Annotated in this window: 186 protein-coding genes, 2 tRNA genes and 4 pseudogenes; 113 read left to right on the top strand and 79 right to left on the bottom strand. The window is 67.3% G+C overall.

Translation table 11 applies throughout. The annotated features are described in order from the left end of the window. The 3 genes from ML01_RS04215 to ML01_RS04205 all read right to left on the bottom strand — a co-directional run. Positions 1–408, bottom strand: a 408-nt coding sequence (locus ML01_RS04215; RefSeq protein ID WP_058554144.1) for a hypothetical protein, incomplete at its 3' end; no start/stop codon positions are given. 170 nt (positions 409–578) lie between these two features. Continuing rightward, positions 579–2,402, bottom strand: a complete 1,824-nt coding sequence (locus tag ML01_RS04210; protein WP_058554143.1) for an IS1634 family transposase — start codon at positions 2,400–2,402, stop codon at positions 579–581. 127 nt (positions 2,403–2,529) lie between these two features. Continuing rightward, positions 2,530–3,192 carry a hypothetical protein gene (locus ML01_RS04205; RefSeq protein ID WP_058554142.1) on the bottom strand — a complete coding sequence of 221 codons (663 nt, stop codon included), beginning with the start codon at positions 3,190–3,192 and terminating at the stop codon, positions 2,530–2,532. A gap of 91 nt (positions 3,193–3,283) precedes the next feature. Between ML01_RS04205 and ML01_RS04200 the strand changes: the two genes are divergently transcribed. After that, complete coding sequence (locus tag ML01_RS04200) at positions 3,284–4,735, top strand: peptidoglycan-binding domain-containing protein (RefSeq protein WP_058554141.1); 1,452 nt, start codon at positions 3,284–3,286, stop codon at positions 4,733–4,735. A gap of 35 nt (positions 4,736–4,770) precedes the next feature. Here ML01_RS04200 and ML01_RS04195 read toward each other — a convergent pair whose 3' ends face one another. The 4 genes from ML01_RS04195 to pstS (ML01_RS04180) all read right to left on the bottom strand — a co-directional run bounded on the left by ML01_RS04195 (position 4,771) and on the right by pstS (ML01_RS04180) (position 10,222). Next, positions 4,771–5,262 carry a hypothetical protein gene (locus tag ML01_RS04195; protein WP_058554140.1) on the bottom strand — a complete coding sequence of 164 codons (492 nt, stop codon included), beginning with the start codon at positions 5,260–5,262 and terminating at the stop codon, positions 4,771–4,773. Next, positions 5,259–5,525, bottom strand: coding sequence for a hypothetical protein (locus ML01_RS04190; protein ID WP_058554139.1), 267 nt, complete (start codon positions 5,523–5,525; stop codon positions 5,259–5,261). Before ML01_RS04190 ends, ML01_RS04195 begins: the two co-directional genes overlap by 4 nt. Positions 5,526–5,615: 90 nt before the next feature. Continuing rightward, a complete protein-coding gene (gene mfd / locus ML01_RS04185) occupies positions 5,616–9,131 on the bottom strand; it encodes a transcription-repair coupling factor (RefSeq protein WP_254045131.1) in 3,516 nt (1,171 codons plus the stop codon). Continuing rightward, a complete protein-coding gene (pstS, locus tag ML01_RS04180) occupies positions 9,128–10,222 on the bottom strand; it encodes a phosphate ABC transporter substrate-binding protein PstS (RefSeq protein WP_216819102.1) in 1,095 nt (364 codons plus the stop codon). Before pstS (ML01_RS04180) ends, mfd begins: the two co-directional genes overlap by 4 nt. Before the next feature lie 274 nt (positions 10,223–10,496). On the opposite strand from pstS (ML01_RS04180), the gene ML01_RS30980 reads away from it, so the two are divergent. The 7 genes from ML01_RS30980 (at position 10,497) to ML01_RS04150 (ending at position 17,456) form a co-directional block, all read left to right on the top strand. Continuing rightward, positions 10,497–10,628, top strand: coding sequence for a hypothetical protein (locus tag ML01_RS30980; protein WP_256363613.1), 132 nt, complete (start codon positions 10,497–10,499; stop codon positions 10,626–10,628). 553 nt (positions 10,629–11,181) lie between these two features. Further along, a complete protein-coding gene (gene pstS, locus ML01_RS04175) occupies positions 11,182–12,276 on the top strand; it encodes a phosphate ABC transporter substrate-binding protein PstS (RefSeq protein WP_058554136.1) in 1,095 nt (364 codons plus the stop codon). Positions 12,277–12,612: 336 nt separating this feature from the next. After that, on the top strand, positions 12,613–13,590 hold the full coding sequence (gene pstC / locus ML01_RS04170; protein WP_058554135.1) for a phosphate ABC transporter permease subunit PstC: 978 nt from the start codon (positions 12,613–12,615) through the stop codon (positions 13,588–13,590). Continuing rightward, entirely contained in the window at positions 13,587–14,501 is a 915-nt protein-coding gene (gene pstA, locus ML01_RS04165) for a phosphate ABC transporter permease PstA (RefSeq protein ID WP_058554134.1), read from the top strand. Before pstC ends, pstA begins: the two co-directional genes overlap by 4 nt. Before the next feature lie 44 nt (positions 14,502–14,545). After that, the gene (pstB, locus tag ML01_RS04160) at positions 14,546–15,364 is read left to right on the top strand and encodes a phosphate ABC transporter ATP-binding protein PstB (protein ID WP_216819105.1); all 819 of its coding nucleotides are present in this window, start codon (positions 14,546–14,548) and stop codon (positions 15,362–15,364) included. 87 nt (positions 15,365–15,451) lie between these two features. Continuing rightward, positions 15,452–16,534, top strand: a complete 1,083-nt coding sequence (gene pstS, locus ML01_RS04155) for a phosphate ABC transporter substrate-binding protein PstS (protein WP_058554133.1) — start codon at positions 15,452–15,454, stop codon at positions 16,532–16,534. Positions 16,535–16,796: 262 nt separating this feature from the next. Then, the gene (locus ML01_RS04150) at positions 16,797–17,456 is read left to right on the top strand and encodes a hypothetical protein (RefSeq protein ID WP_058554132.1); all 660 of its coding nucleotides are present in this window, start codon (positions 16,797–16,799) and stop codon (positions 17,454–17,456) included. A gap of 361 nt (positions 17,457–17,817) precedes the next feature. Here ML01_RS04150 and ML01_RS04145 read toward each other — a convergent pair whose 3' ends face one another. From ML01_RS04145 to dksA, 5 genes are all read right to left on the bottom strand, one after another. Then, a complete protein-coding gene (locus tag ML01_RS04145; protein WP_058554131.1) occupies positions 17,818–18,258 on the bottom strand; it encodes a hypothetical protein in 441 nt (146 codons plus the stop codon). 208 nt (positions 18,259–18,466) lie between these two features. After that, complete coding sequence (locus tag ML01_RS04140; RefSeq protein WP_058554159.1) at positions 18,467–20,968, bottom strand: glycogen/starch/alpha-glucan phosphorylase; 2,502 nt, start codon at positions 20,966–20,968, stop codon at positions 18,467–18,469. 123 nt (positions 20,969–21,091) lie between these two features. After that, the gene (locus ML01_RS04135) at positions 21,092–23,467 is read right to left on the bottom strand and encodes a phosphoketolase (RefSeq protein ID WP_058554130.1); all 2,376 of its coding nucleotides are present in this window, start codon (positions 23,465–23,467) and stop codon (positions 21,092–21,094) included. 166 nt (positions 23,468–23,633) lie between these two features. After that, positions 23,634–24,548: a tRNA glutamyl-Q(34) synthetase GluQRS gene (gene gluQRS, locus ML01_RS04130; RefSeq protein ID WP_173865154.1), complete on the bottom strand. Its 915-nt coding sequence runs from the start codon at positions 24,546–24,548 to the stop codon at positions 23,634–23,636. Positions 24,549–24,593: 45 nt separating this feature from the next. Next, positions 24,594–25,028, bottom strand: a complete 435-nt coding sequence (dksA, locus tag ML01_RS04125; protein WP_058554128.1) for an RNA polymerase-binding protein DksA — start codon at positions 25,026–25,028, stop codon at positions 24,594–24,596. An 826-nt stretch (positions 25,029–25,854) separates the two neighbouring features. On the opposite strand from dksA, the gene ML01_RS04120 reads away from it, so the two are divergent. The 18 genes from ML01_RS04120 to ML01_RS04035 all read left to right on the top strand — a co-directional run bounded on the left by ML01_RS04120 (position 25,855) and on the right by ML01_RS04035 (position 51,143). Then, positions 25,855–26,670, top strand: coding sequence for an HAD-IA family hydrolase (locus ML01_RS04120; protein WP_058554127.1), 816 nt, complete (start codon positions 25,855–25,857; stop codon positions 26,668–26,670). Between the two features lie 7 nt (positions 26,671–26,677). After that, positions 26,678–27,859 (top strand): aminotransferase class I/II-fold pyridoxal phosphate-dependent enzyme, encoded by a 1,182-nt coding sequence (locus ML01_RS04115; RefSeq protein ID WP_058554126.1) that lies wholly within the window; start codon positions 26,678–26,680, stop codon positions 27,857–27,859. A 236-nt stretch (positions 27,860–28,095) separates the two neighbouring features. After that, the gene (locus ML01_RS04110; RefSeq protein WP_058554125.1) at positions 28,096–28,710 is read left to right on the top strand and encodes an XrtA/PEP-CTERM system exopolysaccharide export protein; all 615 of its coding nucleotides are present in this window, start codon (positions 28,096–28,098) and stop codon (positions 28,708–28,710) included. Between the two features lie 49 nt (positions 28,711–28,759). Beyond that, positions 28,760–30,349: an XrtA system polysaccharide chain length determinant gene (locus ML01_RS04105; protein ID WP_058554124.1), complete on the top strand. Its 1,590-nt coding sequence runs from the start codon at positions 28,760–28,762 to the stop codon at positions 30,347–30,349. 349 nt (positions 30,350–30,698) lie between these two features. After that, on the top strand, positions 30,699–31,658 hold the full coding sequence (locus ML01_RS04100; protein WP_082673941.1) for an XrtA-associated tyrosine autokinase: 960 nt from the start codon (positions 30,699–30,701) through the stop codon (positions 31,656–31,658). 69 nt (positions 31,659–31,727) lie between these two features. Continuing rightward, on the top strand, positions 31,728–33,131 hold the full coding sequence (locus tag ML01_RS04095) for a TIGR03016 family PEP-CTERM system-associated outer membrane protein (RefSeq protein WP_254045132.1): 1,404 nt from the start codon (positions 31,728–31,730) through the stop codon (positions 33,129–33,131). Between the two features lie 98 nt (positions 33,132–33,229). Next, a complete protein-coding gene (gene wecB, locus ML01_RS04090) occupies positions 33,230–34,387 on the top strand; it encodes a non-hydrolyzing UDP-N-acetylglucosamine 2-epimerase (protein ID WP_082673944.1) in 1,158 nt (385 codons plus the stop codon). Between the two features lie 110 nt (positions 34,388–34,497). After that, positions 34,498–35,319 carry an XrtA system polysaccharide deacetylase gene (locus ML01_RS04085; protein WP_058554121.1) on the top strand — a complete coding sequence of 274 codons (822 nt, stop codon included), beginning with the start codon at positions 34,498–34,500 and terminating at the stop codon, positions 35,317–35,319. Positions 35,320–35,339: 20 nt separating this feature from the next. After that, on the top strand, positions 35,340–36,398 hold the full coding sequence (locus tag ML01_RS04080) for a FemAB family XrtA/PEP-CTERM system-associated protein (protein WP_058554120.1): 1,059 nt from the start codon (positions 35,340–35,342) through the stop codon (positions 36,396–36,398). An 11-nt stretch (positions 36,399–36,409) separates the two neighbouring features. Next, on the top strand, positions 36,410–37,681 hold the full coding sequence (locus ML01_RS04075; RefSeq protein WP_082673939.1) for a TIGR03087 family PEP-CTERM/XrtA system glycosyltransferase: 1,272 nt from the start codon (positions 36,410–36,412) through the stop codon (positions 37,679–37,681). Continuing rightward, positions 37,678–39,270 carry an exosortase A gene (xrtA, locus tag ML01_RS04070; protein ID WP_082673938.1) on the top strand — a complete coding sequence of 531 codons (1,593 nt, stop codon included), beginning with the start codon at positions 37,678–37,680 and terminating at the stop codon, positions 39,268–39,270. Before ML01_RS04075 ends, xrtA begins: the two co-directional genes overlap by 4 nt. A 58-nt stretch (positions 39,271–39,328) precedes the next feature. Next, positions 39,329–41,260, top strand: a complete 1,932-nt coding sequence (locus ML01_RS04065; protein ID WP_058554118.1) for an XrtA/PEP-CTERM system amidotransferase — start codon at positions 39,329–39,331, stop codon at positions 41,258–41,260. Beyond that, a complete protein-coding gene (locus ML01_RS04060; protein ID WP_058554117.1) occupies positions 41,261–42,508 on the top strand; it encodes a TIGR04063 family PEP-CTERM/XrtA system glycosyltransferase in 1,248 nt (415 codons plus the stop codon). It begins immediately after the preceding gene. Continuing rightward, on the top strand, positions 42,508–43,899 hold the full coding sequence (locus ML01_RS04055; protein ID WP_058554116.1) for a phenylacetate--CoA ligase family protein: 1,392 nt from the start codon (positions 42,508–42,510) through the stop codon (positions 43,897–43,899). The genes ML01_RS04060 and ML01_RS04055 overlap by 1 nt, the downstream gene beginning before the upstream one ends. A gap of 3 nt (positions 43,900–43,902) precedes the next feature. Further along, complete coding sequence (locus ML01_RS04050) at positions 43,903–45,360, top strand: putative O-glycosylation ligase, exosortase A system-associated (protein ID WP_058554115.1); 1,458 nt, start codon at positions 43,903–43,905, stop codon at positions 45,358–45,360. Positions 45,361–45,541: 181 nt separating this feature from the next. Further along, positions 45,542–47,302: a glycosyltransferase family 39 protein gene (locus ML01_RS04045; protein ID WP_162267960.1), complete on the top strand. Its 1,761-nt coding sequence runs from the start codon at positions 45,542–45,544 to the stop codon at positions 47,300–47,302. Continuing rightward, a complete protein-coding gene (locus tag ML01_RS04040) occupies positions 47,302–50,022 on the top strand; it encodes a hypothetical protein (protein ID WP_058554113.1) in 2,721 nt (906 codons plus the stop codon). Before ML01_RS04045 ends, ML01_RS04040 begins: the two co-directional genes overlap by 1 nt. After that, a complete protein-coding gene (locus ML01_RS04035; RefSeq protein ID WP_058554112.1) occupies positions 50,019–51,143 on the top strand; it encodes a glycosyltransferase family 2 protein in 1,125 nt (374 codons plus the stop codon). The genes ML01_RS04040 and ML01_RS04035 overlap by 4 nt, the downstream gene beginning before the upstream one ends. A gap of 17 nt (positions 51,144–51,160) precedes the next feature. On the opposite strand, the gene ML01_RS04030 is transcribed toward ML01_RS04035, so the two are convergent. Together ML01_RS04030 and ML01_RS04025 are read right to left on the bottom strand one after the other, a co-directional pair. Beyond that, entirely contained in the window at positions 51,161–52,060 is a 900-nt protein-coding gene (locus ML01_RS04030) for an HAD family hydrolase (protein ID WP_082673936.1), read from the bottom strand. 4 nt (positions 52,061–52,064) lie between these two features. Beyond that, on the bottom strand, positions 52,065–53,588 hold the full coding sequence (locus ML01_RS04025; RefSeq protein WP_058554110.1) for a glycosyltransferase: 1,524 nt from the start codon (positions 53,586–53,588) through the stop codon (positions 52,065–52,067). A gap of 214 nt (positions 53,589–53,802) precedes the next feature. Between ML01_RS04025 and ML01_RS04020 the strand changes: the two genes are divergently transcribed. From ML01_RS04020 to ML01_RS04010, 3 genes are all read left to right on the top strand, one after another. After that, on the top strand, positions 53,803–55,071 hold the full coding sequence (locus ML01_RS04020; RefSeq protein ID WP_058554109.1) for a glycosyltransferase family 4 protein: 1,269 nt from the start codon (positions 53,803–53,805) through the stop codon (positions 55,069–55,071). A gap of 3 nt (positions 55,072–55,074) precedes the next feature. Then, positions 55,075–56,835, top strand: a complete 1,761-nt coding sequence (locus ML01_RS04015; protein WP_058554108.1) for a sugar phosphorylase — start codon at positions 55,075–55,077, stop codon at positions 56,833–56,835. 223 nt (positions 56,836–57,058) lie between these two features. After that, positions 57,059–57,898, top strand: a complete 840-nt coding sequence (locus tag ML01_RS04010; RefSeq protein ID WP_058554107.1) for a class I SAM-dependent methyltransferase — start codon at positions 57,059–57,061, stop codon at positions 57,896–57,898. A 200-nt stretch (positions 57,899–58,098) separates the two neighbouring features. On the opposite strand, the gene ML01_RS28350 is transcribed toward ML01_RS04010, so the two are convergent. After that, on the bottom strand, positions 58,099–58,359 hold the full coding sequence (locus ML01_RS28350) for a hypothetical protein (protein WP_156427543.1): 261 nt from the start codon (positions 58,357–58,359) through the stop codon (positions 58,099–58,101). 342 nt (positions 58,360–58,701) lie between these two features. On the opposite strand from ML01_RS28350, the gene ML01_RS04005 reads away from it, so the two are divergent. Then, entirely contained in the window at positions 58,702–60,168 is a 1,467-nt protein-coding gene (locus ML01_RS04005; RefSeq protein WP_058554106.1) for a hypothetical protein, read from the top strand. A 168-nt stretch (positions 60,169–60,336) separates the two neighbouring features. Here the strand turns inward: ML01_RS04005 and ML01_RS04000 are convergent, their stop codons facing one another. From ML01_RS04000 to ML01_RS03990, 3 genes are all read right to left on the bottom strand, one after another. Continuing rightward, on the bottom strand, positions 60,337–60,777 hold the full coding sequence (locus ML01_RS04000; protein ID WP_058554105.1) for a GtrA family protein: 441 nt from the start codon (positions 60,775–60,777) through the stop codon (positions 60,337–60,339). Beyond that, complete coding sequence (locus ML01_RS03995) at positions 60,774–61,490, bottom strand: bifunctional 2-polyprenyl-6-hydroxyphenol methylase/3-demethylubiquinol 3-O-methyltransferase UbiG (protein WP_058554104.1); 717 nt, start codon at positions 61,488–61,490, stop codon at positions 60,774–60,776. The genes ML01_RS04000 and ML01_RS03995 overlap by 4 nt, the downstream gene beginning before the upstream one ends. A gap of 283 nt (positions 61,491–61,773) precedes the next feature. Continuing rightward, positions 61,774–62,787 carry a glycosyltransferase family 2 protein gene (locus tag ML01_RS03990; RefSeq protein WP_082673934.1) on the bottom strand — a complete coding sequence of 338 codons (1,014 nt, stop codon included), beginning with the start codon at positions 62,785–62,787 and terminating at the stop codon, positions 61,774–61,776. Between the two features lie 454 nt (positions 62,788–63,241). Here ML01_RS03990 and ML01_RS03985 point away from each other — a divergent pair, with 454 nt between their 5' ends. The 7 genes from ML01_RS03985 to ML01_RS03955 all read left to right on the top strand — a co-directional run bounded on the left by ML01_RS03985 (position 63,242) and on the right by ML01_RS03955 (position 69,488). Further along, complete coding sequence (locus ML01_RS03985; protein ID WP_156427542.1) at positions 63,242–63,898, top strand: hypothetical protein; 657 nt, start codon at positions 63,242–63,244, stop codon at positions 63,896–63,898. Between the two features lie 45 nt (positions 63,899–63,943). Next, the gene (locus ML01_RS03980) at positions 63,944–64,246 is read left to right on the top strand and encodes a BPTI/Kunitz domain-containing protein (RefSeq protein ID WP_058554101.1); all 303 of its coding nucleotides are present in this window, start codon (positions 63,944–63,946) and stop codon (positions 64,244–64,246) included. A gap of 254 nt (positions 64,247–64,500) precedes the next feature. After that, positions 64,501–65,265, top strand: a complete 765-nt coding sequence (locus ML01_RS03975) for a hypothetical protein (protein ID WP_156427541.1) — start codon at positions 64,501–64,503, stop codon at positions 65,263–65,265. 22 nt (positions 65,266–65,287) lie between these two features. Next, positions 65,288–66,784 (top strand): AAA family ATPase, encoded by a 1,497-nt coding sequence (locus ML01_RS03970; protein ID WP_058554099.1) that lies wholly within the window; start codon positions 65,288–65,290, stop codon positions 66,782–66,784. Between the two features lie 192 nt (positions 66,785–66,976). After that, on the top strand, positions 66,977–67,954 hold the full coding sequence (locus ML01_RS03965) for a right-handed parallel beta-helix repeat-containing protein (protein WP_058554098.1): 978 nt from the start codon (positions 66,977–66,979) through the stop codon (positions 67,952–67,954). Between the two features lie 190 nt (positions 67,955–68,144). Beyond that, positions 68,145–69,143: a DnaJ C-terminal domain-containing protein gene (locus ML01_RS03960; protein ID WP_058554097.1), complete on the top strand. Its 999-nt coding sequence runs from the start codon at positions 68,145–68,147 to the stop codon at positions 69,141–69,143. A 3-nt stretch (positions 69,144–69,146) separates the two neighbouring features. Further along, positions 69,147–69,488, top strand: coding sequence for a chaperone modulator CbpM (locus tag ML01_RS03955; protein WP_058554096.1), 342 nt, complete (start codon positions 69,147–69,149; stop codon positions 69,486–69,488). A gap of 190 nt (positions 69,489–69,678) precedes the next feature. On the opposite strand, the gene ML01_RS03950 is transcribed toward ML01_RS03955, so the two are convergent. After that, positions 69,679–70,887 carry an AI-2E family transporter gene (locus tag ML01_RS03950; protein WP_058554095.1) on the bottom strand — a complete coding sequence of 403 codons (1,209 nt, stop codon included), beginning with the start codon at positions 70,885–70,887 and terminating at the stop codon, positions 69,679–69,681. Between the two features lie 219 nt (positions 70,888–71,106). Here ML01_RS03950 and ML01_RS03945 point away from each other — a divergent pair, with 219 nt between their 5' ends. Next, positions 71,107–71,544, top strand: coding sequence for a hypothetical protein (locus ML01_RS03945; RefSeq protein ID WP_058554094.1), 438 nt, complete (start codon positions 71,107–71,109; stop codon positions 71,542–71,544). A gap of 443 nt (positions 71,545–71,987) precedes the next feature. Next, entirely contained in the window at positions 71,988–72,947 is a 960-nt protein-coding gene (locus ML01_RS03940; protein WP_058554093.1) for a hypothetical protein, read from the top strand. Between the two features lie 143 nt (positions 72,948–73,090). On the opposite strand, the gene asd is transcribed toward ML01_RS03940, so the two are convergent. From asd to ML01_RS03925, 3 genes are read right to left on the bottom strand one after another with little or no spacing between them, the layout of a single operon-like run. Further along, a complete protein-coding gene (asd, locus tag ML01_RS03935) occupies positions 73,091–73,990 on the bottom strand; it encodes an archaetidylserine decarboxylase (protein WP_058554092.1) in 900 nt (299 codons plus the stop codon). Then, on the bottom strand, positions 73,983–74,660 hold the full coding sequence (locus tag ML01_RS03930) for a hypothetical protein (RefSeq protein WP_058554091.1): 678 nt from the start codon (positions 74,658–74,660) through the stop codon (positions 73,983–73,985). The genes asd and ML01_RS03930 overlap by 8 nt, the downstream gene beginning before the upstream one ends. 11 nt (positions 74,661–74,671) lie before the next feature. Further along, positions 74,672–75,865: an alanine--glyoxylate aminotransferase family protein gene (locus ML01_RS03925; RefSeq protein WP_058554090.1), complete on the bottom strand. Its 1,194-nt coding sequence runs from the start codon at positions 75,863–75,865 to the stop codon at positions 74,672–74,674. Positions 75,866–76,008: 143 nt separating this feature from the next. Here ML01_RS03925 and msrB point away from each other — a divergent pair, with 143 nt between their 5' ends. The 3 genes and pseudogenes from msrB to ML01_RS26850 form a co-directional block, all read left to right on the top strand. After that, positions 76,009–76,407 (top strand): peptide-methionine (R)-S-oxide reductase MsrB, encoded by a 399-nt coding sequence (msrB, locus tag ML01_RS03920; RefSeq protein WP_058554089.1) that lies wholly within the window; start codon positions 76,009–76,011, stop codon positions 76,405–76,407. Between the two features lie 245 nt (positions 76,408–76,652). Continuing rightward, positions 76,653–78,194, top strand: coding sequence for a hypothetical protein (locus tag ML01_RS03915; protein ID WP_058554088.1), 1,542 nt, complete (start codon positions 76,653–76,655; stop codon positions 78,192–78,194). A gap of 492 nt (positions 78,195–78,686) precedes the next feature. Beyond that, positions 78,687–79,130: pseudogene (locus ML01_RS26850) on the top strand (dihydroxy-acid dehydratase); the annotation flags it as partial. A gap of 64 nt (positions 79,131–79,194) precedes the next feature. Here ML01_RS26850 and ML01_RS03905 read toward each other — a convergent pair. Both ML01_RS03905 and ML01_RS03900 read right to left on the bottom strand, forming a co-directional pair. Further along, positions 79,195–79,752, bottom strand: a complete 558-nt coding sequence (locus ML01_RS03905; protein WP_058554086.1) for a hypothetical protein — start codon at positions 79,750–79,752, stop codon at positions 79,195–79,197. Beyond that, positions 79,749–80,102 carry a nucleotidyltransferase domain-containing protein gene (locus ML01_RS03900; protein ID WP_254045129.1) on the bottom strand — a complete coding sequence of 118 codons (354 nt, stop codon included), beginning with the start codon at positions 80,100–80,102 and terminating at the stop codon, positions 79,749–79,751. Before ML01_RS03900 ends, ML01_RS03905 begins: the two co-directional genes overlap by 4 nt. 645 nt (positions 80,103–80,747) lie before the next feature. On the opposite strand from ML01_RS03900, the gene lipA reads away from it, so the two are divergent. From lipA to ML01_RS03875, 5 genes are all read left to right on the top strand, one after another. After that, positions 80,748–81,728: a lipoyl synthase gene (gene lipA / locus ML01_RS03895; protein ID WP_058554155.1), complete on the top strand. Its 981-nt coding sequence runs from the start codon at positions 80,748–80,750 to the stop codon at positions 81,726–81,728. A gap of 34 nt (positions 81,729–81,762) precedes the next feature. Then, on the top strand, positions 81,763–82,212 hold the full coding sequence (locus ML01_RS03890; protein WP_058554085.1) for a hypothetical protein: 450 nt from the start codon (positions 81,763–81,765) through the stop codon (positions 82,210–82,212). A 351-nt stretch (positions 82,213–82,563) separates the two neighbouring features. After that, the gene (locus ML01_RS03885; protein WP_058554084.1) at positions 82,564–82,815 is read left to right on the top strand and encodes a hypothetical protein; all 252 of its coding nucleotides are present in this window, start codon (positions 82,564–82,566) and stop codon (positions 82,813–82,815) included. 57 nt (positions 82,816–82,872) lie between these two features. Then, entirely contained in the window at positions 82,873–87,519 is a 4,647-nt protein-coding gene (locus ML01_RS03880) for a PAS domain S-box protein (RefSeq protein WP_058554083.1), read from the top strand. Beyond that, the gene (locus tag ML01_RS03875; RefSeq protein ID WP_082673933.1) at positions 87,516–89,426 is read left to right on the top strand and encodes a diguanylate cyclase domain-containing protein; all 1,911 of its coding nucleotides are present in this window, start codon (positions 87,516–87,518) and stop codon (positions 89,424–89,426) included. The genes ML01_RS03880 and ML01_RS03875 overlap by 4 nt, the downstream gene beginning before the upstream one ends. A 193-nt stretch (positions 89,427–89,619) precedes the next feature. On the opposite strand, the gene ML01_RS03870 is transcribed toward ML01_RS03875, so the two are convergent. Continuing rightward, positions 89,620–90,525, bottom strand: a complete 906-nt coding sequence (locus tag ML01_RS03870) for an alpha/beta fold hydrolase (RefSeq protein WP_058554081.1) — start codon at positions 90,523–90,525, stop codon at positions 89,620–89,622. A gap of 664 nt (positions 90,526–91,189) precedes the next feature. Then, a pseudogene (locus tag ML01_RS31255) lies at positions 91,190–91,381 on the bottom strand (hypothetical protein); the annotation flags it as partial. A gap of 76 nt (positions 91,382–91,457) precedes the next feature. On the opposite strand from ML01_RS31255, the pseudogene ML01_RS26840 reads away from it, so the two are divergent. The 5 genes and pseudogenes from ML01_RS26840 to ML01_RS03855 all read left to right on the top strand — a co-directional run. Then, positions 91,458–91,631: pseudogene (locus tag ML01_RS26840) on the top strand (dihydroxy-acid dehydratase); the annotation flags it as partial. 252 nt (positions 91,632–91,883) lie between these two features. After that, on the top strand, positions 91,884–92,156 hold the full coding sequence (locus ML01_RS29495) for a hypothetical protein (RefSeq protein ID WP_162267953.1): 273 nt from the start codon (positions 91,884–91,886) through the stop codon (positions 92,154–92,156). A 127-nt stretch (positions 92,157–92,283) separates the two neighbouring features. Beyond that, positions 92,284–92,529 (top strand): annotated as a pseudogene (locus ML01_RS28345) (lipoyl synthase); the annotation flags it as partial. Further along, complete coding sequence (locus ML01_RS03860; RefSeq protein ID WP_058554079.1) at positions 92,526–92,990, top strand: hypothetical protein; 465 nt, start codon at positions 92,526–92,528, stop codon at positions 92,988–92,990. The pseudogene ML01_RS28345 and the gene ML01_RS03860, both read left to right, overlap by 4 nt. Before the next feature lie 319 nt (positions 92,991–93,309). Then, positions 93,310–94,113, top strand: coding sequence for a YdcF family protein (locus ML01_RS03855; RefSeq protein ID WP_058554078.1), 804 nt, complete (start codon positions 93,310–93,312; stop codon positions 94,111–94,113). 437 nt (positions 94,114–94,550) lie between these two features. On the opposite strand, the gene ML01_RS03850 is transcribed toward ML01_RS03855, so the two are convergent. From ML01_RS03850 to ML01_RS03825, 6 genes are all read right to left on the bottom strand, one after another. Then, complete coding sequence (locus tag ML01_RS03850) at positions 94,551–95,252, bottom strand: rhodanese-like domain-containing protein (protein WP_082673931.1); 702 nt, start codon at positions 95,250–95,252, stop codon at positions 94,551–94,553. Between the two features lie 59 nt (positions 95,253–95,311). Continuing rightward, on the bottom strand, positions 95,312–95,869 hold the full coding sequence (locus ML01_RS03845) for a hypothetical protein (protein ID WP_058554077.1): 558 nt from the start codon (positions 95,867–95,869) through the stop codon (positions 95,312–95,314). Positions 95,870–95,980: 111 nt separating this feature from the next. Continuing rightward, positions 95,981–96,817, bottom strand: a complete 837-nt coding sequence (gene soxA / locus ML01_RS03840) for a sulfur oxidation c-type cytochrome SoxA (RefSeq protein WP_058554076.1) — start codon at positions 96,815–96,817, stop codon at positions 95,981–95,983. Positions 96,818–97,016: 199 nt separating this feature from the next. Continuing rightward, positions 97,017–97,391, bottom strand: a complete 375-nt coding sequence (gene soxX, locus ML01_RS03835) for a sulfur oxidation c-type cytochrome SoxX (RefSeq protein WP_058554075.1) — start codon at positions 97,389–97,391, stop codon at positions 97,017–97,019. Between the two features lie 455 nt (positions 97,392–97,846). Then, complete coding sequence (locus ML01_RS03830) at positions 97,847–98,482, bottom strand: response regulator transcription factor (RefSeq protein ID WP_058554074.1); 636 nt, start codon at positions 98,480–98,482, stop codon at positions 97,847–97,849. Then, positions 98,479–100,764 carry a PhnD/SsuA/transferrin family substrate-binding protein gene (locus ML01_RS03825; RefSeq protein ID WP_216819100.1) on the bottom strand — a complete coding sequence of 762 codons (2,286 nt, stop codon included), beginning with the start codon at positions 100,762–100,764 and terminating at the stop codon, positions 98,479–98,481. Before ML01_RS03825 ends, ML01_RS03830 begins: the two co-directional genes overlap by 4 nt. A gap of 227 nt (positions 100,765–100,991) precedes the next feature. Between ML01_RS03825 and soxB the strand changes: the two genes are divergently transcribed. From soxB to ML01_RS03810, 3 genes are all read left to right on the top strand, one after another. Then, positions 100,992–102,779, top strand: a complete 1,788-nt coding sequence (soxB, locus tag ML01_RS03820; RefSeq protein WP_058554073.1) for a thiosulfohydrolase SoxB — start codon at positions 100,992–100,994, stop codon at positions 102,777–102,779. 82 nt (positions 102,780–102,861) lie between these two features. Then, a complete protein-coding gene (locus ML01_RS03815; protein WP_058554072.1) occupies positions 102,862–103,332 on the top strand; it encodes a protein YgfX in 471 nt (156 codons plus the stop codon). Between the two features lie 153 nt (positions 103,333–103,485). Then, positions 103,486–103,923, top strand: coding sequence for a GNAT family N-acetyltransferase (locus tag ML01_RS03810; RefSeq protein WP_156427539.1), 438 nt, complete (start codon positions 103,486–103,488; stop codon positions 103,921–103,923). A 219-nt stretch (positions 103,924–104,142) separates the two neighbouring features. Here the strand turns inward: ML01_RS03810 and odhB are convergent, their stop codons facing one another. Beyond that, on the bottom strand, positions 104,143–105,429 hold the full coding sequence (gene odhB / locus ML01_RS03805; RefSeq protein ID WP_058554070.1) for a 2-oxoglutarate dehydrogenase complex dihydrolipoyllysine-residue succinyltransferase: 1,287 nt from the start codon (positions 105,427–105,429) through the stop codon (positions 104,143–104,145). 85 nt (positions 105,430–105,514) lie between these two features. Beyond that, on the bottom strand, positions 105,515–108,403 hold the full coding sequence (locus ML01_RS03800) for a 2-oxoglutarate dehydrogenase E1 component (RefSeq protein WP_058554153.1): 2,889 nt from the start codon (positions 108,401–108,403) through the stop codon (positions 105,515–105,517). A 420-nt stretch (positions 108,404–108,823) separates the two neighbouring features. Between ML01_RS03800 and ML01_RS03795 the strand changes: the two genes are divergently transcribed. The 5 genes from ML01_RS03795 to ML01_RS03775 all read left to right on the top strand — a co-directional run bounded on the left by ML01_RS03795 (position 108,824) and on the right by ML01_RS03775 (position 112,048). Next, positions 108,824–109,039: a hypothetical protein gene (locus ML01_RS03795; RefSeq protein ID WP_058554069.1), complete on the top strand. Its 216-nt coding sequence runs from the start codon at positions 108,824–108,826 to the stop codon at positions 109,037–109,039. 72 nt (positions 109,040–109,111) lie between these two features. Next, a tRNA-Arg gene (locus ML01_RS03790) sits at positions 109,112–109,188 on the top strand. 37 nt (positions 109,189–109,225) lie between these two features. After that, on the top strand, positions 109,226–110,557 hold the full coding sequence (locus ML01_RS03785; RefSeq protein WP_058554068.1) for a tetratricopeptide repeat protein: 1,332 nt from the start codon (positions 109,226–109,228) through the stop codon (positions 110,555–110,557). Positions 110,558–110,795: 238 nt separating this feature from the next. After that, the gene (locus ML01_RS03780) at positions 110,796–111,443 is read left to right on the top strand and encodes a 4-fold beta flower protein (RefSeq protein WP_058554067.1); all 648 of its coding nucleotides are present in this window, start codon (positions 110,796–110,798) and stop codon (positions 111,441–111,443) included. Positions 111,444–111,610: 167 nt separating this feature from the next. Beyond that, on the top strand, positions 111,611–112,048 hold the full coding sequence (locus ML01_RS03775; RefSeq protein ID WP_058554066.1) for a VOC family protein: 438 nt from the start codon (positions 111,611–111,613) through the stop codon (positions 112,046–112,048). Positions 112,049–112,071: 23 nt separating this feature from the next. Here the strand turns inward: ML01_RS03775 and ML01_RS03770 are convergent, their stop codons facing one another. The 5 genes from ML01_RS03770 to ML01_RS03750 all read right to left on the bottom strand — a co-directional run bounded on the left by ML01_RS03770 (position 112,072) and on the right by ML01_RS03750 (position 115,252). Next, complete coding sequence (locus tag ML01_RS03770) at positions 112,072–112,467, bottom strand: PQQ-binding-like beta-propeller repeat protein (protein ID WP_162267958.1); 396 nt, start codon at positions 112,465–112,467, stop codon at positions 112,072–112,074. Between the two features lie 113 nt (positions 112,468–112,580). Continuing rightward, positions 112,581–113,021 carry a M35 family metallo-endopeptidase gene (locus ML01_RS26835; RefSeq protein ID WP_058554064.1) on the bottom strand — a complete coding sequence of 147 codons (441 nt, stop codon included), beginning with the start codon at positions 113,019–113,021 and terminating at the stop codon, positions 112,581–112,583. A gap of 163 nt (positions 113,022–113,184) precedes the next feature. Beyond that, on the bottom strand, positions 113,185–113,991 hold the full coding sequence (locus ML01_RS03760) for a Uma2 family endonuclease (RefSeq protein ID WP_058554063.1): 807 nt from the start codon (positions 113,989–113,991) through the stop codon (positions 113,185–113,187). Positions 113,992–114,797: 806 nt separating this feature from the next. Further along, positions 114,798–115,058 carry a type II toxin-antitoxin system RelE/ParE family toxin gene (locus ML01_RS03755; protein WP_058554062.1) on the bottom strand — a complete coding sequence of 87 codons (261 nt, stop codon included), beginning with the start codon at positions 115,056–115,058 and terminating at the stop codon, positions 114,798–114,800. Continuing rightward, entirely contained in the window at positions 115,055–115,252 is a 198-nt protein-coding gene (locus tag ML01_RS03750; RefSeq protein ID WP_058554061.1) for a hypothetical protein, read from the bottom strand. Before ML01_RS03750 ends, ML01_RS03755 begins: the two co-directional genes overlap by 4 nt. Positions 115,253–115,525: 273 nt before the next feature. Between ML01_RS03750 and ML01_RS03745 the strand changes: the two genes are divergently transcribed. Further along, positions 115,526–116,953, top strand: coding sequence for an integron integrase (locus ML01_RS03745; protein WP_254045128.1), 1,428 nt, complete (start codon positions 115,526–115,528; stop codon positions 116,951–116,953). A 24-nt stretch (positions 116,954–116,977) separates the two neighbouring features. On the opposite strand, the gene ML01_RS03740 is transcribed toward ML01_RS03745, so the two are convergent. The 5 genes from ML01_RS03740 to tssF form a co-directional block, all read right to left on the bottom strand. Continuing rightward, on the bottom strand, positions 116,978–117,394 hold the full coding sequence (locus ML01_RS03740; RefSeq protein WP_058554060.1) for a type II toxin-antitoxin system VapC family toxin: 417 nt from the start codon (positions 117,392–117,394) through the stop codon (positions 116,978–116,980). Next, entirely contained in the window at positions 117,394–117,663 is a 270-nt protein-coding gene (locus ML01_RS03735) for an antitoxin family protein (RefSeq protein ID WP_058554059.1), read from the bottom strand. Before ML01_RS03735 ends, ML01_RS03740 begins: the two co-directional genes overlap by 1 nt. A 93-nt stretch (positions 117,664–117,756) precedes the next feature. Further along, entirely contained in the window at positions 117,757–120,507 is a 2,751-nt protein-coding gene (gene tssH / locus ML01_RS03730) for a type VI secretion system ATPase TssH (RefSeq protein ID WP_058554058.1), read from the bottom strand. 231 nt (positions 120,508–120,738) lie between these two features. After that, a complete protein-coding gene (gene tssG / locus ML01_RS03725; RefSeq protein WP_058554057.1) occupies positions 120,739–121,788 on the bottom strand; it encodes a type VI secretion system baseplate subunit TssG in 1,050 nt (349 codons plus the stop codon). Then, positions 121,752–123,626, bottom strand: coding sequence for a type VI secretion system baseplate subunit TssF (tssF, locus tag ML01_RS03720; RefSeq protein WP_058554056.1), 1,875 nt, complete (start codon positions 123,624–123,626; stop codon positions 121,752–121,754). The genes tssG and tssF overlap by 37 nt, the downstream gene beginning before the upstream one ends. Before the next feature lie 417 nt (positions 123,627–124,043). Between tssF and ML01_RS03715 the strand changes: the two genes are divergently transcribed. Continuing rightward, positions 124,044–125,384, top strand: a complete 1,341-nt coding sequence (locus ML01_RS03715) for a methyltransferase domain-containing protein (RefSeq protein WP_156427536.1) — start codon at positions 124,044–124,046, stop codon at positions 125,382–125,384. Between the two features lie 58 nt (positions 125,385–125,442). On the opposite strand, the gene tssE is transcribed toward ML01_RS03715, so the two are convergent. From tssE to tssA, 6 genes are all read right to left on the bottom strand, one after another. Next, the gene (gene tssE / locus ML01_RS03710) at positions 125,443–125,946 is read right to left on the bottom strand and encodes a type VI secretion system baseplate subunit TssE (RefSeq protein ID WP_058554054.1); all 504 of its coding nucleotides are present in this window, start codon (positions 125,944–125,946) and stop codon (positions 125,443–125,445) included. After that, on the bottom strand, positions 125,939–126,763 hold the full coding sequence (locus ML01_RS03705; protein WP_058554053.1) for a type VI secretion system accessory protein TagJ: 825 nt from the start codon (positions 126,761–126,763) through the stop codon (positions 125,939–125,941). The genes tssE and ML01_RS03705 overlap by 8 nt, the downstream gene beginning before the upstream one ends. A gap of 141 nt (positions 126,764–126,904) precedes the next feature. Then, positions 126,905–127,429 carry a type VI secretion system tube protein Hcp gene (locus ML01_RS03700; RefSeq protein WP_305825867.1) on the bottom strand — a complete coding sequence of 175 codons (525 nt, stop codon included), beginning with the start codon at positions 127,427–127,429 and terminating at the stop codon, positions 126,905–126,907. A 75-nt stretch (positions 127,430–127,504) separates the two neighbouring features. Beyond that, entirely contained in the window at positions 127,505–129,001 is a 1,497-nt protein-coding gene (tssC, locus tag ML01_RS03695) for a type VI secretion system contractile sheath large subunit (RefSeq protein WP_058554051.1), read from the bottom strand. A gap of 3 nt (positions 129,002–129,004) precedes the next feature. Continuing rightward, positions 129,005–129,535: a type VI secretion system contractile sheath small subunit gene (gene tssB / locus ML01_RS03690; RefSeq protein WP_058554050.1), complete on the bottom strand. Its 531-nt coding sequence runs from the start codon at positions 129,533–129,535 to the stop codon at positions 129,005–129,007. Between the two features lie 237 nt (positions 129,536–129,772). After that, positions 129,773–130,858 carry a type VI secretion system protein TssA gene (gene tssA, locus ML01_RS03685; RefSeq protein WP_162267957.1) on the bottom strand — a complete coding sequence of 362 codons (1,086 nt, stop codon included), beginning with the start codon at positions 130,856–130,858 and terminating at the stop codon, positions 129,773–129,775. 366 nt (positions 130,859–131,224) lie between these two features. On the opposite strand from tssA, the gene ML01_RS03680 reads away from it, so the two are divergent. The 5 genes from ML01_RS03680 to ML01_RS03660 all read left to right on the top strand — a co-directional run bounded on the left by ML01_RS03680 (position 131,225) and on the right by ML01_RS03660 (position 139,287). Further along, the gene (locus ML01_RS03680; protein ID WP_082673926.1) at positions 131,225–133,264 is read left to right on the top strand and encodes a type VI secretion system Vgr family protein; all 2,040 of its coding nucleotides are present in this window, start codon (positions 131,225–131,227) and stop codon (positions 133,262–133,264) included. Between the two features lie 97 nt (positions 133,265–133,361). Next, positions 133,362–133,994, top strand: coding sequence for a hypothetical protein (locus ML01_RS03675; RefSeq protein ID WP_058554048.1), 633 nt, complete (start codon positions 133,362–133,364; stop codon positions 133,992–133,994). 587 nt (positions 133,995–134,581) lie between these two features. After that, positions 134,582–135,925, top strand: a complete 1,344-nt coding sequence (locus tag ML01_RS03670; RefSeq protein WP_162267956.1) for an autotransporter outer membrane beta-barrel domain-containing protein — start codon at positions 134,582–134,584, stop codon at positions 135,923–135,925. A gap of 165 nt (positions 135,926–136,090) precedes the next feature. After that, positions 136,091–138,304: an SUMF1/EgtB/PvdO family nonheme iron enzyme gene (locus tag ML01_RS03665; protein ID WP_058554046.1), complete on the top strand. Its 2,214-nt coding sequence runs from the start codon at positions 136,091–136,093 to the stop codon at positions 138,302–138,304. Positions 138,305–138,321: 17 nt separating this feature from the next. Next, positions 138,322–139,287, top strand: a complete 966-nt coding sequence (locus ML01_RS03660; protein ID WP_058554045.1) for a tetratricopeptide repeat protein — start codon at positions 138,322–138,324, stop codon at positions 139,285–139,287. A 641-nt stretch (positions 139,288–139,928) separates the two neighbouring features. Here the strand turns inward: ML01_RS03660 and ML01_RS03655 are convergent. The 5 genes from ML01_RS03655 to ML01_RS03635 all read right to left on the bottom strand — a co-directional run bounded on the left by ML01_RS03655 (position 139,929) and on the right by ML01_RS03635 (position 143,671). Next, positions 139,929–140,390, bottom strand: coding sequence for a DUF29 domain-containing protein (locus ML01_RS03655; RefSeq protein WP_058554044.1), 462 nt, complete (start codon positions 140,388–140,390; stop codon positions 139,929–139,931). A gap of 170 nt (positions 140,391–140,560) precedes the next feature. Beyond that, on the bottom strand, positions 140,561–141,256 hold the full coding sequence (gene rpe / locus ML01_RS03650) for a ribulose-phosphate 3-epimerase (RefSeq protein ID WP_058554043.1): 696 nt from the start codon (positions 141,254–141,256) through the stop codon (positions 140,561–140,563). Between the two features lie 149 nt (positions 141,257–141,405). Beyond that, positions 141,406–142,017, bottom strand: a complete 612-nt coding sequence (locus tag ML01_RS03645) for a hypothetical protein (protein ID WP_058554042.1) — start codon at positions 142,015–142,017, stop codon at positions 141,406–141,408. Then, a complete protein-coding gene (tsaA, locus tag ML01_RS03640) occupies positions 142,014–142,748 on the bottom strand; it encodes a tRNA (N6-threonylcarbamoyladenosine(37)-N6)-methyltransferase TrmO (protein ID WP_058554151.1) in 735 nt (244 codons plus the stop codon). The genes ML01_RS03645 and tsaA overlap by 4 nt, the downstream gene beginning before the upstream one ends. Next, complete coding sequence (locus ML01_RS03635) at positions 142,748–143,671, bottom strand: methyltransferase domain-containing protein (RefSeq protein WP_058554041.1); 924 nt, start codon at positions 143,669–143,671, stop codon at positions 142,748–142,750. Before ML01_RS03635 ends, tsaA begins: the two co-directional genes overlap by 1 nt. A 344-nt stretch (positions 143,672–144,015) precedes the next feature. Here ML01_RS03635 and ML01_RS03630 point away from each other — a divergent pair, with 344 nt between their 5' ends. Both ML01_RS03630 and ML01_RS03625 read left to right on the top strand, forming a co-directional pair. Further along, positions 144,016–144,567, top strand: a complete 552-nt coding sequence (locus ML01_RS03630; RefSeq protein WP_058554040.1) for a cytochrome b — start codon at positions 144,016–144,018, stop codon at positions 144,565–144,567. Then, a complete protein-coding gene (locus ML01_RS03625) occupies positions 144,564–145,598 on the top strand; it encodes an endonuclease/exonuclease/phosphatase family protein (RefSeq protein WP_058554039.1) in 1,035 nt (344 codons plus the stop codon). The genes ML01_RS03630 and ML01_RS03625 overlap by 4 nt, the downstream gene beginning before the upstream one ends. Positions 145,599–145,649: 51 nt before the next feature. Here ML01_RS03625 and ML01_RS03620 read toward each other — a convergent pair whose 3' ends face one another. From ML01_RS03620 to ML01_RS03605, 4 genes are all read right to left on the bottom strand, one after another. Beyond that, positions 145,650–146,897: a potassium/proton antiporter gene (locus tag ML01_RS03620; RefSeq protein WP_058554038.1), complete on the bottom strand. Its 1,248-nt coding sequence runs from the start codon at positions 146,895–146,897 to the stop codon at positions 145,650–145,652. 87 nt (positions 146,898–146,984) lie between these two features. Further along, positions 146,985–147,866, bottom strand: coding sequence for a phosphonate ABC transporter ATP-binding protein (gene phnC / locus ML01_RS03615; RefSeq protein WP_254045127.1), 882 nt, complete (start codon positions 147,864–147,866; stop codon positions 146,985–146,987). Continuing rightward, the gene (gene phnD, locus ML01_RS03610; protein WP_058554037.1) at positions 147,844–148,824 is read right to left on the bottom strand and encodes a phosphate/phosphite/phosphonate ABC transporter substrate-binding protein; all 981 of its coding nucleotides are present in this window, start codon (positions 148,822–148,824) and stop codon (positions 147,844–147,846) included. The genes phnC and phnD overlap by 23 nt, the downstream gene beginning before the upstream one ends. Before the next feature lie 171 nt (positions 148,825–148,995). Beyond that, positions 148,996–149,787: a TIR domain-containing protein gene (locus ML01_RS03605; protein ID WP_058554036.1), complete on the bottom strand. Its 792-nt coding sequence runs from the start codon at positions 149,785–149,787 to the stop codon at positions 148,996–148,998. Between the two features lie 132 nt (positions 149,788–149,919). Here ML01_RS03605 and galE point away from each other — a divergent pair, with 132 nt between their 5' ends. The 7 genes from galE (at position 149,920) to ML01_RS03570 (ending at position 156,184) form a co-directional block, all read left to right on the top strand. Further along, positions 149,920–150,930, top strand: a complete 1,011-nt coding sequence (gene galE, locus ML01_RS03600; protein ID WP_058554035.1) for a UDP-glucose 4-epimerase GalE — start codon at positions 149,920–149,922, stop codon at positions 150,928–150,930. Then, positions 150,927–152,102, top strand: a complete 1,176-nt coding sequence (locus ML01_RS03595) for a glycosyltransferase (protein WP_058554034.1) — start codon at positions 150,927–150,929, stop codon at positions 152,100–152,102. The genes galE and ML01_RS03595 overlap by 4 nt, the downstream gene beginning before the upstream one ends. Next, positions 152,099–153,220 (top strand): glycosyltransferase family 4 protein, encoded by a 1,122-nt coding sequence (locus tag ML01_RS03590; RefSeq protein ID WP_058554033.1) that lies wholly within the window; start codon positions 152,099–152,101, stop codon positions 153,218–153,220. The genes ML01_RS03595 and ML01_RS03590 overlap by 4 nt, the downstream gene beginning before the upstream one ends. Before the next feature lie 84 nt (positions 153,221–153,304). Then, positions 153,305–154,264: a protein-methionine-sulfoxide reductase catalytic subunit MsrP gene (gene msrP, locus ML01_RS03585; RefSeq protein WP_058554032.1), complete on the top strand. Its 960-nt coding sequence runs from the start codon at positions 153,305–153,307 to the stop codon at positions 154,262–154,264. 298 nt (positions 154,265–154,562) lie between these two features. Then, a complete protein-coding gene (locus ML01_RS03580; protein WP_254045126.1) occupies positions 154,563–155,162 on the top strand; it encodes a sulfite oxidase heme-binding subunit YedZ in 600 nt (199 codons plus the stop codon). Positions 155,163–155,553: 391 nt separating this feature from the next. Continuing rightward, the gene (locus ML01_RS03575; protein WP_058554031.1) at positions 155,554–155,787 is read left to right on the top strand and encodes a hypothetical protein; all 234 of its coding nucleotides are present in this window, start codon (positions 155,554–155,556) and stop codon (positions 155,785–155,787) included. Next, positions 155,780–156,184 (top strand): type II toxin-antitoxin system VapC family toxin, encoded by a 405-nt coding sequence (locus ML01_RS03570; protein WP_058554030.1) that lies wholly within the window; start codon positions 155,780–155,782, stop codon positions 156,182–156,184. The genes ML01_RS03575 and ML01_RS03570 overlap by 8 nt, the downstream gene beginning before the upstream one ends. A 141-nt stretch (positions 156,185–156,325) precedes the next feature. Here the strand turns inward: ML01_RS03570 and ML01_RS03565 are convergent, their stop codons facing one another. From ML01_RS03565 to ML01_RS03555, 3 genes are all read right to left on the bottom strand, one after another. Then, a complete protein-coding gene (locus ML01_RS03565; RefSeq protein ID WP_058554029.1) occupies positions 156,326–156,649 on the bottom strand; it encodes a DNA-binding transcriptional regulator in 324 nt (107 codons plus the stop codon). 103 nt (positions 156,650–156,752) lie between these two features. Beyond that, the gene (locus tag ML01_RS31250) at positions 156,753–156,944 is read right to left on the bottom strand and encodes a hypothetical protein (protein ID WP_371258180.1); all 192 of its coding nucleotides are present in this window, start codon (positions 156,942–156,944) and stop codon (positions 156,753–156,755) included. 366 nt (positions 156,945–157,310) lie between these two features. Next, positions 157,311–157,838, bottom strand: a complete 528-nt coding sequence (locus tag ML01_RS03555; protein WP_371258179.1) for a molybdenum cofactor biosynthesis protein MoaE — start codon at positions 157,836–157,838, stop codon at positions 157,311–157,313. 157 nt (positions 157,839–157,995) lie between these two features. Between ML01_RS03555 and ML01_RS03550 the strand changes: the two genes are divergently transcribed. The 9 genes from ML01_RS03550 (at position 157,996) to hisA (ending at position 169,873) form a co-directional block, all read left to right on the top strand. Then, positions 157,996–158,247 carry a hypothetical protein gene (locus ML01_RS03550; protein WP_058554028.1) on the top strand — a complete coding sequence of 84 codons (252 nt, stop codon included), beginning with the start codon at positions 157,996–157,998 and terminating at the stop codon, positions 158,245–158,247. Beyond that, positions 158,244–159,644, top strand: a complete 1,401-nt coding sequence (locus ML01_RS03545; RefSeq protein ID WP_082673921.1) for an APC family permease — start codon at positions 158,244–158,246, stop codon at positions 159,642–159,644. The genes ML01_RS03550 and ML01_RS03545 overlap by 4 nt, the downstream gene beginning before the upstream one ends. Positions 159,645–159,929: 285 nt before the next feature. Further along, entirely contained in the window at positions 159,930–161,852 is a 1,923-nt protein-coding gene (locus tag ML01_RS03540) for a PrkA family serine protein kinase (RefSeq protein ID WP_058554026.1), read from the top strand. Positions 161,853–161,997: 145 nt separating this feature from the next. Continuing rightward, positions 161,998–163,269, top strand: coding sequence for a YeaH/YhbH family protein (locus ML01_RS03535; RefSeq protein ID WP_058554025.1), 1,272 nt, complete (start codon positions 161,998–162,000; stop codon positions 163,267–163,269). A gap of 110 nt (positions 163,270–163,379) precedes the next feature. Further along, positions 163,380–164,873, top strand: coding sequence for a SpoVR family protein (locus ML01_RS03530; protein ID WP_058554024.1), 1,494 nt, complete (start codon positions 163,380–163,382; stop codon positions 164,871–164,873). Positions 164,874–165,258: 385 nt separating this feature from the next. Next, the gene (locus ML01_RS03525; protein WP_162267955.1) at positions 165,259–167,679 is read left to right on the top strand and encodes a murein L,D-transpeptidase; all 2,421 of its coding nucleotides are present in this window, start codon (positions 165,259–165,261) and stop codon (positions 167,677–167,679) included. Positions 167,680–167,902: 223 nt separating this feature from the next. Then, positions 167,903–168,139, top strand: coding sequence for a hypothetical protein (locus tag ML01_RS03520; protein WP_058554022.1), 237 nt, complete (start codon positions 167,903–167,905; stop codon positions 168,137–168,139). A 214-nt stretch (positions 168,140–168,353) separates the two neighbouring features. Continuing rightward, complete coding sequence (gene hisB / locus ML01_RS03515; RefSeq protein WP_058554021.1) at positions 168,354–168,971, top strand: imidazoleglycerol-phosphate dehydratase HisB; 618 nt, start codon at positions 168,354–168,356, stop codon at positions 168,969–168,971. A 149-nt stretch (positions 168,972–169,120) separates the two neighbouring features. Continuing rightward, positions 169,121–169,873, top strand: a complete 753-nt coding sequence (gene hisA, locus ML01_RS03510) for a 1-(5-phosphoribosyl)-5-[(5-phosphoribosylamino)methylideneamino]imidazole-4-carboxamide isomerase (RefSeq protein ID WP_058554020.1) — start codon at positions 169,121–169,123, stop codon at positions 169,871–169,873. 101 nt (positions 169,874–169,974) lie between these two features. On the opposite strand, the gene ML01_RS03505 is transcribed toward hisA, so the two are convergent. The 4 genes from ML01_RS03505 to metK form a co-directional block, all read right to left on the bottom strand. Next, positions 169,975–170,211, bottom strand: a complete 237-nt coding sequence (locus ML01_RS03505) for a hypothetical protein (protein WP_058554019.1) — start codon at positions 170,209–170,211, stop codon at positions 169,975–169,977. Between the two features lie 485 nt (positions 170,212–170,696). Beyond that, positions 170,697–171,899, bottom strand: coding sequence for a formate-dependent phosphoribosylglycinamide formyltransferase (gene purT, locus ML01_RS03500; RefSeq protein WP_216819104.1), 1,203 nt, complete (start codon positions 171,897–171,899; stop codon positions 170,697–170,699). Between the two features lie 10 nt (positions 171,900–171,909). Continuing rightward, on the bottom strand, positions 171,910–172,815 hold the full coding sequence (locus ML01_RS03495; protein WP_058554017.1) for a Uma2 family endonuclease: 906 nt from the start codon (positions 172,813–172,815) through the stop codon (positions 171,910–171,912). A gap of 438 nt (positions 172,816–173,253) precedes the next feature. Further along, entirely contained in the window at positions 173,254–174,423 is a 1,170-nt protein-coding gene (gene metK / locus ML01_RS03490; protein WP_058554016.1) for a methionine adenosyltransferase, read from the bottom strand. A gap of 199 nt (positions 174,424–174,622) precedes the next feature. On the opposite strand from metK, the gene ML01_RS03485 reads away from it, so the two are divergent. From ML01_RS03485 to ML01_RS03455, 7 genes are all read left to right on the top strand, one after another. Continuing rightward, positions 174,623–175,180, top strand: coding sequence for a thioredoxin family protein (locus ML01_RS03485; RefSeq protein WP_058554015.1), 558 nt, complete (start codon positions 174,623–174,625; stop codon positions 175,178–175,180). 417 nt (positions 175,181–175,597) lie between these two features. Continuing rightward, positions 175,598–177,610 (top strand): transketolase, encoded by a 2,013-nt coding sequence (gene tkt / locus ML01_RS03480; RefSeq protein WP_058554014.1) that lies wholly within the window; start codon positions 175,598–175,600, stop codon positions 177,608–177,610. A gap of 127 nt (positions 177,611–177,737) precedes the next feature. Further along, positions 177,738–178,739, top strand: coding sequence for a type I glyceraldehyde-3-phosphate dehydrogenase (gap, locus tag ML01_RS03475; protein ID WP_058554013.1), 1,002 nt, complete (start codon positions 177,738–177,740; stop codon positions 178,737–178,739). 160 nt (positions 178,740–178,899) lie between these two features. Further along, positions 178,900–180,075 carry a phosphoglycerate kinase gene (locus ML01_RS03470; protein WP_058554012.1) on the top strand — a complete coding sequence of 392 codons (1,176 nt, stop codon included), beginning with the start codon at positions 178,900–178,902 and terminating at the stop codon, positions 180,073–180,075. 133 nt (positions 180,076–180,208) lie between these two features. Further along, positions 180,209–181,651, top strand: a complete 1,443-nt coding sequence (gene pyk, locus ML01_RS03465; protein ID WP_058554011.1) for a pyruvate kinase — start codon at positions 180,209–180,211, stop codon at positions 181,649–181,651. A 60-nt stretch (positions 181,652–181,711) separates the two neighbouring features. Beyond that, positions 181,712–182,776, top strand: a complete 1,065-nt coding sequence (gene fba / locus ML01_RS03460) for a class II fructose-bisphosphate aldolase (protein WP_058554010.1) — start codon at positions 181,712–181,714, stop codon at positions 182,774–182,776. A gap of 533 nt (positions 182,777–183,309) precedes the next feature. Then, positions 183,310–184,611 carry a saccharopine dehydrogenase gene (locus tag ML01_RS03455; RefSeq protein WP_082673919.1) on the top strand — a complete coding sequence of 434 codons (1,302 nt, stop codon included), beginning with the start codon at positions 183,310–183,312 and terminating at the stop codon, positions 184,609–184,611. 94 nt (positions 184,612–184,705) lie between these two features. Here the strand turns inward: ML01_RS03455 and ML01_RS03450 are convergent, their stop codons facing one another. From ML01_RS03450 to ML01_RS03430, 5 genes are all read right to left on the bottom strand, one after another. Continuing rightward, the gene (locus tag ML01_RS03450) at positions 184,706–185,542 is read right to left on the bottom strand and encodes a hypothetical protein (RefSeq protein ID WP_058554008.1); all 837 of its coding nucleotides are present in this window, start codon (positions 185,540–185,542) and stop codon (positions 184,706–184,708) included. 6 nt (positions 185,543–185,548) lie between these two features. Continuing rightward, on the bottom strand, positions 185,549–186,817 hold the full coding sequence (locus tag ML01_RS03445; RefSeq protein ID WP_058554007.1) for an AAA family ATPase: 1,269 nt from the start codon (positions 186,815–186,817) through the stop codon (positions 185,549–185,551). Between the two features lie 321 nt (positions 186,818–187,138). Further along, positions 187,139–188,230: an iron-sulfur cluster carrier protein ApbC gene (gene apbC / locus ML01_RS03440; protein WP_058554006.1), complete on the bottom strand. Its 1,092-nt coding sequence runs from the start codon at positions 188,228–188,230 to the stop codon at positions 187,139–187,141. 207 nt (positions 188,231–188,437) lie between these two features. Continuing rightward, positions 188,438–189,418, bottom strand: a complete 981-nt coding sequence (locus ML01_RS03435; RefSeq protein ID WP_058554005.1) for a GGDEF domain-containing protein — start codon at positions 189,416–189,418, stop codon at positions 188,438–188,440. A 48-nt stretch (positions 189,419–189,466) separates the two neighbouring features. After that, complete coding sequence (locus tag ML01_RS03430; protein ID WP_082673918.1) at positions 189,467–190,543, bottom strand: B12-binding domain-containing protein; 1,077 nt, start codon at positions 190,541–190,543, stop codon at positions 189,467–189,469. A gap of 369 nt (positions 190,544–190,912) precedes the next feature. Between ML01_RS03430 and ML01_RS03425 the strand changes: the two genes are divergently transcribed. Both ML01_RS03425 and ML01_RS03420 read left to right on the top strand, forming a co-directional pair. After that, positions 190,913–192,256: a TAXI family TRAP transporter solute-binding subunit gene (locus ML01_RS03425; protein ID WP_058554003.1), complete on the top strand. Its 1,344-nt coding sequence runs from the start codon at positions 190,913–190,915 to the stop codon at positions 192,254–192,256. Then, positions 192,253–192,894 (top strand): BMC domain-containing protein, encoded by a 642-nt coding sequence (locus ML01_RS03420; RefSeq protein ID WP_058554002.1) that lies wholly within the window; start codon positions 192,253–192,255, stop codon positions 192,892–192,894. Before ML01_RS03425 ends, ML01_RS03420 begins: the two co-directional genes overlap by 4 nt. Positions 192,895–193,007: 113 nt before the next feature. Here the strand turns inward: ML01_RS03420 and ML01_RS03415 are convergent, their stop codons facing one another. From ML01_RS03415 to ML01_RS03400, 4 genes are all read right to left on the bottom strand, one after another. Beyond that, positions 193,008–193,931, bottom strand: a complete 924-nt coding sequence (locus ML01_RS03415; RefSeq protein ID WP_058554001.1) for a sulfurtransferase — start codon at positions 193,929–193,931, stop codon at positions 193,008–193,010. A gap of 263 nt (positions 193,932–194,194) precedes the next feature. Then, positions 194,195–194,782, bottom strand: coding sequence for a class I SAM-dependent methyltransferase (locus ML01_RS03410; protein ID WP_058554000.1), 588 nt, complete (start codon positions 194,780–194,782; stop codon positions 194,195–194,197). A 173-nt stretch (positions 194,783–194,955) separates the two neighbouring features. Continuing rightward, positions 194,956–195,225 carry a DUF6489 family protein gene (locus tag ML01_RS03405; RefSeq protein WP_058553999.1) on the bottom strand — a complete coding sequence of 90 codons (270 nt, stop codon included), beginning with the start codon at positions 195,223–195,225 and terminating at the stop codon, positions 194,956–194,958. 35 nt (positions 195,226–195,260) lie between these two features. Next, entirely contained in the window at positions 195,261–195,737 is a 477-nt protein-coding gene (locus ML01_RS03400; RefSeq protein WP_058553998.1) for a hypothetical protein, read from the bottom strand. Between the two features lie 622 nt (positions 195,738–196,359). Between ML01_RS03400 and ML01_RS03395 the strand changes: the two genes are divergently transcribed. Further along, entirely contained in the window at positions 196,360–197,193 is an 834-nt protein-coding gene (locus ML01_RS03395; RefSeq protein WP_058553997.1) for a metallophosphoesterase, read from the top strand. Between the two features lie 244 nt (positions 197,194–197,437). Further along, entirely contained in the window at positions 197,438–198,298 is an 861-nt protein-coding gene (locus ML01_RS03390; protein ID WP_058553996.1) for a DUF2887 domain-containing protein, read from the top strand. Positions 198,299–198,364: 66 nt separating this feature from the next. On the opposite strand, the gene ML01_RS03385 is transcribed toward ML01_RS03390, so the two are convergent. Further along, complete coding sequence (locus ML01_RS03385) at positions 198,365–198,811, bottom strand: hypothetical protein (protein WP_058553995.1); 447 nt, start codon at positions 198,809–198,811, stop codon at positions 198,365–198,367. Positions 198,812–199,101: 290 nt separating this feature from the next. Between ML01_RS03385 and cfa the strand changes: the two genes are divergently transcribed. From cfa to trpC, 7 genes are all read left to right on the top strand, one after another. Further along, positions 199,102–200,298 carry a cyclopropane fatty acyl phospholipid synthase gene (gene cfa / locus ML01_RS03380; RefSeq protein WP_058553994.1) on the top strand — a complete coding sequence of 399 codons (1,197 nt, stop codon included), beginning with the start codon at positions 199,102–199,104 and terminating at the stop codon, positions 200,296–200,298. Between the two features lie 21 nt (positions 200,299–200,319). Further along, positions 200,320–201,198, top strand: coding sequence for an Hsp33 family molecular chaperone HslO (hslO, locus tag ML01_RS03375; RefSeq protein ID WP_058553993.1), 879 nt, complete (start codon positions 200,320–200,322; stop codon positions 201,196–201,198). Positions 201,199–201,357: 159 nt separating this feature from the next. After that, positions 201,358–201,960 (top strand): NAD(P)H:quinone oxidoreductase, encoded by a 603-nt coding sequence (gene wrbA / locus ML01_RS03370; protein ID WP_058553992.1) that lies wholly within the window; start codon positions 201,358–201,360, stop codon positions 201,958–201,960. Positions 201,961–202,001: 41 nt separating this feature from the next. Next, entirely contained in the window at positions 202,002–202,736 is a 735-nt protein-coding gene (gene hda / locus ML01_RS03365; RefSeq protein WP_058553991.1) for a DnaA regulatory inactivator Hda, read from the top strand. 119 nt (positions 202,737–202,855) lie between these two features. Continuing rightward, positions 202,856–203,440: an aminodeoxychorismate/anthranilate synthase component II gene (locus ML01_RS03360; RefSeq protein WP_058553990.1), complete on the top strand. Its 585-nt coding sequence runs from the start codon at positions 202,856–202,858 to the stop codon at positions 203,438–203,440. Between the two features lie 105 nt (positions 203,441–203,545). Continuing rightward, on the top strand, positions 203,546–204,568 hold the full coding sequence (gene trpD / locus ML01_RS03355) for an anthranilate phosphoribosyltransferase (protein WP_058554147.1): 1,023 nt from the start codon (positions 203,546–203,548) through the stop codon (positions 204,566–204,568). Next, positions 204,565–205,371, top strand: a complete 807-nt coding sequence (gene trpC, locus ML01_RS03350) for an indole-3-glycerol phosphate synthase TrpC (protein ID WP_058553989.1) — start codon at positions 204,565–204,567, stop codon at positions 205,369–205,371. Before trpD ends, trpC begins: the two co-directional genes overlap by 4 nt. A 624-nt stretch (positions 205,372–205,995) precedes the next feature. Here the strand turns inward: trpC and crp are convergent. After that, positions 205,996–206,646 (bottom strand): cAMP-activated global transcriptional regulator CRP, encoded by a 651-nt coding sequence (gene crp / locus ML01_RS03345; protein WP_058553988.1) that lies wholly within the window; start codon positions 206,644–206,646, stop codon positions 205,996–205,998. Positions 206,647–206,895: 249 nt separating this feature from the next. On the opposite strand from crp, the gene ML01_RS03340 reads away from it, so the two are divergent. The 3 genes from ML01_RS03340 (at position 206,896) to speD (ending at position 209,863) form a co-directional block, all read left to right on the top strand. Continuing rightward, entirely contained in the window at positions 206,896–207,312 is a 417-nt protein-coding gene (locus ML01_RS03340) for an OsmC family protein (RefSeq protein ID WP_058553987.1), read from the top strand. Then, positions 207,305–208,879 carry a hypothetical protein gene (locus ML01_RS03335; RefSeq protein ID WP_058553986.1) on the top strand — a complete coding sequence of 525 codons (1,575 nt, stop codon included), beginning with the start codon at positions 207,305–207,307 and terminating at the stop codon, positions 208,877–208,879. Before ML01_RS03340 ends, ML01_RS03335 begins: the two co-directional genes overlap by 8 nt. Before the next feature lie 162 nt (positions 208,880–209,041). Further along, entirely contained in the window at positions 209,042–209,863 is an 822-nt protein-coding gene (speD, locus tag ML01_RS03330; RefSeq protein WP_058553985.1) for an adenosylmethionine decarboxylase, read from the top strand. Positions 209,864–209,915: 52 nt separating this feature from the next. On the opposite strand, the gene coq7 is transcribed toward speD, so the two are convergent. Together coq7 and ML01_RS03320 are read right to left on the bottom strand one after the other, a co-directional pair. Beyond that, entirely contained in the window at positions 209,916–210,560 is a 645-nt protein-coding gene (coq7, locus tag ML01_RS03325) for a 2-polyprenyl-3-methyl-6-methoxy-1,4-benzoquinone monooxygenase (protein ID WP_058553984.1), read from the bottom strand. A gap of 471 nt (positions 210,561–211,031) precedes the next feature. Beyond that, entirely contained in the window at positions 211,032–212,264 is a 1,233-nt protein-coding gene (locus ML01_RS03320) for a (Fe-S)-binding protein (protein ID WP_254045125.1), read from the bottom strand. Positions 212,265–212,457: 193 nt separating this feature from the next. Between ML01_RS03320 and ML01_RS03315 the strand changes: the two genes are divergently transcribed. The 7 genes from ML01_RS03315 (at position 212,458) to ML01_RS03285 (ending at position 216,861) form a co-directional block, all read left to right on the top strand. Then, positions 212,458–212,784, top strand: a complete 327-nt coding sequence (locus ML01_RS03315) for a ferredoxin (protein WP_058553983.1) — start codon at positions 212,458–212,460, stop codon at positions 212,782–212,784. A 379-nt stretch (positions 212,785–213,163) separates the two neighbouring features. Continuing rightward, on the top strand, positions 213,164–213,592 hold the full coding sequence (gene rplM, locus ML01_RS03310; RefSeq protein WP_058553982.1) for a 50S ribosomal protein L13: 429 nt from the start codon (positions 213,164–213,166) through the stop codon (positions 213,590–213,592). Between the two features lie 55 nt (positions 213,593–213,647). Further along, entirely contained in the window at positions 213,648–214,037 is a 390-nt protein-coding gene (rpsI, locus tag ML01_RS03305; protein WP_058553981.1) for a 30S ribosomal protein S9, read from the top strand. An 18-nt stretch (positions 214,038–214,055) separates the two neighbouring features. Further along, complete coding sequence (locus tag ML01_RS03300; protein WP_256363614.1) at positions 214,056–214,451, top strand: four helix bundle protein; 396 nt, start codon at positions 214,056–214,058, stop codon at positions 214,449–214,451. A gap of 27 nt (positions 214,452–214,478) precedes the next feature. Continuing rightward, a tRNA-Gln gene (locus ML01_RS03295) sits at positions 214,479–214,552 on the top strand. 99 nt (positions 214,553–214,651) lie between these two features. Beyond that, positions 214,652–214,846: a hypothetical protein gene (locus ML01_RS03290; RefSeq protein ID WP_082673916.1), complete on the top strand. Its 195-nt coding sequence runs from the start codon at positions 214,652–214,654 to the stop codon at positions 214,844–214,846. A gap of 452 nt (positions 214,847–215,298) precedes the next feature. Then, on the top strand, positions 215,299–216,861 hold the full coding sequence (locus tag ML01_RS03285; protein ID WP_058553979.1) for a porin: 1,563 nt from the start codon (positions 215,299–215,301) through the stop codon (positions 216,859–216,861). Positions 216,862–217,034 lie beyond the last annotated feature (173 nt).

The raw sequence follows: 217,034 nt of genomic DNA, 5'->3' as shown, positions 1-217,034 counted from the left end.
AACCCGCTCATCGTCGCTGTCGCGCTCGTACAGGAGCCTCCAGTCGTCGACGAGTTGGGCTGGACTTGCATCATCGACCACCGCGCGCTTGGCCAGTTGGACCCAAGGCGCTGCTCCGTCCATGTGCGCGGTGCGGAGAAGATGCCGCTCCTGCTCCAGGGAGCCGATGCGCTGAAGGGCATACAACAGCCACTCCGGATTTGGGAAGGCGCAGCCCGTTGGGCGCCAGAGTCTTCCGTACTCGTCACTAAGCGCACGCCCCCAACTGGCCTCGAAGGTCCCGAGCGCCCCGAGGGCTCCCAGTCGCACCATCAGCGTCCGTTGTCTTTGGATGTGGTCGAGCGTCAGCGACAGCAAATGCCGGCTGGCGTTGAGGATGAGAAGAATCACGTCGCGCTCGCGGCTCACCTCGCCGGCGTAGCGTTCGACGACGTGCGAAAGGCCGCGTTCCAGAAGCCCGAGCCGAGTGTTAACCCAAGTTTAACTGGTATGCCCGCAATCCCTTCCAGTTCATAGAGTTGCTTTGAAGAAAATCAGCGAGTGGCACTACAAGCGCGAGATTCTTCATGTTCGGCGACTCAGACGAGCATCTTGCGTACTCCGCCCGGACTGGGGTCGATGCCAAGGGCCTGGTAGATGCGGTACTGCTCGCGCTCGGCCTGCGTGGTCTTGCGCACATGCAGTGCGCGGCCGTCGGGGCGGCGGAAGGTCGCGGTCACGCGTACCTGGCCGTTGAGGGTCTCGCGCAGGCGCTTCCAGCTTTCGTGGATACCCTGCACGGACAGGCGCCGACGGATCAGCTGCACGAGCTGATAGGCGAGCACGGTGATGAACAGGTGCCCGTCGGCGCGCGCTTCCTTGTGGTGGAAGATCGGGCGCAGTCCCAGCTCCGATTTGAACGAGCGGAACACCGCCTCGAGGTCGGTGAGCATGATGTAGGTCCGCCACAGTTGCTCGCCGTCCCAGCCGCGCTCATTGGTGCGCAGGCAGTAGACCCCGGGATGGGTGTCCATGGTCCCCGCTACGGGCCGGCGCTCCCAGCGGATCGCCTGCGCCGTCTCGCCGCCGGCGTCGGCGACGATCTCGATGTGGTAGTGCTGTCCGGCGCCATGGCTCTTCTCCTTCAGCCGGCCGATGCGCTCCCAGAGCTTGTCGATCTTCTTGGTGGTGCGCGGGCGGCTCAGGCCCTCGTGCATGGCTTGCAGCGCCGCCTCGAAGCGCTGGGCGAACCGCGCGCTGATGCCTTCCTCTTTGCGTGCGCGCGACTCGGAGTAACAGTACAGGCGCACCTCCCCGGCATCGGTATCCTCGACCCGCTGCACGGCGACACGCTCACCGCCGGCCGTGAGCAGATCCATTGCGTCGCTCGCGTCGAATTGGCGTCGGCGCTCGCGGCTGACCACCAGATAGCGGTAGCCCTGCGCGCCCAGCCACGCGACATTCTCTTCGGTGGCGATACCGCGATCCATCACCACCAAGGCCCCCGCCGGCGCCCCCAACCCCCGCAGCATCTCCTCCAAGGTGTCGCCTTCGACCACGTTGCCGTCGAACACCTGCGAGCGGCGCACGAAGCCGCTGCCGTCGAGCACCAGCCCCAAGGTCAGCAGCGGACAGTCGCTGCGTTTCTCCTTGGAGTGGCCGCGTCGGGCCTTGCGGTTGCTCGGCGCCTCGCCCTCGAAGTAGGTATTGGTCAAGTCATACAGCGTCACCGTCCAGTCGAGCCCGAACAGCTCGCTCACGCGGGCGAACACGGCCTTCTCCAGCGCCGCGCGATGGCGCATGAGCACATCGCCGGCCCGGTAGAGCTGCATGAGGCTCATGGCCTCGAAGTCCACATCGAGCAGCTCGCCCAAGGCACTGCGCTCGCACAACCACCGTTGCGTGGCCAGCTCCGAGCCCGGCGCGGCCATGCGCCCCACGATCACGCCCACGACGGCGGCGCGTTGCGGCCCGGTCAGTCCCAACCGCTCCAGCAGGGCGACGAAGTCCACCTGCGCCATCGCCCACAGCCCGAGCGCCTCCACCCCCACGGTGCGCGGGCGCGCGAGCGTCAGGGAATCGATCTCGACGCTGTGCACCTCGGCGCTCGGCTGCGCGCCCGGCGCCGGCTCGGCGCTCGGCGCCTGCGCGCGCGCCAACAACTGCGCCGCCAGGCGTTGCGCCTCGCGCTCGATCAGCAGCGAGCCGCAGCCGCCGAGCAGGACCTCTTGGCCGCTGAGGATCTCCTCCAGGCGCGCGCACAACGTTGGCCAATCCGCCTGCGGTATCGCGAAATGCCGGCCCAGGTTCAACAACGTGACTTGCCGGACCTTCCCCCCCACGCGCTGCGAGCGCACCAATCGATACGTGTAGTAGCGCTCGCCCGTGGCGGTGTTGCGCGTGTGGGTGCGGCGGATATACATGCCCCAAACGCTAGACCACGGCACGCCGCAAGGCAACCGGCCCCTTTGAATGTTATGGCACTACTTCGCCTGCCGAGGCACCTGTGTACAAAGGAATCGGGCACTTACCCGCCAGAAACGGCGAATATCAATGGGGCCAGGTTAAATATGGGTTAATGTCCGAAACCCTGGCCAGGATGGTCGGCAGGGACGCGAGTGCAATCTCGGCGAGGAGTGCATGATCGAGGCCGGAGAGCACAAGCTCTTCCGCCGTGGGGCGCAGGATGCCGCGCCGTTCCCATCGGGGCCGTAACGTAGTGATCAGCTCCGAGTCATCGCAGCAGGCCGCGGCGAGCAGGAGTTTGGCATGGGTATCCGGATTGCTCGCAAGCTGCTCGGCGAGGGGCCGCCGGATCTCTGCGCTGCTCAAACAGGCGCAGTCCGGACGCAGGATCCAGGCGATCGCCAGCAGCAGCCGTTGTTTGGGTGTCAGCGACCGGGCCGCGTGCAAGACCGGTGGCGGGGAGATGTCGACGCCGAGAAGTTGGGAAACGATGAAGCACAGCGTACCGCCGGAGTCGCGCGCCAGCAGGTCGTCCGGCCAATGCTGCGGCCAACGGAGCTCCGGATCTGTGGTGCTCGTCACGAGCGAGTGGGCCAATCGCCACTCGTAAAGTGATCGCGTTGAGAATGCGTCGTATTCGGCGAGGTAAAGTGCGAGGGCCCCGCCCAGTCTGCCGGCATCGAGCATTGAGCTGCTCGCGTCGCGCAGTTCGAGTGTTCTGGCAAAATTCCGTTGGCCGGCCAACATCGTGCGATTTCCACGTCGGTGCGAATCCTAGGTATCAGGGAAAATCGTAAGCGCCGAAGAGACATTCGCGCAACCGAGAATCGGGGGATTGATGGTTAAACACATCGCAGGCGCGTTGCTGGGGACGTTGGTCGTGCTGGTCGCCGAGGCTGCTGCGTTGTCGGCAAACACCGAGCGTGCCCAAGATCTGCTCGCGACGCAGGGCTACGACCCAGGGCCTGTGGACGGCCTGATCGGCCGCAAAACCCTCGACGCGTTGCAGGCCTACCAAGCGGATCATGGTTTGGTTACGACGAGGCGTGTCGACGACGGTACCCTGAAGCGGTTGGAAGTAACGCGTTCGCGCGCGACTGATGCGCTCGATGCGTTGGGATATGCCGACTACTCGGGCTCCACCGACGCCGAGCGCCGTTCAGCGGTGCCGGCGGCGTTGCGGCGGTTCCAGTCAGATCACGGGCTGCCGGTCACCGGCCGCGCCGATCCCGATACGATCGAGGCGTTGGAAACGGAGGTCGGGATCGCCCGGGCGCAGGTGATGCAGGCGACTCCCGGGCCAATGCGCGGGCTGAAGTCTCCGGAGAATGAGGGTGCGGCGCATCACCGTTCAGACGCGCAGGAGATAATCGATGCCGCGGACATAGACCAGCATGAGACTGCGGCGCCATCCGCCAGGGTGGGTGGGGTCACCGGGCAACACATCACGGAATCGGTAGTCCCCGCAACGCGGGACATGTCGTTATCGGGATCGCGGTCTGCTGGCGACTCGGGCGCTTTCGCCGCGCCGCGCCTTGCACCGGCGGCTGCCGGACGCCTGCCGGGCAGACAGCCCGAGACTTCCGCGGATACCGGAGCTGCAGTGGATAGTCTTCGGCCGACTCGGACAGCGCTGCCGACGGCGCTGGGCTCGGTGTTCGTGGCGTGCATTGCGGTGGTGGCAACAACTCTGGCGATTCGGCATCGGTCGCGGCGCGCCCGTGTTCTGGAACGCTTGCGGGCTTGCGGTGATGCGGCCGGCCTCGTGCGACGCCTTGCTCGAACACGCGACCCGAAATATCGGCTTGCCATCGTCCAAGCGCTGTCGGGGCTCGAATCCCCAGATGCCGCGGATGCCCTTGGTGCCGCGGTAGCCGATCCAGACCCGCGGGTGCGGGCCGTCGCAGTTGCTGCATTGGCCAGAGCGCGTGACGCGCGGGCCGTGCGGGCACTTGGAGAATTGGTTGCGAGCACCGAGTCCAGCCTGGGTCTGCGCGAGCGGGCCGCCGTCGCCTTGGGCGAGATCGGCAAACCCGATGGACTGCCGTACCTCGAACGCAGCTGGGGCACTGCGGATTGGCTGATGCGCGGATACATCCTAAGAGCGATCGCGGCGACGGGACATCCCAACGCGGAGCAGACTATCGAGCGGCTGGCGGCATCCCCGGGTCCGGAGCGCAGTGGGGTACTCGACCCCGGACGGACGCTCGCGCATTTGCAGGCAGATGCAGCGACGGCGTTGCGAGCCATGCGGATGAACCCGGCCGGGGGGTCGTCTGGTCGGACATGATCCGGTTGGGCATCCGAGGCGTCGTCGGAGGAGCCTCACTCGGTGGCGCTGTTTTGCAGCAGGCCGCGCACGGCTTCGATCACCTGCGGCGAAACGCGAAAGTTGGTTTCGGCCAGCAGGCGCTGGACGTGCAGGTCGAAGTCGAGCCAGCCGCGCTCGGCGGCATCGGCGAGCACGCCCAGGGTGCCGCTGACGCGCAGTCCGGCGCTCGCCGCGACGCTCCGGCCGATGCGCTCGTCGATCAGCAGCAGGTCGGCTTTGCGGTGAAGGGCGAGGCGGATGGCAGCGGATTCGCCGCGATCGAGGCGTTCCAGGCCGGGAACGGCGAGCAACGGGGCGGACTCGATATCGAGCCAGGCGGGAGCGCTGTCGATGAAGCTCCGCAGTGCCGCCGGGGACGAAGCATGGCGGCATTCGTCGGCGACCTCGGGCGATAGCAGCAGCTTGCCGAAGCGTCGTGGCAGAAGCTCGGCTTGGCCAAGGGTGACGAGATAGCGCAGAACCGATGTGTCGCTGACGACGGTCACGGGTGCGGGATTTCACGCAGCGCGGACAGATCCGCCGCGACCTCGTCGAAGGTTGGGGCGGGCCATGCATCGCGGGCCGAGAGAAATGCTTCCGTCTGCCAAGCGGATGCGTGCTCCAAGAGCTGTCCGACCTCGGCGCGGGACAAGGTGCTGGTCCGATAGGCATCGGCGGCAAAGCCCTCCAGCACGGCACGGGGCACGTCGTCGCAGACGGCTTCGAGTTGTCTCAGCAGCGGATCCGGGATGTTCAGCGTCAGGTTCATGGTGGCGGTCTCGGCGCTCTGGTGCCCTGAGGGTCATGCTCGCGCTTCGGGCAAGCCGGAGCAAGTGCCCGGTCGGGTGCCGGTGGGCGCTCACCCCGCCAACTTCCCCACCACCGTCTCCACCTGCGCAATCCGCTTGGCCGGGTCGGCCATGTCCATGTTGAACCGCAGTGCGCCGGCGGCTTGGTCGAGCTTGTAATCCTTGGGGCGCGATTGAATGAGCGCAATGAGCTTCATGTGGTCGATGTTGGGTTGCTCGCCGAATAGGATGCGCCCGCCTTTAGGGCCGGCTTCGAGCTTTCTGATGCCGAGCGGCTGCACCTTGAGCTTGAGGGCGGTGATGGCGAAGAGGTTCTTGGTGGGCTCGGGCAATAGACCGAAGCGGTCGATCATCTCGACTTGCAGGTCCTTCAGCTCGCCGGGGTCGGCGGCGCTGGCGATGCGCTTGTAGGTGACAAGCCGGGTGTGGACATCGGGCAGGTAGTCGTCGGGCAGCAGCGCCGGCAGGCCCAAGTCGATCTCGGCGCCGTGGTCGAGCGGGCGGTCGAGCTCCGGGGTCTTGCCGGCCTTGAGGGCTTGGACGGCGCGCTCTAAGAGATCCATGTAGAGCGTGAAGCCGATCTCGTGGATCTGGCCGGATTGCTCCTCGCCCAATAGCTCGCCGGCGCCGCGGATTTCGAGATCATGCGTGGCCAGCGTGAAGCCGGCGCCCAGGTCCTCCAGCGACTCGATGGCCTCCAGGCGCTTTTTGGCGTCCTCGGTCATGGTCTTGGGCGGCGGGGTGATCAAGTACGCATAGGCGCGGTGATGGGAGCGCCCGACGCGACCGCGGAGCTGATGCAATTGGGCCAAGCCCAGCTTGTCGGCCCGGTTGATGACGATGGTGTTGGCGCTCGGCACGTCGATGCCGGATTCGACGATGGTGGTGCACACGAGCACGTTGAAGCGGCGGTGGTAGAAGTCCCGCATCACGCGCTCCAGCTCCTTCTCGCGCATTTGGCCGTGGGCGAATTCCACCCGAGCGCTCGGCACCAGGGCCTCGACCTTCTGCGCCATGTTCTCGATGGTCTCGACCTCGTTGTGCAGGAAGTACACCTGGCCGCCGCGGGCGATCTCGCGCTGGCAGGCCTCTTGGATGAGCACGTCGTTCCAGGGCGTGACGAAGGTCTTGATCGGGTGGCGCTCCACCGGCGGCGTGGCGATGATCGACAGGTCCCGCATGCCCGACATGGCCATGTTCAGCGTGCGCGGGATCGGCGTGGCGGTGAGCGTGAGCACGTCCACCTCGGCGCGCAGGTTCTTGAGCTGCTCCTTGTGGCGGACGCCGAAGCGGTGCTCCTCGTCGATGATGGCGAGGCCTAGGTTCTTGAACCGGGTGCTGCCCTGGAGCAGCTTGTGGGTGCCGACGACGATGTCCACGGTGCCGTTGGCCAGCCCGTCCATGACCGCCTTGGTCTCCTTCGGATTGCGAAAACGCGACAGGCTCTCGACCTTCACGGGCCAGTCCGCGAAGCGGTCGGCGAAGTTCTGGTAGTGCTGCTGGGCGAGCAGGGTGGTGGGCACCAGCACGGCCACTTGGCGCCCGCCGCTGACGGCGACGAAGGCGGCGCGCATGGCGACCTCGGTCTTGCCGAAGCCGACATCGCCGCAGACGACGCGGTCCATGGGCTTGGGGTCGGCCATGTCCTGCATGATGGCGTCGATGGCGCGCTGCTGGTCCGGCGTCTCCTCGAACTCGAAGGCGCCGGCGAACTCGATGTACTCCGCCCCCGGGTCCGGGAAGGCGATGCCCTCGCGCGCCGCGCGCCGGGCATAGATGTCGAGCAGCTCCGCGGCGACGTCGTAGGCTTTCTGCGCGGCCTTGCGCTTGACCTTGTCCCACAGGTCGCTGCCGAGGCGGTGCAGCGGGGCGTTCTCGGGCGCGGCGCCGGTGTAGCGCGAGATCAGGTGCAGCGAGCTGACCGGCACGTAGAGCTTGTCGCCCTTCGCGTATTCCAGCGCCAGGAACTCGGCCTTCTGGCCGCCCACCGCGATGGTTTGGAGCCCTAGAAAGCGCCCGACGCCGTGCTCCTCGTGCACCACCGGCGCGCCCTCGTGCAGCTCGGTGAGGTTGCGCACCACGGCCTCGCCTTCGCGGGCTTTGGTCTTGCGTCGGCGCTCCTGGCGCACGCGCTCGCCGTAGAGCTGCGTCTCGGTGATGATCGCAAGCTCGTCCGCGCCGGCCGGCAGCACCAGTGGCTGCTCCAGCGGGGCGACGGTGATAGCGACGGGCATGTCTGCGGTCAGAAAATCCTGCCAGCCCGACACGGGCTTGGGCTGGATGCGGAAGCCCGCGAGCGCCTCCAGCAGCAGCTCGCGCCGGCCGGTGCTCTCGGCGATGAGCAGCGTGCGCCGGCCCGGCGGATCAAGGAAGGCCTTGAGCGCCGCCGCCGGCTGCTCGGCGCGGGCCTGGATGGACAGCGCCGGCGGCGTGGCGGTGTCGAAGTTGTGCACGGCCCCGTAGCCCTTGCGGCGCGACGGCACCTCCGCGGACTGCCAGCAGACGCCGGCGCGGTCGTTCAGGCGCGCGGCCAGGTCGTCGCGGCTTAAGTACAGGCGCGCGGGCGGCAGCAGCGGGCGCTCAGCATCGTGGCGGCGCTGTTCATAACGCTCTTCGATGCGGGCCAGCGCATCGTCGGCGGCGTCGCTCACCTCGGCGTGCTCGAAGGCCAGCGTCGCGTCCGGCAGGTAGTCGAACAGCGTCGCCGTCTCGTCGAAAAAGAGCGGCAGGTAGTACTCGATGCCGCCCGGCATGCGGCCCTCGGACACCTCGCGGTAGATGATGCTGGCCTTGGGGTCCGCGTCGATGGTCGCGCGCCAGCGCTGGCGGAAGCCGGCGATGCCCTCCTCGTCGGTGGGGTATTCGCGTGCCGGCAGCATGCGTACCTCCGTCAGCTTCTCCAGCGAGCGCTGGCTGTCCGGGTCGAAGGTGCGGATGGACTCGATCTCGTCGTCGAATAGATCAATGCGCAGCGGCAACTGGCTGCCCATCGGGAACACATCGAGCAGCGCGCCGCGCACGGCGAGCTCGCCGTGGGCGATGACCTGGGACACGGTTTGGTAGCCGGAGCGGGTCAGCCGCGCGCGGGTGGCGTCCAGGTCCAGCCGGTCGCCGACGCCGAGCACCAGCGCATGGCCGTCGATGAAGCTCCGCGGCGGCAGGCGCTGCAACAGCGTTGCCACCGGCACCACCAGCACGCCGCGGGTCAGCGCCGGCAGCCGGTGCAGGGTCAGGAGCCGCTCGGAGACCAGTTCCGGCAGCGGGGAGAAGACGTCGTAGGGCAGCGTCTCCCAGTCCGGGAAGGTCAGCACCGGGCAGTCGGCGCCATCCAGAAAGAAGCCGAGCGCCTCGCGCAGGCGCTCCGCCGCCGGCATGTCCGGCACGGCGGCGAGGATGGGTCGGTTGGCTCGGGTCGCCGCGTTGGCGATGGCGAGCGCCGCGGCCGCGCCGTAGAGCCGGCCCCACAGCAGGCGCTCGCCGGTGGCGGCGGGCAGCGGGGGGGCGAGGGGGGAGGCAACGGCGGCAAGCTCCGCCGGCGGCAGCATGGACGACGCGCTTTGGCTCATTCTGCGATGACCCCGGCGGCCGCCCGGCTCAGCGTCAGCACGCGCTCCGGCAGGGGCACGTAGCCCAGGTCCGCGGCCTGCTGCTGCGCGGCGTCGCTGGTGGCGTAGTCGATCAGGTCGCGCACGGCGGCGTGGCGCTCGCCGCCGTAGCCCTTGGCATAGAACAGCATCCAGGTCATGGCGGTGATGGGATAGGCGGCGTCGCCTGCCGGGTCGTAGTCCTGGGCGCGCAGATCTGCGGCGCCGCTCGGCAGCTTGGCCTCCGGGAAGGACACCTCGGCCAGGCTCGCGGCGCCGGCGACGACGCTAGGGGCGACAAACTGCCCGGCCTTGTTCTCGAGCCGCGCGAGTGCGCTGACGCCGGCGAGCTTGGCGTAGCCGTAATCCAAATAGCCGATGGCCCCTGGCGTCTGCGCGATGGCGGCGGCGACGCCGTCGTTCATCGCCGCGCGCATGAAGCTCGGCTGCTCCGGCCAGGCCGGCGCCTTGGCGCGGCCGATGTCGCGCTTGAACTGGGCGTCGACGGCGCTGAGATGCGCCGTTAGCACGTCGGTGGCGCGGGCCGCATCGGCGCGCACGCCGACGGTGATGTCGAGCGCGGGCAGGGTCACATCCGGGTTGGCCGCAGCAATGGCGGGGTCGTCCCAGCGGGTGATCCTGCCGGCGAAGATGGCCGGATAGATGGTGCGCGGCAGGCGCAGGTCCGTGACGCCGGGCAGGTTGTAGGCGAGCACGACGCTGCCGGCGGTCATCGGCAGCGCGACGACGCCGCGCGTCACCTTGGCCATCTCCGCGTTGTCGATGGAACGATCGGACGCTGCGAAATCGACGTCGCCTTCGATCAGGGCCTGCACGCCTGCGTCGGTGCTGGTCGCCCGATAGTCGATGCGCGCGCCGGTGCTGTTCCATGCGGAGCGAACGTCGGGATCGCGGGCGAGTTGCTTGAGCCAGGTCGCGTACAGCGGAAACGGGAAGATGGCGCCTGCGCCGCTGAGCGCGGGCTCTGCGGCGGGTGCCGCCGTGGCGAGGCAGGCGAGGAGGATGGCCGCCGGCATGCGGACTGGCATTCGGATCAGTTGACGCTGGGTCACGATGGGCTCGGGCATTCGATGATGAGGATCAGGGCCGCTGGGGGCCGTTACAGCGAAGCGCATTGGCCCGGCCGCATGGGCGTCGAGCGGGCTGGTTGCGGGGGCGCAATTGTCGCACAGGCCGGTTGCGCCTTACGCTGCGGCGGTAGAGACACCGGCAGCGCCGGGGACGCCGCTGCCTGCCCGAAGCGAGCGCCTACCGGTCGCGCGCCGACGCTGGACGCGCGCATAATGGCCTCGGCCGTATGTTTGCCAACCAATTTAGGAGACCGTGATGGTGATTTTCTTGTTCGGGGTTGTGGTGGGTATCGTCGTCGGCTGGAACCTGCCGCAGCCGCCGTGGGCAAAAGACGCCCAGGACAAAGTGACGAACCTCTTCAAGGGGTTCACTGGCAAGAAGGGCTGACCCGCCGGCCCGCGCCGCGGCGATGCGGCGCGGGTCTGCTGGTGCCGAGCGTTGTGACGCCGCGATTGCGGTGCTCCCTGGTCGGCGCATCTTCTGCATCTGCGCGAGCCGGCGCCGCGGTGCCGGTCTCAATCGTCGTTTGCTGACTTCAAGGCGCGGTTTCTCCGCAGAGCCGGTCGCGGTCGCCGCTTCCTGACCGCGAAGCATGTTGCTCCGCAGGCCGAGGCGACGCCGTCCCACGGCACGCATCCCTCTGCCTGACAGTCATCCTCCGCGCCCATCGCGACCCCGGTTGCCGTGGCGGGGCGCGTCCCAGTACCTTGAGCCGCGTTGCGCTTGCTGTCCGCTCGGCCCCTGATCTCGGCTCGCCGGCGGGCGGGAGCGGGCTTGCGTCAGGCGTGAAACCGGGGCGCCGTCGGTCAAAGCGCATGTGCGCTAAGGCCGATCCCGTCATCAAAAATTCACGAAAACGCCTGATTGACGCTCCAGAATGAGCGGCGCGCTCCAGCCCCGGAGCCAAACCTGCTCACCACGACAGATGGAGCACAGAGCCATGATGTACACGAGTTTCCTCAAGTCCGCGGCAATCGCCGGCTGCGTCGCGGCGCTGACCCTAAGCGGTGCGGCCCAAGCCGCCGAGAAGCTGAACGGGTCCGGCGCGAGCTTCCCGGCTCCGATCTACGCCGCCTGGTTCAAGCAGTTCTCGCAGGACAAGGCGGTCAAGAAGGAGTTCAACCCGGACGGCGTCCGCGTTGACTACCAGTCCAAGGGGAGCGGCGCCGGCATCAAGGACCTGCAGGAGGGTGCCGTGGACTTCGCGGGCTCCGACGCGGCCATGAGCGACGAGGAGATCGCGGTGGTGAAGGAGAAGCAGGGCAAGGACGTTGTGCTGCTGCCGATGACGGCGGGTGAAGTGGTGCTGGCCTTCAACCTGGAAGGCGTGAAGGAGCTTAGGCTGCCGCGTGACGTCTACCCGGCCATCTTCGCCGGCGAGATCACCAATTGGAACGATCCGAAGATCGCCGCCGCCAACCCGGGCGTCGAGCTGCCGGACAGCAAGATCACCGTCGTCGTGCGCTCCGACTCCTCGGGCACCAGCTACGTCTTCACCGGCCACCTGGCCGAGATCAGCCCGCTGTTCAAGGACAAGGTCGGCCAGTCCAAGTCCCCGAACTGGCCCGGCCAGGACAACTTCATCAAGGCGCCGAAGAACGACGGCGTGATGGCGCAGATCAAGCAGAACAAGGGCACCATCGGCTACGTCGAGTACGGCTTCGCGAAGCTGACGGGTCACGCGCAGGTCGCGCTGCTCGAGAACAAGGCCGGCAACTTCGTTGCGCCGGGCCCCGCGTCTGGTGCCGACGCCGTCGCCAGCGCCGAGTTCCCGCAGAACACGCTGCCCGGCGGCGCCCCGGACCTGCGTGCCTTCGTGAACGATCCGGCCGGCGACAACGCCTACCCGATCGCGTCCATGACCTGGCTGTTGCTCTACACGGAGTACGAAGCGGCCAAGCTGAAGGCGGTGCAGGACATGATCGCGTACCTGACGAGCGATGCCGCGCAGGGCCAGGCCGACAGTTTCGGCTACATCCCGTTGCCGGCGGACGTGATCGCCAAGGTGCAGGAAGCCCTGAAGGTCATCAAGTAAGACTTTACCTCAGGTGACCGACCCGGACGGGTGCGACAGAGCCGAGGCTTCGTCGCGCCGGTCCGGGGCTTGGCATCTCCGGCGTGGACAGGGCAACGGCAAGGCGTCGCGAAGCAAGCTCGGCTCATCCGCTGGCAAGACCAGATCCGGATGCAGCCTGCGCTTGGCGGCGAGACTCGCAGCCCGGACTGCCACAGGCGACCGGCCCACCGCACTGACAAACCGCGCCCGGGAGGCGCCCCACGCCTGCTAAGCTGCCGCGGGAGCGGCACGATGCGCTCGCTCCCCAGATCGACCACAGCAACCCCCTGATAGCCAATCGCCCAGGTACAGCACATGGCGACCAATCCGTTTGAACGAGCGGGATCGTCCGGCACGATCACGCGACCGCCGAGCGGCGGCGAGCTCACCACCGACTCCGTGTTCCGCGGCATCGCGTATGTCTGCGCCGCCCTGATCGTGGTGCTGACGGCCCTGATCCTGTGGGAGCTCGGCAAGGAAGCGATGCCGGCCATCTCTAAGTACGGCCTGGGCTTCTGGTACGGGACCACCTGGGACGTCAATAAAGGGGTTTTCGGCGTCCTGCCCGAGATCTGGGGCACGCTCTACAGCTCCCTGCTGGCGCTGCTGCTAGGTGGCGTGTTCGGTATCTCCATCGCCATCTTCCTGACCCAGGACTTCATTCACGCCAAGCTCGCCGTGGTGTTTCGCACCATCGTCGAGCTGCTGGCGGCGATCCCGTCTGTGGTCTACGGCCTTTGGGGCATCTACGTGCTGATTCCCATGATCCGCCCGGGCGCCGAATGGCTGCATCAGCACTTCGGCTGGGTGCCGTTCTTCAGTACCGATCTCAGCGGCCCGGGCATGGCCCCGGCGGCGCTGGTGCTCGCCATCATGATCCTGCCGACGGTCGCTGCCATCTCCGTCGATGCCTTCCGCCGCATTCCGTACAAGGTCAAGGAGGCCGCTTACGGCATGGGCACGACCAAGTGGGAAGCCATCTTGAAGGTCATGCTGCCGACGGCCTCCAGCGGCATTCTGGCGGCGCTGGTGCTGGGCTTCGGCCGTGCGCTCGGCGAGACCATGGCGCTCGCGATGCTGATCGGCAACGCCAATCAGATCAACCTGTCGCTGTTCGCACCGGCCAACACGCTGGCGTCGCTGCTGGCATCGAGCTTCCCGGAGGCGGGTGGCATCGAGGTGCAGGCGCTGATGTACGCGGCCCTGGTGCTGCTCCTGATCACCTTCATCGTCAATGTCGCCGGCCTCGCCGTGCAGCAGTACACGGTGCGCAAGTTCGAGGGTAAGGCATGACCGACATCGATCTCACCGCGCCGGCCGCGCCGGCCTTCGTTCGGCCCAACCTGCAGCGCCAGGCGTGGGAAGGGCGCGCCATCAAGAACAACATCCTGACCGGTATCACGTGGATCATCGCAATTCTTGCGGCCATTCCGCTCATCTCGGTGATCATCATGCTGCTGATGCAGGGCGGCTCGCGGCTGTTCGGCAGCGACATCGTCGAGGTGCTGACGGCGCTGCCGCCGGCCGGCTTCGAGATGGGCGGCGGCATCGGACCGGCGATCGTCGGCACCCTGGTGATGGTCGCCATCGCGACCGTCATCTCGGTGCCCTTCGGCATCATGGCGGCGATCTACCTCGCCATCCTCGGCCGGACCAGCCAGCTCGCGACCTATTCGCGGTTCCTCGCCAAGGTGCTGACCGGCTTCCCGTCCATCCTGGCCGGCGTTTTTGTCTACGCGGTGCTCGTCATCAACTTCGGTTACTCGCCCTGGGCCGGCGGCTTGGCGCTGGCGGTGCTGATGCTGCCGACGGTGGTGCTGGCCGCGGAGGAGGCCATCGCGCAGGTGCCGCAGCGCATGAAGGACGCGGCCTTCGGCATGGGCTGCACGCGCACGCAGGTGATCTGGAAGGTGGTGCTGCCGACGGGTCTCCCCGGCATCCTGACCGGCGTGATGCTCGCCATCGCCGGGGCCGCCGGTGAGTCGGCGCCATTGCTCTTTACGGCGCTCTTCAGTAACTACTTCCTGGAGTCGCTGGCGCCGGTGAATAACCCCACCGCGTCACTGTCCATCCTGATCTACAACTTCTCCGGCATGCCGTTCGAGAACCAGATCGAGCTGGCCTGGACCGCGTCGCTGGTGCTGGTGCTGATCGTCCTCGTCTTCAACATCCTGGCTCGCCTCGTCGGTCAGCCCAAGGCCTAACTTTCGTCACCGAGGTAACCGGCATGAACGCCCCCGCAAGCGACATGACCAGCGTGTCCGATTTCATCGCGGAGCCCTACGTCACTCAGGGCTCGACCGTGATCGACTGCAACGTCAAGAAGATCTTCTACGGCAGCTTTCTGGCTGTACGTGACAGTTTCGTACCCATCGAGAAGAACAAGATCACCGCGTTCATCGGTCCGTCCGGCTGCGGCAAGTCCACGGTGCTGCGCAGCCTGAACCGGATGAATGATCTGATCCCGATCTTCCGCTTCGAGGGCACGGTGAACTATCACGGCCAGGACATCTACGCGAAGGGCGTGGACCCGGTAGTGGTGCGCCGCTATATCGGCATGGTGTTCCAGCAGCCGAACCCGTTCTCGATGAGCATCTACGATAACGTCGCCTTCGGCCTGCGGCTGAACAAGTTCAAAGGCAACTACGACGAGAAGGTGCAGAAGGCGCTGGAGCGTGCGGCGCTGTGGAAGGAGGTCAAGGACAAGCTCAAGAACAGCGGCCTGAGCCTGTCCGGTGGGCAGCAGCAGCGCTTGTGCATTGCGCGCGCCATCGCCACCGAGCCCGATGTGCTGCTGATGGACGAGCCCTGCTCGGCGCTCGACCCCATCGCCACGCGCCAGGTGGAGGAGCTGATGCTGGAACTGCGCGAGCGCTTCACGGTGGCCCTGGTTACCCACAACATGCAGCAGGCGACCCGCGTCGGCGACACCACGGCCTTCTTCTCGGTGGACATCTCCCAAGGCGGGCGCACCGGTTACCTGGTGGAGATGGGCCCGACCAAGCAGGTGTTTGAAGACCCGCAGCAGAAGCTGACCAAGGAATACGTGGCCGGCGAGTTCAGTTGATCGGGGCTCGACTTGCCCGCGCGCGTTCCCGCGGCACGCGTGCCCCCGCGCCTGTGCCCTAGAGGTCCACGAACCGAGGAGAAGGTCATGCAGAGCGTTCGATCCGTTGCGTGCGCGGCCGCCGCATTTGCGCTGCTCGCAGTGTCTGCCGCCGAAGGCGCCGACAGCGCCGACAGCGCCGAGGGCGACCTGGTGATCCGCGGCGCTGGCGCCACCTTCCCGCAGCCGTTGTACGAAGAATGGATCAGCGCCTACGCTGAGCAGGCGCCCGGTGTGCGGTTTGAGTATGCCGGCGTCGGCAGCGGCAAGGGCACCGCGCTGTTTCTGGCCGGGAAGGACCCGGACGGCAAGGTCTTCGACGGCGCCGACGTAGACTTCGGCGCCAGCGATGCGGCGCTGTCGGATAAGGATCTCGCGCAGGTCGGCGAGCGCGGCGCCGTGATGGTGCCCACCACCGGTGGCATCGTCGCGCTGGCGTACAACCTGCCGGGGGTTGATGAGCTCAAGCTCTCGCGCGCGGCGGTGCAAGGCATCTTCACCGGCACCATCAAGTCCTGGAACGACCCGATTATCGCTGCGGCGAATCCGGGCGTGACGCTGCCCAGCAAGACCGTGACGCCGGTGGTGCGGCGCGACAGCAGCGGCACGACCTTCATCATGACCAGCCACTTGGCCGCGGCCTTTCCGGCCTGGCGCGACGTTGCGGGCGTGGCCAAGCAGCTCGACTGGCCGGGCAACACGATGAAGGTCAACTACAACGAGGGCGTTGCGCAGCGGGTGAAGATCAGCACCGGTAGCATCGGTTACATGGAGTACCAGTTCGCGAAGCGCTTGGGCCTGCCCATGGCGATGATCGAGAACAAGGCGGGCGAGCTGGTGGCGCCGACGCCAGAGTCCGGCACGGCGGCCCTCGCATCGGCACAGGAGGTCCCGGATGATCTGCGTGTGTTCGTCCCCGACCCACCCGGCGACGGCGCCTATCCCATTGTCGGTTACACTTGGCTCTTGCTGTACCAGTCGTATCCGGACGCGGCCAAGCGCGAGGCGCTCAAGGGCGCCGTGCTCTGGGGGCTCGCCGACGGCCAGCCCATTGCCGAGGAGATGGGCTATATTCCGCTGCCCGAAGACATGGTCGAGATGGCCCGGGCCAAGGTCGAAGCCGTTTACTAGCGAGGCGGAGGCTCAGACCGACAAGGGCGGCGCGGTGCTCCGCGACCCGCTCGCGTCGCCGTTGAAACAAGGGCCGGGGGCCGAGGGCCGAGGACGGCTCGCTTGGCCCTCGGTCCTTTGACATTCTGGAGCTCGACGCACCTGCACGCAGTTGGCGCCGTGCGGCAATCCATTCACACCGCCGCGGGCCACCCGCCCGCGCTGGTCCCCTCCAATACCAACAGCGGGCTTCGCCCCGCCGGGCCGCTCTTGCGCTGAGGTCATGGCGAAGCCGCGACGTTTGAATCTGCCGGTCATCGAGGCGTCGCTGCGAGCCGTCCAGCGCGACTTCGAGCACATCAACAGCCAATTGGAGACGCGCCGCGATCCGCTGTCGGAGCTCGTCATCGAGCACATGGTGGCGGGCTACCGGCAGGTGGATGGCCTGCTCGCGGAGCGCATTGATCCGTTTGCGCTCGGCAGCTCGCGGGCGTTGCTGGAGCTCAACTTTCTGGTCATCTGCGGCAGCGACCGGCTGCTCCGGGCGGAGTGCGCCGCGGCGCTCGCCGCCACGGAGGAGCGCTTCTACGCCAAGGGCGATGGCAGCTTCGAGTCCCTCGCCGAATGGGTCCGGCTGCATGCCGCGGAATCCGTCCGGCGGCGGGCCGCCGGTGCCTACGTTCATGTGCTGAGCGAGCCCCAGCTCTATATCGAGGGCAACCATCGCACCGGTGCATTGCTCATGAGCTGGATGCTCGCGCGCGAGGGGGAGCCGCCCTTCGTACTCAGCGTCGACAACGCCAAGGCCTACTTCGACCCCTCCAGCGCCGTGAAGGCGACCCGCAAGCACAGCTTGCAGATGCTGCTGAACCGCCCGAAGTATGTGAAGCGCCTGTCGGCGCTGCTGGTCGACGGCAAGGAGAAGGATCGCTTGCTGCGCTGACGAGGTTGTGACGCAACCGACTGGCGACGCCTCCGGAGTCGCCCGGCGGCGTTGTAGGGGCGTCGGGCTCGCCAGATGCGTCGGGCTCGGGCTCGGGCTCGGGCTCGGGCTCGGGCTCGAAATCGAAATCGCACCAAGTGCCAACCGATCCCGATCCCGATATCCCGATTTCGATAGCGATTTCGATAGCGTGAGCACGACTCGTCGGTCGGAGGCGAAGCCTCGCTAGATTGCTTGACGGGTCAAATGCTTATCGATGAGTCAAGCTTCATGGCGACGAGGCGCTTGAAGGCAAACGGGCCGAGTGCCGAGGCAGACCTCCTTGGCCCCTTGGCCCTAGGCCCTCGGCCCTTTGTGCCGCTCAGGTCAGCCGGCGCAGGCCGAGCTCGGGCAGTTCCTGCTCCACCCGCTGCCAGGCGGCGCGTCGGCCGCAGACCTTGCCTTTCATGGCGCGCCACGCCTGCCAGGCCTTGTAGTCCTGCCAAGCCGGGGAGTCCCGGCGCAGGCGCTCGATGACCACGGGTTTCTGGTAGGCGATGCAGCGCGGGCCGAAGCGTGGGTCGTTGTCTACCCAGCGCTCCTCCTCGCCGTGGCGGACCGGGGTCGCGTAGGTGATGTGTACGAGCGGCGCATCCGGCTTATCGCACCAGAAGGGCTCGATCCAGACGACGGCCCGGCCGTGGGCGGTGTCGGCCAGAAAGACCTCGGCCGCGTAGTGGGTGCCGAGCTCGAAGGGCTTCTGTGGCTTGGGGATGCGTAGCTGCAGCGGGACGAGCTGTTTGATGGCCTCGGCGAGATCCATGCGGGCGATTGTTACGGTTATGTTACAGCCGCAATTTTACCGCGCCGGCCCGCTCGCGAACAGCCGCGGGCCACCGACAAACCGGCGCGTTCCGGCCTATGAGCCGGCGAGCCCGCCTGTGCGCTGACCCGGGCACAGGGATGAGCTGATTGGCGGATGGAAACACGCGCCCCACGGCACCTGCCGGCAGATGGCGCGCGCCGCGGCGTTAGAGGTCGATGGGCAGTGGGGCGGCGTGCCAGATCTTGTCCACGTAGTCCTGGATGGAGCGGTCCGACGAGAACTTGCCCATGCGCGCCGTGTTCAGGATGGACATGCGATGCCAGTGGTGCGGGGCGCGGTAGGCGCGGTCCACCTCGTGCTGGCAGTCGACATAGCTCTGGAAGTCCGCTAAGACCATGAACGGGTCCGAGTGAATCAGGTTGTCCGTCAGCGGGCGGAACAGCTCGGTGTCGCCATGGCTGAAAAGCCCGGACGCGATCAGGTCCACCGCGGACTTGAGCGCGTGGTTGCCGTGGTAGACCTCCCAGGGCCGATAGCCTTCCGCCTGGCGCTGCTGCGCCTCCGGCGCCGTCATGCCGAACAGAAAGAAGTTGTCGTGGCCCACCTCGTCGCGGATCTCGACGTTGGCGCCGTCGAGCGTGCCGATGGTCAGCGCACCGTTCATCGAGAACTTCATGTTGCCCGTGCCCGAGGCCTCTTTGCCGGCCATGGAGATCTGCTCTGACAGGTCCGCCGCCGGGTAAAGTCGCTGGCCGTTCTTGACGTTGAAGTCGGGCATGAAGAGCACGCGCAGCCAGCCGTTCACCTGCGGGTCGTTGTTCACCACCTCGCCGATGGCGTTCACGAGCTTGATGATGAGCTTGGCCATGAAATAGCCAGGTGCCGCCTTGCCGCCGAAGATGAAGGTGCGCGGCGTCAGCTCGACGTTCGGGCTCTGCTTGATCTGCTCGTAGAGCCAGACGATGTGCAGCAGGTTCAGGTGCTGGCGCTTGTACTCGTGGATGCGCTTGGCCTGCACATCGAACAGCGTCTCGGGGTCCGGCGTGAAGCCCGCGTGCTTGCCGAGCCAATTGGCCAGGTCCTGTTTTGCCGCCGTCTTGACCTCGCGCCAAGCGGTCTGCAGGGCATGATCCTCGGCCTGCTCCTCGAGTTGCTTGAGGCAGGTCAGGTCGGAGAGCCAGCGGTCGTCGCCGCAGGTCTCGGTGATCAGCGCCGCCAGCCTGGGGTTGCTGACGGCGACGAAGCGCCTTGGCGTGACGCCGTTGGTGACGTTGTGGAACTTCTCCGGCCACATCTCGTAGAAGTCCCGCATCACCGTGTTCTTCAGCAGTTCCGTGTGCAGGGCCGCCACGCCGTTGATGGCCTTGCTGCCCACCGCCGCCAGATTCGCCATGCGCACGCGGCGCCCGCCGCCCTCGTCGATGAGCGACATGCGCGCGACGCGGGCCTCGTCGCCGAAGAAGTGCACGCGGACCTGGTCCAGAAAGCGCCGGTTGATCTCGTAGATGATCTCCAGGTGCCGCGGCAGCAGGCGCTCGAAGAGCTCCACGGACCAGGTCTCCAGCGCCTCCGGCAGCAGCGTGTGGTTGGTGAAGTGGCAGGCGTTGGTGGTGATGTGCCAGGCCTGGTCCCAGTCCATGAGCTGCTCGTCCATCAGGAGCCGCATCAGCTCGGCGACGGCGAGCGATGGATGGGTGTCGTTGAGCTGGATGGCGAACTTCTCGTGGAAGCTGTCCAGATCCCAGGCGATGCCGAGCTGCAGCCTGAGCATGTCCTGCAGGGAGCAGGAGACGAAGAAATACTGCTGCTTGAGGCGCAGCTCCTTGCCGGCGACGGGCTCGTCGTTGGGGTAGAGCACCTTGGAGATGGTCTCCGCCTCCATCTTTTCGTGCACGGCGCCGTAGTAGTCGCCGACGTTGAAGGCCTGGAAGTCGAAGGACTCGGGCGCCTCGGACTTCCACAGCCGCAGCAGATTCACGTTGCCGACGCCGTAGCCCATGATGGGCGTGTCGTAGGCGACGCCGTTGACCACCAGGCTCGGCACCCAGCGCGTGCGCAGCGCCCCTTGGGTGTCGGTGTAGTGCTCGGTGTGGCCGCCGAAGCCCACCGGGAAGGCGAGCTTCGGCCGCGGGATCTCCCACGGATTGCCGGTGCGAAGCCAGGTGTCGCCGCGCTCGGTCTGCCAGCCGTCGACAATGACCTGGTCGAAGATGCCGAATTCGTAGCGGATGCCGTAGCCGATGGCCGGGATCTGCAAGGTCGCGAGCGAGTCCATGTAGCAGGCCGCGAGCCGGCCCAGACCGCCGTTGCCGAGGCCCGGTTCCTCTTCGGCCTCGACGATGGCGTCGAAGTCGAGCCCAAGCTCCGCGCCAGCCTCGCAAGCGGCCTCCAGGATGCCGAGATTGACCAGATTGTTGACCAGATGCGGTCCGAGCAGGAATTCCGCGGACAGGTAGCACACCGTGCGAGCGTTGGTCTTCTTGTAGGTCTGCGCCGTCTTGATCCAGCGCTCCAGCATGCGGTCGCGAACCGTGTAGGCGGCGGCCTGGTAGAGGTCGTTGGTGGTCGCGACCTCCAAGAAGCGGCCTTGCAGGTAAAACAGGTTGTCCAGGAAGGCGCGCTTCAGGTGGTCCCTATCGAGACCGGTGCGGGTCTGATGCAATGCGTTGTCGGGCTCGGCTGTTTCGGGCTCGGCGGTATCGTTCATGTGCTCGTTCTCGCGCAAAGGGGCGGCTGGTCAAGGGCCAAGGGCCAAGGGCCAAGGCGGAAGGGCCGAGGGCTGATGTGCGTCGTTGCGACCGCATCCTCGGCCCTCGGCCCTCGCCCCTTCCTATAAAGGCCAAACCCAATCGTCATATTCGGGCGTGTCCGTGCCGTGCTCGAAGGCGTAGTTCCGTGCGTCGATCTGCAGGTCGCGGAAGCGCTGTTTGGCATGGGCGCCGAGCACGGCGAGCCGCGGCACGCGGTCGATGACGTCGATGGCGAGACTGAAGCGGTCGATCTCGTTCTCGATGGCGAGCTCCAGCGGCGTGTTGATATTGCCGCGCTCCTTGTAGCCGCGCACGTGAAACTGCGAGTGGTTCGCGTGCTTGTACGTGAGCCGGTGGATCAGCCAAGGATAGCCGTGGAAGTTGAAGATGACCGGCTTGTCGCGCGTGAAAATGCTGTCGAAGTCGCGCTCGGAGAGCGCATGCGGGCCCTCGTGGTGTAGTGTCATCAGGTCAACGACGTTGACGAAGCGAATCTTGATGTCGTCGAACTCAGCACGCAGCATGGCCGTCGCGGCCAGCGCCTCCTTGGTGGGAATATCGCCGCAGCCCACCATGACCACGTCGGGCTCGAAGCCCTCGTCGTTGCTGGCCCAGTCCCAGATGCCAACGCCCTTGGTGCAGTGCTTGATGGCGTCTTCCATGCCCAGGTACTGCAGGTGGTTCTGCTTGTCCGCGACGATGACGTTGATGTAGTTCATGCTCCGCAGGCAGTGGTTGGCTACGGACAGGAGACAATTCACGTCCGGCGGCAGGTAGATGCGCGCCACCTCGGCGGACTTGTTCACGACCACGTCCAGGAAGCCCGGGTCCTGGTGCGTGAAGCCGTTGTGGTCTTGCCGCCAGACCGTGGATGTGATCAGCAGGTTCAGCGACGGCACGGGCGCGCGCCAGGGGATCTCGTTGCAGATGGCGAGCCACTTGGCGTGCTGGTTGTACATGCTGTCGATGACGTGGATGAAGGCCTCGTAGCTCGCGAAGAAGCCGTGGCGCCCGGTGAGCACATAGCCCTCGAACCAGCCCTCCAGCGTGTGCTCGGAGAGCATTTCCATCACGCGCCCGTCCGGTGACAGCTCGCCGCCGTCGGCGTCCTCCGGCAGGTACTCCTCCAGCCAGAGCTTCTTCGACACCTCGTAGATGGCGTCGAGCTTATTGGAGGTGTTCTCGTCCGGGCCGAAGACGCGGAAGTTGTGCATGTTGTTGCGCATGATGTCGCGCAGCAGCGCGCCCAAGGGCTTGGTGTTCATCGCGCGCACTGTGCCGGGGCGCTCCACCACGCAGGCGTACTTGCGGAAGTCCGGCATGCGCAACGAACGGCGCAGCAGGCCGCCGTTGGCGTGCGGGCTCGCGCTCATGCGCAGGTTGCCTTCCGGCGCCGCGGCGCGGATCTCGGGCTTGAGCTTGCCCGTGTCGTCGAAGAGCTCCTCGGGCTTGTAGCTCCGCATCCAGGCTTCCAGTTGCGCCAGGTGCTCGGCGTTGTCGTGCAGGCCCGACAGCGGCACTTGGTGGGCGCGCCAGAAGCCCTCCACCTTGTTGCCGTCCACCTCCTTCGGGCCCGTCCAGCCCTTCGGCGAGCGCAGCACGATCATCGGCCAGCGATAGCGCCGGACATTGGCGGCACCCTTGGCGCGGGCATCCTGCTGGTGCGCCTGGATCTCGGCATAGCAGGCATCCATGGTTGCGGCCATCTGCTGGTGCATGTCAAGAGGCTCGTCGCCGGAGACGAAGTGCGGCTCCCAGCCGTAGCCCTGGAACAGCGCGCGCAGCTCGTCCTCGGGGATGCGCGCGAGCAGGGTCGGATTGTTGATCTTGTAGCCGTTGAGGTGAAGGATCGGCAGCACCGCGCCGTCGCGGGCGGCGTTCAGGTACTTGTTGGAGTGCCAGGACGTGGCCAGCGCGCCGGTCTCGGACTCGCCGTCGCCGACGGCCGCCACCACCAGCAGGTCCGGGTTGTCGAAGGCCGCACCGAAAGCGTGGCTGATGGAGTAGCCGAGCTCGCCGCCCTCGTGGATCGACCCAGGGGTCTCGGGTGTGCAATGGGAGCCGATGCCGCCGGGGAAGGAGAATTGCTTGAAGAAGGCCTTCATGCCCTCCTCGTCCTCGGACTTGTTCGGGTAGATCTCGGCATAGGTGCCTTCAAGGTACACGGGGCCGAGCACGCCCGGGGCGCCGTGGCCGGGGCCGGCCAGGAAAATCGCCTGCTGTTGGTGGTTCAGGATGATGCGGTTGGCGTGGCAGTACATGAACGCCAAGCCGGGGCTCGCGCCCCAGTGGCCGAGCAGGCGCTGCTTGATGTGCTCAGGCCTCAGCGGCTCGCGCAGCAGCGGGTTGCCCTTGAGGTAAATCATGCCGACGGCGAGGTAGTTGCACGCGCGCCAGTAGGCGTCGATGCGCGTGAGCTCTTCCGGGGCCAGGGGCGTGGTGGTGCGCTCGGTCATGTGGGCCTCCTCTCACTGTGATGACGCCGGGCCAGGCCGGCTGGTAGGGCAGGATGCCGATTTCGGCGACGAAAGCGGGGACCAAGGGCCAAAGGGCTAAGGGCCGAGGGAGCCACCCTTGGCCCTTGGCCCTTGGCCCTATTTTCCGGTTCGACGCCCCGCAGCGCTAGATTAGGACCGTGACGTTAAGGCCTTGTGACGGTACCAGGTGTCGTTGCCAGTTCGGTAAGGCCCAGGCCCAGAAGCTCGCCACGTCTTTGCACGGCTCCGGTGGCGCCTCCTGGCCCAGAAAGCGCCAGGCGGCGAGCAGCGCGGGCAGCGGCCGGGCGGCATCGACGGGCAGCGCGGCGAGGGACTTGGAGAGCTTGCGGCCGTCGGCGCCGAGCGCCAGCGGCAGGTGCGCGTAGACGGGTTTCGGCAAACCCAGATGCCGCTGCAGCAGGATCTGGCGCGGGGTCGAGGCAAGCAGGTCGGCACCGCGCACGACGTTCGTGATGCCCTGCTCGGCGTCGTCGACGACGACGGCGAGCTGGTAGGCGTGGATGCCGTCGGCGCGGCGCAGCACGAAGTCGCCGACGACCTCGGCAACGTCCTGCGTCTGTGGCCCCAGGATGGCGTCGGCGAAGCGGATGGACGCGTGGGTCGTGCGCAGGCGCACGCTCCGCGCTGCGCGCCCCGGCGGCAGGCCGTTGCGGCAGGTGCCGGGGTAGATGGGTCCTTCGAGGCCGGGCCTGGCGCGCAGCGCGATCTCCCGCCGCGTGCAGCCGCAGGGGTAGCAGAGGCCTTGCGCGACCAGCCGCTCGAGCGCGGCGGCATAGGCGTCCGTGCGCAATCGCTGGTAGAGCACGGGGCCATCCCAATGCAGGCCGAAAGCCTCCAGCGTGCGGAGCATGCCATCGGCCGCGCCCGGCACCTCGCGGGTGCGGTCGAGGTCTTCGATGCGCACGAGCCATTCGCCGGCGCCGCTGCGCGCGTCGGCGAAGCTCCCGAGCGCCGCCACGAGCGAGCCGAAGTGGAGCGGTCCGGTGGGGGAGGGGGCGAAGCGGCCGCGGCAGCGCGAGCCGACCGCCGCAGTGCTCAAGCCGCCTGGCGCCCGGCTGATTGGGTTGCGGCGCCCGGCCGTGGCTTAGCCGCGCTGCTTCTCCCGGATCTCATCGAGGGTCTTGCAGTCGATGCAGAGCGTCGCCGTCGGCCGTGCCTCCAGTCGGCGGACGCCAATCTCGACGCCGCAGGCCTCGCAGTAGCCGTACTCGTGCTCGTCGATGCGGGCGAGCGCCTCGTCGATCTTCTTGATCAGCTTGCGTTCGCGGTCGCGGGTGCGCAGCTCCAGGCTGAACTCGGATTCCTGCGTCGCCCGGTCGTTGGGGTCCGGGAAGTTGGTGGCCTCGTCCTGCATGTGATGCACGGTGCGATCCACTTCTTCCATCAACTGGCGCTTCCATTCCAGGAGCAGGCCGCGGAAGTGCTCCTCCTGCTCGGGACTCATATAGTCCTCGTCCTTGCCGGCCTCGTAGGGTTCGAAACCGAACGGCTTGGCGCCGTGTGCGTTCGCCTCGGGCATGGGTGTACTCCCGCAGACTAAGGATCGTCGATACTTGACCTTCCGCCCGGTGCCCGCCGGACCTTGTGTACCCGGCGGGGCGCCCTGGGCGCCATAGAATGCGCGTTTCTACCAGAGCGCGAAATCCTCGGCAACATGCCAGGTGCGAGCGGTGTCGCTCACCGCCCCGCGAAAGGCCACCGCCCAAGGGCCGAGGGCCGAGGGCCTAGGAGGGCTCCCTTGGCCCTCCGCCCTTGTTCCTTCAAGCACCTTGTCGCCATGAAACTTGACTCATCTGCAAACATTTGGTGCCGTCAAGCAATCTAGCGAGGCTAAGCCTCAGACCCACGAGCCGTGGGGTGGGCCCGGGTTGATCGATGGAGCGCGATCTGCGGTGCGGGCGCCGGGCGGTTGCCCACGCCGCGCCGCCGGGTGGACGACCGCGCATGTGCCCTCTGAATTCGCTCAAACGCTGACGACACGGCATCGAGCCGAGCCGGCTGGAAAGCCGACGATCCCGGTCAGGCGCCCCAGCGCCGAGCCGGCTGGAAAGCGGGCGGCGCCCCAAGCAATCTAGGAGCTAGCGAGGCAGAGCCTCAGACCGACCAGGACGCGAAGCGCTTGTTGCGCAATCCGGTCATCGCCGCAGGTGAACCAAGGGCCAAGGGCCAAGGGCCAAGGGTCAAGGGCCGAGGAGGGCTCCCTTGGCCCTCGGCCCCTTTTCCCGCAAGCACCTTGTCGCCACGAAACTTGACTCATCTGCAAGCATTTGGCGCGGCCAAGCAGTCTAGTCCGGCCCTGTGCTAGGCTCCCGCGCCCTGCTTACCGTACTTTCCCGGAGTCAGCAATGTCTGCGCTTGAGGCCATCATCTTCGACGTCGACGGCACCCTCGCCGACACCGAGCGCGATGGCCACCGCATCGCCTTCAACGCCGCCTTTGCCGACGCGGGTCTCGACTGGGACTGGAGCGTGCCGCTCTACGGCGAGCTGCTACGCGTCACCGGCGGCAAGGAGCGCATCCGCGCTTATCTTGCCGAGCACCGCCCCGACTTCGTGCTGCCGGCGCCGCTTGACGATTTCGTCCGTGGCTTGCATCAGCGCAAGACCGAGCACTACACGGAGATGATGCGCCAAGGGGCCATCGGGCTTCGCCCCGGCGTGCTGCGGTTGTTGCGCGAGGCCTTCGACGCCGGCTTGCAGCTCGCCATTGCCACCACCACGACGCCGGAGAACGTAACGGCCTTGCTGTCGGCGGTGCAGGTGCCGGGGCGGTACCCGGAGCTCAGCCGCTGGTTTCGCGTCATCGCGGCAGGGGATGTCGTGCCGGCAAAGAAGCCGGCGCCGGACATTTTTGCGCTGGCTCTCGCGGAGCTTGGGCTGCCGGCGTCGGCCTGTGTCGCGGTCGAGGACTCGGACAACGGCGTGCGCTCGGCCTTGGGCGCGGGGCTGGATGCACTGCTGGTGACCGTGAGCTCCTATACCGAGGCGCAGGATTTCAGCGGTGCTGCCCTGGTGGCGGATGGGCTCGGCGAGCCCGGCGCCGCACCCCGTCTGCTCGCCGGCGGCTGCGCGGAGGCGGTGGCGCCGGTGGTCGCCGATCGCGGCTTGATCGACCTTGCCGTGCTGCGCGAGCTGCACCGCTGTGCCTGCGCCGGTCGCTGAGCCCGCCATGTTGGTGCCCGCGGCGCGCGCCGCGGCAGTCGCGCCGTTTCAGGTCATGCGCATCCTGGAGCGCGCCAAGGCCATGGAGGCCGCAGGCCAGACTGTCATCCACATGGAGGTAGGTGAGCCGCGCTTTCCGATGCCTGAACCGCTGCTGGCGGTGGCCCGGCGCGCCCTCGACAGCGAGTCCATGGGCTACACGCCGTCCGCCGGTCTGCCCGCGCTGCGCCATGCCATCGCCGCGCATTACGCAGACCGGTACTCGGTCGAGGTCGATCCTGGGCGCATCATCGTCACGCCCGGCGGCTCGGGTGCGCTGCAGCTCGCGCTGGCGGCCATCCTGCAACCGGGCGACGGCGTGCTGGTGACGGAGCCCGGTTACCCCTGCCATCGACACATTGCCGCCGTGGTCGGCGGGGTCGTGCAGGGCGTTGCGCTGCGCGCCGAGACCGGCTGGCGGCCCACCGCCGAGGTCGCGGCCCGGCAGTGGCAGCCGGGCACGCGGGTGCTGATGGTGACAACCCCGGGCAATCCCACGGGCGCGGTTCTGGATGCGGCCGATCTCAGCGCGCTGCTGGCGGTCGCGCGCAATCGGCAGGCTGCCCTGATCGTAGACGAGACCTACCAGGGGCTCGTGTATGACGCCGCCGATACCACCGCGCTGCAAGGCGGCGACGACGGGCTCTTTGTCGTCAACAGTTTCTCGAAGTACTTCGGGCTCACCGGCTGGCGGCTCGGCTGGCTGGTGGTGCCGCCCGGCTGGGCGCCGGTGGTGGAGCGGCTGGCACAGAATCTCTTTCTCGCGCCGCCGACGCTTGCGCAGCATGTCGCCGCGGCGGCGCTGACGCGCGAGGTTATGGCGCTGTTCGATGCCCGCCGTCTGGTGCTGCGACAGCGTCGCGATCTGTTGCTCGCCGGGCTTCGGCGCATCGGGTTCGCTCTCCCGCATCCGCCGCAGGGCGCCTTTTACGTGTTCACCGAGCTGCCGCCAGGGCTCGGTGACGCGGTGACCTTCGCGGCGACACTGCTCGCGGCAACCGGCGTTGCGGTGACGCCTGGCGTCGATTTCGGCGGCCCGCAGGCGGCGCGCACGGTGCGTTTCGCCTATGTTGAGGAAGCGGCGCAGATCGAGGTCGCCTTGGCGCGCCTTGAGACCTATCTGTTGGACAACCAGCGGCCCGTCGGCTGAGCGCCGGTTGGGGCCGCGCGGGCACCGAGGTTGCGCGAACCGCGCGCCGTGCGCATCCGACGGTCGGCTTCCGTGTCCGACCGGGAGCACGGCTTGCACCCCGGATTCGGGCGCGTTGCGGGCCAAATCGCCCGCCTGCTGTGCAATAATCGCCCCGCTTCGCGGAGCTCGGGCGCACCCCGTCGGACGGACCGCGATCAATTTACTCCCGCGATCAGTCTCTTGAAGCGTTGTCCATGGCCCGGCTCCTACTCATACTCGCGCTCGCGGCAATCGTTGGGATCAGCGGTTGCGCGAAGGTGAAATACCCGCCTCTCCCGGAGGCAACCTACCAGTTGCGCTATGCGCAGAAGTACAAGATCGGGCCTGGCGACTCGGTGCAGGTGTTCGTGTGGCGATACCCGGAAGTCAGCACGACGGTGCCGGTGCGCCCGGACGGCTATATCACCGCGCCGCTGCTCGAAGACGTACCGGCCGCCGGCAAGACGCCGACCGAGCTCGCCCGGGATCTTGAAGAGGCGCTGTCCGTATTCTTGCGAGACCCGCTTGTGACCGTCATCGTTCAGGGGTTCGTCGGCGTCTTCCCGGAACAGATCCGTGTCCTAGGTGAGGCGACGCAGCCGTTGTCGGTGCAGTATCGCGACGGCATGACGTTGCTGGACCTGATGATCCAGGTCGGCGGCATCACGGAGTTTGCCGATGGCAACCGCGCGGTGCTGGTGCGGTTCGAGGACGGCGAGCAGCGGCGATATACGGTTCGTCTCCGTGCGCTGATCCAAGATGCGGAGCTGTCCGCAAACGTGGACATGCGTCCCGGCGATATCTTGCTGATACCTGAGTCCTGGTTCTAGCTGCGTTCCCCGACGGCTCGCCGCCCGAGAGCGATTCGAGAGCAATCCGATGCAAGAAATCATCCGTCTAGCGCTCTTCTACCTGAGCGGCGTCTGGCGCTATCGCTGGTTCGTGCTAGTTGTCGCGGCCGTGGCATCGCCCATCGGTTGGGCCTATGTTGCGTCACTTCCGGATACCTATAGCTCCAGTGCTCGGGTCTATGTCGATACCGATTCCGTGCTGACGCCGCTGCTCGCCGGTTTGGCCATCAACACCAACGAAGGCCAGCGCATCCGGATGATGACCAACGTGCTCTTCGGGCGCGAGAACATGGAAAAGCTCGCCCGCATGACGGATATGGATCTGCGTGCGAATACGCCGGAGGAAATGGATGCACTCGTTGCGGACCTGAAGAAACGGGTCAAGCTCGGCACCAGCGGCAACAACGTTTACACCATCAGCTTCGCCGACCAGTCTCCGGAATTGGCGAAGCGGGTCGTGCAGTCCATGCTGACGATCTTCGTCGAATCGAATCTCGGCTCGTCGCGTCAGGATCAGGACTCCGCCGAGCGCTTCCTGCAGCGTGAGCTCAAAGACTATGAGCGCCGACTCATCGATGCTGAGCGCAAGGTCAAAGACTTCAAGATGCGCAATCTGGACCTGCTCTCCGAGAAGGGGACCTATTACGACCGGCTGAAGCAGGCGAAGCGCGGGTTAATCGAGGCGCAGGACAACCTCGCACTCGCCGAGAGTCGTCGGGAGGAAATGGCGCAGCAACTGGAATACATGCAGAGCGACGCGGCAAGCCTGCCGTATTTCGAGACCTGGCTGCAGGAGGAATCCAAGGCAGTCACGAATCCGCTGGATCAAAAGGTCGCTGAAATGGAGGGCCAGATAGAGGATCTCCTGATCCGCTACACGGAGCGTCATCCGGAGGTCATCGCGATGAAGCGTGCGCTTGCAAGGCTGGTCCAGCGTCGGGATGAAGAGCGAGACAACTACGTCGAGGAACGGCGCAACGACGAGGTTGCCGTTGTGCAATCCTTATCGCAGAGCCCTGTGTACCAGGAAATGCAACTGCGCTTGGCCGGCGCGAATACCGAGGTCGCAACAGAGGAGACGCGCGTAGCGACATTGCGCAACAAGATTGAGCAATTCCAGACGGCCGTCGACGAAGTGCTTCAGATCGAGGCCGAGGAGAAGCAGCTCAATCGCGACTACGGCATCCTGCAAGACAACCATCAGGCACTGCTCAAGCGGTTAGAGCAAGCGCGCATGACACGCGAAGTGGATACAAGCGTCGACACCGTGAAGTTCCGCACCCTAGATCCACCCCGGGTGCCGAAGAAACCCACGGGTCCGGATCGTATCGGCATGTCAACCCAGGTGTTTGGTGGCTCGCTCGTCGCCGGACTCGGCATCGCTTTTCTGCTCGCTCAATTGCGCCCCGTGTTCTTCGACAGGCGGCAGTTGGCCGAGGTGACGGGTGTTCCGGTGATCGGCAGCGTCAACTTGATTACGGTTCCGCGACAACGTCTTCGGTCCCGGCTTGCTACTGTTGGCTTCACGATCGCTCTGCTTTTACTCATCGCGAGCTACGCGGCGGTACTAACGGCCTTTTTCCTCGACATTGATCTGGCAGCGCGGTTGCCGTTTTGACCGCGGTCCAGGGCTGCCGTCGGGCCTCGGCAGCCAGCACTAGGTTGTCGCAATTGTTGCGAGATCCCTGTCTGGCATGAACGACCCGTATCGGCCACTTCGGCGCGGCTTCGCCCCGATACGCAGAGCGTGTGGTGCCCGCTTCCCGCTCTCGACACTTTGCCGCGCTGTGGCTGCGTGTTCTTGGTGAAGCCTGCCGGAGGGCCTGATCCTTGTAATGCAACAAGTGTCGAGCCAACCGACGGAGAGCCCCTGTTTATGTCGGCTCGGACACCGAGGGACTGGGGACTCGGCGACGGCAACCCAAAGCGCTTCTTAGTTCCGGCTCTGCCGGTTTAGGTGAGAACCAATGTCAACTACCACCAGCACGCAGCCACCGAATGACGATCCCTCTCGCTGGATGCGTCAGCAGGCGTCTAGGCCGCTGGGTGACGAATGGCAGACTGCTTCTGTCGATGCCGAGCCGTCGGCTGCCTTCGATCCGCTCTACGAAGTACCGATTCTTGAGACTGGCGAGGTCATGGTGCTGCCGAAGGAGGAGCGGACCAAGCGAGAGCGTGGCGAGCATAAGCGTATCTCCGAAGAATTTCGCATGATCAAGCGGCCGTTGCTCATGAATGCATTCGAGCGGCGACATGACGGAGATTCCCCCTTCAATCTCATCATGGTCTCCAGTTCCGTTCAAAGTGAAGGCAAGACCTTCGTTTCTTTGAACCTGGCGGCCTCGATGACACTTGAGCTGGACTGTTGGGTCTTGCTGATCGACGGCGATGTCGCGAAGCCGGGATTGTCGCGCCGGGTGGGGCTTGGGGACGCGCCGGGCTTGATTGAGCATCTTGATGAGGGTACCGACCTCACGCAGCTCGTTCGACCCACGGACATTCCGAAACTGTCGATACTGCCTGCTGGGCAGCGGCACCGCCAGTCTACGGAACTGTTGGCGAGCCAGAACATGCGTCGCCTGCTCCATGATGTCGCAACCCGCTATCCGGACCGCATCGTGTTGTTCGATTCGCCGCCCGTGCTTGCCACGAGCGAGGCGCCTGTGCTCGCATCCCTGATGGGGCAGATCGTGATCGTTGTCGAGCATGAGGCCACTCCGCAGGGGCTGGTCAAAGAGACCGTCGCGCAGATCGGGCGCACGGATAATGTCTACATGCTGCTCAACAAGTGCAAGAGCACGTTGTTCTCGGGAAAGTACGGCTACCAGTACGGCTATGGCTATGGCTACGGTTACGGCTATGGTTACGGTTACGGATACGGTGGCGATTACGGCGCCGACAAAGAAGACCAGAACAAGAAGGGTTGATCTGGTTTGCGTTGCCCGAGCCGCCCGGCCATGTCTGCGAGATTACTTGCCTTACTGGCCGTGACGCTCATGGCCAGCCCTGCTGTCGGCGATTGGCGAGGAGCGGGCGGCTTGAGCGGCAGTGTGATCTTCACCGACAATCTGTTTTTGTCGAGCGAGGATACCGAGGCTGGCGGCGTCATCCGGATGCGGCCGTTCATCAGTTCCTCGCGCAGCGGCAACCGCGTGCGCACGCGGTTCGATTACGGACCAAGCGTGTTGTTCTATCCCGGGCACTCCGAGCTCAATGATGTGCAACATACGCTGCAGGCATCTCTCAACATGGAGGTTATCGAGCGTTACTTCTTTCTCGACATGCGCGCCACGGCGAATCAGGCGCTGATTGATCCACGCGTCAACAGCCGTTTCGACGCAATCGGTGGAAACGATGCTTTTGCCCAACAGGCGTCGGTGGCGATAACCCCCCGGGTTGAGCTGCCGGTATTGGATGGGCGCTTCGCTACCGTCCGCATCTCCCCCGGCGTCGGCTCCACTTGGACCGCCTCCACCGGAGACACTAACGACGGGCTGCGAACCGGAACACAGGACAGCAGTGTGCAGGTCGTGAGCGGCCCGATGTTCACCACGGTCCCTTGGTCGGTTAACTGGCGGCGACGGGTGTTCGACACGGATGATGGCGAGGGCTTCGGGTCTTTCGACACGCGGATAGGTTATATCCTCAGTCCGAAATATCGCCTGGACTTGATCCTCGGCTACGATGACGGCCGGGGCACCTTTCGAGCAGCGGACGGGGGTACCAGCGGCGGTCGCTGGGAAACGCGATTTCTCTGGACACCCGTTCCGCGTGCGCAGTTCGAGCTTGGCGTTGGCGAGCGCTTTTTCGGCGATGTCTACCGCTTCAACGGCCGCTATCAGCACAAACGCTGGGCGTTTCGCTCGTCCTATGAGGTTTCGATCGAGAACGTGGCGACGGTGCTGCAGCGGGAACAGGTCGTGCCGGTGGAAGACCTCTTCGGTAATGAGATAGCAAGCCCATTTCTCGACGGCGATGTAGCTTTCGTAACGGTAACAACGCCGGCGTTGGTCGAGGAGACCTTCCTGAACCATCGTTTTGAGTTCCTCTCGCAGTACCAGAAAGGCCGCAACAGTGCGTCGCTGCGCTGGTTCCTCACAGATCGGGATTACAGCGAATCCGACCGTGACACACTGGACAATCAACTGCAGTTCACCTATTCACGGCGCCTGTCGGGCAGGCTGTCCGGAAATGCCGTCGTCAATCTTTGGCACCATCGGGAGGATGCGGACTCGCGCTTCGATTACACGCAGGACGCGCTTGACCTCGGGCTTTCTTACCAGTTGGGGCGCCGAACCCGCGTTGGCGCGCGGATCGGGCGCCTGAATCGCGATGGGGATGCCCCCGGCTTGTCCTTCTCGGAGAATCGTTTCACGATGGACTTCAATTTCAGGTTGTAACTGCACCCGGCGACGCGTAGAGAGTGAACGCTGGCGGCTGACGCCATGCCGATGTGCAGTGCCGTCGGATCCGATCATCAATGCACCGCTCTGAGAGGATGCAAATGCCCAAGCGAATCATGTGTGTTGTCGGGGCGCGACCAAACTTTATGAAGATCGCGCCGCTCATGCGCGAGCTGCAGCGAGCGGACACGTTTGAGTCGTACCTGGTGCACACGGGACAGCACTACGACGCGGCGATGAAGCAGGCCTTCTTTGAGCAGTTGCAGATCCCCGAGCCGGATGAGGACCTTGGCGTGGGGTCGGCGTCGCATGCGGTGCAGACTGCAGAGATCATGCGGCGCTTTGAGCCCATATTGGACCGGGAGTTGCCAGACGCCGTCTTGGTCGTCGGCGACGTGAACTCGACCATTGCCTGCGCTCTGGTGGCTGCAAAGAAACAGGTTCCGGTGATCCATGTCGAGGCTGGCCTGCGGAGCTTCGATCGGAGCATGCCGGAGGAGATCAATCGCGTTTTGACGGACCAAGTGTCGGACCTGTTATTCACCACGGAGCGGGGCGCGTTGGACAATCTCGTGCGCGAGGGCGTCGACAGCGAGCGTGTGCACTTTGTTGGAAACGTCATGATCGACACCCTGCTGCATAACCGGGAACGGGCTCCGAGTGTGGCGGCAGTATTGCGACGCGCCGAGATCGGGTCGGCGGCGCCGGCCCGCTTCGGCGTCGTCACGCTGCATCGGCCTTCGAACGTGGATGACACGCAAACGCTGGCTCGCTTGGTGGATACCTTGAACGAGCTTGGGGCTGAGTTGCCCTTGTTGTTCCCGGTCCATCCGCGCACGGCGTCCCGGCTCGGTTCGGCAGGCTTGATGGAACCTGCGCGTGGGGCCTGTACGCTGCTGCCTCCCCTGGATTACCTGGATATGCTCGCATTGCTCCAGGGTGCGACGATGGTCTTGACGGACTCGGGCGGCATCCAGGAGGAGACCACGGCGCTCGGCGTGCCATGCCTGACACTGCGTGAGAACACGGAGCGTCCTATCACGGTGACGCAAGGCACCAATACCATTGTCGGCGCGGACCCGGAACGAATTCTCGGTATTGCGCGGAGTACGCTGCGCGACGGCGGCAAGGCCGGGCGAATCCCGGAGTACTGGGATGGACGGGCCGCCCGGCGCATCGTTGACACGCTTGAACACTGGTTTCGGCAGCGCGGTGCACCGGCCGATCCTACCAACGATGGACATCAGCCATGACGCTGCTCGCGGAAGTAGCCGCCCGCGACGCTGAGCCGCGGTCGACGGTGACGGCAGATGCGCTTGCATCGCCACCCAGGGCCGCCGCTTCCGGGCATCCCGTCAATGCAATGACGGTCGACGTCGAGGACTATTTTCAGGTGTCCGCGTTCGAGCGGCACATCAGCCGGAGCGACTGGGACAGGCTGCCGTGCCGGGTCGAGGCGAACGTCGAGCGCATTCTTGCGCTGTTCGCGGAGTTCGATATCCACGCGACCTTCTTTACGCTCGGCTGGATCGCAGAGCGCTATCCGGCAATGGTTCGGCGGATCGTGGCCGCGGGGCACGAGTTGGCAAGCCACGGCTACGCGCACATCCGGGTGACGGAGCTGGACGAGTCCGGCTTCCGTGCCGATGTCACCCGCACCAAGGCGCTGTTGGAAGACGTTGGCGGGGTCGCCGTGCGTGGTTACCGGGCGCCAAGCTACTCCATCGGTCGCAGCAACCTCTGGGCCTTGCGGGTGCTGGAGGAGACCGGCCATCGGTACTCCTCCAGCATTTACCCGATTCACCATGACTTGTACGGCATGCCGGAAGCGCCTCGGTTTGCCTTCCGGCCTGATCATTGTGCCAGCCTCGTGGAAGTCCCGGTCACCACCATTGCCTTTGGCGAGCGCAAGTGGCCGTGCGGTGGCGGCGGATATTTCCGCTTGTTCCCCTACGCCTACTCGCGTTGGGCGCTGCGTCGCGTCAATCGACGTGATGGCCAGGCGGCGGTGTTCTACTTCCATCCCTGGGAAGTGGATACGGGGCAGCCGAAGCAGCTCGGTATCGGGCTGAAAACCAGGGTTCGCCACTATTTGAATTTGGCGCGCATGGAAGGACGCCTGCGAGCGCTCGCTGCTGATTTTCGCTGGTCGCGCATGGACCGTATCTTCCTGTCGCAGCAGTGACGGCACGGAGCAGCACCCACATGACGAGCGCCGCCGATCTGCGGGTCACTGAGTTGGTGCCCGGGCACGAGGCAGCCTGGGATGCGTTCGTGGCCTTGCATCCGTCGGCGACCTTCTGTCACCTCGCCGGCTGGCATGAGGCCGTCGGCCAAGGTCTCCGCCACAAGCCGCATTTCCTGATGGCTTGGCGTGGTGAGCGCGTCGAGGCGGTGCTGCCGCTGGCAGAGGTCAAGAGCAGGCTATTCGGTCATACGCTGGTCTCGACCCCGGGCTGTGTTTACGGCGGTGTGCTGGCCGTCAGCGAGGACGCGCATCGGGCGGTCATCGATCATGCGGTGGAGTTGGCGCGGGTGCTCAACGTCGACGCCTTGGAGCTGCGCAACCAGACCGCGGCGGAGGCCGACTGGCCAACCGCCAACTGGCCAACCAAAGATCAGCTCTACGTCACCTTTCGCAAGCCGATCTGCGATGACGACGAGGCCAACCTGAAGGCCATTCCACGCAAGCAGCGCGCGATGGTGCGCAAGGGCATCGGCGCGGGTCTGGTGGCCGAGCAGACGGACGATCTTGCTCGGTTCTATGCGATCTACGCTGAAAGCGTGCGCAACCTCGGTACACCGGTCTTTCCGCGCCGTTACTTCGAGGTGCTCTGGCGCGTGTTTCGCCCGATCTGTGAGATGTCCATCGTGCGGCATGGTGACGCCGATGTTGCCGGTGTCATGAGCTTCTATCATCGCGACACGGTGCTCCCCTATTACGGGGGGAGCCGCCCGGCCGCGCGCTCGCTGTACGGCAACGATTTCATGTACTGGGACCTCATGTCCCGTGCGGCGCGCCGCGGCGCCCGCGTGTTCGATTACGGGCGCAGCAAGCGGGGCACGGGGTCTTTCAGCTTCAAGAAGAACTGGGGCTTTGAGCCCGAGCCGTTGCATTATCAATACCATCTGGTACGCAGTCCCTGCGTGCCGGACGTCAACCCGAACAACCCCAAGTACAAGTACTTCATCGCCGCCTGGAAGCGCCTGCCGCTTCCGGTCGCGAACATTGTCGGGCCCGTGCTCGCCCGCAACCTGGGCTGAGCGGCCTCTCCATGCAGCAAGCGATCGCCAACCAGCGGCCGTCAGGCCGCGCGCCGGCCGAGGGTGAGGGTGCGGTACTGCTGCTTTGTCACCGCGTCCCTTATCCGCCGGACAAGGGAGACAAGATCCGCTCCTACCGCTGGCTGATGGGCCTCGCAGAGCGCTATCGGGTCTACCTCGGCGCGTTCGTCGACGACCCGGCGGATTGGGCGCACCGCGAGCGCTTGCAGGCGTGCTGCGCAGAACTGTGTCTGCTGCCGTTGGTACCGCTGCGGGCAAAGCTGCGAGGGCTGCCGGCGCTGCTGCGCGCCGAATCCCTGACAAGCGGCTACTATCGCGACCGGCGCATGTCCGCTTGGGTCGCCCGATTGCTCGCGCGCGGCGACATCTCCCGCGTCGTAGTCTTCTCATCAGCCATGGCACAATACGCGCTGGTTCCGGCGGCAGCCCAGGCGCGGCGCATCATCGATTTCGTCGATGTGGACGCAGACAAGTGGCGGCAGTACGCGGCGCGCATCGCTCCGCCCATGTCGTGGCTCTATGGTCGCGAGGCTCGGCGTCTGTTGGCACACGACGCGGCGGTCGCGGAGGGTTTCGACGCTGGCCTGTTCGTGTCGAGCGCAGAGACCGAGCTCTTCCGGCGCTTGACCGGCTCGGCAGCGGTGCTGGAGGCCGTGCCTAACGGCGTGGACGCCGATGGTTTCGCACCGGCGGCCGGGCGGCCAAGTCCGTACCACCACGACGAGCATGCGGTTGTGTTTACCGGGGCCATGGATTATTGGGCCAATGTCGATGCGGTGCGTTGGTTCGCCGCCGAGGTATGGCCAGCGGTGCGCCAAGAAGTCCCGGCGGCGCGCTTCTATATCGTGGGCGCCAGGCCGGCGCCGGATGTGCTCGCGCTGCGCCGGAACGATATTAAGGTCACTGGCCGCGTCGACGACGTCCGGCCCTACTTGCAGCACGCCGGTGCGGTCGTTGCACCAATGCGCATCGCCCGCGGTATCCAGAACAAGGTGCTGGAAGGCATGGCGATCGGGCGGCCTGTTCTGACGACGCCAATGGGCGCGGAAGGTCTCGATGCACTCGCCGGTCGGCACTTGCTGGTGGAAGACGACCCCGCTGCGCTCGCTGCACGTACCGTCGAGGTTCTGCGCGGCCTGCATGTGGACATCGGTCCGGCGGCGCGCGCGTTGGTTCAGGAACACTACACTTGGCGCGCCGCCATCGACGGATTCATGCGCGTCGTCGCCGGTGACTCGGTACTGGAACGAGGCGCAGCATGACTGACACGACACAACAGCACCCCATGCCGGCCGCCGAAGGCGCCGCGGCCAGCCCTGGTTGGCTGGCCCGTTGGGGCGTCGGGCTCGGGTTGCTTGTCGCCACCCTCGTCCTGGTCGTCGCCGCTTTTCACCAGACAGCATGGTCCATTGTCGCGATCTGGGAACGCTCCGAGACCTACGCCCACGGCTACCTGATCATTCCCATCAGCCTGTGGCTGGTGTGGGAAAAGCGCGCGGGCTTGCGGCACTTGGCGCCGCAGCCTGCGCGATGGCCCCTCGTGCTGCTGCTGCCGCTTGGCTTCGGCTGGCTGCTTGGCCGACTCGTAGACGCGCTGGTGGTGGAGCAGTTCGCCTTCGTGGGCATGCTTGTGGTGGCCATCTGGAGCGTGCTTGGGCATCGCGTCGCGCGGTTTCTGGCGTTCCCGATCCTGTTTCTTTTTTTCGGCGTGCCGGTGGGCGAAGGACTCGTCTATCCCATGATGAACTTCACCGCCGATTTCACCGTTGGCATGCTCAAGCTCACCGGCATACCGGTGTACCGCGAGGGCACCTTGTTCACGATACCAAGTGGACAGTGGTCCGTGGTCGAGGCGTGCAGCGGCATGCGTTATCTGATTGCCTCCGTGACCCTCGGCGTGCTGTTCGCCTATCTCACCTATACGAGCTGGTGGAAGCGGCTGCTGTTTGTGCTGTTCTCCATCTTGATGCCGATTATCGCTAACGGTTTCCGCGCCTATATGATCGTCATGATCGGGCACTTGAGCGACATGAAGCTCGCCGTCGGCGTGGATCATTTAATCTACGGCTGGGTCTTCTTCGGCGTCATCATCATGATCATGTTCCTCGTCGGCAGCATCTGGCGCGATCCGCCGGCGTCGCTGCCGCTGCCGCCGCGAGAGGCACCAACGCCCATCTCGCGCCGCGGCGCGCTGCGTTTTCTGATGGTCACCGCGGTTTTCTCGGTATTCTGGCCGGCAACGGCATGGGCACTGTCGGATCATGGCGGCGACGTAGCGCCGGTGGCTGTCCTCGCACCACGGGCGCAAGGCTGGGCGCTGGCGCCGGAACTGGATGCCTGGGATTGGCGTCCGCGCGTCGTCGGTACCGATGGTAGTCTGTACGCCTTCTATCGGCCCGAGGGCGGCGACGCAGGCATCCCTGTGGGGCTCTATGTCGGCGTCTATCGGACGCAGCGTCAGGGCGCCGAGCTGGTAACCTCCGCGAACGTGATGATCGAGCAGGACCATCCGATCTGGAGCGATACGCTGGTTCGCCCGCGCCGCGTGATGCTGGACAGCGGTGAGCTGCGGCTTACTCAGCACCTCTTGTTGTCGCGACGCGGCCAGCGCCTGCTGGTCTGGGACTGGTATCTGGTGGGTGATCGGCACACGGCCAATCCCTACCTCGCCAAGATGCTGGAGGCCAAGTCGCGGCTTTCCGGTCGCCATGGCGAGGCGGCGCTCATCGCCGTCGCGGCTCCCTACGACGAGCAGCCGGAGACGGCGGCCGCGGCGCTGACCGCGTTTCTGAACGCGATGCTGCCGGCCGTCGACGCCGAGATCGAGCGCTCCCTTGCGGCGGCCGAGTGAGGGCTGTTGCGCATTCGGCGCTGCTTGAGAAGCCGGTCCGGGCGCGGAGACAACTCTAATGTGTGCGATCACAGGCATTTTCGCCGGGGATGGATCGGCTCCCGTGTCGGCGGATCTGCTGCGCCGGATGAACGACGCTCAGGCCCATCGGGGGCCGGATCAGCACGGTATCCACCACGAGACTGGGCTTGGCCTGGGCCATCGGCGGCTGTCCATCATCGATCTCTCCGGTGGTCGGCAGCCGCTCTACAACGAGGACGAGAGCGTCGTCGTTGTCTATAACGGTGAGATCTACAACTATCAGCCCTTGATCGACGAGCTCACGGCGCGCGGCCACCACTTTCGCACCCGCTGCGATACCGAGGTCATCGTGCACGCGTGGGAGGAGTGGGGCGAGCGCTGTGTCGAGCGCTTCCGCGGCATGTTCGCCTTCGCGATCTGGGATCGCGGCAGGCAGACGCTGTTTCTGGCGCGCGACCGCCTCGGCATCAAGCCGCTCTACTATGCCTGGCTCGGCGACGGCAGCCTGATCTTCGCGTCCGAGCTCAAGGCCCTTGAGCTGCATCCGGCGCTCGCGCGTGTCATCGCGCCGGAGGCGGTGGAGGACTACTTCGCCTACGGCTACGTGCCCGAGCCGCGGACCATTTACAGCGGGGTGTTTAAGCTGCCGGCCGGCCATCGGCTCGCTGTTCGCCGCGGCGCCGCGCGCCCTGTGCCGCAGCAGTACTGGGACGTGCCGTTCGTGCCCGGCAGCTTTCCGGACGCGGCGGCGGCGGGCGAGGAGCTGATCGAGCGTTTGCGGGAGGCGGTGCGGCTGCGCCTCGTCGCCGAGGTGCCGCTGGGTGCCTTTCTGTCCGGTGGGGTCGATTCCAGTGCCGTCGTCGCGCTGATGGCCCAGATCATGGCTGCCGACGGCACGGGCGCCGTCAATACCTGCTCCATCTCCTTCGGTGATCCGGCCTTCAACGAGTCGAGCTATGCGGCGGCGGTGGCGCAGCGCTACGCCACCGCCCATCGCACCGAGCAACTGGAGGTTGACCGGTTCGACCTGCTGGATACCCTCGCGGGGCTCTACGACGAGCCCTACGCGGACAGCTCCGCGCTGCCGACCTACCTGGTGTGCGAGCTGGCGCGCCGACAGGTCACGGTGGTCCTGTCCGGCGATGGCGGGGATGAGAACCTTGCCGGGTATCGGCGTTACCAATGGCACCTGGATGAGCAGCGCTTGCGCGGGATGATGCCGCTCGGGGTCAGGCGCGCGGTGTTCGGGCCCATGGGCCGGGCCTATCCGCCGCTCCTCGGCGCGCCGCGTTTCCTGCGCGCGAAGGCGACCTTCCAGGCCTTGGCCAGGGATGCCGTCGCGGGCTATTTCGACATCATCTCCGTGCTTGATGATGATCTGCGCGCCCGGCTCTACAGCCCGGCCATGCGGCGGCAATTGCAAGGCTACAATGCCATTGAGGTGCTGCGCCGCCACGCCGCGGCCAGCCCGACGGAGCATCCCCTGTCGCTCGTGCAATACCTGGACATGAAGACCTATCTGGTCGATGACATCCTGACCAAGGTGGATCGCGCGAGCATGGCCCATGCGCTGGAGGTGCGCGTGCCGCTGCTCGACCACGAGCTCGTTGAGTGGATGTCGTCCCTGCCGCCGGGGCTCAAGCTCAGCGGCCGCGACGGCAAGCACCTGTTCAAGTCGGCGCTGCGTGCGCACTTGCCGCACGCAGTGATGGACCGCCCGAAAATGGGTTTTGCGGTGCCGCTTGCGAGCTGGTTCCGAGGGCCGTTGCGCACGCGCGTGCGCGAGGCGCTGCTCGGCGCGCGGCTCGCCGATACGGGGCTGTTCGAGCGCGGCTGTCTGCTGGATCTGCTGGACACCCACGACAGCGGGCGGCGCGACCTCAGCGCCGCACTCTGGAGCCTCTTGATGTTCGACGCCTTCCTGAAGCGCGAGCAGGGTTTGCAGCCCGCTGCCCTGGAGGCGGCCTGAATGAAGATCCTGCACGTCTTGGACCACTCCATCCCGCTGCACAGCGGCTATACCTTTCGGACCCGCGCGATCCTGAAGCAGCAGGCGGCGATGGGCTGGGACACGGTGCAGATCACCTCCGGCAAGCAGGGCGCGAGCGGCGCCGATGTCGAGGTCATCGACGGGCTGCGCTTCTACCGGACGGCCCCACCTGCCGGGCCCGGCGGTCGCTTGCCGGTGCTGAACCAGTGGCGCATCGTCAACGATCTGGCGCGGCGGCTGGATGCGGCCGTGCGCACGGAGCGCCCGGACCTGCTGCACGCGCACTCGCCGGCCTTGAACGGGCTTGCCGCGCTCAGGGTCGGCCATCGGCATGGCCTGCCGGTGGTCTACGAATGCCGGGCCTTTTGGGAGGACGCCGCCGCCGACCACGGCACCAGCCGCGCGGGTGGGGCGCGCTATCGATTGACCCGGGCGCTGGAAACCCACGTGTTCCGGCGTGCCGACGCCGTAACCTGCATCTGCGACGGCCTGCGCCGGGACATTCGCGCCCGCGGCATCCCCGACGCCAAGCTCACGGTGATCCCGAACGCCGTGGATGCCGAGGTTTTCGCGTTCGACCTGCCGCCGGATCAGGCGCTGGCTGCGGAGCTCGGGCTCGGTGATGCGCCGATGCTGGGCTTCATTGGCTCGTTCTACGCCTATGAGGGACTGGACATTGCGGTGGCCGCCATGGCGGAGCTCGCGTGCAGCCTGGACGTGCATCTGCTGCTGGTGGGCGGCGGGCCCGAGGAGTCGCGCCTGAAGGAGCAGGTCGCGGCGCTGGGCGTCGGCGCGCGCGTGCATTTCACCGGCCGGGTGCCGCACGACCTGGTGCAGCGCTATTACAGTCTCGTCGACATCCTCGTCTATCCGCGCAAGTCCATGCGGCTCACGGAGCTGGTGACGCCGCTCAAGCCCTTGGAGGCGATGGCGCAGGGCAAGCTCGTGCTGGCCTCGGACGTCGGCGGCCATCGGGAGCTCATCGACGATGGCGTCACTGGCCGGCTGTTTGCGGCGGGTGACGCCTCGGCGCTCGCGGCGGCCGTCCGCGTCATGCTCGATGACAGGGACGACTGGCCGTTGCGGCGCGCGGCGGGGCGGCGTTTCGTGGAAGCGGAGCGTACCTGGGCGCGCAGCGTTGCGCGCTACCAGGCCGTCTATGGCAGGCTGCTCGGTGCGCCGGCGGGCCCGCCGGAGCACGTCCCGGGCCGCGAGCCGGTGCGCTGATGCCGGATCTCTACACCAACTTCGCCAGCGGGCTCTTGTTCCCGCTGCACGAATGGGCGAAGGGTCACGCCACCGTCGCCGTGCGCCGGGCGCTCGAACGCACGCAATGGCTCCCGCCTGCTGAGCTCGCGGCCTATCAGCAGCAGCGCCTCGCGGCCTTCATGACCGACGCAAGCGCGCGGGTACCCTATGTCCAGCGTCTTCTCGCCGAGCATGGCCTAGCACCGCGCGACGTGTCCGATCTCGACGGACTGCGTCGCCTCCCGCTCATGGACAAGGCGACCATTCGCGCTCATGTCGAAGACCTCAAGGCTCGCGGCGCCCGTGACCTCGCACGCTTCAACACCGGCGGCTCTTCCGGCGAGCCCTTGGTGTTCTACATCGGCAAGGAGCGTATCAGCCACGACGTCGCCGCCAAGTGGCGCGCAACACGCTGGTGGAACGTGGACATCGGCGACCGCGAGATCGTCGTTTGGGGCTCCCCCATCGAGCTTGGCGCGCAGGACCGCGTGCGTGCGCTGCGTGATGCCCTGCTGCGCACCCAACTGGTGCCGGCGTTCGAGCTGTCCCCCGCAAACCTGGACCGGTTCGTCGCGGCCATTCGCCGATTCCGCCCGCGGATGCTGTTCGGCTATCCGTCGTCTCTGGCGTTGATCGCCGGCCATGCGGAGGCTGCCGGCGTTGCGCTGGATGCCCTCGGCGTCCGCGTCGCGTTCGTGACCTCGGAGCGCCTCTACGACCATCAACGCGAGGCCATTGAGCGCGTCTTCGGCTGCCAGGTGGCGAACGGTTACGGCGGGCGCGATGCGGGCTTCATTTCGCACGCCTGTCCACTGGGGCGGCTGCATATCACGGCGGAGGACATCATCGTCGAGGTAGTCGGTGCCGACGGCCAGCCGGTGCCGCCCGGCGAGACCGGCGAGATCGTCATAACCCACCTTGCGACCGCAGATTTTCCCTTCATCCGCTACCGCACCGGCGATGTCGGCGCCTTGGACCCGCAACCCTGTCCCTGCGGACGCGGCCTGCCGGTACTCGGACGGCTGGAGGGCCGAACGACGGACTTCATCGTCGCCGCAGACGGTACCGTAATGCACGGCCTCGCGCTGATCTACGTACTGCGCGATATGGAGGAGATCGATCAGTTCAAGATCGTGCAGGAGTCGCTCATGCACACCCGCGTGCTGGTCGCCGCGGCAAGGCCGCTGCCCGCCGAGCGCATTGCCGACATCCGGGCACAATTCCAGCGGCGCCTTGGCGAAGGTGTGGACATCGCGGTCGAAGAAGTCGCACACATCCCGCGCGAACACTCCGGCAAGTACCGCTATGTCGTCAGCCACGTCAAGCTGCCGAACGCTCGGGCTGAAGCCGATCCGACCGTGGGCGCCTAAACCATGGGCCTCAGGGACATCGTTTTGCTGGTGACGATCTACGGATCGATCCCCTTCATCTACATGAAGCCCTTCATCGGCGTGCTGGTATGGTATTGGATCGGCCTGATGAATCCGCATCGCATCAGTTGGACCCTGACCAATCAGCCCTTTGCGCAGATTATCGCCCTTGCGATGCTGTCCAGCCTGCTGATAGCAAGGCACGAAAAAAAGGAGATCCCGCTCACCCCGATTACGGTTACGCTCGGGCTGTTCTGGGCGTGGATGCTGCTGACTACTATATTCAGCCTGTATCCGGGTTGGGCTTGGGGGCAGTGGGACAAGGTCTGGAAGATCATGCTCACCACCTTCGTCGCCATCATGGTGCTGAACTCCAAGGAGCGCGTCATCGCGCTGACTACCGTCGCCGCCCTTTCCATTGGCTTCTATGGCTTCAAGGGCGGATACTTCACAATGCTCACAGGCGGTAGCTATCACGTTTGGGGCCCGGCCGGCAGCTTCATCGGCGACAACAATTCGATGGCGCTGGCGCTGATCATGACTATCCCGTTGCTCTTTTTCCTTCGTACCATCGTGCCGTATCGACTGCTCAAGCATGCGTTGCTGATCGGTATTATTCTCTGCGCCTTTTCAGTTTTCGGCTCCCAGTCACGCGGCGCCTTCTTGGGGGTCATCGCGATGGCCGTCATGCTGATATGGAAAACGAAGAATAAATTCGGGTACTTGTTGCTTGCCGCTGTGCTAGGGACCGTTATGATGGCCTTCATGCCGCAGGAATGGCATGAACGTATGGGGACAATTGTCAACTACGAGGAAGACGGGTCCGCGATGGGCCGGATTATGGCTTGGCGCATGGCATTCAATCTCGCGATGCATCGGCCCTTAGGTGGCGGTTTCGAAACATTCGCGCCTGCCACTTATCTCATGTACTTACCTGAAGTGGGCCCGCGCACGACCGATTCGCACAGCATCTACTTCGAGATTATGGCCGAGCAGGGCTTCATCGGGTTGGGGCTTTTCCTCGCGATCGGGATTTTCAGTCTCCAGGCGTGTGGCAGCATCATCAGGCGCACACGCGGCATCGCCGATCTCGCATGGATGAACGACCTTGCGAGAATGATGCAGGTGAGTCTAATCGGCTATGCCGTAAGCGGCGCCTTTCTCGGTTTGGCGTACTTCAACTATTACTACGCTCTGATTGCGATTATCGTCGGAATGCAAGTCGTGCTAAAAAAAGAGCTGGCCGAGCTTGAAACGGAAGTTCTCGTTCGCGCCCCAATCCCGAAGCCAACGTGGCGCCCGCAACCGCTGCCCGCAGCGGGCAGGCGTGCCGGAACTGCGCCATCAGCCGCAAACCGCGGGCATGCGTCGCTCGCGACGCCGGCGCTGTCGCAGCCCAAGGGGCTGCCGACGCTGAAGGAAGCTATCGCGCTTGGGAGGGATTGGTACAGGCGCCTCTAGCCAGCGTAACGTCGTCCGTCAACATCCCCTGCAAGGGGGCAAGCGTCTCCGCGGGCTGATCGCGGGACCTTGTAGTAATCATCTTGCGAGCGTGCGCGATTACTGCTGACCCGCTTCGCGAAAGAACCCCAAGGACCGATTAATGAACCGACCGCGATTTCTGTCGTCTGCAGCATTGGCCTTGGCCATTCTGGCCGCGCTCACCGCGCTGATGGTGTTGCGCCAAGTAGGGAATACCGCGCTCGCCTATCCGGACGCCGATCGGCTGCTGCTGGATGGCGTTTTCATGCTCGATTTTATCCGTGAGATGCCGGTATGGCCGCCGCGCCGGATTTACGACTTCACCGTCAACTATTATGCGCAGTACCCAGGTTTGAGTATCGGCTACAAGCCAGTCTTCTTCCCGACCGTGGAGGCCTTATTCAACGGCGTTTTCGGCATCAGTCCTGCCAGCAGCCGATTGGCCCTCCTCTTCTTCGCCTTCGTGGCAGTTGCGGCATTTTTCGATCTCGTGCGCGAGCGCTTTGGCGTAGCGACTGCTTTTTGGGCGAGTGCGCTCTTTATCACGGCCCCGTCGATCGCGAAGTGGGGCTGGTATACGATGACCGAGCTGCCGACGCTGGCGATGGTCTTGCTGTCAGGTTGGCTGATGCAGCGTTATCTGCGCTCCGGAAAGCACGCGTACCTTTACGCGACGGCCATCGCGTTCGGGCTGGCCTGTTGGACGAAACAGGTGGCGGTCTTCGCCGTCATTTGGTTCCTGCTCGCGGCCGTTGCGTCGGGGCGTTTAATATCGATGCTGCGCCAGACGCAGACTTACGTGGCCGCAGGCCTCGCGTTGCTCCTCCTTGTGCCGCTGCTCGTGGTGACATTGTGGCTTGGCGACCTGAACATCCAGCAGTCGCTCGGCCGGATGCCCCTGCTTTCGTCGCTGGTGCCCGCGCAGGAGGCGCTTAAGCCTTCCCCGCCAACGTCACCCGTCGGCGCAGACGTGCCCGCGGCGGAAGAGTCCACTTCTCCCGTCGGTTCTCCTGCGATTCCGCGGACTGCGCCGCCTCGCTGGCGTCTGCCGTTCGATGAGTTGGCTCATAACGGGCTTCCGCCTTGGACCCTCGCCTTGGCCGGCGTGGGGCTGCTTCTTGCTGTCCTGATGCGCGAGCGACGCGTCGCTTATTTTCTGTGGTTGGGGCTTGCTGTCTACTTGTTCTTCGGACTGCTGCTCGGCGTGTCGCGTGATCGCGAATACATATATTGGATACCTGTTTTCGCGTTGTTTGCAGTGCTGCCGTTCACTTATCTTGCGGCCAAACTCGGCGACGGGCGCCCGCAGTATGTCATTTCCAGCGTGCTTGCGCTGCTCGTCATATCGCATGTGGCGTTGGTTTACTCCCGGGAGCCTGTGTTTTCACACGGCTACGATGTCGCGGCAGGATTCGTAGTGAGTCAGACCGAGTCGCCCACTGTCCTGGTGGATGCCTATAACAACGGATACTTCACCTATTTCGTTCGGCAGTATGATGAAGAGCGCAATGTCTTTGTGCTACGCGCAGATAAACTGCTGTCGTCGTCCGGCATGTACGGCGGCGATCGCGCTCTGAACGCTCAGCAGCACATGGAATCCGAAGACGAACTTGCCGCGCTGATCGATCGGTTCGGAGTCCAGTTCATCGTGGTTGAGTCTAAGAGCCCGTTGAACCTGCCGATCCACGACCTACTGCGCACATATTTGCGAAGCGATGAACGCTTCCGCCTGGCCGCGACGATACCGGTACGCACAAATCGCGAACCATTGCAGGATCAAAGCCTTTTGGTTTACGAGAATATGCGCGTGGCGGAACCGGAAGGTGGAATTTTGGAATTGCCGGTACCGATCGTGGGCAAGACTATTCGGGTGCAGTTTAAGCAGGGGGCGTCCGGCGCGGCGCTGGAGTCGAAGGACTGATGGTTATCTCCAGGGCAGTGGTGCAGATTGCAACCGGGATCGGGCTGAGCATTTCGTTTTGGGCTGTCGTCGTTCTGCTGCGCGAGCAGATCGGCGTCGCCGTCTGGCAGAACGACTTGTTTCTGACCATCGGGTACGGACTTGTTGTCTTCAGTGCGGTCATCGCAAATGTCGAAGGGGCCCGGCGCTGGCAATCGCTTGCGGCTTGGTTCGCTGTCGGCACGAGCTTCGTCGTCGCTGCCGCGGGCGTTGCGGGGCAACCGTTGCCGGCCGGCGTGCTCCTAGCCCTCTCGGTGCATTTGCTGGCCGTGCTCGTTTTCCGAGGGGTCGCGCGTGGGACCCTGGGTTCTTGGAGAAATGCTGTAGCGGCCTTGACCTTCGCTTGGGTGTTATGGGCCGCGTTGTCCGCGGTGTGGATTCAGACGACAGCCCCAGCGTATGCGGAGGGCTTCGTCCTGTTGACACTATGGTTGCTCGGCACGTTCACGTTTCTATCCGCGGTTGCGGGGTTTTTGTTGGCGCGCAGCGCCCGAGAGGCCTGCGGCGCGCTTCGAGCCGGGCGTATCGCTATCCTGCTCGTGGGCGCGGGATTTATTCTCACCGGCAGCATCATATACATGCTCTGGGCGGAAGGGGACGACCGACCAGCGCTGGCGGCCGTACCAGAGCGCGCCGATGTGTTTATTGCACCTGCGGGCGCGGCAGGCAATTCGGAGGCGAATGCGGCAAAGGCGGCGCAATTCCGGCGGGAAGACGTTATCGCCATGCTCCAATCGAAGCCGCGCCCGAGCCTTTCGCAGTTGGGCAACCTGGCGTTACTGTCCGGCGATCGACGTTGGGCGGCGGCGTATCGCGAGGGACTGCTCGGCGAAGTGGCCAGCGACGCGCTCACCGGACCGGCCAATAGCGTCAAGTTCGGTCAGTACAACGCCATGCTCCGAGGGCTGTTCTTCCTGGAGATCAGCCGCGTATGGCCCGAGCTTTTCTCGGCAGAAGAGCAAGAGCGGATCGCCGCATGGTTTAGTAGGATCATGCAACGTGCGTTCACCGTCGAGTGGGTCGACCTCTTGTACGCGATTCCGTTTCGCGATCTGCCCGAAGGCCCATATCTGAATCAAGAGGTGGGTGCGGGATCTTTATCCGTGCTCCGCCGCATTGTGAATACGGAAGAGCTTCGGTCGCGCGCGACCAGCTTTCTGGATCGGAAGGGTGTCGGCTGGCGCGGTAATTTTCGCAACGGTGATGATTCTCTGCAGTATCAGGATGTTTGGATCTCGAACGCGTACGCTTTGTGGCGCTACGCCGACGGCTCTCGCCCGGACATGGCGCCGGGCGCACAGCTTTCGGTGGATTGGCTGAAGGAACAACTCCTGAGGGCCCCGGTGCCCCTCAATTACGGTTTAGTGGGTCCTTTTCGGCCGCTCGACTCTTTGAGCATCGCCGCCTTCGCGCTGCGTGACAAGGAGGCGCGCTGGCTATTGGATCAGCACTTGACGGCGCTTCGCGAAGGCGGGGAATCGTTGCCCGGTGATCTCGCCTGGCTATGGCTTTGGGATGATTCGATCCCGGCCGTGGCACCATCCCTTACAAGTAAAGCGCTCAACGGTATCACCGGGTACAGCTTCCGCCCGGGCTCCCTGGCGCCGGACAAACTGGTTTTCAGAGATGAGAACGATCCGGAGCTGTTCGCGCTGTTCGGTCTGCGCAACCGGGGTTGGCACCGGTATCCGGCGACCGGCAGCCTGATCGCGTTGTTCTATGGCGATTTCCCGGCCGTAACCGAGCGCATTGTGCGGCTGAGTCACAAGTGGCTGCCGGCGGGCAGGGCTAAGCATCGAGACAAGAAGGTTGACCGTATGAGCCTCAACGGGCCAATGGTCGCTCGTACGGGGCTTGACGCCTGGATCGGCGGGGTGAGCGGGGTCTATTCGCGCTGGTCTCAAGCAACACCCGCATTCGCCCCGCTCGACCTTTTTGTTGCTGCGGACGACTTGCAGGTGGCGCGGATGGATTTGGGTGATTGGTCCGGGATTGCGGCTTCGCGTACCGTCGTGGTCGGGGACGACGGCTGGCTTGTGGTCTGGGATCAACTGGACGGCAGCGCCGGTCTCGCACGCGCGGCAAATTGGAACTTGGTGGGCTACACGCCGACCGATTTGCCGGGGATGTTCGTTAAGCAACCGGGCTCAGGTGGCAGGGTCACGTTCCTTCATGACGGCGAAGCGCGCGTCAAGTCGGCGCCGATTCGTTATCCGCACCCGCCCGCGTGGCCGGCGGCGGCGCCGGACCGTCACGTCTTGGTTCAATCGCGGGCGTCATTGCGAACTGCCGCCGTGTTCCAGCTCGATGAGCAGGCGATTCCGGCAACCGGTCGGATTGGCGATGCTGGTGCGGAACTAAGTTTCGGCGAGGATGAGGTCTTGGTCCTGGGGACCGGCGGCGAAGCGCAGACTGCGGATGTTGTCTCCGATGCCGCAGTAATACATCGCAGGCGTACTCCAGACGGTATCCGCTATCGGCTGTTCGACCTGACATACGTCGATGTCGATAAGACAGCCGGTTGCATCAGCGCTCTGAGAACGCTGACCGCGGAAGAGACCGCATGGAGGGCAGATGCCGAGGACACTCCAAGTGCATTCCACGGACGACTCGATGTCGCTGCTGCGAGCGCGGTGGATTTCACCGTGGTCCCCTGTGCAGCGCAGGTGAGCAAAGAATGACATCAGGTCCGTTGTTGTCGATCGTCGTGCCGACATTTCGCGAGCGCGACAATATCGCGGCTTTGCTGGATCGCATTCTGGGCGTCGTCGGTGACCTGCGTTGGGAAATCGTCTTCGTGGATGACGATTCTCCGGACGGAACAGCAGCAGTCGTGCGGCGACTCGCCGAAGACGACGCCCGGATACGCCTTGTCCATAGAATCCACCGCCGCGGACTCGCCGGGGCATGCATCGAGGGCATGCTCGCCACCACGGCGCCGTTCGTCGCGATCATGGACGCAGACCTGCAGCATGATGAACGTCTGATCGCTGAGATGCTGCGCGCCTTGCAGGATGAGCCGCTCGACATCGTCATCGGCAGCCGCCACGTCGGCGGGGGTAGCGTGGGGGCCTGGGCCGAGAGCCGTCAACTCGCGAGTCGAGTGGCCACCCGGCTGTCGCATTTCGTGCTGAAGGCGGACCTAAAAGACCCCATGAGCGGCTTTTTCATGCTCCGGCGCGAACTCATCGACGAGGTCGTGCGCGACCTGTCCGGCATTGGGTTCAAGATCCTGCTCGATATCTTCATGAGCGCTCGAAGGCCGCTGCGGTTCAAGGAGCTACCTTACACCTTTGGGGTGCGCGTCGCGGGCGACAGCAAGCTCGATAGCATGGTCGCAACCGAATACATCCTGATGCTGCTGGACAAGACGATCGGCCGCTACGTGCCGACGCGGTTCATTCCGTTCGCCTTCATCGGCGGGCTGGGCGTGTTCGTGCACATGGCGGTGTTGTGGGCGCTGTTCCGCGGCCTTGAGACGACCTTCGTCGCGGGGCAGGCGGTGGCGGCGCTGGTCGCGATGACCTTCAACTTCTTCCTGAACAACCTCTTTACCTACCGGGACAGGCGATTACGGGGCTGGGGGCTGTTGCGCGGCTGGGTCTCGTTCACGCTCGCCTGCTCCGTGGGGGCTGTGGCCAATGTCGGCATCGCGACCTACCTGTTCCACGCGGCGCCGGCGGGCGGGCTCTGGTGGGTTGCATCCGCCGTTGCCGGTATCCTCGTCGGCGCGGTCTGGAACTATGCGGTGACAGCCGTCTATACCTGGAGCCCGAAGTCGCCGGCGCCCGCGCGCCGTTGAGGCCGGAGACGCCGGACTCAGGCCGGGCGCAGCACGTCTAGGACCTGATCGAGGCTCGTGATGACGCGGTCCGGTTGGATGTCGCGCATGCCCGGGTCGTCCGCACGCAGGCGCAGGGAGCGCGCGTCGCCGGCGAAGAGCGCGGTGCGGCAGCCGAGCGCCTGCGCGGGGCGCACGTCGTTGCGCATGTCGTTGCCGATGTAGAGCACTTGAGCTGGCGCGATACCGTGGCGCTCGGTAAGCCCGCGCAGCGCCGGTGCGTAGACGTTTTGCGACGGCTTCGCGACACCTTGGCGGTACGACCAGGCGCAGCAGTCCGGGTCGAACCCGAGTGCATCCAATGGCTCGCCGAGAAAGGCTCCGAGCATCAAGGGCGTGTAGAACTGCGCGTTGGAAACGATGCCGAGGACCGGCCCGCCGGCGCTGAGCTTGTCGATGACCGCCGCGAGCCCCGGCATCGGCCAGACCGGATTCGTCCGCAGCTCGTACTCCAGCGCCAAGCGGCGCAGCACCCGATCCGTTGCGGATAGCTCGCGCTGGTCCAAGAGCCGCCGCCAGATGGCGAGGATGTCCACCTCCGGGTGATCGACGCCGCGCCTGTGGCTCTGCGCATGGTCCGCATGGATCAGCGCGGCGAGCAGCCCGGGTCCATCCGGTGGCAGGGCGGCGGTATCGAGCCCCGCGGCGGACCAGGCCTCCTGAAACGGATCAGCGGCCGACGACTCTGCCGTGAGCCCAATATCCCCGCAGCCGGAGATGACCAGGGTGCCGTAGACGTCGAACAGCACGGCGCGGATGCCCTCCAGAGGCTCGATCCGCGGGGCGGCACCCGTCGGCACTGGGCGCATTGGTGCGGTAAGCGCCTGGATGCGCTCGATCAGCGCGGCATCGGCATGGTCGGTCATGGTTGTTTCCATGGTGTCAGGTCCGCAGCAGCGACAGACGCTCCGGTGCAAGGAATTCCCCAAGCAGCGCCGAGCCGTCAGCGGCGCCGAAGGTCGCGGACGCCTCGGCGCCAGCGACCGAGGCGTAGACCGCCGCGAGCCGCGCGCCGAAGCCCACGACGGAGTACTCGCGCTCAATCACGCTGCGGTTCTCGCCGATCGCCGCGGTGGCCGGCGCTGCATCGAGCGACGGCGGGCAGAGCGCCGTGCGCGCCGTTGGGTCGGCACGAAGCTGCCGGATGACCTGCATCTGGGCCGGCTCGTCGAGGCGGCCGAAGTCGATGTGTCCGTCACGGACGGCACTGTGCCAGGCCTGCGCGGCCGTGTCTGCGGCGGGCCGGCCGTACGCCGCGGCGCGCTTGGCGGCGGCGACATCGAAGGCGGCGCGGAGCCGCCTTGCATCGAGCCACGCGAGCGGCACGTCGAGGCGGTGGTAAAGCCCGGGCAGGCGCACGCCGGCGGCCGTGAAATCCGCCGTGATCTCCGTCAGATCCCGGCCCACCAGCGGCCGGCCCATGAGCCAGGGCTCCAAGAATGCGAGACCGAAGCCCTCTGCGACGCTGGTGGTGACCAGTGCATGGCTTGCCGCGACGAGCGCTCCGAAATCGGCCCGGGCACCAGCCGCAAAGGTCATCGGCAGCCCCAGCTCCCGCGCGAGCGCCACCCAGCGCTGGTAGATCGGCTGCTCCTGCGGGTTCTGGGGCGCCTGGGTCACCGCGAAGCGGTCCTGCTCCCCGGCCAGCGTGGCCCAGAGCAGAAACTCGCCCAAGTTCTTGCGGCGGATGGCGCGGGTCGGATAGAGCCAGAGTCGACGCCCGTCTATGCCCGCTTGCGGTGCAGCCGCGGGCGCGCTCGCGCCGGGATCGGGCAGGCCGACGGCGACCGCGTTCGGCAGCGCATGCAACTGCGCCGCCGGCACTCCGGCCCCGGCGAGGAGCCCGCGGTCCCGCGCGGTGAGGGTCGCGTAATGGATCTGGGGCGCCAAGGGGTAGAGCAGGGCGGACAACCGTCCGACGTTGCCATCCGCGAGCTGTTCCCGCAGTCGGCCGTACAGCGCCGGGCGACCGTCCTCGGCGAAGTCGTGCGGCTGGAGCAGCAGCCGCTCGCCTTCGCGGGCGAGTCGCAGCACGGCGCCCGGGAGCACGGTGTTCTTGCCGAGGCAGTGATTGTGCAGGTGCCAGACATCGGGCGGCCCGCCCAAGGCATCCCGTGCCGCGCTCGCCATGGCCCGGGCGAGCTGGTCCGGCGACAGCGCGTCGCGCCGCTCCTCATAGGCCAGGCCCGGCAGCACGGCAACCGTGGCGCCCGCCGGCAGCGGTGCCTGCGGCGGCTCGCCGGCGAGCACCGCTACCTGCTCGCCACGGCCGAGGAGCGCCGCGCAGGCGTGCTCGATGACGCGGGTGACGCCGCCCGTTTGCAGGTGGTAGTGGACGATGGCGATGCGCATCAGCCGAACCCGGTCGGCGGCAGCGTCAGGCGCGGCGGCGGAATAGCCGCTCAAGGCGAAGGATCGGGCACGGGAGATGCTTTGCGGGCGACATACTGGGCTCCGGGGTGTTTCGCTCGGGGCGGCTCTGGGGCGGCTTTCCGCGCGGCCGGCCGGCCCGGCAGCGTCGGCGCATTGCGCCGACGGCTTGGGTCGGCATTATAGGCAGGTATCCGGCGCAGGGCGGCAGGACCGGCCACATCGAACAGACGGGCAGCTATCGAGCGATATGAAACAACCCGAGCACATCGGCTTCGTCTCCACCCGCTTTGCCGGCACCGACGGTGTCTCGTTGGAGGCGGCCAAGTGGGCCGAGGTGCTCTGGCTCGGGGGCCATGTCAGCTATTGGTATGCGGGCGTGCTGGACCGCGACCCGGCCATCAGCCTGTGCGTGCCGGAGGCCTTCTTCGACCATTCGGAAAATGCCTGGATCAACAGCCAGCTCTGGGGTCGCACGCGGCGCTGCGCCGAGGCGAGCCGGCGCATTCGGGAGCTGGTTGAGTACCTCAAGTCCACGCTGTATGAATTCCGCGTGCGGTTCGATCTGGATATTCTCATCATCGAGAATGCGCTGACCATCCCGATGCACATCCCGCTTGGCGTGGCCATTACGGAGTTTCTGCTGGAGACGGGCATGCCGGCCATCGCCCATCATCACGACTTCATGTGGGAACGCCAGCGCTTTCAGATCTCCGCGGTGGATGATTACCTGGAGATGGCCTTTCCGCCGCGGGTGCCGCACCTTCAGCACGTGGTCATCAACCAGGCCGCGCGCGAGGAGATCGCCTGGCGCAAGGGGCTGCCGAGCATCTTGGTGCCGAACGTATTCGACTTCGAAAACCCGCCCGGGCCGCCGGACGAGTACGCCGCCGACGTGCGCCGCGCGCTCGGGCTGCTGGACGGCGATCTCTTGATTTTGCAGCCGACCCGGGTCGTGCCGCGCAAGGGCATCGAGAATGCGATCCATCTCATCCGGCGGCTGAAGCTGCCGCGCTGCCATCTCGTCGTCTCCCACGACAGCGGCGACGAGGGCTTCGAGTATGCCCGCCAGCTCCAGCAGCTCGCCCATGACGAAGGCGTCTCGCTCAAGTTCTTCGGCGATCGCATGGCCGACCGCCGCCAGCTCAATCAGGAGGGTCAGAAAGTCTATGTCCTGCGCGACCTCTACCCGCACGCGGACTTGGTAACCTTCCCGAGCCTGTACGAGGGCTTCGGCAATGCGCTGCTGGAGTCGGTGTATTTTCAGAAGCCGCTGGTGGTGGGGCGCTATTCCGTGTATCAGCGCGACATCGAGCCGAAGGGCTTTCGGCTGCCCACCATCGACGGCGTCGTCGATCAGCAAGTGGTCGAGGAGACCCGCCGCATCATCGAGGACGCCGAGTATCGGCAGACCCTCACGGACCACAACTTTCATATCGCGAGCCGCTTCTTCAGCTACCGTGTGCTGCGTGACAGCCTGCGCAGCATGATCAACAACATCCGCAACCTGACGGAGTAGCCCATGCGCGTCGTCGAGCGTGCCGTGTTCGAGCGCATCCGCGACCGCCTCGCGCGGCTCTACGGCGACGCCGATCTGCCCCGGCTGCTGCAGCGCCTGGAGCTGCTCGTGGGCCGCTACGGCGTCGGTGCCCATTGCTTGGAGCCGCAGGCGGTCCAGGCGCGCTGCCGCGGCTGGGACCAGCGCGACGCCGTGCTCATCACCTACGGCGACATGGTCAGCGCGGACGGCGAGGCGCCGCTCGCGACGCTGCGGCGTTTTTTGGCGTCCCGCGTGGGCGATGCGGTGTCGGGCCTGCACATCCTGCCGTTCTTCCCGTACAGCTCCGACGACGGCTTTGCGGTGATTGACTATCGGGCCGTGGACCCGGCGCTCGGCAGTTGGGACGACATCGACGCCCTCGGCGGCGACTATCGGCTCATGGCGGACCTCGTCATCAACCACGTCTCGGGGCAGAGCCACTGGTTTCGCGCCTACTGCAACGGCCTGGCGCCAGAGCGGCACTATTTCATTGAGGTGGAGCCGGACGCGGACCTCTCCGCCGTGGTGCGCCCGCGCACGGCGCCGCTGCTGCGCGCCGTGCAGACGCCTGCCGGCGAGCGTCACGTTTGGGCCACCTTCGGCCCCGACCAGCTCGACGTGGATTTCTCGAACCCCGACGTGCTGTTCGAATACCTGGACATCCTGCTGCTCTACGTCTACCACGGCACGCAGATCATCCGGCTCGACGCCATTGCCTACCTCTGGAAGCAGCTCGGCACGCCTTGCATCCATCTGCCGCAGACGCACGAGGTCGTGAAGCTCTTGCGCGACCTGCTGCAGATGCTCGCCCCCGGCGTACTGCTGATCACCGAGACGAATGTGCCCCACGCCGAGAACCTGAGCTACTTCGGCGCCGGCGACGAGGCGCACATGGTCTACCAGTTCAGCCTGCCGCCGCTCCTGCTGCATGCGCTGCATACGGGGGATGCGCATTGCCTCACGGACTGGGCGGCCAATCTCGCGCCGCCGCCCGCCGGCTGCACCTACTTCAATTTCACCGCGTCCCACGACGGCATCGGCGTGCGTCCGCTGGAGGGGCTGGTGCCGCCCGCGGAGCTCGACGCTCTGGTCGCCGCCATGGAGCAGCGCGGCGGCCTGGTCAGCCGGCGCAGCAACCCGGACGGCTCGGCGACGCCCTATGAGCTCAACATCACCTATTACGACGCCGTCGGCGTGCCCGGCGACCGCGAGGCGTCCATCCGCCGGTTCCTCTGCTCGCAGACCATCGCCATGAGCCTGCAGGGCATCCCCGGCATCTACCTCAACAGCCTGCTCGGTGCCGACAACGACCTCGCCGGCATGGAGCTGACCGGCCGCGCGCGGACCATCAACCGGCGCAAGTGGACCGAGGCGGAGCTCGACGGCATGCTCGCTGCCGACAGCGACCACCAAGCCGCGCAAGTGCTGCCGGAGTACCTACGGCGACTGAATCTGCGCCGAATGCAGCCCGCCTTCCACCCCGATGCGCCGCAGAGCGTGCTCGAGCTGCCGCAGGGGCTGTTCGGCATCCGCCGCGACGCCGCCGACGGTACCAGACTCTGGATGGTCGCGAACCTCACCGGCCGCAAGACGAGCTGCGCCATGAGCCGGCTCGACCGGCATTGGCAGAGGCACCGCTGGCAGGAGCTGATCAGCGGTTGGGGGGCAGACGGTTCGGAGTTGCCGAGCCGTTTGACGCTTGATCCTTGGCAACTGGTCTGGTTAGCCCAGACTGGGAGCTGACATCAGTCTGCAAATCTCGAACGATGGCCGGACCGCGACATCACTTCGCCGCGGCCATTTACGCTTACCTCGTCGGCCTAGCCGTCCCAATCCATGCCCCGTGTTTCCCCGTGGCAGCGTGCGGCTGTTGCGCCGCTTAGGGCGCTGCTTTAGACTCTCACACCGATATGGATCTGTACCAAAATACCCGTTCCCGCGATACGGCTGTCGGAGGCCTTGGCTAATGACCAGCGATAAAGCCGATGAGGTGAAGTCTGCCGGTCAAGACTTCGACACATCCACAGATAAGCGCTTCTTCGATTACTACCAGGCGCAAAGTCAATCCGAAGCGACCATTCTTCGGTTTGAACGGCTGCGCGATCTCATCCTCAAGGCAATGTCCGCGCATGGTGGCGATGGCCCGTATGATGTCATAGATGTTGGCGGCGGAGCGGGCGCCTTGGCGCTTATGTTCGCGCGCGACGGGCATCGCGCAACCTGCGTGGATCTCAGTGCCGATCTATTGCAGGTTGGCAAACAGCGCGCCGCTCAGCAAGGTCTCGCGGTCAATTTCATCAACTGCAGCGCGACAGATATACAGCTCCCCGACGCCTGCATGGACGTGTATGTTGTCCCGGAGCTGCTGGAGCATGTGGTCGACTGGGAGGGCGTGCTGAACGAAGCGGCTCGCATCCTGCGCCCGAATGGCGTGCTGTTTCTCAGCACGACGAACGCGCTGTGCCCAGCGCAGAATGAATTCAACCTGCCACTGTATGCGTGGTATCCCGCGTTCATGAAGCGTCACTATGAACGCCTCGCGGTGACCACGCGGCCGGAAGTCGCCAACTATGCCAAGTACCCGGCGGTGAACTGGTTTACCTTTTACAGTCTGCGCAGCGCCCTGCGCGCGCGTGGTTTCAACCGCTTCTTAGACCGTCTCGACATGATTGTGCTGCGCATAGGCGACGGCCCAAAAGGTAGGATCGCGAAGATCCTGAAATATATGCCGCTGTCTCGACTGGGCCTGCAGTGCCTTACGCCGAGCTCCGTGATACTGGCCGTCAAGGCCCCCGCGCGTGATTAATCGGAATCCTGACGTTTTTCTGGCGACTTCAAGACGCCAGCGCCGAACCGACAACCCCGACTCATAACGGCGGTTGCGGCAGTGACCCCAAGCAGCAAGTAGCCCGCCTGCGGGCGCGGGACCAAGCTCCTGCAGCAACAACCAAAGCTGGCAAGAGAATTCAATTGGCGAAAGGGTGCGAAACCGGCTACGCGTAACCATCAACCGCCCCAAGCCCCAAGCGGAACGAGGCGGAGCTTGTGGGCATGCGCGCCGCCGATAGCCATCACGCAGCCGCGCTGATGCTGCCCAAGTACGTGCGCCGATCGCACCTGCGCCGACAGCAGCTCGCCTTCAACTCGGACGTGCTTCGGCAGATTTTGCTGTGTGCCCAAGGGGTTGTTCGGCATCCGTCGCATCACATCAAGCGACTCCCGTCTACTGATCATCGCCGGCTTGGCTAAGGCAAACAGAGAATCCACTATCGCATTCACCGCTAATGACGAATGACGGCACCCTCGCTGGCGCGGCCTGATCGGCGGCTGAACAAGGGGGTGCGGTGCTGTCGAGTCGCCTAACTAAACTATTGGGCCCAACCAGGTGCTGGGGGCGGTATCCGGCCGTGGGGCAAACCAGTCTTGAGGGAAAAGATGCTGCGGTCGGCTGCAGTGGAGCCGTGGGTTGGTGGCGAGTCTCGACCGATGTTGTCCGCGCACAGCCGGGGGCTCGCGGTTACTCTCCAACGCAGCACTTCACGCCGATTCAGCGCTCGGTCGGGACGTGCCCCGTCCGTTTGCTGTGCACCATTTACAGGAGGCGCCGCTTTGATTAACGAACAGCCAGAGACTCACGGTACGGATCCCGTCCCGCTTCCATTCCAGTTGACGATCATCTTGGTCAGCCTTGCTGTCGCGTTATTGACGCTGACGGCCGAGAGCTTCTGGACCGATGAGCTTTACACGAGGTATTTCATTGATCTAGACGTGACGCTTCCGCAAGCTTGGCAGCGCATGATCAATGAGCCGCATCCCCCGACTTACTATCTCGCGTTGCGCCTCTGGGCGAGCGTGTTCGATGTCTCGTCTTTCTCTCTACGGGCTTTCAGTTGGGTGGTGTTTTGCATCATCCTGACGGTGCCGTTTATGCCTTTTGGCAGCGCCGTACTTCGCGCGCGCCGAGGCATCTTCGTGCTTCTTGTCGCAACCTCCTTCCTCCTCATCAAGTTCTCGCAGGAAGCCCGCTCTTATGAATTGTTGGCACTGTTCGCGATGCTAGCAACCTTCCTCACCGTCGCGTTGCAGCGACGGTTGATTCACGGGAGGCGCATCGAGCCCCGGTATGTGCTGGCGGCGGCGACGGTATACCCTGTGACGGTGATGCTGCATCTCTACGGCATGATCTTTGCGGGAGTGTGCTTGCTCTACCTATTGGCAGAAGCGGTGCTGCGACGTCGACGCAGATTCGCGGTGTTTATTATCGCAATCGGCACGGGTTCGCTTCTGCTTGAAGCTTCTTGGATTTACATCACTTTGTCGTATGCTCTTACGCAGACCGGCGGGGCCGGTTGGATCAGCTTGGAAATCCTGCCGCGAGAGCTGCTCTCGTTTCTCGTAAAAGCCATCTCCGGCAACTTGCTGCTCGGGCTCGCCGTTATGGTCGCATTGCTGCAATTCGGCACGCGGCTTTGGCGTTCGCCTGCAGATCGCATGTTGACGATCGTGGCGTTCGTTACCGTTTTGCTGCCGAGCCTTGCATCGCTGCACACGCCCATCCTCATAGATCGGTTCCTGATCGTCGTGGTGCCTGCGCTGTTCTATGTAGTCTCCGGTCTGATGCTGGACTTGATAAACGTGCAGTCTGCTGCGACTCGGTCTTGGCTTGCCTTTTTGTTTGGGATCAGTCTCGCTGCGGCAGTAATGATGCAGAAGATCGCGATAAAGCCGGATTGGGAAGGCACGGCTGCCGTTGTCGAGTCCTTCATTTCCTGCGAAGACGCACCTGTCTTGGCGAGTCCGGTTCATGAAGCAAAAGCCTACCCGTCCGTAGATCCACGGCCGGAACTGTTCCTGCACTCCTTCGCCGGGCGAAATATCCAGGTTAGCCTGGTGCCATTCTCGGCCGCGAATGTCGCCCGCGTGCAAGAAAGTAGATGTCCAATCGTTGCTTGGATCGCGCGGAAGACGCCGTCACAAGTGGAGCAGCTCCTGGGCGACCACGGACTTCGGCTGTCGGACTTCGACAGTTTCTGGTCTGCGGAGGCGGTCGTTCTATTTCGCGCGACCGAACGGTAGCAGGCGGTGCCCGGAACGCAGAGGCGTTTTATAGCCGCCCCAATGGCCGGAAGGATGATCCCGCTGGACGTTGGCGAAGCGCTGTAGCGCGTGATGGCGGATGTGCTGGCCGACGCCTCAGATCTGCGAACGGTAACGCTCCGCGGCCCTTCTGGGCACGCAATCTCTTCAGAGTCGGGAATCTCTGAACACCCAAAAGCGACTTGCGAGAAATGTAACGGCGGGGATGACGAGTGCGGCAACGATCGCGGCGATGGACGGAGGTAGTAAGTCCGCCCTGATCAATGCGGCCAGCACCAGCGTATTGAGCGCGAAAGCACTGCTTGATACGAAGAAGAAGCGGGTGATGGCCGCGCGCGGAGAGCCCGGTCGCCCGAAGGTCCAGTAGTAGTTGCCCGCAAAGGAAAGACCGAACGCGCAGAGAAAGGCGAGTGCGTTGGCGGACAACGGGGGCAACTTGGTTCGCTCGATGAGCAACCACACCGCTGTAAGATGTACGAGAGTTGCCGCTGCGCCGACCAAGGCGAAGCGGGTTGCGTAGAGCAGCTCCTGGGTGGCGCTATGGCCAAGCCGAGTCGGTCTTGCCGTCTTGTTAGTGGCGTCCGTCACGGTTTGCGGGCAACGCAGAAGGCGGTCAGTCCCGCCAAGCGATTGATCGGTATCGCGGGTAACTCGGCACGGCACAAAACGCTGAGCGCCCAATTAACGACAGGATGATGCAGCTTCAGCTGAGACCCGGGCGCTTGGGGCGCACCGGAGCGCAGCCGCTCTGCGAGACGGGTGATGGTGGCGAGGGGGAGAACGGCCCCGAAATAGTAAGCGCCCCGTTCCAACTCAAGGCCGGCGGCGGTTGCAACGCCCTCGATCTGCGCCAGCGTGTATCGACGCTTGTGTTCCAGAAACTCGTCATGCCCGCTCCAGAGGAACTGGAACGCTGGGACAGAGATCATGAAGCGCGCGTTTGGGGATGCCCGTCCCACGTAGTGCCTGAGCAGAGCGACATCTTCATCAACGTGCTCAAGCACGTCCATGAGGAGCACGAGGTCCGCGTCCACCCGCTCGATTTGGCGCCGGAAATGGATGGGTTTGCCGTTCTCACGCGTATCCGAGTCGGATGTGTACGATATGTCCACGCACCACGCTTCCTCCGCGTCCGTCAAGCTTAGAATACGACGGGAGAAGAAGCCGGAGCCAGCACCAACGTCGAGGACGCGGGTGGGGCGCGCGGAGCCCAGCAGACGCATCATCGCCGCGGCTTTTGACTTGTAGTACCAGTGCTCGGCGATGCGAGCGCCGAGAATGTCGGTTTCTTTAAGATCCATTCTTTCACCAAATCGGGCTGCCTTGTATGAACGTTCCGGCCAGTCGCCGGAAACCGTGCGCCGTCAGTGCTTCCAGCCTTGACCGGGGCAGGCCAGGATGGCCTGACGGTTTGATTGTGCAGCGGACTCGCTCAGGTGCTCGGAACAATGATCAACGCGAGTCGGTCCAAGCGGTGCTGGACGTGCCGACACGGTCGCACAGCGCCGCATGCATAGGTTCTGCCCGGAAACGTCTGCGAGTTTGTCGCCGCGTTGCGGGTCGATGCTGCATCTCTCCAGCGGGTTAATTCTTATGCTCGTATACGCGGCGGACAATATAGATTGGGCGGCGCTTGGTCTCCAGGTAGGCGCGTCCGAGATACTCGCCGAGGACGCCGATACCGATCAGTTGCAGTCCCCCTAAAAATGTCATCGCCACGAACAAAGAGGCGAAGCCGGGCGTGTCCACGCCATAAACGAAAACCCGGATCAAAATGAAAAGACCGTGCAAAAAGGACAGACCGGCCACCAAACCACCAAGGTAAGTCCATACCCGCAGGGGGGCTGTGCTGAAACTCGTTAGTCCTTCAAGAGCGAAATTCCACAGGCGCCAGCCATTGAACTTGCTGGAACCGGCTGCGCGCGGTGGCCGAACGTAATCCACCACGGCGGTGCGAAAGCCGACCCAGGCGAACAAGCCCTTCATGAAGCGGCGAGACTCGGGGAGGGTCTTTAGCGCTTCCACCACTGCCCGGTCGATGAGTCGGAAGTCACCAACGTTCTCCGGGAGCTTCGGCTCTGCGATCCAATTGTGAAGCCGATAGAACCAGCTGGAAGACAGGCGCTTTGGCAGGGAGTCGGCCCGTCGATCGATCCGCCGGGCCTGGACCACGTCGTAACCCTGACGCCACAGGCCGATCATTTCGAGGATGAGCTCTGGAGGGTCTTGGAGATCGGCGTCGATGGGCACGATGACCCGGCCTCGCGCAATATCGAGCCCGGCCGTCAGTGCGGCTTCTTTGCCGAAGTTGCGGCTCAGATCCACGACTTTCACACGCTCATCGATGCGCTGCCGGTTGCACAAGAACTCAAGTGTGCCGTCGGTGCTTCCGTCGTTAACAAACACGATTTCCAGCTGAACGGATGGGTCTTTGTCGAAGATCCCGCCGATGCAATCCAAGAACAAGCCGACGGTATCGCGTTCGTTTAGAACCGGCACGACGAGACTGAGCTCGACCACCGGAACAACATCAAGCCCGCGTCCAGGTTCCCCACGCAATTGAGGCGATACGGGGGCGATGCTCGCCGGATAGTCCATAGTCCTGAGGCTGAGGGTGTGGAGATGATCAACGATAACGCCGCTTGACGGCGCGGGCAAGCGGGAAAGAGCGGCAAGCAACAGCGAGCCATGTTGCCCGCGGCATTGTACGCAGTCTGGACTTGGGTTCCGCCGGCGACTCTGCGGTTCGACGCCGCTGAGTAAGCGTCTCGGAGTCACACGCCGCCGACTGCGCGCAGCGCGCGGGCCGTATCCGGGTCTCTCGGCAAAGGTCTCGGGCAGCATTCCCTGCGGCGTTACGTGCGCCAAGCCGGCGAGTCCCGCGCGCGCGGGAGTATGGCTTCGCGCTCCCGGCAAGGCGGCGTCAGACGGCACCGCATGCGGCGCAGCGCCCGTCAAGGCGCAGGCGGCGGTCGGTATCATGAAGTCGCCGGGCGTGCTGCTTGCGACATGGTCCCGCGAGATCCGCGCTCTGCGGAGACAGACTCAGCGCTTGAGCCCGCAAGGCGCTAGCCTGAACGTCTTTCCAAGCCTCAGTGTCGTCGTCTTCGCCATGATCGAGCGATTGTTGCACCGCATCACCCGCCGCCTGCCCTGCCGCATCATCGACGGCGAGCACGGCGAGCCTTACCTGGAGCGTTACTATCTGGCCGGGCTGGACCGGCTCGGGCTCCGCGGCTGGCATGCCTATCTGCACCGGTTCGTGGACTCCGATCCCGATCGGGGCCTGCACGATCATCCGTGGGACCGCGCCGTGAGCCTGGTGCTGAGCGGTGGGTATGACGAGCTGCGCTTGTGCGGGGTGCCGGCCGCTGTGGCCGACAGCGCTGGCGATATGCTGGCGGCTGAACCGCGCGTCTCGCGTCGTCATGTGCGCCCCTTTCGGCTCAACCGGCTGCGCGGAACGGACTATCATCGCGTTGTGCTGCGCGGTGGCCGACCGGCCTGGACGCTGTTCCTGCATGGGCCGCGGGTCAAGGGCTGGGGCTTCCGGCGTGATGGCGTCGAGCGCGTCATGGCAGCCAACGCTGCCGACTGCCGCCACCGGGACTGGTGGCTCAGCGCACCGACGGGCCGCGAGGTCCGCCTCGTGCAGCGCGCCGCTGACCCGACCGGGCCGCGCCGCAGCCCGCGAGCCGAGCGGACCTGAGACGGAGCACGGGATTCCCTTGATTCACCCCACCGGAGCTTTTCGATGTTGCGGGTACCTGTTTCCCCCGTTTTGCGTGCGTCGGCCGCGTTGTCGGTAGCCTTGCTCGCCGGCTGCGGTGGCGGCGGCAAGGACAACCCGGACAGCGTGCCCGCCGTGCCCGCCGACGCCCTGCACGTGAGCTGCCTTGAGCAGCCTGACCCCGGCCCCTGCCGCGCCGCGAAACCCGCCTATTACTTCGACTACCAGTCCGACAGTTGCCGGCAGTTCCTGTGGGGCGGTTGTCAGGGCAACGTGCCCTTCGAGAGCCTCGACGAGTGCTTGCGTATGTGCAAGGGCGGACGCTGACGCGCCGGACTGAGCCTCGCGGGGCTGCCGATCCGGGCACGCCGTTGGTAGACTCCGACAGGTCCTAGCGAGGCACAGCCTCAGACCGACCAGGGCACGGCGCCTCGTCTTGCGCAGCCCGCTCGTCGGCGTATTGAACCAAGGGCCGAGGGCCAAGGGCCGAGGCGGGCTCCCTTGGCCCTTGGCCCTCAGCCCTTGGCCCTTTTCCCCTCAAGCACCTTGTCGTCGTGAAGCTTGACTCATCTGCAAACATCTTGGCGCCGTCAAGCAATCTAGTCCGCTGCGTCTGCGCCCTGGCGGCGCCGGGGCTCTTGTTGTTTGCGCTTGCGCCGGCCGCGCAGACCTGGCGCGGTGATCTCTCACAAGGCGGCAGCATCGTCGTTGACCCCGATACGCGCCGCGCCCTGCGGGAGGAGGGCGGCAGCACCCGCCCGCTCTGGGACGGCGTGCATCGGCTGGAGGACGGCTCGACGGTGATCGTGCGCGACGGCGTCGCGGTGCCCACCCGGGACATGGTGGACGCCTGGTCCGGCGCTCGCCCGCCGGAGCCGCTGTACGAGGACCGCTGGTGCATGCAGTTGGTGCGCAAGACCTGCGGCTTCGACGACGCCTGCATCAGTCAGGCCGCCTGTCTTCAGGCCCGCACGCTGCTCGCCGATGTGGAGCGCGAACGCCGCGACCTCGCGATGCTGCCCGACCAGAGCATGGACGCGACGGCACCCGTGCCCACCGAGGAGCGCTGCCGGCAGGCCCTGTCGGAGGCGGCCTTTCCCGCGTGCGCGAGCCTGACCCGGCAGGGCGACGGTCGCTGCCGCGCACTGGTGACGCAAGCCTGCGGTGCCGCCGATGCCTGCGCGAGCAGCGCGGCCTGCGATGCCGCGCAGCAGCTTGAGGCGCTGGAAACCGAGGAGCGCCTCGCGGTTGCCGACCCAAGCGGGCGCACCGACACCGGCGGCAAGTGCATCGAGGCCATGAGCAACGCCTTCTTCGCGCCCTGCGCGGGCGCGGCGGCAGACTGATCGGACCCACGGAGTCTCCCCGATGCGCTCGGACCTGCACGACCTGGAGCTGATCCTGCGCTCCGAGACCCCGCTCCTGCTGATCGAGTCCCGCGAGGAGCCGCGTATCCTGGAGCTGTTCACCCGGCTCGGCATGCGCTTAGGCGAGCCGGTCTTTCGCTGGAGCGTCACCGACGGGCTCTGCCGCGCCGAGTACGACATCCCGCAGGAGCAGCTCGCGGAGCCCGCCGCGGCCCTTAAGCACATCAAGGCGACGACGCAGTCCGGCATCTATCTCCTGCTCGATTTTCACCCATTCTTGGACCACCCGCTGCACGTGCGGCTGCTGAAGGAGATCGCGCACGGCTTCGGCACGGCCGCGCGCCGGCTGGTGCTGCTCAGTCACGCGCTCGCCACGCCGCCGGAGCTCAAGCACTTGGCCGCCCGCTTCGAGCTGACCATGCCGGACCGCAACCGGCTGCTCGCACTGATCCGCGAGGAGGCCCAAGCCTGGCAGCACGCGGCGCCGAACCGCAGTTTTCGCGCCAACCGCGACGCCGTGGCGCAGCTCGCCCGCAACCTGCTCGGCGTCACCGAGTCTGACGCGCGCAGGCTCATCCGCAGTGCCATCCGCAACGACGGCGCCATCACCGAGTCCGACGTCAGCGACGTGACACGCGCCAAGTACGAGCTGCTGAGCCCCGAGGGCGCCGTGTCGTTCGAGTACGACACGGCCAACTTCGCCGACGTGGCGGGGCTTGAGAATCTCAAGCGCTTTGTCGACCGCCGCCGCGAGGCCTTTCTCGACGGCGGCGTCGGCAAGGCCGGCGGCAAGTCCGGCAAAAGCAGCGATGTGCCCAAAGGCATCATGTTGCTCGGCGTGCAGGGCGGCGGCAAGAGCCTCGCCGCCAAGGCCGTCGCCGGCCGGCTCGGCGTCGCGCTGCTGCGGCTCGACTTTGGCGCGCTGTACAACAAGTACATCGGCGAGAGCGAGCGCAACCTGCGCGACGCGCTGCGCACCGCCGACGTCATGGCGCCCTGCGTGCTTTGGTGCGACGAGATCGAGAAGGGCATCGCGAGCGGCCAAGGCGACGAGGGCACGCCCAAGCGGCTGCTCGGCACGCTGCTCACCTGGATGGCGGAGCGCAAGACCCGCGTGTTCCTGGTCGCCACCTCCAACGACATCTCCGGGCTGCCGCCGGAGCTGGTGCGCAAGGGGCGGCTCGATGAGATCTTCTTCGTGGACCTACCCGACGCGCAGGTGCGTGCGGAGATCTTCCGCATCCATCTGGGCAAGCGCGGACTCGACCCGCAACTGTTCGACCTGGGCCAACTCGCCGCCGCCAGCGACGGCTTCACCGGCGCCGGCATCGAGCAGGCGGTGGTGTCGGCCCTCTATGCTGCCGACGCCGAGGACCGCGCACCGGACACCGACGTGCTGCTGACGGAGCTCGCCTCGACCCAGCCCTTGTCCGTTGTCATGGATGCCCAGATAGCGGCATTGCGGGCGTGGGCGCGGGAACGGACGGTTGCTGCTTGAGGAAGGGGCGACGAAGAAGGGCCAAGGGCCGAGGGCTAAGGAAGAAGGGCCGAGCGCCGACGGCCAAGGGCGTACTCCTCCGCCCTCGGCCCTCTGGCCCCCACGGTGTTGTTGTGAGAACTTGACTCATCTGCCAGCGCTTTGCCTGGATTGATGGTTTGCGGCTGCGGCTGCGGCTGCTAGAGGGGTTCGATGTTGCTGGTTAAGACGGTTGCTGGCGGGCCGGGCCAAACGCTGCGCTGGGTGCTGCTGCTGGCGCTGGCCTGTCTGCTGCTGCCGGCCGACGACGCCTGGGCGCGGGTGCTGCGGGTCGGGCCGGACGAGGCGCTCAAGGTGCCGAGCGAGGCCGCGCGCATTGCGCAGGACGGCGACACGGTGGAGATTGTTGCCGCCGACTACACCGCGGATGTGGCGTCTTGGCGACAGAACCGGCTCACGCTGCGCGGCGTCGACGGGCGGCCGCACCTGCGCGCCGCAGGGCGCGCGGCGGAGGGCAAGGCCATCTGGGTCATCAAGGGTGACGAGGTGCTGGTGGAAAACGTCGAGATGTCCGGCACCCGCGTGCCGGGCTTCGCCGGCGCGGCCATCCGCGCCGAGGGCGGTAAGCTCACGCTGCGCAACGTGCACTTTCACGACCACCAGATGGGCATCCTGACCAACAACAACGGCCGCGGCGAGCTCGCCATCATCGACTCCGAGTTCGACCACAACATCGTCGACTACGAGCGCTACGGCAAGCTCGGCCACAACATCTACGTGGGGCAGATCGCGCGCTTCGAGCTGCGCGGCAGCTACATCCACGACGCCGTCATCGGCCACCAGGTCAAGTCCCGCGCGCGCAGCAACACCATTGTCGGCAACCGCATCGTGGACGGCGACGGCGGCTCCAGCTATCTCATCGATCTCGCAGAGGGCGGCGAGGCCACCGTCCGCGACAACGTGCTGCGCAAGAGCGAGCGCGCCGACAACAACGCCGCGATATCCTTTGCGCCGGAGGCCAACCGCGAGGCGCCGGGCGTGCTCTTTGTCGCCGGCAACCGCTTCACGGCCGAGGGCGGCCAGCAGGCCGTCTTCGTGCGCAACTTCTCCACCACGGTGGAGGTGGTGCTCAGCAACAACGTGCTGCGCGGCAACGTCACGCCGCTGGAGGGGCTGGGGCGTGTGCGCTGACGGGCGCATCTGGGGGGAAGGGCCGAGGGCCGAGGGCCGAGGGCCAAGGGAGCCATCCTTGGCCCTCGCCCCTGCGACAACGCTCAGGTTGCTCGACACCGCGCTCTCCGCTGAGCCCCGGCCTCGGTAGAATGTCGGCAACGGCGCGACCGGCGACGCGCCCACCGGAGATCGAGCGAGAGGCACACCCGTGGAATACAAGGACTACTACAAGATCCTCGGCGTCGACCGCGGCGCGGATCAGGACGCGATCAAGCGCGCCTATCGTAAGCTCGCGCGCAAGTTCCACCCGGACGTGAGCAAGGAGGTGGACGCGGAGGCCCGCTTCAAGGAGGTCAACGAGGCCAACGAGGTGCTGAAAGACCCCGAGAAGCGCGCCGCCTACGATGCGCTCGGCAGCGGCTGGCAGGCCGGGGATGAGTTTCGCCCGCCGCCCGGCTATGGCGCAGCCGGCGGCCCCGCGGGCGGCGGCTGGCAGCAGCGGGCCGAGCGCATGTCGCCGGAAGAGGCGGCGCAGTTCAGCGATTTCTTCTCCAGCATCTTCGGCGATCTGGGCGGGTTCGGCGGCAGGGGAGGCGGCATGGGCGGTGGCACGGGCGGCGGGCGCGGCGGCTTCTCGGCGCGGGGCTCCGACCAGACCGCGCGTGTGCGCATCTCGCTTGAAGACGCCTACCACGGCGCCACGCGCCAGCTCAGCCTGGAGGTGCCGGAGGCGGACGAGAAGGGCCGCGTGCGCCTCGCCACCCGCACGCTCAACGTGCGCATCCCGCCCGGCGTCACCGAGGGGCAGCAGATCCGCCTCGCCGGGCAGGCCGGCGGCGGCATCGGCGGCGGTGAGCCCGGGGACCTGTATCTTGAAGTCGAGTTCGCGCCGCATCCGGTCTTCCGCGCAGAAGGGCGGGACATTAACCTGCGCCTGCCGATTGCCCCGTGGGAGGCGGCCCTCGGTGCCACGCTGTCGGTGCCGACCTTGGGCGGCAAGGTCAGTCTCAAGATCCCGGCGGGCGCGCAGAGCAACCAGCGCCTGCGGCTCAAGGGCCGCGGCCTGCCCGGCAAGACCGCCGGGGACGCTTACGTGCAGTTGGAGATCGTCAACCCGCCGGCGACGGATGCGAGCGAGAAGGCCGCCTTCGAGCAGCTTGCCGAGCGTTTCCGGGCCTTCAATCCACGCGCCAAGCTGGGAGTCTGAGTCATGGCACAGCCGCAAGCGGGCATCGAAGGAGAGCTGCTGGACGAACAATGCTCGGTGCAGCTCACCGAGCTTACACGCGTCTGCGGCGTCAGCGTCGAGCAGATCCGCTCCATGGTCGCCGAGGGCATGCTGCACCCGCGCGGTGCTGCGCCGGAGCAGTGGGTGTTCCGCGGCATCGAGGTCATCCGCGTGCGCCGTGCCGTGCGGCTGCAGCGCGACCTGGAGCTGAATCTGCCCGGCGCCGCACTCGCGCTCGAGCTCATCGACGAGATCGAGCGCCTGCGCGGGCGCGTGCGCCGGCTGGAGCAGCATCTGGGTCGCTGGAGCGATGCGGATGCTTGAGCGCCGGCGGCTCGGGTCGGCGAGGGGCTTGAACTAACGAACGCGGCACAAGGGCCGAGGGCCGAGGGCCGAGGGCTAAGGAAGACCTCCGACCTCCTCGGCCCTCGGCCCTTTGGCTCACTTTCGGGATCCGGATGGGAATCGGGATCCGTTGCGCTCGGTTCGATTTAGGTGTCGCCCCGCTTGCTCCCTAGCCCGCCGTTTGCTTGTCCTCGACCTCGACCTCGGCCGCGGCCTGCCGCTCCGCCGCCCCCTGCGCTGCCGCCGTGCTCACCCGCTCAGGCTCATCGCCCAGGTCATGCTCCGCGCTCGCTACGGCCGGCGGGGACGCGACGGTCTCGTCCCCCACCTCCGGCAGCACGTCGCTAAAGGCCTCGCCGTAGATCTCCCAGACGGTCAGGAACAGCGAGGCAATGACGGGGCCGATGAGCAGCCCCGCCATGCCAAAGGTGAAGAGCCCGCCCAGGGTGCCGAAGAAGATCATCAGCTCGTGCATGTTGGTGTCTTTGCCCACCAGGACCGGGCGCAGCAGGTTGTCGATGCTGCCGACCACCAGCGCGCAGAACAGCATGACGCCGAGCCCGGCGGCCACGTTGCCCTGGACGATGAGAACGATGGATGCGGGCACCCACACCACCGCCGAGCCGATGCCGGGCACGATCGACAGCACCGCCATGACCGTGCCCCAGAACACCGAATGCGGGATACCGCCGACGGCGAAGGCGATGCCGGCGAGGGCGCCCTGCAGCAGGCCGATGAGCAGCGTGCCCTTGATCATCGCCTGCGTGACCAGCGTGAACCGGGTGAGTAGCCGCCGCTCGATGCGATCCTCCAGCGGCAGGTAGTACAGGATGGCGTGCACCACCTTGTGGCCGTCGATCTGGAAGAAAAAGAACGTGTACAGGAACACCAGCGCCATGAAGAGCACGTTCGCGGTGCCGATGGCCACCGACGAGATCCCGCCCACCAGAAACCCGCCGGCGGCCTCGATGGACTGCACGAGGCGGTTCTTGAGCTCGTTCTCGTAGACCATGACATCGCCGTAGAACGGCAGATCTTGCAGCCAGGTGAGGAAGGCCTCCGGCTCACGGACGAACTGCACCGCGATGGGGGTCAGCGATTTGCCCACGCCCACTGCCTGCGCAATGAAGATGCCGGCGAGCAGCATCAGCGGCAGCAGCACCACCAGCACCAGCAACAGCAGGTTCACCGCCGCGGCGAGGTAGCGGTTGCCGCCGAAGCGGTCCGTGAGCCAGTGAAAGGTCGGCTGGGTCAGCGCGGAGAAGAGCCCGGCCATGAGGATGGCCATCAGAAATTGCGCGATCATGCCGACGAACAACAGCGAGATGATCGCCACCAAGGCCAGCAGCACGAGCTTGTTCAGGTTGTTCTGGGTCATGTCTCGGTCCTTACGGCAGGCCGGCGGCAGGTCCGGGCAGGGCAGAATGCGTGGAGCCCAAGGTTACCGCAAGACCGACGCCGCCGTGGGCGGTCGCCGACGTCGAGACGGCCGGCCTAGTTTGCGGATTTTCATCGCTTATGTCGCCGTGTTCGGCCATCGTGACGTTCATCGCGCGGCAACTGGCCGCAGCCTCCGACAACCAGCAGGGCCATCACCATGGACAGCTTTACCCGCAACTACAGCATCGCGCTCGGCGTCATCGTCGTCGGCGCCCTGGCCTGGTGGATCTCCACCAGTTTCAATCCGCGCGTCGGCGAGCTGAACGACGTTCTTGCCGCCGACCAGGACCTTTCAAGTTATCCTTACCGCTTTCGCGTCGTCGACTATGACGACGGCGTCGTGGTTTTGTCTACGCCGCGCTCCTTTGACGTGCCGGCGATGCGCTTCCTTGAGATCATCAAGCCCGAGCTCGCCGGCAAGGCCCAGGATGATCCGTCCATGCTCGCCGCGCAGCAGGAGCTTATCGAACACCAGAAGCGCGCGCAGGGGCTGATGCTCGGCCAAGCCGAGGTGGACCGAGTCGACTGGGAGTTGGACGTGCGTTGGCTTGCCGACCATGGGGTGCACGCTGGGGTGCACGCGCCCGGGAGCTGAATGTCGGCGCGGGCGACGGACGGGCCTGCGCGTCGTCGCGTGCCGGACAAATCGTCCGGCCCCGGCGCCCCTGCACGCGCTGTGCATTACCCTGCGGCGGTGGGTGGAATTTCCGAGGTCCGCCCGCAAATCGCACGGCAGCCGCGGGACGGGCGGACGCCTCGGGCATGCAGCATCCTCGGCGAGTCCGGGGCGCGGGTACCAACCAACCAACGACGGTGTCGGCTGCGGCCCATCAGGCGAGTTGAACGCAATCGGGCCTTGCATCTGCGCCGTCGATGAGGCAGCGTACGGCGCCCGCGCGCAGGGCTGGGTTTCAACCGCGAAGATTTCATACTTGTCGCGGCGCAGCGCTGCGGCGGGCCGACCCAACCACCAGAAGCAATTCAAGCCGTACCGATTCAAGCCGTACCGATTCAAGCCGTAGAATGAGGAATACGACCGTGAGCAACGCACTGTCCTGGCTGGCGAAACAGTTCTCGACGATCTTCACCGACGACATCGGAACCGCAATGGTGAAGGGCACCGTCGCGTTCCTCGTCATCGGCGGTGCCTATCTCCTGCTGGGACAGGCCGCTCGCCTCGTCGACCAGCCGACGCCCGCGCAGGTGGCTGCGAACCTGGCGCCCATCGGCAGCGTTGCTGTCGTCGCGCCGCCGGCTCCGGCAGAGCCCGCCCCAGCCGAAGCACCGGCTGCCGAGACCGCCACCGCGGAACCGGCTGCCGAAGCACCGGCTGCCGAGACCGCCGCCGAGGAGCCGGCTGCTGAGACCGCTGCTGCCGAAGCACCGGCTGCCGAGACCGCCGCCGAGGAGCCGGCTGCTGAGACCGCTGCTGCCGAAGCGCCGGCTGCCGAGACCGCCGCCGAGGAGCCGGCTGCCGAGACCGCTGCTGCCGAAGCACCGGCTGCTGAGACCGCCGCCGAGGAGCCGGCTGCCGAGACCGCTGCTGCCGAAGCACCGGCTGCCGAGACCGCCGCCGAGGAGCCGGCTGCTGAGACCGCTGCTGCCGAAGCGCCGGCTGCCGAGACCGCTGAGGCCGAAGCACCGGCTGCCGAGACCGCCGCCGAGGAGCCGGCTGCTGAGACCGCTGCTGCCGAAGCACCGGCTGCCGAGACCGCCGCCGAGGAGCCGGCTGCCGAGACCGCTGCTGCCGAAGCGCCGGCCGCCGAGGAACCGGCTGCCGAGACCGCCGCAGAGCCGGCACCGGCGCCCGCGGAGACAACCGCCGCGGCGGAGCCGGCCCCGCAGCCCCGGGTCATGCCCCCGCTGCCCTACGCCGGCCCCAACACCTTCGTGGTGCCGCAGGCGCGGCCGCGGACGCTGGCGCCGAGCCGCCCCACGCCGATGTGGGCGCCGCAGTTCTCGCCGATGCCTCCGGCGCAGCAATTCCAGGGCCGCTGAGCGCGCTGCGCAACGTCGATCCAGGGGCGCTCCGCCCTTGACGGTCCCAGAAACGGCCCCGCGCTGGCGCGGGGCCGTTTTGCGTTCTGCGGAGTTGAGACCGCCACGTTGGCTGCGCGGCGAGGGACAAGGTGGAGAAGGCCTCAGCCCTGCGGCCTGACCAGCCCGAGCGCCTCGCCGACCCGCACCCGAGTGCCCGGACCGCGCTCCGGCAGCCACGCCACGGCGTCACCGGGCAGCAGCAGGATGACCGTCGAGCCCATTGCGAAGCGCCCGAGCTCCGCGCCCCGGGCAAGCCGGGGTGCCGGCTCGGGCATCCGCAGGGTGCGCGCCCGCCGGCCGCGCGGCGGCGTCACCGGGCCATGGCAGACGGTCTCGATGCCGCCGACGAAGATCGCCCCCACCAGCACCACCGCAAGCGGCCCGACCGCGCTGTCGAACAGGCACACCAGTCGCTCGTTGCGCGCGTAGAGCCGCGGCACCCGCGCCGCCGTGATCGCATTGACGCTGAAGAGCCGCCCCGGCACGTGGATGGCCGCCGTGAGCCTGCCGTCGAGCGGCATGTGCACGCGGTGATAGTCCCGTGGCGCGAGGTACAGGGTCGCGAAGGCGCCGTCCGCGAAGGGCGCGGCAAGGTCCGCGTCGCCGCCAAGCAGGTCCGCCACCGAAAAGGTGTGTCCCTTGGCCTGTACCAGCTCGCCTTGATCGAGCCGGCCGATCTGGCTGATGAGCGCGTCGGCCGGTGCCAGCAGCGCCTCCGGGCGCGGGTCCGCCGGCCGCGCAGCGGGCCGCAGCGCGCGGGTGAAGAAGGCGTTGAAGGTGCTGTAGCCGCTCAGGTCTGCCTGTTCCGCCTCCTGCATGTCCACGCCGTAGGCGCGGATGAACGCGGCCACCGCGACGCGGGTCAGCGGCCCCGCCGGCAGTCGGGTCAGGCCGTGCACGAAGCGTGACAGCGGATGCTGCGGCAGCGCGTGCTGCAGCAGCACGAACAGCCGTTCCCCGAGCGGGCCGGCGGCGCTGGGTCGTGGGGCAGGGTCAGTCATCGGCGGCGTCCGGTTCTGGCCGATGCGCCCAGTAGCGCTCCAGCGCGCGAATGTCCTCGGCGATGTCGGCGGGGGCCTGAGCGCTCGGAAAGAGCGCCACCAGCTCCGCCGCGGGGTCGAGCAGGAAGAGCGTCGGCGGCTCGCCGTCGGCGCCGCTCGGCGCTTGCTCGGGATCGGCGCCCAGCGCGCCCGCAAGCTCGGCGACGGCGGCCCGCTCGGCGCTCAGCACGGCAATGGCCGGGGACAGGCGCTCAAAGTCCCGGGCCAGCGCCGGCACTGCATCCGCGGTCAGCAACAGGAGCTGCAGCCGCGCGCGGAGCTGCTGCTGGCCGGCGAGCCGGTTGTAGACGTCTACCAGTCGCGCCAGGCTGCGGTGGCCGTCCGCTCCCGTCAGCGTCGCAATGGCCAGCAGGCTCCAGTGTTCCAGCAGGTCCGCGCGGCCGAAGGGCGCACCGGTCGTGGTCGTGAGCACGAAGTCGGGCAGCGGCTGTGCCGGGCGCAGCAGTACGCCGCCGATGGCGGGCGGCTGGCCGCCGCCGAAGCGGCTCTGGTTGCCCCACTGGTAGGCGAGCAGGAAGAGCCCGATGGCGGCAACCGCCAGCGCCAGCCGCGGCAGCAGCGGCCGGTTGCGCCGGCTGCGGGCGCGGCGTGGACTGTTGGGCTGGGTCAATGGGGCGCGGGTCAGCGGCCGAGCGCCGCCTGCGCCGCCGCGAGTGCCGCGCCGGTGTCGGCGTCGTGCCCCATGTCGCGCAGCACGCTGCCGAGCGCGCCCAGACACAGCAGGATGTTCTCCGGCCGGCTCGACCAGCCCATGAGCCCGATGCGCCAGACCTTGCCCGCGAGCGCACCCAGGCCGGCGCCGATCTCGAGGCTGTAGGTCTCGAGCAGGCGCGCGCGCGCCGCGGCCTCGTCGATGCCGCCCGGCACCGCGACGGCGTTGAGCTGCGCCAATCGCTCGGCCTCCGGCACGACCAGCTCCAGGCCCAGTGCCGAAAGGCCCGCGCGCAGCGCCAGGTGGTTGGTGCGGTGGCGTTCCCAGGCCTGCTCAATGCCCTCTTCGGCGAGCATCACCAGCGCCTCGTGTAGCGCGTACAGGGCGTTGACCGGGGCGGTGTGGTGGTAGGAGCGCTTGCCCTTGCCGCCGTCCGTGCCTTGCCAGTAGCCGAGCACCAGGTTGAGGTCCAGGAACCAACTGCGCACCGGTGTCGAGCGGGCGGTGACCTTGGCCAGCGCGCGCTCGCTGAGGCTCACCGGTGCGAGGCCCGGCGTGCAGGACAGGCACTTCTGGCTGCCGGAATAGACCGCGTCGATGCCCCAGGCGTCCACCTCCAACGGCGAGCCGCCCAGCGACGTGACCGCATCGACGATGGTGAGACAGCCGTGGCGTCGCGCGATCTCCACCAGCGTCTTCGCGTCGGAGCACGCGCCGGTGGATGTCTCGGCGTGGACGAAGGCGACGAGCTTCGCGTCCGGGTGGGCGTTGAGCGCGTCTTCGAGCTTCTCGGGGTCCACGGCGCGGCCCCAGTCGTCCTCGACCACAACCGGCTCGCCGCCCGCACGCAGCACGTTCTCGCGCATGCGCCCGCCGAAGACGCCGTTGATGCAGACGATGACCTTATCGCCGGGCTCCACCAGGTTGACGAAGCAGGTCTCCATGCCGGCGGAGCCGGGCGCCGATACGGGCATGGTGAGCGCATTCTCGGTGCGGAACGCGTAGCGCAGCAGCGTCTTCAGCTCCTCCATCATGGCGCCGAAGGCCGGGTCCAGGTGGCCGATGGTGGGGCGCGCCGTTGCTGCCAGCACCCGCGGGTGGACATCGGCGGGGCCGGGCCCCATAAGGGTGCGAGGCGGCGGTTGGAACGAGCGCGCATGCATGGGGATTGCCTTTAATTCCTTTGTAGATCAGCCGATTGGCGATGCTGCCACGGCCTTCTCAGCGGGCTGACCAGTATAGCCGGCGGCCCGCCGCGCTCACAACCCGAGCCGCCCCCCGACGCCCCGTTTTCGAGGAGACCGACATGACCGAGAAGATCGAGAAGTCCGACGCCGAATGGCGCGCGGAGCTCGCGCCCGATCAATACCGCGTGCTGCGCCAGCACGGCACCGAGCCCGCGTTCACCGGTGCCTACTGGGCGACGAAGGACAAGGGCCGCTACCTCTGCGCCGGCTGCGGCGCGGAGCTGTTTGCGTCGGCGCACAAGTACGACTCCGGCTCCGGCTGGCCCAGCTTCTGGCAGCCGGCCGCCGACGCCGCGGTCGAGACCGACACCGATGCGAGCCACGGCATGGTCCGCACCGAGGTGCATTGTGCCCGCTGCGGCTCGCATCTGGGCCACGTATTCCCGGACGGTCCGCGGCCCACCGGCGAGCGCTACTGCATCAACTCCCTGTCGCTGAAGTTCGAGCCTGACGAGTAGGCGGCGCCTATTTCGCTCGCGTGCCCGATTTCGCTCGGCCCCGTCTCACGCAACATCTAAGGCAGGCATTCGGGTATTCCGTGGTACGTCCTCTATTTCCCCCCACGTCCCCTATTTCCCCCAGAAGAAATTAGGCAAGGAATGACTCTGCTCTACTTGCTGTTCCGCATTCGGTGCATTGAGTAAACTGTCACCGTAATTGTGCGCTGATGGAATGCATGCTGCGAGTGTAGCAGCAGGAAACCGTGGTCTGTCCCCGGTTTCTCCCGGTTGGCCAACTGCTGAGCCTCCTCGGGGAAAGCTACTGGGGCGAGCTCTCCGGCGGCAGTCTCTATCGTCCCCTCACGCTGCTGCTGCTGGGCGCCCAACGCCTGTCCTTCGGCAGCGACCTCGCCCGCTTCGGGATCGTCGGCCTGGGGATGCACACGGCCTGCTCCCTGTTGGTACTGCTGCTGCTGCAACGGCTGTTCAGCCGACTGCAGGCGGCATCACCTGCCGCTGCGCCGGGAACGGGTAGCGGACGCGCCGCGGCGCTGGCGGGCGCGCTGCTGTTCGCGCTGCATCCGATTCACGCGGAGGCCGTGACGACCATCTACGGCCAAGCGGATATGGCCGCGAGCCTGTTCTTCGTCTGGGCGCTATGGCTCTATCTGGGCTCAAATCGGGGCCCAGGTCTGGGCGCAGGGCCGCCACGCGCTCTGTCCGCCATCGAGCGCCCTGATTGCGATCCCGGCTGGCCGCGCCTCCTCGCCATCGGCGCCTGCTATCTGCTCAGCCTCGGATTCAAGGAGGCCGGTGCCGCGCTTCCAGCGGCCCTCGCACTGACCCGTGGTCTGGTGCTCTGCCCCCGATGCCCGGGCTTGCGGCGCTGGGTGGGCCCGACGGAACTGTTCATGCTGCTGCCGCTCGGCCTGTTCATTGGCCTGCGCTTCGCGGTACTGCGTGAGGATATGTTCCCCAGCGGCACCGACTCCGTTGCCTGGGACTATCCGTGGTGGGCCCGCATCAATCTGATCATTGTCAGCCTCGGCAGCTATCTGCAACTGTTGGTCATGCCCTGGGCCCAGACGACCTACTACGGCCATCTGCGCGACGCGGTTTTCGGATGGCCCGTGTTGCAGGCAGCCTGGCTCGTCGCCGGCACCGCCCTTGCCTGGTGGTTGCTCCAGCCGAACCGTTTACTGAGCAACAGTCCACCGGGCGAGCATGGCGCACCGCGGGCGAGTGAGCCAGTGGTCGCTGCGCGGCTTGGCCTGAGTCTGCTCGCCCTCGCGTTGTTGCCGGTCGCGAATGTGCTGCCTATCGGTATCGTCGTCGCCGAACGCGCCTTGTACCTGCCGAGCATTGGCTTCGCGATGCTGGCCGCGGCCGGCTGGCTGGCACTGGCGCAGCGGCTCCCGCGGCTCGCATGGGGGACCGCTTTGCTCTTGCTGCTGGCCGCGTTCGGCGCCAGCCAGCGGGTCTCCACACAATGGCGCACGCCGCTCTCCCACTGGCAAGCCACGGTGGCTGCCCATCCCAGATCGGACCTTGGCAATGCCATGCTCGGTCAGCGCCTGTTGGTGACGCTGGCGGCGGAGCTACCGGTCGCTCGCATTCGCACCGACCCGCGATTCGCGCAGGCAGAACAAGCGCTGCAACGTGCGCTTGCGCTCACCCGGGGTCTTCCGGAAGCACTTTATGGCCAGGCCCAGGTGGCCCTTGTGCGAGGAGACATGACCCGATATCAGGAGCTCCGACTGGAATATGCGCGTCAACGGACGGATAGGAAATCCAAGCCACCCTGAGCGCCCAGGTGGGCTTGGAGGGGACAATAGCGGGGCGGGATGCGTGGTCAACGCCGAACAGCGCGGCTGACGGGCGTCGGGGGCGGTGCACGCGCGGGCGTTCCGGGGTGCGAGGCTCGCATCTGCGGCATCTGCGGCATCTGCGGCGCAGCGTGGCACCGGGAGACGAGAGGGGCTGCACCGTTCCTCGCGGGAGAGAGACGGCGGCTACCATTGCTCGGGATGGCGGCGGCGATACGGGGAAGGTCCGCATCCCTGAGATGCGACGGCCATGTCGGTGGCACTGTGTGCATGATGTGGGCTGCATTTATATACAGTGTAGCCGCGTGATCGCGCGAGACTCGGATCCACCTCTGGCCGTCTCGGCGCGACGCCGGCCTCGATCGAGAGCGCGTCCCGCGCGGCGCCCATCCCGCCCCCAGACTGGCACCGCGCCCCGCTTTCCCTGATCATCCCCGGATTCGACCGACCAGCCAGGCAGCAGAGGCTGCCATGCCCCAGTATCGCTCCCGCACCACCACCCATGGCCGCAACATGGCCGGCGCCCGCGCCCTGTGGCGCGCCACCGGCATGACCGACGGCGATTTCGACAAGCCCATCATCGCCGTGGCCAACTCGTTTACCCAGTTCGTCCCCGGGCATGTGCACCTGAAGGACCTAGGCCAACTGGTCGCGCGCGAGATCTAGGCCGCCGGGGGCGTGGCCAAGGAGTTCAACACCATCGCCGTGGACGACGGCATCGCCATGGGCCACGGCGGCATGCTCTATTCCCTGCCGAGCCGGGAGATCATCGCCGACTCGGTGGAGTACATGGTCAACGCCCACTGCGCCGACGCCCTGGTGTGCATCTCCAACTGCGACAAGATCACCCCCGGCATGCTGATGGCGGCGCTGCGGTTGAACATTCCGGCGGTGTTCGTCTCCGGCGGGCCGATGTGCCACCGCGGACCAGCCGGACCCGCACCGCGGGCCAGAGCCCGCGAAGATGCTCTACAAGGCTTCAGCGCTGCGCCACCGATGAATCCCCGGCCCGCCCGGTCAGCGCCGCGAACTCCGGCGCAAAGGCCCCCGGCTGCGGTCGAATGCCAAGACTGCTCTCGCAATAGCCGACGAAGCGGGCAGCGGTGCCATAAAGCCCCGGCAGCAGTTCATCGAGCGCGTTGAAGTGCGCGGCAATCCGGTCGTAATCGATGTCATATTCATGCGCTGCCAGGTTCCGCGTGGTCCGGCACAACTGCCATTGTGCGACGGCGTCCAGCACACCGACCTTCTCGAAAAACACGAGCGTGCGCAAAAAGGTGTCGGTCGGCTCGCCGGCGAGCATCGCGGCATGGCGCATCGCCGCCCCCAGGGTGTCCTGCAACTTGGCGAAACGCTCGTTAACCGCCGCCAGGGCCTCGAACAACGCGACATCCTTCGGGTTCTCCGCCAGCCGCTCGCCGGTCAACGGCCAGGACAACCGCGCCCGCGAGGCGTCGAGGAAGTAGACGCAGCGCTGCACCGCCTCCAGCAGACCTGCCAGGTGTTCAGCCGCGGCCCCCAGCACGCCCGCAGTCACGCGCCACCCCCAAGCCGCCTCGCCCGCGCCTTCGCGACGGCCTCGAACGGGCGCAGTGGCGCCCCGCGCCGCAAGGCCAGCACATCCACCGGCAGGCCCAGCCGCGCCTCCAGCAACAGCTTCAGGCGCGCGCGGGCGAGCGGCGGCAGATCGTCGGGCGCCTCCACGAGCAGGTCCACATCGCCGCCGCGGGCCGCGTCATCGAGGCGCGAGCCAAACAACCACACGGTCGCATCCGGCCCGGCAATGTCGGCCGTGGCGGCAAGGATGTCGTTGATCTCGCGCGCGCACAGACGCAAGGTCGTGTCCAGGACGTTGGTATCGACAAACAGCGGTTCAGCGTTCGTCATCGCCGTAGAGGCTGAGCATCCAGGTTGGCTCGGGAGAGGACGATAGCGGGGGCGGGATGCGTGGTCAACACCGACCACTGGGGCTGACGGGCGTCGGAGGCGGTCAGGCGCGCGCGTTCCGGAGGTGCGCGGGCTCGCATCCGCGGCGCAGCCTGCCGTCGGCAGACGAACACCGCGGCGCGGCCTGTCTCGCGCAGGATCACGTGCATGGGATAGCCGCCAGCGACAATGCGGGCGCATCCGGGCATCTGGGCAGAGCGAGAGCAAGCATTGATGTCGCGCAAAGCTTGGCGAATAACGTGGTCTGTCCCTGAGGTGTCCACTGAGGTGTCCACCGAGGTGTCCAAAGCTTGGCGAAAAACGTGGTCTGTCCCTGAGGTGTCCTGAGGTGTCCCTGAGGTGTCCCCAGGCGCTCCGCGCCTATGCCGCCATGACCACCAGTGCCGCCCGCGGGGCGGTGCGCGATATCTCGCAGCTCGGCTGAGGACAATCGAATGCGCTGGTGTGGTTGCGCGACGGCGCCGACGCCGCCGGGGCGCGCAGGATGGACGGCGGGTGCTGGTAAACTGCCGCACGTCGCCCGGGTCGAAACAGACTGCACAAGCGCCCATGTCCGCTCTCGGACCCATCACACCGGACCACCCCATGCCCGACGCAAGCCCGCTCGAAGCCCCGTCCCGCGCCTCGCCTGAGACCCATCAGCGCGGGCACGACAAGGTGTCGCGCATCCCGGTGAAGGTCGAGGCGACGACGACCATGCCGCGCAAGCCCGCCTGGATCCGCGCCAAGGCGCCGACCGGGCCGGGTGTCATGCGCATCAAGCGGCTGTTGCGCGAGACGGGCCTCGCGACGGTGTGCGAGGAGGCGCAGTGCCCGAACCTCGGCGAGTGCTTCGGCCACGGCACGGCGACCTTCATGATCCTCGGCGACATCTGCACCCGCCGCTGCCCCTTCTGCGACGTTGCCCACGGCCGCCCGCAGCCGCTGGACGAGGCGGAGCCCGCGAAGCTGGCCGAGTCCATTGCGCGCATGGGGCTGCGCTACGTCGTGATTACCTCCGTGGACCGGGATGATCTCCGCGACGGCGGGGCCGGGCACTTCGCGGCCTGCCTGCGCGCGGTGCGGGCGCGTTGTCCGGGGACTCGGCTCGAGGTACTGGTGCCCGACTTCCGCGGTCGAGAAGCGATCGCGCTCGGCGCATTCGCGGGCGATGCGGTGCCCGATGTGTTCAACCACAACCTGGAAACCGTGCCGCGGCTCTATCGCGAGGCGCGGCCGGGCGCGGATTATCAGGGCTCGCTCAATCTGCTGGCCGCGTTCAAGGCGCGCCATCCGCAGGTGCCGACCAAGTCCGGGCTCATGCTCGGCCTGGGCGAGGCGCAGGATGAGGTGCTGGGCGTGATGCAGGACCTTCGCGCCCACGGCTGCAACATGCTGACGCTCGGGCAGTATCTGCAACCGAGCCGGGAGCACCTGCCGGTGCGCCGGTTCTGGACGCCGGACGAGTTCGAGGCGTTGCGGGTCGCGGGCGAGGCGATGGGGTTCGACAGCGTCGCGAGCGCGCCCATGGTGCGCTCGTCGTACCATGCCGATGAGCAGGCCCGCGCGTCGCTGACGCAGGGCTGATACGGCCCGCGCCTTCGCCCGGACTGCACGCTCGATGGAGACGCTCCTCGCTGCCGCCTGGCTCGCCGCCGCGTTCGGCGTGTTTACGTCGCTCATGTGGAGCGTCTATGTCGTAAATCGGCACGCGGCCGGGCGCTTCGGCTACGAGCCCTTCTCGCTGCCCAATGCGGCGCTGATGCTGCTGGTGAATCTCCTGCTGCTGTCGGCCCTGGCGCCGACGGCGGAGCCGGATGCTGCGGCCTTGGACCTCCGCCGCACCCTGATGCTCGCCGCGGCGGCGCTGCTGGCGCTGGGGATGCTCGTCGTCATCGGCCGCCGCGTCGGTATCGGGCTCGCGCTGTTCGCCGTCGGGCTGATGGCCGTCGGCGCGATTGCCGTCTTGCCCAGTCTCTTGTTCACGCGTCTCGCGGCAGCCTCTGCGGACACCGACGGCAGCGGCTCACAGGCGAGCCCGGACCCGGATCAGGACGAGCTGCAACGCTGATGTTCGATCCGCAAACCTGGCAGAAGGGCCGAGGGTGGGCGGCTGGCGCGTCGAGATCGACATCAAAATCGGGATCGGGATCGGTCGCCACTCGGTTCGATTTCGATCGATTTCGATAGCGATTTCGATAGCGATTTCGATAGCGATGAGCACGAGCTGGTCGGTCTGAGGCGACGCCTCCCCCAACAGCATGGCTCAGTTACCAGCCGGCTCGGCGCCGGCGCGGCGGACCGGGATCGCCGGCTTTCCAGCCGGCTCGGCGGCGTCTGGGCCGATCAGAGGGCACATGCGCGGTCGTCCGCCCGGCGGCTGAGCAGTATCCTGAATGCGTTCAACGAGCAGTTCGGTACCTTGTTCAACGACACCGACCGGGTCGCCAAACGTATCCGCGAAGACATCGCGCCCAAGGTTGCCGCCGACACCGCTTACCAGAACGCGAAGGAGAACACCCCGCACACTGCGCGCCTCGCGCACGATCAGGCGCTGGCCAAGGTGATGCAGCACCTGCTGGCCGACGATACGCAGGTCTACCGGCAGTTCGTCGAGAACGAGTCCTTCAAGCGCTCTATCGAGGACATGGTCTATGCGATCACGAACCCATAGCGCGCACCGGGCGGCGCCGGCGCACACGCCGATCCCTATCGAGAGTGCGGTATCCCGATGACCGACGCGCACGCCCGCCACTTCGAGATCTTCCCCTGGACCGAAGAGTTCGTGACCGGCATCGCCGTGATCGACGAGCAGCACCAGACCCTGGTGGCGCTGCTGAACCGCGTCGCAGGTTGCTATGTGCAGGGGGCGACGGCGGCGGAGACCCTGGCGATCCTAGACGATCTGGCCCGGTACGCGGAACACCACTTCAGCACCGAGGAGGCGATCTGGGCCGAGCGGCTGGGGCCGGGCCCCCATCTGGATGGTCATCACCAAGGCCATGAAGGCTTCGTTCGTCACGTCGCCGAGCTGCGCAGTGGCGAGCGTCCGTTCGAGAATCTGCTCGATGGGCTGATTGCGTATCTCTGCCGTTGGCTGGCCCTGCACATCCTGGAAAGCGACCGGCAGATGGCCTTCGCGGCGGCGGCGGCGCGGCAAGGTCTGCCGCCGGAGCAGGCCCTCGCGAGGGCTGCGCAGATCATGCAAGGTCCTACCGGTGTGCTGGTGCAGACCGTGCTGGGCCTGTATCAGCGCCTCACCGCCCAGGCCCTGGGCTTCATGCACGAGCGCCACGCGCGGCAATCGGTCGAGCGCCGCCTGGGGGACCTCGAGCAGGCGCACGAGCGCCAGCGGCTCGCGACGCAACTGGCCGCGGAACTGCTGGCCACCGCGGACGCGCAACTCGACGCGGCGCTGCGGCGTTTGCTGGCGCGCAGCGGCGAGGCGCTGGGGGTGGACCGGGCGCTGATCTTTCTGGCCGAGCCCGAGGGCCGCCATTGGGTGTGCGCGCATGCATGGTGTCGTGACGGCGTCGCCCCGCTCGCCCCGGAGGTCGCGACGCTGGTGGTGGGGGAGCAGACCGACTGGTGGCTCGGGCAACTCCGCACGGTGGGCCGCATCCGCATCGACTGTACCGACCGCATGCCCCCTGAGGCGTCCGCATCCGCGCGCCTGTTGCAACTGGCTGGCACCCGGTCGGTCTGTTCGCTACCCCTGATGGGGGCCGGTCAGTTGCTCGGTTGCATGACCCTGGACGCCGTGCGTGCCCCACGCGACTGGAGCGAGGCCGACCTGAACTGGCTGGGGCTGATGGCCAGCCTGGTCACCTCGACCCTGCTGCGCCAACGCACCGAACAGGATCGGGCGGACAGCCACGCGCGCTTCGCGGTGCTGTTCGAGTCGATGCCCGACGCCGTGTTGATGGCCGACGACGCCACCGGCACCGTGGTCAGCGCCAACGCCCGGGCCGCCGCGCTGTTCGGTCGCCCGGCGGACGCACTGGTGGGCCAGCATTTCACGAACCTGCACCCGCCGCAGGTGTATGACGTCGAACCGCAGGACTTCCGGCAGCGCCTGGAGGATGACCGCCAGGGCGTGTTGCTGCACGAGACCCTGATCCGCCACGCCGACGGGCGCGACATTCCGGTGGAGATCAGCAGCGGGCGGCGCTACACCTTGCAGGGGCGGGCATACCAGGTGGGTGTATTCCGCGACATCTCGCAACGCAAGGCCCAGCAGCAGGCGCTCGCGGCGGCGGAGCAAAAGCTCCGGACCATCATCGACCAGCTCCCTTCGGGCCTGGTGGCGGCCGAGATTGCCACCCAGCGGTTCACGATGGTCAACGACCGGTTCTGCCGGATGCTGGGCTACTCGCGGGAAGAGCTGCTGGGCCTGACGCCGGCGCACATCCACCCCGAGGATCAGATGGACCAGGTGGCGGCCGAGTTCGCGCGGCTGGCCGATGGCTCGCTGGACACCGCCCACAATATCCCGGTGTTGCGTCGTGACGGCACGACCTTTCTGGCGGACATCCAGCGCGTGATGCTGGATCTCGCCGGCGTGCCCACCGCGCTCGCGGTCTTCAGCGACGTGACGCGCATCGTCGAGACCACCCGCGCCCTGCAAAGCAGCGAGGCCAAGTACCGCCATCTGGTGGAGAACCTCAGCAGCGAATACTTCTTCTACACCAACGATTCCGCTGGGACCATTTCCTACATCAGCCCCTCGGTGACCCCGATGCTGGGCTGGACCCCCGAGGAGATGCTGGGTCCCTACCAGCCGTTCATCACCAACCATCCGATCAATACCGAGGTTGGCCTCAAGACCGCGGCCGGGCTGCGCGGGGAGAAGCAGCCGCCGTACCTGTTGCAGGCCTTTCACAAGGATGGCAGCACGCGCTGGGTGGAGATGACCGAGACCCCGGTGTTCGACGACGAGGGCCGGGTCACGGGGCTCGAAGGCATCGGCCACGATGTGACCCAGCGCGTGCTCGCCGCCGACGCCCTGCAGAGCAGCGAGGCGCGGCTGCGCGCGCTGGTCGACACCTTGCCCGACCTCGTGTGGCTCAAAGACGAACAGGGCCTGTACCTGCTGTGCAACCCCGCCTTCGAAGGGTTTTTTGGCGCCCCCGAGACCGCCATCATCGGCAAGACCGATCACGACTTCGTGCCGGCCGACCTGGCCGACTTCTTCCGCGAGCGGGACCGGGTCGCGATGGCGGCGAAACGGCCAACCGTCAACGAGGAATGGGTGACCATGGCCGACAGCGGTCGGCGGGTGGTGCTGGAAACCACCAAGGTGCCCATCCACCATGATGATGGCCGGCTGATCGGCGTGTTGGGTATCGGCCACGACATTACCGCCGAACGACAACTGCGCGCCAGCCTCGAAGAGGCCATGCTGTTCATGCGCGAAACGCAGCGCATGGCGCGGGTCGGTGGCTGGAAGACCAACCCCGAGACCGGTTACCTCAAATGGACCGAGGAGCTGTTCCATCTGGTGGAACACCCGCTGGACCAACCCCCGGCGTTGGCCGAAGGGCTGGCGTACTACGCCCCCGAGGAGCTGCCCGTCATCACCGCGCTGCTGCACGCGGCCTGGCGTGACGGCCAGCCCTTTGTGCATGAGAGCCGCGTCCGCACCCGCACCGGCGGCGGGTTCTGGGCCGAACTGCGCTGCATCGGTCGGGTGACCACCGAAGACGGCGACGTGCTCACCGGCACGTTTCAGGACATCACCGAACGCAAGCTGGCGCAGGAGGAGCTCGTACAGCACCGCCACCATCTGAGCGAGTTGGTCGATGCCCGCACCGCGGAACTGGCGCAGGCCAAGGAAGACGCCGAGGTCGCCAACCGGGCCAAGAGCGCCTTCCTGGCCAATATGAGCCACGAGATCCGCACGCCGCTCAACGCCGTCATCGGATTCGCGCAACTCCTCGCGCACGACGCGCCGCTGACCCAGCAGCAGCTTGAACAGGTCGGCATCATCGCCCGCAGCGGCCAGCACCTGCTCGGCCTGATCAACGACATCCTCGACCTGTCGAAGATCGAGGCCGATCGCCTGCCGCTGAACCCGCTGGACTTCGATCTGCACGCCCTGCTGGACGACCTGGCGACGATGTTCGGCCTGCGGGCCCAGGCCAAGGGCTTGCACCTCGCCATTGCGCGCCACCCCCGGCTGCCCGCGATGGTCCACGGCGACGAAGGCAAGCTGCGCCAGGTGCTCATCAACCTGCTGGGCAACGCGGTGAAGTTCACCCACGCGGGCACGGTCACGCTGCGCGCCGGCCTGGGTCGGCCCGCCACCGATCCCAACACCGATCCCAACACCGGGCCCGCCACCGGAACCCCCACCGGGGCCGTACCCGACAGTGGCCCGGTCGCGGCCGCCACGCTGTGGTTCGAGGTGCAGGACACCGGTCCGGGCATGACGCCGGGCGAGCTGACGCTATTGTTCCAACCCTTCCAGCAGGCCGAGGCCGGGCGCAAGTCGGGCGGTGGCAGCGGGCTCGGTCTCAGCATCAGCCAAAAGCTGCTGCACCTCATGGGCGGCGACATCGAGGTGTACAGCCGGCCCGCCGCAGGCAGTTGGTTTCGTTTCTGGCTGCCGCTGCCGCCGGCCGGTATCCCGACCGGCATCCCCACCGGCATCCCCACCGGCGACCTCGCCAGCGCCCAGGCGGACCAGAACGGCTGGCAACTGCCCGCCGGCACCCCGGCGCCGCGCCTGCTGGTGGTGGACGACCTGCCCGACAACCGTCGCCTGCTCGCCGACGTGCTCGGCCCGGTCGGGTTCGACATCGCCGAGGCCGGCGACGGCGCCGAGGCCGTGGCGCAGTTCGGCCAGCGGCCCGCGGACCTGGTGCTGATGGACATGCGCATGCCGGTCATGGACGGCTACGAGGCCACCCGCCGCCTCAAGGCCATGAGCCCGCACACCCCGGTAGTGGCGGTGACCGCCAGCGCGCTCGAAGACGACCGGCAGGCCATCCTGGACTGCGGCGTCGATGCCTACCTGAGCAAGCCGGTCGAGCGCGCGCGCCTGCTGCAAACCCTCTGGCAGCTCCTGGCGCTGCCAAGCGCGGCGGCGGCGCCGGTCGCCGCGCCCACCCGCGCCCCCGCCCCCGCCCCGACCCGCGCGCAGGTGCGGACCCGCTTGTCCCCGGTGCTGCGCGCACGCCTGCGCGAGGCGCTGACGCAGGGCGACATGCTCACCTTCGACCGCCTGCTGGCGTCCTCGACCAGTCTCCCGACCGACCAGCCCCCGACCGACCAGACCCCGGACCTGGTGCCGGGCTTGCGGCGCTTGGCCGATGATTTCGAGTACGACACCCTGCATGCCCTGTTGGTCGATGCCGTTGACAACAGCACGCCATGAACATACCCACGCCGATCCCCGCTTCCGTCATGGTGGTGGATGACACGCCCGCCAACCTCAAGCTGCTCGACGCGCTGCTGCGCCAGCACGGGCACCAGCCGCGGCTGTTTCCGCGCGGCGCACTCGCGCTCAAGGCCGCCGCCGCCCAGGCGCCCGACCTGATCCTGCTCGACGTGATGATGCCGGAGATGGACGGCTACGAGGTCTGCCGCCGGCTCAAGGCGATGCCCGGGCTGGCCGACGTGCCGGTGATCTTCATCAGCGCCCTGACCGAGACCGACAGCAAGGTGCGCGCCTTCGCCGAGGGTGGGGTCGATTACGTGACCAAGCCATTCGAGGAAGCCGAGGTGCTGGCGCGGGTCGGCACCCACCTGGCGCTGTACGCGATGCGTCGCGCCCAGGTCCGACAACAGGCCGAGCTGGAACAACTGGTCCGCGAGCGCACCGCCGATCTGCTGCGCGCGCAACAGGTGGCGCACATCGGCAGCTGGAAGCTGGATCTGCGCACCCGGGCGCTGAGTTGGTCGCCCGAGACCTACCGGCTGTTCGGCGTGCCCGACGACACCCCGCTGACCCTGGACGACTTTCTGGCCAAGGTGCACCCCGAGGACCGCGACCGCGTGGCCGGCGAATGGGCAGCGGCGCTGACGGGCCAGCCCTATGAGGTCGAGCATCGGATCACGCCCCCGGCGGCCGCCACCTGGGTACGCGAACGCGCCGAGTTCGACGCCGGTCCCGACGGTCGGGCGCACACTGCCTGGGGCACGGTGCAGGACATCTCCGAGGCCAAGGCGCACCAGGCCGAGGTCGACTTCATCACCCACCATGACGTGCTGACGGGGCTGCCCAATCGGGCGAAGTTCCTGGACGTGCTGCGCGCCTGTATGGCCGCCAGCATGGCCACCCGCGGCACGCCGCAGACGCGGCTGGCGGTGGCCTACATCGACATCGACGGCTTTGCCGCGGCCAACGCCCAGGTCGGCCGCGAGCGGGGCAACCAGCTCATCGTGGAGATCGGTCGGCGCCTGGCCCGGTGCCTGCGCGACCGGCAGTACCTGGCGCGCATCGGCGGCGACGAGTTTGCCGTGATCCTGACCCAACTCGGCGACGCCGACGCCTTTGCGGTGCCGGTGCGCCGCCTGCTGCACGCGGTGGCCGAGCCGCTGATGCTCGCCGGCGAGACCCTGCAGTTGACTGCCAGCATCGGCGTGGCAGGATTTCCGCAAGGGGTAGACGGCATGGAGGCCGAGCAACTGCTGCGCCAGTCCGATCAGGCGATGTACCTGGCCAAGCTCACCGGCAAGAACCGCTACCACCTGTTCGACCCGCTCAAGGATGAGTCCGCGCGCGAGCGTTTTATCCGCATCGAGGAGGTGCGCCAGGGTCTGCATGCCGGCGAGATGCGCCTGTACTACCAGCCCAAGGTGTGGCTGGCAACCGGTCGGGTGGCCGGCTTCGAGGCGCTGATCCGCTGGCAGCACCCGCAGCGCGGGCTGGTGCCGCCGGGCCAGTTCATCCCGCTGCTGGAGCAGCACCCGCTGGCCGTCACGCTCGTCGCCGACGCCGCGACCGCGCCGCCGCCGCTGGGCGCGCGGGTCTGCCACTTCGGGGACTGGCTGGCCAAGTCCGCCACGCAGCGCCGCTACGGCACGATGGCCGAGTTCGGTGCGGTGGAGGCTCACCACCACGCCTTGCATCAGACCGGCGCCGCGCTGCTCGGCACCGTGCAGGCGCTGCGGGCGCGGTTGCCCGCGACCTCGACCGACGCGGTCGCCGCGCTGCCCGGTGACGCCGAGGTGCAGCAAGGCTGGTCCAGACTCGAGGCGCACAGCGCGGCGCTGACGCTGGCCCTCGAGGGCGTGCGCCAGCGCCGCAGCGACATGGCCGCGGTCGACCAGCCTCACTAGTGCCAAGCTTCAGCGAAATCTGCGTTTCGTCGCGCCGTCCATCGGCGGCAACACCTTCACCGTGCAGGAGCTCGGCGACAACGGCGTGACCCTGGCCGGCGAGGTGCACTACCACGTCAACCGCGGGCACCGCGATCGTGGCTCCTCGGCGGTGTATGGGGCCGCATACGCCGCCCTATACGCTATGCCGGATTCAGTTCCGTTCGAGGAATTCCAGAAGCGCCTTATTGAAGGCGGCGGGGTTCTTTTGACTCATGCCGTGTCCGGTGTTCGGGATTACGGCCACCTGGCTGCCTGGCATGCATCCGGCAACTGCATCACTGAACAGATGAAACATCGGGATCGATCGATCCCCCTTAACGATGAGGGTGGGCGCCCGCACTTGGCCAAGCTGGTCGCAACTGATGTTCGTCCGCGGCGCGGAGAAGAACAGACGAAGCATTCGTCCGTTGGGCAGCATGAGCTGCCGTCTGTCTTCCGAGAGCGTTTCCCACAGGCCAGGTCGTCCGGCCACAGCCTCGTAGAAGTAGCGCGTCGCCGCATCCGAATCACCCGCCAGCGCGGCCTGTCTGGCGGGTGCCAGAGCCTCCCGAAATGCGCCGATGGCTTCCTTGCCCTCTGGTGTATCGGAGACCAGATTTCCCACCCCGCCCGTCTCGGCCAGCACAAGACTGCGCACCAGCTCCGGGTGTTCGAGCGCCATGACCAGCGCGATGTGGCCCCCATTCGATCGGCCGACCACATGTACCGGGCCGGCATCGAGGGTCCGGATGAGCTCGGCGAGATCCTCTGCGTGCGTGGCATTCGAGTAGTTCTCACCGTCATCCGACCAGGGTCGCGGACCGTGATAGCGCTGCGTGTACGCGATGAACCGATAGCGTGCTCCAACATCGTCCCGTTGCGGAAGCCACTGGCGATGGTCATTGAATAGACCATGCAGGAACACCACAGCGGCACCCTGCCCATGCTCCACGTAATCGAGCTCGACGCCGTTGATGGTGACCGCCTTGGTCTCCAACTCCACATTGGCGGCGTGTGCAGCGATGGCCCCGAAGGCAATCGATACCGCAATCAGGGCCGTTTTCGCGAGTGTTTTCATGGCTGAGCCTCATAGTTTCAAACCGATGGTGACCGGAGGTTGGGCACGTCCTGCGCTTCACACATCACGTAGCCGCCTCCGGTTGAAATGAGCCTCCGGTTGAAATGAGTACGGGAGAGCACCCGGTGTTTCTCTATGGGACCTCCGCCATAGGCCAAACGACCTGTGGGACGAGCGAATCGCAGGAAAGGGCCGCCTTGCGCCCTCGGCGGAAACGGATAGGAAATCCAAGCCAACCTGAGCGTCCAGGTTGGCCCGAGAAAGAGGTTAGCGGGGGTGGGGTGTGCGGTCAACGCCCAGTTGCGGGGCTGACGGGCGTCCGGGGGGCAGGCGCGCGCGTTCCGTTCCGGGCTGCGGGCGCGTGCATCTGCGGGGCAGCGTGCCACCGGCAGACGAGAAGGCTACAGCGTTCCCTGCGAGAGAGACGGCGGCTACCAGGCGATACGTTGATCGAGCTTGGGCTCGGGCTCGGGCTCGGGCTCGGGCTCGGGCTCGGGCTGGCCGAGGAGGTCCCAGTCCGGCATCGGCTCGGGAGCCTCGTCCCAGGCGGGCGGTCCGCGCGCGGGCGTGATCCGGGGCGGGCGCGACGGCTCACCGGCGTCAGCGCCGTGGTGCCATCGCGCTGGGGCTTGGGTAACCGATAGACGACCCGCTCGTTCTCGAGCAACTCCAGGCGCTCGAGCGCGAACGGAGGCCGAGCACAATAGCGCAGCAGCCGCGCCCTGTTCCGAAAGGGGCCCGGCGCGATCGTGCGCCCCCACGCGCACCGCGGCATCCAACGAGAAACCGCTGTTCTCTTAAGGACTGCATTTCGCGCATGTCGTCCGGCGCGATCAGCCCGCTGCGGGCGAACCAGCGCAGTACCCGGATGCGCACCTGGTCGGCGATGGCGGCGAGGGCCTCCGGTGCCAGCTCAGCGGCGGGGAGAAAGCTCCACCAACACCGTGCTGCACCTGCTCGCTGCCGCGCAGGAGGCCGGCGTGCCCTTCACCATGGCCGACATCGACCGCCTCAGCCGCAAGGTGCCGAACCTGTGCAAGGTGGCCCCCGCCACCCAGACCTATCACATGGAGGACGTGCACCGGGCCGGCGGGGTGATGGGCATGGCTCCCTCGGCCCTCGGCCCTCGGCCCTCGGCCCTCGGCCCTTCCCCCAGGTGTGGTCGTACACTTGACTCATCTGCAAACTCTCAAACTGAGGGATGCCCGACAAGCGGGCTCGAGACCGCGCCGGCGCCGACTGGGAGCGCCGGCTTTCAGCCGGCTTCGCGTGCCGGGGGCTCGATGCCCCCGGCGCGCGATCTGCGGCGCGGGAGCCGGGCGGTTGCCCATGCCGCGCGGCCGGCCGGACGAGCGCGCATGTGCTCTATGATCAGCCAGGACGCCGCCGACGCGGCATCGAGCCGCGTCGGCGGCGAGCCGGCTGGAAAGCCGGCGATCCCAGTCCGCCGCGCCGGCGGCGAGCCGGCTGGAAAGCCGGCGATCCCGGTCCGCCGCGTCGGCGGCGAGCCGGCTGGAAAGCCGGCGATCCCGGTCCGCCGCGTCGGCGGCGAGCCGGCTGGAAAGCCGGCGATCCCGGTCCGCCGCGCCGGCGGCGAGCCGACTGGAAAGCCGGCGATCCCAGCGCAGTAGTGTCCGCTGTGCGAACCGCTTGCGTGCGGCAGGCGATGTGGCCGGCACGATGATCGAGGCCCCCGGGTCGAAACAGACTGCACAAGCGCCCATGTCCGCTCTCGGACCCATCACACCGGACCACCCCATGCCCGACGCAAGCCCGCTCGAAGCCCCGTCCCGCGCCTCGCCTGAGACGCATCAGCGCGGGCACGACAAGGTGTCGCGCATCCCGGTGAAGGTCGAGGCGACGACGACCATGCCACGCAAGCCCGCCTGGATCCGCGCCAAGGCGCCGACCGGGCCGGGTGTCATGCGCATCAAGCGGCTGTTGCGCGAGACGGGCCTGGCGACGGTGTGCGAGGAGGTGCAGTGTCCGAACCTCGGGGAGTGCTCGCTGCCGCCTGGCTCGCCGCCGCGTTCGGCGTGTTCACGGCGCTCCTCTGGAGCGTCTATGTCGTGAATCGGCACGCGGCCGGGCGCTTCGGCTACGAGCCCTTCTCGCTGCCCAATGCGGCGCTGATGCTGCTGGTGAATCTGCTTCTGCTGTCGGCGCTGGCGCTGGCGCTGGCGCTGGCGCTGGCGCCCGCGACGGAGCCGGATGCTGCGGCCTCGGGCCCGGGCCGCGCGATGATGCTGGCGGCGGCGGCGCTGCTGGCGCTGGGGATGCTCGTCGTCGTGGCCCGCCGCGTCGGTGTCGGGCTCGCGCTGTTCGCCGTCGGGCTGATGGCCGTCGGCGCCATTGCCGTCTTGCCCAGTCTCTTGTTCATGCGTCTCGCGGCAGCCTCCGCCGACACCGACGGCAGCGGTCCACAGGCGAGCCCGGACCCGGATCAGAACGAGCCGCAACGCTGATGTTCGATCCGCAAACCTGGCAAAAGGGCCGAGGGTGGGCGGTTGGCGCGTCGAGATCGACATCAAAATCGGGATCGGGATCGGTCGCCACTCGGTTCGATTTCGATCGATTTCGATAGCGATTTCGATCACGATGAGCACGACTCGTCGGTCTGAGGCGAAGCCTCGCCAGATTGCTTGGCGGTGCAGAATGTTTCGAGTTCAGTCAAGTTTCACGACGACACGGCCCTTGTGCAGGCAAAAGCGCCCAGGGCCGAGGGAGCGGTCCTCGGCCCTTGCCCCTTAAGCCGCCCTTTCATCCCAACCGCGCGAGAACCGCATGGAAGCCTACCCCCTGATCAAGCAACTGCTGCTCCCGCCTGGACTGCTGCTGTTGCTGCTGGCGGTGGCGTTCCTGCTCGTGCGCGGTACCCTGGGCCGCGTGGTGCTGTTCATCGCGTGGAGCCTGCTGCTGGCGATGAGCCTGCCGGCGCTCTCGGGCTTGCTGATGCAGGCCGTGGAGACCTACCCGCCGCTGCCGCCTGCCATGCTGGACGACACGCGCGCCGAGGCTATCGTCGTGCTCGGCGCGGGCGTCTATAGCGATGCGCCCGAGTACGGCGGGCACACCGTGGATCTCAACAGCATGAAGCGCAGCCGCTACGCCGCCTGGCTGCACCGGCGCACGCGCCTGCCCATCTACGTGAGCGGCGGGGTCGGGCCGCGGGCGCCGGGGCCGCCGATGCGCCGCTTTCTGGAGCAGGAGCTCGGTGTCCCGGTGGCGGCGGTGGAGGAACAAAGCGGCAACACGCGCGAGAATGCCGAGCTCACGGCGCCGCTGCTCGCCAAGGCGGGCATAGGCCGGGTGCTGCTGGTGACGGATGCCTGGCACATGCCGCGGGCGGTGGCGGCGTTCGAGCGTGTCGGCGTGGACGTGGTGGCGGCGCCGACCTATTTCCTGTCCGGCGCGCACAGGCTCCGCAACGGCGCCGAGGAGGCCGATGACTGGCGCGATTGGCTGCCGCAGATGGCGGCCTTTACCGCGAGCTTCTACGCGATTCACGAGCTGCTCGGCGGCGCCTACTACCAGCTCCGCGCGACTGTCGCTGGGCCGCCGTCGCCGCTGGTGGGCGTTGCGCGCTGACGACGGCCAGTGAGCCGCCGGCGCGAGTTGCGCCGCTGGTCTTCGGCCCTTATGCACAACTGTCCCTGGGTCTCCGTGGACACTCGCACCTTCCGGACGGAATCTCTACTGCTGCTGAGGAAGTCTCGATAAATACCTGTTTGAAAAAGAAATGAACGCTCGGCGCGAACTTGTGCAATGTCGCACGATCGTCATGTGCTCCGGGGGTTAGGGCGGTTCCGAGCGCTTCTTCCACAGACTTATCCACAGCCGGCTGTGCATGGATGGCCATGCTGTCGTCGGTTAACCCTGCGGCCGACGTTTGGAACCGGGCGCGGGCTTCCCGGCAGCCGCATGCTGCATGCAGCACACAGGCTGGCGCTGCGCTCCAACTCCGGCAGGGCACAAAAAAGGGCGCCCAATGGGCGCCACATTGACGGCCGGTTTGGGCGCTGCGCTCAGGGCTTGACGCTGGTGAGTCCGACGCTGACCCAATCCTGCATGCCGCCGCGGTACCACTTGAGCTTGTGTACGGGGTAGCCCAGGTTGGCCAGGGTTTGCAGGTTGGCGGTGGATTGCGGGCACCAGATGCCGTTACAGAACAGGATCAGGGTCTTGACATCGCCGAAGTCCCATGCGCGCGTGTCGGGGTCGTAGTTGGCCCCAAACTCGTCGGCGAGGATGTGGACGAGGCTTTCGGCCTCGCCCGGGGTCTCGAAGGTGCCCGACGCGTCGGTGTTGATCTTGTTCCAGGGGATGTTGACGGCGCCTGGAATGGTGCCGCGCATGACCCAGTCCGGTGTGCGGGAATCGACCAGCATGATGCTGCTGTCGCCGCCGGACATGCGCTTCAAATACTCGATGACCTCCAGCTCGCCCACGGTTTCGACACCGGGAACGGCCTCCATCGGCTGCACGCAGAACGGCGGGCAGCCCCGCTCGGTCTTTTGGAAGGCCTCCGGCAGCTTGGCATCCAGGTCGTGGCCGCGCTTGAGGACGACGGTCTCGTCGCCATGCTTGACCTCGACGGTTTCGAGGCCGGGCGCGATCATGTTGTCGGCCCCGATGGCCAGTCCGGTCAGCAACAGGCCGCAGGCGGCAGCGCCGACGCGGACGGCCGCACGGCGGGGCGCGAAGCGATGGATAGCGGTGGTCGTCATCTGGATTTGTCTCCTCTCGCGGGCGAATGGAAGGCTGGTGCGCGGTGCTGTGCGCGCCGTCACTTGGCGGCTTCCCGCATGTAGTCCGGCAGATCTGCGCCCTTCTCCCCCATGGCCTGTTCATAGCCCCGTTCGGCCTGGAACTTGGCGGCTTCCGCGGCCTTGATGGCCTCGTCGAGCTCGCCGGCGCCGGCGAGCGTTTCGGCGTTCTTGATCATGGCCGCGGTGTCGCGCCATTCGCCGCCAACGGAGGCGGCCTGCTTGCGTGCTGCTTCTGCGGCGGCGATGGCCGCCTGTGCCTCTGCTTGCTTGTCGCCCGCCACGGCGGTCTCGCCGCTCTGGACCTGCATGGCGAACTCTGACTGCCGGATGGCCCAGTAGGCGACCATCTTCGCCTTGGTGTATTGGCGCGACGGCAGGAGGGATTCGGCCTCTTCGATCATTTCTTTGGCTTGGTTGTCCGCGGCACCGGCGGCGGCGGCCTTCTCGTGCATGGCCTCGGCCTCGGCGATGGCGGCCTCCGCCTCTTCGCGACTGGTGGCCCAGGCACTCGTGGCCGGGATGGCAAAGAGCAGAACAATCAGGATCAGGTCTGTGGCGAGCCTGGTCTTCTTCATCTAGCGGGAGCTCCTCTTCGTACGATAAGGGGCCCGGCTCCGGCTGGCTCGGTCGCGTCCGCCGTGTGCCGGCGGGCGCGACCGGGCTGGCCAGGCCCGGGGGATGGATCGTTACTTGCGCGCGCCGGGGCCGTTCAGCTCGAGCCCGTTGTTCATGTAGGTCATGAAGTACTCGAGGTTGCGGTACTCCTCGCTCTGGGCCTCGAAAGCACGGGCGCGAACCTGCTCGTTGCAGCCCTTAAACCGGCGGTGCAGGGTGCCCATTTCTCCCCACTTGGATCTGTAGACGGGCCAATGTGTGGTGTGCCCATAGGCCGGACTCAGGATTTCGGTGCGCAGGGTGCTGCCGGAGCTGCTGATGTGGCAACTGCCGCAGGCGAAGTTGAGCTGGCCGCGCCGCGCGAAGTAGAACTCCTTGCCCTTCTCATAGGCCTCCAGCGCGCGCGGGTCATCGGGGATCTCGACGTTGATCACCTGCCCGCGGGATTCGTAGGCGATGTAGGCCACCAGGTCTGCAATTGGCCCCTTGAAGTACTTGAGCGGCTCCTCGCCATTGGCCTGCCGACACTCGTTGATCGCAAGCGGCAGGGTCATGACCATGCCTTTGTCCTTATCCCAATGGGGATACTTGCCGGCGATGGCGGGGCCGTCCGGGAAGCAGTCGGCGTAGCCCTTGCCGTTCGCGAAGGCGGTATTCCACATCTCCTCGCCGTCGCTGATGGCGGCCTCATAGGGCGGGAACTCCTCGATGGCCTCCCAGTTCTCGCGGCCCACCGGGTCAATGGAGTAAACGCCATTGGCGAAGTCGCTCTCTTCGACCTTCGGGAAGCGTTTCTTGAAGTATTCCTGCCAGATCTCTTGGTCTTCCGCCGGCGTGCTCGCGAGCAATGGCGCGGCGAGCAGGGCGCCGACGCAGGCGGCGGCGATGGTGGTAAGGGTCGTTTTCATGTGCTCGGTCTCCGATGAGAAGCTCTGTCGTCGGGCGGTCGCCCCGGCGTTGCCGGGCCGGGGCCGCCGGGTGCCGCAGCCCGGCCCTGGTGCGCGAGCGATTGTGGCTCGCATGGGTGGGCCGGGGGCGCGTTCTTCGGTTCGGCCGGATTCCTCGGCCGGATGGCCGGTGAATCAGCGCGTGCATCGGCAGCCGTGACTACAGCGACCAGATGTAGGCGACGACGTCGCGGAAATCCTTGTCGCTTAGGATGCCGTGCTTGCCGAAGGGCGGCATAACGACGGTCGGAGTCTTGATGGTCGGATCCCAGATCTGTTCCGCGAGGTCGCGCTTGTCGGGGTAGCGGGTCTGCATCGCCACCAGGGCCGGACCGATGGCACCGGGGGAATCGCCCTCGGGCATCCAATGGCACGCGATGCAGTTGCCGCGTGCGCGGTCCATGGCAACCTGCTTGCCGGCACCGGGGTCGCCGCCGTCGAGGTCCATCTCGGGCATCTCGGCCAGGGTGCTCGTGGCAACAAGGGACAGAAGCGCGGCCGCCGAAATGGCGAACAGCGGCTTTCGATGTGGCATGGCTGACCTCCTGGGTCTCTCGGGATATCGGCTTGTGCTGGTTGGACGGCATCGTTGCGATGGCGCCGGGGTTCTCGCATGGCTCTTGTCGTGGCAACGCCGGCGTTCCTGCCGCGCCGGGGCGGTCAGCCCCTGTGGTCGTATCTGGCCTGGTTCGTCGACGGGGACGCGGCTGGTGGTGGCACCGCTTATTGTCATTGTGATCCCGCTTTAGGTGCGCGGATGTTGCCGCCCAGGTGCACAAAACGCAAGGTCTGCTGCGTGCTCCGTGCGGACCGGTCCAGATCGGCGCCAGCCGGCGGTCCTCGTCGAGACGCGCTTCGGTGCGCGAAATTCCCGGTTCGGACGCCCGTCTCTGGCCGGTGTGCACCGACGACATGCCCGATAAGCCGAGGGCCAGCGCGGCGGACGCTGACCGCGAATGGCGCAGGGCCCCGCCGCCCGCCGGCTGGCTGTCAGCCTTCCTGCGCGCTCTTCGCGCGGTCGGGGTAGAGCATCAGCAGCATGCGCATGAGCTCGGAGAGGGAGCGTGCCTCCAGCTTCTCCATGACCTTGGCGCGATGCGCCTCGACCGTGGACTGGCTGATGCCGAGGTCGGCGGCGATGACCTTGTTGCGCTTGCCGGCCAGGATCTGGTCCAGCACCTCGCGCTCGCGCTTGGTGAGCCGCTCGACGCGGTCCTGGATCTGTGCGACCTCCAGCGCATGCCCGCGCTGCTCGGCATCCAGCTCCAGCGCGCGGTGCACGGCGTCCAGCAAGGCCTGGTCGTTGAAGGGCTTCTCGATGAAGTCCACGGCGCCGTTCTTGACCGCGCGCACGGCCATCGGGACGTCGCCGTGGCCGGTGATGATGATGATGGGCGGGTGCAGCGGCACCTCGCCGAGCTTCTCCTGCAGCTCGAGCCCGCTCATCTGGCGCATGCGCACATCGAGCACGAGGCAGCCGGGCCGCTCCGGATCGAAGCAATTGAGGAAGGCCCAGGCGGAATCGAAGGTCTCACAGGCCAGGCCCACGGAGTCCATCAACAGGGCGATGGCCTCGCGGACCTCGCGGTCGTCATCGACGATGAACACCGTCGGATCTTTGCTCATGCGTGCTCTCCAGCAGGATCGGTTTCGCTGCCGTCGGATTGTAGCGACGCCGCGGCGGGAATCACCCTATGGCTTTTGTCCACATAGGGAAGACTGAAGAAGAAGGTAGCTCCGATATCCGGGGTGGAGTCTACCCGCAGGCGCCCGCCGTGCGCTTCCACGATGCCGTGGCTGATGGACAGGCCTACGCCGAGCCCCTGCGGCTTGGTGGTGACGAAGGGCTCGAACAGGTGCTCCGGCGAGCCCTTGCCGAGGCCGGGACCCGTGTCTACGACTCTGATCTCCACCGTATCGGCGTTGCGCCGTGCAAGCAGCAGCACGCGCCGTTCTCGGGGCTGGTCGATCATCGCCTCGACGGCGTTGCGCACGAGGTTGAGCAGCACCTGCTCGATCTGCGTGCGCTGCGCCATGACGCAGTCGGCGCCGAAGCCGATCTGCCGATGCAGCGCGACGCCGGCGCGGCGCGCGTCCTGGCGCATCAGCACCATCACCGTCTCGAACATGTCCGCCACCGTGACGGGCGCCATCTCGGGCTCTTCTTTGCGCACGAAGCGGCGGATGTGGCGGATGACCTCGCCGGCGCGCTCGGCCTGCTCGGCGATCTTGGTCATGACCTCGGTGCAGGTGGCCATGGTGGCGCGGCCGGCGGCGATCATGCGCACGCAGGCGCGGGCGTTGGTGGTGATGGCCGTGAGCGGCTGGTTGAGCTCGTGGGCTATCCCTGAGGCCATCTCGCCGAGCGTGGACAGGCGCGTGAAATGGGCCTGCTCCGCCTCCTGGCGGCGGAAGCGCTCGGCGGCTTCGCGTCGCTCCGTGATGTCGCGAAAGACGACGACGGTGCCGATGGTCTGGCCCTGCTCGTCGCGGATTGGCGTCGCGCTGTACTCCACCGGGAAGCTGGCGCCGTCGCGCCGCCAGAAGACGTCGTCGTCGATGAAGCGCGACTGCTCGTCGCGGAACGTGGTGTAGACGGGGCAGTCCTCGCGCGGGTGCGGGTCACCGTCGGCGCGGGTATGGTGAATAATTTCGTGCGTTTCGTTGCCGATCAGCTCCTCCGCGCGCCAGCCGGTCATGCGCTCCATCGCCTTGTTCACGAAGGTGGCGCGGCCGTTCAAGTCAACGCCGTAAATGCCCTCGGCAACGGAATCCAGGATCAACTGGTGACGCCGTTCCAGGCGGGTGTTGGCGCGGCTCAGGCGCTGGTTCAACTGCAGCACACGGCTCGTCAGAAGCGCCATCAGCAACAGCGCCAGCGTGCCGATGAGCACGGCGAGCCAGTACTTGGACAGCGCGTCGAGCAACGTAAACGGCCGTGCCGTGTCGTAGGGCGGGCGGTTCAGCTCGCGCAGCAACTGGTGCACCGGCTGGTAGTCCAGCGGCACGGTCCAGCCGGCGTAGTTGCAGCCCGCCGTCATGTCGCTCGGGGGCTGCATCTGCAGCAGCGCCACGGCGACGGCCTGGGCGAGGGCGGTGGGCGTGCTCGCGAGCCGGCTGAAGGGCCATTCGGGGTACAGCGGCGTGCTGTGCAGGAGCGGCAGGTCCGGATGCTCGCGGGCGCCGAGCACCTTGAAATCCGCGAGGTCGATGGCGCCCGCCGCGGCCATCTGCTCCAGCACGTCGGTGCGCACGGTGCCGGCATCGACCTTGCCGTCGCGCACGGCCAGCACCACCGCGTCGTGGATGCCGCCGAAGACGAGCGGCTTGAAGTGCCGCTGCGGGTCGATACCTCGGCGCAGCAGCTCCGCCTGGGCCATCTGGTAGCCGCCGAGGGAGGTCGGGTCCACGGCCATGAAGCGCTTGCCGGCGAGGTCGGCGATGCTATTGATATCGCCGCGGTCGGTGCGCGTGAAGATGACGCCGCCGAAGACGTTGCGCGCCACCTCGCCGGAGCAGGTCTTGAGGGTGGCGATGCGCGAGACACCATGGTTGATCTCGAGTGCAACGTAGATGGCCGGATTGACCAGCACGAACTCGACGCTGCCGTCGGCGATGGCCGGCTCCACGTCGGCGAAGTCGAGCGGCGTGATCGCGAAGCGGTAGCCCGGGATCTGCGCCGTCAGGTAGTCGGCGGTTGGCTGCCAAACGCTGCGGCTCTTCGATGTGCCGCGATGGCTCAGCACGCCGATGCGTACCTGGCGCTCGGGCGCGGCCGCGGCCTGGTCGGATTCGGGCGCCGTGGCCGTGGGCCCCGCGAGCGCTCGCGCAGGCGCGAGGCCGCTCGCGGCGGCGCCGACGAACAGGGCGAGCAGCAGCAGGAAGGCCGGCATGGGGCGGGCGGTCACGAGTGCAGGGGCTGGATCAACGGGGGTCGGCACCATGCCGCATCAGGGCCGGCGGGTTGCTCGGTGGGTTGTTGGCAAAGCCGACGCTCCGCCGTGCATACTATCGCGCCGTCCGAGCCGAGTCCGGATTCGCGGGGCGAAAGCTGCCTGAGACCTCGCTACGGCGTGCCTGGAGTCCGGGTCGGCCCCAGCCGGCATCAGTAAAAACCAGAGGAGATCATAACCGAATGTCCATTTCACGACGCGAATTCGTGCGCCTCATGGGTCTCGCCGGTGCGGCGGGCATGCTGCCGCGATCTGTGTTCGCGCAGGCGAAGCAGCCGAGCGATCTCTACGAGGTTCCGAAGTTCGGCAACGTCACGCTGTTGCACATGACCGACTGCCACGCGCAGCTCAATCCCATCTATTTCCGCGAGCCGAACGTCAACGTCGGCATTGGCCCGGCCTTCGGCAAGGCCCCGCACCTGGTGGGCGACGCGCTGCTCAAGCATTTCGGCGTCGAGCCCGGCGGCATCGAGGCGCACGCGTTCACATACCTGAATTTCGCGGATGCTGCCGAGCAGTACGGCACGGTCGGCGGATTTTCGCACCTGAAGACGCTGGTGGACCGCATCCGTGCCGAGCGCGGCGACGGTAACAGCCTGCTGCTCGACGGCGGCGACACCTGGCAGGGCTCGGGTACCGCCTACTGGACCCGCGGCATGGACATGGTGGGGGCCTGCAACCTGCTCGGCGTCGATGTGATGACCGGCCACTGGGAGTTCACCTACCTCGATGAGGAGGTGATCAAGAACGTTGGCGCCTTCAAGGGCGACTTCGTCGCGCAGAACGTCAAGGTGCGCGAAGAGGCGCTGTTCGATTATCGCTTTGCCGACTTCGGCGGCTTCGACGAAGATGCCGGACTGGCCTTCCAGCCCTACGTGGTCAAGGATGTCGGCGGTGCCCGCGTAGCCGTCATCGGTCAGGCCTTCCCGTACACGCCGATCGCCAATCCGCAGCGCTTCATCCCGGACTGGACCTTCGGCATCGAGGACGGGCGCATGCAGGAATTCGTGGACAAGGTGCGGGCCGAGGAGGAGCCCGACCTCGTCGTCGTCCTCTCCCACAACGGCATGGACGTGGACCTGAAGATGGCCTCGCGCGTCACCGGCATCGACGTCATCTTCGGCGGCCACACCCACGACGGCATGCCGGCGCCGACCATCGTCGAGAACGCGTCCGGCAAGACGCTGGTCACCAACGCCGGCTCCAACGGCAAGTTCCTGGGCGTCATGGATCTGGACGTGAAGGACGGCAAGCTCCGTGAGTTTCGCTACCGACTGTTGCCGGTGTTCTCGAATCTGCTGCCGGCCGACCCGGACATGGTCAAGTACATCGCGGAGGCGCGTGCGCCGTATCTCGACAAGCTCACCGAGGAGCTCGCCATCGCCGAGGACGTCCTCTACCGCCGCGGCAACTTCAACGGCACCTTCGACCAAGTCATCTGCGATGCGCTGCGCAAGGTGAACGACGCGCAGATCAGCCTCTCGCCCGGCTTCCGCTGGGGCACCTCGGTGCTGCCGGGGCAGAAGATCACCATGGACAACGTCATGGACCAGACCTGCATCACCTACCCGGAGACCTACCGGCGCGAAATGACAGGCGCCGAGATCAAGGCGATCCTGGAGGACGTCTGCGACAACCTGTTCAACGAAGACCCCTACGTGCAGCAGGGCGGCGACATGGTGCGCGTCGGCGGGCTGGACTACGTGTGCGATCCGAGCGCCGGCATGAACGAGCGCATCACGGACATGCAGCTCGACGACGGCACCAAGATCGAGGCCGACAAGACCTATGTCGTCGCCGGCTGGGCCACCGTCGGCAGTCAATCACCGGGTGAGCCCATCTGGGAGACCGTCGCGACCTATCTTCGGGACTTGAAGACGGTCAAAATCGGTAAGCTGAACACGCCGAAGCTGAAGAACGTCAAGGGCAATCCGGGTATCGCCGAGTACGCCGGCGAGATCCTGAGCTGACCTTGTCTCGACCGCCTCCCGCGCCGCCGGCGCCCGCGGCGGTCGAGACCCTGCCGACGCTGCCCAGCGCCGCATCCCGGGGATGAGCGACCACCGCAGCCTGCCGCCGCTGCGGGTCGCGCCCGGACCCTCCTGGCGGCTTCTCGTTGTCATCCTCGTCACGCATACTGCTGCACTCGCGGTGCTGGTGCCCATGCCGGCCGTGGGTGTCGGTGAACGGCTGGCGCTCGGCGCGCTGATCCTGATGAGCCTCGCATATGTCCTCTGGGCGCAGGTATTACGCCAGGCGCCGTGGTCCGTCGTGGCCGTGGCCTGGAGTGGGCAGGGCTGGCAGGCGACCTTCGCGGACGGGCGCACACGGGATGTGCGGCTCGCGCCCTCCAGCTTCGTCGGCGTCGGGCTGGTCATCCTGCAACTGCGTGTGACTTGGCTGTGGCAGCCGTGCCTGCTGCTCAGCGCCGATGCCGTGCCGCCGGACCAACTGCGTCGGCTGCGGATGCTGTTGCGGCTGGGGCTCGCGGGAACGCGGGCCGACGCGGTTGCGGCGCCTTGAGCGTCTCCGGCAGCGCACGCGGAGAAGGAACAAGGCCGGACGGCCGCGGCCTGAGCGTGCTGAGCCCGCCGCCTCGGATTTGCAGCACGCGGTCGCCTGCCGTGTATCGGGCCGCGGCAGGTGCACAGCCCTTTTCGCGTTGGAGACTGGGTCGTGAGTGGTTCATCGGGGTTGCCGGACAATGTCGTCATCGACAGCGTTGCGCTCAGGTCCCTGCGCGCCCCGGAGCGTTTGCGCCTCTTCAAGTTGACCAGCGGCGATCCCGATTCCCACATGCTGTCCTTGCTGCGCGGGCGCCCCGAGCTCGCCCGCTGCTTTCTCGCCCGGCGCGATGCGGAGATCCTCGGCTGGAGCGTCGCGCGCTGGTACAAGCCGCCCGCCGAGCGACCGCGCAACGCCCATATCAGCGTCTTCATCGACCCCCAGTGGCGCCGCCACGGGCTGGGCCGGGCGTTGATTGTGGCCGCCACGGACTTTGCCATTGGGCTCGGCATCGTGCCCTGGGTCTCCGCGGCCGGGGACGAGCAACTGGCGTTCTATCAGGCCTGCCCATGGGTTCGGATTGCGCGGGCACCGTTTCAGACGCGCTAACCTCAGACCGGCCAGTCGTCCGCATCGCTATCGAAATCGCTATCGAAATCGAAATCGCTATCGAAATCGAATGAGTGGCAGTGAGCCAAAGGGCCAAGGGCCAAGGGCCGAGGAGGGCTCCCTCGGCCCTCGGCCCTCGGCCCTCAAACAGGTGCTGCACGCGCGGCAGCAGCAAAGCTTTGGTGAGCTTCGTCGGGATCCGTCAGCGCGGCACCGGCGTCAAATGCGCAACAACAACCGCGCCGGGTCCTCCAGCGTCTCCTTTACGGTGACGAGGAACTGCACGGCCTCGCGGCCGTCGATGATGCGGTGGTCGTAGCTCAAGGCCAGGTACATCATCGGGCGGATGAGCACTTGGCCGTCTACGGCGATGGGCCGCTCCTGGGTCTTGTGCATGCCGAGAATGGCGCTCTGGGGCGGGTTCAGAATGGGCGTGGAGAGCAGCGAGCCGAAGACGCCGCCGTTAGTAATGGAGAAGGTGCCGCCGGTGAGGTCCTCGAAGCTCAGTGTCCCGTCATTGGCCTTGCTGCCGAAGTCCATGATGCCGCGCTCGATGTCGGCCATGGAGAGCTGGTCGCAATTGCGCAGGATGGGCACGACGAGCCCGCGCGGGGAGCTGACCGCGATGCCGATGTCGTAATAGCCGTGGTAGATGATTTCACCTTCGTCCACGGAGGCGTTCACCACTGGAAAGCGCTGCAGGGCCTCGACGCTGGCCTTGACGAAGAAGGACATGAGCCCTAAACGCACGCCGTGGGTCTGCTCGAAGCGGTCCTTGTACTGCCCGCGGAGCGTCATCACGGCGCTCATGTCCACCTCGTTGAAGGTGGTGAGCATGGCGGAGGTGCGCTGTGCCTCGACCAGGCGCTCGGCGATGCGCGCGCGCAGCCGCGTCATCGGCACGCGCTGCTCGGGGCGGCCGGCGTCGCCGGTGAGGCCGGGCGGGGAGATGTCCGGCACCAGGTCGGGCTCGGGCTCCGTCTCCGGTTCCGGGGAGCGCGCATCGGCGTCGCGGTCCGGTGCTTCGGCCTCCTGGCGGTCCAGCCAGGCGACGACATCGCCCTTGTGCACGCGCCCGTCGCGACCGCTGCCGGGGATCTGCTCGGCCGGCAGCCCTAGCTCCTTGATCAGCCGCCGCGCGGCCGGCGCGAGCGCCGGCGGTGCCTCCGCCGCGCTCGGCGCCGGGCTCGACGGCGACGGTGCGCGCGGGGCCGAGCCTGCCGGGGACTTGGCCGCCGGCTGTGACGGCGGCGTTGCCGCGGCACCGGCGCCGGCCTCGATGACGGCGAGCACGGAGTCCGCCTCCACGACCTCGCCCTCGCTCGCTTTGTGCTCCTTGAGCACACCGGAGACGGGGGCGGGCACCTCCAGCACGACCTTGTCGGTCTCTAGGTCCACCAGGTTCTCGTCCTTGGTGACCGCGTCCCCGGGCTGCTTGTACCAGGTGAGCACGGTCGCGTCGGCGACGGACTCGGGCAGGGCTGGGACGCGGACTTCGCTGTTCATGTCGGCTTTGGTTCCTGGCTGCGGATTGGGGTGGGTTCGGTGGTTTGCTGCGGGTACGCTGCGGCGACGGTTTGGCCGCGACGCGCTACGGCTGCTCGTCCACGGGCTGCGGTGGGATGCGCCGGTTCATCTTCGGGTTGATGCGCCCGGTGAGCGCCTCGTCGACGAGCTGCTCCTGCTGCGCCACGTGCACCGAACGATGCCCAACCGCCGGCGCCGCCGACGCCGCACGGCCGACATAATAGGGCTGCTTGCCTTGTTCGATGAGGTGGTGGAAGCGATGCTTGAGCTGGTCCCAGGCGCCCTGGTTCTGCGGCTCCTCCTGGCACCAGATGACCTCGGTGGTGTCCGGATAGCGCGCCAGGGCATCGGCGAATTCTTCCTTTGGGAACGGATAGAGCTGCTCGATGCGGATGATGGCGACGTTGGTTAGCCCGCGGGCGTGGCGGGCCTCCAGCAGGTCGTAGTAGACCTTGCCGGAGCAGAACACCACGCGCTCGATGCCGGCCGGGTCCAGCGGGTCCGTCTCCGGGATTAGCACCTGGAAGGCGCCCTCGGCGAGCTCCTCCAGCGACGACACCGCCAGGCGATGCCGCAGCAGGCTCTTCGGCGTCATGACCACGAGCGGGCGGCGGAAGTCCCGCAGCATCTGCCGGCGCAAGAGATGGAACATCTGCGCCGGGGTGGTGGGCACGGCGACCTGGAGGTTGTGCTCGGCGCAGAGCTGCAGAAAGCGCTCCAGCCGCGCCGAGGAGTGCTCCGCCCCCTGGCCCTCCAGCCCGTGCGGCAGCAGCATCACGAGGCCGCAGTCCAGGCCCCACTTGCTGCCGGCGGAGGAGATGAACTGGTCTACCACCACCTGGGCGCCATTGGCGAAGTCGCCGAACTGCGCCTCCCAGAGGGTCAGCGCGTTGGGCGCCGCCGTCGCAAAGCCGTACTCGTAGCCGAGCACCGCTTCTTCCGAGAGGATGGAGTCGATGGCGACGAACGCCCCCTGCGGCGTCTCGCCCGGCTCGCGCAGGTGCTGGAGCGGCGTGTACTCGCGGCCGGTGATCTGGTCCAGGATCTTCGCATGGCGATGGAAGAAGGTGCCGCGGCCCGCGTCCTGTCCGGATAGCCGCACCGGGAAGCCGGCGTCGAGGAGCGTCGCGTAGGCCAGGTTCTCGGCAAAGCCCCAGTTTGCGAGCTGGTCGCCCTGGGCCATCTTGCGCCGCTCGGCCCAGATCTTGTCCACCCGCGGGTGCAGCTCGAAGTCTTCCGGCACCCGCAGCATGCGCTCGGCCAGCGCCGCGAGCCGTTCCCGCGGCAGGCCGGTGGCGGCGGCGTTGCGCCAGTCGGTGCCGTGGCAGCTATGCCAGTCCGCGCGGTAGCTGTGGTCGAGGCCGCACAGCACCGGGCGGGCGACGACGACGCCGTGCTCGATGGCCTCGCGGTACTCGACGATCATGCGCACTGCCTCATCGCGGCTCAGCACGCCGTCGTCGATGAGCCGGTCCGCGTAGATCGCCCGCGCCGTGGCCCGCTCGCGGATCTTCTTGTACATCATGGGCTGGGTCACGGCGGGCTCGTCGGCCTCGTTGTGGCCCAGGCGGCGGTAGCAGACGAGGTCGATGACCACGTCTTTGCGGTATTGATTGCGATAGTCGAGCGCCATGCGCGTGACGAAGATGACCGCCTCCGGGTCATCGCCGTTCACATGGAAGACCGGCGCCTGCACCATTTTGGCGACGTCGGTGCAGTACAGCGTGCTGCGCGTGTCGAGCGGGTTGCTGGTGGTGAAGCCGATCTGGTTGTTGATGACGATGTGCACGGTGCCGCCGGTGCCGTAGCTGCGGGTCTGCGAGAGCTGCAGCGTCTCGGCGACCACGCCCTGGCCGGCGAAGGCCGCGTCGCCGTGGATCAGCACCGGCAGCACCTGCTCGCCGGTGCGATCGCCACGACGGCGCTGGCGGGCGCGCACCGAGCCCTGCACGACCGGGTTGATAATCTCCAGATGCGACGGGTTGAAGCCGAGCGCCAAATGCACGATGCCGCCCGGCGTCTCGACGTCGGAGGCAAAGCCCATGTGGTACTTGACGTCGCCGGCGAGCTGGCGCGGATTGAGATGCACTTGCCCCTCGAACTCGGCGAAGATCTCCTGCGGCGGCTTGCCGAGGATGTTCACCAGCATGTTGAGCCGCCCGCGGTGGGCCATGCCGATGACGATCTCTTTCTGGCCCTTGCGTCCGGCGCGCTGGATCAGCTCGTCCAGCATCGGGATCAGCGCCTCGGCCCCCTCCAGCGAGAAGCGCTTCTGGCCGACGTACTTGGTATGCAGGTACTTCTCCAGGCCCTCGGCCGCTGTCAGCAGCGTGAGCAGCCAGCGGCGGTCCGCGGGCTCCAGCTCCGGGCGTGCCTGGTAGCCCTCCAGACGCTTCTGAATCCAGCGCTTCTCGGCCGTGTTGGTGATGTGCATGTACTCCGAGCCCACCGCGCCGCAGTAGATGCGCCGCAGCAGGTCCAGGATGTCCCTCAGTACCATGCGGTCCGGGGCGTACAGGGAGCCGGTGTGGAAGACCTGCTCCAGGTCGCTGTCTTCCAAATTGTGATAGCTCGGCTCCAGGTCCGCGATTCTGGGCTTGGGGCGCAACTGTAGCGGGTCAAGGTCGGCGGTCTGGTGGCCGCGGTAGCGATAGGTGTTGATGAGCCGGAGCACCGCCGCCTGGCGTTCCGCCGCGGCGGGCTCTAGGCGCTCCACGAAGCGGTTCTGCGCGCGCGTGCGGCTCTCGCTCGCGAGACGCTCGAAGTTCTCGCGCACCGGCCCGTGCGGGATCTCGTTGGCGGCCTCCGCGCGAATCGCGTCGAAGCGCCGCCGCCAGGCGAGGTCGATGCTCTCGGGGTCCTTCAGGTAGCGCTCGTACAGGTCTTCGATGAAGGCGGCGTTGCCGCCGTAGAAGGCGGACGAGGATCGGAACAGCTCAAGCAGGGCGCTCATCAGAGGTAGGGTCCGGTGTCGGCTCGCGGTGGTGATGGTGATGGTCGTGCTGGTGGCGGCGGTGTTTAGGCTGGCCGGCTTGGACCCCATGCGGGCGCCGGCTTGCCGCTGCATCCCTGGCGGGGGCGCATCGCCGCAGCGGCAGATCGATGTCGCCGCCACCACGCAACCGCCGGGACGCTCGCCCGTTTTGCCCACCCGTTTTGCGCACGCGTTTTGCGTCGGGAGTGTAGCGCACAACGTGCTTCGCACCGGCACCCGGCCGGCAATGTCATGTATTGACCGTTTCGCGTATCCTGATGCGCCTGCGATTGTTAGCTGAGCTACCGCCGGTGCCGCCTCATGGGTGCATGGCCGGTGACCGCGAACCTGAGGCTTTTGGGAGCCCGCACCTTTTTGGGGAGCCGCATCACAGTGTCGATGAACCACGTGTCGCTGAACCACGATTTCGTCGAGACCCCGGAGGAGCGCAGCCGCCGGCGCCTTCGGGTAGCCAAGTCCCAAGCGGACATCGCCTATTTCCAGGCCCGTCTGACGCTGCTCGGCGAGCCCCGTACATTGAACCAGGCGGCACAGCAACGCACCTTCAAGCGTCTGCTGAAGGTCATCGGCAGGCGGCTCGTGAACGTGAAATAGCCAGGCTGAGCGGCGGCGCCACAGCCGTGCGAGCCGATCAGCCGCAGCCGCTCCCGGCGCAGCGCAGACCACGCCCTCGTAGCTCAGCAGGATAGAGCAGCCGCCTCCTAAGCGGCAGGTCACAGGTTCAAATCCTGTCGAGGGCACCATCATCAAAACCCCCGTCGACACCGCCAGCGCAAGCCCATGACCGACCGGCACCCCGACCCCGCCCAAACCATCGGCGTCGCGGTGGACGGGATGCTGCGCGAGGCCATGGCGCTGCATCGCGCCGGGGACTTCGCCGCCGCCGAGGCGCGCTATCGCGATGGGCTTGCCGTCGCGCCCGCGCACCCGGACCTGCTGCACTGGCTCGGCGTGCTGCTGTTTGTCACGGGGCGGCGGGATGCGGCGCGGCCGCTCATCGAGCGCTCCATCGGGCTAGCGCCGGCGTTTCCGGGCTTCTACAACAACTACGGCAACGTGCTGCTCGCGAGCGGCGCCGTTGCCGATGCCGAGCTTGCCTATCGCCGCTGCCTGGAGCTCGATCGCGGCCAGCCCGCGGTGTGGTGCAACCTCGGCATCTGCCTGCGCCGGGCCGGGCGCGTCGCCGAGGCGGTGGCCGCCTTCGAGGCGGCGCTCGGCGACGAAGGTGATCATCCCGACACCTGCGCGGGCCTGGTGGACGCGCTGCAGGCCCAGAACAAGCTCGACGAGGTAACTTCGGCCTACGAGGCGTCCTGCGCGGCACTGCCGGCCTATGAGCCCGCGTTCGTGCAACTTGCCCGGCTCTACTCGCTGGCGGGGCGTATTGCGGACGCCGCGCGCGTCTATCGGCGCTGGCAGGAGGCGGACCCCGACCACCCGGTGCCGCGGCACATGCTTGCCGCCTGCACCGGCGAAGGTGTGCCGGCGCGCGCCGACGACGCCATGATCCGCGCGACCTTCGACGGCTTTGCGGCCTCCTTCGATGCGGTGCTGGCCAAGCTCGACTACCGCACGCCCGAGCGGCTCTGCGAGCTGGTCGCCGCGCAGTTCCCTGTGCCAGCCGGCGACTTGAACGTGCTCGACATCGGCTGCGGTACCGGGCTCTGCGGCCCGCTGCTGCGCCCCCGGGCGCGCGCGCTGACCGGCGTGGACCTGTCACCGGGCATGCTGGACAAGGCGCGCGAGCGGGGCGTCTACGATGTCCTGGCGGAAGCGGAGCTTGTCGCCTATCTCCGCGAGCACCCGGCGGCCTTCGATCTCATCGTTTGCGCCGATACGCTGTGCTATTTCGGCCGCCTGGATGACGCCTTCGCGGCGGCGCGGGCTGCGCTGGGGCCGGCCGGGCGCTTCGCCTTCAGCGTCGAGCGCACGGAAATCGACGACGCGAGCGACTTCCGCCTGCATCCGCATGGCCGGTACGCGCATCGGCCCGCCTACGTCGAGGCGGCCTTGGCCGCCGCCGGGCTCGTGCTCCTGGAGCGACGCGACCTCGCCCTGCGCCGCGAGCGCGGCGAGCCCGTCGCCGGCTGCCTCTTCTGCGTCGGCGCTTGAGCCCGGCCCGCGATGGACACCCTAGCGAGGCGAAGCCTCAGACCGACCAGGGCACGGCGCCTCGTCTTGCGCAGCCCGCTCGTCGGCGCATTTTGCCAAGGGCCAAGGGCCAAGGGCCAAGGGCCAAGGGCCGAGCAGGGCTCTCTTGGCCCTCGGCCCTCGGCCCTTTCGCCTACAAGAGGCGTGTCGTCGTGAAACTTGACTCATCTGCAAACATTCGGCGCCGCCAAGCAATCTCGTGATCCCGCTCTTTCGCTGGTCCGGCGGCTTCGTCGGCTTTTTCACGGACGGCTGCCTGTTTGACGCGAACGGGCGCTACTTCGGCTGGGAGGACCGGGCGGGGCGGGTCTGGCGGTCCGACGGCCGCTACCTCGGCGAGCGTGTGGATCAGCACTACGTGCTGCGCCGGGTCGCGTGGGCCACGCCGGTGCCGCAGCCGCGCCGGGTGCCGCCGGTGATCCCGGAGCTGCCGCTGCCGCCGCCGCACCGCACGGCGCGTCCACCGCGCCCGGGCTGGGAGGACGCCTTGGGGCGCGTCGGCCTGCTGCCGGCGCCGCAGGACCTGGTGGGCGACTGGCGCAGCGCGCAGGACCGCATACGCTTCCTGGCGGACGGGCGCTACACGCTCCTCGCCGCGGGGCGGCCGCATCAGCACGGGAGCTGGGAGCTGCGGGGGAATCTGTATCTGACGCCGGACCTCGACCCCGATCCGCCAGCCACCCCTGGCGTTCGAACCGACCAGCAGCCCGGCGCCGCACCCCCGGCTGCCCCGCGGCGGCTGGTGTTCCGGGTGCTCGCCTTCGACGGGCGGAGCATCGCGTTCCGGCAGGTCACGGAAGAGCGCAGTCTGCCGTTCACCCTGGAGCGGGACGACACGCCAGCCTGATCGGCTGCCTTGCCACGGTGGCGAGGTTGGGGAGGTCAAACGGCGCACGGCAGTCGTGCTCGATCAGCGCACGCCCCCGTGGTCCGGTGTCGGGTTCCGCCGCGGTGACCCGCTTGGCGAGTGTACCGGGAATCTTTGAATCTTCAGTCAGCGAGGCAAGACCAGCAATGCGCGGCATTACACCCTATCTGCAGGTTTCCGATGCGGACGCGGCCATCGCTTGGTATGTCCAGGTATTCGGGGCGAGGGAGGTTCGCGCCCGGCTGGTGGCGCCTGATGGGACCTGCATGAATGCGGAAATCGACATCGAGGGTACGCGCCTGATGCTTGCCGACGAGCTGCCCGGCATCGGCTCGTCGAGCCCGGCGACGCTCGGCGCTACGTCCGTTGTACTCGATCTGCATGTTGCCGACGCCGACGCCGTCTTTCAGCGGGCACTCGAAGCCGGCGCTGAGCAAATCTACGCCCTTGCCGATCAGTTCTACGGCGATCGTGCCGGGCGGGTACGTGACCCCTTCGGACACCATTGGATTATCGCGACTCGGATCAGAGAGGTTTCCGAGCACGAGATGGTGGCAGCCTTCAACGCCATGTTCGCCGCGTAACCTCGACCACTTTCAGGGGCAGGCTACTGGGGTATGGGCTTCGGCTTCAGCGGCGCGGGCGGAGCCTCCCGACTGGGCTCGGGGCCGGAGATCTGAACAGGCGTGCGTGTGTCGAGGTCAACCCGGTAGAGTGCACCTGCCTCGTTCTCGATCTCGATGGCGTCGCCGTTCCCGACGAGGTGCATGGATCGAAAATAGCGCCCCATTCCGGTCGGGGCCTCGGCGTCCTGGTCCGGAACCTCGTAGACCTGGACGCGCCAGAGCCGCTCGCCCGTCCTCGCATCGAAGGCTGCGAGGTAGCCGCCGTTGCGATCTCCCCGGCTCGGATCGATGCGATCTTGCTCATAACGGATGCCGTCGTGCTCAATAGGTGCGATCTCGGGAGCCGGCGGGCGGCTCGCTGCGGGCGGCTGATTCATTCTATTCTCCGTGTTCGCGAAGCCTGTATTCGGGCCACTGCAAGCGCCGAGCAGGAAGGCGATGCTCGTCGCGGAGGCCATGATCGATCGGCGAGGTCCGATCGGTTGCGGGCTCATACGATTCGCAGCGCCGTGCTGCGCTCGCTGTCGGTCATAGTTCCGCCGCAGTCGACGGCGAAAAACGCCCAGTTGTCCGCGTTCTGAACACACTGACCACCCGGATAACCGGCGTGCGGACCAATGCCGTACCACGCGTAGCGCGTGCGGCCGTTGACGATGTCCCTGGTCCCCGCCACTAGGTGTGAGAGCTCGTGGATCAGGATACGCGTCCAGTTCTTTTGGCCCGCAAGCACGTTGCCGGGGTGATCCACGAAGAACGACGACTCGACGTATACGACATCCATTCCTTCGCCCTGCGAGCGGAACGTAAACGCCTCGGAATTTAAGAAGTCGAGCTCCTGCTGGGTGGAGGCATTGCGCAGAGGCACCCAATCCGTGAGCACGAATTGACCCCTATTCAGCATCGCGATGATGTCCTTGAAGCCCTGGAGCAACGTGGTAATCCAGACATTGATGTCGCCGGTCGATGCGCCGGGATGGGCGAACGGGGCTGGGCTCAGGTCTGCGCTATCAGCGACCGGCGACGCCAGGACCTTTTGGGAATAATGCCGGACGGGGCTTCTGCGTGGGTAGCATCCCACCACGGCTCGCTGCCCATCACGCGGAGTCGGGGTCGATGCCGAGCGCACGCAGGCGCCGAGCATAGCGGTCGGCTCGTGCGTCGGCCGCCTGCCGCAGCGCCGCTTCTTGCTGGTGCGCCTGCTCCGCCTGCCGCCAAAGCTCCTCCAGTGCCGCGGCGTCCAGCAGCGTCTCGCCGTTGGCTGCGTCGACGATGACGACGCCGCGGTGCCCGGGCTCGGTGCCGAAGTCGAGCCCGGTCGTGCGGCTGCGCAGCCGGCCCCGGGCATCGGGCCGCAGCGGGCGGTAGCCGCCGCCGATCAAGCGGTAGCCCTGGATGGAGTAGCTGACGACGCCCACCGGCTCGAAGGTCTTCACGATGAAATACTCGCTGATCCCGGCGCGGCGGTAGATCTCGACCTTCTCGGTCTCGTCGCCGTCCTGGTAGGGCGAGACCACCTCGATGATCAGGCTCGGTCGGGTGCCCTCGCTCGGCACATGGAAAGAACTGCGGGGGCGGTCGCGGTCACGGATGTTCGGGATCACGGCGATGTCCGGGGCCGGCTCCTTGAGCCGAGGGATGCCCCATTTCATCTTGACGTCGCTGTAGACCGCCCGGGTCGGATCGTTGCGGAAGTGATGGCGAAGCCTGACCGCCAGGTCGTGGACACAGAAGTCGTGCTCCGTCCCCTGGATCAAGTGGTCGCCCTCCTGCGGGTCGAGAAAGGCATCCGGCGGCAGCGGCTCCTCGCGATAGCCGAGCGTGCCGTCCGGGTACCGAACCGGGACCTCTCGCCAGCCGTGGGGCGAGGCGTCGCTGCCGACGGGGGCCGCATTGGGCTGCATGGCACTGGCTCCAAGCGCCGACGGGATCACATCAAGCCCGGAGTATAGCGCTGGCGCGTTTCCGGACGCCGCACCGACATGACCGCGAGCGCCGGCTCCACTGACCCGGATGCGCTACAGCCCGCTAACCGGCACGCCGTTTCTCGGCAACGACGCCTTTGCGTGAGCAGATCGAGCGAGCGCGGGGGGGACGTGTCGGGTTCGGCCCGCACGGGCGACTGAGCAGGTCGCCCTCGGAAGGGGAAGCGGAATCTGCCGCAAAGCAGTTGCCGTTGGCAGGGTCTCTATGAATCCGATCAGTCAGTTGGTGTAAAGGGCTCTGACCCGAATGGCACTAACTTAAGAACCGACGTTATAAGAATCAGTAACTTATGGCCCTTCTGCGTCGAGAAACCGCGAGATTGCAGGACGCTCAGGGAGAGGAATCGGGCGGGAACGGCGCCAAAGGCGGCCCGCCACTCATGTTTCCCTACCCCGCAAGTATCTGATTGGTATGGACAAGCGGCTTAAGTTAGCGCCATTCGGCTCTGCCCCCTTTATCTTGCGCTGACCCCTTTATCTTGCGTTTACCTTGCGCGCACGCAGGTCATGTGCACGGGTCAATAAGTATCTTAGCGGATGATGATATATGCGCCCATCATTGATATCTTATATTCTGATGTGCAATACCAGGCGTCGTCGCGGATGCCGATATTATGTCATTTATTAATACTGGCTATTATCACGCAGCAAAACCCGGAAACTTCAGTGGGTGAATTGACCCCCCCGGGAATTGGCTCTGGCCAGCAAGCGGTCGAGCTGGTGGTCTAGTTGGGCCGCAGCAGCAAATCATATCGATCGTGCGGGCCGACCCAGAACCAAACGAGTCCGTCTGCGCGCTCCTTGGCAAGGGCACGATACCGACGACCGACCCGTGCCGACCAGAAAGCGCCGACCTTCTTGAGCCGTAGCGACGGGTGGCGTGGATCGGTCTTGAGGAGATCAAAGTTCTTGTCCGCGAGCTGTTTGATTTCTGGCGGTAGTTGCCGGTAGTGAAACCAAAACTCCGGCGACGCGAAGTGATTCACAGTGGCGTGCAGCGCCCCGCCTCAAAGTCTTCGTCAGCCTTTGCCGCGGCACCGTCCAGCTTGCCGGCGGCGATGTCTTGCTCGATCTGTGCATCCCATCGATCAGCCAAGAACTCTTCAAACCATTCGGAAAACGAGTGAAGCTCTTCGCTAGACAGGCGTTGTACTGCGTGTTCAAGTTGTTCGACGTTCATCCTGGCGGGCCAAAGTTGACATCATCTCTAGATCTTCGCACACCGCCTGTCCGGCGGGAACTGTCTTGGCCCAACGTCAACCGCAGCCCGAGCCAAACTGCGGCCACGCGCGAAGCGCCGGCCGCGAGTCCGGCATCTGGCTGGCGGACTCGTTGGGCATTCGCCGGGGATAGCGGAAACCTCCCCGGTGCGCGGGGCGTTGGCGATGCTACATGTGAGACCTGACGCCATTCCCCTTGACCCCATTCCCCCAGCGCTCCACGATCCCGACCCATGTCAACCCGCACAGAGCAGATCGCCGGCTTCTGGTCCAACTATCTCGCACAGTTGGAGCTCGCAGAGTTGGAGCTCGCAGAGTTGGAGCTCGCAGAGTTGGAGAAAGCGGAGATTCGGACGGATCGGCACCGCTGGTACGTGCTGCGCGCGGAGCGCTTCCTAGAGGCAATGCAGCCGCAGCGGCTCGCCGCGCTGTCGGCGCAGGATGTGTCCGGCTACCTCTGCGACGTTGGCCGAGACACGTCGCTGGCGGCGTGGGAGTTCGTGGAGATCGTCGATGCTATACGGAATTTGGGCGTGACTGCTGGTGCGCCTTGGGTAGAGGCGGTTGACTGGTCGCACTGGCAGACCTCGGCGCAGATCATGGCCGCGGAGCATCCGACGGTGGCGCGCGATTACGGTCCGGAGATCGGCGGGTTGGAACCGGCGGGACCGATGACGAATCTGGCGTCGGTGCGGGCGGCGCATCAGGCGTTGGTGGACCGGATGCTGGCGGAGATCCGCCGGCGCGGGTATTCGATCCGCACGGAGCGCGGCTACTTGGACTGGGTGCTGCGCTTCATCGCCTTTCACGGCGGGCGGTCGCCGACGGAGCTGGCGGATGCGGACATCGGGCGATTTCTGGACTGGCTGGCTGTGAAGCGGAGGGTGTCGGCGAGCACGCAGAATCAGGCGTTGAACGGGCTGTTGTTTCTGTTTCGCGAGGTGCTTGGCCGGGACTGGATGCAGTGCGCGGACTTCGCGCTGGCGAAGCGGCCGAAGCGCTTGCCGACGGTGCTGACCAAGGCGGAGGTGGCGCGGCTGCTGGGGGCGCTGGAGGGTGAGTTTCGGCTGATGGCGTCGCTGGCCTACGGGGCGGGGATGCGGCTGATGGAAGTGCTGCGGTTGCGTGTGCAGGATGCGGACTTTGTGCGCAGGCAGATCCAGGTGCGCAACGCCGAGGGCGAGATCGATCGGCTGGTGCCGCTGCCGGAGCGGTTGATTCCGGGGTTGATGGTGCACCTGGAGGCGGTGCGAGAACTGCACCGACAGGACTTGGTCGCCGGTTTCGGCGAGGTGTATCTGCCGGACGCGCTGGCGCGACAGTGGCCGGACGCGGGGCGGGAGTGGATTTGGCAGTATGCGTTTCCGAGCGCCCGGCTCTCGGTGGAAACGGGTTCCGGAAAGACGCGCCGGCACCATGTGCACGAGACGAGCCTGCAGAAGAAGCTGAAGGGGGCCGCGGCGCAGGCGCGGATCTCGAAGCGGGTCAGTCCGCAGACGTTGCGTCACTCGTTTGCCATGCATCTGCTGGAGGACGGCCACGACATCCGCACGGTGCAGGAGCTGCTGGGGCACGCGGACGTGTCGACGACCATGATCTATACGCACGTGCAGAATCGCGGCGGGCAGGGGGTGCGCAGTCCGTTGGATCGGTTGTTGTAGCGCCGCACAAGCTGGGTTGGACCGCTAAGGCGTCCCCAGGAGGCAGGTGAATCCCTCCTGGCTGAAGTGGCCATCATCCGTGAGCACGGCGTTCAATCCGTCCCGGCGCATGGCCACCATCGAGATGCAGTCGGTCAAGCTGTAGCCCTTGTCCGGACGGGCTCGATAGAGCTGTAGACCCGAGAGGAACCCCTCGCGCGTCTGCGGCAAGACGTGGACCGCGGTGTCTGCTTGCATGTGCTCGACGAGCCTTGCGGCCGCGCCGCGAAGGTGCGGTCCTCGTGCGCTGAAGTAGTTCAGGAGCTCGGTGAGGACTGCTTCGGTGGTGATGATGCGGTAGTCCCTGAGCCGCTCGCTGGCCTGAATGGCACTATCGTGCAGTTGGTCCTTTGGATTGAGTACTGCAATCCAGTAGCACGTATCCGCGAAGACGGCCCGCATCAGTCGCGCTTCGCTGTGCCGTAGAGGTAATGATCGTGCTCGGCCGCGCCATCCGTGGGGGTGTCGTTCAGCGCATCCTCCGGGATGTTGCGCACTAGGTCGGCGGCGATCTCCCAGATTGGCTTTGCTTCGCGGTTGGCGCCGCTGGGGTGGCCCGCTTCGTCGGTGCTTTCCAACACCAAGCACACCTCTTGGTGCTCTTCTAGGTCCAGTGGTGCAAGCGGGCGCAAGACACCGTGCTCGTAAACGGCCTTCAGGTGCAGGGGCATGTCGGGCCTCGCCATCAAGGAAAAATTGTGCCGGACAGCATGGTAGCGCAAGGAAGCCGGCTGGAAGCCGGCACCACGGGTCGTCCGTGCGGCTTACTCGAAGGCGTAGCTGAACTCTCCGTCGGCGACGCTCACGTGCACCCGCGCAATGGGCTGCCCCTCCATCATGCGGCGCAAGAATTCCTCGCTGATGCGCGGCAGCACGGTGTTGGTGAGGATGGCGTCGATCATGCGCCCGCCGCTTTCGAGCTCGGTGCAGCGCTCGGCGATGAGCTTGATGACGGCGTCGTCGTAGGTGAACGGGACCTTGTGGTTGTCGCGGATGCGCCGCTCGATGCGCCCGAGCTGAAGGCGAGCGATGGTGCCGATCATCTCGTCGTTGAGCGGGTAATAGGGAATGACCACGAGGCGCCCGAGCAGCGCGGGCGGGAAGACCTTGAGCAGCGGCTCCCGCAGCGCCTTGGCCATGCCCTCGGCGTCGGGCATCAGCTCCGGATCGGCGCAGAGGCTCCCGATCAGGTCGGTGCCGGCATTGGTGGTGAGCAGGATCAGCGTGTTCTTGAAGTCGATGCTGCGGCCCTCGCCGTCTTCCATGTGGCCTTTGTCGAAGACCTGGAAGAAGATCTCGTGCACGTCCGGGTGGGCCTTTTCGACCTCATCGAGCAGCACGACGCTGTAGGGGCGCCGGCGCACGGCCTCGGTCAGCACGCCGCCCTCGCCGTAGCCGACGTAGCCGGGGGGCGAGCCCTTGAGCGTGGAGACGGTGTGCGCCTCCTGGAACTCGCTCATGTTGATGGTGATGACGTTCTGCTCGCCGCCGTAGAGGGCCTCGGCCAGGGCCAGCGCGGTCTCGGTCTTGCCGACGCCGGAGGTGCCGGCGAGCATGAAGACGCCGATGGGCTTGTTCGGGTTGTCGAGCTTGGCGCGGGAGGTCTGGATGCGCCGGGCGATCATGTCGAGCGCGTGGCGCTGGCCGATGATGCGCTGCTCCAGCGTGTCGGCGAGCTTCAGAATCGACTCGGCCTCGTTCTTGACCATGCGGCCCACGGGGATGCCGGTCCAGTCTTCCACGACGCTGGCAACGGCTTGCTGATCCACGGTGGGCAGGATCAGCGGGCGCTCGCCCTGGTAGGCGTGCAGCTCGGCTTGCAGCGCTTTCAGCTTGTCGAGCAGGGCGTCGCGGTCGGCGCCGGTGGGGGCGCTCGCGGTGGCCGGAGCGGGGTCGCCGGCCGGTGCGGGCTCGGCCGGCGGCTGCGCGGCTGCCGCGGTTTTCGTCGCCGCGGGCTTGTCGGCACCGCCGCGCAGCTCGGCGCGCAGCGCCAGGATCTGCTGCACCAGCTCGCGCTCCGCCGTCCAGCGGCCTTCCAGCTCCGCGTACAGCGCGCGCTGGGCGGCGAGCTTCTCGTTGGCCGCGGCCTCGCGCTCGGCGGTGTCGACGCCGACGGCCGTCTCGCGCCCGATGATGGCGAGCTCGTTTTCCAGCGCGTCGATGCGCTTCTTGCAGTCGTCCACCTCCGGCGGCACCGCGTGCTGGCTGATGGCGACCCGCGCGCAGGCGGTGTCGAGCAGGCTGACCGACTTGTCCGGGAGCTGGCGGGCCGGGATGTAGCGGTGGGAGAGCTTGACCGACGCCTCCAGCGCCTCGTCGAGCACCTGCACCTTGTGGTGCTGCTCCATGGTGGAGACGACGCCGCGCATCATCAGGATGGCCTTCTCCTCGCTTGGCTCGTCGATTTGGACCACCTGGAAGCGGCGGGTCAGGGCCGGGTCCTTCTCGATGTGCTTCTTGTATTCGGCCCAGGTGGTGGCGGCGACGGTGCGCAGCGTGCCGCGGGCCAGCGCGGGTTTCAGCAGGTTGGCCGCATCGCCGGTGCCGGCGGCGCCGCCCGCGCCCACCAGCGTGTGCGCCTCGTCGATGAACAGGATGATGGGCTTCTCGGACGCCTGCACCTCCTCGATGACCTGGCGCAGGCGTTGCTCGAACTCGCCCTTCATGCTCGCGCCGGCCTGCAGCAGGCCCACGTCGAGCGTGCGCAGGGTCACGTCCTTGAGCGGCGGCGGCACGTCGCCGGCGGCGATCTTCTGCGCGAAGCCCTCGACGACGGCGGTCTTGCCGACGCCGGCCTCGCCGGTGAGGATCGGGTTGTTCTGCCGGCGGCGCATGAGGATGTCGATGATCTGGCGGATCTCTTCATCGCGGCCGACGATGGGGTCCATCTTGCCGCTCGCGGCCTGTGCGGTGAGGTCGACGGTGAAGCGCGCGAGGGCCTCCTGCTTGCCCATCTGCGCCGGGGCCATGGCGCCGCTCGCCTCGCCGGGGGCGCCGCCGGCGCCGGCCATGGTGCCGTCCTGGGCGACCATGCGCTCCTCGGGCGAGTCGCCGACGACTTCGGCCCAGCGCTCCACCAGCGTTTCGACCTTGATCTTGTCGAATTCCTTGGAGACGCCGGCGAGCGCGTTGCGCAGCCCCGGCGTCTTCAGGATGCCGACGACCAGATAGCCGGTGCGCACCTGATACTCCTTGAACATCAGCGAGCCGTAGACCCAGCCGCGCTCGACGGCCTCCTCCACGTGCGAGGACAGGTCGGAGATGGACGTCGAGCCGCGCGGTAGCCGATCCAGCGCGTCGGTGATGTCCTTGGCCAGTCGCGAGGGCTCCAGGCTGAATTGCTTGATAATGCGGTGCAGGTCGGAGTCCGGCAGTTGCAGGATCTGATGAATCCAGTGCACCAGCTCCACGTAGGGGTTGCCCCGCAGCTTGCAGAACACGGTCGCGCTCTCGATGGCCTTGTAGCCGATCGGGTTGAGCTTGCCGAACAGGGCGACGCGGCTGATCTCGGTCATGGGCTGTGCTTCCTCGGTTGGCGAAGGGTGGAAAGCCGGGCGGCTCTGTTGCCGGCCAGCCTGTGGCCAAGCCTCAGACCGACAAGGCCAGGTATGGCGCGTCTGCGCATCTCGCTCGCTGGCGCGTGGACCTAAGGGCCAAGGGCCAAGGGCGATGGGCCGAGCAGGGCTGCCTTGGCCCTCGGCCCTTTTGCCCTCAAGCGCCGCAAGCATTCGGCGCACTCAAGCAATCTAGCCGACCGTTGCGGCATCGCCGACATGCCGCAGCGGATCCAGGTACAGGTCATCAACGTCCTCGGCCGGTATCTTGCCGCAGGCCCAGGTGGACCAGCCTAGGCGCGCGTCGCCGCCGAGCTTGCAGGGCGGTACCTGCGCCTTCTTCAATACCAGATTCACATCCCACTCGTATTCGTCGCCGACGTAGTTGCGCACCAGCGCCACGAGCCGCGGCAGGTGCTCGCCGCCGGGCAGCAGGCGCTCGTAGTCCGCCCGGTCCAGCGGGCCGAAGACGATGCGGAACTTGTACTGGCGGTCCCAAACCCGCGCGCCGACGATGGTCGAGACGCCGAGCGCGCCGGTGCGCCGCGACTCGCCGAGCCGCCAGCGGCTCTCGGCGGGCAGCGTCAGCCAATGACCGACCAGCTCCTCCAGCGCCACCGGCAGCCGGAAGAAGTCCGCGAGCAGCGCGATCAGGCCCTCGGCGTGGCGTGTCTGGCCGGCAAAGAGCCCGGCGTAATGCAGCTTGCCGATATCCGGCACCGCATCGCGATCCCTCAGGCTCGGCATGCCGAGACCGCAGGCGGCGCCGACGTAGGTGCCGAAGCGGTCGTCCTCCGGGCGGTCGAAGCTGACCGTCGCGCGCGCATCCGCCCAGGCCCGGTAGAACAGGGACAGCATGCGGTGATGGAAGATGTCCGCGAAGCGCGACAGGGTCGGGTCGTGGGTGTTCGCGAGACGCTGGCGGGCGTAGTCCGACAGGTGCAGCGGCAGCGGCCCGTTCGGCCCGAACAGGCCGAGGAAGTAGACCTGCAGCAGCGGCGGCGCGCCGGCCTCGCCGGGCCGGAAGTCCGCGAGCGTGGACGGCGCAAAGGCCAGCGACACCTTCTGCCCGAGCCGCACCACGTCGTCCGCCGGGCGCGGCGCGGTGCCCAGGCGCGGGCGGTCCGCATGCGCGCATTCGAGCCGGCGCAGCGCCTGGAAGAAGCCGAAGCGATGCGGCGCGGCGCGCAGTGCGTCGAACAGCGCTAGAGCCTGTGCCGTCTGCCGATCCGCGTCTGCCACCGCATCACCTCTTCGCCGCTCGTGGTGCGCACCAGGGTCTCGGTGCAGGAATTGATCGACACGTACTTCGCGAAGAACTGCTCCATCACGGCGCTGAACAGGAACATCCCGCTGCCCTCGAAGGCGGCCTTGTCCAGCGTCAGCGTCAGCTCCAGCCCACGCGCGAAGAACGCGGGCCCGGCGCCCGGCAGCCGGCGCGTCACGGGCCGCGAGCGTATCCCCTGCACGCCCTTGATCTGCGCGCGGATGGCGGGGTCGGAGGCATTGCCGTAAAGCTCCAACAGCTCGCGCAGCGCGGCCGCACCTTCTGCGGGGCTCGTGTCGCAGATGGACAGGTAGTTCAGCGACAGGTGGCTGACCAGGCGCCAAGCCGTCTCGCCTTCGGGGAAGGCCGGGCGCGGGCGGGTCGGCGTCAGCACGGCGCGCACGGCTTGCACGGGTGCACCGGCCGGCAGCGTGAAATCGGTATCGCCGATGCCGAGCGACAGCGAGAGCGGCAGGTCGCGGTTCGTGCACAGCGCTTCGACGCCGATCTGCTTGAGGTCGCTGCGATAGGGGGCATCATCCCCGTCCACGAGCGCGATGAAGACCTCGCCGCCGATGTAGCTCGCGCGGGTGCCCTCGCGGCGCTGAGCCGTGGACAGCACACGCGGCTCCCGATGCACGGCATAGAAGGCGCGGTGCTCGCCGCCGGTGAGCCATTCCTGCGGCGCGTAGAAGGGTTGGAAGCGTTGCTGCGGCTCGACGCCGGTGCCGTAGCCGTGGACGGCGGTGATGCTGTGCACCTCGTAGTCCATGGGCCGGGTGCGGTCCATGACCAAATGGAGCTCGTCGGTGCGCTCGTCCAGATGAATGCGGTCCGATCGCTTCGGAAACAGGTTGATGGCCGGCGTGCAGAAGAGTGCGAAGAGCCCGGCGTCGAAGGCGTCTTCAAGGCCTTGCTCATGGCGGTCGAGGAGCACGATGAGCTCCAGCTCCTCGCCCGCATGGCGGCGCACGGCCGGCGCCAGGCCGCCGAGCTCGACGAACAGGAAGCGGTCGGGAAAGGCGAAATATTCCTGCAGCAGCCGGTAGCCCTGAAAGCTCCGCGGGCTGCGCGGCAGCAGCGCATGGCTGTCGTCGAAGCCGATGCGGCTGATGTTTGCGGGATCGATGAACATGCGCCAGGCCGGTTCCGACCCCGCCGGCTGCACCAGCATGCCCAAGGCGTGCCCGATAAGCGCTTCGTACACGTGCATGCGCAGCTCGTCGGCGCCGCGCAGAAAGATCGGCAGCCGATCCAGCGCGAGCTTGTCGAAGCCGAGCCCGGCGCTGGTCCTGAGCTTGAGCACCAGCGCGGCGGCCGCCGCCTTCGGCACCTTGCCGCCGGCGTTGGTAAGTGCGGTGCCGTGCACGTAGCGCGCAGCGGTCAGGGTGAGTGGCCAGAGCGTCACGTCGTGCGCCGTGCGGTACTCGCAGGCGGTGCGCTCGCCCTTGCCGAGCACGCTTTTCACGACGCTGTCGCGGGCGATGGGGAAGCCCTCGGCCAGTGCGCCTTCGGTCAGGTCGGGCTGGAACTGCAGCACCGTCATTGACGGCACGGGGGCGAGGAAATTCGGGTAGACGCTCTCCAGCAGGTGCTGCGTGAAGCGCGGAAACTCGGCATCGAGCTTGAGCTGCACACGCGCGGCAAGGAAGGCGAAGCCCTCCAGCAGGCGCTCCACGTAGGGGTCTGCGCACTCGAAGCTGTCGAGCCCCAAGCGCCCGGCAATCTTCGGGTAGGCGCGCGCAAACTCGCCGCCCATCTCGCGGATGAAGCGCAGCTCGCGGTTGTAGTAGTCGAGGAGCCTTGGGTCCATCGGGGATTCCGTCGTCGGACAAGCAGGTGCGCGCAGGGCTGGGCTAGGTTGCCTCCCGACGCCCGGAACCGCCGCCGAGACCGGCATGCGCTCGTATGCGGATGCCGGGCCGCCCGCCGAGGCGGGGCAGGGCAGGGCAGGGCAGGCCAGCATCGGCGACGGCCGACGCGATGGCCGCGGGGCGCCGCGGGCGATGCCAGCCGGGTGATCCAAGCGGGGCTAAGCCCCAACCGGAGTATACGCAAGTCCAATCTCCGTCCGAAGCGCGAAAGCGTCTCGCGCTTGCGGGCTTTTCCGCCCATGCGCTCCGGCTTCTCAGGGTGATAATCTCTGGGCGGACGCTCGGGTGCTTGCGGCGACGCCGAGCCGATCTTGCAGCGCATTGCCGGCGGCTTGCGGCCGCCATCGAGGTTCGTCATGACCACGCCCGACAACGGCCCGCCGCCCGCAGCGGGTGTCGGCTCCAGCGCCGACATGCAGGCCGACATCGAGGCCGACCGCGAGGCCCAGCAGCTCAACACCGAGCGCATCGGCCAGGCCTTCTCGGCGCTGGAGGAAGGCCGGCGCGACGCGGCGCGCGAGCTGATGGAGCAGGTGCTCGACGACGGCCGGGTGAGCGCCGGGGGCGCCGCCTACGTCTGGGCGATCCTGCAAGAGCTCGGCGACGCCGAGCGTGCAAAGATGATCCGCGACGGCACGGTCGGCACGCTGCGAAAGGTCATCGCCGATCATCCCGACAACCCCATCGCGCTGCTGGACGCGGCGCTGGTGCTGGTGGAATTCGGCGAGGAAGAGGATGGCATCGCCGCGCTGGAGCGCACCGCCCAGCTCAAGCGCGACGATCTGCGCCCGGTGCTGCCGCTCATCAGCCTGCTGCTCCAGCGCAAGGACCCCGAACGCCTGTTGCAGATTTGGGAGCCGACGCTGGCTGCGCTCGCCGGCGACGATTTCCGCGCCGGCGTCGCGGCCCTGATGCGCGGCCTCGGCCATTTCGGCTATCCCGACCACGCCAGACAGCTTGCCGAGCGACAGCGCCCGCGCTGGAGCGCGGCGCATGTCGCCATGCTCGACGGACTCGTCGCCAACCTCGACGACAGCGGCGACGACACGCAGGATCTGGGCAGCCTCATCGACGAGTTCGACCGCTTCTCTGCCTACTATGACGAGAACCTCGAGGCCATCGGCAACCGCGGCCCGCAGCTCATCGGCAGGATGATCGAGCAGCTCGGCTGGGCGCCCGACGCGAGCCGGGAGATCCTGGACGCCGGCTGCGGCACCGGGCTCTGCGCGCCCTATCTGCGCCCCTTCGCCAAGCTGCTGCACGGCTGCGACCTGTCCGTGGGGATGCTCGAGAAGTCCAAGGCGCGCAACATCTTCGATCTGCTGACGCGGACCGACCTCGGCAACCCGGCGACCTATCCGCAGGCAAGCTTCACGGCCGTGATCTGCGCCGATGTGCTGGTCTACTTCGGGGATCTGGAGCCGGTGCTGCGGAACTTTGCCGCCATCATGCGGCCCGGCGGCTGGCTCATCCTGACCGTGGAGGATGCCGCCGGGCAGGGGCAGGCGCGCGGCTGGGAGCGCCGCCCCTCGGGGCGCTACCGCCACGATCCGCACTATGTGGTGCAGGCGCTCGCGAGTGCCGGCTTCAGCGAGCCGGAGTGCGAGATCCGCGACACCCTGCGCTACGAGTTCCGCACGCCGGTCGCCGGCTACTGCGTGGCGGCGCATGTGGTGCCGGCTTCCAGCCAGCATTGAGCTCCCTCTGGTGGCCGCCTTCCAGCCGGGACCTAACCCTGCGGGGTCAATGGCCGGTTCAGCCGAGCTGGTCCACCACCTGCACATCGCCGACGTCGAGGTCGATCTCGGTCTTGAGATAGACGCGCAGCGGAATCGGCTGCGCCCACAGCTCGCCTTCGATCAGGAGCGTCAGGGCGTTGTGGCTCATCTGCGACGCGTTCGGTTCCAGCCGCACCGTCAGGCTGCGGCTCAGGATGCGCGGCTCGAAGTCGATGATCGCTTGGCGCAGGTTGCGCTCTAGTGCGTCAATGTTCGTCCGCGACACGAAGGTGCCCGCCAGGTCCGGAATGCCGTAGTTGAGCACCGAGTGACGGACTTCCGGGTAGGCGCCCAGATCGGCGGCGGCTTCCAGGTTCGTGGTGTTGAGCAGCCAGGCAACATCGCGCAGCACCGCCTCGCGCAGGCGTGCAAGGGAGAACACCCGCTGCTCGCGGGATTCCACTTGCTTGTCCGGCTCATCGTCGGTGAGGCGGTCCAGCAGCGACGGCTGCAGCCGCTCCTTGTGCGTAAGCTCAGGCAATCTCCGCCTCGGTTGCGCCGTCTTCGGCACCCGGTTGCAGGGTGATGGTGCGTATGTCGAACAGGGCGTACTCCGCTTGATCCGTGAACAGCATGCGCTGCCCGCTGCCGAGGAAGGTCTCGCCCGGGTGCTCTGCCCACTCGGTCTTGCGCGCGCGCACGATGTCCGGGTCGGCGGAGCGCTCAGAGCCGGGATAACGACTCGGTATGAGCGCCACGGTCTGGCCGCCGTTCGCCCAGGTCACCTGGGCCGGGGTCCAAACCAAGTCCCGCAGGTCGGCGGGGGGATCGAAGTGGATGGAGCGGACGCGCTCGAAGGGCACCCAGTAGTAGTTGCCGTTGACGATCAGCTCCAGGATCGGTCCGAGCCGGCTGTCGCCGTCGGTGACCCACTCGCAGGGGGCGTCGTTGATTGCGCCGGGCGTGGGCGGCGCGAGGGTGAGTGCCTCGGTGCGCATCTCCGCGGCCCGGGCAACCTCACCATCGGCGAACAGTCGCTGCGCTTCGATGAGCAGGGCGATCCACCGCCGGGGCTCGCCGAAGACCAGCGGCGTGCGCCTGCCGGCGAAGACCTCGGCGCGGAAGACCTCGCAGCGCAGGGCCTCGCGGTACGTCTGCACCATCGCCAAGGTGCCGGCGTCGAGCCCGGCAGCCACCTTGAGCTGGTTCAGTGCGCGGCTCCATTCGCCGAGAACGGCCAGGAGCTGGAACAAAAAAATTCGGTGCTTCACCTCGGCGGGGTCGCTGCGGACCCGCTCCTGCAGGAGCTTCAGGGCGTCATCGAGGCGGCCGGCGCGCAGTGCGTCTTCAGCGAGCATCGTCTTCAGCGAGCATCTAGGTGTCCTCGATGGTCAGCCGTCGTATTCGGTGCCGGTCACGGACGGCATGGTAACGGGGCCGCACGCGGCGGCCCCGGTCTCGGTTGGCCCGCGGGGCACAGGCGCCGCGGGCGGGCAGCCTCAGCCTTCCTTCTGGGCGGCGATGTCGTACTTGTACTCCGGCTTGGCACCCTCGCCGCCCGCCGCCGTCTGCTCGACGTACTTGTAGCCGAACCAACCGAAGTTGAGGCTGACGTTCTCGGTCAGGCGGTCTTCCCCACCGGAGCCGCCGAGCGACACGCTGGTCACGAGGATGTCCTTGAAATCAATGACGATGTATTCCATCTGCGTGCCGCCCGCCTTGCGGACGACCAGTTGCCCCTTCGGGATATGCTTGCCGGTGGTGGAATGCTGCCACAGGACGGGCGAGGACTTGTCGATCCATTTGGTGATGCTGATGTCCTGGAAGGCCGCCTTGCCGGAGCCGCTGCCCGAGCCCATGTGCGTCGAGCCCGAATTGCTGACGCCCCAGCTCCAAGCGAGCACGTCGATATCCTCTTTGCGCTTGTCGTCTTGGGCCTCGCCCTTGATGCCTTCCAGCTTCAGGAACATGTCAACTGCCATCGGATTTTCCTCTTTCTTCGCGTTGGTTGATGCGGGCCCCATGGCGCGCTTGGGCGCCGCAGGGCCGGGTTGGCGCCGGCCACGCTGCCGACGCGCTGACTTCGGGAGCCGTCAGCGTCAGCCGCCCTTCGTCGACGGCAGTTTCGAGACCAAGCGCAGCGACACGGTGAGCCCTTCCAATTGGTAATGCGGTCGCAGGAAGAACTTCGACGTGTAATAACCCGGGTTGCCCTCGACCTCCTCGACCACGACCTCCGCGGCGGACAGCGGCTTGCGTGCCTTTTGGATCTCGCTCGACGTCTCGGGGTTGCCGTCGACGTAGTTCATGATCCAGTTGTTGAGCCAAAGCTGCATATCGCCGCGCTCCTTGAAGGAGCCGACCTTGTCGCGCACGATGCACTTTAAGTAGTGCGCGAAGCGGCACGTGGAGAACAGGTAGGGCAGGCGCGCGGCGAGATTGGCGTTCGCGGTGGCGTCGGGGTCATCGTACTCGAACGGCTTCTGCAGCGATTGCGCGCCGATGAACGCGGCGAAGTCCGAGTTCTTCTTGTGGATCAGCGGCATGAAACCGTTCTTTGCCAGCTCCGCCTCGCGCCGGTCGCTGATGGCGATCTCGGTCGGGCACTTCATGTCCACGCCGCCGTCATCGGTGGGGAAGGTGTGCGTCGGCAAGCCTTCCACCGCGCCGCCGGACTCGATGCCGCGGATGCGCGAGCACCAGCCGTAGAGCTTGAAGGAGCGGTTGATGTTGGTGGCCATCGCATAGGCCGAATTCGCCCAGCAGTACCGGCTGTGGTCGGCGCCCTCGGTGTCCTCCTCGAAGTCGAAGTCGTCCACCGGGTCGGTCTTGGCGCCGTAGGGCAGGCGCGCCAGGAAGCGCGGCATCGTGAGCCCGATGTAGCGCGCGTCGTCGGACTCGCGCAGCGAGCGCCATGCGGCATACTCGGCGGTCTGGAAGATCTTGGTCAGGTCGCGCGGGTTGGCGAGCTCCTGCCAGGAATCCATCCCCATGGCGGTCGGCTTGGCGGCGGAGATGAAGGGGGCATGGATCGCCGCGGCGATCTTGGCCATCTCGCCGAGCAGCTCGACGTCCGGCGGGCCGTGGTCGAAGTCGTAGTCGCCGACGAGGCAGCCGAAGGGCTCGCCACCGAACTGGCCGTATTCCTCTTCATAGAGCTTCTTGAAGATCGGGCTCTGGTCCCAGGCGGTGCCCTTGTACTTCTTCAGCGTCTTGTGCAAGTCCTTTTTCGAGATGTTCATGACCTTGATCTTGAGCATCTCGTCCGTTTCGGTGTTGTTCACCATGTAGTGCAGACCGCGCCAGGCGCCTTCGAGCTTCTGGAAGTCCTCGTGGTGGAGGATCTGGTTTACCTGCTCGCTGAGCTTGGCGTCTATCTGCGCAATGAGCGCCTGGATGGTGTTGACGACATCGGCTGAGACGGTGACCGTGCTCGCGAGCGCTTGCTGCGCGAGGGTCTGAACGGCGGTCTCGACGGCCTCTTTGGCGCGGTCGGACTTCGGCCGGAACTCCTTCTCCAGCAGTGCGCTGAACGCGCTTGGCTCGAATTCGGCGGACTGGGCTTCCGCCTGAGCTTGGGTTTCGGCTTCGGCCATGGATCAGCCCTCCTTCTGTTCTTCGCTTGCGGCAGCGTCGTCGGCGGGCTTGGGTGCCGAGGCGAGCGATTGCAGCAGCGTCGGGTCGGACAGCAGCTTTGAGATCAGGTCCTCGGCGCCGGACTTGCCGTCCATGTAGGTGACGAGGCTCGCGAGCTGCTCGCGTGCCTGCAGCAGCTTGTTCAGCGAGTCGACCTTGCGGGCCACCGCGGCCGGCGAGAAGTCGTCCATACTCTCGAACGTAATGTCGACGTTGAGGTTGCCTTCGCCGGTCAGCGTATTCGGGACCTGGAAGGCAACGCGCGGCTTCATGGATTTGAGCCGGTCGTCGAAGTTGTCCACGTCGATCTCGAGGAACTTCCGGTCGGCGACGGCCGGCAGCGCCTCGGCGGGCTTGCCGGAGAGGTCCGCCAAGACGCCCTGCACGAAGGGCAACTGGACCTTCTTCTCGGCGCCGTAGAGCTCGACGTCGTACTCGATCTGCACGCGTGGCGCGCGATTACGGGCGATGAATTTCTGGCTGCTCTGTGGCACGTTCTAGCCTCGCTTTGCTTAAACTCAGGTTGCTGCGCTGTGCGGCGGCGATCAGGCCCGCGGCCTGGTCGGTGCGCTAGCCCGCCGCGTCGGGGAGAGGGCTCGGCAACATGCCCGCAGCGGGCGTCCGCGAAGCTTGACCGAGCTGCCGAGCCTGCCGCGCGTTGTCTGCAATGTCCCCCGGGCATGCGCCGGCGCCGGGAAGGCGCGCCACCCGGGGCGTGTCGCGTCGCGACGTCACCACCCGGACCCGCTGCTGCCGGCATCCTCGGGCCGCGGGCCGCGCAGCCCATCGACCGCTGCGAGACCATCCGGGGCAAGGTTCTTCACGATCTCGTAGAAATCCTTCGAAATCAGGCCCAGCGCACGCTCCAGCAGAATCGGGATGGGACTCGACGGCTCATGCGTTCGGTAGTAGGTGCACAGTGCCTCCAGTGCCCTGCGCACGTCGTCCGGGCCCGCGATCTCGCCGATGCCGGCGGCGGGCGCGGACCGGGCTGCGCCTAGGGCGACATCCGCGGCACTGCTGCCCTCGGCGGCCTCCTGCACCAGCTCTGCCGGAGCATCCGGGTGCAGGACAAAACCGTCGGCAAGCGCGCGCTGCGCACGCTTGATCAGCGTCGCGAGCGCGGACATGTCCGGTGCCGACGCGGCGCCCACCAAGCTCATCAGGCGCGCCTCGAGGTCGGCGAGCTTGGTTGCGGCGCGGTCGATCGCGGCCTTGGATGCGGTCAACTGGTCGATGTCCGCCGCGCGAATCGCAGCGTCGATGAGCGCGCGCTCGGGCGGTGCCTCCTCGCCGGCGGGGGCATGCGCGAGCACGCCTTCCGCCACGAGCAGATCGCGCAGCGAATACCGACCCATTACCGACTGCACCAGCGGTGCTTCACGCAGGTAGACAAGCGTCGTCTCGGCGTCCGCGAGCGACGCCACCACATTGACCCGCAGCGTGAAGTCGTCCGGCTCGTCCGGGTCCAGGCCGGGATGCACGTCGGCCCAGTAGCGTTCGAGCAGGCCATCCAGGTAAGCCAGGGCGTCCGCGAACCCGGGCCAGCCGAGCGTTCGCGCCGCGGCGTTGGCGAGCGTCGCGGCGACACGCAGATCCTTAGTCTCCTGACAGATCTCCAGGGCCTGTCGGCGCACCGCGTCCCAGTCCGGCTCCTGCGCCGGCACCACCGTGGTGCCGATCTGCTGCTCCGGCACCACCTGCGCGGCACGGTTTAGCGCATCTACGGCGCCGTACTCCAGATCTTCGCCGCAAGGGGCGTCCGCCGACACCGGGACAAGCAAGGCTTCGACGTCGAACAATGCTTGGGCCCTCAACACGTGACCTAGGGTCAGACGACTTAAGAGTCGGCCGTGGACTTGTCGGGCGGGACTTGTCGGAGTTGGATTCGGCCGTGGTCGGCCGGGTCCGCCCATCGGGGGGCGCCGCCACTGACTTCGCAGCATAGTCGAGCCCTAGGTTCGCGACAAGGTGACAAATTTCACAGCCGCCGAGGCGCCCGCGCAGGCTAAGGTAACGCCCCTACGTGCGGGGGCTCGGGGCTGCGGCTGCTGCCGTCCGCGCGTGCCGGCAACGACTCCCGCGGTTGAGCCGCGTGGCCTGTTGTCATACTGTCTGCCGCATTGCCGCTGCACCCCCGGCAGCGGGGGCGCGTCGGCGGCGACACCACGGAGCCTGCGACTATGCCCTCGTTCTCCCAGGCCGAGCGCGTCATCTCGGTGAAGACACCGCTGCCGGCGGATACCTTGCTGCTGAAAAGCGTGCTGGCGACGGAGCGACTCAGCAGCCTGTTCCAGCTCGAGCTCGATCTGCTCAGCGAGGATTTCGCCGTCGCGCCCGACCAGGTCCTCGGCCAGCCCATGACGGTTGCGCTGCGCCTGCTCGACGGCGGCACGCGCTGGTTCAACGGCATCTGCAACCGCTTCGCCTACGCCGGTACCGAGGACCGGCTGTGTCGTTATGGCGCGACCCTGGTGCCTTGGCTGTGGCTGCTGACGCGGAGCTCCGACTGCAAGATCTATCAAGGCATGCAGGTGCCCGACATCATTCAACAGGTGTTCCGCGACGCCGGCTTTACCGATTTCGAGCTGAAGCTGTCCGGCAACTATCCTGAGCGCGAATACTGCGTGCAATACCGCGAGACCCATTTCAACTTCGTCTCGCGGCTCATGGAGCAATACGGGATCTACTATTTCTTTACGCACGCGGACGGCAAGCATACGCTGGTGCTGGCCGATGCTTACGGCGCGCATGCGCCATTCCCCGGGCATGCGCAGATCCCGTTTCGTCCAGTAACCAACATCGCCGTGCGCGAGCAGGATTACGTGTATCGCTGGAGTCAGGCCATGGCGCTGCGCAGCGGTGCATTCGTGCACGACGACTATGATTTCACCAGCTCCCGGACCGATCTGTTGGGGCAGGCCGCCAACAGCCCGGGGCACACCCACGATGCCCTGGAGATCTTTGATTACCCGGGCCTCTATGCCAATGGCGAAAGCGGCGACGATTACGCACGGGTGCGCGTCGAGGAGCTGCAGGCCGATCACATCGTCGGGCACGGGGAGGGGGTGTCGCGCGGTGTCGCCGTAGGCTGCCTGTTCACGCTGGCGGAGCATCCCGTGGGCGAGCTGAACAGCGAGTATCTGGTTACCGCTGCCGAGCATCACCTGCGCTCAAGCGACTTTCTGACCAAAGATGCACCGGATGACGCGCCGGTGTACCGGTCGACATTCGAAGTGATCCCGTCCACGCAGCCCTTCCGGCCGCCGCGCGTCACGAAGAAATCGGCTATTCACGGCCTGCAGACCGCCGAGGTGGTCGGCAAGCAGGGCGAGGAGATCTGGACGGACCAGTTCGGGCGCATCAAGGTCCAGTTCCACTGGGACCGCTACGGGCGGAAGAACGAGGAGAGCTCTTGCTGGATCCGCGTCGCCACCGGCTGGGCCGGCAAGAACTGGGGTGCGATCTCCATCCCGCGCATCGGCCAAGAGGTCGTGGTCAGCTTCCTTGAAGGCGACCCGGACCGGCCACTGGTGGTGGGTTCCGTGTACAACGATGTGCAGATGCCGCCGTACGGGCTGCCCGCGAATCAGACCCAAAGCGGGGTCAAGACGCGCAGCTCCAAGGAGGCCGGTACCGCCAACTTCAACGAGCTCAGGTTCGAGGACAAGAAGGGCTCGGAAGACGTGTACTTTCATGCCGAGAAGGATTTCCACCGCGTCGTCGAGAACGACGACGATCTTAAGGTCATGAACAACCAGACCATCGAGATCACCCAGAACCGCACCGAGACCATCACCAAGGGCAACGAGACGCTGACCATCGAGAAAGGCAACCGCAGCGAAGAGATCTCGATGGGCAACGAGACCCTGAACATCAAGCAGGGCAAGCGCATCGTCGAGCTCGGCGGGGGCAATGACGCCTTGACGCTGAAGATGGGTAATCGCACTGTTCAGCTCGACATGGGCAACGACGATCTGAAGCTCAAGATGGGCAACCAGACCACCAAGCTGGACCTGGGCAAGAGCAGCACGGAGGCAATGCAGTCCATCGAGCTCAAAGTGGGTCAGAGCAGCATCAAGATCGACCAGATGGGCGTCACTATCAAGGGCCTTAATATTAAGATTGAGGGTCAGGTGATGGTGGACGTGAAGGGCGTCATGACGACGGTGAAGGGCGACGGCATGCTGACGCTGAAAGGCGGCGTCACGATGATCAACTGACGGATGACAAGACAGTATCCAACACCAACTGCCGACCAGCATCGCGCAGCGCGGCAGCCGGCATGGCCGCCGCAAAGCTCGACGGGAGCCGACGGCTATGACCGAAGCCAATGAGACCGTGACCGTGACCGCGGCGACGGCCGCGCAGGCCTTGCTCCCGGACCGGGCAAGGGCCATCTGTACCCGTCTGGGGCTCGACGTGGTGCACTCGCCGGTGCTGCAGCCGGGCATGTCGGCGCAGGACTTCCTCGGGGCGCTGGTGGCGGAGCGCCAGTACCTGGATGCCGTGACCTTCATGGCCGCGGCGCTGCCCACGCGCGAGGCAGTCTGGTGGAGCTATTCCTGCGCGCGCGAGCCGCGCGGGGGCGCGGCATCGTCCGCCACCGATGCAGCCGCGCTGGCGGCGGCGCTCGCCTGGGTGTGCGAGCCCACGGAGCACAATCGCCGTGCTGCCAAGGACGCCGCCGACGCGACCGAGCTGGCGACGGCCGCGGGCTTGGTCGGGCTCGCGGTCTTCTTTTCCGGCGGCAGCATCGCGCCGCCGGACACGCCGGCGGTGGAGCCCGCGGAGCACCTTGCTGCACAAACCGTGCGCGGCGCCGTCATGGCCGCAGCGGTTATGCATAAGCCCCAGCATGCCGAGGATCACTACCGCGATTTTCTGAAACTGGCCCTCGACATCGCCCAGCGACGCTTGCGCTGGGATCAGGCCGCGGACGGAGGGCGCTGATTGGACTGCCGGCCGCACGCCTCACCAGCATTCACCCGGCTCGCTCCTAGCGAGGCTTCGCCTCAGACCGAGGAGTCGTGCCCATGGCTATCGAAATCGCTATCGAAATCGAAATCGAGATCGAACCGAGTGGCGACCGATCCCGATCCCGATTTCGATCCCGACGCGCCCGCCGCCCAGTCGAAACTTGACTCATCTGCAAATGTTCGGCGCCGTCAAGCAATCCAGGCCAAATAACCTTCAAGCGGGTCCCCTGTCCAATGCCGGGCAGGCGACCTTTTCCGAGCGGCGCCGTCGGCGTCTCGATGCCACCCCAAGACCAGCAATAGGAGCACCCCATGAGCCATCGACATCGGCCGGACATCGGCCGTTGCAGCAGCGATTGTGACGAGCCCCCCGGCCGTCGCGAAGATGTGATTTCGCGTCGTCATCAGCGCGCGGGCAGCGCCGGCGCTCCACCACAGCCAATGATGGGGTTGTGGCCGTGCGCTCGCGTCTGTCCGGCGGCGCCTGCAGCGGTCCGGCGTGCACCCTCGCAGGCCTTTACCTCGGGCGCAGCCGCCGCCCTGGCGCTGAGTCTGTTGCTGGTGCCCGATTCCCGCTTGTTGTTGGCCCAGGAGGGCAGCTTCGAGTCCACCCCGGCGGAGCAGGAGGCGGAGCAGGAGGCGGAGCAGGAACAACCGGCGTCCGTGCCGCTCGACACCCTGCCCGGCCTCAGCGGGCCGCAGCGTGCCATGGGTGCGGCCGTGGATACCCTGTGCCCGCAGCTTTTGGCGCGTGCGCCGGCCGGGCTGAGCGCCGGTGAGCGAGATCTTCTCGAACAGTGTACGGCCATCATCACGGCCTCCGGCACTGATCCCGGCGATGCGGCCGCGGGTGTCGTCGCCCTTACGCCGGAGCAGGCAGTGGCGCCCCGGCGCGTGAGCGCGCAGTTGGTCGGCACTCAGGTGGACAACCTCGCCGCGCGGCTGCAGACGTTGCGCGCCGGCACCGCCGGCCGGGGCGGCCTGACCATGAATGGGCTGACCCTGCCGGGGCAGATCATCTCGGGGGCGGCGGCCGGCGCCGACGAGTACCAATTCGAGCGGCTCGCCTTCTTCGTCAACGGCAACCTCGGCTGGGGCAACAAAGACCGCAGCGCCAACGAGGACGGCTTCGACTACGACATCTGGGGCCTGACCGCGGGTGCCGACTATGTGCTTCTCGACGGTCTCGTCGCGGGCCTCGCCCTCGGCTACTCCTCCAGCAGTGTGGATATCGATGCCAACGGCGGCAACCTGGATGCGGACAGTTGGTCCTTGTCCGCCTACGGTACCTGGTCCATCGACGACAACCTGTACCTGGAGGCCGCCGCCGGCTATGCCTGGGGCAGCTACGATCAGGTGCGCAACGTCGACTACGGGCTGTTGGGCGGGCTGCGTGCCGCAACGTCCGACTACGACGGCAGCCAGTACAACTTCATGCTGGGTGCGGGCTACGACCTCGTCTTGGGCCGGCACATTGTCGATCTGTACGGGCGCCTCGATTATCTGAGCACCGACATTGATTCCTACACCGAGCGCGGCGCCCGCGGACTGGATCTGCGCATCCGCTCGCAGAGCTCCAGCTCATTCACCAGCACCCTGGGTGCGGCCTATCAGACCGCCATCAGTACGCAGCAGGCGGTGCTGATTCCGCAGCTCTGGGCGGAATGGGTACACGAGTACAACGACGGCGACCAGACCATCGGCGGCACCTTCGCCAACGATCCCAGCCAGGTCGCCTTCGTGCTCGCCACCGACCGGCTCGATACCGACTACTACCGCGTCGGCGTCGGCCTCGGGGCGCAGTTCCCGCGGGGCATCACGACCTTTGTGAATTACGAGGCCACCCTCGGCGTGCGGGACTACACCGAGCACAACATCAACGCCGGCGTGCGCCTCGCGTTCTGACGTGGCGGCTCGATGCCCGGCCCGCCGCGGCCGGCATCGAGCCCCAAACTGCCTCAGCCCGCTTCGCGACAGCCCCGGACGGGGCTCGCTATACTCGCCGCGCGTGCATCTCGCCCGCCCGCAGCCACTGCCGAGAGCGGCCAACGCCGCAGTCGCCGAGCCCCCATGCCCGTGACCGCCCCGCACAACGCACTGCCCATCGACAGCATGATCCTGGAGTTCCGGATCGTGCGGGTGCTCGGCGCGGGCGCCTTCGGCATCGTCTACGAGGCGCGCAACACCTACCTGCCGCAGACGGTCGTCATCAAGGAGTTTCTGCCGAGCGAGCTCGCCTACCGCGACCCGGAAGGCGAGGTCCGCCCCCTCTCCGCGGAGACCCAAGAGCTGTTCGACTGGGCGCGTCGGCGCTTCCTGCAGGAGGCCAAGAACCTCTGGGAGCTGGGCCAACCGGAGCGCCACCCGAACATCGTCCGCGTCACCCGCTACGGCGAGGCGAACGGCACCGCCTACATGTTCATGGACTTCGAGCAGGGGCGGCCCTTGTCCGGCATCCTGGACGAGCAGGGGCGGCTCACGGCGCCGCAGCTCGCGGCGATCATCGATCCGCTGCTCGACGGTCTGGAGCGGGTGCATGCGCTCGGCATCGTGCACCGCGACATCAAGCCCGAGAACATCCTGATCCGGGACGACTTCTCGCCGGTGCTCATCGACTTCGGCGCCGCGCGCAACCTGACCGGCCAAAGCGAGCGCTCCGTCGTCGCCGCCTACACACCCGTCTTTGCCGCGCTGGAGCAGCAGCAGGCCGTCGGCGAGCAAGGCCCCTGGACCGATATCTACGGCCTCGGTGCCACGCTGTATGTCGCCGTGACGGGCCGCAAGCCGCGCTCGGCGCCGGAGCGGCTGTTCGGCCTTACGCAGGAGCCTGCCGCCGATCTCGCCCGCGGCGACTTCCCGCAGACCTTCCTCCTCGCCATCGACCAGGCCTGCGCGCTGCGCCCGGAGGAGCGGCCACAGTCCGTTGAGGCCTGGCGGCAGCTCTTCGGCGGCGACGCCGGGGCGACGGTGCTCGCACCCAGACCCGGGGTCGCGGACGCGGCGACGCGCATCATCGAGGCCGACAGCAAGGCAACGGCGCCGAGCGCGCCGGCGCGGCAGCGGACAGCCCCCGACGCGCCGCCGCCGGCGCTGCGCAAGCGCCGGTCCGCCTGGCTGCCGGCGCTGCTGCTGGTGCTCGGGCTCGGCGGTGCCGGCTGGCTCTATCGGGCCGAGCTCGGCGACTGGCTCGCGGCCATGGGCTGGCTGACTGTCGAGGCACCAGAGCCCGAGCCGGAGCCAGAACCGGAGCCAGAACCGGAGCCAGAACCGGAGCCAGAACCGGAGCCAGAACCGGAGCCAGAACCGGAGCCCGAGCCAGAACCAGAACCAGAACCGGAGCCCGAGCCAGAACCAGAACCAGAACCGGAGCCCGAGCCCTCGTTGGTCGTCCCCGGCAGCCGTTTCTCGGACCCGATGGACGACGGCGGTGCGGGACCCATCATGGTCTGGATACCTGCGGCTGACTTCCGGCTCGGCTCTCCGGCCGGCGAGCCCGGGCGCAATGCGGACGAGCAGCAGGTGCCTGTTGAGATCCGACGACCCATCGCCATCGGCGAGACCGAGCTCAGCGTCGCCCAATATCGGCGGTTCGTTGCGGCGACCGGCTACCGCACCGAGGTCGCCGCCAGCTCCACCTGTCTGCGCCCGGACGACGACTGGGAGCAGCTCGTGCCCGACATCACGCTGAGCTGGGAGCGCCCGGGCTACGATGTGACGGAGCAGAGTCCCGTCGCCTGCATCACCTGGAACGACGCCATGGCCTACGCGGAGTGGCTCAGCGAGCGCACCGGCAAGACCTACCGGCTGCCCACCGAAGCGGAATGGGAATACCTCGCCCGGGCCGGCACCGACACGGCCCGCTTCTGGGGCAACGACGCCCGGCAGGGCTGCGGTCTCGCCAACACCGCCGAGTGCGATGACGACTACCGCTACGCGGCCCCCGTGGGCGTCTTCCCGCCGAACCCCTTCGGGCTGCGGGACACCCTGGGCAACGTCAGCGAGTGGACCTGCTCCGAGTACGATGCCGGCTACGGCGGCGCCCAGTCGCGCTGTGCCGCGCGGCCGTCGCTGACCGCGCCGCGGGTGTTCCGCGGCGGCTCCTGGCTGGATGCACCGGTGCTGGTGCGCGCCGCCGCCCGCGATGCGGCGCCCGGTAATCTCGGCCTCAGCAATGTCGGCTTCCGCCTCGCGCGCGAGCTGGACCGCAAGACCGAGCGTGCGGATGACGAACGTGCTGCCGCAAATGGTCCACCTCGGCCCTCGGCCCTCGGCCCTCGGCCCTAACCCCGGAGCCTCCCGCCATGCATCAGAAATTCCCTGTCCCCCGCGTGCTGCCCTTGCTCGGCTCGGCATCGCTCGCGGTGCTGCTTGGTGCCTGCGCCGGCACTGGCGGCGAGTCGGTGTATCAGCAGGCGGCGGGGCCGCGGGACGACGCCGCCACCGTGGAGCGGCTGGTGGCCCAGGCGGAGGACCTCACCGTGGTGGACTGCCTGCTGCCCGGCAAGATGCGCCGCATGGGGACCACCGTCACCTGGGTTACGCGGCCGCGACCGGTGAAGAAGACGGCCACGGACTGCGAGATCCTGGGCGGGCAGTACATCCTGTTCGACCGTGCCAACCCCGCCACGGCGCTGGCCGTCTGGCGCTCCGCCGCGGACGCCGGCGATCCCACGGCGCAGACCTATGTCGGCGAGATCTACGAGCGCGGCCTCACCGGCGCACCGAACCCGGCGGAGGCCGCGCGTTGGTACCGCAAGGCGGCGGACCAGGACTTCGACCGCGCCCAGCTTCTGCTCGGCAACCTGCACGAGAAGGGCGCCGGCGTGCCGAGGGACCCGGTGCAGGCGCTGGATCTCTACCGCAAGGCCGCCGGCCTCACCGAGGATAAGGTCGTCTACCTGCGCGAGGCCGTGGCCGTTGCCAAGGCCGAGTTCGAGGCCGAGGCCGCGGCGCGTGCCGCCGCCGCGGCACGCGCCGCGGCCAACCGGGCGCAGGCCCAGGCGCAATACCAGGCCGTGCGCCAGCGCACCGCCGCCGGTCGCCAGCAGGTGAGCCGCACCGAGGCGCAGGTGGCCCAGGCCAAGCAGGCCGTCACCAAGAGCCGCAGCACGCGGCTGTTGGACCAGCAGACACCGGCGGTGGCAGCCAACCGCCGGCTCGTGGACCAGTACGTCGCCGTCGCCGCCCAGGCGCAAGCGCAGCAGACCCAGGTGGCCGCCGCGCAGCGGCTGGAGAACCTCGCCGGTCCCGCGGTCGCGCAGAACTGACCGGAGGCCCGCTGGCTCGGCAGCGCCGACGACGCGCCGAGTCAGTGGGCCTCACGATGCAGCTTGGTTGTCATCGCTCCGGTAGCTCAGTTGGCCGTGTACGCACTAAGCCGGGGTGACCGGCTAATCACAAGCGCGCACGTAGGTGAAGACGAGTGTGTCGTCTGCGAACTTGCCCGTTGGTACGCATTTGGTATAGACGGGCCGCGATCCGCGTACAGTGACGCTTAATTGATCCCCGCTGACGGAGCCTTCAACGGGGTATTCAAGGGGGGTGCCAGGACAGTCCTTCGAGAACCTGCGTGCGGTGCCGACGTAGTCGTTTCCTTGCTTTCGACCGTTGAACAATAGGGTTCCGCTGGTTACGCCGGCTTCTCGCAGCACCGCCCTCGGATTTTCATAGTAGAACCATCGCTGATCTCCAGAAGCGACGAGGCGCATGATCGATCCGTTGTGGTTCCAGCATGAATCTGCTGTTGCTTGCATGGATGGCAACAGGAGCAAAAGCGCGAGAGCGATGGGGGTGGGGACGCGAAGCATTTTCCCTTCCTGCGCTGATTCTGTGGCGGTTAAGTTGGGGTAAGCGCCGACGCGCACCGGCAGCGACGGTTACGGAGCCCCAGCCGACGCCGGGCCGATGATCAGCTCGGGGAATCACGCATCGAGGCGCTCGGATCGAGTCGATACATCGTCTCGAAGACCTCAGCCCAGGTCAGGGCGTCGATCTGCGCGCGATGCCCTATCTCCGCCTCCGCCTGGCGCAGCGCCGTTGCGAAGGCCCTCTCCCACAACGCCTGGATCACCGCCTCGTTCAGGCTCGGTGTCTCCTCGCGAATGTCCGCGATCTCTTCGCGTGCGCTCTCGATGCTGGCGACCCAGCCCAGCGAGCGACGCTCAGGCTGGCTGCGCCATTTGATGACGTGCGCCATCAAGCGAACCAGTTGGCTTTTCAGCGCGCGCTTGTCCGACCGCGACATGGCGTCAATCAGCTCTTCAAGGCCGGCGACGGCTTCGGCCTGATCGCCAGCCTCCAGTGCCTGCCGAATGGCCAGCGCGGTGCGGTACTGGGAACTTGCGGACAGAGACTGCCAGTTTGTCGTCATCGGCGTGCTCGGCGAGAAGGCGAATAAGCTGCAAGGGGCTCAACGAACGCTCGTTGTCGTTGTCGCGTGGCCTTCGAGAGCGATTACGACAACGCCAACGAAAGAAACCACGACGGTCGCTTCAAGACCGTCGCCGTGCTCGGGCTGTCGCGCGGGGAGAGGCGGGGGTATCAGCCGCCAGCCGACCCCAGCGCCTCGCGCATCTGCCGGATGATGCTGTCGTAGCGGTGCGGGTCGGTGTCTTTGCCCTTGCCGAAGATGCCGGAGCCGGAGACGAAGGTGTCGGCGCCGGCGGCCTTGATCTCGGCGATGTTGTCCACCTTGACGCCGCCGTCGACCTCGAGCCGGATCTCGCGGCCGGAGGCGTCGATGATCTCCCGGGCCTGGCGCAGCTTCGTGAGCGCCGCCGGGATGAAGCTCTGGCCGCCGAAGCCCGGATTCACGGACATCAGCAGGATCATGTCCACCTTGTCGATGACGTATTCGAGATGGGACAAGGGCGTGGCCGGGTTGAACACGAGGCCGGCCTTGCAGCCCTCGCCGTGGATGAGCTGGAGCGTGCGGTCGATGTGCTCGCTCGCCTCCGGGTGGAAGGTGATGTACGTGGCGCCGGCGGCAGCGAAGTCCGGGATGATGCGGTCAACGGGCTTCACCATCAGGTGCACGTCGATGGGCGCGGTGACGCCGTGCTTGCGCAGCGCCTCGCACACCAGCGGGCCGATGGTCAGGTTCGGCACGTAATGGTTGTCCATGACATCGAAGTGGACGATGTCGGCACCGGCGGCCAGCACGTTGTCGACTTCTTCGCCGAGCTTCGCGAAGTCCGCGGACAGGATGGAGGGGGCGATCAGGTCTTCTGCGGCCATCGGGGTTCTCCGTGGGGGCTGGCCGAGCGGCGTGCGGCTCGGCTGGCGGGGTAGCTGAGACCGGGAACTTTAACCGATGCGCGGGCGCATTTCATGGCCGCGCCCGCGGGGCGAGCGCGGGCTCGCGGTCGCCCCGCGTGTTGAGCTGCTTAGCCCTCGACCGCCCCCTCGGCCACGGCGTCGTCCTCGCCGGCGTAGGGGATCTGTTCCTCGTAGTTCGCGACGTTCATCTCGATGGCGAAGAAGCACAATATCCACAGCAGCGCGTCGTAGAAGTCGAGCCAGCTCCCGTCCAGCCCCCACAGCAGTGCGTAGACGAACAGCGCCGCGTACAGCACCACCTTGATGGCGTTGCGCAGGTACCACTCCCAGCGGCCATAGCGGCCAGGCGCGTAGACGTCGTACTCCAGCACCAGCACGATCAGGATCCAGGTCCAGGCGTTCCACATATCGACGGCGCCGTGCTCGGCGATATGGGTGGCGCTGGAGTAGCCGAAGGCGCTCCAGAGCACCAACGCATAGGCAGCGATGCGCCCGCCGTGGATGCCCCAGCGCTCCCACTTGGACACATAGGGCTTGTCGAGCTGGCTGGTTTCCCACTCGAAGAGCAGGAGCAGCACCACCCAGGCCAGGCTATCCAGCCCTTCGGTGACGGTCTCGGTGAGTAGGAACAGCAGGATGTTGACGGCAAGCAGGCTGTAGACGGTCCACTTGAACCAGGGGAACCAGGCGGCCTGTTTCTGGACTGCGGCTGCGGTCATTGGTGCGTCTCTTGATGTGCGTTGCGAACGGGGATGCAGCGCTGGACGACGGCCGTGTCGCCGTCGAGCCGCCAGCGGATGTCGCAATCGTACAGCCGAATTGTGAACGCTTTTCGTTCCGGATAGCGGTCCATGTAGCCGGGCCTTGGGTCCTGCGCGATCATCTGCTCGATGAGCCTGGCCAGCGCGAGCCGCCCGTCCGGGTCGCGTGCCGCGATGTCCTGTGCGGCCTCCGCCGACAGCCGCACCGCGAAGGCGCGCGCCGGCTCCGCCTGCGCGAAGCCGCATGTGGCCTGCGGCAGGGCATCGGCATAGGCGACGTAGGGCTTGATGTCGAGCACCGGCGTGCCGTCCAGCAGGTCCACACCGGATACCGCGAGCGCGAGCCCGTCGGCGTCGTCCACCAGGCCATGCTGGGCGACCGCGGACAGGCCGATGGGGTTCGGGCGGTACGGCGCGCGGCTCGCGAACACGCCCACCGTGCGCCGGCCGCCGAGCCGCGGCGGGCGCACCGTCGGCTTCCAGCCGGCGGCGAGGCAATCGTCGTGGAACACCCAGAGCAGCCAGACGTGGCTGAAGCCCTCCAGCGCCGCGAAGGCCTCGCGCCGGGCGTAGGGTGGGTGGAGCACGATGCGGCCGGGCGCAGCCACGAGCCCGGGCTGGCGCGGAATGCCGAACTTGTCGGTGAAGGGCGTCCGGGCGATGCCGATGGGCTCGAAGCTGAACGCCATCATCGCCGCCGCTGCGGGCCCAAGAGCTGCTTCGGCTTCACCGCGCTGACGAGCACGTAGTCGAGCCCGCGATAGACGCTGGTGGCCTCAAAGCGCAGCGCGAGGCGTGCCGGCAGCCGCGCCACCGGGTGCAGGCGCAGCAGCGTGTCGGGATGCTCGGCCAGAAAGCGGTGCAACGGCGCGTAGACGTGCTCGCGGATGGACTCGATGCGGATCTGATCGAAGCCCGCCAGCGCGAGCTTTGAGTGATAGGTCGGCCGCGTGTAGGCGTTGTCCGGCGGGATCGCGAACTTGCCGGCGACCAGCCCCCAGGACAGCCGCTGCTCCAGCCGCGCCGGAAAGCCCGTCACGGCCGGCATCGGGATGATGTCTGCGAGCACGAGGCGCCCGCCCGGGCGCAGCACCCGCCAGGCCTCGCGGAAGAAGTCCGCGCGCGTCCGGAAGTGAAACGCGCACTCCAGCGCGACCACCTTGTCCACGCTGGACGATTCGATGGGCATGTCCGTCGCGGAGCCGTCGCGCAGATCAATCTGCTCGTCCAGCCCGAGCTTGGCCACGCGCCGGCGCGCAAGCTCCACCTGCGAGGCGGTGATGTTGAGGCCGATGATGCGCCCCGGCTTCAACGTTTGCGCCCACAGGATGTCCTGGTCGCCGAAGCCGAAACCGCAGTCGAGCACGGTGTCTTCGGGGCCGAGCGCCGCGGTTGCGCCCACCAGCATCGCCAGCGCATCGCTCGCGGCGTCCAGGTCGTGGGCGTCTCGCCAGTAGCCCAGGTTCAGGTACAGCCCGCGCTCCGTGGGCGAGCTGGTGGCGAGCAGGTCGTAGATACCGCTCGCATCCATGCCGTGGAATGGGTTAAAGAGCCAGTTCAGGTAGCCCAGGCCCTCGCGCAGGCGGCTCGCGGGCAGCGTTGTGTCGCGCATTGTTTCGTAGATCTCCGGCGAAGTTGGCGTAGAAGGTGGGGGCGGGAGCGCGTCGGCGCGAGGCGCCGCGGCACGCTGCGGTTGCACCGCGAACGCTATCGGGGCGAATGTCATTGCCTTGCTGCGGTCCTTTCGCCCTAATGCGCCGGGGCCTGCCCTGGCCGGGTCTGGTTGTATTCAGGCCGGATAGGGCTTACGCATGGACTCGGCGAAGCTGTCCTGCGCGCCACGCGGCGGATACTGCCGCGGGGCTGGCGCCTCGGGCGCCGATCGCCTGCCGCCTGCGAGCGGACGGTGACGCCGCGGCCACCCATCATCCTGCTGCCACCTCTACGGAGCGTTCCATGGCAACCGCTTACCGCTACACCCTGTTTCAGCGTTCACTGCACTGGCTCATCGCCTTGCTCGTGGTCGGCCTCCTGGCCGTCGGCTTCACCTTCTGGACCCTCGGCTACGAGGGCACCGTCGAGACCTTCGGCCAGGACATGACCAACACCCTGTACACCTATCACAAGACCTTCGGCGTGCTGCTGCTCGCGCTGATGTTGCTGCGCCTGGTGCTGCGCCGCGTGACGCCGCCGCCGGCCTACGAGAAGCCGCTGACCGGGTTCGAGAAGATTGCCGCCGGCGGCGTGCACCTGCTGCTGTACGGGCTGCTGTTGGCCATCCCCATCGGCGGCTGGCTGGCGACGGCGGCGGGCGGCTACCCGGTGGAGTTCTTCGCGTGGGAGTTGCCCGGTTTCATCGGCAAGAACGAGGCACTGAGCGCACAGCTCTTCATGGTGCACGGCTACGCCGGCCTCGTCGTTGCGCTGCTGCTGGTGCTGCACATCGGTGCCGGCCTCAAGCATTGGAAGCAGAAGGACGGCGTCATGCGCCGCATCAGCTTGCCGTGACGCCGGCCCGCAGCGACCGCGACCGGTGGCGGGCTCGGCCCGCCGCCGGACTGCTCGCCGCGCTGCTCGGCCTGGCGGCACTCGGCGCGGCAGTCAGCGCCGGGCCGGCCTCGGCGGCGGGGCCGGTGCTCAGGCTCGCCACCTGGAACATCGAGCACCTCGCCGCCGCCGACGGGGCCGGCTGCCGGCCGCGCACGCAGGCCGACTATCGGGAGCTGCGCGCGGTGGCCGAGGCGCTCGACGCCGACATCATCGCCGTGCAGGAGGTGCAGAACGCTGCCGCGCTGGCCCGCGTCTTCGACCCGGGCGTTTACGCCCACGTCGTCTCCGCGCGCCCCGAGCACGGTCGCGACGACTGCCGCGGCATGGCCGGCCAGCGCCGGCTCGCCCAGCGCACCGGCTTTGCGATTCATCGGGCGCGGCTCGCGCACCAAGGCCTCGACTACCGGGTGCTGCCCGCCTTCCGCGCGCTCGGCGACGACGGCCGCCGCTGGGGTGTGCGTATCCAGATCGAGGGCGCAGACGGGCCGGTGCTGGAGCTGATGTCGATTCATCTCAAGTCCGGCTGCGCGTACAACCGATTGGATCGCGACGTGCGCCGGCACCAGTGCGAGATCCTGATCCGCCAGCGCGGCATCCTGGAGGAATGGATCGACGCCCGCGCCGCCGCCGACACCCCCTTCGTCGTGCTCGGCGACTTCAACCGCCAGCTTGATCAGCGCAACGATCACTTCTGGGCCGACATCGACGACGGCGAGGTCTGCGACTGGCGTCCCGACCCCACCCTGGGCCGGCGCTGCAAACCCGGCAGCACGCGCCGCGACGCCGATGCCGACCTGGTCCTCGCCGGCGCCGGCCGGCCCTTTCCGTACGCCTACAACCCGCGCTATCCGTACGCCATCGACCACATCGTGCTCGGCGGGCCCGCGGCGGACTGGCTCGTACGCGGCAGTTGGGAGGTGCTTGGCTACCAGGCCAAGCCCAAGCCGTCGGATCACCACCCCATCGCGGTGATGCTCAAGCTGCCCTGACGGAAGCGACCGGCGGCATCCGCGTCGGCGCGCCGTCGTCCGCCGTCCGCATCAGGGGCGCAGCGGGTCTGCGTCCGCCGGCTCGCCCGCGGTTGGCGGTGTCTCCAGGTCCAGCCGCCGTGCCAGCCAAGGGATGGTCCAGCCCTGCAGCACCAGCGACGCAATGACGACGAGGAACACCACGTTGAAGAAATCGGTGTCGATGGGGCCGGGGCTCAGCACCGGGATGATGGCGAGAAAGATCGGCACCGCACCGCGCAGGCCCACCCAGGCGATGAAGAGCCGCTCCCGCAACCGATAGCGGAAGGGCGCGAGGCAGACCGCCACGGCCACGGGACGGGCGATGAAGATCAGCACCGCCGCGACGCCGGCGGCGTGCAGTGCCTCGGCGCCCAGATCCGAGGGCGTGACCAGTAGCCCGAGCAGCAGGAACATCAGGATCTGGCTCAGCCACGCGAGGCTGCCGTGGGTGATGTCGAGCTCCTGGCGGTGCGCGTCGGTGACGCGCTGCATGGTCAGCACGCCGCACAGGTACACCGCGAGATAGCCGCTGCCGCCCGCGAGCTGCGTCGCCTCGAACAGCGCGAGCGCGGCCGCCAGCGCGAGCACGCCGTAGAGTCCGGCCGCGAGCCGCAGCCGATTCACCAGCAGCCCGAGCCCAAGCCCGCCCGCGACACCCGCCAGCGCCCCAATGCCGATCTGCTGCGCAAAGCTGCCGGCCAGCGCCCAGGACAGGCTGTCCACGCCGCCGCCGGCGTCCACGATGGTCACCAGCGTCAGGGTTAGGAAGATCGCCATCGGGTCATTTAGGCCGGACTCCACGACGATGGTCTCCATGACCCGCGCGCGCAGCCGAATGCCACGCCCTTGCAGCAAGAGAAAGGTCGCCGCCGCATCCGTCGAGCCCACCACCGCGCCGAGCAGCAGAGCGACGAACAGCGGCATGCCCGCGAGCCAGCCCGCGAGCCCGACGACCCCTGCCGTGACCATGACGCCGAGTGTCGCCATGGACAGCGCCGGCCCGATGCAGACGCGGATGTCCGCCGCCCGCGTGCCCAGTCCGCCCGCGAACAGGATCACCGCGAGCGCGATGCTGCCGAGGTCGTACACCAGATCAAAGTCGTTGAGGACATAGCCGCCCGGCCCGTCCTGCCCCGCCAGCATGCCGATGCCTAGGAACAAGAGCAGGATCGGCGCCCCGAGCCTCGTCGCGAGCGGGCTGACGACGACACTGAGCAGCACGACCCCCGTTGCCAACAGCACGGCGAGTTCCAGCGTGAGGTCCAGAGATGCGGTCATGGGTGATGCTCAAGCGCTGATGCGCCGACTCGGCGGCGTCTGATCGGGGTCCCGGGCCGCTCTCCGCAGGCATGGCCCGCGCGCAACTCAGAGCGCCCGGGCGATGTCCTGGTCCGTCGGCGGCTCGGGGATCGGCTCGGCGCCGTCGGTGACGGGCGCTGCCGGCGTCGTGCTCCAGTCCTCCTCGCCGTAGATGTCGGTCAGCACGGCAGGGGTGAGGCCCGAGGGCTCGCCATCGTAGACGATGCGACCGGCGCGCAGGCCGACGATGCGCATCATGAACTGCTGCGCCAGCACCACGTCGTGGATGTTGACGATGGCGGCGAGGTGGCGCTCGGCGCAGATCTCGCGCAGCAGGCGCATGATCTGCCGGCTGGTCTTGGGGTCCAGGCTCGCCGTGGGCTCGTCCACCAGGAGCAGGTCCGGCTCCTGTGCCAGCGCCCGGGCGATGCCGACGCGCTGGCGCTGGCCGCCGGACAGGGCGTCGGCGCGCTTGTCCGCGTGCTCGGTGAGGCCGACGCGGTCCAGCAGCCGAAAGGCGCGGGCGATGTCGGCGGGCGGAAAGCGCCGCAGCCAACTGCGCCAGAAGGGCACGTAGCCGAGCCGCCCGGACAGCACGTTCTCCATGACCGTGAGCCGCTCCACGAGCGCGTACTCCTGGAAGATCATGCCGATGCGCCGACGCGCGCGGCGAAGCCCCCGGCGGCCGAGGCGCGAGACCTCCACGCCGTCGCCGGTGTCGCCGTGCAGCAGCACCTGGCCGGTGCTCGGCTCCACGAGCCGGTTGATGCAGCGGATCAGCGTCGACTTGCCGGCCCCGGACGGGCCGATGAGGCCGAGCACCTGGCCCGCCGGCACCGTCAGGTCCACGTCGGCGAGGGCGAGGTCGCCGGTGCGGTAGCGCTTGCCGAGCCCGCGGAGCGTGATCCGCGGGCCCGGGGCGGGCTCACTTGCAGTTGTACGAGACACCGGTGGCGGCGTCGATCTTGCGGATCATGTCCCAGTGCTGCTGGTAGGCGATGGGGACGAACTTGGCTTCGCCGGATTCCTTGAACTCGGCCTGCAGCGCGGAGCCCTCCCAGGGGAAGCTGAAGAAGGCCGCCTTGATCTGCTCGGCGAGCTCCGGCTTCAGGTTGTAGACGTGGCCGTAGCCCGTGGTCGGGAAGGTCTCGGACGCATAGATGCTGACGATCTGCTCCGGTTCGACCACGTCGCGCGCGAGCATGCGCTTTAGCACCGAGTTGGCGATGCTCGCCGCGGGATAGTCCTTGTTGGCGACGCCGAGGATGGAATTGTCGTGCTTGCCGGAGAACACGGGCTCGAAGTCGCGCCCGGCCTCGAGGTCGAACTCCGATTGCAGGATGGCGGACGGCGCCTTGTAGCCGGAGTTGGAGGTCTCGGCCGTGAAGGCGAGCTGCTTGCCCTTGATGTCCGGCACCTGCTCGATGCCGCTGCCGGGGTGGGTGATGATCTCCATCTCGTAGCCGTAGCTGTCGTCCTCGGCGGCCATCATCGCGAAGGGCACGAAGCCTGCGCAGTTCACGGCGAGGGGATTGGAGCCCGTGTTGAAGCCGGCCACGTGCAGGCGCCCGGCGCGCATGGCCTCGATCTGCGCGGCGTTGGACTGCACCGGGAAGAACTGGACCTTTTTGCCAGTGGCCTGTTGCAGGTGCTCGATAAAGCCCTGCCAGACCTCGGCGTAGACGGCCGGGTCCTCGACCGGCGTGTAGGCGAACACCAGGGTGTCCGGGTCGATCCAGTCCGCCGGGTCGCTCGGCGCGTCGGCGACGAGGTCGCCGTCGGCGTCGGTGAAGCGGGGGTCGAGGGCGAGCGCGGGCAGCGCGGCGAGGGCGCAGCCGAGCGCCAGGGTCGCGGTGAGCAGCCGGCGGCGCCGGGGCAGCGGGGTTTGCAGCGTGGACGTAGGCATGGCTCGGATAATCCCTGGGTTTGCACGAGTCGGAAAAACCCCGCGATCCTAGCTGCGGAATGTGACCGGGGCATGACGACGGCGGGGCGTGCCACAAGGTGTGCGACGCGGCTGGGGCTGCGATGGGGCGGGGCGCAGTGGCGACGGGCTCTGCGGTGGGCCGTGCCGAGGCTAGTCGATGGCGAGGATGTGCAGGCGGCTGTCGCCGAGCTCGATGCGGTCGCCGACCTTAAGGGGATGATCCGCAGCCACGCCCTGTCCGTTCAGCAGCGTGCCGTTGGCGCTGTCCAGATCCATCAGCGTCAGGTGGTTGCCGGTGTCGCCGGGGACGACCGCGATGCGGGCGTGCTTGCGTGAGACGCAGTCGTCCGCGAGGGGCAGGTCGGCGTCGGTGGCGCGGCCGATGACGGCCCAGTTGCAGATCTGCATGCTGTGCTCCGAGGCCGTGCCGTCCGCGCGCTCGATGCGCAGCCGCAGCCTTGCCTCGCGCCGCTTGCTGATGAGGGTGGTCTGCTCCTGCACCGGCGCCGTGGCGGTCGCATGGCGGCCCAGGGCGGTGGTGAGGCGCGGCGCGTGGCCCCGCAGCAGGTCGCAGAGCTGCCGGCGTCCGGCCTCCGGATCATCGCGAAAGTCCAGGAACTGCAAGGTACCGAGGCGCAGGTGCGCGTCGGCGGGGTCGCAACTGCGGGCCATGATCGGGAGCACGCGCCCGCGCTTGTTCTCGAAGGCCCAGTGCGTTTCCGCCTGCACCCACTCCGACTTCACCGCGTCCGGCGAGAGCACCACCACGAACCAGTCCGCCTGCAGCAAGGCGCGGCGGATCTGCTGCTCCCAATCCGACGCCAGGCGCACGCTGGTAGCCGAGCACCAGGCGCAGTAGCCGAGCTCGTCGAAGACGCCCTTGACGTTCGCGAACACGAAGTCGAGGTCTTTCGACGAATGACTGATGAAGACGTTCTTCATGGCTGCCCTCGCAGGCCGGCCGTGCATGGGCGGGTCAACAGGCTCTCGTCAGCGTTCCTTGTACCAGTGCGCGGGGCCGCTGGCCAGTGCCCGCGGTAGAATGGGTCACCTACAGCAGCACCGAGGGTCGCCATGCTCGTCCTCGTCACCGGCGGTGCCGGTTACATTGGCAGTCACACCTGTGTCGAATTGCTCGCCGCCGGCCACGATGTGGTCGTCGTCGACAATCTCAGCAACAGCAAGCCCGCGGCGCTGGAGCGGGTGCGGCAGATCGCCGGCCGCGGGCTCGGCTTCGTGCAGGCGGACCTGCGCGATGAGGCCGCGCTCGCGGCGCTGCTCGGCGACGGCGGCTTCGATGCCGTGATCCATTTCGCCGGCCTCAAGGCCGTCGGCGAGTCCACCGAGATCCCGCTCGACTACTACGACAACAACGTGCAGGGCACGCTGTGCCTGTGCCGTGCGATGGCCGCGGCCGGCGTGAAGCGGCTCGTGTTCAGCTCGTCGGCGACCGTCTACGGCGACCCGGCCAGCGTGCCCATCCGCGAGGACTTCCCGCTCGACGCCACCAACCCCTACGGCCGCACCAAGCTGTTCATCGAAGAGATCCTGCGCGACCTGCACCGCGCCGACGCCGGCTGGGACATCGCACTCTTGCGCTACTTCAACCCCGTCGGCGCGCACCCGAGCGGGCACATCGGCGAGGACCCGAACGGCATCCCGAATAACCTCATGCCCTTCATTGCACAGGTGGCCGTGGGCAAGCGGCCGGAGCTCAAGGTCTTCGGCGACGACTACGCCACGCCGGACGGCACCGGCGTACGCGACTACATCCACGTCGTGGACCTCGCCCGCGGGCACTTGGCGGCGCTGGCGCGGCTCATGGATGCGCCCGGCGTGGTCACCTACAACCTGGGCACCGGGCGCGGCTACAGCGTGCTGGAGATGGTGCGCGCCTTCGCGGCGGCGGCGGGCCGTGAGATCCCGTACCGCATCGTCGCGCGGCGTCCCGGCGACATCGCCACCTGCTGGGCGGACCCGTCGCTCGCCGCGGCGGAGCTCGGCTGGCGGGCGGCGCTCGGCGTCGAGGCCATGGTCGCCGACCACTGGCGCTGGCAGCACAACAACCCCGACGGCTTCGCGTGAACGCGCCAAGGGATTCCGCGCGCATCGCCGAGTCGCTGCCGGTGCGCGTGCTGCACGTGGTGCACGGGCTGCCGCGGGGCGGGCTCGAGAACGGCGTCGTCAACCTGCTGAACGGCCTGCCGCCGGCGCAGTTCCGGCAAAGCGTCGCCTGCCTGGACAGCCGCGGCGAGATGGCGGACCGGGTCAGGCCCGAGGTGCCCGTCCACGTGCTGAACCGCGGCCGGCATGACCTGGCCCTGCCGCTCAGGCTCGCGCGGCTGATCCGCGCGACCCGCCCGCAGGTGGTGCACTGCCGCAACTGGAACACCTGGGCCGATACCGTGCTGGCGCAGCGCCTGTCCGGCCGGCGCAGCACGCTGGTGTGGTCCTTCCACGGCTTTGCGGACGGGCATTGGTTTCCGTGGCGGCGCCGGGTTGCGAGCCGTGGGCTGGCGCTGGCGACGGACCGTCTGTTCGCCGTCTGCCGCGATGCCGCGGAGCGCTTTGCGGGCTTGGCCGGCATCCCGCAGTCGCGCTTCGAGGTGCTCTACAACGGCGTGGACTGTCGGCGCTTCGCGCCCAGCGGGCAGCGGGCGGCGCTGCGCCGGACGCTCGGCTTCGCCGACGATGAGCTGGTCATCCTGACCGTCGCGAGCCTGACGCCGGTGAAAGGCCATGCGGCGCTGCTGGAGGCGGCGGCACGGGTGCTGACGGGCACGCGGCTGCGGTTGCGCTTTTTGTGGCTGGGGGAGGGCGGCGAGCGCGGACGCCTCGAAGCGCGCGTGCGCGAGCTCGGCATCGGCGCGTGGGTCGACATGCCGGGCGGCAGCGACCGGGTGCCGCAGTACCTCGCCGCCGCGGACCTGTTCGCGCTGCCGAGCGAGCTGGAGGGCATGAGCAACGCGATCCTGGAGGCGATGGCGAGCGGCCTGCCGGTGGTCGCGCACGCGGTGGGCGGCAACCCGGAGCTGGTGGACCACGGTCGCAGCGGGCTTTTGGTGCCCGCCGGTGACTCGGCCGTCCTTGCCCGCGCCATCGAGCGGCTGGTCCACAACCACGCCGAGCGCCGGGCCATGGGCGCGGATGCGCGGCTTCGGGCCGAGCAGATCTTCTCCCTGGAGGCGATGCTGAAGCGCTACGCGGACTTCTACCAGCACGCAGTGCCGATGCCGGTCGGGTCCGTGTTGCCGTGACCCGCGCCGACCATGACGACGCAGCGCCGCTGCGGGTGCTGATGGTGGGGCCGTTGCCGCCGCCCGTGGGCGGCATGGCCACCGTGGTGCAGAACCTGGTGCAGGCCTTCCGCGGGCGGCTCGACGTGCGCGTGCTGAACAGCGTCAAGACCACCGCGGCGAACCGGCCGCTGTGGGCCGGCGTGGCCGCCCAGCTCAGGCTCTTGGGCGCGCTGGGCTGGCAGTGCATCGTCTGGCGCCCGGCCGTGGTGCACATCCACACCTGCTCTTGGTTCAGCTTCTGGCGCAGCGGCGTTGACGTGCTGCTCGCGCGGCTGCTGTTCTGCCCGGTGGTGCTGCACATCCACGGCGCGCAGTTTCACCGCTTTCTGGGTGGGCTCTCGGGCGCTCGGGCCTGGCTCGCACGGCGGCTGCTCCGGGGCGCGGACCGTGTGGTGGTGCTCGGGGCCGGCTGGCGGGAGGTGCTGGCGGACTGGGCCGACCCGGCGCGCATCGACGTGGTGCCGAACGGCGTGTCGGTGGGCGAGCAGGTGCGCCCGGCCGCGGACGGTCCGTTCCGCATCCTGTGCCTCGCGAACTACGAGGCGCGCAAGGGTCAAGCCGATCTGCTGCGCGCGGTGGCGGCGCTCGACGGCCCGCGGCCGGTGCGGGTGGAGCTGTTCGGCGTCGATGCGGAGCCCGGGCGGCGCGGCTTGCTGCTCGACCTCGCCGCCGAGTTGGGCCTTGGCGATGTTGTTGTTCCAGGGCCGGTGACCGGGGCGGAGAAGGATGCCGTGGTCGCCGCGGCGCATTGCTTCTGCCTGCCGTCCTACGACGAGGGCTTGCCCATGTCGATGCTGGAGGCCATGGCCGTGGGGCTGCCGGTGGTGGCGACTCGGGTGGGCGCGATCCCCGAGGCGCTCGATGACGGCCGCGAAGGACTGCTGTTCGAGCCCGGCGACATTCCCGCGCTCACCGCGCACCTGCATCGGCTCATCGCAGACCCCGCCGCCGCGGTCGCCATCGGCGCCGCCGGCCGGGCGCGACTGGTGCGGGAATTCAGCCTCGCGCAGACCTCGGCACAGCTCCTCGGTGTCTATCGGGCGGCGGCGCGCCCAGCGCGGGTCGGCCGACTTTAGTCGGCCGCCCCCTGCGTACGCCGCGAAACCAAGCGCGCTCGGCGCCGGTCTCAAGGCCGATGCGGACAACGAAGAGGACCCACGATGCTGATCAAGCGACCGAGCGACATTCCCGCCTCCGAGATCACGCCCAAGGCCGTGTATCTGCGACGGCGGGAATTTCTCCAGGCCGCGGCCTTGGCCGGCGTCGGCGCCGCCATCGGCGGTGCCGCGTTGCGCGCGGCGCCCGTCGCGGCGGGCGAGGCCATCCCCGACCTGCGTCCGAGCCCGCTCTCCACCGACGCGCCCCCCACCAGCCGCGACGACATCACCAGCTACAACAACTTCTACGAGCTCGGCACCGAGAAGTACGACCCGAAGGCCAACGCCGAGCAGCTCAGAACCCGCCCCTGGCAGGTGGTGGTGGATGGCGAGTGCGAGGCCCCGGGCACGCTCGGCATCGAGGACATCCTGTCCGGCTTCCCGCAGGAGGAGCGCATCTACCGGCTGCGCTGCGTCGAGGCCTGGGCCATGGTGGTGCCCTGGGTCGGCTTTCCCCTCGGCGACCTGCTCGCGCGCTTCAAGCCGACGTCGCAGGCAAAATACGTCGCGTTTGAAACCATTTACGACCCCGAGATGCTGCCCGGGCAGCGGCGGCGCGTCCTCGACTGGCCGTACCGGGAGGGATTGCGTATGGACGAGGCCATGCACCCGCTCACCATCCTCGCCACCGGGCTCTACGGCGAGAGCCTGCCCAACCAGAACGGCGCGCCGCTGCGGCTCGTCGTGCCGTGGAAGTACGGCTTCAAGAGCATCAAGTCCATCGTGCGCATCAGCTTCACCGAGCGGCAGCCGCCGACGGCATGGAGCAGCATGCAGCCCAGCGAATACGGCTTCTATGCCAACGTGAACCCGGAGGTGGACCACCCGCGCTGGAGCCAGAAGAGCCACCGGATGATCGGCGATGGGTTGTTTGCCAAGAAGCGCCCGACGCTCAAGTTCAACGGCTACGGGGATCAGGTCGCGCCTTTGTATGCGGGGATGGATTTGGCGCGGCAATACTAGGAGAGGGCCGAGGGCCGAGGGCCAAGGTCGCACTCCTCGGCCCTCGGCCCTTGGCCCTTGGCCCGTGAGCGGCGGCTCGGACGCTCGGGCAACGGTTGCGATGTCTCGCGGGCGCGTTGTCGACCTCGATACGGAGTCGGACGATCCCGATTTCGATCCCGATCCCGATCCCGATCCCGATCCCGATCCCGATTTCGATTTCGATTTCGATTGGAACACCAGGAAATCAGCTTCGCAGCGCATGATCATTGCTCCCGCAATCAGCGGCACGAGACGCCCAGACACCGCGCTTCGTTGGGTGAAGCCGTTGCTCTTCGCCGCCTGCCTCGTGCCGTTCGCGCTCCTCGTTTGGCGCGTGCTGACGGGCGCCGTCGGGCCGAACCCCGTCGAGGCCATCACGCACGACACCGGCGACTGGGCGCTGCGGCTGCTGCTCGCGACGCTGGCGGTGACGCCGCTGCGCCGACTCACCGGCCAGGCCTGGCTGGTGCGGCTGCGGCGCATGCTCGGGCTCTATGCCTTTTTCTACGCCGCGCTGCACTTCACGACCTACCTCTGGCTGGATCAGTTCTTCGACTGGCCGGCCATCGCCGCCGATATCGTAAAGCGCCCCTACATCACGGTCGGCGTCGCCGCGCTGGTGCTGATGCTGCCGCTGGCGGTGACCTCCACCAAGGGCTGGATCAGGCGCCTCGGCCCGCGCTGGAAACAACTGCACCGCCTCGTCTACGCCATCGGCGTGCTCGCCGTGCTGCACTATCTGTGGCTGGTCAAGGCGGACCTGCTGGAGCCCGGCATCTACGCCGCGATCCTGGCGCTGCTGCTCGCGGCGCGGCTGCCCTGGCGGGCCTGGCGGGCCTGGTGGGGCAGGGTACGAGCTGCTTCGGACACGGCATAGGGCAATGCCCACGACCCGACCGACGGCCGCGGGTGCCGGCTTTTTTGGCTGAGTTGCTGCTGATGCTGCGGCGTTCAGCGGTCGCCGAGAATGCCGCCACCTGGGCAGCGGGGCGCGCGGATGCGTTCCGGCTGGACCGACGGTTGCTGTGATCTATACTCACCGCGACAGCCGGCGCCGGGAACAGGATGACCGGCAGACCCAGCACCAGCACCAGCCCCGGAGCCGAGCGGCCAAGACCCGCAGCCGCACGCATTCAGGACCGCGCCGGACATGGCCTACACCCCGGGCTTCGCCTACGACCTCTTCGTCAGCTTCGCTCATCGCGCAGGCCCGGCGCCCGATCACTTAGGCTTGGCCTCCCAGACCTGAACCCAGCGGAGCCACCGCCATGCATGCCATCGAGTTTCAGGCCACCGTCCATGACGGCATCCTCCGTATCCCCCTGGAGCATCAGCGCGCGCTCGACGGGCGCGACGTGCGCGTCGTCGTGGTCGATACCGCGACCGCGGACGCCGGAGAGACCGAGACCCTGCTGGCGCGCCTGCGCCGGGTGCGTATCGCAGGACCGGCAAACCTCTCGACAGATCATGACGCCTGGGTGATCGGCGACCGCAATGATTGAACCGGTCTTCGTCGATACCGGATACGTCCTGGCGCTGGTCAACGAACAGGACCAGCATCACGCGCAGGCCTTACTGCTCGCCGAGCGGTATGAGCGCCACCCGGTCCTCGTCACCGATGCCGTCCTACTTGAGATCGGCAATGCCCTGTCGCGTCTCGCGCGACCCGCTGCCGCGCAGATCATCGCCGATTTTCGCGAATCCGCCGGATCGACCGTCGTTCCGCTGACCCCCGAGCTATTCGATTCCGCATTCGGCCTGTATCGCAGCCACACCGACAAGACCTGGCGTCTGGTCGATTGTGTCTCGTTCGTCGTGATGCGCCGGCGCGGGCTCAAGACCGCGCTCGCCTTCGACCAGCATTTCGTCCAGGCGGGCTTCGTGCTGCCTCGTCTCTGACGGGCAGATCATCGCATCGTCCACGTAAAGGAAGAACGCCCGTGCCAGTCGATTCCGGAGCTTGGAGCTTCGATTGGGGTGTGACGGTTGGTATAGCTTCTCTGTTTGCTAGCGGAGAGCATCAGCTCGACGGTCGCCCGCTCAGCCCGCTTCGACGTACTCCCGCAAGATGTCGGGATGCGCCATCGCCAACCGGGCTACCAGCAGGGCGCTGCCAGGCGGCGAAGAACGGCCCTGCTCCCCGTCCCGAACGGTGCCGACCGGTGTGCCGAGCAGCGTGGCGAATGCCGGCTGCGAGAGCCTGAGCGCGGTGCGAGCCTCGCGGAGCGCCAGTTGCTCCGGCGTGTAGCTGCGTCCCCGCTGATCCGCGGCCATCTCGGCAAGGGATTGCCGCAGCCCGGGGATGGGCTCCCCGGCATCGGCTTCGATGGCGGCGGCAACTTGGTCCAAACGTGCTTGGTTCATGGGTCGACCTGCGGAATCTGTTGCGGGCGCATGTCGGCTCGCGCCGATTTGCAGTAGAGGGCGACCAGATAGATCGCGCCGGATGCAGAGCGGTTGAAATAGATCACCCGAACCCCGCCTCGCTTGCCCTGCCCGGCACCGTCCAGCGCACCTTGCGCGCACCATCCGCCCCCGGGATCACGTCCCCGGCCAAGGGGTTGCGGGCAAGCCATGCGATGAAGGCAAGCCGCTCGGATTGGCTCCAAATGCGATCAGCCTGCTTGGCGAAGGTGGGGGTCTCGATCACCGTAGGCATGCCGGTCAAGGCTGCGGACATCCCGTCGTTGCGTCAAGCTTCGGTCATCGGCGGGATCGACGTCCGCAAACATACCTGGACTAAGGGGGCCGGCTCTGTCCTCTTTTGGCGACCTCTTTGCTGGTGCCGCAGGACTGCGCGCGGCTCGGGGGCAGAGCCGCCCAATTTCGGGGAATCGTCGGATCTCGTCGCCACTCCCTGTTTGACCTTGCTCCAACACGTACAGGTGGTACTGGATGTCCTCCAGCGTCGCGCCGTCGGGCAGGGTCTTGAGTAGGCCTTGATTTCCGCCTTGGCAGTGCTCATTGCTCGCTCCCCGGATGGGTCCTGAGCCGCGCCCGACAAGCCTAAGCGGCAGGCTCGCCGTCAGCGCCCCCGCCAGCGCGCGGTGGCGGCGTCGTCGCTGTCGCGGGCCTCGACCCAGCGCGTGCCGGCGTCGGTTTCCTCTTGCTTCCAGAACGGCGCTTGGGTCTTGAGATAGTCCATCAGGAATTCGCAGCCGCGGAAGGCCTCGCCGCGGTGCGCGGCCGTTGCGGCGACGAGCACGATGGGGTCCTCCGGTAGCAGGCGACCGACGCGATGCACCACGCGCACGCGGTCGAGCTTGAAGCGCGCCGCAGCCTGCTCCGCGATGTCTTGGAGCGCCGCCTCGGTCATGCCGGGGTAGTGCTCCAGCGTCATGGCCCGCACCGGGCTGCCGTCGTTGTGGTTGCGCATGAGGCCGACGAAGGCGGCGAGCGCGCCGCTGCCGGGCGTGCCGCGGGCAAGCTCGGCTTGCAGCGCCCAGGGGTCGAAGGGCTCGGTGGCGATGCGGATGTCGATCATGGGCGTCGCCTGTTGCCGAATGCTCTGCTGGTTGTGGTTGTTGTCGCTGCTGTTGCCATTGAGTTTCACGCGACAACAGAGGAAACGGCCCCTCCGCAGCCGGGCGGCGGAACGGCCGCGCGCGTCGCCCTGCGCCGCCGCGACGCTCTCTGCCCTTGCCGGCGGCTCGGGCCGTCGCCATGGTCGGTCGCTGAAGGGGCCGAACCCGCGCAAGCATAGACCGCCGATGGCACTGCCGCGACATCCGCTCACCCGTTGGCCGCGCCGCTTCCTGGATTGGCTCTGCGCGGGTCGGGAGGACTATCGCGAGTTCCGGGAGCGCAAGGCGACGCGCGCCTACAAGGCAAACCAGGGCACCTGCCTCATTGTTTGGCTCATCGCGGCGCTGCTGCTGCTCGCCTGCGGTGCCGCGGGCTGCCTGCTGACCTTCGGGCTGGTGGCGACCTTGATCTGCTTCAGCCTGCTGGACCCGGAATGAGCGAGTCTACTGGGAACGGGACCGGGACCGGGACCGGGGCCGAACTGCCGGCCGCTGCGCCGCGGCAGGTGCTGGACCTGCGTGCGGCGACGCTGTTGGTGATCGCGAACATGATCGGCACCGGCGTGTTCACGACGCTGGGCCTGCAGGCCGCCGGCGTGCCGGACGGCGCGGCGCTGCTGCTGCTGTGGCTGCTCGGCGGCGTCATCGCGGCCTGCGGCGCGCTGGTCTACGCGGAGCTGGCCGCGGCGTTGCCGCGCTCCGGCGGCGAGTACGTGTATCTGAGCCGGAGCTTCGGCCCGGCGGTCGGCATCATCGCCGGCTGGATCTCCGCCACCGTCGGCTTTGCGATGCCCATTGCCTTGGCGGCGATGGCCTTCGGGCAGTACGCGGCGACGGTGCTGCCTGTGTCGCCGAAGCCGCTGGCCGTGGGAGCCGTGATCCTGATCGCCTCGCTGCACGCCTTCGACGTCGCGCTCGGCGCGCGCTTTCAGGTATGGATGACGCTGCTCAAGGTCGTCGCCATCGTGCTGTTCTGCATCGTCGGGCTGTTGCTGCCGGCCGCACCGGGGGCGCTGTCGCCGCTGCCGGGGGCGGACACGCCCGCCGCGCTGCTGAGCCCGGCCTTTGCGCTGTCGCTCGTGTACGTTTCCTACGCCTATTCCGGCTGGAATGCGGCCGTGTACGTCGCTGCCGAGGTGCGCGCACCCCAGCGCGTGGTGCCGCAGGCGCTCCTGCTCGGCACCGGTGCCGTGACGCTCCTGTATCTGCTGCTCAATTGGGTATTCCTGCGCAGCACGGCGGCGGCGGAGCTGGCGGGCACCGTCGAAGTGGGCGCGCTCGCGGCGGCGCACCTGTTCGGCGCGGCGGGCGGCGCGATCATCAGCAGCATGCTCGCGCTGCTGCTCCTGTCCACCATCAGCGCGATGCTGCTGGCCGGGCCGCGCGTGTTCGAGGCGATGGCCGCGGACCGGCCCGCGTTGAGCCTTTTCGGTGCGCGCAACCGGCGCGGTGCACCAACGCGGGCCGTGCTCTTCTCGTTGGGCCTGGCGCTCGGGCTGATCCTGCTCGGCACCTTTGCCGAGGTGCTGGCCTTCGCCGGTTTCACGCTGATGCTCTCATCGCTGCTGACGGTGCTCGGGGCCATGCGGCTGCGGCGGACGGAGCCCGCGTTGCCGCGCCCGTTTCGCGTCCCCTGGTATCCATGGCCCGCGCTGGTCTATCTTTTCCTCACGGCGGCCGCATTACTAGTGGTGACGTGGAGCGAGCCGTGGCTGGTGCTGGCAGGCCTGTGTGCGATGGCCGCCTGGTGGTGGCGGCTGTCCCGGCGCCGCTCGGATGACCCGAAGATACCGCGCGATGGGCGGTGTCCCAGGCCACCGGGCGCAGGGCTCTGAACCCTTGCGGGGCTGCCTGTCTAAGCGCAAAGTGCCGGTGTGAACGACGCGCTTCGGCCGCCAGGCCAGGTCGCACCAAGAGGGTGCGTATCGCGGCGTGCGCAGCACTGAAACATGGCATGCTGCCCACCGGCGAATCCGCGCAGATGCGGTGACCGGATACCCGGGCAAGCCTTTGGCGCGGAGCTTGCTGTCCCCACTTCTGGGGTCAACTGTAACCAGACGACATAGCCCGGACCCTCCGCCGCCCGTGTCCGGACAGACAAACTAGACGAGGTGTTCTGAATGTCGATCTTCGAGCGCTACCAGGCACGCTACGAGTCTTCCCGCGAGGAGGACATGAGCCTGCAGGAGTATCTGGATCTGTGCCGCGCCGATCCGATGGCCTATGCCGGTGCGGCGGAGCGTCTGCTTGCGGCGATCGGCGAAGCAGAGCTCATAGATACGCACAATGATTCCCGCCTGAGCCGGATTTTCCAGAACAAGGTCATCAAGCGTTATCCGGCGTTTGCGGATTTCTATGGCATGGAAGAGTCGATCGAACAGCTCGTGTCCTACCTGAAGCACGCGGCGCAAGGGCTTGAAGAGAGAAAGCAGATTCTCTACCTGCTCGGCCCCGTCGGCGGCGGCAAATCGTCGCTTGCCGAGAAGCTCAAGGAGCTGATGGAGAAGGTGCCCTTCTACGCCATCAAGGATTCGCCGGTGTTCGAGTCGCCGCTCGGCCTGTTCGCACCGGACGAAGACGGGCCCATTCTGGAGGAGGATTACGGCATCCCGAGCCGGTGCCTTCGCACCATCATGTCGCCCTGGGCCGTGAAGCGCCTCCAGGAATACAACGGCGATATCACCAAGTTCCGCGTCGTCAAGCTCTACCCCTCCATTCTGGAACAGGTGGCGGTGGCCAAGACCGAGCCGGGCGACGAGAACAACCAGGACATCTCGTCGCTGGTCGGCAAAGTGGATATCCGCCAGTTGGAGCATTTCGCCCAAAACGACGCCGATGCCTACAGCTACTCCGGTGCCCTGTGCCGCGCGAACCAGGGCCTGATGGAGTTCGTCGAGATGTTCAAGGCACCCATCAAGGTGCTGCATCCGCTGCTGACGGCGACGCAGGAAGGCAACTACAACGCTACCGAAGGGCTGTCCGCGATCCCCTTCCAGGGCATCATCCTGGCGCACAGCAACGAGTCCGAGTGGCAGTCCTTCCGCAACAACAAGAACAACGAAGCCTTCCTTGACCGCGTATTCATCGTCAAGGTGCCTTACTGCCTGCGGGTCACGGAAGAAAAGCATATCTACGACAAGCTGCTGCGCCACAGCTCGCTGAACCACGCGCCCTGCGCGCCCGGCACGCTGGAGATGATGGCGCAGTTCTCGGTGCTGACGCGCCTGAAGGAGCCGGAGAACTCCAGCATCTTCTCGAAGATGCGGGTGTACGACGGCGAGAACCTGAAGGACACGGACCCGAAGGCCAAGTCGACGCAGGAGTATCGCGACTACGCCGGCGTCGATGAGGGCATGTCCGGCATCTCCACGCGCTTTGCGTTCAAGATCCTGTCGCAGGTATTCAACTTCGACCACACCGAGGTCGCCGCCAACCCGGTGCATCTGCTCTATGTGCTTGAGCGCCAGATCGTCCGTGAGCACCTGCCGCCCGAGGTGCAGGACCGCTATGTGGGCTTCCTGAAGCAGTACCTCGCGCCCCGCTACGCGGAGTTCATCGGCAAGGAACTGCAGACGGCCTATCTGGAGTCCTACGCGGAGTACGGGCAGAACATCTTCGATCGCTACGTCACCTATGCGGATTACTGGATTCAGGACCAGGAGTACCGCGACCCGGACACCGGCGAGATGATGCACCGCGGCGCGCTCAACGAGGAGCTGGAGAAGATCGAGAAGCCCGCTGGCATCTCGAACCCGAAGGACTTCCGCAACGAGATCGTCAACTTCGTGCTGCGCGCGCGCGCCAACAACAACGGCGCCAACCCGCGTTGGACGAGCTACGAGAAGCTCCGCGTCGTGATCGAGAAGAAGATGTTCTCGAACACCGAGGAACTGCTGCCGGTGATCTCCTTCAACGCCAAGGCCTCTGCCGACGACAAGAAGAAGCACGAGCAGTTCGTCGACCGCATGGTCGAGAAGGGCTACACGCCTAAGCAGGTGCGTTTGCTTTCGGAGTGGTACCTGCGCGTGCGGAAGTCCCAGTGAAGAAGGACCGAGGGCCGAGGGCCGAGGAAGTCGGCAAGGCGCCTCGGCCCTCGGCCCCGGGCGCTTGGAAACGCAAGGCTTTGGGTGAGTACGACCTTCGATCCAGCGCCCCGTACTCCGTACTCCGTACTCCGTACTAAATCCCATGTCCCATTTCATCGATCGCCGACTCAACGCGAAGAACAAGAGCACCGTTAATCGGCAGCGGTTCCTCAAGCGCTACAAGAGCCAGTTGAAGCGGGCCGTGTCCGACGCGGTCAACCGCCGCAGCATCACGGACATCGACGGCGGCGAGAAGGTCGGCATCCCGTCCAAGGATATCTCCGAGCCCATCTTTCACCATGGGCAAGGCGGTACCCGGGACATGGTGCATCCGGGCAACAAGCAGTTCGAGGCCGGTGACCGGGTGCAGCGCCCGGAGGGCGGGTCCGGCTCGGGATCGGGCCAGGGGCGCGCCGGCAAGGGCGGGCCGGGTGAGGACGACTTCGTCTTCGAGCTCTCGCGGGAGGAGTTCCTAGACCTCCTGTTCGATGACCTCGAGTTGCCGAACCTGGTCCGCAACCAGTTGCTCGGGAGCACCGAGTTCAAGACCGTGCGCGCTGGCTATACCACCAACGGCGCCCCGAGCAACATCGACGTGGTGCGCTCGCTCAAGGGCGCCATCGCCAGGCGTACCGCGTTGGGCGCGCCGCGCCGCAGCCGCATTCGCGAGCTGGAGGCGGAGCTCGCGCTGCTCCTCGCCGACGGCGTCGAGGAGACGGACCCGCGCATCATCGCGCTGCGCGAGGAGATCGACCGGCACAAGACGCGGCTCGCCACGCTGCCGTTCATCGACACCTTCGACCTGCGCTATCAGGCCTTCACGAAGCAGCCGGAGCCCACGAGCAAGGCCGTGATGCTCTGCATCATGGACGTGTCGGGCTCCATGGATCAGGTGCGCAAGAACCTCGCCAAACGCTTCTTCATCCTGCTGTACCTGTTTCTGCAGCGCAGCTACGACAAGATCGATGTCGTCTTCATCCGCCATCACACCATTGCGCAGGAAGTTGACGAGCAGGAGTTCTTCTACTCCCGGGAGACCGGCGGCACCGTCGTCTCCAGCGCCCTGAACCTCGCCCATGAAGTGATTTCGGAGCGCTATGAGTCCGGGACCTGGAACATCTATGCCGCGCAGGCCTCGGACGGCGACAACTGGGATTCCGACTCCGCCATTTGCCGCGACCTGCTCATCGAGCGGCTGCTACCGCTGATGCGCTACTACGCCTACGTCGAGATCACGCCCCGCCAGCATCAGAGCCTCTGGTACGCGTACCAGGACGTGAAGGCCGCACACCCGCACTTTGCGATGGAAGAGATCGGCGGCGCCGACGATATCTATCCGGTGTTCCGGGAGTTGTTTAAGCGGCAGGATGCGTAGAAGAAGTACGGAGTACGGAGTACGCAGTACGCGGTGGCCCGTACTTCGTACTTCGTACTTCCTAGTTCCGATCCGAGATAACTGCGACGCCTGAGAAAGCGATCTCCACCATGCCCGAGCACCTGATTTCCGACTCCTCCGAATGGAGCTTCCCGGTCCTGAAGCGCTTCGACAAGGAGATCGGGCGTATTGCTCATGACGAGTTCGGTCTCGATATCTATGCGAATCAGATCGAGGTCATATCGTCGGAGCAGATGATCGACGCCTACTCCAGCGTCGGCCTGCCGATTAATTATCATCACTGGTCCTTCGGCAAGCAGTTTGTCTCCACGGAGCAAACCTATCGCCGCGGGCAGATGGGACTTGCTTACGAGATCGTTATCAACTCCGACCCCTGCATCGCTTATCTTATGGAGGAGAACACGCTGCCGATGCAGGCGCTGGTCATTGCGCACGCCTGCTACGGGCATAACAGTTTCTTCAAGGGGAATTATCTGTTCCGCGCCTGGACCAGCGCGGACGCGATCATTGACTATCTGGTCTTTGCCCGGAACTACATTGCCGAATGCGAGGAGCGCTATGGCCAGGACGAGGTCGAGCTGCTGCTCGATTCGTGCCATGCCTTGATGAATTACGGTGTGGACCGCTACAAGCGGCCGTCGCCATTGTCAATGGCGGAGGAGAAGAAGCGCCAGGCCGAGCGCGAGACCTATCTGCAATCGCAGGTCAACGACCTCTGGCGGACGCTGCCGGTGGACCCAACCGCCGGCGGCAACGGCCCGCGCGAGCAACGCTTTCCCGCCGAGCCGCAGGAGAACCTGCTGTATTTCATCGAGAAGAACGCGCCGCTGCTGGAGCCCTGGCAGCGGGAGGTCGTGCGTATCGTTCGCAAGGTGGGGCAGTACTTCTACCCGCAGCGCCAAACCCAGGTCATGAACGAGGGCTGGGCGACCTTCTGGCACTATACGCTGCTGAACCGGCTCTACGAGCAGGGTATGGTCACCGATGGCTTCATGATGGAGGTGCTGCAATCGCACACCAACGTTGTGTTCCAGCCTGATTTCGATTCCCCCTACTACTCCGGCATCAATCCCTATGCGCTCGGGTTCGCGATGATGCGCGACATCCGCCGCATCTGCGAGGCGCCCACCGACGAAGACCGCTGGTGGTTCCCCGACATCGCCGGTGGGGATTGGATCAAGGTGCTGGATTTCGCGATGCGCAATTTCAAGGACGAGAGCTTCATCGCGCAATACCTGTCGCCCAAGCTGATACGCGATTTTCACCTGTTCCAAGTTCGCGACGACGACCGCGAGGATACGCTGGAGATTACCGCAATCCATGAGGAGGCGGGCTACCGCGAGCTTCGCCAAGCCTTGGCCGAGCAGTACAACCTGGGCAATCGCGAGCCGAACATCCAGGTCTACAGCGTCGACCTGCGTGGTGATCGCTCGATGACTTTGCGCCATTTCCGCCACAACCGCCGGCCCCTCGGGGATACGCTGGACGAGATGCTGTTGCATATCCGTCGGCTTTGGGGCTTCGATGTGCGCCTGGAGGCGGTGGATGAGGACGGTCGCGTGCAGTTGCTCGGTGAGGCCTGAGCCGAAGCGCGGCGGGGTGCTCCGCGGGTCCGCCAGCGCGGTTGCGTGGTTCCCCTGGCCAGGTCTGCCGCCGTAACGGCCTAGGCTGTCTGCCGCTCGTCCCATCGTGGCTCAGTCATAGGCGCAGCGGGTGTCGGTGCAATGCCGGCTGCGTGGACTGCGGACCTCGGGTATAGTGCTGGCTATGTCTTTGTTGCACTTCGGATTCGCGAGCGCTGCGGATCCGGCACCGAGGTTTGCCGCCATGTCCTGTCGCCCTTGCACCCTTGCCCGGTTGCCCGCTGGGTCGCAATGCACCTCCTTAGGCTCCTGCCGCCCCGCTTCCCAACGCAGCGTATGGGCGCGCGCCGGCCTGTTGCTCCTGCTCTTGGCGTGCGGCACGGCCATGGCCGACCTGCGCGCAACGCTGTCGCCCTTTGCCCACACAAAGCAACCGGAAATCGATCCGCCCGTACTCGCGCTCGGCGAGCGGGAGATCCCGCTCTACTCGCCGCGACTGCTTGCGGAGCTCTATGCCGAGCGGGACTATCGCCCCGCCTGGGACGCCCGGCGCGCCGAGGCGCTGCTTGAGCTGGCCCGCGCGAGCCGCGGCGACGGTTTCAATCCCGACGATTTCCATGTCGAGGCCATCGCGGCGATCCTGGACAGCGGCGACCTCCAAAGCGTCGACGCCGCCCGTCGGGATACGGCAGAGCTCCTGCTCAGCGACGCATTGCTGCGCTACGTGCACCACTTCCGCTTCGGCAAGCACAACCCGGAGCGCTTGAATCGCGGCTGGACCTTTCAAGAGGACGCGGACGCGGATCAGTTGCAGGCAGACCTCGCGCGTGCGCTGGCCGCGGCCGACCTCTCCGCCGAGCTCGACGCGCTGCTGCCGAACCCGGACTTCTACCGGAATCTAAAGAAGGGCTACCAGCGCTATCTCGCCATCGCCGACCGCGGCGGCTGGCAGGACATCCCGGGTGGGCCCAATCTCAATGTCGGCGCCAAGGACCCCCGCGTGCCGCTCATTCGCGAGCACCTTGAGGTGTCCGACGGTTACGCCCCCGGGTTCGTCGCCGAGCCCGAGCTGTACGATGAGGACCTGGCGGAGGCCATCAAGGGCTTCCAGCGGCGCTCCGGCCTCGCCGCCGACGGCGTGGTGGGCCCGAATACGCTCCGCGCGCTGAACTTTCCGCTACAGGACCGCCTGCTCGCCATCCGCGCCAACCTTGAACGCATGCGCTGGCTATACAACGACCTGCCGAGCGATTACGTCTTCGTGGATCTCACGGCATTCGAGCTGTACCTGGTCCGCAACGACGAGGAGGTCTGGCGCACCAAGGGCATCATCGGTACCGTCGAGAACCAGACGCCGATGTTCCGCGACGAGATCGAGCATCTGGTCTTCAACCCCACCTGGACGCTGCCCGAGTCCATCGCCAAGAAGTACCGCGGCGTGCCGAGCGGTTATACGCGCGTGCGCAGTGGCGGTCGCTACTACCTGGTGCAGCAGCCGGGGCCGCGCAATGCCCTCGGGCGGGTCAAGTTCATGTTCCCGAACGGGCATGCGATCTATCTGCACGACACGCCATCGCGCCACCTGTTCGGCCGCGCACAGCGTGCCTACAGCCATGGCTGCATCCGCGTTCATCAACCGCTGACCCTCGCGCAGCATGTGCTGAACAAGCCGGCCTGGGACGATGCCGAGATCAACCGCGTCGTGCGCCGGGGCAGGACCCGCTACGTGCACATGGACGAGCACCTGACCGTCCTCTTGTACTACCTGACGGCCAAGGCCGACGCCGAGGGCCGCGTCGGCTTCCGTCGCGATATCTACAACCGCGACCGCCGGCTGCTTGCCGCGCTGGATCAACCCGTTGACTCCGGCGCGGAGCGCATCGCCTTCGTCGAGCCCGAGCCCGAGCCCGAGCCCGAGCCTGTCCTGGACGCACCGGCCGAGGCCGCTGATGGCGAGGTCGTTGCCGCCACCGATGCTGCGGACGACACCGCCGCCGGGGCCGCGGACCCGGTCACCGGCGTTGAGCCGACGGCGTCCGTCCCGGCGCACAGCAGCGAGGTCATCGCAGCCTCAGGCGACGGCGGGGAATCCGCGCCGGCAACCGGGCCTGCCGATGCCCTGCCTCAGGCCGAAGCCACAGCCGAAACCGGAGCCGAAGCAGCCGAAGCCGAACCCGAAGCGGAAGCCGAAGCGGAAACCGAAACCGAAGCCGTGACCGAGACCGCCGCCACGGAGTCGTTCCCCGGGGCTGATGCCGCGCAGGCCGAGTCGCCCGGCCGTGCCGCCAGCGAGCTGACCGAGGCCGCGGAAGGCGCAGCCGCCGATGCCACCGCCGCCGCGGAGGCTGCCTCCGGAGCCGTCGGCGGCAGCGCCGCGGCGTCTGAGCCGGCGATCGTGGCCGATGACGCGCCCGTTGCGGAAGGCCCCACGGACGCGCCAGAGCCGGCCGCGGCAGGCGCCGAGCCCGAAGCCGACGGCGCCACGGAAGAACAGCCCGCCGACGCGGAGGTTTCGCTGCCTAGCGCATCCCACACCGGGCTCGGCGCCGCGCCCGCCCAGGCGCTGAGCCTCGATGCCGACGGCCGTTTCGCGGATCGTCCCTCGCGCGTCGGCAATGTTGCGGCCGATGCGGCGGGTCGGCCCAAGCCCGCTCATCTCGACCTTTCGGTCAGCCCGTCGCGCATCGCGGCGCCGGCAGGGCCGGACGCCGGCAGCGACTCCGCGGGCAATGCCTACCCGCCCGTGATCCGCGCCTCGCGCATCGCCGACGAGCCGCCGCTCTGGATACTGCCGGGGGACGAGTAAGGCCGGCCCGTATCCTCGGCGTCTCCGCGGGTTGCCGCGCACGCGGCGCGCCACGTCCGGGTCGCATCCCAAACCGGGCAAGGTCGCGTGGCCTTGCCGCGTCGGTATCCCGCCATAGCGCCGTGACAACCGCGCCCGCGGGGTGCCTGCGCGGGCTCGCCGTCTGAGCTACCGCCGGCGGCATGCTTGAGCCTCATTCACTCAAGCCGCCGGAGCCGCCGCCATGATCGTTCCGATGACCGCCCTGCTGACTGTCCTCTGCCTGACGCTCGGGCTCACGTCCCTGTTCGCCCTGTTGGGGCTGGTCAGCCTCGCCTTCGAGCGCGGCCCGGACCTGCTCGCACGCCATCCGCGCCGCGACCGGGCGCGCACGGCCCATCATGTGCGCCGCCGTAGCGCTCGGCCGCGCCGGCCGCCCGGGGCGTCGGTGCCGGTGCGGCGCACGCAGCGGCCGGTTTGAGGTCGCCGCGTTGGCCGGCAGATCGCTGCTCGCTCGCTGCCACCGACGCACACCGACCAGCGTCCGGAGCCACCAAGGTTCCGGGTGACGGCGGCAGCGGCTTCGGCGCGGTGGTGCCGCTGTCGGCGCGCGGTTGGCGATCCGCCCGCGCAGGCTCGCGGGGCCGGCGCGCGCTGTGCTTAAATGCACCGACGCAATCGCCGGCCGAGTATCCATGAACGAGAACACCGCCCAGACCCGGGCGCACCGCACCGCCGAGGTGGAGCGCAACACGCTGGAGACGCAGGTCCGCGTCGCGCTGGACTTGGACGGCACGGGGCGGGGCAGCTTCCACACCGGCGTGCCCTTTCTGGAGCACATGCTGGATCAGGTTGCCCGGCACGGGCTCATCGATCTGGACATCCAGGCCCAGGGTGACCTGCACATCGACGCCCACCACACCGTCGAGGACGTCGGCATCACCCTGGGCCAGGCGCTGGCCAAGGCGCTCGGCGACAAGCGCGGCATCCGCCGCTACGGCCACGCCTACGTGCCGCTCGACGAGGCGCTCTCGCGCGTCGTCGTGGACCTGTCCGGCCGGCCCATGCTCACCTACAACGTCGAGTACACCCGCGCGCTCATCGGTGGCTTCGACGTGGACCTGCTGCGGGAGCTCTTCCAGGGGCTCACCAACCATGCCGGCCTGACCCTGCACATCGACAACCTGCGCGGCATCAACGCCCACCACCAGGCCGAGACCATCTTCAAGGCCTTCGGTCGCGCGCTGCGCATGGCGGTGGAGCCCGATCCGCGCATGGGCGGCGTGATGCCGTCCACGAAAGGAACGCTTTGAGAGGAAAGTTTGAAGGGTGAAGTTTGAAGGGTGAAATGAAGCGCGTGCGCCTTTCAAGCTTCAAACTTCACATTTTCCCAACTCGTCCTTTTCAAACTTCAAACTTCACACTTCAAACTTCCTTCAAACTTCAAACTTCAAACTTTTCCATGCTCTTAATCCCGGCAATCGACCTCAAAGACGGCAAATGCGTGCGCCTGCGCCAGGGCCGCATGGACGATGAGACCGTATTCGGCGACGACCCGGTGGCCGTCGCCGGGCGCTGGCACGCCGCCGGCGCCCGTCGGCTGCACTTGGTGGACCTGAACGGCGCCTTCGCCGGCGAGCCGGTGAATGGCGACGCCATCCGCGCCATCGCCGCGGCCTATCCGGACCTGCCCATTCAGGTCGGCGGCGGCATCCGCGACGAGCGGACCATCGCCGCCTACCTCGACGCCGGCGTCACCTGGTGCATCATCGGCACCCAGGCCGTGAAGGAGCCCGCCTTCGTTGCCCGCGCCTGCCGCGCCTTTCCGGACAACGTCATCGTCGGGCTCGACGCCAAGGACGGGCTGGTGGCTATCAACGGCTGGGCCGTGGTCACCGATCACCGCGTCGAGGAGCTCGCGCGCCGCTTCGAGGGGGACGGCGTGACGGCCGTCGTCTACACCGACATCGGCCGCGACGGCATGCTCACGGGGCCGAATGTCGAGGCCACCGCGCAGCTCGCCATGGCGCTCGCGATGCCCGTCATCGCCTCCGGCGGCATCACCGGGCTCGACGACGTGCGCGCGCTCGCGGCCGTTGCCGATCAGGGTACGAGCGGCGGCATCGTCGGCGCCATCACCGGCCGCGCGATCTACGAGGGGACGCTGGACTTTGCCGAGGGGCAGCGGGTCGCGGACGGAGCCGCTGCCGGTTGATCAGGCCGGACAACGCGCGCTGCCACGGACGCGCTAACCGCAGACCCTCGGTTAGTCGCGGACCTCCCTGTCCGCTGCCTGACGGGCTCGGCTCAGGTTCTCTACCCGTCCGACTTCTTGCCGCCGCCCTTCTTGCGGCAGTGGCCGCTCACCTTGACCCCGTCCTTGCGCGTATAGGGCTCGACCCAACTGCACTGGGCCGCGTTCTGTTCGCAGGCGGGCTTCTCCAGCCCCTTGCATTCGACGGCGGTGGCGCCCGTGTGCGCGCCCATCATTGCTCCGGCGCACAACCCCAGGATCGCGAACCGCGCGGAGGTCTTCTTTTGCTTGTCGCCCATAGCGATAGTCTCCATTGAAGTGGTTCCGCGGCCCACGTATCGTGTGCCACTTGCACACGCGAAAACGTGTCCGCACACGGACCATAGCGCCATTAAGACGGCCGATCAATAGTTCCATACCGTCTGTCTCTGTTGCAGGCCGCGATTAGCGTCGCTGCGTGCCCGTGGGGTTCACGTCCAGCAGCAGGTCGAACACGTACCACTCGCCGCGCAGCATGGCGCAGCACGGCCTCGATCTCGTCACGGGAACGGCGCGGCCCGTTGCGCACGCCCTGCTCGACCTGATCGCACCCAGGGGCGGAAAGATGAATCCGCAGAGCAGGCAGGAGGGTCAAGGCGGGCAAGAGGGTCGCCGGGGCAGGCGGGCCAGGTCTTGCAGTCACGCACCCATGGATGATTGAAATGTCGGGCGCCGTTCGCTGACCTGGCGCCGTTCGCTCACGCTTGCCGCGTGTGCGGCGCGACGGGAAGCAGTGCAGGGAGCGTCAGGGCGCCCGCGTGACGACCGCCGCCGCCGCCTGCGTCGCCCGGGTCCGCGCCTCATCGACATCCGCCCCGCGCGCCAAGGCGACACCCATGCGCCGGCGCGTGAACGCCTCGGGCTTGCCGAACAGCCGCAGATCCGACTGGGGCACGCTGAGCGCATCGGCGACGCCGTCGTAGCCGATGCCCGTGGCGTCCATGCCGCCGTAGATGACGGCGCTGGCGGCGATGGCGTCGCGGCGGGTGTCCACCGGCAGGCCGAGGATGGCGCGGGCGTGCAGCTCGAACTCGTTCTGGGGCTGGGAGGCCATGGTGACCATGCCGGTGTCGTGGGGGCGGGGGCTGACCTCGCTGAACCAGACCTGGTCGCCGCGCACGAACAGCTCGACGCCGAAGAGGCCGCGCCCGCCCAGGGCGCCGGTGACCTGCCGGGCGATGTCCTGCGCCTTGGCCAGCGCCGCGGCGGTCATCGGCTGCGGCTGCCAGCTCTCGACGTAGTCGCCGTGGACCTGGCGGTGGCCGACCGGGTCGCAGAAATGGGTGGTGATCTCGCCGCCGTGCGGGCCGCTGCGCACGGTGAGCAGCGTGATCTCGAAGTCGAAGTCCACCACGCCCTCGACGATGACCCTGCCGCGATTGACGCGCCCGCCCGCCATGGCGTAGTCCCAGGCCGCCTGGAGCGCACCGGCGTCGTCCACGCGCGACTGCCCCTTGCCGGAGGAGGACATGACGGGCTTGATGATGCACGGACAGCCGATGGACGCGGCCTTGCGTTGCAGCGTGTCGAAATCGTCGGCAAAGGCATAGGGCGACGTCGGCAGCCCGAGCTCTTCGGCGGCCAGCCGGCGGATGCCCTCGCGGTTCATCGTGAGCTGCGCGGCGCGGGCGGTGGGGATGACCTCGCACAGGCCGGCCTGCTCGACGTCGGCGAGCACGTCGGTCGCAATGGCCTCGATCTCCGGCACGATGATCGCCGGCCGCTCGGCGTCGATCAGCGCGCGCAGCGCGATGGGGTCGGCCATGTCGATGACCCGCGCATGGTGCGCCATCTGGTGTCCGGGCGCGTTGGCGTAGCGGTCCACGGCGATGACTTCGATGCCGAGCCGCTGCAGCGCGATGATGACTTCCTTGCCGAGCTCGCCGGCGCCGAGCAGCATGACGCGGGTCGCATTGGGGGAGAGCGGGGTGCCGATTCTCATCGCGATGCTTCCGTGGTTAGTCTGCCTGTGCCGGACGGTCAACGCGGGAGCTGGCGCTTGTGTCCGCACGCAGCCTCGCTATCTCTGCCTCCAGCGCCTTGCGGGCTGCGGCCTCGGCGTCGGCGCGGGCGGCCGCGGCGTCGGCACGGGCGGCCTCGGCCTCCGCGCGCCGCGCCTCGGCCTCCGCGCGCTCGCGGTCTTCGCGCCAGCCGGTCAGTACGAAGTCGGCATAGATCGGGTCATCGCGCAGCGCCTCGTCGTCGCGCTGCTCGATCAGGTCCGACAGGCGGAACTGGAAGCCCGGCAGCACGCAGGAGCGGATGACGCCGTCCTCGGGCTCGATGGGCAGATACAGCCCGGTCTCGGTGCGGCTGAAGAACGCCTGGTGTTCCGGCGCATGGTGCAGGATGTAGTACTCCGGCACGCCGCCGACGGCGTACTCCCGCTTCTTGGTGACGGCATCGCGCTCGATGTCGCGCCGCTTGCGGTCCGACAGGGCCTCGATGCAGAGGTCGTAGACGCCGTGGTAGCTGGCGTCGTGGGGCAACAGCGGCTGCGGGTTGTCGTCGCGCACCACGGCGCTGTCCGGCTTGCGGATGACGACTCCGCCGGGCAGGGGCAGCCGAAAGCCAAGCTCCAGCGCAATCAGCTTGGCCATGGGCCGTGCTTGCAGGAAGTGCCGCAGCAGCGCCGTCAGCCACTGGTAGACCAGGATGGTAGCGTAGTCGGACACGGGCTTCTCCTCCAAGCGGCCGTTGTTCCATTCGTAGTGGATGTCCGACTCGAAGTAGTACTCCCGCCAGTAGGTGTCCTCGGAGACCAGGCGCCCGTCGTGGGAACCGGGCGTCAGCGTGCGGTCCGGCTCTGCGTCGGCCGCGGGCGACGACGGCGGGAGGGCGCGGTTCGGGGCAATGCTGGTCATCGGCGAGGTCTCCCGGTGGATGGCTCGGATCGATGCTAACGAGGCTTCGCCTCAGATCGAGGAGTCGTGTTCGTCGAAATCGCTATCGAAATCGCTATCGCTATCGAAATCGCTATCGCTATCGAAATCGCTATCGGGGATCGGTGGGCACTCGGTTCGATTGCGATCCCGACGCCTCGCGCCAGTCCGGCGCCCCGTCGAGAACTTGACTCACCGGCGAACCAAGGGCCAAGGGCCAAGGGCCGAGGATAGCTCCCTCGGCCCTTGGCCCTTCGCCAAGAAACTTGACTCACCTGCAAGCATCTGCCGTCGTCAAGCACTCTAGTCCGCCGGACGCAAATGCATTAGTGGTTGCGGCGCCGAGCTCTTCGCGGCCAGGGCTGCGCACGCGTCCCTGAGCACACGCGGCGCCGGCAGGATGCCGGCGCCACGCGGGCGTCAGAGCCCGGCCGCGTCGCGCAGCGCCTCGGCCTTATCGGTGCGCTCCCAAGTGAACTCCGGCAGCTCGCGGCCGAAGTGGCCGTAGGCGGCGGTCTTCTGGTAAATGGGCTTCACCAGGTCCAGCATCTGGATCAGACCGTAGGGGCGCAGATCGAAGAACTCGCGCACCAGCAGCGCGATGCGGGTCTCGTCGATCTTGGCGGTGCCGAAGGTCTCGATGGAGATGCTGGTGGGCTCGGCGACGCCGATGGCGTAGGAGACCTGGATCTCGCAGCGGTCGGCGAGGCCGGCGGCGACGATGTTCTTGGCCACGTAGCGGCCGGCATAGGCCGCCGAGCGGTCCACCTTGGACGGGTCCTTGCCCGAGAAGGCGCCGCCGCCGTGGCGGGCCATGCCGCCGTAGGTGTCGACGATGATCTTGCGCCCGGTGAGGCCGCAGTCGCCGACAGGGCCGCCGATGACGAAGTTGCCGGTGGGGTTGATGTGGATCTTGGTGTCGCTGTGCAGCCACTCCTTCGGGATCACGGGCAGGATGATGTTCTCCATCACCGCCTCGTAGATGTGCTTGTGATCGACGTCCGGATCGTGCTGCGTGGACAGCACCAGGGCGTCCACGCCCACGACCGCGCCGTCGCGGTAGCGCATGGTCACCTGGCTCTTGGCGTCCGGGCGCAGCCACGGCAGCACGTGGCTCTTGCGCATCTCGGACTGGCGCTCCACCAGCCGGTGGGCGTAGGTGATGGGCGCCGGCATCAGCACGTCGGTCTCGTTGGTCGCGTAGCCGAACATCAGGCCTTGGTCGCCGGCACCCTGCTCCTCCGGGCTCTTGCGGTCCACGCCCTGGGCGATGTCTGAGGACTGCTTGCCGATGAGCGACATCACAGCGCAGGTGCTGCCGTCGAAGCCGACGTTGGAGCTGTTGTAGCCGATCTCGTTGACCACCTTGCGCACCAGGCTGTCGAAGTCCACCCAGTGATCGGTGGTGATCTCCCCCGCGACGACCACGGCACCCGTCTTGATCAGCGTCTCGCAGGCGACTCGCGCGGCGCCTGGGTTCGGGTCGTTGGCGAGGATGTCGTCCAAAACCGCATCGGAGATCTGATCGGCGACCTTGTCGGGATGGCCTTCGGAGACGGATTCGGACGTGAAGAGAAATTCGTTTGACATAAGCAATTTGCAGGCGCCCTGGGCGCGCTCGGTGGTGGGGTGACAAGAAACGGGTACCGCGGGGGACTGCGGCGATCGGCAGTTGGCCATGTTACAACGTCGGGCACGGCTATGAATAGGCGATCGGGGCAGAGCCTTTCGGCACATTGGGTTACCATGTCCGCCCTGTTTATCCTGATCGGAACCCTAGGTAACCGCGATGGTATCCCTCGAAACCCCCGTGTGTGACTTCGGCCGGCCGGCGCCGGACTTCGCGCTCCCCGGCATCGACGGCAAGACCTGGACCCGCGACGACTGCAAGGGCCCGAACGGGCTCCTGGTGATGTTCATCTGCAATCACTGCCCGTACGTGAAGGCGGTGCGCGAGCGCCTGGTGCGCGATGCGCGCGAGCTCGCGGGGCTCGGCGTCGGCTCCGTGGCCATCATGTCCAACGACCCGAGCGATTACCCCGAAGACTCGTTTGAGAACATGCAGCGGATCGCCGCCGAGCTCGACTTCCCGTTCCCGTACCTGCTCGACGAGACGCAGGAGGTCGCCAAGGCCTTTGGTGCGGTTTGCACGCCGGACTTCTTCGGCTACAACGCCGGGCTTGGGCTGCAGTACCGCGGCCGGCTCGATGCGAGCCGCAAGGAGACGGCGCCGCCGGACGTGCGCCGCGACCTGTTCCTGGCCATGCAGCAGGTGGCCGAGACGGGCCAGGGGCCGGCCGAGCAGATCCCGAGCGTGGGCTGTTCCATCAAGTGGCGCGAGGATTGACGCCGGGTTTCGGCGGCTCGCCGCGGCGCCTGCCGGGGACCGCCCGCCGGGCGGCTGCGGTTTTGGCTTGCCTATAGCCGACCGAAATCCTTAATATTAGAAAGTTATGAAGGTGACGCCGCCGCCCACGGCGTCCGTGGTTGGCTCAACCGCGCATCTTGGGCAACAATACCCGGCCCCTTGCCATCCCCCCCGGCGCCCCGCTGCGGGCGCTTGCGACGGGTCGATCAGGTCCGACATGTCGGTGTCCGTGGGTGCTTAGCCCGCCGGACCCGCAACCGCGGACGCATGTGCAGCGCTGCCGCGAGGTCTGTTGCCGCTCATCGTGAAATCGCCCGTCGGCCGGCTCGGCCTCTGGACGGGCGATTCCACTTCCGAACCACATCGAATCGACAACCCGACCGAGGAGACATCTTTATGTCCTCACGCAAAGAGCTCGCGAATGCGATCCGTGCACTCAGCATGGATGCTGTCCAGAAGGCCAACTCGGGCCATCCCGGTGCCCCGATGGGCATGGCGGACATTGCCGAGGTGCTCTGGAACGACTTCATGCAGCACAATCCGGCGAACCCCAACTGGACGAATCGCGACCGCTTCGTGCTCTCCAACGGTCACGGCTCGATGCTGATGTACTCGCTGCTGCACCTGACCGGCTACGATCTGTCCATCGATGACCTGAAACAGTTCCGCCAACTGCATTCCAAGACCCCCGGCCATCCGGAGTACGGCTACGCCCCGGGCATCGAGACCACCACCGGCCCGCTCGGCCAGGGCATCAGCAACGGCGTCGGCATGGCGCTCGCCGAGAAGGTGCTCGCCGCGCAGTTCAACAAGCCCGGCCACGACATCATCGATCACCACACCTATGTCTTCCTCGGCGACGGCTGCCTGATGGAGGGCATCTCGCATGAGGCCTGCTCGCTCGCCGGCGCCTTGGGTCTGGGCAAGCTCATCGCCTTCTACGACGACAACAACATCTCCATCGACGGCGAGGTGCGCGGCCACGGCGACGTGCCGGCTTGGTTCCTGGACGACACGCCCAAGCGCTTCGAGGCCTACCGCTGGCACGTCATCCCCAAGGTGGACGGCCATGACCCGGAGGCCATCAAGGCCGCCATCGAAGAGGCCCGTGCCGTCACCGACAAGCCGTCGCTGATCTGCTGCCAGACCATCATCGGCTACGGCTCGCCGAACAAGCAGGGCAAGGAGGAGTGCCACGGCGCGCCGCTCGGCGACGACGAGATCGCGCTGACCCGCGAGGCGCTGGGCTGGACGCATCCGCCCTTCGTGATCCCCGAGGACATCTACCAGGGCTGGGACGCGAAGGAGCGTGGCGCCTCCGCCGAGAGCGCCTGGCAGCAGAAGCTCGCCGCCTACAAGGCCGCGTTCCCGGCCGAGGCCGCCGAGCTCAAGCGCCGCATGGCGGGCGAGCTGCCGGCCGACTTCGACCGCAAGGCCTGGGAATTCATCATGGCCGTGGACGAGAAGGCCGAGAAGATCGCCACCCGCAAGGCCTCGCAGAACGCGCTGAACGGCTTCGGCCCGCTGCTGCCGGAGCTGCTCGGCGGCTCGGCCGACTTGGCCGGCTCCAACCTGACGCTGTGGAAGGGCTGCAAGGGCATCGGGCCGCAGGACGCCGCCGGCAACTACCTGTATTACGGCGTGCGCGAGTTCGGCATGTCCGCGGTCATGAACGGCCTTACGCTGCACGGCGGCTTCAAGCCCTACGGCGCGACCTTCCTGATGTTCATGGAGTACGCCCGCAACGCGGTGCGCATGGCGGCGCTGATGAAGATCAACCCGATCTTCGTCTACACGCACGACTCCATCGGCTTAGGCGAGGACGGCCCGACCCACCAGCCCGTGGAGCAGGTGTCCATCCTGCGCCTGACCCCGCGCATGTCCACGTGGCGGCCCTGCGATGCGGTGGAGAGCGCCGTCGCCTGGAAGCTCGCCATCCAGCGCACCGGCGGCCCCACCGCGCTGATCTTCTCCCGCCAGGCCGTGCCGCACATGGAGCGCGACGACAACCAGATCCGCGCCATTGCCCGCGGCGCCTACGTGCTCAAGGAGTGCCAGGGCCTGCCCGAGGCCATCATCATCGGCACCGGCACCGAGGTGGAGCTGGCCATGCAGGCGGCCGAGCAGCTCACCGCCAAGGGCCACAAGATCCGCGTCGTGTCCATGCCGAGCATGGATACCTTCGACGCCCAGGACGATGCCTACAAGGCCATGGTGCTGCCCGCCACCGTGCCGGCGCGCGTCGCCGTGGAGGCGGGCGTCTCCAGCCTGTGGCCGAAGTACATCGGTATGGAGGGCATCGTCATCGGCGTGGATACCTTCGGCGAGTCCGCGCCGGCTGCGGATGTCTACAAGGCCCTTGGTGTCACCGTCGAGGCGGTCGTGGACGCCGTCAATAGCCTCATCTGAATGAGGGGCTAGGCAGCTAGGGGCTGGGGGCTAGGGGGCGGAAGCGACGCTTCCGGCCGCCGCCCCACGGCGGCCTCGCGCCGCCAGTCCGGTTTTTTCATCACTCTCCCGTTCGGAGTTTTACAACATGACCCTGAAAGTTGGCATCAATGGCTTCGGCCGCATCGGCCGCATGGCCTTCCGCGCAATCAGCAAGGAGTTCCCGAACATCGAGGTCGTCGGCATCAACGACCTGCTGGACCCCGACTACCTGGCCTACATGCTCAAGTACGACTCGGTCCACGGCAACTTCCAGGGTGACATCGCCGTCGATGGCAACAGCATGATCGTCAACGGCAAGTCGATTCGCCTCACCGCCGAGATGGACCCGGCCAACCTGAAGTGGGACGAGGTCGGCGCCGAGCTGGTCATCGAGTGCACCGGCTTCTTCCTCGACGACGCCTCCTGCCAGAAGCACATCGCCGCCGGTGCCAAGAAGGTGGTGCAGTCCGCGCCGTCGAAGGACGCGACGCCGATGTTCGTCTACGGCGTCAACCACAACACCTACGACGGCCAGGCCATCATCTCCGCCGCGAGTTGCACCACCAACTGCCTGGCGCCGGTGTCCAAGGTGCTGCACGACAACTGGGGCATCAAGCGCGGCCTGATGACCACCGTGCATGCCGCCACCGCCACGCAGAAGACCGTCGACGGCCCGTCCAAGAAGGACTGGCGCGGCGGCCGCGGCATCCTGGAGAACATCATCCCGTCCTCCACCGGTGCGGCCAAGGCCGTCGGCAAGGTCATGCCGGAGCTGAACGGCAAGCTGACCGGCATGGCCTTCCGCGTGCCGACCTCCGACGTGTCGGTGGTGGACCTGACCGTCGAGCTGAGCCGCGAGGCGAGCTACGCCGACATCTGCGCGGCGATGAAGGCGGCCTCCGAGTCCGGTGACCTGGCCGGCGTGCTCGCCTACACCGACGAGAAGGTGGTCGCGACCGACTTCCGCGGCCGCAACACCCCGTCGATCTTCGACGCCGAGGCCGGCATCGCGCTCGACCCCACCTTCGTCAAGGTCGTCGCCTGGTACGACAACGAGTACGGTTACACCTGCAATATGCTGCGGATGGTGGAGCACGTCGCTAAGTGAGGGGCTAGGGGCTAGGGGCTAGGTGCTAGGGGGCGTGACACCTAGCACCTAGGCCCTAGCATCTAGCACCTGATTCGAACGATGCGGAAAGCGACCCCGCGTTTTCCAGATCGCTCGAATACCGACAACATCTACCGACAAATCTACTGAGGTACCGTTCATGTCCTTCATTAAGCTCACCGACCTCGACCTCGCCGGCAAGCGCGTGCTGATCCGCTCCGACCTGAACGTGCCGGTCAAGAACGGCAAGGTCACGTCCGATGCGCGCATCACCGCGTCCATGCCGACCTTCGAGCACTGCCTCGCGGCCGGTGCGAAGGTCATGGTCATGTCGCACCTGGGCCGCCCGACGGAGGGCGAGTATTCCGAGGCGGACTCGCTGGCGCCGGTGGCGGCGGATCTGAGCGCGAAGATGGGCCGCGAGGTGCGCCTCGTGAAGGACTATCTGGAAACCGCTCCGGACGTCGCCGACGGCGAGCTGGTGCTGTTGGAGAACGTGCGCTTCAACAAGGGCGAGGGCAAGGACAACGAGGCGCTGTCCAAGCAGTACGCCGCGCTCTGCGACGTCTATGTCATGGACGCCTTCGGCACTGCCCACCGCGCCCAGGCCTCCACGCATGGCGCCGGCAAGTTCGCGCCTGCCGCCTGCGCCGGCCTGCTGCTGGCCGAGGAGCTGGACGCGCTGAACAAGGCCCTGGCCGACCCCAAGCGCCCGATGGTCGCCATCGTCGGCGGCTCCAAGGTCTCCACCAAGCTCACGGTGCTCGAAGCCCTGTCCGAGAAGGTCGATCAGCTCGTGGTCGGCGGCGGCATCGCCAACACCTTCATCAAGGCCAGCGGGCATGAGGTCGGCAAGTCGCTGTGTGAGGCCGATCTGGTGCCCACGGCCGAGGCGCTGATGGAAAAGATGACCGCTCGCGGCGCCACCATCCCGATCGCCACGGACGTGGTCTGCGGCAAGCAGTTCGATGAGAACGAGCCCGCCGTGCAGAAGAAGGTAGATGAGGTTGCCGAAGACGACATGATCTTCGACATCGGCCCGGACAGCGCCGCTGCCCTGGCCGACATCATCCGCAGCGCCGGCACCGTGGTCTGGAACGGCCCGGTCGGCGTGTTCGAGTTCGACCAGTTCGGCGAGGGCACCAAGGCCATCGCCATGGCCATCGCCGAGACCGACGCCTTCACGCTCGCCGGCGGCGGCGACACCATCGCCGCCATCCAGAAGTACGACATCTACGACAAGGTGTCCTACATCTCCACGGCCGGCGGTGCCTTCCTGGAGTTCCTGGAGGGCAAGACCTTGCCGGCGGTGGCGATGCTGGAGGAGAGGGGCTAGGGACTAGGAGCTGGGAGCTAGGGGTAGGCGGACTCACATTGCCGCTTGCGCCTGTTGCCCATGTCGACAGCCTGATCCGTCGCCTGACTGCCCTAGCACCTAGCACCTAGCACCTAGCACCTAGCCACCCTCTATGCCTCGTCGTACTAAGATCGTCGCCACCCTCGGTCCCGCCACGGACGCCCCCGGCGTGCTCGAGGCCATGGTGGCTGCCGGCCTCAATGTCGCGCGGCTCAACATGAGCCATGACTCCCATGAGCGCCAGCGCAAGCGCGTCGAGCGCGTGCGCACCGTGGCCAAGGCGACGAAGACGCCGCTCGGCGTGCTCGTGGACCTGCAGGGGCCGAAGATCCGCGTCGGCCGTTTCAAGAACGACAGCGTCGAGCTCGCCGAGGGCGCGAGCTTCAGCATCGATCTGGACTGCCCGCTCGACTCAGGCGATGAGACCCGCGTCGGCTGCACCTATCCGATGCTCGCCGATGACCTGATGCCCGGCGACCAGCTCGTGCTCGACGACGGCGCCATCGAGCTGGAGGTCGCCGAGATCTACGGGCGGCGAATCGACTGCACCGTGGTGATCGGCGGCAAGCTCTCGAACAACAAGGGCATCAACAAGCGCGGCGGTGGCCTGTCGGCGCCGGCGCTCACGGACAAGGACAAGGCGGACATCCTGTTCGCGGCGGACGTGGCGGCGGACTACCTCGCCGTGTCTTTCGTGCGCAGCGCGGACGACGTGCATCTCGCCCGCCAGCTCTTCACGCAGGCCGGCGGCAAGGGCGGCATCGTCGCCAAGATCGAGCGCGCCGAGGCGCTGGAGCACGCCACCGACATCATCAAGGCCTCCGATGTCATCATGGTCGCCCGCGGCGACCTCGGCGTTGAGATCGGCGATGCCGAGCTGCCGGCCGTGCAGAAGCGCCTCATCAGCGAGGGGCGGGACCTCGACTGCGTCATCATCACCGCGACGCAGATGATGCAGTCCATGATCGACAGCCCGATGCCGACCCGCGCCGAGGTCTTCGACGTGGCCAACGCCGTGCTCGACGGCACCGACGCCGTGATGCTCTCCGCCGAGAGCTCGGTAGGCAAGTACCCGGCCAAGGTCGTCGCGGCCATGGATCGCATTTGTGCCGAGTCCGAGAACTACCGGCGCAAGTCCCGCCACCGGCTCGACACCCGCTTCAAGCGCGTGGATGAGGCCATCGCCATGTCCGCGATGTACGCAGCCAATCACCTGGGTGTGAAGGCGGTGGCCGCGCTCACTGAGTCTGGCAGCACGGTCAAGTGGATGTCCCGGCTCAACACCGGCATCCCGATCTATGCCATGACCCGGGTGGTGCATACCCGACGAAAAGTGACCCTTTATCGGGGCGTCTACCCGATAAACTTCGACGTCGCAAGCAAGAACATGCACGAGGTCAACCGCGAGGTCATCGAGGAGTTGCTGCGCCAAGGCACCGTCACCGACGGCGACCTGGTCATCATCACCAAGGGCGACCGCGGCGGCGTCGAGGGACAGACCAACATCATGAAGATCATGCGCGTCGGCGAGCACAAGCTCTTGGCCGGCGACTGAGGCGCGCGCCGCCCCCTTCCATTCAACTTCGACCCCCACTCAGCCACACAGGAGAGCCCCATGGCCTTGATCTCACTCCGCCAGTTGCTGGACCACGCCGCCGAGCATCAGTACGGCGTCCCGGCCTTCAACGTCAACAACCTGGAACAGATGCGCGCCATCATGGAGGCCGCCGACGAGACCGACTCCCCGGTCATCGTGCAGGCCTCCGCCGGTGCCCGCAAGTACGCTGGCGCACCCTTCCTGCGCCACCTGATCCTGGCCGCCATCGAGGAGTTTCCACATATCCCGGTGGTCATGCACCAGGACCACGGCTCCTCCCCGGCGGTGTGCCAGCGCTCCATCCAGCTCGGCTTTAGCTCCGTCATGATGGACGGCTCCCTCGGCGAGGACATGAAGACGCCGATGGACTACGAGTACAACGCCCGCGTCACCCGCCAGGTGGTGGATATGGCGCATTCCTGCGGCGTCTCCGTCGAGGGTGAGCTCGGCTGCCTGGGCTCGCTCGAGACCGGCATGGCCGGCGAAGAGGACGGCTCCGGCGCCGAAGGCCAGCTCGACCACAGCCAGCTCTTGACCGATCCGGAAGAGGCCGCCCAGTTCGTCAAGGACACGCACGTGGACGCGCTGGCCATCGCCATCGGCACCAGCCACGGCGCCTACAAGTTCAGTCGGCCGCCGACGGGTGACATCCTGGCCATCGAGCGCATCAAGGAGATCCACGCCCGCATTCCGGACACCCATCTGGTCATGCACGGCTCCTCTAGCGTGCCGCAGGAGTGGCTCAAGATCATCGACCAGTTCGGCGGCGACATGGGCGAGACCTACGGCGTGCCCGTCGAGGAGATCGCCGAGGGCATCAAGAACGGTGTCCGCAAGGTCAACATCGACACCGACCTGCGCATGGCCTCCACCGGCGCCATCCGCAAGCACCTCGCCGAGAACCCGAAGAACTTCGACCCGCGCAAGTACCTCGCGGCCTCCACCAAGGCCATGAAGGAGATCTGCCAGGCGCGCTACGAGGCCTTCGGCACCGCCGGCAACGCGAGCAAGATCAAGGTGCTGTCGCTGGAAGCCATGACCGACCGCTACCTCAAGGGCGAGCTCGACCCGAAGGTCAACTGACCCCGGTCCGCTCCGGCGGACTGCACACGGAAGAGAACAAGGGGCGCTCCGGCGCCCCTTTTTTGTTGCTGCGCCGTTCGAGCGGCTTCCAGCCGCGAATCTTCCCCCGTGGGAGCGGCTTCCAGCCGCGATCTTCAATCATCGCAGCGGCTTCCAGCCGCGATTTTCAATCATCGCAGCGGCTTCCAGCCGCGATCTTCAATCATCGCAGCGGCTTCCAGCCGCGATGTTCCCTCATGGCAGCGGCTTCCAGCCGCGAAGCCTCGGCTAACGAACCAAACACCCATCGAATCTCGTCGACCCGGTGCTGTCGGCCGGTGCCGCTCGGCTGCGACCCGTCTTGCGGGCAGGCAACTCCACGCATAACATCCGGCGACGGCGCCAAGCCTTTTCGGCGATGATCGCGTTTTCCCCGCCGCGCTGCAGGGCGTGTGCGCCGCCCGGCCCGCCGGTGCTTTTCGAGGTTCCTCCCGATGTCGTCTCCCGAGTCTCTCGCGCCGGCTGCCGAGCATTCGCCCCGGCCGCTTCGGATCGTGTTCTTCGGTCTCGGTGCCGTCGGCTCGAACCTGCTCATCTGCCTGGCGGAGCTCGCCGAGCGCGATGGCGTGCCGGTGCACTTTGTCGTCTACACCATCGACCCTGCGGGGGCGCGGGATGCGCTCTTCCACGCCGAGCGGATGTTCGACCGCATCGACTTCCACGGCGTACCGGACCTCGCGCCGGTGTTCGCACAGGCCGCACCGCACGATCGCCAGCTTGCCGGCGCCGCCATGCTCATCAACGCCGCGCTGCCGGAGCTGAACGGACCTATCATCGAGCTTGGGCTGCGGCTTGGCGCGCACACCATGGACCTGGCCTCGGACATGTACAACGAGGCCACGGATCGCACGCTGACGGTGCCGCAGTACGCCTATGACGAGGCGCTGCGCGAGCGCGCCCTCGCCGCGCTGATCAACCTGGGCATCTCACCCGGCGTCACGGACTTTCTGATCGGCCGCAGCATCTTCAGCCTGCTCGCCGCGGGTCGGCCCGGGCTGCGTATCGAGAGCATTGAGCTGTTCCTGTTGGAGGAGATCGACTCCGACCAAGTCGTCTTTTCGTGGTCGCCGGTGGTGGCACTGGAGGAGCTCGCCGCTTGCCCGCGGGTGCTGAGCGAGGGGCGCATCCAGGTCATGGACCCCTTCAGCATGGCGCGCAACCACAGCTTCCCCTACGAGCCGGCGCCGGTGCGCCAGTACCCGCTCTACCAAGAAGAGCTGTTGTCGCTGCACCGGGCGTTTCCGGAGATCCCGGACATCGGCGTCTACACCGGCGGCTCCGAGGTGGAGCTGGTGAAGGCTCTGTACCAGCTCAACCTGCTGTCCAAGCGCACGCTGCCGGACCAACCCGAGCTCACCGTCGAGGCCCTGGTGCGCGCCATCCTGCCCGGCATGCAGCGACCGCGGCGCATCGAGGAACTGCTACGCTCCGGCATCATCCGCCGCGCCCACTTCTGCGCCTCGGCCGAGATCCGCGTCTCCGAGCTGGTGCGCAACGAGCGCCAGACCGTCATCGAGACCGTGGGGTTAAGCTACCACCGCTACCCGGAGCTGCTCGGCTCGCCTTACGCCGGTGCGACGTACATCGCCTACGCCACCGGCGTCGGCGCCGGCATCCTCGCCTGGCAGACGCTCCAGCACCTGCGCACCGCGCCGGGCAGCATCGTCGGCGTGACCTCCGGCGTGGACCTCGCCCGGCAACTCCCGCAGGTGCTCGCCGACGCCGTACGCCGCGATCTCGTCGCCTGGGAGATCGACCTGTTCCAGGGAATCCGGGACGCGGCGGAGGTGCATTGACGCGTCGGCCATGCACGCACGCAGCAATGCACGTGGGAGCTCGCGCCCGCGTGCTGGTCGGGCTCGCGGTCGATGCCATGCTTGGCGGTCCCTTTTATTCGAGGCGCAGGCCCCACTTCTGCCTGATGAAGAAGCGGCACATGCCGGCAAACGCGGCATCGGGCTGCATCATTGCCCGGATCTCGTTCTGGACCCGATCCTGAATGTCGCCCGGCAATGTTGCGGACAACAGCGCAGAACGGAATGTCTCCAGTATCCTGTAGACCTTCCATCGCTCTAGCAACAGCTCCGTGCGATTGAGGCCGAAATACCGATTCGCCGCGTCAAAGACATCTGCGGCAGCCGTGTTCCCGGGCTTCAAGTAGACGTACTTCTGAACCTCATCGGCCTCCCAGGCAAAGTGCTGCTTCGGATCATCAATATAAGGGTCGAGCAACAGTGCCCGCTCGTTGCGGCAGGCCTCGGCGAATGCCTCCCACGCCATACCGTCGGCCTCGACCAAGGGGTCCGGGCACATCCCGCGCACGAACGCCTCCTGGTCGGCATCGCTGGCTTGGGCGGGCAGTCGCGGCTCCGCAAGCCGCTCTGCGCCGTCCCGCAGCGGGAAGTGGTCCTGCTTGTACTGCTGATTGCAGATCTGACAGGAAAAGAGATAGTTGTCGTAGCAGTAGGCCAGCCACCAATAGACGCTCTTGGGCCGGAAATGCTCGACATCGCCATAGGCCACTGTGCTGGTCGGTGCCTCGCAATAGGCGCACTTGCCGAAGGTTTCCGCCTTGAGTTGAGTTTTCGCCTTCTTCCAATACTTGGAATCGAACGCCCGCTCGGCGCCCGGTGCCAGAAGCAGCGTTAGGCCCTTGTTGACACGGAGCTTGCCGCGAAAGGATGGCGGAATCGCCTGTTTTGAGCGCACGCGCTCGAGCTCGATCATCGCTCTTCACTCCTGCTTCCCGGACTCGAGCGCCGACCGGATGTCCTCCAGCAGCGCCGTCTGACGACGCTCCTGCTTCGTCTCCCGACGCCAATCCGGCAGATCGGCGAGCTGCTCGGCCAGCGTATTCATGCGCCGTTTCTCGGCCGGGCGAAGTTGCGCCGCCTGGTCTTTGAGCTGCTCGTACTCCTTGCGCATGTCCTGGACGCGCTTGGAATTGACCGATTCGAGGCCGAAGGCCGGACTCATCAGCACTTGATGGGTGAACAGCCGATTAGGCGCGCCAGGGTATTCCTCCAAGACCGCCGGCGCACTCGGCCGCGGGCGGCGCAGGAAGTACAGCTCCCCCGCAGCGGCCTCCTGGGCGGTCAACGGGGAATGCGTCGTGGCGAGAATCTGGAAATTGGGCATCTTCTCATAGAGAAATTGCCCCAGCCGACGCTGCCACAACGGATGCAGGTGCAGATCGATCTCGTCGACCAGCAGCAGGCCGCGGGCCTCGAGCGGGTGCTTGTAGTCCTGATAGGTCTCCGTGATCCGGTACAGTAGATCGCCGTACCAGCCGGCGGCGTTCTGGTAGCCGTCGCTGAGCTGATCCAGGGCGACCTCGCCATCCGGCGTCTCGAACAGGAGCGCGCGCCGCTCCTTGTCGATGCGCAACAGCTTCATGCCGGGCAGCAGCTCGCCCAATGCATTGCGAATCATGTCGATGCCGTCACCCTTGCGACGATAGTCCAGGTCCATGGCCCAGGTATCGAGCGGATTCAGCACCGCGTCGTTGGAGAACAGGGTCGCGACGCGCGCGGCGCGTGGATGTGAGTAGACCTCCCGCATCGGCGCCGACGAGCGGATGCCCGGCAAGCGGCGAGACGTGCCGTAGCCCACCGTGAAATAGTTCCGATCGGTATGGCCGAGTGCCGCATCCAGCCGGTCCAGCGTCTCGCGGTTCTTGTCGAAGATGTCGCGAATGGACTGCCCGCGGGACCAGGACAGCGAAACGTGCCGCTCTTCGCCTTCGGCGGTCACCAGGTCTGCCGCGATGGAGCAGCTCTCGCTGCCGATGCGGATCCAGGCATCGGGCTGCTCCAGCAGCTCCGGCAGCGCCTCACTGCCCGCCGTGACCAAGGCCGCGGCGCGCAGCACCGTGCTCTTGCCGGTGCCGTTCTCGCCGAGAATGAGGGTCGACTTGCGTACTTGGCCGTCCTCCGTCTCGAACGGCAGGTCCAAATGCGCAATGCTGCGGATGTCTTGCAGGATGAGGCGCTTGAGGAACATGGGGGGCTCCGGGATACGTGGACGGTCGATCCGCACCGATGTCGATAATGCGGGGAAGCTCGCGGCCGCTGGACGCCGCGTCCGCCGTCGCCGCCGAGTCTAGTTGGAACTGACCGCGCCGAGATACGTTTACCGCTGGCCTCTGCTTCGCAATGTTCGTGGACGGAGTGCGCCTGGTACGCCTGCGACATGCCGCGGCGCGCCACACCGGCTTGCCTCGCGCAGACGAAAAAGCCCCGACCTTTGCGGCGGGGCCTTTCGGCCGCGGGCAGAACCCGCGGAAGCTGGGGCGGCCGGCTGGGCCGCCGGCGCTGCATCCCGTCAGTTGTTCTGGATGACAATCCGCGGGAACTTCGCCGCGTAGTCCTTCGCTTGCAAGGAGAGCTTGGCGGCGGTCTTGCGGGCGATCTCGCGGTAGATCTGGCTGATGCGGCTGTCCGGGGCGGCGACGACGCTGGGCTTGCCGGAGTCGGTCTCTTCGCGGATGGAGATGTCGAGCGGCAGTGAGCCCAAGAGCTGGATGCCGTACTGCTCGGCCATGGCCTTGCCGCCGCCGGAGCCGAAGATGTGCTCCTCGTGCCCGCACTTGGAGCAGATGTGGATGGACATGTTCTCCACGACGCCCAGCACCGGCACTTCCACCTTCTGGAACATCTTGAGGCCCTTGCGGGCGTCCAACAGCGCGATGTCCTGCGGCGTCGTGACGATCACGGCGCCGGACACCGGCACCTTTTGCGCGAGCGTGAGCTGGGTGTCGCCGGTACCGGGCGGCAGGTCGATGACCAGATAGTCCAGCTCCGACCAGTTGGTGTCGTTCAGCAACTGCTCCAGCGCCTGCGTCACCATGGGGCCGCGCCAGATCATCGGCGTCTCTTCCTCGATAAGGAAGCCGATGGACATGGCCTGGAGATCGTAGCTGACCATGGGCTCCAGGCTCTTGCCGTCTTTGGAGTCCGGTTTGCCGGTGATGCCGAGCATGCGCGGCTGCGAGGGGCCGTAGATGTCCGCGTCCAGGATGCCGACCTTCGCGCCCTCGGCGGCCAGTGCCAGCGCCAGATTGACGGCCGTCGTGGACTTGCCGACGCCGCCCTTGCCGGAGGCGACAGCAATGATGTTCTTGATGCTGTCGATGGGCTTTAGGGACTTCTGCACGGAGTGGGATCTGATCTCCCAGTCCACGGTCACCTGTGCGGCGCCAACGCCGGGGACGCTTTCGACCTTCTCTTTGACGGCGGCGGCGATGGCGTCGGCGGCGCCCTTTGCCGGGAAGCCGAGGGTCACCTTCACGCGCACCTGGTCGCCCTCGATGTCGATGGACTTGACGGACTTGGTGCTGACGAGGTCACGGCCGAGGTGCGGCTCGACGTAGTCTTTGATGGCGGCCTCGACGGCCTCGTTGCTCACTGTGGACATGCATAACTCCGTTGTCTGTGTGCCGCCCGGCGACGGGGCGGGCGGTTCTGAATCTGTCTTGCGGCTGGCGCTGGGCGCGCGTCGCGGACGCCTGCGGTGCGCGCTGAACTGGTATCAGCGAATGCTAATTCAAGGTGGCCCGGCTTCGCCGCGGCCGGCGCGGCAGGCCGGGTGGCGTCCCCGGACCGCGGAGCAGGCGCCGAGGGCTCAGCGCCCGGGGGCGTCCGCGGCGACGACGCGGTTGCGCCCCTCGGCCTTGGCCCGGTAGAGGGCGGCGTCGGCCTCCCGCAGCAGGTCGTCCAGCCCCTGCCCGGGCCGGCGGCAGGCGACGCCGAAGCTGGCGCTGAGCCGTCGGTCGATGCCCTCCACGTCGGTCTCGTGGAAGGCGCGGCGGATGCGCTCGGCGACGGCCAGGCTGTGTTCCAGGCCGTTGTCCGGCAGCACGACGCAGAACTCCTCGCCGCCGAGCCGCGCCACCATGTCGTCACCGCGGGTGTTGGCATGCAGGACGGTGACGAAGGCGATGAGCGCGACATCGCCCACCGCGTGCCCGTAGCTGTCGTTGACGGACTTGAAGTGGTCGATGTCGGCGACGATGAAGCCGAGCCTGGCGTCGTCGCGGGCCAGCGCCTCGCTGCAGCGCGCGTCGAAGGCGCGCCGGTTGGCGGCGCCGGTGAGCGGATCGGTGAGCATGAGCCGGCGGATCTCTGCCTTGTCGCGCTCGAGCGCGCGGTTGGCGCGCACCAGCTCCCGCTGCGCCTTGGCCAGGCGCTCGTTGAGCTGGAGCACGGTGGCGCTCAGGCGCTCCAGCTCGGCGATGTCGTGCTCGGCGAGCAGCAGCAGCCGGTCGTCGCGGCGCCGGACCTCGCCCTGCACGCTGCGCAGAAAGCTCGCACCGTCGCCGAAGCTGAGGCAGCCCGTGAAGGGCTCGCCGTCGGCGGTGGCATCGCGCAGCGCGTGGAAGCTCGGCTGCTGGAACCAGTGCGCCACCGACTCCGGCGCGGCGGGCGGCGCGTCCCGATCGAGCAGGTAGGCGAAGCCGCGGTTCGCGTCCAGGCAGCGGCCGTCCAGGTCCAGCACTGCCACCGCCACCGCGCTCAGGTGGCGCAGCAGGGGCGGGATCAGGTCCGCGTCGTGCAGCGTGCCGGCGAGGCTGCCGGGGCGCTCGGGCGGGTCCGGATCAATCATCGCCGGCTCGGTGCGGCGCGCGGGCGCGTGCGGGCGACATCGCGAGGGTCATTGGGACGCCGCATGCACCACGGCGCGGGCATCGCTGAACCAGGCGTCCGCGCCCAGGCCCCGCACCGCGGCGCCGATCTGGTTCACGAGCTGGCCGCCCACCAGCACCCGCGGCGCGGCGTTGCCGAGCTCGGCGCGCAGCCGACCGATCAGCTCGCGCAGCGCCGGTAACTGCGGCGGCAGGCTCACGGACAGGCCGAGCAGCTCCGGGCGCGCCTCGCCGCAGAAGGCAATCAGTGCCTCGTTCGGCATGCTCGCACCAAGAAAGCTCGCCTCCCAGCCCGCGACCTCGAAGGCGTCGCTCACCATGCGCAGCCCCACCGCGTGCAGGTTGCCCTCGACGCAGGCGAAGGCCGCCGTGCGTCCGTTCGGCGGGGCCAGCTCCGCCACCGCAAAGCCCGTCGCCATGGCGGTCTGGGTGATGGCGGTGGCGAGGTGCTCCTGCGCCACGCTGATGCGGTTCTGCTGCCACAGCAGGCCGACGTGGTAGAGCGCCGGTTGCAGCAGGTCCACGGAGACGTCCACCAACGCTGCACCGCCCGCCATCGCGGTCAGCACCTGTGCCTCGGCGTCTTGGCGCCGGCCGCCCAGCAGCGCCCGGCTCAGGGTTTGCACCGTCGCCGATGGCTCGGGGGCGATGAGCGCCGTGCCGCGCTCGGCCGCCTCCAGCGTCGCGATGCCGTGCTCCAGCAGCGCCAGCACGTCGCCCGCATGGGCATGGGTCAGGTGGCCGCGCAGCCAATCGTGCACCACGCGCAGGGCGTCGGCGGTGTGCTCGACGCCGAGGCAGCGGCTGGCGAGCACCTCCCGCAGCCAGCGCAGATAGGCGGAGAACACCTCGGCGTCGCCGAGCTGCAGGGCCGCCGCGAGCTGGTCTAAGTGGCTGCCGAGGTCCTCGCGGCAGCGCCGCGTCACATGCAGCCTGTGTGCGTCCGTGGGCGGGGGATGCTGCCCGAAGTAGTCCTCCAGCACGGTTGCGTGCAGCGGCTCGCGGGCGACTTGCAGGCGCAGGATCAGGTCCGGCGGTGCGGGTGCGAGCCGCGGTGGTGAAGGTGCATACATCGGGGCATTCATCGGGGCATCCGGGTTGGGCCGTCACGGGTTCTTGCGGCCCGCTTGGCGCGCGTCTGTCTTCGGGTCGGCGCACGGCGTGAGCGGAACCTCACGCCGAGGGCGAATGGCGCATTGAGTATAGTCAACGGGGCTACGCCGACGGTTGCGCGATATCGATCCCGATCCCGATCCCGATGCAGCCGTGCTCGGGCGTGCCGTTCAACTGTACAATCGCAGCGTTTGCAGGAGCGCACCGGCAATGCCGTCCACCGGCACCGGGCGGCCGCCTTCGCCCCGGACGCCCGCAGCGCGAGCGGGCCGGCGGACGACCCGCCGCGGGCCGCTCTGCCCTGATCCTGACCCCCCGCGCGCTCCTGAGACGCTGCCCCCATGCCCGACATTCGCCGCCGCAAACCGCCGAAACGCCGCCATGGTGGCCGCTGGGAGACGGTCCTGCTGTTCGGCGGCAGCGCGCTGCTCTTGGCCTTCGGCTTCTGGCTGGCGCTCCAGTTCGTGCAGCCGGCACCGCCGAAGGAGATCAGCATCGCCGCCGGGGCACCTGGCGGCGCCTACATCGGCTACGCCGAGGCCTACCGGGATGTGCTCGCCCGATACGGCATCAGTCTCCACGTGGAGGAGACCAACGGCAGCGTGGACAACCTGGAGCGCCTGCTGCGGGAGGAGGACCCGGTCGACCTCGCCCTAGTGCAGGGCGGCATCGCCACCGACGCGGAGCGCGAGCGCCTGAGCGGCTTGGGCAGCCTGTTCTACGAGCCGCTGTGGCTCTTTACCCCGGCAGACGCGCCGATGCGACCGCTCAACGCCTTGGTCGGTGCCCGCATCGGCGCCGGTGCCGAGGGCAGCGGCACGCGCCGGCTGGTGCTGCGCCTGTTGGCGCTGAACCGCATCGACGGCGACGACGCGGGTCTCATCGCCGAGCCGGCAGAGGCATCGGCGCAGGCGCTCATCACGGGCGATCTGGATCTAATGTGCATGGTCGGATCGCCCGATGCACCGGTGCTGCGCGAGCTGCTGGGCCACCCCAAGGTCCGCCTGCAAGGGCTGCCGCGCGCCGCGGCCTACGCGCGCATCGACCCGGCGCTCACCGTGCTCGCGCTGCCGCGCGGGGTGCTGGACCTGGCGCAGGACAAGCCGCGCGAGGACCTGACCCTGGTGGCCGCGACGGCAAACCTTGTCGCCCGCCCGGAGCTCCATCCGGCGCTGGTGGATCTGCTGATCCAGGCTGCGACGCGCGTCCACGGCGGCGGCTCGCTGCTGGCGTCGCCCGGCACTTTTCCGACGCAGCGGTACTCGGACTTTCCGATGAGCCCGGACGCCGAGCGCCACTACGAGCAGGGGCCGCCCTTCCTGCAACGCTACCTGCCGTTTTGGGTCGCGACCTGGATCGACCGCACCAAGGTGATGCTGCTGCCGCTGCTCGCGCTGGCCTTCCCGCTGATCAAGATCCTGCCGCCGGTTTATGCGTGGCGGGTGCGTCGACGCATCCTGCGCTGGTACGTGCAACTGCGGCGCATCGATGCCGAGCTTGCTGCCGAGGAGGTTCCGGCCGACACCGCGGCGGCGCTGCGTGCGCGGCTCGTGCAGATCGATGCCGACGCGGCGCAGATCGATGTGCCGCTCGGCTACACCGATCAACTGTACAATCTCCGCCTTCACATCAGACTGCTGCAACAGAAGCTAGACGGCGTCGGCACCGACGCACCGACGCAATGATCAAGCTCCGCACCTACATCTATATCGACTCCCTGCAACCCCAGCTCGCCGAGTACATGGCCACGGTGTCGCAGGGCTTTCTGCCCATCCCCGGCGACGCCTGCCTGTGGGTCGAGGTCTCGCCCGGCATGGCCATCCACCGGCTCACGGACATCGCGCTCAAGGCCACCCGCGTGCATCTGGCGCAGCAGGTGGTGGAGCGTGCCTTCGGCTCCATGGTCATCCACCAGCGCGACCAAAGCGACGTACTGGAGGCGGGCCGCATCCTGCTGCAGCACCTGCATGCCGAGCAGGACGACCGGCAGAAGTGCCGTGTGGCATGGAAGGAAATCATCCGGGCCATGACGCCGGACCACTCGGTGCTCATCAATCGCCAGAACCGGCGCGGGTCCATGATCCTGCCCGGCCAGAGCATGTTCATCCTGGAGACCGATCCGGCGGGCTACATCGTCTACGCGGCGAATCAGGCCGAGAAGGCCGCGAACATCACCATCATCGACGTGCGCGCCGTCGGCGCCTTCGGCCGGCTCACGCTGTCCGGAACCGAAGCCGACGTGGACGAGGCCGGCGCCGCGGCCGTCGCCGCGGTGGAGGCCCTCTCTGGCCACGAGCGGCCGGTCATCGCGCACCATCTCTGAGCGCGCCGGGCTCTGGGCGCGCCGGGCTCTGAGTGCGCCGGGCTCTGAGTGCGCCGGGCTCTGAGCGCACCAGGCTCTGAGCGCGCCTGGCCGGCCCTCTCGCAGGTTGACACTCAGCACGCGTCGCAGAGCTCGATCTCGGCGGCAACGGGCAAGTCCACGGTCTGCGCCCATTCCATCATCGAGCCGTCGTAGAGCTTGGCGTTCTCGTTGCCGAACAGCGCATAGGCCGCGAACCAGGTGAGCGCGGCGCGGTTGCCGCTGTGGCAGAAGTGCACCTGCTCCGCGGCGGGGTCGATGCCGCGGGCTGCGAAGAGCTGCCGCAAAGCGCCGGCGGTGCGAAGTTTCCCGGAGCCGTCCGCCGCGATCCAATCATGCGGCAAGCTTTTGGCGCCCGGGATGGTGCCGGGGCGCTCGTCACTGTCACCGGTGTACAGGCCGACGTACTCGCCTTCGCTGCGCGCATCCACCGGCAGCGCGCCGTCGGCGAGCAAGGCCTGCACCGCGGCGGCGTCCGGTGCCAGCTCCGGGCGCGGCTTGGCGGTGAAGGTGGTCGCGGGGCGCTGCTCCGTGCCCTGCACCAGGCGCCCGCCGGATTCCGCATAGCCCACCAGCCCGCCGTCGAGCACGCTCACGGCGTCGTGCCCGAGCACCTTGAAGGTCCAGAACACCCGCGCTGCTGCGGCGAGGTCGCCGGCGCCCCGGCCGGTGGCGGCGATCACCACGTGGTCGTCGTTGCCGATGCCGGCCGTGCCAAGCATGGGCGCGAGCCGTTCCACCGGCGGTAGCATGGACTGGAGTACGGCGGGGTCCTTGTTGCCCTTCGGCGCCTGCGTGCGCCAGGCGTCGTAGGCCAGGTTCACGGCCCCCGGAATGTGGAAGCGGGCGAAGGCCTTCGGGTCCTGCAGGTCCACGACGACCACGTCGGCGGCGTTGGCCTTGAGCCAGGCGGCATCGACGATGGCGGGGGCCGGTGCGGCGTCGGCGAGGGGGGCCGCGGCGATGAGCGCGAGCAGCAGCATCAGGTGCTTGATCATGTGAGTCTCCAATGGGTCTCCAACGAGGCCGGTCGTTGACGGATGCGCGGAAGTGGTGGCTGCCACCGCGGCGATTCAACCGTCGGCTGCGTACCGGCATGGCCCTGCAGCCCGACCAGGGCAGGGAGCGTCGTCCTGCGCAGCCCTCTCGTTGGTGCAACTGAACCAAGGGTCGAGGAGGGCTCCCTCGGCCCTTGGCCCTTGGCCTGTTGCCCGCAAGCGCCTTGTCGCCGTGACTTGACTCATCTGCAAGCGTGCGGCGGTTACGCAACCTGGTGCCGCGCCGACTTATCCCAACGAAACACCCGCATGGGCGGGATGTTCACCAGCTCGGTGCCTACCTCCGGCACGCCGAGTATCGGTCGCGCCAGGCTGGCGACGCGGGGGTTGAACTGGTAGGCGACGAAGCGCCCGCTGTCCGCCAGGAGCCCGGCAACCTCGGCGATGATCTGCGTCCCCAGCGTGCGGCTCATGGTCGAGAAGGGGATGCCGGAGACGACCGCGTGCGGCGCCCCCAGGCCATGGGAGGCGGCGATGGCGCCGATGTCCGTGGCGCTGCCCAGGTGCGCGATGAGGCGCGCGTCGTCGATGGCGCTCACCTGCTCGTGAAAGTGCGGGTTGATCTCGATGCTGAGGAGCCTGGCGTCGGGCCGCAGCACCTCCAGCATGGCCCGGGTCATGCCGCCGGTGCCGGGACCGAGCTCGATCACCAGATCGGCCGAGGCGATGTCGGCCGCGGTGATGACGCGGCGCTCCAGGAAGGCAGAGCTCTGGATGATCGAGCCGATCTGCTGCGGATGCCGCAGGAATTGCTGCAAGAAGAGCAGATGGCCATTAGCGCGCTTGGGCACGGATAGGTCTCCCGAAAAGCTGGGGGAAAAATTGGCTCTTCGAACACGGATGATAGCGGCGGAGCGACACGGGCACGAGCTTCAAGGCACGGCCGGCGCCTAACACGCGTCGAGCGTGCAGGTTTTGCCCGCGGGTTGCGCGACCGGCGTGCGTGCCCGGTCGCCCGCGCGGCTCAGTCCTGCCCGTCGCCGCCCGTGCGGGCAGGCGTGCTGCCACCGCTGTTGAGCCCGGCGCTGAAGAGCTTCTGCAGCATGTCCATGCCGGCGAGGCTGCTTGCGACATACGGCTGGAACAGCTTCAGCGGGTCGTAGCCCTCGGCCCCTGCACGCATGCGCTCGCGGATGTCGTCCAGCAACTGCTGCTGGAAGGCCTCGACATTGGGCAGGCCCATCAGCTTGCGCATCTCGTCCGGCGTGATGTCTAGGTCGACATGGATCTTCATGGCAATTCCTCTGTTTGCGTGGATGTTCCGCTGTCTCAATGCCGGCTCGCCCGCGGCGGCAGCTCTTGCGGCAGCGGCTCCTCGATGGCGAGCCCGCGGCGCACGCGGCGGCCGAGCAGCACGCAGGCGCGCTCGAAGGTGCGCTCGGCCTCGCGCAGGTGCCAGTCCCAGTCGAGCGGCGGCGCGTTCGAGCGCACCGAGTAATGCCCGGTGGTGACCACGCGCCCGATGCGTACCTCCACCGCCCAGTCGTGCCAGGCGGCCTCCGGGTCCTCCTCGTCCGCAAATTCCTGTTCCACCAGCCGCACGGCGGCGCTGCCGGTGTCGTCCATGACCACGAGCTCGGACAGCGCGGCGGCCTCGTCGATGCAGCTCTCCCAGCCCGTGTGCACGCCGGAGGCATTTTCCATCAGCGCATGCACGATAAGCCCCGGCGTGATGCGCAGCGTCAGCGGCATGTCCCAGTCCGGGTCGGAGGTTTCGGAGAAGGCGGCGGGGTGTTCTTCGGTCATGGGGCGATGCTTGAGCGTTGGGGCGCGTGGCCAGGCCGGCGCGGAGACAAAAACCGGGCAGGACGCGAGCTGCCCGCACGATTTGCAAGCTTAACCCCAGACAGGGCGCTTGGCTTGACTGGAGTGTTGACCTCCAGGTCAACACGGCCACAGCGCGGGATGTACTGCTGTCGCGACTGCGGAGCCGACCTGGAGGTCGGCTCTCCGGCCGGGCCGGGCCCGGCCCGGCCCGGCCCGGCTCCCGCTCCGGCTCGGCTACGGGAGGGCAAGTGCTGCGCTGCCGAGTCTCCGCCGTTCCCGCGCCTCACTGCCCCGCGGCGCAGAGATCGGGATCGGTTGGCACTTGGCACTTGGCACTTGGCACTTGGCACTTGGCACTTGGCACTTGGCACTCGGCACTCGGTTCGATTTCGATTTCGATTTCGATAGCGATTTCGATGAGCAATCGACTCGTCGGTCCGAGGCGAAGGCTCGTTAGCCCCTAGCCCCTAGCTCCTAGCTCCTAGCTCCTAGCCCCTAGCCCCTAGCCCCTTCTTCAACTCTTTCGCGTAAAGTGCCGCACGGAGCGCGCCATGCTCGGCCGCTCCGATGCCGTAGACACTCACCAACGGGAGCAATCAGCATGAAGGTCGCGGTCTTCTCCGACGTGCAGGGCGTGCTGCCCGCGCTGGAGGCGGTTATCGAAGACATCGAGGCCTGGCGGCCGGACCTCGTCGTCATGGCCGGCGATCTGGTCAACCGCGGGCCGGACAGCGGCCGCTGCCTCGCGCTGTTCGACGCGAAGCGCCGCGAGCAGGGCTGGCTGCCGGTGAACGGCAACCACGAGATCTGGGTGCTCGGCTGCGGTGCCAGCACGCCCAAGTCCGAAGGCGAGCGCGAGCTCCGCCTGTTCACGGACTGGGCCTGGCGGCAGGTGGAGCCCATGGCGGAGCGGCTACGGGGCTGGCCGGATCATCTCTGCCTGCACCCGCCGGGCGCAGACGCGTGGATGCATGTGACCCACGGCACCCTGGCCGACAACCGCGACGGCATCACCGCCGCGACCACGGACGAGTCCCTTGTGGGCAAGCTGCCGGAGGGGGTCGCGCTGTTCGTTGCCGGCCACACCCATCGGACCCACCAGCGCCGCACCCAAGGCATGGACGTGGTCAACGTCGGCTCCGTCGGCTCGCCCTTCGACGGCGACGTCCGCAGCAGCTACGGCCGCTTTACGTGGCACGGCGGGCGCTGGCACACGGAGCTGGTGCGCGTCCCCTACGACCGCGCGCGGGCGGCGCAAGAGTTCGAGACCTCGGGCTTCCTCGACGAGGCCGGTCCGCTCGCGCGGGTCATCTATCTGGAGTGGGAGCGCGCCACGCTGCTGATCTCCGGCTGGCGCCCGCGCTACGAGAAGGCCGTACTGCGCGGCGAGATTACGCTCGCGAAGTCGGTGGATGAGTTTCTGCGCGGCTTGTAGTGCAAGCGTGAGCAAGATCGGGTTAAAGCGCTGACGCCATCGACGACTGAAAGAGGAACTACGAAACACGCGAAAAGCGCGAAAAGTACTCGGCCAACGGCCGTCCTTTTCGCGTGTTTTCGTGTCTTGCGTAGTCGAAAAGCGTCTGATTCTTCACCAAGTGCCGAGATTGTCTCGGGTCGTTGTCGCTGTCGTGATTCGACGACGACCGGCGATCAAGACAACGCCAGCCGATCACACCCACATGAAGACCGACCGCGAGATCTACACCCTGCTCGGTGCCGACGCCGAGACCCTGGCGATCCTGACCGGCGGCATCCGCGTGCGCGGGCCGTATCGTTTCGAGGCCCTGGAGGTCAAAGGGCTCGACCGGCGCACCGACGGCGTGCTGCTGCCGGAGGCGCCCGATGAGACCGTCTGGGTGATCGAGTTTCAGGCCCGCGCCGATACGAAGATCTACTATCGTTCGGTGGTAGAGCTGGGGCTGGTCGGCGAGCGTCATCCGGAGCGCGTGGTGCGTGGGCTGATCCTGTTCGCCGAGCCGGGGCTCGATCCGCGCACCGAGCCCTGGTACGCGGCGTCCCAGCAGCCGGACCCGCCGTTGCGCGTGGCCTACCTGGCGCCGATCCTGGACGCGTTGGAGCGGCGCGAGCCGGGGCATCCGCTGCTCGCCGTGTTTCTGCCCTATCGGGTGGTGGATCGCGAGCGGCTGCGGCGCGAGGGGCCACAGGCGCTCGGGCGCATCCGGAGCGCGGCGCTGCCGGCGTCGGTGCGCGAGCATCTGACCGACGTCTTCTTTTCGTGGCTGACGGTGCGCTTCAGCCACCTGAACTATCGGGAGCTATTGACCATGCTCGGTTTCGAGACCTCATTCGAAGAGACCCGCGCCTACAAGGAACTGGTGGCCATCGGCCGTGAGCAGGGCCGGCAGGAGGAAGCCGTGGAGCTGCTGTTGCGCTTCGCCAGGCGGCGCTTCGGCCCCCTGGCCCCGGAGCTGGAGGCCCGCCTGGATGCACTGCCGCTCGCGCGCCTGGAAGCGCTCGCCGACGCCATCTTCGACCTCGACAGCGCGTCGGCCCTGCGGGACTGGCTGGGCGAGCCCTGAGCACCCGCCGGCGCCGGGCCGACGGTGCTCGCGCGCCCGTGCGCTGTGCTGGGTTTTTGGGAAGGGTCAGTTCCACCCCACCACGTCGTAGCCGCGCTCGCTCAAGCAGCGGTTCACGTAGGCCTTGAAGGCGCCGCTCGGCTCGCTGCCGCGTGCGACGCCGCGCACCAACCCCACCGCAGCACCGGCGGCGGCGCCGGCAGCGGCGCGGTTGCCGACGTCGCTGTCGCCGCGCACCGCGGACCAGGCGCCGCTTGCGGCACCGCCGGCGGCGGCACCGAGCGCGGTGTCCCGCGCCACCTGGCCGCCCTGGGCACCGGCGCCGGCCGCGCGGGCCAGGCGTTTGCAGTCGTCGATGTCGGCCTGCGCGACGCCGCCGCCGCCGTAGACCACGGGCTGGGCGGCGCAGCCGGCGAGGGTTGCCGCCAGCATCAGCGCGGCGAGTGCGGCGGGCAGCGCGCTGAGATCGGCGCCGGCGGGGTGGTGGCGAGCTGATGGGGTGCTTGGGTTCATCGGCATTCTGTTGACGGTCGCAGCGTTGAGAGATACGCGCATAGCCTAAGCCATCCTGCACCGCTACTGGCAACCGCCCGAGGCATATCGATTGCGCGTGTCAGTGCTCTGATGACACGTCTCCGGACACATCTCCGGACACATCTCCGGACACATCTCCCAGCTTGCGTCACCGGCGCCGATGCGTTGTTATCGGCGGCACGACAACGCCGCGTCCATGACACGCGGCATCAAGGCGACAACAACAAGCATTGGCTGGCCGGCACATGCCGGTTAGGGAGTCCGGGCCCATGGCAACGAGTCAGCGAACCGACACCGTCGAGACAGGCGCGAGCTATATCCCACAGGCGCCAGCCACGGCGCCGCCGCCCTTTGCCGAGCGGCTGCTCGCGCCCACTGGTGTGCGCATCAACGGCAGCCGGCCCTGGGACATCCGGGTCCACGACGCGCGGGTCTACAGCGAGGCGCTGCGGCGCGGCTCCCTCGGCCTCGGCGAGGCCTACATGGCGGGCGCGTGGGACAGCGAGCGGCTGGATGAGACCTTTGCGCGGCTGCTGCGCCATGACCTCGACGATGGGCTGAACCATGCCGCATGGCTTCACTTCGCGCTCGCCTGGCTCAAGGACCGGCTCATGAACCGCCAGTCCCGCGCGCGGGCCTTCAGCGTCGGCGAGCGTCACTACGACATCGGCAACGATGTCTACCAGGCCATGCTCGACCCAACCATGAGCTATAGCTGCGCCTATTGGCTTGAGGCGGACACCCTGGAGGCGGCGCAGCGCGCGAAGCTCGACCTCATCTGCCGCAAGCTGGCGCTCAGCCCCGGCCAGCGGCTGCTGGACATCGGCTGCGGCTGGGGTGGGCTCGCCGCGTATGCGGCGGAGCATCACGGCGTTGAGGTGGTCGGCATCACCGTCTCGCGCCGCCAGGCGGAGCTCGGCCGCGAGCGCTGCCGGGGCTTGCCGGTGGACATTCGGGTCATGGACTATCGGGACCTGCCGGCGCAGGTGGGCGGGTGCTTCGAGCGGGTCGCGTCGGTGGGTATGCTTGAGCACGTCGGCGTGCGCAACTATCGGGGCTACTTCGATATTGCGCGCCGGATGCTCGCCGACGACGGCCTGTTTCTGTTGCATACCATCGGCAACAGCCGCACTGTCCCGATCACCGACCCCTGGACCGATGCCTACATCTTCCCGAACGGCAAGATCCCTTCGGCCCGGGAGCTGACCGAAGGCCTCGAAGGCCCCTTCATCATCGAGGACTGGCACAACTTCGGTCCTGACTACGATCCGACGCTGATGGCCTGGTGGCAGCGCTTCGACGCCGCCTGGCCCGCGCTTCGCCCGAGCTACGACGATGTCTTCTATCGCATGTGGAAATACTACCTGCACGCCTCGGCGGGCTTCTTCCGCTCGCGGCAGGGCCAGGTCTGGCAGCTCGTGCTGGCCAAGCGCGGGCGGCCGGGTGTCTATCGGTCGATGCGCTGACGGTGACCGGGGGCAACCGACATGAGCGGGCCGCAGCCGGACAGCCTGCACCGGTTCCTGTTCGAGCGCTTAGGCGTGCGCGGCGAGCTGGTGTGCCTGGACGCCGCCTACCAGGCGGTGCTGTCGCGCCATCCGTATCCCGGGCCGGTGCAGCGGCCCCTCGGCGAGGCGCTGGCCTCCGTGCTGCTGCTGACGGCGACGCTCAAGTTCGAGGGCTCGCTCACGCTCCAGGCCCGGGGCAGCGGCCCGATCCGCACCCTCGTGGTGCAGGGCACGCACCAGCGCACGGTGCGCGGCCTCGCGCGCTGGGACGGCGACGTGCCGCACGGCGCGCTGGAGCACCAGTTCGGTGCCGGCCACTTGGCGTTGACGCTGACGCCGACCCGCGGCGAGCGCTACCAGGGCATCGTGCCGCTGGAGGGGGCCGGCATCGCCGCCGCCATCGAGACCTACTTCGGTCACTCCGAGCAACTGCCGACGCGGCTCTGGCTGGCCGTGGACGGCGCCCGTGTGGTCGGGCTCATGCTCCAGCGCGTGCCGGGGCCGGTGGAGGACACGGATGGCTGGGACCGCACCGTCGCGCTCGCCGACACCGTGGAGGAGCGCGAGCTGCTGTCGTTGCCGGTGCAGAAGCTGCTGCACCGGCTGTTCCACGAGGAGGACGTGCGCCTGTTCGAGCCGGACCCGGTGGCGTTTCGGTGTAGCTGCTCCCGCGGGCGCATCGCCGAGACGCTGCGCGCCCTGGGCGAGGCGGAGGTCGACAGCATCCTGGCCGAGCAGGGCGAGATCGCCGTGACCTGCGAGTTCTGCAACCGCGACTATCGCTTCGATGCCGTCGATGCACGCGGGCTCTTCAGCGACAGCGTCGTGCCGGCGGGGGTGCAGGATTTGAGACACTGATGAAGAAGGGGCTAGGGGCTAGGGGCTAGGGGCTAGGGGCTAGGCGAGCCGTCGTTCATCAGCACGCAGCCCTCGGCCCGGTGTGCGCCGCGGTCTGCCTGACGCTATGCTCGCGTACTTCGCCGCGTCGGCGGCCCGAAGTCACCACGGAGGTTCAATATGACTGCCGATTCCCCTTACGTTTTGGTCCTGTATTACAGCCGCTACGGCGCCACCGCCGAGATGGCGCGGCAGGTGGCGCGCGGTGTCGAGGAGGCCGGCATGGTGGCGCGGCTGCGCACCGTGCCGGCGGTGTCCACCGTCGCCGAGGCCGTCGCCGACAGCATCCCGGACACGGGCGCGCCCTATGCGACGCTCGATGACCTGCGCGACTGCGCGGCGCTGGCGCTCGGCAGCCCGACCCGCTTCGGCAACATGGCCGCGGCGATGAAGTACTTTCTGGACGGCACCTCTCCGCTCTGGCTGAGCGGCGCGCTCGCCGGCACGCCGGCGGGGGTGTTCACCTCCACCTCAAGCCTGCACGGCGGCCAGGAGACGACGCTCGTCTCCATGATGCTGCCGCTGCTGCACCACGGCATGCTGCTGCTCGGCCTGCCGTACAGCGAGACCGACCTGCTGCATACCGACGCCGGCGGCACGCCCTACGGGCCGTCGCACGTGGCCGGCATCGACAACGCCAATCCGGTGACCGACGCCGAAAAGCGCCTCTGCCAAGCCCTGGGCCGGCGGCTCGCCCAGACCGCCCGCGCGCTCGCCGGCTGAGCGGCGGCGTTCCGTCCGGTCCCGGTGGCCGCGCCTTGCCCATGAGCACGCTGCCGGACCAGCTCTGCCTGCCGCTGCGGCTGCCGGAGCGGGGTGCCTTCGAGCGCTTCGTCGCCGACGCCAACGCCGAGGTCATCGCGGCGCTCCGCCACTGGGCGACGACGCCCATAGCCTGCCACCTGCTGCTGCACGGCGAGTCCGGCAGCGGCAAGAGCCACCTGCTGCACGCCGCCTGCCAGGCCGCGCTGGCCGCCGGGTTCACGGTGCGCTTCGTGCAGCTCGACCTGCCCGGCCTCGAGCCGTCGGTGTTGGACGACACCGAGCATTGCGATGCCATCGCCATCGACGCGCTGCACGCCGTGGCCGGCCGGCGCGATTGGGAGCTGGCGCTGTTCAACCTATACAACGCCCAGCACCAGCGCCAGGGCCGGCTCCTGTTCGCGGCCCGCGCGCCGGCGCCGGCGCTGGGGCTTGTGCTGCCGGACCTCAGCTCGCGGCTCACCGCCTGCGCGACCTACGCCGTCGTGCCGCTGGATGACGCGGGTCGGGCGGCGCTCCTGCAGCGCGAGGCGGCGGCGCGGGGGCTCGTGCTCGATGCGCCGACGCTGCGCTACATCCTCACCTTCAGCCCGCGCGACGTCGCCTCGCTGCTGGCGCTGCTGGACGCTCTGGACCGCGCGACCTTGGCCCTGCGCCGGGCGCCGACGCCGCGGCTCGTGGGCAAGCTGTTGCAGCGCAACCTTGACGACGGCGGGGGTAACGACCCTGCCGTGTGAAGTCGCCGGCGCGCGGTGCTTGCTATGCGGCCCATCTCGGCGACAATGCAGGGTTTTCGCCGATGCCTTGGGCCGGCTCCGCGCCGTCCCGGCGCACCGCAACGCACAGGACCGCACCCATGGTGCTGATGATCGACAACTACGACTCCTTCACCTACAACCTCGTGCAGTATCTGGGTGAGCTCGGCGCCGAGGTGCGCGTGCTGCGCAACGATGAGGTCAGCGTGGACGCGGCCCTTGCGCTGGCGCCGAGCCACATCGTGGTCTCGCCCGGGCCCTGCACGCCGGATGAGGCGGGTATCTCCGTGGCGCTGATCCAGGCCGCCGCCGGCCGCGTGCCGGTGCTCGGCGTCTGCCTGGGGCACCAGTCCATCGGGCGTGCCTTCGGCGGCGACGTGATCAAGGCGCGCGCCGTTATGCACGGCAAGACCTCGCCCATCCACCATGCCGGCGAGGGCGTGTTCGCAGGGCTCGACTCGCCGTTCGAGGCGACCCGCTATCATTCGCTCGTCGTAGACGTAGGGACGCTGCCGGAGCACCTGGAAGTGACGGCCTGGACCTGCCGGGAGGACGGCAGCCGCGACGAGATCATGGGCCTGCGCCACCGCGAGCTGCCGGTGCAGGGCGTGCAGTTTCATCCCGAGTCCATCCTGACGCAGCATGGGCATGAGCTGCTGCGGAACTTTCTCGCCGAGCAAGTCTGAACGAAATCTGCCTCGGCCCTTGGCCCTCGGCCCCTTTTGGAAACAGGGCCGAGGGCCGAGGGCCGAGGACTCACCCCCGGCAACGCTGCGACAATGACCACCCCCATCGATATCAAGCAAGCCATCGCCCGCGTCATCGACGGGCATCACCTCGACGGACCGGACATGACCGCGTGCATGCGCTGCATCATGACCGGCGGCGCGACGCCGGCGCAGATCGCGGGCTTTTTGGTGGCGCTGCGGCTCAAGGGCGAGACGGTGCCGGAGATCGCCGCCGCCGCCGCGGTGATGCGCGAGCTCGCCACCGGCGTGGACATCGGTGATCTGCCCTATGCCGTGGACATCGTCGGCACGGGCGGCGACGGGGCGTCCACGTTCAATATCTCCACCGCGAGCATGTTCGTCGCCGCCGCCGCCGGCTGCCACGTCGCCAAGCACGGCAATCGCTCGGTGTCGTCGAAGTCCGGCAGCGCGGACGTGCTGGAGGCCGCCGGCGTCAAGCTGGACCTGACGCCGGAGCAGGTAGCACAGTGCGTGCGCGAGGTCGGCGTCGGCTTCATGTTCGCGCCCGCCCACCACGGCGCCATGAAGCACGCCATCGGCCCGCGGCGCGAGCTCGGCGTGCGCACGCTGTTCAACGTGCTGGGTCCGCTCACCAACCCCGCCGGCGTGCGCCGGCAGGTGCTCGGCGTCTTCGCGGAGCCGCTGGTGGAACCGCTGGCGGCGGTGCTGGGCAGCCTCGGCGCCGAGCGCGTGCTGGTGGTGCACGCGGCGGACGGGCTCGATGAGATCAGCATCGCCGGGCCGACCCACATTGCGGAGCTCGCCGACGGGGAGGTGACGCGACGGCAGATCACACCCGGCGACTTCGGGCTCAGCGAGGCGCCGCTCGCGGCCATCCGGGTCGAGAACCCCGAGCAGAGCCTGGTGATGCTGCGCTCGGCGCTGGCAGGCGAGCCCGGCCCGGCGCTCGACATCGTGCTGCTCAACGCCGGTGCGGCTATCTATGCCGCCGGGGTCGCGGACAGCCATGCCGACGGCATCGACGCGGCGCGGGCGGCCATCGCCGCGGGCGCCGCGCAGCAGCGCCTGGAGCGGCTGGTGCAACTGACGGCGAGCTTCGCATGAGCGCCGCCGACACGCCGGACATCTTAAAGCGCATCGTCGCCCGCAAGGCCGAGGAGGTCGCGGTGGCGAAGCGCGCCCGCCCGCTGGCCGAGCTGTCCGTGGTCATGGCGCAGGTAGAGCCGCCGCGGGGCTTCGCCGCGGCGCTGACCGCGAAGATCGACCGCGGCCGGCCCGGCGTCATTGCCGAGATCAAGCGCGCGAGCCCGAGCAAGGGCCTGCTGCGGGAGGACTTTCGGCCCGCGGACATCGCGCTGTCTTACGCGGAGGCGGGCGCCGCCTGCCTGTCCGTACTGACGGACCGGGACTTCTTCCAAGGCGAGCTTGAGCACCTCGTGGAGGCCCACAGCGCCTGCCCGCTGCCGGTGATCCGCAAAGACTTCATCATCGACGCCTACCAGATCCATGAGGCCCGCGCGCTCGGGGCCGACTGCATCCTGCTCATCGCCGCCTGCCTCGACGACGCCGAGCTTAAGGACTTCGCGGACACGGCCCACGGGCTCGGCATGGACGTGCTGCTGGAGGTGCACGACGCCGCCGAGCTGGCGCGCGCGCTCGCCGTGCCGGTGCGGCTCATCGGCATCAACAACCGGGATCTGCGCAGCTTCGAGGTGCGCCTGTCGACCACGCTCGACCTCCTGCCGCAACTGCCCGCCGACCGCCTCCCGGTCACCGAGAGCGGCATCCACAGCCGCGACGACGTGGCCCTGATGCGAAGCCACGGCGTGCACGCTTTTTTGGTGGGCGAGTCCTTTATGCGCGCCGCGGACCCGGGCGCGAAGCTCGCCGAGCTGTTCAGGGGCTAGGGGCTAGGGGCTAGGGGCTAGGAGCTAGGAGCTAGGGGGGGCTCGATGCCCTCGGCGCGCGATCTGCGGCGCGGGAGCCGGGCGGTAGCCCATGCCGTGCCGCCGGGCGGACGACTGCGCATGTGGCCACTTATCGGCCTAGGCGCCGCCGACGCGGCATCGAGCCGCGTCGGCGGCGAGCCGGCTGGAAAGCCGGCGATCCCGGTCCGCCGCGCCGGCGGCGAGCCATCGTGGTCGTAATCGGGCGTTGACTGGAGTGTTGACCTCCAGGTCAACACGGCGACAGAGCGGGATGATGTCGCGAGTGCGGAGCCGACCGGGAGGTCGGCTCTCCAGCCCGGCTCTGGCTCGGCGACGGGCGGGCAAGTGGTATCGCTATCGAAATCGCTATCGGCATCGACACGACGTGACACCGGGTCGCGGCGAAGCTCGACCTCTACCGTCCCTCGATCGGTTGCGTCGCCTGGGTTTACGAGGAGGCTGAAACCCTCACTACGGCGATGAGAGGTGCGATCTCGATACCGATTTCGATCTCGATACCGAAGAGCACGACTCGTCGGTCTGACGCGATGCCTTCCTAGCCCCTAGCCCATAGCCCCTAGCCCCTAGCCCCTAGCCCCTTCTTCAACGGGTTCCGAACACAACGATGGTCTTGCCCTTCACGCTGATCTGCTCCTGCTCCTCCAGTGCCTTCAGCACGCGTCCGGCCATCTCCCGGGAGCAGCCGACGATGCGGCCCAGGTCCTGACGGGTGATGCGGATCTGCATGCCATCCGGGTGGGTCATGGCGTCCGGCTGCTTGCACAGATCCAGCAGCGCGCCGGCGATGCGCCCCGTCACGTCCACGAAGGCCAAGTCGCCGACCTTACGGCTGGTGCGCTGCAGGCGCATGGACAGTTGCCGGCCGATGGCGAACAGGATCGGCAGGGCAAAGTCCCGAAGCTCGCGCTCGAGCACCTGCTCCAGCCGGCGATAGCTGATCTCGGCCACGCGGCACTTGGTGCGGGTGCGGACGATGACGCTGTGGGTCTTCTGCGGCAAAAAGAGCCCCATCTCGCCGATGAACTCGCCCGCGTTGATGTGCGCCAGCGTCAGCTCGCGGTGGTCCTCGTCCTCGATCAGCGCCGCGACCGAGCCCTCGACCAGGTAGTAAAGGGTCTCTGCCGGTTCACCGGCGTGGATGAAGTCGAACCGCTTCTCGTACTGCTTGGTGTGGCAGTAGCTCATGAATGGGGCGAGCCATTCGGGGTCGGCCTGGGGAACGAATTTCTGCATGGCGCGTTGGTCGGTTCTGGTGGTTCGTGCGTGTCGGCGCGCTCTAGCGGCCGGGCATCCGTGGTAGCCTGTGGCCGCTGGTCGCTCGTCCACGCTCGCGGCGCGAAGTGTCGCCGCGGGCAGCAGTGCAAGCCACCGAAAGATACGCGAAATCTCCTGATAACACAGTGCGGACAATCCGCCATGTCTGGCATGGGTAAAACCTTATCAGCAGCCGCGTACTCGAATTTACCGACAGGAGCAACGCCGATGAAGGCCCGGGTCAAGTGGCTCGAAGGCACCGCAATGGTGGGCGAGTCCGGCAGCGGCCACGCCCTGGTCATGGACGGCCCGCCGGACTTGGGCGGGCGCAACCTGGGCGTGCGGCCCATGGAGATGCTGCTGCTCGGTCTGGGTGGCTGCACGCAGTTCGATGTGCTGATGATCCTGCGCCGCGCCCGCGCGGACGTGACGGACTGCGTCGTCGAGCTCGCCGCCGAGCGCGCCGACACGGACCCGAAGGTGTTCACGCGCATCCATGTCCACTTCATCGTGACGGGCCGCGACCTGAAGCCGAAGCAGGTGGAGCGCGCCATCGCGCTCAGCGCTGAGAAATATTGCTCCGCGTCTATCATGCTTGGCGCCGTGGCCGCGGTGACGCACGACTTCGAGATCCGGGATGCCTGAGTCCGCGGCCTTCGACGCGCTCGCCCGGGAGTTCTTCGCCGTCTGGTTCCGCTTCCACCCGGAGGCCGCGCTGGCAGTGGGGCTCGGCGATTACGGCGACCTGCTGCCGCCGCAGTCCGACGACGAGCACGCGGCACTCGCGAGCTGGCTTGAGACGCTCATCGTCGCGCTGGAGGAGCTCGACCACGGCGCGCTGGACCCGGCGCGGCGCCTGGATGCAGAGCTCATGTTCGGGCTCGCGCGGGTGGAGCACCGCGAGCTGCTAGAGCGCGACTGGCGCCGCCGGGACCCGCTGCGGTTCCTGCCGCTCACAACCATTCACCGCCTGACGCTGCTCGCCCCGGCCGCGCTGCGCGAGGATCTGCTGGCGCTGCTGCAGGCGGTGCCGGCGCACCTGCGGCTCGCGCTGACGCAACTGATGCCGATGGCGGAGCTGATCCCGCCGCCGTTGGTGGCGGCCGCGCTCCACGCCGCCGAGGCGGGCCCCGTCTACCTGCGTGAGCTGACCCGCAGCCGCTGGCTGCGCGCCCATTGCCACGGCACCGGCGAGTTGGAAACGGTCGCCGAGGCGGCGGCGACGGCGCTCGCGCAATACGCCGCGGCGCTGCGCAGCGACTTGGCGCCGCGCGCGGCGGGCGCCTGCGGCGCGGGCGCCGAACAACTGGGCTTTCTGCTCCGCCATCGCCACCGCCTGGACCTGGCGCCGGCCGACTGTGCGGGGCTCTTGGAGCGGCTCGCGGACGCCGCCGCGGGCGCTGCGCCGCCTGCCGAGACGCCGCCCCCGGACGGCGTCGGCGTGGAGTGCACGCGGCAGCAGGCGCTGCTGCAGGCGCGGGGCCTGTTCACGCTGCCGGCGGCGGTGCTCGGCGTCGCCGGCGGGCCGGCCTGCCCGCGGCCCGGCGCCGCGTCGGCGCTCGGCCAGGCCGCGCCGGACGAGCTTGCGGGTCTCGACTACGTGCCGGACCTGACCCGCGGGCGCGGCACGCTCTATGTTGCCGACGGCAGCGGCGATTGCCGGCTCGCGCCCGCGGCGCAGCGGCTGCGCTGCCTGCGGCTCGGCTGGGGCGGGCTGCACACGCTGACCTTCGGCGGCGGTATGGCCGCCCGCTCCCTGCCGCGGCTGTTGGCGGGCGGCGGCTCGCTGGTCGGCGGCTGGCCGCTGGCGCTGGAGGAGCTGCTGGCGGAGGCCCCCGCCGGCTTGGACGCCGGTGTCGTGGGCCAGGCACGCCAGGCGGCCATCGCCCTGGCGCGGCTCGACCTCGACCTGCATCTCGGCCGCGTCCCGCTCGACCAAGCCCGGGTGCGTGCCGCCGCGCTGGGCGAGCCGGACTGCGTGCTCGCCGCGCTGATCCGCCGCCCGGGCGATGCCCTGGCCGCGGTGCTCGGCTGGCGGTTGATCCGCGCGGCCCGCGCGCGGGTGGCGGCAGCACCAGGCGCGCAAGACCTGCGCGGCTTCCACGACGCGCTGCTCTCCCGGGGCCCCGTGCCGGCCACGGCGGCCCTCGCCGCGGTGCTGGGGGCCGACGCTGTGCGCGAGCTGACGGCCGCCCTCTGCGCCGCCGATTGATCGCTGCTCGGCGCGCTGCTCGGCGCGCTGCCCGGCGCGCCGCACCGGCTCCGCCGCCGGCCCGGACTGTCACAAGAAATTGGCTTGAAATGCCTCGCGCACGCGCGTAGCGTGCGCGCCTCTCCACGCACCGCCCCAGCGCACGAGGTGACCCAAAGCACCATGCCCAAGACGTCCAAACGGCTCAAACTGCACGGCTTCAACAACCTGACGAAGTCGCTCAGCTTCAACATCTACGACATCTGTTACACGGATTCCGACGAGCAGCGTGCCGCGTACATCGCCTACATTGATGAGGCCTACAACGCCGAGCGCCTGACCGGCATCCTCACCGATGTCGCCAAGATCATCGGCGCCAATGTGCTCAATATCGCGCGCCAGGACTACGAGCCGCAGGGCGCTTCCGTGACCATGCTCATCGCGGAGGAGCACGTGGCGGGCGACGCACATGCCAATTCCGCGACGCCGGGCCCGCTGCCGGATGCGGTCGTCGGCCATCTGGACAAGAGCCACATCACGGTCCACACCTACCCGGAGAGCCATCCGCACAACGGCATCAGCACCTTCCGGGCGGACATCGATGTGTCCACCTGCGGCATCATTTCCCCGCTGAAGGCGCTGAATTATCTGATTTATTCGCTGGAATCGGACATCGTGATCATGGACTACCGCGTGCGCGGCTTCACCCGCGACGTGGGCGGGCGCAAGCACTTCATCGATCACAACATCAGCTCGATCCAGAACTATCTGCGGCGGGACACGAAGAACCGCTATCAGATGATCGATGTGAACGTGTACCAAGAGAATCTATTCCACACCAAGATGGTCGTGGATCAGTTCCACCTGGACGACTACCTGTTCTGCATCGACTCCAAGTCCCTGTCCGAGAAGGAGTACAACCGCATCCAGCGGCTCGTGCGCCGCGAGATGATGGAGATCTTCTACGGGCGCAACCTGAGCCGCGACATCGCCGGCTGGGAGTAACGGCGCCGCCGCGGCCATCGATCGCCCGGGCCGCCGCGGCCCGGCGGCGGGGTCAGATCCAGTAAGCCCCGCGGGTCATCACCTTCGACACCGTCTTCATCGCGATCTTGACGGGCGCCGGCAGCGGCGCGCCGCCGGCGGCGTGGGCGACGTCGGCGTGGTGGATCTCGTCCGCTTTCATCTGCATCAGGATGGCGCGGGTGCGCTGATCGTCGCTCGGCACCTGCGCCAGGTGGTCGTCGAGGTGATCCTCCACCTGCCGCTCGGTCTCGACGACGAAGCCCAGACTCCACTTGTCCCCGGCCAGGCCGGCCGCGGCGCCCATCGCGAAGGAGCCCGCGTACCAGAGCGGGTTCATCAGGCTCTTGCGGGTGCCGAGCTCTTGCAGCCGCTGCTCGCACCAGGCCAGGTGGTCGTTCTCCTCCTGCGCGGAGCGCTCCAGGCTCGCGCGGACCTCGGCGAGCCGCGCCGTCAGCGCCTGCCCCTGATACAGCGCCTGGGCACAGACCTCACCGGTGTGATTCACCCGCATCAGGCCGCCTACGTGCCGGCGCTCATCGTCGCTCAGATCGACATCCGCAAACTGCTCGGCGGGATTCGCGCGCTCCGTGACCCGCGGGCGGCCGAACACCGTGCGCAGCGCCGAGTCGAAGCTCATCAGGAGTTGGTCGAGGTGGGTGTAGTCGCGGGTTGTCATGCTGGCTTACCAGAAGTTTGAAGTTTGAAGCGTGAAGGGAGGAAAAGGGTGAAGTTTGAAGGGTGAAGGGAGGAAAAGGGTGAAGTTTGAAGGGTGAAGGTAGGAAAAGGGTGAAGTTTGAAGGGTGAAGGGAGGAAAAGGGTGAAGTTTGAAGGGTGAAGGGAGGAAAAGGGTGAAGTTTGAAGGGTGAAGTTTGAAAGAAGAACGCCTCCGGGCGTGTTGCGCCCTAGATTGCTTGGCGACGCCAAATGCTTGCAGATGAGTCAAGTTTCGAACGGGGCGACCTCGGAGACCGTGGTTTCGTCGTCATAATCGTGGTCGTAATCGTGGTCGTAATCGAACGTTCGCGGTGTTGACGGGCGTTGACTGGAGTGTTGACCTCCAGGTCAACACGGCCACAGAGCGGGATGCACTGCTGTCGCAACTGCGGAGCCGACCTGGAGGTCGGCTCTCCGGCCGTGCCCGGCCCGGCTAGGGCCGAGGGAGCCCTCCTCGGCCCTCGGCCCTCGGCCCTTGTTTCAATGCGATGTCCAGCAACTGCACCGGGTGCAGCACCTCGACATCAAGCCCCGCGGCGGTGGCCGCTGCCGCCAGGTGAGCGGCGCAGCCCGTGTTCGTCGTCGCGAGCCAGCGCGGGCGGAGCGCCGACAACGCGGCGACCTTGGCATCGGCGAGGGCGAGCGCCGTCTCCGGATGGTCCAACAGATAGGTGCCCGCCGCGCCGCAGCAAGTGTCGTTGCCAGGCAGGGGCACGACCTTAAGCCCCGGGATGCGCCCGAGCAGTGCGTACACGGCGACGGTGTCGCGCAGTTGGTTGCGGTGCGAGCAGGGCTCGTGCACGGCCACGGTGCCGTCGAGCGGTGCCAGCGCCGCCGTCGCGGGCCAAGGCACATCCAGCAGCGCCCGGCACAGCTCGACGGCCGGCAGCGCGAGCTGCAATTCCGCAACACAGGCGCTCGCCCCCCCGACCACGGTCGCATCGCCGAACGCCGTGCGGTTGTGCGCGAGCAGCCCGTCCGCGGCGTCCGGGAAGCCGTTGTGCCGGTGCATTGCGCCGCAGCAGCCCTGGCCCGCCGGCACCGTCACCGGGATGCCGAGCGCGGTGAATACGCGCTGCGCGGCCTGCATGACGTCGGGCTCCAGTGCGCGGGCGACACAGCCGAGAAAGAGCGCGATGGGCGGCGCGGCGGCCGTGCCGGCGGCGGACGCACCGGCGTCCACCGGCGCGGGCCGGCGCAGGCGCGCCGCGAGGCCATGCAGCACCAGCAGCCGAGGCCGGCCGAGCAGCCCCGCCGACCGCGCGAGCGCGCCGACGCGAAGCCCCCGATACACCGCGGCCAGCGCCGTGAGCAGCGGCAGCGTGCGCCCGCTGCTCAGCAGATCGAGCCGCGTGCGGCGCCACCAGCGCGCCGGCGCCGGCAGCCGCGCGACGCGCTCCGCCCGCGCCGCGTCCATCAGCTTGCCAAACTGCACCAGCGACGGGCAGGCGACCTCGCAGGCGCGGCATTCCAGGCAGCCGTCGAGATGGGCCGCCAGGCGCGCGCTCTCGGCGAGCTGGCCGCCGATGAGGCCCTGGATCAGCGCGATGCGCCCCCGCGGCGAGTCGGCCTCGTGATGGGCAAGCCGAAAGGTCGGGCAATGCGGCAGACACAGTCCGCACTTGACGCACTGGTCGGCGAGGCGAAGGAGCTCCTGATCGTCCAAGGTCCTGATCGTCCAAGGTCTGGTGCGGGGCGGCAGCGGGTTGGTGAAGGCGGAGGATGCGCGGCGATGCGCCCGGCGTCGATGACATCGGCCGCGTTGCGGCATCCGGCTTGGTTCGGCAGCCGGGGGGCGCCATTGTGCGACGCCAGTGTCCAACACAGCGAGCGACAGCGCCGATGGAGAGCGCGACACCATGTCCACACCGACGCCGTATTACAAGTACCACGTCTTTCTGTGCACCAATGTCCGCGAGGAAGGCCGGCAGTGCTGCGGCCAATGCGGTGCGCAGGCCTCCCGCGACTACCTCAAGCAACGCACCAAGGCGCTTGGGCTTGCCGGCCCCGGCGGGGTGCGTATCAACAACGCGGGTTGTCTGGATCGGTGCAGCGAAGGCCCCGTGGTCGTCGTCTATCCGGAGGGCACCTGGTACACCTACGTTGACACCGAGGACCTCGAAGATATCCTGCAAAGCCACCTGATCGGCGGCGAGGTGGTCGAGCGGCTGCGACTGCCGGGCTAGTGCCGCAGCGCAGACCGAGGCCGTGTCAGCCTTGTCGTTGTCGTCTGCCGTGGACTCTCGCTGACGACAGCGAGAGCAACCAAGGGCCGAGGGCCGAGGGCCGAGGGCCGAGGGCCAAGGCGGGCTCCCTTGGCCCTCGGCCCTTTTGCCTCGTGTCGCCGCGAAGCTTGACTCATCTGCAAAAGGGGGTCGATTGCGTTGCCGAGTATTGCGGCGGGCGAAGCGCTTCGGGTATGATGCGCGGCTTTCTCGGGCTTCGTGGCGCGCGTCGTGCTGTGCCGCCGCACCGGGGCCTCATAGCGATCATCACGCGCGCCGGACTCCCTGCGATCTGCCGGCGGCGCCCATTTCTCGGAACGGTTTTCTTGGAGCGACGGACATGAGCACAGAGAGCGCAAAGCCTGCGTCAGTGCGGCGGAGCTGGTATCTCGTCGATGCCGACGGCAAGACGCTGGGCCGGCTCGCCACCGAGCTCGCCCGCCGCCTGCGGGGCAAGCACAAGCCGCAGTACACGCCGCATGTGGACACCGGCGACTACATGGTCGTCGTCAACGCCGAAAAGGTGCGCGTCACCGGCAACAAGCTGGCCGACAAGATGTACTACCGCCACACCGGTTACGTCGGCAACCTCAAATCCCGCACCCTCCAACAGATGCTCGACGAGCACCCTGAGCGGGTGATCCAGGCGGCCGTCAAGGGCATGCTGCCGCGCGGTCCGCTGGGGCGTGCGATGTTCAAGAAGCTCAAGGTCTTCGCCGGCCCCGAGCACCGTCACCAGGCGCAGCAGCCAGAGCCGCTCGAGGTCTGAGCCCCGACGCGGGCCGACCGGCGCAAGCATCATTTCTATTCGGACACCTAGGACTATGCCGGACATCCACTACGCCACCGGACGCCGCAAGAGCGCCTCCGCGCGGGTCTTTCTCAGCGTCGGCAGCGGCCGCGTCACCGTCAACAATCGCGACCTCGACCTGTTCTTCGGCCGCGAGACCGCGCGCATGGTCGTGCGCCAGGCACTGGAGGCCGTCAACCTCGGCGAGCGCGTCGATGTACGCGCCACCGTCGTCGGCGGCGGCACCACCGGCCAAGCCGGCGCCATCCGCCACGGCATCGCCCGCGCACTGGTCCAGTACGACGAAAACCTGCGCTCCCCGCTGCGCCGCGCCGGCTTCCTGACCCGCGACGCCCGCGAGGTCGAGCGCAAGAAGGTCGGCCTGCACAAGGCGCGCAAGGCACCGCAGTACTCGAAGCGCTAATCAGGAGCTAGGTGCTTGGTGCTAGGTGCTAGGACCTTGCAGCTATTGCGCAGTCTCGAGGTCTGGAAGCGGGCGTGCCGACTTTCCGTTCAGATGTACGCGCTGACAACGGGGTGCAGGGACAGCGGCTTTCGAAATCAGATCACGCGCTCGGCGCTGTCGATTGCTTCGAACATCGCTGAGGGATACGAGCGTGACTATGTGCGGGAAAGGTGCCAGTTCTTAAGGGTGGCGAAAGGCTCCTGCGCGGAGTGCTGGACACAGCTTCTGATTGGGATCGAAGCGGCCTTGGTCGATCGCTCCCAAGCGACGCCGCTGCTCCGAGAGCTGGAGGAGATAGGCGCCATGCTCGGAGGATTAATCAAGCGCTTCAGCGACCTGAAACAAGTCGAAAATGCGCCACCTAGCACCTAGCACCTAGCACCTAGCACCTGTTTCACTTGGGGGATCGTCTAGCGGCAGGACTACGGACTCTGACTCCGTCAACCTAGGTTCGAATCCTAGTCCCCCAGCCAATTCAAGCCCGCGCTGTCGCGGGCTTTCTTGTGTCACATCGTTCCGGCCACCACGGGCTGACGACCGTCCGCCGCATTGTGGAGCGCGCCGCAGGCGACATGCTGGTGCTGACCGGCAACGCCTGTCAACGCCAAAGGGGCGGCGAGGTATTGCCACGCGACGCGGAGTGGCAAGGCGTTGCCATCGCCGTGGAGATGCGGCGACAGTCCCTGCGCGGCGTTCGGATTGCGGAGCTGCTGCCGCTGGGGGATGCGGTGTCATCTGCAAACAGCCTGCGCCCCCAAGCAATCTAGGCCTCGCAACGGCCGTTGTTGCCGCCGCTGGCTGCAGCCGCGGGCGGCCTGCCGCCGCAGGGCGCGCAGGCTTGGCGTTGCATACTCGCAACGTTTCGCTGTTCTTGCCCGAACCGTGCCGCTGAAGAGCCGGATAAATCCGGCGCACCCGGGAAGAGCCGGATCAGTCCGGCGCACCCGGGAAGAGCCGGATGAATCCGGCGCACCCGGGAAGAGCCGGATCAGTCCGGCGTACCCGGGGCAGCCAGCGTCAGCCGGGCTGCGGCCTCCTCCTTCTCGGCCCTCGGCCCTTCCCCTCCGTGTCACATATAAGCAACATACCTTTTGGGTTGTCGCTTTTTTCAAAAAAACAGGTTGCCCCATGTCGCATCCTGGTCTAGTATTCCGAATGCATGACGTGATTGCGTCAGCGTGCGCGGTCTTTAGTGTTTTTCACAACAGCGGAGAGCAGCATGAACAAGAAGCTCCTTACTCTGGCAGTCGCCGCGGCAGTCGCCGCGCCGACCGCCGCCCTGGCAGAGGCCGTCCTGTACGGCAAGCTGCATGTGTCCATTGATTATGTGGACGTCACCAATGCCGTTGGTCCGGTGTATGACACCGTGGATACCGTCAATTACGTCGGTGTCGACGACGTCGATGGCACGGTCGGCGACGTATTCAGCGCCGATCCGATGGTTAATCCTGATGCCGACCTAATCGGTGAGGTCAAGGGCGGCTCCTTCGTAAACTCAACGGACGAGACCGTATGGATCGAGGTTGACGGCACTGCGACGGCGGTGGCGCCCGGTACCATCATTGAGCGTGACGAGGTTGAAGGTATTGATCTTGAGGGCATCCAGCTCATCAAGACCGACGCCGCCGGCAACCCGATCATCGACAACACCGGCGCGCAGAACTTCTCCGGCTTCTGCATCAGCGGCCGTTCGAGCAAGGGCTACTGCCAGGGTAAGGACCGTGCTAACCGCGTCGGCGTCAAGGGCTCTGAGGATCTGGGCAATGGTCTGAAGGCCATCTACCAGGTCGAGTTCGCCGTGCAGTTAGACGACACCAACGGCGATATCTCGAGCGGCAGCGACCCCGTCGCAATGCGCAACAGCTTCCTCGGTCTTGCCGGCGACTGGGGTACCTTCCTGGTTGGCCGTCACGACACGCCGATGAAGATCTCCACCGGCAAGCTGGACCTGTTCTCCGACACCGTCGCGGACTACAACGGCACCGTCGGCTTCGATGATCTGCGCACCGACAACACCGTCGCGTACATCTCGCCGAGCTTCTCCGGTTTCTCGTTGGCACTCGCCGCGGTTGCACCGGGCGGCAGCACGGCCGGTGAGGGTCCGAGCGTCGATTCCGACAGCTTCGAGGCCTACTCCCTGGCGGCCATCTACAACAACGGCCCGTTCTTTGCTTCGGCTGCGTACGAGTCCATCAGCAATAGCTGGTACATGGACGAGGACACCTCGCTGGGCGGCAGCGGCGCCTGCTTGACCGCGTCGGGCCAGCCGACCGCAAGTTGCAGCTTCGTCGACAACGACTACAGCAAGTGGCGTATCGGTCTGGGCCTGCTCGACTGGAACGGCTTCACGCTGACCGCGATCTACGAGCAGCAGGACGACCTGCCAGAAGGCCAGCAGTACACGACGCGCGGCTATGTGGATCCTGACGGCAACGTGACGTTCGCCACCAGCGCGCTGGGTGCGAAAGAGCAGCAGTTGTGGCAGGTGCAGGCCGGCTACGCGTTCGGCAACAACATGGTCAAGGCCATGTACGGTGCCGTGGATCGCGACCGTGACGATACCCGCATCTTTGGTGGGACCCGCGACACGCTCAGCCTCAGCAACATCCGCAGCGATCTCGGCGGCGACCGCGAGACCTGGGCCGTCGGTTTCGATCACAGCTTCAGCAAGCGGACCAAGGCCTACGCCATCTACACGGACGTCAGCGACGACACCAGCGGCGAAGTGGGCGGCAACCCGGACTGGAACGCCTTCTCTCTGGGTCTGATCCACAGCTTCTGATCCTCGCCAATGCGAGCTGACCCGAAGGACCGGGTCGAAGAAAACGGGGCCATCAGGCCCCGTTTTTTTGTTGTGCATGCCTACGACGCGGATGAAGCGCTCCCACGGGCGGATCGCGCGTGCATTGTGGGAGCGGCTTTAGCCGCGATCGAGCGCGATGCTGGAGCCCGTCG

This window comes from Thiohalocapsa sp. ML1, from assembly GCF_001469165.1.
Taxonomy (GTDB): domain Bacteria; phylum Pseudomonadota; class Gammaproteobacteria; order Chromatiales; family Chromatiaceae; genus Thiohalocapsa.
This window is presented reverse-complemented; position numbering and strand designations above follow the sequence as displayed.

Coding starts and splice junctions, on each gene's coding strand:
- ML01_RS04210 (WP_058554143.1), bottom strand. CDS start 2,402: ATGTATATCCGCCGCACCCACACGCGCAACACCGCCACGGGCGAGCGC.
- ML01_RS04205 (WP_058554142.1), bottom strand. CDS start 3,192: ATGTTGGCCGGCCAACGGAATTTTGCCAGAACACTCGAACTGCGCGAC.
- ML01_RS04200 (WP_058554141.1), top strand. CDS start 3,284: ATGGTTAAACACATCGCAGGCGCGTTGCTGGGGACGTTGGTCGTGCTG.
- ML01_RS04190 (WP_058554139.1), bottom strand. CDS start 5,525: ATGAACCTGACGCTGAACATCCCGGATCCGCTGCTGAGACAACTCGAA.
- mfd (WP_254045131.1), bottom strand. CDS start 9,131: ATGAGCCAAAGCGCGTCGTCCATGCTGCCGCCGGCGGAGCTTGCCGCC.
- ML01_RS30980 (WP_256363613.1), top strand. CDS start 10,497: ATGGTGATTTTCTTGTTCGGGGTTGTGGTGGGTATCGTCGTCGGCTGG.
- pstS (WP_058554136.1), top strand. CDS start 11,182: ATGATGTACACGAGTTTCCTCAAGTCCGCGGCAATCGCCGGCTGCGTC.
- pstC (WP_058554135.1), top strand. CDS start 12,613: ATGGCGACCAATCCGTTTGAACGAGCGGGATCGTCCGGCACGATCACG.
- pstA (WP_058554134.1), top strand. CDS start 13,587: ATGACCGACATCGATCTCACCGCGCCGGCCGCGCCGGCCTTCGTTCGG.
- pstB (WP_216819105.1), top strand. CDS start 14,546: ATGACCAGCGTGTCCGATTTCATCGCGGAGCCCTACGTCACTCAGGGC.
- pstS (WP_058554133.1), top strand. CDS start 15,452: ATGCAGAGCGTTCGATCCGTTGCGTGCGCGGCCGCCGCATTTGCGCTG.
- ML01_RS04150 (WP_058554132.1), top strand. CDS start 16,797: ATGGCGAAGCCGCGACGTTTGAATCTGCCGGTCATCGAGGCGTCGCTG.
- ML01_RS04145 (WP_058554131.1), bottom strand. CDS start 18,258: ATGGATCTCGCCGAGGCCATCAAACAGCTCGTCCCGCTGCAGCTACGC.
- ML01_RS04140 (WP_058554159.1), bottom strand. CDS start 20,968: ATGAACGATACCGCCGAGCCCGAAACAGCCGAGCCCGACAACGCATTG.
- ML01_RS04135 (WP_058554130.1), bottom strand. CDS start 23,467: ATGACCGAGCGCACCACCACGCCCCTGGCCCCGGAAGAGCTCACGCGC.
- dksA (WP_058554128.1), bottom strand. CDS start 25,028: ATGCCCGAGGCGAACGCACACGGCGCCAAGCCGTTCGGTTTCGAACCC.
- ML01_RS04120 (WP_058554127.1), top strand. CDS start 25,855: ATGTCTGCGCTTGAGGCCATCATCTTCGACGTCGACGGCACCCTCGCC.
- ML01_RS04115 (WP_058554126.1), top strand. CDS start 26,678: ATGTTGGTGCCCGCGGCGCGCGCCGCGGCAGTCGCGCCGTTTCAGGTC.
- ML01_RS04110 (WP_058554125.1), top strand. CDS start 28,096: ATGGCCCGGCTCCTACTCATACTCGCGCTCGCGGCAATCGTTGGGATC.
- ML01_RS04105 (WP_058554124.1), top strand. CDS start 28,760: ATGCAAGAAATCATCCGTCTAGCGCTCTTCTACCTGAGCGGCGTCTGG.
- ML01_RS04100 (WP_082673941.1), top strand. CDS start 30,699: ATGTCAACTACCACCAGCACGCAGCCACCGAATGACGATCCCTCTCGC.
- ML01_RS04095 (WP_254045132.1), top strand. CDS start 31,728: ATGGCCAGCCCTGCTGTCGGCGATTGGCGAGGAGCGGGCGGCTTGAGC.
- wecB (WP_082673944.1), top strand. CDS start 33,230: ATGCAAATGCCCAAGCGAATCATGTGTGTTGTCGGGGCGCGACCAAAC.
- ML01_RS04085 (WP_058554121.1), top strand. CDS start 34,498: ATGACGGTCGACGTCGAGGACTATTTTCAGGTGTCCGCGTTCGAGCGG.
- ML01_RS04080 (WP_058554120.1), top strand. CDS start 35,340: ATGACGAGCGCCGCCGATCTGCGGGTCACTGAGTTGGTGCCCGGGCAC.
- ML01_RS04075 (WP_082673939.1), top strand. CDS start 36,410: ATGCAGCAAGCGATCGCCAACCAGCGGCCGTCAGGCCGCGCGCCGGCC.
- xrtA (WP_082673938.1), top strand. CDS start 37,678: ATGACTGACACGACACAACAGCACCCCATGCCGGCCGCCGAAGGCGCC.
- ML01_RS04065 (WP_058554118.1), top strand. CDS start 39,329: ATGTGTGCGATCACAGGCATTTTCGCCGGGGATGGATCGGCTCCCGTG.
- ML01_RS04060 (WP_058554117.1), top strand. CDS start 41,261: ATGAAGATCCTGCACGTCTTGGACCACTCCATCCCGCTGCACAGCGGC.
- ML01_RS04055 (WP_058554116.1), top strand. CDS start 42,508: ATGCCGGATCTCTACACCAACTTCGCCAGCGGGCTCTTGTTCCCGCTG.
- ML01_RS04050 (WP_058554115.1), top strand. CDS start 43,903: ATGGGCCTCAGGGACATCGTTTTGCTGGTGACGATCTACGGATCGATC.
- ML01_RS04040 (WP_058554113.1), top strand. CDS start 47,302: ATGGTTATCTCCAGGGCAGTGGTGCAGATTGCAACCGGGATCGGGCTG.
- ML01_RS04035 (WP_058554112.1), top strand. CDS start 50,019: ATGACATCAGGTCCGTTGTTGTCGATCGTCGTGCCGACATTTCGCGAG.
- ML01_RS04030 (WP_082673936.1), bottom strand. CDS start 52,060: ATGGAAACAACCATGACCGACCATGCCGATGCCGCGCTGATCGAGCGC.
- ML01_RS04020 (WP_058554109.1), top strand. CDS start 53,803: ATGAAACAACCCGAGCACATCGGCTTCGTCTCCACCCGCTTTGCCGGC.
- ML01_RS04015 (WP_058554108.1), top strand. CDS start 55,075: ATGCGCGTCGTCGAGCGTGCCGTGTTCGAGCGCATCCGCGACCGCCTC.
- ML01_RS04010 (WP_058554107.1), top strand. CDS start 57,059: ATGACCAGCGATAAAGCCGATGAGGTGAAGTCTGCCGGTCAAGACTTC.
- ML01_RS03995 (WP_058554104.1), bottom strand. CDS start 61,490: ATGGATCTTAAAGAAACCGACATTCTCGGCGCTCGCATCGCCGAGCAC.
- ML01_RS03990 (WP_082673934.1), bottom strand. CDS start 62,787: ATGGACTATCCGGCGAGCATCGCCCCCGTATCGCCTCAATTGCGTGGG.
- ML01_RS03980 (WP_058554101.1), top strand. CDS start 63,944: ATGTTGCGGGTACCTGTTTCCCCCGTTTTGCGTGCGTCGGCCGCGTTG.
- ML01_RS03970 (WP_058554099.1), top strand. CDS start 65,288: ATGCGCTCGGACCTGCACGACCTGGAGCTGATCCTGCGCTCCGAGACC.
- ML01_RS03965 (WP_058554098.1), top strand. CDS start 66,977: ATGTTGCTGGTTAAGACGGTTGCTGGCGGGCCGGGCCAAACGCTGCGC.
- ML01_RS03955 (WP_058554096.1), top strand. CDS start 69,147: ATGGCACAGCCGCAAGCGGGCATCGAAGGAGAGCTGCTGGACGAACAA.
- ML01_RS03950 (WP_058554095.1), bottom strand. CDS start 70,887: ATGACCCAGAACAACCTGAACAAGCTCGTGCTGCTGGCCTTGGTGGCG.
- ML01_RS03945 (WP_058554094.1), top strand. CDS start 71,107: ATGGACAGCTTTACCCGCAACTACAGCATCGCGCTCGGCGTCATCGTC.
- asd (WP_058554092.1), bottom strand. CDS start 73,990: ATGACTGACCCTGCCCCACGACCCAGCGCCGCCGGCCCGCTCGGGGAA.
- ML01_RS03925 (WP_058554090.1), bottom strand. CDS start 75,865: ATGCATGCGCGCTCGTTCCAACCGCCGCCTCGCACCCTTATGGGGCCC.
- msrB (WP_058554089.1), top strand. CDS start 76,009: ATGACCGAGAAGATCGAGAAGTCCGACGCCGAATGGCGCGCGGAGCTC.
- ML01_RS03900 (WP_254045129.1), bottom strand. CDS start 80,102: ATGACGAACGCTGAACCGCTGTTTGTCGATACCAACGTCCTGGACACG.
- lipA (WP_058554155.1), top strand. CDS start 80,748: ATGCCCGACGCAAGCCCGCTCGAAGCCCCGTCCCGCGCCTCGCCTGAG.
- ML01_RS03890 (WP_058554085.1), top strand. CDS start 81,763: ATGGAGACGCTCCTCGCTGCCGCCTGGCTCGCCGCCGCGTTCGGCGTG.
- ML01_RS03880 (WP_058554083.1), top strand. CDS start 82,873: ATGACCGACGCGCACGCCCGCCACTTCGAGATCTTCCCCTGGACCGAA.
- ML01_RS03875 (WP_082673933.1), top strand. CDS start 87,516: ATGAACATACCCACGCCGATCCCCGCTTCCGTCATGGTGGTGGATGAC.
- ML01_RS03870 (WP_058554081.1), bottom strand. CDS start 90,525: ATGAAAACACTCGCGAAAACGGCCCTGATTGCGGTATCGATTGCCTTC.
- ML01_RS29495 (WP_162267953.1), top strand. CDS start 91,884: ATGTGCTCTATGATCAGCCAGGACGCCGCCGACGCGGCATCGAGCCGC.
- ML01_RS03855 (WP_058554078.1), top strand. CDS start 93,310: ATGGAAGCCTACCCCCTGATCAAGCAACTGCTGCTCCCGCCTGGACTG.
- ML01_RS03850 (WP_082673931.1), bottom strand. CDS start 95,252: ATGACGACCACCGCTATCCATCGCTTCGCGCCCCGCCGTGCGGCCGTC.
- ML01_RS03845 (WP_058554077.1), bottom strand. CDS start 95,869: ATGAAGAAGACCAGGCTCGCCACAGACCTGATCCTGATTGTTCTGCTC.
- soxA (WP_058554076.1), bottom strand. CDS start 96,817: ATGAAAACGACCCTTACCACCATCGCCGCCGCCTGCGTCGGCGCCCTG.
- soxX (WP_058554075.1), bottom strand. CDS start 97,391: ATGCCACATCGAAAGCCGCTGTTCGCCATTTCGGCGGCCGCGCTTCTG.
- ML01_RS03830 (WP_058554074.1), bottom strand. CDS start 98,482: ATGAGCAAAGATCCGACGGTGTTCATCGTCGATGACGACCGCGAGGTC.
- soxB (WP_058554073.1), top strand. CDS start 100,992: ATGTCCATTTCACGACGCGAATTCGTGCGCCTCATGGGTCTCGCCGGT.
- ML01_RS03815 (WP_058554072.1), top strand. CDS start 102,862: ATGAGCGACCACCGCAGCCTGCCGCCGCTGCGGGTCGCGCCCGGACCC.
- odhB (WP_058554070.1), bottom strand. CDS start 105,429: ATGAACAGCGAAGTCCGCGTCCCAGCCCTGCCCGAGTCCGTCGCCGAC.
- ML01_RS03800 (WP_058554153.1), bottom strand. CDS start 108,403: ATGAGCGCCCTGCTTGAGCTGTTCCGATCCTCGTCCGCCTTCTACGGC.
- ML01_RS03795 (WP_058554069.1), top strand. CDS start 108,824: ATGAACCACGTGTCGCTGAACCACGATTTCGTCGAGACCCCGGAGGAG.
- ML01_RS03785 (WP_058554068.1), top strand. CDS start 109,226: ATGACCGACCGGCACCCCGACCCCGCCCAAACCATCGGCGTCGCGGTG.
- ML01_RS03775 (WP_058554066.1), top strand. CDS start 111,611: ATGCGCGGCATTACACCCTATCTGCAGGTTTCCGATGCGGACGCGGCC.
- ML01_RS03770 (WP_162267958.1), bottom strand. CDS start 112,467: ATGAATCAGCCGCCCGCAGCGAGCCGCCCGCCGGCTCCCGAGATCGCA.
- ML01_RS03760 (WP_058554063.1), bottom strand. CDS start 113,991: ATGCAGCCCAATGCGGCCCCCGTCGGCAGCGACGCCTCGCCCCACGGC.
- ML01_RS03750 (WP_058554061.1), bottom strand. CDS start 115,252: ATGAACGTCGAACAACTTGAACACGCAGTACAACGCCTGTCTAGCGAA.
- ML01_RS03745 (WP_254045128.1), top strand. CDS start 115,526: ATGTCAACCCGCACAGAGCAGATCGCCGGCTTCTGGTCCAACTATCTC.
- ML01_RS03740 (WP_058554060.1), bottom strand. CDS start 117,394: ATGCGGGCCGTCTTCGCGGATACGTGCTACTGGATTGCAGTACTCAAT.
- ML01_RS03735 (WP_058554059.1), bottom strand. CDS start 117,663: ATGCCCCTGCACCTGAAGGCCGTTTACGAGCACGGTGTCTTGCGCCCG.
- tssH (WP_058554058.1), bottom strand. CDS start 120,507: ATGACCGAGATCAGCCGCGTCGCCCTGTTCGGCAAGCTCAACCCGATC.
- tssF (WP_058554056.1), bottom strand. CDS start 123,626: ATGGACCCAAGGCTCCTCGACTACTACAACCGCGAGCTGCGCTTCATC.
- ML01_RS03715 (WP_156427536.1), top strand. CDS start 124,044: ATGACCACGCCCGACAACGGCCCGCCGCCCGCAGCGGGTGTCGGCTCC.
- ML01_RS03705 (WP_058554053.1), bottom strand. CDS start 126,763: ATGCTCGCTGAAGACGCACTGCGCGCCGGCCGCCTCGATGACGCCCTG.
- ML01_RS03700 (WP_305825867.1), bottom strand. CDS start 127,429: ATGGGGCCCGCATCAACCAACGCGAAGAAAGAGGAAAATCCGATGGCA.
- tssC (WP_058554051.1), bottom strand. CDS start 129,001: ATGGCCGAAGCCGAAACCCAAGCTCAGGCGGAAGCCCAGTCCGCCGAA.
- ML01_RS03680 (WP_082673926.1), top strand. CDS start 131,225: ATGCCCTCGTTCTCCCAGGCCGAGCGCGTCATCTCGGTGAAGACACCG.
- ML01_RS03675 (WP_058554048.1), top strand. CDS start 133,362: ATGACCGAAGCCAATGAGACCGTGACCGTGACCGCGGCGACGGCCGCG.
- ML01_RS03665 (WP_058554046.1), top strand. CDS start 136,091: ATGCCCGTGACCGCCCCGCACAACGCACTGCCCATCGACAGCATGATC.
- ML01_RS03660 (WP_058554045.1), top strand. CDS start 138,322: ATGCATCAGAAATTCCCTGTCCCCCGCGTGCTGCCCTTGCTCGGCTCG.
- ML01_RS03655 (WP_058554044.1), bottom strand. CDS start 140,390: ATGACGACAAACTGGCAGTCTCTGTCCGCAAGTTCCCAGTACCGCACC.
- rpe (WP_058554043.1), bottom strand. CDS start 141,256: ATGGCCGCAGAAGACCTGATCGCCCCCTCCATCCTGTCCGCGGACTTC.
- ML01_RS03645 (WP_058554042.1), bottom strand. CDS start 142,017: ATGACCGCAGCCGCAGTCCAGAAACAGGCCGCCTGGTTCCCCTGGTTC.
- tsaA (WP_058554151.1), bottom strand. CDS start 142,748: ATGGCGTTCAGCTTCGAGCCCATCGGCATCGCCCGGACGCCCTTCACC.
- ML01_RS03635 (WP_058554041.1), bottom strand. CDS start 143,671: ATGCGCGACACAACGCTGCCCGCGAGCCGCCTGCGCGAGGGCCTGGGC.
- ML01_RS03630 (WP_058554040.1), top strand. CDS start 144,016: ATGGCAACCGCTTACCGCTACACCCTGTTTCAGCGTTCACTGCACTGG.
- ML01_RS03620 (WP_058554038.1), bottom strand. CDS start 146,897: ATGACCGCATCTCTGGACCTCACGCTGGAACTCGCCGTGCTGTTGGCA.
- phnD (WP_058554037.1), bottom strand. CDS start 148,824: ATGCCTACGTCCACGCTGCAAACCCCGCTGCCCCGGCGCCGCCGGCTG.
- ML01_RS03605 (WP_058554036.1), bottom strand. CDS start 149,787: ATGAAGAACGTCTTCATCAGTCATTCGTCGAAAGACCTCGACTTCGTG.
- galE (WP_058554035.1), top strand. CDS start 149,920: ATGCTCGTCCTCGTCACCGGCGGTGCCGGTTACATTGGCAGTCACACC.
- msrP (WP_058554032.1), top strand. CDS start 153,305: ATGCTGATCAAGCGACCGAGCGACATTCCCGCCTCCGAGATCACGCCC.
- ML01_RS03575 (WP_058554031.1), top strand. CDS start 155,554: ATGCATGCCATCGAGTTTCAGGCCACCGTCCATGACGGCATCCTCCGT.
- ML01_RS03570 (WP_058554030.1), top strand. CDS start 155,780: ATGATTGAACCGGTCTTCGTCGATACCGGATACGTCCTGGCGCTGGTC.
- ML01_RS03565 (WP_058554029.1), bottom strand. CDS start 156,649: ATGAACCAAGCACGTTTGGACCAAGTTGCCGCCGCCATCGAAGCCGAT.
- ML01_RS31250 (WP_371258180.1), bottom strand. CDS start 156,944: ATGCCTACGGTGATCGAGACCCCCACCTTCGCCAAGCAGGCTGATCGC.
- ML01_RS03550 (WP_058554028.1), top strand. CDS start 157,996: ATGGCACTGCCGCGACATCCGCTCACCCGTTGGCCGCGCCGCTTCCTG.
- ML01_RS03545 (WP_082673921.1), top strand. CDS start 158,244: ATGAGCGAGTCTACTGGGAACGGGACCGGGACCGGGACCGGGGCCGAA.
- ML01_RS03540 (WP_058554026.1), top strand. CDS start 159,930: ATGTCGATCTTCGAGCGCTACCAGGCACGCTACGAGTCTTCCCGCGAG.
- ML01_RS03535 (WP_058554025.1), top strand. CDS start 161,998: ATGTCCCATTTCATCGATCGCCGACTCAACGCGAAGAACAAGAGCACC.
- ML01_RS03530 (WP_058554024.1), top strand. CDS start 163,380: ATGCCCGAGCACCTGATTTCCGACTCCTCCGAATGGAGCTTCCCGGTC.
- ML01_RS03525 (WP_162267955.1), top strand. CDS start 165,259: ATGGCCGACCTGCGCGCAACGCTGTCGCCCTTTGCCCACACAAAGCAA.
- ML01_RS03520 (WP_058554022.1), top strand. CDS start 167,903: ATGATCGTTCCGATGACCGCCCTGCTGACTGTCCTCTGCCTGACGCTC.
- hisB (WP_058554021.1), top strand. CDS start 168,354: ATGAACGAGAACACCGCCCAGACCCGGGCGCACCGCACCGCCGAGGTG.
- hisA (WP_058554020.1), top strand. CDS start 169,121: ATGCTCTTAATCCCGGCAATCGACCTCAAAGACGGCAAATGCGTGCGC.
- ML01_RS03505 (WP_058554019.1), bottom strand. CDS start 170,211: ATGGGCGACAAGCAAAAGAAGACCTCCGCGCGGTTCGCGATCCTGGGG.
- ML01_RS03495 (WP_058554017.1), bottom strand. CDS start 172,815: ATGACCAGCATTGCCCCGAACCGCGCCCTCCCGCCGTCGTCGCCCGCG.
- metK (WP_058554016.1), bottom strand. CDS start 174,423: ATGTCAAACGAATTTCTCTTCACGTCCGAATCCGTCTCCGAAGGCCAT.
- ML01_RS03485 (WP_058554015.1), top strand. CDS start 174,623: ATGGTATCCCTCGAAACCCCCGTGTGTGACTTCGGCCGGCCGGCGCCG.
- tkt (WP_058554014.1), top strand. CDS start 175,598: ATGTCCTCACGCAAAGAGCTCGCGAATGCGATCCGTGCACTCAGCATG.
- gap (WP_058554013.1), top strand. CDS start 177,738: ATGACCCTGAAAGTTGGCATCAATGGCTTCGGCCGCATCGGCCGCATG.
- ML01_RS03470 (WP_058554012.1), top strand. CDS start 178,900: ATGTCCTTCATTAAGCTCACCGACCTCGACCTCGCCGGCAAGCGCGTG.
- pyk (WP_058554011.1), top strand. CDS start 180,209: ATGCCTCGTCGTACTAAGATCGTCGCCACCCTCGGTCCCGCCACGGAC.
- fba (WP_058554010.1), top strand. CDS start 181,712: ATGGCCTTGATCTCACTCCGCCAGTTGCTGGACCACGCCGCCGAGCAT.
- ML01_RS03450 (WP_058554008.1), bottom strand. CDS start 185,542: ATGATCGAGCTCGAGCGCGTGCGCTCAAAACAGGCGATTCCGCCATCC.
- ML01_RS03445 (WP_058554007.1), bottom strand. CDS start 186,817: ATGTTCCTCAAGCGCCTCATCCTGCAAGACATCCGCAGCATTGCGCAT.
- apbC (WP_058554006.1), bottom strand. CDS start 188,230: ATGTCCACAGTGAGCAACGAGGCCGTCGAGGCCGCCATCAAAGACTAC.
- ML01_RS03435 (WP_058554005.1), bottom strand. CDS start 189,418: ATGATTGATCCGGACCCGCCCGAGCGCCCCGGCAGCCTCGCCGGCACG.
- ML01_RS03430 (WP_082673918.1), bottom strand. CDS start 190,543: ATGAATGCCCCGATGTATGCACCTTCACCACCGCGGCTCGCACCCGCA.
- ML01_RS03425 (WP_058554003.1), top strand. CDS start 190,913: ATGCCCGACATTCGCCGCCGCAAACCGCCGAAACGCCGCCATGGTGGC.
- ML01_RS03420 (WP_058554002.1), top strand. CDS start 192,253: ATGATCAAGCTCCGCACCTACATCTATATCGACTCCCTGCAACCCCAG.
- ML01_RS03415 (WP_058554001.1), bottom strand. CDS start 193,931: ATGATCAAGCACCTGATGCTGCTGCTCGCGCTCATCGCCGCGGCCCCC.
- ML01_RS03405 (WP_058553999.1), bottom strand. CDS start 195,225: ATGAAGATCCATGTCGACCTAGACATCACGCCGGACGAGATGCGCAAG.
- ML01_RS03400 (WP_058553998.1), bottom strand. CDS start 195,737: ATGACCGAAGAACACCCCGCCGCCTTCTCCGAAACCTCCGACCCGGAC.
- ML01_RS03395 (WP_058553997.1), top strand. CDS start 196,360: ATGAAGGTCGCGGTCTTCTCCGACGTGCAGGGCGTGCTGCCCGCGCTG.
- ML01_RS03390 (WP_058553996.1), top strand. CDS start 197,438: ATGAAGACCGACCGCGAGATCTACACCCTGCTCGGTGCCGACGCCGAG.
- ML01_RS03385 (WP_058553995.1), bottom strand. CDS start 198,811: ATGAACCCAAGCACCCCATCAGCTCGCCACCACCCCGCCGGCGCCGAT.
- cfa (WP_058553994.1), top strand. CDS start 199,102: ATGGCAACGAGTCAGCGAACCGACACCGTCGAGACAGGCGCGAGCTAT.
- hslO (WP_058553993.1), top strand. CDS start 200,320: ATGAGCGGGCCGCAGCCGGACAGCCTGCACCGGTTCCTGTTCGAGCGC.
- wrbA (WP_058553992.1), top strand. CDS start 201,358: ATGACTGCCGATTCCCCTTACGTTTTGGTCCTGTATTACAGCCGCTAC.
- hda (WP_058553991.1), top strand. CDS start 202,002: ATGAGCACGCTGCCGGACCAGCTCTGCCTGCCGCTGCGGCTGCCGGAG.
- ML01_RS03360 (WP_058553990.1), top strand. CDS start 202,856: ATGGTGCTGATGATCGACAACTACGACTCCTTCACCTACAACCTCGTG.
- trpC (WP_058553989.1), top strand. CDS start 204,565: ATGAGCGCCGCCGACACGCCGGACATCTTAAAGCGCATCGTCGCCCGC.
- crp (WP_058553988.1), bottom strand. CDS start 206,646: ATGCAGAAATTCGTTCCCCAGGCCGACCCCGAATGGCTCGCCCCATTC.
- ML01_RS03340 (WP_058553987.1), top strand. CDS start 206,896: ATGAAGGCCCGGGTCAAGTGGCTCGAAGGCACCGCAATGGTGGGCGAG.
- ML01_RS03335 (WP_058553986.1), top strand. CDS start 207,305: ATGCCTGAGTCCGCGGCCTTCGACGCGCTCGCCCGGGAGTTCTTCGCC.
- speD (WP_058553985.1), top strand. CDS start 209,042: ATGCCCAAGACGTCCAAACGGCTCAAACTGCACGGCTTCAACAACCTG.
- coq7 (WP_058553984.1), bottom strand. CDS start 210,560: ATGACAACCCGCGACTACACCCACCTCGACCAACTCCTGATGAGCTTC.
- ML01_RS03315 (WP_058553983.1), top strand. CDS start 212,458: ATGTCCACACCGACGCCGTATTACAAGTACCACGTCTTTCTGTGCACC.
- rplM (WP_058553982.1), top strand. CDS start 213,164: ATGAGCACAGAGAGCGCAAAGCCTGCGTCAGTGCGGCGGAGCTGGTAT.
- rpsI (WP_058553981.1), top strand. CDS start 213,648: ATGCCGGACATCCACTACGCCACCGGACGCCGCAAGAGCGCCTCCGCG.
- ML01_RS03290 (WP_082673916.1), top strand. CDS start 214,652: ATGCTGGTGCTGACCGGCAACGCCTGTCAACGCCAAAGGGGCGGCGAG.
- ML01_RS03285 (WP_058553979.1), top strand. CDS start 215,299: ATGAACAAGAAGCTCCTTACTCTGGCAGTCGCCGCGGCAGTCGCCGCG.